The sequence below is a fragment of the Paraburkholderia diazotrophica genome (assembly GCF_038900755.1).
GTDB lineage: Bacteria > Pseudomonadota > Gammaproteobacteria > Burkholderiales > Burkholderiaceae > Paraburkholderia > Paraburkholderia diazotrophica_A.
On the sequence record NZ_JBBPEN010000003.1, the window covers coordinates 518,181 to 744,581 of the forward strand.

A 226,401-nucleotide genomic window follows, 5' to 3' on the forward strand; every position below is an offset into this window, starting at 1 on the left:
CACGGCCGCTTCGATCTGTTCGGCCGACACGCCGCGCCGGCAACCGATGCCCACGATGATTCCCGTCATGACGACGCGTGCTGAATGTATGCATCGACGGGCGCAGCCAGCGACGCGACGCCGCCGATCACGACGATCGAAGGCGAGCCCAGCCCCGCATCCGCGACCCGCATCGTGAGATCGCGCAACGCCGCGCATACGTGACGCTGCTCGGGCCGCGTCGCCGATTCGATCGCGGCGCACGGCGTATCCGGCGACATGCCGGCGCGCAGCAGCGCGTGAACGATGTCGTTCAGGCGGCGCATGCCCATGTAGATCACGAGCGTCATCCGCGTGGCGGCGAGCGCGTGCCAGTCGGCTTCGTGCTCGCCCGCGCCGTGGCCCGTGACGAAGATCACGCCCTGCGCGTAATCGCGATGCGTGACAGGAATGCCGATTGTCGCGGGCGCGGCGATGCCCGCCGTGATTCCACTGACGATCTCGACGTGTATTCCCGCCGCCCGCAACGCCTGCTGCTCTTCGCCGCCGCGTCCGAACACAAACGGATCGCCGCCCTTCAGACGCGCGACGCCGCGTCCCGCGCGCAAGTGATCGAGCATCGTCGCGACGATCGCGGACTGCGGCGTCGATGCATGGCCGCCACGCTTGCCGACGTGGACGATCAGCGCATCGTCGCGCGCGAATTGCAGGACTTCGGGATTCACGAGATCGTCGACGAGCACGACGTCGGCCTGCGCGAGCGCGCGGACGGCCTTGAGCGTCAGCAGTTCGACGTCGCCGGGACCGGCGCCGATCAGCCAGGCGCGGCTCATCGCGAATGGAGCGCCGCTGCGTGGGCGGGCCTTGAAGAAATGTGGGTCATGCGATGCTGCATCTGATGCGCGGCGCCATAGCCTGAAGCCGGCTTATAAAGAGGCGTACAGGCAGCACGTCGCGCGTGGGCGCTGGCGTCCGTTTCCCGCGGCTCCAGCGAATGGCGACTGGTTTCGTCCGATCGGTTTCGTCCGTCCCGTCGCCCCCTTGCATCTGGCCGGTATCCGGGCTGGCGGCTCATCGCGTTCGCCTTCCCACTTGCATGATGCAGGCAGTGGCCTTGAACGCACTGCGCGGAAGTCATATCTTCCGCTCGCCGCGTGACCGTTGCGGGGACAGCACAGGCTGAGCACTTCATTCGCCGCACGACATGTGCCAAACACGTGCGCCACACACACGTGCCGTACAAAAGACGCGCTTCCCTGTTTCCCGTTTAACCGTGCAAGCGAGCGCAGGCACGGCACCAGACGCGCGCATACGATAGCACAGCCTGTCTTGAACGTCGCTGCGGGGTTTCCTCGGGTTTCGTCGATCGGCACGCTACAACGCATGCGAAGAAAGCACTCCGCCTCTATTCTTGACGCTCCTCGCGTGCGAGCCTAAACTCGCACGCACTCTGGTGCTCGCGCGCGCTTTCTGCTCGCGCAGTTAAACGGGAAATAGCCGGCCCCTCGTGTCGCTCATGTTGCCTCGAGTCGTCACAGGGCCAAACTATGCTGCTCCCCGCAACGGTAGGTGAAGGCATCGCGAAGTCGATGCGGAGCCGTCTCGCTGCATGTGCGTCCAACAGTGGCCCATGCAGATCATCCACTGCGCGAAAACGCTCGCGCGGGAAGGAGAGGCGGCGCTTTCATCAGCCCGGATACCGGCCCGAGAAAACGACGCAATGCTGCGGGGATGCGGCGCTGCGTTCACGTTTTCCGCACGCGCCGCGTGCCCGTTTCGCGCTCGCCTCTCCTGGCTGCGAAGCGTTTGCGGCGCCGTTTTCCGTCCCCGTGCATCACGTTGACTCGCATCGCTCGCAGCGTTGCGATTCCAGAGCCGCCCATCCACACATCGGGCTACGGAGCCATCATGCAGACACAGATGCGCAAGATTCCCGTGACGATCGTCACAGGCTTTCTCGGCAGCGGCAAGACCACGTTGATGCGTCACATTCTTCAGCACGCGGGCGGCCTGCGCATCGCGGTCATCGTCAACGAGTTCGGCGAGCTCGGCATCGACGGCGAAATCCTGAAGGGATGCGGTATCGGTTGCGACGAGAACGGCAACGAAACGGAAGGCCAGCTATACGAGCTCGCCAACGGTTGCCTGTGCTGCACCGTGCAGGAAGAGTTCTTTCCCGTGATGGAACAGCTCGTCGAGCGGCGCGGCCAGATCGATCACGTGCTGATCGAAACGTCGGGTCTTGCGTTGCCGAAGCCGCTCGTGCAGGCATTCAACTGGCCGTCGATCAAGAACAGCTTCACCGTCGATGCCGTCGTCACCGTGGTCGACGGTCCCGCCGTCGCGAGCGGTCAGTTCGCCGACGATCCCGCCGCCGTCGACCAGTTGCGCAAGGCCGATCCCAATCTCGATCACGAATCGCCGCTGCACGAACTGTTCGAAGACCAGTTGTCGGCGGCCGATCTCGTGATCCTCAACAAGACCGATCTGCTCGACGAAGCGCAGCAGGCCGCCGTCGAATCGACGCTGCGCGAAGAGATACCGCCTCAGGTGAAAGTGGTGCGTGCACACATGGCGCAACTCGATCTGCACGCGCTGCTCGGGCTCGAATCCGCGTCGGAAGAAACGATTCATCTGCGGCGCGATCATCACGGTTCCGCCGACGATCCCGATCACGCCGATCATCATCACGACGAGTTCGACTCCGTCGTCGTGACGGCGCACGCATCGTCGCGCGACACGATGATCGCGGCGCTCAGGCAAGTGGTCGAAGGACACACGATCTATCGCGTGAAGGGTTTTGCAGCGTTGCCGGGCGCGGCGATGCGTCTCGTCATTCAAGGCGTGGGGCGGCGCTTCGACAGCTACTTCGACCGGCGCTGGCAGGCGGGCGAAATCGACGCATCTTCCGGCTCTGCGCTCAGCCGCTTCGTTCTGATCGGCGCGGATCTCGATCAGCGTGCGTTGCAGCGCGCGCTTGACGAAGCGTTGAACGACGTCGCGAACGCCCAGGCGCAACAGGCCTGAAGGCGGCGCGATGCATCTGCTGCGCACTGTCCCTGGCGGTTTTGTCGACGATACGAAGGGCGTCATCCGTATCGACCAGCAGCCCGCGGATATCGTGATCCTCAGTTCCGCGGACACGACGCTGTCGCTGCTCGCGAGCGTCGTGCCGCGTCTTGGCGATGGCTTTCCGGGCGTGCGGCTCGCGAATGTCACGTATCTGCGGCAGCCGGCTTCCGTCGATTTCTATATCGACGATGTGTTGCAGCATGCGCGCGTCGTCGTCGTCGATCATCTGGGCGGCGAATCGTACTGGCCGTATGGGATCGAGCAGGTCGTCGCGCTCGCGCAGCGCAACAGGCAGACGCTCGCGATGTTTTCCGGCGACTTGCAGGAGGACCCGAATCTGCTCGCGCGCAGCACGGCGGATGCGGACTTGTGTCATCGATTGTGGCGCTATCTGCGCGAGGGCGGCGCGCGCAATGCCGAGTCGTTCATGCGCTGCATCGCGTGGCGCGCGCTCGGCTGGGGCGACGAGCCTGCGCTGCCGAGCCCGTTGCCCGCGGTCGCGCTGTATCATCCCGCGCGCGACGCGGCGACCATCGAAGACTGGCAGGCGCGCTGGACGCAGGGCGCGCCCGTCGTCGCGGTCCTGTTCTACAAGGCGCATTTGCAGGCGGCCAACACGGCCGTGTTCGATGCGCTGATCGACGCGCTCGAAGCGCGCGGCATGAACGCGTTGCCGGTCGCGATCACGTCGCTCAAGGATGCGATCAGCCGCGACGTCGTGCAACGACTCGCCGCGCAGCACGACATCGCGCTCGTGCTGAACACGACGGCGTTCGCGGCCTCCGCAATCGACGATCCCGAGCCGCTCGCGCTGGCGGGCGACGCGCCCGTGATGCAGGTGATCCTGAGCGGCGGCAACCGCGAAGACTGGGTGAAGGACAACCACGGCCTCAATTCCCGCGATATCGCGATGCATGTCGCGCTGCCCGAAGTGGACGGCCGCATCATCTCGCGCGCAATCAGTTTCAAGGGCCTGGCGTATCGCTGTCCGCATACGCAAGTGGACGTCGTTCGCTATCAGCCGGATCACGAGCGCGTGGCGTTCGTCGCCGAATTGAGCGAGCGCTGGTGCAAGCTGCGCTGCACGCCGAACGCCGACAAAAGGCTCGCGCTGATCCTCGCGAACTATCCGATGAGCGAGGGGCGCATCGGCAACGGCGTGGGACTGGATACGCCTGCGTCAGTCGTGAACATCCTGAAGATGCTGCGCGACGAGGGCTATCGCATCGACGACGTGCCTGCGAACGGCGACGCGTTGATGAGCACGCTGACGCAAGGTGTGACCAACGATCCCGTCGTGCGCGATCTGCGGCCCGCATTGCAGAGCCTCGCGTTGAGCGATTACGTCACGCACTTCGCGCGTCTGCCTCAATCGCTGCGCGAGGCGCTGAACGCGAAATGGGGTCCGCCCGAATGTGATCCGACCTTGCGGCGCGGACGCTTCATGATTGCGGGCTGGCGCTGCGGGCATGTGTTCGTCGGCATCCAGCCGCCGCGCTCGCGCGAGCAGAACGACTACGCGAGCTATCACGATGCCGAGCTGGTGCCGCCGCATGCGTATCTCGCGTTCTATTTCTGGCTTCGTCATCAGTTCGGTATCGATGCCGTCGTGCACGTCGGCAAACATGGCAATCTCGAATGGCTGCCGGGCAAGAGCGTCGCGCTGAGCGATGCGTGCTGGCCCGATGCGATTCTCGGGCCGCTGCCGCATCTTTATCCGTTCATCGTCAACGATCCGGGCGAGGGCAGCCAGGCCAAGCGCCGCGCGCAGGCCGTGATCGTCGATCATCTGATGCCGCCTCTCACGCGTGCCGAAAACTACGGGCCGCTGCAAGACCTCGAGCGCCAGGTCGACGAATACTATGACGCGCTGATGGTCGATCCACGGCGCGCGAAGCTGTTGCGCAAGACTATCCTCGATACGATCGTCACGCATCGGTTGCATGAAGAACTGAGCCTCGATGCGCCGGACGATGCGGACGCGGAAGATGCGCTGCTCACGCGCGTCGATGCATGGCTGTGCGAGCTGAAGGAAGCGCAGATACGCGACGGCTTGCATACGTTCGGCGAGTCGCCTCAGGGCGTGCAGCGGCGCGATACGCTGCTCGCGCTCGCGCGCTTTCCCGTTGGCGATGGACAGGGCGCGAAGGCGGGGCTCATCGATGCGCTCGCTCGCGATCTGCACGTCGATCGCGTCTTCGATCCGTTGTTGGCGGACTGGTCGGCTGCGTGGGAAGGGCCGCGTCCTGCATTGCTGGAACAGGTCAGCGATGCGCCGTGGCGTCACAACGGCGACACGCGCGAACGGCTCGAACTGCTCGCATCGTGTTTGCTCGACGATATGTGCGGACTGCCTTGTGGTTCGCGCATGCAACTCGATGCCGATGCACTGCCGCATGCTGCGCGCGTGCTGGAACGCTTGCGCACCGATATCCTGCCGCGTCTCGACGCATGCGGCGCGCACGAACTGATGCATCTGAAGCGCGGGCTCGAAGGGCGTTTCGTGCCGCCCGGCCCGAGCGGCTCGCCGTCGCGCGGACGCCCGGACGTGCTGCCGACGGGGCGCAACTTCTATTCCGTCGACACGCGCGCGATCCCGACGCAAGCCGCGTGGTCGCTGGGACTGAAGTCGGCGCAGACGCTGATCGAGCGTCACTTGCAGGAGCACGGCGACTATCCGCGCGCAATCGGCCTGTCCGTGTGGGGCACGGCGACGATGCGCACGGGCGGCGACGATATCGCGCAAGCGCTCGCGCTGCTCGGCGTGCGGCCCAAGTGGGCGCCGGGCAGCCATCGCGTGACCGACTTCGAGATCATGCCGATCGCGGCGTTCGATCGTCCGCGCATCGACGTGACGTTGCGCGTGTCGGGCTTCTTCCGCGATGCATTCGCGAACCTGATGCATCTGTTCGATGCGGCCGTGCAGGCCGTCGCGGCGCTCGACGAGCCCGAGGACGTCAACCCTGTTCGCGCGCGCGTGATGCGCGAGCGCGATGCGTGGATCGCGCGCGGCGTCGCGCCGGATGAAGCACGCAGGCGCGCGGGCTTTCGCGTGTTCAGCGCGCGGCCCGGCGCGTATGGCGCGGGCTTGCACGAAATCATCGACACACGGCAATGGCAGACGGACGCCGATCTCGCGAATGCATATCTGTCGTGGGGCGGCTACGCGTACACGCAGAAGAGCGCGGGCGAAGAGGCGCGACACGCATTCGGCACGCGGCTTGCAGCGATGGATGTCGTCTTGCAGAATCAGGACAACCGCGAGCACGACGTGCTCGATTCGAACGACTACTACCAGTTCCAGGGCGGCATGACCGCGGCCGTGCGGCATTTTGCGGGCAATCAGCCGCACGTCTATCACGCGGATCACAGCAACCCGGATGCGCCGCGCGTTCGCACGCTGCACGAAGAGATTGCGCGCGTGATCCGTTCGCGCGTGGTGAATCCGAAGTGGCTCGACGGCGTGAAGCGCCACGGCTACAAGGGCGCGGCCGAAATCGCCGCGACGGTCGATTATCTCTACGGCTACGATGCGACGGCACGCGTGGTCGCCGATCACCAATATGCGCTCGTCGCCGATGCGTATCTGAACGACATCGATACGCGCGAGTTCATGCGCCGGCACAATCCGCATGCGCTGCATGCCGTCTGCGAGCGGCTCGTCGAAGCGATGCAGCGCGGACTCTGGCAGCAGCCCGGCGCCTATCGCGCGCAAATCGAACAACATCTGCTGGATAGCGAACAGCACATCGAAGGATCACGATCATGAGCGAGACCCGCGCGACGCCGGCCGTGTTTCCGTTTTCCGCGTTGATCGGCCAGGCGCCGTTGCGACAGGCGTTGTTGCTCGCAGCCGTCGATCCGGGCATCGGCGGCGTGCTGGTCAGCGGACCGCGCGGCACGGCCAAATCGACGGCGGCGCGTGCGCTCGCCGAGCTGCTGCCCGAAGGCCGCTTCGTGACGCTGCCGCTCGGCGCAAGCGAGGACCGGCTGATCGGCACGCTCGATATCGAAGCGGCGCTGCGCGATGCGTCCGTGCGCTTTTCGCCGGGGCTGCTGGCGAGCGCGCATCGCGGCGTGCTGTATGTCGACGAAGTGAACCTGCTGCCGGATGCGCTCGTCGATGCGCTGCTCGATGCCGCGTCGAGCGGCGTGAACACGGTCGAACGCGATGGTGTTTCGCACACGCACGATGCGAGCTTCGTGCTGATCGGCACGATGAATCCGGAAGAGGGCGAGTTGCGTCCGCAATTGACGGACCGCTTCGGCCTGATGGTCGAGCTGGAAAACTGCTACGAGCCGCAGACGCGCCAGGACATCGTCAAGGCACGGCTCGCGTTCGATCTCGATCCCTTCGGTTTTCGCGCGGCTCATGTCGAACAGCAGGAAGCGCTCGTCGCGCGCATACGCGATGCACGCGCGTCTTTGACGCGCCTGTCATTCGACGATGCCGTGCACGCGCATGTCAGCTCATTGTGCATCGCTGCGGGCGTCGATGGATTGCGCGCGGATCTCGTGATGTTGCGCGCGGCGCGCGCGCTCGCCGCGTTCGAAGGCGCGGGTGCAGTGACGCTCGAGCATGTCGATCGCGTCGCTGAATCGGTGTTGCTGCATCGGCGGCGCTTGCATGACGACGAGAACGGGCAGGCTCAGGAGACCGCGTCTTCCGATCGACAGCCGTCTTCATCCGATAGCGCGAATGTCTCCACGGAAAGCGATTACGGTTATCTTCCGCCCGAACGGACGGGCGTCACGCACGTCAAGCAGGTCATTCCGCTTCCGACAAAAAAACACTGAGCCATCGGAAGGGCGCGGCCGCGCGCGCAATGCGTAGCGGTTTTCGATGGCGGCAAGGCGCAGGCGATGCATCGCAAGACGGCTCGGCCGGCACGCGCATCGCGTGGCCTCGCACGCTTGCCGCGAAGCGCAATCAACGCTTGCATGCGGATCATCTGCGCTTCGTTCGTGAAGCGGCACATGGCGGCGCGCTGCATTGCTTCCTGCTCGATTGCTCCGGCTCGATGCTCTCGGGGCAAAGGCTTGCGCTCGCCAAGGGGCTGCTCGTTGCGCTCTTCGATCAGGCGCGCGCCGAGCGATCGGAGGCGGCGCTCGTGTGTTTCGGCGGGCAACGTGCCGACGTGCGCTTTCATCCCGCCGTGCCGCGCTGGTGGAACGAGCGGTGGCTGTTGCCTATCGTCGGTGGTGGCGGCACGCCTTTGACGCTCGGCACCGAAACGGCGGCGCAGGTGCTCGAACGCGCGGCACGCCGCAAGCCCGGCCAGCAGCGCTGGCTGTGGATTCTCACGGACGGCCGCAGCAGCGGTACGCCTGCGCGGCCCGTTGCTGCGGATCATGTCGTCTTCGTCGACTTCGAACGCGACGAGACGGTGCGGCTCGGTCGCTGCGCGCAACTCGCGCAAGCATGGGGCGTCGAGTACGTGCGCCCTGACGGGTTGATCGCCGCAAGGTAATCGCGCTGATCGCGTTCAAAAGCACTGCCGCAATCGCAAGATTGCGCGACACATTCCGGCCCGGCGCTCACATCGGTTCGAGTTATTGCCATCCCTTTTCGAGCCTTTTTCGAAGGCATATGTAGGGATGTTTCGAACTATGAGTGGCAAAAATCTAAATAAGACTGTTCCTATTCAGCGACCTTGTCGTTTCGCATAACTTGCCGACGCTGCTAACCCGTCGATTGGACGTGGATTGTCTTCGACGCGCGAAAGATGTCGACGTGCAGACGTTGCCTTTTCCCGCATTCGAAGCGCCACCAGAAAGCGGAAATCATTCCGATATCTGAGCCGATCGCCGGATTGAAGCTGAACATTTTTAGAAAAGTTAGGATGACAAATGAATAGAGTTTATCGGACAGTGTGGAACGAAAAGACGGGTGCGTGGGCCGCCGCACAGGAGAATGCCGCTGCACGTGGCAAGGGGACGTCGAAGAAGAGTCTGGCGGCCGTCGTTGGCGTCGTCGGCGCAGGCTTGATGATTGCGGCGAGCGGTGCCCATGCAGCCGTCACGCCTGGATACGGCTCGCTCGAGCTGTGCCCGGGACTCGCTTCGGGAGGGACGGGTTCTTCGTACGGGTACGCGACGAACGTGAACAACCTGGACTGCACCGTTACCGGCGGCAACCCGCTTTCGTTCACGCTGAACAATACGGGCGACACCAATGGGTCGTATGGTTTTTCGACATCGACGGCCCGCGTTACCGGTTATCAGACGGGGTTGCTCGAGTTGAAGGGCGCGGCGGGCATCAGCATGCTGAACACCGTGAACATGAACGCGAACAAGATCACGAATCTCGCTGCTGGCGACGTCAACGCGTCCAGCGCCGATGCCGTGAACGGCTCGCAGCTTTACAACCTCGCGAACTCGACGGCTAACGCAATCGGCGGCGGCTCGACCTTCGACTCCACGACGGGCACGATTTCCGCGCCGACCTACGTGCTGAACGACGGCAGCACGACGGTGACCAGCGTGGGCGCCGCGATCACCAATCTCGATGGCCGCGTGACGCAGAACACGACGGACATCAGTAACCTCACGACGCAGATCAACAACGGCTCGATAGGTCTGGTGCAGCAGGCTAATTCGTCGGCGACGGTGACGGTGGCGAAGAACACGGGCGGCACGCTGGTTGATTTCACGGGCACGGCGGGCGCGCGCAGGTTGACAGGGCTGCTCAACGGCGACGTGAGCGCGTCGAGCACGGACGCAGTGAACGGCTCGCAGCTGTACAACGCGGCCAACTCGACGGCAACGGCGCTCGGCGGCGGCTCCGCCTTCGACGCGGCGACGGGCACGATCTCCGCGCCGACCTACGTGCTCGACGGCGGCAACACGACAGTGAGCAACGTCGGCGCCGCGATCACCAATCTCGACGGCCGCGTGACCAACATCGACAACGCGGTGACGAACATCGTCAACGGTGGCGGCATCAAGTACTTCCACGCGAACTCGACTCAGGCCGACTCGTCGGCGACGGGCACGGACGCTGTGGCCATCGGCGGCGCGGCGACAGCGACGGCGGCGAGCGCGGTGGCAGTCGGCAGTCAATCGACGGCGGCTGGATCGAATTCGGTGGCGCTCGGCAACGCGTCGACGGCCACGGCGACGAACTCGGTCGCGCTGGGTTCGGGTTCGATCGCGGATCGCGACAACACGGTGTCGGTCGGCTCGGCGGGCAATGAACGCCAGATCGCCAACGTGGCGGCCGGCACGGCGGGCACGGATGCCGTCAACGTCAACCAGCTGAATGCGGCCATCCAGAACGTGACGAACCTCGCGAACAACGCAGTCGATCCGATGTTCACGGCAGACGGCGACCGCAACACCGAGGCAGCGGCGGCAAGCGGCACGCACGCGACGGCAATGGGCCCGACCGCGAATGCGAGCGGCAGCCAGTCGATTGCGACGGGCTTCAATGCGAAGGCAAGCGGCGACAACTCAATCGCGACGGGCGCGAACGCGGCCGCGAGCGGTCCGACGGCAACGGCGATCGGCGCGAACGCCACGGCCAGCGGCAACAACGCGGTGGCGCTGGGCGCGGGCTCCGTTGCCGATCAGGACAACACCGTGTCCGTCGGCTCGGCTTCGCAGCAGCGCCGCATCACCAACGTTGCCGCGGGCACGGCGCCCGGCGACGCAGTGAACTTCGGCCAGGTCAACGACATGCTCTCGCAGATGGGCAGCCAGGCGGTGCAGGCGGCGAACGCGTACACGGACCAGCAGTTCAGCAAGATGAACAACAAGATGAACTCGCTGGGCGCGGCGGCCATGGCAGCGACATCGCTGATTCCGAATGCGCGTGCGGAAGGCAACTTCCAGATGTCGGCTGCGGCGGGCACCTATGGCGGTGCTGCCGCGCTTGCGATCGGCGCGAACTTCTGGGTCAACGACCGCGTGCTCCTGAACGCGCACGTCACGCGGGCGACGGGTAACAGCGCAAGCACGGGCGCATCCATCGGCGCGACGATCGGGTTCTGAGCGCGAGGCACGCCCGCCGTGCGAACAGCGTGACGGGCGCGGAGAAATCTATGAAAAAACCAATACTACGCAGCGCAGCGCTCGTTGCGCTGGCCGCGACGTTCGCCGCGAGCCTTGCCGCGCCGGCGTTCGCGGCGAGCATCAGCAGCGAGGCCGAGGCATTGATGCCCGCCGCGCAGCGCCTCGCCGATCCGTACCGGCGCGGCGTCGCGGAAGCCTACCTGGAAATCGCCGAACGTCAGGACAGTCATGTGCTCGTGTCTAACGTCTACAACGACGCTGCGAAACGCGCGCTCGTCAACGCACGCTATCTGATCGACGGCAGCGGGCAGCGGCAGCCGTTGTCCAGTGCGAAGAACTGGCCGACGCGCGAGAACTGGGTTCAGGCAATCCGCGCAATCGAAGCGACCAATGCGCGCGCTTCGGCGTCGTCCTGCAAGGGCGAGTCGGCGGGGCGGCTGCTTGCGCTCACCGACGAAGTCTGGAAAGAGCAGGACGAAACGCACGGCACGCGCTGGGTGCACGGCTGGGAATCGATCGAGCGCGCGAAGAAGCTGAGCGAGCAGGTCGACGATGAGCTGAACCACTGCGCGCCGCCGCCCGTCTTCGTTCCGACGGCAGCCGATAAGCCCGCTGCGCTGTCCACCGACGCGCTGTTCGATTTCGACAGCGCGACGCTGACGCACAACGGCAACGCCGCGCTCGACGAACTTGCGTCGAAGTTGAAGCAGGCGCGCTCGATCGATGCCGTCACGCTGACGGGCTACACGGACCGCTTCGGCACCGTCGAGCACAACCGCGATCTGTCGTCGCGTCGCGCGCAATCGGTCGCCGATGCGCTGAAGCAACGTGGCGTGAGCGCCGCGCGCCTCGACGTGCGCGGCGCGGGCTCGACGGCGCCCGTCGCGACGTGTCCGGGACCGAAGACGTTCGCCGTGATCGCGTGTCTCGCGCCGAACCGGCGCGTCGAGGTCCGCGTGAGCGCGCGGATTGCGCAGCCGGCCGCCGCGCAGCGCCTGGAGCCGCAGGTCCAGCCGCAGCAACCGCAACAGCAGTAACGTCCCGCAAAAGTCAAGCGGCCCGGTCATGCGAATGACCGGGCCGCTTTATTTACGCCGTAAAAAACGCGCGCTTACTTCGGTCCGCTCGTCCAGAAGATCACATCGTCGATCCGGTCGAACACGTAGACCTTCAGCGCCATCTGCTCGACCTGATCGAGCTCTTCGAACTCGATGCCGTGCGTCGTCGGATCGCCGGGCCTCGAACCTTGCTGCACGTTGCGGATGACCGCCTTTGCTTCGATCGACGTGTCCATGTCCTTCGAGCACAGCCGGAACGCCACGCGAATGCACTTGCCGACTTCGCCGACTTTCCACGGCGCGACGAACGACATGCCCATTGCGCTCACGCTCTGCACGAGGCCGAGGCTTTCGTAGCCGGTGCCTTCCGCGTCGATGCCGAAGCGCAGCGGCAGGCTTGCGCGTACGCGGATCGACTTGCGTTCGCGCAGCCGGCGGACCACGCCGGGCTTCGACAGCACGAGATAGTGGAAGGGCACCACGCACACGGAGTCGACAGTGCACACGAAGCGGAACACGGCCTGGCTCGCGATTGCAATGATCTCGACGTTCTCGCCGACGGACAGCGTCATCGGCTTGCCGTCGACGAGCGGCGGCGTGACGAACAGCGACTCGTTCGGCGCAAAGCCGATGATGCGCGACGGATGCATCGGCGCGCCCATGCCGACCTGCGAGCGCACGCCGATCAGCGCGCCGATCGCCAGATGCATGTCCTTGAGCGTTTCGACGTCGCCCGATTTGCCAGCGGATTCCGCCGCCGAGTCCGGCGAACGCGCATCGACGTCGCCGCGCTGCGGGCTGAAATGCTGAAAGAGAAAGCGGTGCTCGTCCGCGCCGATCACGATCGCGCCGCGCTCGAACAGCAGCGTGTCGTCGCTGTCGACAATCGGGAAATCGAGCGGCACGCCTACGGGCACGGCCTCGGGCGCAAGGGAACGAGACGTCGCAGGCAGGCTCGCGCGTGCATCGACAGCGTCTTCACTGGTGTGCATGATGGCGAATGAAAGCGTTGGACGAGATAACCAGTGTAACGTCGTCTTTTAGAAAAACTTTAATTTATTTTTTAGCGCTCGACCGATCCGGCTTTCAATTACGTATTCAATCGATTTATCGGATCGGGAAGCGCCAGGTTTAAAACGATTTAAACGTTAAAATCGGCGCTTTTATACCAGCGCGGCGTATAAACCCATTCGCGGGCCGTGTCGGCGGGGCGAAAGGCGCGTGTCATCGACGAACCGATTATCACCATCGTGCGCATGTCGACGTCGGCGGATTTCAGTTCAGCGAGTGTCGTGGTTTTGAGCGCCGCGCCCGGACGGCCAATATCGCGGCCGAGCACGACAATCGTTTGCGGTTCGCGAAAATCGCGCACGATTTCAAGCGCCTTGTCGAGTTGCCACGGACGCGCGCGCGAAATCGGGTTATAGAGCGCCATCACGAGATCGGCTTCGGCGGCATGCCGCAGACGCATTTCGATGACGGACCACGGTTTCAGATTGTCGGACAGCGACAGCATGCAGAAGTCGTGGCCGAGCGGCGCGCCCGCCTGCGCGGCCGTGGCGAGCGCGGCCGATACGCCGGGCACGATCTCCAGCTCGACGGCGGCCCATGCCGGGTCATGCGCCGCGTCGAGCGCTTCGAGCACGGCGGCCGCCATCGCGAACACGCCAGGATCGCCGGACGACACCATCGCAACATGCCGCCCTGCGCTTGCCAGCTCGAACGCGTGACGGGCGCGCTGCATTTCCTCGCGATTGTCGGTGCCGTGCACGCGCTGGTCCGCACGAAACGGGCCGGCCATCTGCACATAGGTTTCGTAGCCGAGGATGTCGGTGGCCTGCGCGAGCGCCGCGCGCGCGGCGGGCACCCTCAGCGATGCATCGCCGGGTCCGAGCCCGATCACACTCAGCTTGCCGCGCGCGCGGCCGATCGTCGCGGGATCGACGGGCGCGTGCGCGATCGCGAATGTGATGGTCGAGCGGTCGCCGTCGTCGAGTGTTTTGTGCGGCACGCGCAAGGTCTTGTGCAGCAGCCGCACCGGATCGGATGACGCATCGCCGTCGGCAAAGCGCAACGGGATCTGCAACGCTTCGGCGGCCTGCTGAAGCGCCGCATCGCCGATGCGGGCTGCCGGCGCGAGCAGCACGGCGAGCGCCTGCGCGGCAAGGCCGCGCTCGCGCGCCGCTTCGAGTATCTGTTCATGCAGCCGTTCGTCGAGTTCATCGCGAGTCTCGCCGACCGCGACCACGACGCTGCGCGGATGAATGACCAGTTCGTCCGTCGCGCCGTTCCATGCGAGAGGCGTCACACGGATCGCGCGTTGCGCATCGTCGGCATGCGGCAGTTGCACGTCGTCGAGCCACGGCGCGTCGCCCTCGACGCGCGTCGCTTCGCCCGCCAGCAGATCGGATACGAAGCGCTTGCCCTGATCGATGCTCGCGAGCGTGTAGCCATCGGGCGGATTCAGCACGCACGCGCCGAAGCGCAGCTCGCCGCTCGTCGTGATCGCAGGCTTTACATCGAGCGCGGCCGCGATTTCGCGCGCCATCGCGTTGACGCCCGATAGACCGCCGAGCAGCGGCACGACGGCGCTGCCATCCTCCGCGACGGCGAGCACGGGTGGCTCGCTGCCCTTGTTCGCGAGCAGCGGCGCGATGCAGCGGATCACGATGCCCGCCGCGCACAACGCGACGATCGGGGTGCCGCTCGCATACAGATCGCGCAGATGCGCGGCGAGTTCGGTGAAGGCGACGTCCGCATCGGCATCGGCGACGCGTCCTTGCAGCCCATGCACGCTCGCGCCCGGACAAACCGACCGTATGCGCCGCGCCGTCGCGAGCGCGCCGACGCCGAGTATCACGATCGCGGGCGGTGTCGTCATCCTTGCCATTTTTCCCCCGGCACGACGAGCAGCGAGAAATACGGCGACGCCATCGGATCGACTTCGGCGAGCGGCACGATGCGCTGATTGGCCATCGTCGCGCGTTCGATGTAGAGCGCGCGCTCAGCGAGGCCGAGCTCGTCGAGCACGCGGCGCACCTTGTCGAAATTGCGGCCGAGCTTCATCACGACGGCGGCGTCGGCATCGGCGAGACGGCGCTTGAGTTCGTCCTCGGGCAGCACGCCCGACAGCACGCAGAGCGTCTGGTTGCGATACACGAGTGGCTGGCCGAGCACGGCCACGCCGCCGAGCATCGAGCACACGCCGGGCACCACTTCGGCATCGAAGCGCGGAGCCAGCCGGTTCGCGAGCCGGTCGTGCAGATACATGTAAGAGCCGTAGAAGAACGGATCGCCTTCGCAGATCACGGCCACGTCGCGGCCCGCGTCGAGATGAGCGGCGACCACTTCCGCCGCCGTGTCGTAGAAGTCCGCGATGATCGCCTCGTACGACAGCGGCGGCTCGAGCGCTTCTGTCGTCACCGGGTAGACGAGCGGCAACTGCTGCTGCCCGCTCGACAGATGCGACTCGATGATCGAGAACGCGTTGCCTTTCTTGCCCTTCGCGACGAAGTACGCGACCACGTGCGCCGACTTCAAGAGACGCAGCGCCTTCACCGTGATCAGCTCGGGGTCGCCGGGACCGACGCCCAGCCCGAAGAGACGTCCGCGCGTGCCGTTCGACTGCTCCGCCATCATTCGTCCTCCGATGCGAGCGCGTTCACGGCCGCCGCCGCCATCGCACTGCCGCCTCGGCGGCCTTGCACGGCGACGAACGGCACGCCGCGGCTATCGGCGGCGAGCATTGCCTTCGATTCGGCCGCGCCGACGAAGCCGACGGGGAAGCCGAGAACCAGCGCGGGGCGGGGCGCGCCCGCGTCGAGCATGTCGAGTAGATAGAAGAGCGACGTCGGCGCATTGCCGATCGCGACGACGCTGCCTTCGAGTTGCGGTCGCCACAGTTCGAGCGCCGCCGCCGAGCGCGTGTTGCCCAGCTCGCGTGCGAGCGTCGGCACGCGGGGATCGGCGAGCGTGCAGATCACTTCGTTGCGCGCGGGCAGGCGCGCGCGAGTGATGCCTTCGGCGACCATGCGTGCGTCGCAGAGGATGGGCGCGCCGTTTGCGAGCGCATGGCGTCCGGCGCGTCCTGCGCCTTCCGAAAAGCGCAGGTCGTCGACGACGTCGACCATGCCGCACGCGTGGACCACGCGCACGGCGAGTTTTTCGAGGTCGGCGGGAATGCGCGACAGGTCGGCTTCCGCGCGTATCGTCGCGAACGACTGGCGATAGATGGCTTGTCCGTCGCGGAGGTAGTCAGGCATCGGATGGCTCGTCAAAGGATGGGATCGATGGAAGAGCGGCATGGTTCAGCATGCCGGCGGCTTCGTCGATCGTCAGACCGCGCGCGAGACAGTGGCCGAAGCCCGTCGGATCGCGCGGGTCGCGGGTGCGGTACAGATCGTAGCGGCCGGGCGCCACGGCGAGCAATGTATAAGGCGCGCGATGCGCGGCCGCGCATGAACGCGGGCAGCCGCTCAGATGGACTTGCGCATCCGCTGGCAGCCACGCGGCGAGCTTCGATGCGTCGGCTTTCGTATCGGCGAGACTCTTCGCGCAGCCCGCCGAGCCCGCGCACGCGATCACGCGGGTCAACGGATTGTGTGCGTCGCACGCGAGGCCGAGCGCGTCGAGCGCCTGCAACGTAGGCGCGACCTTCGTCGTATCGATATCGGTCAGCAATACGCCTTGCCACGGCGTCATGCGCAGTGTCGCGCCGTCGTTGTCCGCTACGAGCCGCGCGAGGCCGCGCAGCGTCGCGCTATCCATGCGTCCCAGCACAGGCTGCCCGCCGACATGCGATCGCCGTTCGTCGTGCTGCCGGTGCGCGCCGAGCCGCAGCGACGGATCGGCGGGCGCGCGGCGCCATCGCTCGATCGACACATCGCGCGCCAGCGCAATCCCCATCTTGCTTTCGACATGCGCAAGCACGCGTTCGACGGAATGCACAGCCAGCAGATCGCGCATGCGAGTATGTTCGGGCGCGGCAAGATCGAGAAACGTGTGCACGAGCGCGTGCGTCAACGCGGCAACATTCGAAGCCGCGACGGCTGCGATTGCGCCAGCGTGCTTTTCGGCGACAGGCGGGCAGCCCGCGAGGCCGAACGCGAACAGCACGTCGTCGCGCTTCGGATCGCGCATCGCTGAAAACCAGATGTCGTGCGGATGGTCGAGCATCGCGAGACGCTCGCCGCCATCCAGAAGCAGCGCGAATTTCGGCGACAGCGCCGCGAAGCGTTTATCGCTTTGCAGGCGAGTCAGAATATCGTCCGCGAGTGGGGACGTGTCGATCAATGCGCCCGCATCGCGGCCCGCTGTCGGGCTGACCATCAGGTTGCGCACATCGTCAGCGAAGGCGTGCGTGGCGTCTTGCGGACCCGAAGGCCCGAGTCCTGCGCGGAGCAGCGCCGCGATCAGCGGTTCTTCATGTCCGCGCTTCACGCCGCGCAATTGCAGATTCGCGCGATTCGTGATGTCAACGATGCCGCACGCGTGTTCGTCGATTGCATCGGCGATCGCCAGCGTCCGCGCCGCGCTCAGTTCGCCGCGCGCGAGCTTCACGCGGCAGATGCCGCCATCGAGCGCGGGCACGATGCGCAGCAGCCCCGGACAGGCCGAAGGGCGCAAGCGGCTGGCATTGGACGAAAGATCAGCGTGGCTCAAGACGTCACCGGGTTAGCGTCGCGCGACGGCCCCGGGCATCTCGAAGGGAGAGCGGCTCGGCATCGGTACACCCCGCCCGATGTTGGCTGGCACGAACACGTTGGCCGGCAGGTTTCCTGTGTCGACCAGAGTTGGCGCTTTAGCGCCTTACTCTGGTCCCATGCAACACCGTTGCACTAGCAGTTCGGCATCCACGCCGGCCTTCCCGGCGATACCAGTGGCGCAAATTGGCGTGGACTCGCTGCATACAGTTGCGGGGGCAGTCACGATGACGTGTTCCCTCTTAGGCCCCGAAAGGCACCGGCGAGCGGGTATTATGCCTTTTTTCGAACAGCACAACGATGCGGTGGCCCTTGAATGGGGCTCGCCGCAGCGTTATCTGCAATCCGATATCCGATGAGGAAAGATGCATGCCGGCCTGGCTGACCGTAGTGGGAATGGGCGATGACGGTTTTGCCGGTCTGGGAAAGGCGGCGCGGCGCGCGCTGATCGACGCGTCGGTGATCTACGGCGGCGAGCGCCATCTGGCGATGCTGCCCGTTTGCCTGTCCGCGCGGCGCGAGCCGTGGCCGCGTCCGTTCGATATCGAAGCCGTGCTCGCGCAGCGTAATGCACACGATGCGCGCGATGCACGCGCTGCGCGCGTATGCGTGCTCGCAAGCGGCGATCCGATGTTCTACGGGGTCGGCGCGACGCTTGCGCGCCATCTTCCCGCCGACGAATTGCGCGTGCTGCCTGCGCCGTCGTCCGTGTCGCTGGCTGCCGCGCGGCTGGGCTGGGCGCTGCAGGACGTCGCGACGGTCTCGCTCGTCGGGCGGCCGCTCGCCGCGTTGCACGTGCATCTGCACGACGGCGCGCGCGTGTTCGTGCTGAGCGCCGACGGCGCGACGCCCGCCGCCGTCGCCGCGCGGCTCACCGAGCGCGGCTTCGGCGCGACGCGCATGGTCGTGCTCGAGCATCTGGGCGGCGCATCCGAACGTCTGATCGACGCGCGGGCCGCGTCTTGGCAAATGAATGAAACGGTGGCGCTGAACATCATCGCGCTCGAATGCCGGCGCGACGCGTCGGCGCCGCGGCTTGCGCTCACGCCCGGACTGCCCGACGACGCCTATCGCCACGACGGCCAGCTGACCAAGCGCGACGTTCGCGCGCTGACGCTCGGCCGGCTCGCGCCTGCGCCCGGCGAACTGCTATGGGACGTCGGCGCGGGCTGCGGATCGATCGGCATCGAATGGATGCGCGCGCATCCGACATGCCGCGCAGTCGCGATCGAAGCGAACGGCGAGCGTCAGCGCTTCATCGAGCACAATCGCGATGCACTCGGCGTGCCGGCGCTTCAGTTGATCGCGGGCAACGCGCCCGATGCGTTGCATGGGCTGCCCGAACCGGACGCGATCTTCATCGGCGGCGGCGTGACGGCCGATGGCGTGCTCGACGCATGCTGGCGCGCGCTGAAAAGCGGCGGCCGGCTGGTCGCGAATGCCGTCACGCTCGAAGGCGAAGCGGCGCTCGCCGCGTGGCGTGCACGGCACGGCGGCACGCTCACGCGTATCGCGCTGGCCGAGGCGCAGCCGCTCGGCGGCTTCGAGACGTGGCGTCCCGCGCTTCCCGTCACGCTACTCGACACCCGCAAACCGTGATGCGCGACGAAACACCCGAACAACCCGCGCCGCTGCGCAGCGGCTACACGACGGGAAGCTGCGCGACGGCGACCTCGCTGGCGGCGGCGCGCCTGCTGCTCACGGGCATCGCCAGCGACGTCGCGGAGATCGTCTTGCCGAAGGGCCAGCACGTGCCGATGACGCTCGTGTTTTGCCGCTTGACGGAAGACGGCGCGGAGGCGGGCACCGTGAAGGACGCGGGCGATGATCCCGACGTCACGCACGGCGCCGTCGTGTTCGCGCGCGTGCGTCTGAGCGACACGCCGGGCGTGCGCTTTCACGCGGCGCCGGGCGTCGGCACGGTGACGCGCGCGGGCCTCACGCTTGCCGTCGGCGAGCCGGCGATCAATCCTGTGCCGCGCCAGATGATGACCGCTCATCTCGCCGATCTCGCCGCCGAGCATGGCTATGCAGGCGGCTTCGAAGTGGCGGTCGGCGTCGAGAACGGCGAGGCGCTCGCGCAAAAGACGATGAACCCGCGTCTCGGCATCGTCGGCGGGCTGTCGATACTCGGCACCACGGGCATCGTGCGGCCGTTCTCGTGCTCGGCGTATATCGCGTCGATCCATCAGGGCATCGATGTCGCTCGCGCGAACGGCTACACGCATATCGCCGCATGCACGGGCAACGCGAGCGAAGACGCGATGCGCGCGTACTACCGGCTACCCGATATCGCGCTGATCGAAATGGGCGACTTCGCGGGCGCGGTGCTCAAGCATCTGAAGCGCGCGCCCGTCGACACGCTCAGCATGTGCGGCGGCTTCGGCAAGCTGAGCAAGCTGGCTGCGGGGCATCTCGATCTGCATAGCCGCAATTCGAGCATCGACTTGCCGCTGCTCGCCGCGTGGTCTGCCGGGCACGACGCCAGCGACGCCGCGTTGCAGGCCGCGATCGTCGGCGCGAATACGAGCCAGGAGGCGCTTGCGATGGCGCTCGAAAAGGGCGTGCCGCTCGGCGACATCGTGTGCGCGCGTGCGCGCGACGTCGCGCGCGAGATCGTACCCGCGACGGTTGCCGTCGAAATGTTCGCGATCGACCGCAAGGGCAACATCGTCGGAGCGGCGCGATGAAGCGCGTGTTATTGCTCGGCGGCACGGGCGACGCGCTGCAGATCGCGCGTCAGCTTGGACCTCGACATGTCTATAGCCTCGCCGGGCTCGGACGCGTGCCCGAAAGCCTCGCATGCGCGGTGCGCGTCGGCGGATATGGCGGAAGCGTTGGTCTCGCGCGCTATATCGTCGATGAAGGCATCGGACTCGTGATCGACGCGACGCATCCGTACGCTGCGCGGATCAGCGCGAATGCGGCTGCTGCATGCCGCGACACGAATGTGCCGCGCTGGGCGTTGCGCCGTGCGGGCTGGACGCCGCAAGCGGGCGACGACTGGCGCATGGTCGACGAATGGAACGGGATCGTCGACGCGATCCGTCCGTTCAAACGTGTGCTGTTCACATCGGGGCGCGAGCCGCTTGCGCATCTCGACGAGATTCCCCCACATCAGTTCTGGCTCGTGCGTTGCCTCGACGCGCATCCGGGCAACGAGCGCGCGCGCATCATCGACGCGCGCGGTCCATTCGATATCGACGGCGAGCGCGCATTGTTCGCGCTGAACGCGATCGACGTGCTGGTGACGAAGAACAGCGGCGGCGACGCGACGCGCGCCAAGCTCGATGTCGCGCGCGAGCGGAAAGTGCCCGTCGTCATGACGCGGCGTCCGTTGCTGCCCGAAGTCGTTGGTGCGTTCGATCGCGAATTCGACAGCCCGCAGCAAGTGCTGCGCGCATTGAACGAAGAAGAGGGAGTGCAGTGAAATGACGGTGTTTTTTATCGGCGCGGGGCCAGGAGACCCCGAACTGATCACGGTGAAAGGGCAGCGCCTCGTGCGCACGTGTCCCGTGATTCTGTACGCGGGCTCGCTCGTGCCGCAAGCCGTGCTGAGCGGCCACATCGCAGAAAAAGTGGTGAACACGGCCGCCCTCGATCTGGATGCGATCGTCGCTTTGCTCGCCGACGCGCACGCGAAAGGCCAGGACGTCGCGCGCGTGCATTCCGGCGATCCTTCGCTGTATGGCGCGATCGGCGAGCAGATCCGGCGCTTGCGCGCGCTCGGCATTCCGTACGAGATCGTGCCGGGCGTCACGGCGACGGCCGCGTGCGCGGCGGCGCTCGGCGTCGAGCTGACGTTGCCCGACGTATCGCAGACGCTGATCCTCACGCGCTACGCGCGCAAGACGTCGATGCCCGAAGGCGAGCAGTTGAGCGATCTCGCGCGGCATCGCGCGTCGATGGCGATTCATCTCGGCGTGCGCCATCTTGCGCGCATCGTCGATGAATTGACGCCGCATTACGGCAGCGATTGCTCCGTCGCGGTGATCTATCGCGCGAGCTGGCCGGATGAGGAGAAGGTGACGGGCACGCTCGCCGATATCGTCGCGAAGGTCGCGGCGACGGATATCGAGCGAACCGCGCTGATACTCGTCGGCCGCGTGCTCGATGCCGAGCACTTCGCGGAATCGACGCTGTATTCGAAGGAAGGTTGAATCGTGCATCGGGCCGGATGCGCGCGTGCAATGGCAACGGCGCGCACCGGACCCGGCGACAACATCAGTGCGCGTGCGACTGTTCCGCTCGCGGCTGCGGCTGCGTCAACGCGCTGACGATCGCGAGCACGACCACGTTCAGCGCCAATGCGACGAAGCCGATGTTGACGTCCTTCAGCGCATCGGGCAAGAACGGCATCATCTGGCCGATGCTCATGTGGAAGAGCGTCGTCACGGCGACCACGGCCACGCCGACCACGATCCCGCAGAAAGCGCCTTGCTTCGTCGCGCGATTGCGCGGCATGATGCTGCAGATCACAGCCGGGAACAGCTGCGTCACGAAGTTGTAGCCCATCAGCAGCAACGCGACGATCGTCTCGCCTCCATGCAGCGTGAAGAGCACGGCGACCAGCGCGACGACGGGCACGAAGATCCGCGCGAGCTTCGTGACCGTTTCGTCGGTGGCGTTGCGCTGGACGAGGCCGCGATAGACGTCGTTGGCAAGCAATGTCGAGGCCGTCGTCAGGATCATCGAGCCGGGCACGAGCGCCGTCAGCACGCCCGCCGCGCCGATCACGCCGACGAACCACGGATCGAACGTCTGCAGCGACAGCTTGAAGAGCGACAGGTCGATGTCGCCGCCCTTGAGCCCCGGCACCTTCAGCGCGGCCGCGAAACCGACGAAGAACACGAACAGCAGGATCAGCTGATAGAGCGGCAGCACCATCGCGTTGCGGCGGAAAATGCGCTCGTCCTTCGCGGTGAACACCGAGCCGAACGTGTGCGGCCACATGAAGAAGCCCAGCGCCGTGAGCAGCACCGTCGACTGGAACCACGTGACGCTCGAGCCTTTCTCGGGGAACGTGAGGAAGCCGGGACGCGCGGCGTCGATCGCATGGAACATCTGGCCGAGCCCGCCGTAGTAGTGCATCGGCAGATAGATGCCGAGGAACAGCACGATCGCGAGAATCAGCAGGTCTTTCGCGACCGAGTTCCACGCGGAGCCGCGCACGCCCGACACGGTCACGTAGATGGTGACGACGGCCGCGCCGATCCAGATCGCCACCGACGACGAGATCGCGCCGTACGAAGCCGTCGACACGATGATGCCAAGCCCCTTGAGTTGCAGCACGAGATAGGGAATGAGCGCGGCGACGTCGACGATCGCGACCAGCACGCCGAGCGCATGGCTGTCGTACTTGCGCGTGAAGAAGTGCGGCTGCGACACGAGCCGGTGCGCCTTCGCGAAGCGCCACACGGGCGGCAGCATCCAGTACGACAGCACATACGCGAGCGTGCCGTACGCGAGGATGTAGTAGACGGGCGCGCCCTTGCCATACGCAAAGCCGCTTCCACCGAGGAAGGTGAACGTCGTGTAGATCTCGCCCGCCATCAGCAGGAACACGAACGCGGTGCCGAAGCTGCGGCCGCCGACCGTCCATTGTTCGAGGCTCATGTCGTGCCCGTGCCGCGCACGGACGCCGAGATAGAGCGCAAAGAGCGTGATCGCGGCGATGATGACGAGTGCGCTGCTCATGAACGCACCTCCTCGCCGGCGGACGTGTGCCGGTTGGTGGGATCGAGCCGGTAGATGATGGCCATGATGATCGAGCTCAGCACGACCCACGCGACGATCCATGCAAGCACGAGCGGCATGCCGAGCACGAGCGGCTCGACGCGATTGACGAACGGAACGCCGAGCAGGATGCCGATAAACGGCAGCACGGCGAGCAGACGAAATGACATGGGACAACTCCTCGGATGAGATGGAGGTGGTCGATGCGAACGTCTTTTCATGAAGCAATGATTGAGGTGCCGCGCACCGACTGTATGCCCTTCACGGTATTCCGGTAAAGGGTGTCAAAAATGTGCAGGTATATTGAAAGGGAGGTGCGCAAACGCAATGCCCGCATGGCTTGCATATCGCCCGGCGGGCATCTGCGCGGTGTTGCATTGCATGAAAATCGCGCATGGGCCGCATGCAAATTTCATTGCATTAAAACAGTCCACGCTGCAAGCTGCACAGTGGCGCGGCGCAAAAAAACACAACCACGATCGAGCGGGTCATACATGATTTCAAGCCTGGTTTCCGAGATTCTGTTTGGCTTCACGGGGTTGATCAGCATCATCAATCCCATCGCGATTGCATTCGTGTTTGTCGACCGTACCGATTCGCTGACAGAAAGCGAACGCGCAGCGCTCGCGAGGCGCGTGGCGATCAATGCATTCGTCGTGCTGCTGGTCGTGTTCTTCGTCGGCACGCCGATCCTGCATTTCTTCGGCATCTCGATGGAGGCGTTGCGTATCGGCGGTGGGCTTGCCGTCGCCGTCAGCGCGTGGAATATGCTCAATGCTCCGGAGAAGCAGCCGAACGAGGCCGCCGTGAAACCCGTCGATCCCGACAACGCGATGTCGAAGGCTTTCTTTCCGTTGACGGTGCCGCTGACCACGGGCCCCGGCACGATGGCGACGGCGATCGCGCTGAACGCGAACCGCAGCCACAAGCTGTCGGAGTTCCTGATGTCGTCGATTGCGTCCGTGACGATTTCGTTTTTCATCATGCTCGCGATCTGGTTCACGTATAACCACGCGGCCACCTTCGCCCGTTATCTCGGCAAGGAAGGGACGAAGGTTGCATTGCGCGTGTCGGCGTTTCTGTTGTTGTGCATCGGCGTGCAGATCATCCTGACGGGGCTGTCCGAATTTCTCGCGCCGCTTGCGCGCATGAACAACTGAGTGCAACCGGGCGCAACTGATTGCCGTGAACGGCGGCCGGCCTGTTGAGAGAGTCGTGAGCGTCGCTTCTGACAGGCGTGCGAAGGCGTTTTTCATCGAGGAGACCGATCATGTGCCGCTGGCTGGCTTATAGAGGAAACCCGATACAGCTCGAAGCCGTGCTGTTCAGGGCGAAGCATTCGCTGATCGATCAGAGTCTGCATTCGCGCTTCGGACAGACGACGACCAATGGCGACGGCTTCGGTGTCGGCTGGTACGGCTCGCCCGCCGAACTGCCGTTTCGCTACCGCTGCGCGCAGCCCGCATGGAGCGATCGCAACCTGCGCGACGCCGCGCGCGCCGTGCATGCGCCGATGTTCGTCGCGCATATCCGCGCGGCCACGGATACCCCATCGCAGGAAACCAACTGCCATCCGTTTCGCTACGGCCGATGGCTCTTCGTGCACAACGGCCTCGTGCGCGACTACCCGAAAGTGCGGCGCGATCTGATGCTCGGCATCGATCCCGATCTGTTCGCATCGATCGAAGGTTCGACCGACTCCGAAGTCATGTTCTTTCTCGCGCTGAGCTTCGGCCTCGAAATCGATCCCGTGCGGGCGCTGGAGCGCATGGCGCATTTCGTCGAAGAGACGGGGCGGCGGCACGGCGTCGAGGCGCCGCTGAACATGACCGTCTGCGTAACCGACGGCGAGCAGATCGTCGCCGCGCGCTATTCGAGCGAGCGGCAGTCGCGCTCGCTCTATCACAGCACGTCGATCCGTCATCTGATGGAGCTGTATCCCGACGACCCGCGCCTTGCGGCCGTCGGCAGCGACGCGTTTCTCGTGCTGTCGGAACCGCTCGTCGATCTCGAAGGCTTGTGGGAGGAAGTGCCCGAATCGGTCGCGATTGTTGCGAAGCTCGGCCGGATCGAAGGGCGTATCTTCAATCCGCATCGGGCGTAGTGTCTGTGACTGTGGTCGTATTGTTGGAATCCGGGTAAGCCCGGATGCGCAGTGAGCATCTGCGTGCCGTTGTCGCGTGAGGGAGTGCAACCATGAGTCGTCAAGTGACCGCAGACATAGCGACTGACAAGCCATCCGAATGCACTCGCTACGAGCCGGATCTCGCGGCCGGAGTGCTCGCGTCGGAGCAGACCGTGTTGCGTCTTCTGACGCGCAGCACGCCGCTGCCCGAACTGCTGGCTGAAGTGTGCCGGCGCGCGGAGACCTTGCTCGGCGTCGGCGCCTCCTGCTCGATTCTCGTGCTCGACACCGACGGCGCGACCGTGCGCGTCGGCGCGGCGCCGTCGCTGCCGGCGCAATTCAGCGCGTCCATCGACGGCGCGGTGATCGGTCCGGCGACGGGCTCGTGCGGCACGGCGATGTTCGAGCGGCGTCTCGTCGTCGTCGACGACATCGAGCACGATCCGCTGTGGACCAACTTCCGCCATCTCGCGTTGCCGTTCGGACTGCGCGCGTGCTGGTCGGTCCCGTTCGAAGACGACGCGGGCCATGTGCTCGGCGCATTCGGCGTCTACTACCGCGACGTGCGGCGTCCCGACGAAAGCGAACAGGAACTGCTGCGCGAGATCGGCAACAGCGTCGGGCTCGCGGTCCATCAGGACGCGATACGCAAGCGGCTCGCGCAGAGCGAAGAACATCACCGGCTGGTCGTCGATCACCTGAACGAAGGCATTGTCGTGCAGTCGCGCGAAGGAATCGTGCTCGCGTGCAACCCGAGCGCGCGCTGCATGCTGCGCGCGACGGACGACGTGATCGGGCAGGGCATTCATACGCTGATGCGCGCCGCGCACTGGGAGGACGGCTCGCGCGTCGAGCCCGGCGACCGGCCGACGGAACGCGTGCTGCGCTCCGGCAAGCCGCTCGTCGGCGTGACGCTGCGGCTCGAGCTGGCATGCGGCGAATCGATCTGGGTCACGGAGAACCTCGTGCCCATCGTAAAGCCAGGCGAGACCGAGCCGGGCGCCGTGCTCATTTCGTTCAACGACATCAGCGCCGTGCGGAACGCGCGGGCGCAATTGCAGCAACTCGCCACGCGCGACCCGCTGACGGGGCTGTATAACCGCGCGTATCTCGCCGACAGGATGAGCGAGCGTCTGGCGCCGCGCGCGCGTGGCGCAGGCCAGCCGGCTGCACCCGACGCTTGCGCGCCCGCGCCTTCCGCGCACGAGCCTGTCGTGCCTCAAACGGCCGTATCGAAGCTGGCCGTACTGTTCGTCGATCTCGACGGCTTCAAGAAGGTCAATGACATCGCCGGCCACGAAGCAGGCGACACGCTGCTGCGCAACGTCGCCGAGCGGCTGTCGGCCTGCGTGCGCAGCGAGGACACGCTTGCGCGCGTCGGCGGCGACGAGTTCGTGATCGTGACAGGCGACTATGCCGACGCGTCGTTCCTGACGGCGCTCGCGCAGCGCGTGCTCGATACGATTGCGCAGCCGTTCGCGGTCGGCGGCAACGAGTACTACCTGGGCGCGTCGATCGGCATCAGCCTTTTTCCCGATGACGGATGCGATGCGCCGACGCTGATGCGCAACGCCGATTCCGCGATGTACGACGCGAAGCAGCGCGGCCGCAACAACTTCCAGTTCTTCACGGCCGAGCTGAGCCAGCGCCTGCAGCGGCGCTTCGCGATCGAGCAGTCGTTGCGGCGCGCGCTGCTCGCGGACGAACTGAGCCTCGCCTATCAGCCGATCGTCGAAGGGGCGACGGGGCGCATCGTCGGCGCCGAGGCGCTGCTGCGCTGGCACAACGGCGAACTGGGCAACGTGTCGCCCGCCGAGTTCATCCCCGTCGCGGAGGACACGGGGCTCATCGTCGACATCGGCCGCTGGGTGCTGGAGAACGCGTGCAGGCAGGCCGTCGAGTGGCGCGGGACGCTGATCCCGCATCTGATGATCGCGGTGAATCTTTCGCCGCGGCAGATCAGCGGCGAGCTGATCGATCACGTCGGCTCGAGCCTGGAGCGCGCGGGGCTCGAGCCGTCGGCACTTGAACTGGAGATCACGGAAGGCGTGCTGATGAGCGACACCGACACGGTGATGCCGCTTCTGTCGGCGCTCGCGCGGATGGGCGTGCGCATCTCCGTCGACGATTTCGGCACCGGCTACTCGTCGCTGTCGTATCTGAAGCGCTTTCCGCTGCACAGCCTGAAGGTGGACCGGTCGTTCGTCGCTGGGCTGCCCGCGCATCGCGATGCGGTGGCGATCACGCATGCCGTCGTCGCGATGGCACACTCGCTCGGCATGAACGTGACGGCGGAAGGCGTCGAGACTCACGAGCAGGCGGCGTTCTTGCGCTCGATCGGATGCGAGCGGCAGCAGGGGTATCTGTTCGGACGGCCCGCCGCGGCGGGTGATTTCGCACGCGAAGCGCGGCGGTTGCGAGCGGGAATCTGACGGGCGCGGCTCGTGTGCCGTTGATGGAGCTACCGGTGCACGCGTCGTGTCGGCTGCGTCGCGTGCTCACGTGCTCATATGCTCAGGCACGCGAGGTCAACAGCTTGAGGCCGGCGAGTCCGAATACGACGGCGAGCCCGCCGTCCAGCCAGCGGCGGATCGACAGATAGACGCGCCGCGCCAGCGGCGTCGAGAACAGCGCCGCGTAGCTGCCGAACACGAGCATGCCGATCGCAAGGCATCCGGCGACCGTCGTCAGCATGTGCGGCGCGCCGCCGTGCGCCGGCGATGCGAGCGCGACGACCGAGATCCATACGAGGATCGCTTTTGGGTTCGTCAGATGCAGCAGCACGCCGCGCGTATAGAGCCGGCGCAGCGACAGATGCGCTTTCGAGGCCTGCGTTCGGGCCGTCGCCGATTGCAGCGCAGAGCGGCCCGATTTGAACGCGAGCCACAGCAGATAGCATCCACCGAAAATCTTAAGCCCCACCATCAAACCCGAAAACGCGAGCAGTGCCGCCGACAGCCCGAGCGCCGCCAGCATCGCCCAGAAGCACGACCCGCACACGACGCCCGCCGCGAAGGCGAATGCGGCCTTGCGTCCGTCCGACGTCGCGATCGACATGATGGCCAGATTGCTCGGCCCGGGGCTCGCCGTGCCGACGAAGTACGCGGAATACGCAATCAACAGGTTCGCGGAGACATTCACGGAAAGATGCGAGATGCTGGTCATGGTCGCGCCGTGGGTGAGGGATCGGGTGATTGTCCGGGGTCCACATCGCGCGAGGAATAGACAGTTCGACGGACGCAAGGCAGGCCAGCAGAACGGGATGCGCCGGACGGTTCTGCACAGTTCGCGCTGGGTGCAGCCTCCTCGTCAGGCGCTCGATCTGCCTCGGCCGCCGCCTGACGCCTTCGCTAGCTCCGGCCAGCAGCGCTGCGCGATCCGTTCGTGGTACGCCATCAGCGCCGGATGCTGCGCGACGAAATCGCGTACCGGGCTGTCGAACGCATGCATGGCCGTCGTGTGAATCCACGCGAAGCACGTTGCGTCGATTGTCGTGGCTTCGTCGCCGAGCAGATACGGCTGGTCGCCGAGCAGGTCAGCGATGGCCTGCCACGCGTCGATGCCCATTCGCACGACTTCGTCGTAGCCATGCCGTGCGATGCCCTGTTCCCACACCTGGCGCAGCACCTTGCGGCGAATGATCGGTATCACAGCAGGCGCCACCGTGCCGATCAGCGCACGCGCGGGCGGCGGCGCGGTCAGCCGCGCGTATTCGATCAGGTAGGGCCGGTAGATGGCCATATTGCTGTCGACGGCCCAGCGCAAATACACGATCACGAAATACAGGTGCGTCTCCAGCAGCGCCTTGATCAACGCCGACCGCGCGCGCTGCACGCGATCGAGCCCCGCGTCGCCCAGCGCATTCGGATGACGTCGTTGCAGATAGTCGATGATCGCCGACGAGTCGCTGACCGTCACGCCGTCGATCACCGCGACGGGCAGCTTTTTCTTCGGCATCGCGTTGAGACCGCCGATCCTTCCTTCGTACGCAATGCCCGAAAATCTCAGCCATGTTTCGAGCTTCACGACGAACGGGCTGAGATCGGGTGGCATCGCGCCTGAACCGTCTCCGAACTTGTACACGATCATGAGCGTCCCCTCGGGCCTTCGTGCTTTCGTGGTTGCGAATGACGACGCTTCGCCGTTGCCGCTTCAGCGACGCGCAATCGCGGCAACGGCGCGCGGCATCGGCTATTGCGGCAACGGCAATCGTACAGGGACGTGATGCGCGGTGGGGACGCTCCAAGCGGGGCATATGCCGCATGTGACGCATGCACGTCGCTTGCGCGCCGACACGTACGGACGGGCGCCGCGCATTGTTGCCTTCAGCCGAACAGAGATTCCCGGCGCATGCGATTGATGTCTTGCGCCCGCTTCATAGAATCAACATCAAGGACGCTGGGTGTTATGGCGCCACGCGATTGAGGATGCAAGCGAATACGGAGGCTCATATGGACATCATCGATGTAGCGCGGCAAGCGGGAATGACCGTCGTGCTCGAAGCGCGGATCGGGCGGCAGGAATACCACAGCGTGCATGGATCGCTCGCTGCGCTGCTGGATTTCGCCGAGCGGGTGAGGGCGATGACGGAAGAAGGCGTGGCCGTCGAGCAGCACTGAAAATGGAAGAGCCGTCGGCGCGCGACGGCTCTCTTTGCTTATTGCATGGTCTCCAGCGCTGATCGGACGATCAGCCGTTGAACAGTTCGACGAGGCAGACGACCATCGTATACAGCCCGATGCAGCCGCCCAACGCGACCGCGCCTTGCATGAAACCGCCCAGATTCCGCATGTAGCGCTCCTTGGTTTTGACAGGTGGCGCCAGTCTAAATCGAAAGAAAAAAGAAAGGTAAAAGAAAGTTGGTGCAGGATGCGTGGCTACATGCGTCATCTACTTGTATGACGACATATCTCCAAAGAGCTCGTGCACATTATCCTTTCGCCTTCTGGCCGATTTCATGGCTTGCCATGATTTCGAGCGCGCGGACCATGCCCGAGTGGTCCCACGCCTTGCCGCCATGCGCGGTGCATGCGTTGAACAACATCTGACACGTCGACGTAGCCGGTAAGGGCACGCCGAGCGCCTGACCCGTCGACAGCGCGAGATTGAGATCCTTCTGATGTAACTCGATCCGGAACCCCGGGTTGAACGTGCGTTTCGTCATTCTCTCGCCGTGTACTTCGAGAATGCGCGACGATGCGAAGCCGCCCATCAGCGCCGTCCGAACCTTTTCCGCATCGACGCCCGCCTTCGACGCGAGCAGCAGCGCTTCGCCGACCGCTTCGATCGTCGCCGCGACGATCACCTGGTTCGCGACCTTGCACACCTGGCCCGCGCCGACTTCGCCGATCAGCGAGATGTTCTTGCCCATCATGTCGAGCAGCGGCTTGACCTTTTCGAAGGTTTCCTGCGAGCCGCCCACCATGATTGTCAGCGACGCGGCCTTCGCGCCGACTTCGCCACCCGACACGGGCGCGTCGAGATAATCCGCGCCTTTCTCGCGCACGCGGGCCGCGAAGCCGCGCGTAGCCATCGGCGAAATCGAGCTCATGTCGACGACGATTTGCCCCGCGCGCAACCGCTGCGCAACGCCGTTCTCGCCGAACAGCACACGTTCGACGTCGGGCGTGTCGGGCACCATGATGAAGATGACGTCGGCTTGCGCGGCGACGTCGGCGGCGCTGCCGCACGCGACGACGCCCGCCTGCTTCAGTTCGTCGGGCACGCCGCTGCGCGTGTAGGCCGCGAGCGTGACGTTGTGCTTGCGCAGGTTTTCCGCCATCGGGCGGCCCATGATGCCGAGTCCGATAAAGCCGGCCTTGAGTGTCTGAGACATGACGTCCTCCGGATTCGTTGTTCGGGCAATGTGCGCATTCAGCTTAGCGAGCGCGGCGCGAAATGCCTATGGAACCGCGTTGTCCTCACGTCTTGCCAGCGATTTTCCCGAGCACCATCCTGCGCTTTCCATGTTCGCGTCAATGCGTAAAAGAACAATCGGATGTTCGAATGAACATCATCGGGAAAGCTAAGACGCGCTTGTCGTTTCACAACACACTCGCACATCAAATGCGCGAAACGGTCATCTGACGGGACTTTCCGGCAATTTATTTGCCGTACTACATCGTTTTCCCTGGTATCCTACAGCACGTTGAGTGATACGATGACCGATGATAAATGCAGATCCAATGTTCGAATTCGCGCATCGGGTCAGCGACCAGGCCGGGCGGTCCAGATCCCGGTTCGAACAGGAGACAGACTTGAAAGCAATCATTGGCCTGCGTTGGTGGATCATCGCGCTCGTGTGCGCGGGGACCATCGTGAACTACCTGTCGCGCAACGCGCTCGGCGTCATGGCCCCCGAGCTGAAGACGTTGCTGCACATGAACACCCAGCAGTATTCGTATGTGGTCGGCGCGTTTCAGATCGGCTACACGATCATGCAGCCCGTCTGCGGGCTCGTGATCGATCTGATCGGGCTCCGTCTGGGCTTCGCGCTGTTCGCATGCCTGTGGTCGGCGACGGGCATGCTGCATGGCCTCGCGAGCGGCTGGCTGTCGCTTGCCGCGCTGCGCGGGCTGATGGGCCTGTCGGAAGCGGTCGCAATTCCGGCGGGCATGAAGGTGGTCGCGGAATGGTTTCCGAACCGCGAGAAGTCGGTGGCCGTCGGCTACTTCAACGCGGGCACGTCGCTCGGTTCGCTGCTCGCGCCGCCGCTCGTCGTGTTCCTGTCGCTGCGCTACGGCTGGCAAAGCGCGTTCGCCGTGACGGGCGCGCTGGGTTTCGTGTGGGCGGCTGTCTGGTATCTGTTCTATCGCGCGCCCAACGATCACGCGCGGATCGGCGACAAGGAGCGCGCGGCGATCATCGAAGGGCAGACGCCCGTTGCCGCCCATGCACAGGACAGGCGGCGCATCCGCGAAGTGCTCGGCACGCGCCGTTTCTGGGCGATCGCGCAAGCGCGCTTCTTCGCCGAGCCCGCGTGGCAAACCTTCAGCTTCTGGATTCCGCTGTATCTCGCCACCGAGCGTCACATGGACCTCAAGCAGATCGCGCTGTTCGCGTGGCTGCCGTTTCTCGCCGCCGACGTGGGCGGGTTGTTCGGCGGTTATCTGTCGCCGTTCCTGATGAAGCGTCTGCGCGTGCCGCTGATCTGGTCGCGCGTCGCGGGTGTCGTGCTCGGCGCGTTCATGATGATCGGCCCGGCGTGCATCGGGCTTGTCGCGTCGCCATACGAGGCCATCGCGCTCTTCTGCGTGGGCGGCTTCGCGCACCAGATGATTTCGGCGCTCGTCAACACACTCGCCGCCGACGTGTTCGAGCCCGGCGAAGTCGGCACGGCCGCAGGCTTTGCGGGCATGGCTGCGTGGATCGGCGGGCTCGGCTTTTCACTGATGGTGGGCGCGCTCGCCGACAGGATCGGCTATACGCCGCTCTTCGGCGCGCTCGGCGCCTTCGACCTGATCGGCGCGACGCTGCTCGTCATTCTGATGCGCGGCGTGTCGCGCGACGCCCGTCTGCATCGCGTCGAAAACGGCGCGAGCAGCGCGGCGTGAACTGACTGACCTGGAAACACATCATGGCTACGTTGAAAAATCGACCACGCTTTTCGGTCTCCACGCCGGCGACTGCTTCGGGGTCCGCAGTGGTGTCCGCTTCGGCGTCTCCTTCGCTGACTGCTTCGGCCTGCGCTCCGGTTCCGCAACACGCCGTCAATCCGATCGTCCTCGACACGGCCGACGGTGCGCGAATCGAACTGTTCGTGCTGGCCGACGACATCATCCGCGTGCTGGTGCTGCCGAAGGGCGCGCTGCAAGGGCCGCGCACCTGGTCGATTGCGCCGGGCATGGAAGACGTGCCGGTCGAAGGACGCGACAGGCATGACATGAGCGGCTTCGCGCCCGTCGCGTTCCGTTTCGATGGCGACGCGGAGCGTGCCGTCGTCGAAACGGCGCGCGTGCGCCTGACGGTCGCGCTGGACGGCGGCTTCTGCTCGTGGGAAATCGCGCGCGACGGCATCTGGCATCACGTGATGAATGACCGCAAGACCCAGGCGTACAACTTCGGCTGGTGGGACGAGCGCGTGTATCACTACGTCGAGAGACAGCGCGGCGAAATGTACGTTGGTCTTGGCGAGCGGGCGGGCGCGCTCGATCGCGCGAATCAGAGCTACGAGATGCGCAACGTCGACGCGATGGGCTACAGCGCGCGCACGACCGATCCGCTCTACAAGCACATCCCGTTCTACGTGACGTGGCAGCCGCAGACGTCGATGGGCTTTGGCCTCTTTTACGACACGCTCGCCGATTGCCGATTCGACATGGGGCGCGAACTCGACAACTATCACGGGCACTACCGGCATTTCGTCGCGGAGCACGGCGATCTCGACTACTACTTCATCGCGTCGGTGGATACGCCGTTGCACGCGGTGCGCCGTTTCACATGGCTGACGGGCCGGCCCGCGTGGATGCCGAAGTGGGGGCTCGGTTATTCCGGCTCGACGATGAGCTACACCGATGCGCCCGACGCGCATCGCCGCATGGGCGAATTCATCGAGCGCTGTCGCGAGCACGATGTGCTGTGCGATTCGTTCCATCTGTCGTCGGGCTATACGTCGATTGGCGCGAAGCGTTACGTGTTCAACTGGAATCGCGAGAAGTTTCCGGATATCGACGGCTTCGTGCAGGGCTATCTGCGCGAGGGCGTGCGGCTGTGCGCGAACATCAAGCCGTGTCTGTTGCAGGACCATCCGGCCTTCGACGAAGCGGCGAAGGCGGGCCTGCTGATCGACGCGCGCGACGGCGAGCCCACGTGGGTGCAGTTCTGGGATGAAGTCGGCGCGTATCTCGACTTCACGAATCCCGCGACGATAGCCTGGTGGAAGGCGCGCGTGAAAGACAGCTTGCTGCGCTATGGCATCGCGTCGACGTGGAACGACAACAACGAGTTCGAGATCTGGACGCCGGATGCGATGGCGCACGGCTTCGGGCAGCCGTTCCCGGCACGCGAAGCCAAGGTGTTGCAAACGCAATTGATGATGCGCGCGTCACGCGACGCCCAACGCGAACATGCGCCGCACAAACGGCCGTTTCTCGTGTCGCGCTCGGGTGGCGTCGGCATGCATCGCTATGTGCAGACCTGGTCCGGCGACAACTACACGTCGTGGGAAACGCTGCGCTACAACCTGAAAATGGGCCTTGGTCTCGCGATGTCTGGCGTGTCGAACAGCGGACACGACATCGGCGGATTCTCCGGTCCCGCGCCCACGCCGGAACTGCTCGTGCGCTGGGTCGCGTTCGGCATTTTCCTGCCGCGTTTCAGCATCCATTCGTGGAACGACGACGGCACGGTCAACGAACCGTGGATGTATCCCGAAGTGACGAGCCAGATCGCCGGTCTCATCAAGCTGCGTTATCGGCTCATTCCGTACCTGTACGAACTGCTGTGGCAATCGCACCGTTCGTACGAACCCGTGCTGCGTCCGATGTTCGCGGAGTTTCCGAACGATCCGCGCTGCCTCGCCGATGGCGACGACATGATGCTCGGCGCGTCGCTGCTCGTTGCGCCTGTCGTCGAACAAGCGCAGCGCGAGCGGGAAGTCTGGCTGCCGGCAGGCGCGCGTTGGGCGTCGTACTGGAGCGGCGAGGTGTTTGATGGCGGACACAGCGTCAGATTGCCCGCGCCGTTCGAGCAACCCGTGATGCTGCTGCGTGAAGGCAGTGTGATTCCGCTGAACATCGCGGAACAGCATTTCGCGCAACCCGCCGACGAGCGCGCGTTCATCGCGCTGCCGTTTGCGGGCGTCGGCACGGCGCAAGGCGGCTGCATAGAAGACGACGGCGAAACGCAAGCGTGGCGCGAGGGCGCGCAAGGGCGCTGGAACGTGACGATTGCGAGCGACGCCAATACGTTGCGCATTTCCGTCGAGCGCGAGGGGCAGATGCCGTTCGCACAGGATGAGGTTCGACTCAGCGTGCCCGCGTCCGATATGCGCACGGCTCATTGTGCGAACGGCGAAGTCATCGGCGATTCGGTCGTGGACGGCTGGCGGCATCTGACGCTGCGGCTCGCTCAATGAGTCGCGAATTAACCGCCCCATGAAGCGCACGCATCGCCCAATGAATAAACGACTGGCCGGACCCACAGGTCCTATTTCCAATCAGGGAGACTGACAAGCAATGAATACTTCGAAGCGCACGCGCACGCGTGCATTGACCCTCGCATGCCTGCCGATTGCCTGTGCCGTGTTCTCGACGGTGGCGTTCGCGCAAAGCAGCGTCACGCTGTACGGCGTCGTCGACAACGCGTTCAGCTACGTCAGCAATCAGCGCGGCCACGCGAACTTCTACATGAGCCAGGGCAACCTGCAGGCGAGCAAGTTCGGCCTGCTAGGAGCGGAAGATATCGGCGGCGGCACGAAGGTCATCTTCCGGCTCGAAAGCGGCTTCAACTCGCTGACGGGCGCGCAAAGCAGCGCGGGCTTCCTTTTCAACCGGCAAGCCTACGTCGGCGTGAGCAACGACACGTACGGCACGGTGACGCTCGGCCGCCAGTACACGCCGTATTTCAACATGGTTGGCGCGCTCGGACCGACGGGCGTGCTGACGGGCGCAACGGGCGCGCATCCGGGCGATCTCGACGCGCTCGACACGACGCTGCGTTTCAACAACTCGATCACTTATATGTCGCCGAACATTGCCGGCCTGACTTTCGGCGCGCAATACGGGCTGGGTGGCGTGCCGGGCAGCGTCACGAGCGGCAGCAATTTCAGCGCGGCACTGCGCTACGACTATCAGGCGTTCTCGGTTGCCGCGGGCTACGTGAAGCTGAAGGACATCGCGACGAGCCAGTCGCTCGGCAGCTTCGCGATCAATTCGCCCGTCAACAACGGCTATGCGACGGCGAGCAGCACACAGATGATCGCCGCTGCCGCCCGCTATAACTTCAACGATCTGATGATCGGCGTGAACTACTCGAACGTGCAGTACGCGCCCGGCTCGCACTCGTTGTTCGCGAGCGAGGCGGTGTTCAACACGTATGGCGCGATCGCGACCTATCGCTTTACGCCGGCCGTGATCGCCGGCATCGGCTATAGCTACACGCGCGCGAGCAAGGCGAATGGCATCGACGATCCGGCGCAGTATCACCAGATTTCGCTCGAACAGACCTATAACCTGTCGAAACGCACCACGCTGTATGCGCTCGAGGCCTATCAGCTGGCGCGCGGCAAATCGCGGATCGCGTCGGGCTCGGGCACGACGATCGCCGATGCCGTGGCCGTGGTCGGCGATTCGCAGAACACGACGCCGTCGTCGGGGCCGTCGCAATTCGTCGGGATGGTAGGCATCCGACACGCGTTCTGACGGCGTCGTTTGTGGCGCGGCAATCGTTTGCGCCATTGGGTTTGCGCCATTTGTCCAGCCGGGCGTCGCGAGATTGCGACGACCCGGCTTTTGTTTGTCCGCGTGTCGAATGAGCGCGGTAGACTGCTGCGCGCAGCAGCGGGCGTAGGGCGTGCCCTTCACGCACTGATGCGCATTGACCTTCCGGCCAATTGCATAAAAACCTGTATGGATATACAGTATTGACGTGCGATTGACGAGGGGCGTGCGTCGTGGACATACGTGTGAACAAACCGGTTGACCATCCGATGCCGGAGATCGCGGCTTTTGTCGCGGCCTTGAAGTCGGCATTCGGCGAGCGGGAAATCGATGACGCGATCCGCCGCGGCAAGGCTGGCGAGCCCACGTTTTATGCATGTGAGAACGGCCGGTCGGTGGGGACGGCGAGTTCGTCGGTGAGCGCGGGCCCGGCGCACGAACATCCCCACGCGGCGGCAAACGATGCCCGGTAAGACGCGCGAGGCAAGGAGATAAAGCAATGAATGCAGGTCGTCGTCTCTTATCCGGAATGACAGCCGGGCTGTTCGCGCTGCTGATGGCTCCGGCGGCGCACGCGGAAAAGTACATCGAGATATGGAACCCGCCGGAGGCGCGCGGTCATTCCGCACCGGCGCCGAAGCATGCCCGCCCGCACACGCAAACGGCGCCACGGCTCGCGCGGAAAATCACCGAGCCGGGCAGCGAGCATCCGGATCGGGGCGCTTCATCGGTGGTGTCGTCGAAGAAGGCGCCGAATCGCAGTATCCCGCGCAAGATCGGTCCCGACGGTAACGTGTTCCGCGTCTGATGCAAAGCGGGAAAGCGGCTTCGCGCGACGTGGTGTTGGATTGCGGTTTTTGGGTTGCTATTTGAAGCCGCTTGTTTTGCTGAAGCCGCTTGCCTTGCGCCCGCATCGTGTGTTGCTGTTCTCAGCCTGTATTCAGCCTGTATTCAGCGCGGTTTCAGCCCGTACATTGCTAAACTCCACGACCGCGCGGCATAGCCCAATGCGCCACATGCCGGCAGTATGAGCGGCGAGAAAAACACACAGGCAGCACATGGCGTATCGTCGAGTCAGGTTTTAACAGAAGCATCCGCTGCCGCAGCCCACATCCATCGCACGCCGCATCACGCAACATGAGCGTCATTACTCGCCGTATCGCGCATCTCGACATGGACGCGTTTTACGCATCCGTCGAACTGCTGCGCTATCCGGAGTTGCGCGGCAAGCCCGTGGTGATCGGCGGAGGGCGAAACGCGACGCCTGAAACGCTGCCCGACGGCACGCGCCGCTTCGCGCGGCTGCGCGACTATGCAGGACGCGGCGTCGTCACGACGTCGACTTACGAGGCGCGCGCGTTCGGCGTCTTTTCGGCGATGGGCATGATGAAGGCCGCGCAACTCGCGCCGGACGCGATTCTGCTGCCCACCGACTTCGATTCGTACCGCCATTACTCGCGTCTCTTCAAGGCGGAAGTGGCGAAGTTCACGACGCGTATCGAAGATCGCGGCATCGACGAAATCTATATCGACCTGACGGACATCCCCGGCGATGCTGCCGACATCGGCACGCGCATCAAGCAGGCCGTGCGCGACGCGACGGGTCTCACGTGCTCGATCTGCGTCGCGCCGAACAAGCTGCTGGCAAAAGTCGGCTCGGAGCTGGACAAGCCCGACGGCCTCACGATCCTGACGCCCGCCGATATCCCTTCGCGCATCTGGCCGCTGGCCGCGCGCAAGATCAACGGCATCGGACCGAAGGCGAGCGAGCGGCTGGCCACGATCGGCATCCATACGGTCGGCGATCTGGCGCATGCCGCGCCCGACCTGTTGCAAGCCAACTTCGGGCTCAGGTACGCGACGTGGCTGATGCACGTCGCGCAGGGTATCGACGAGCGTCCCGTCGTCGTCGAATCCGAGCCGAAGTCGATGAGCCGCGAGACGACGTTCGAACGCGATCTGCATCCGCGCCACGATCGACCGGCGCTGTCGGAGTCTTTCACGCGCCTGTGCGTGCGCGTCGCCGACGATTTGCAGCGCAAGGGCTACGTCGGGCATACGGTCGGCATCAAGCTGCGCTTCGACGATTTTTCGACCATCACGCGCGATCTGACGATTCCCGTCGCCACATCGGATGCAGCGGCGATCCGGCGCGCGGCGACCGAATGTCTGAAACGCGTCGCGCTGACGCGCAAGCTCCGATTGCTGGGCGTGCGAGTGAGCGGGCTGTCGCATGCGAGCGAATACGTCCATCCGCTGCCGGTCCAGGCGGAGTTGCCGTTTACTGCGTGAGGCGATTGCGCGGCGATTGCTGGCATACGCCGCACGCATACGCCGGGCTGTCCACGGCCCTTGACGAACGAATGGTCGACGCGCCGCATCCACTCTGCCATCTCTTGCGACAACACCACGCGAAGCCGCCGGCGTGGCCGAAAAAAGCCGCGTTTATCGATCTGCCGAACCGCTCCGGGAGCCGCCCAGCACCGTCACCGCAATGTCACGAAGCACGGCTAATTTCGAAACGCACCCCATACAAAGCTTTCTGCAACTGTCTTGCATGGGACCGGTAAGGCATGAGACGGCAGTCGGCACTCAACAACGCGCCTACTCTGGATCAACAACAGGAGGTGACCCATGAAACTCGCATTCCTCGCGGTGGCCGGCATGATCGGCGCGCTGTCCAGTTCCTACGCGCAGGCGGCCGACATCACAGGCGCCGGCAGCACGTTCGCGGCGCCCATCTATACGAAATGGGCCGACGCATATCAGAAGACGGGCGGCGCCCGCGTCAACTACCAGGGCATCGGCTCTTCGGGCGGGATCAAGCAGGTGCTCGCGAAAACCGTCGATTTCGCAGGCTCCGACGCGCCGCTCAAGGACGACGAACTGGCCAAGGACGGCCTGTTCCAGTTTCCGACCGTCGTCGGCGGTGTGGTGCCCGTGGTGAATCTGCCCGGCGTGAAGCCGGGTTCGCTGGTTCTCTCGGGCCCGGTGCTCGGCGACATCTACCTCGGCAAGATCAAGAAGTGGAACGACCCGGCCATCGCCGCGCTCAATTCGGGCGCGAAGCTGCCGGACACCGATGTCGCCGTCGTGCGCCGCGCGGACGGTTCGGGCACGAGCTTCATCTGGACGCACTATCTGTCGCAGGTGAACCCGGAGTGGAAGAGCAAGGTCGGCGAAGGCACGACGGTCAACTGGCCAACGGGCACGGGCGGCAAGGGCAACGACGGCGTCGCGGCCTTCGTGCAGCGTTTGCCCGGCGCGATCGGCTACGTCGAATGGGCGTACGCGAAGCAGAACAAGATGACCTACACGTCGCTGAAGAACTCGGCGGGCGCCGTCGTCGAGCCGAAGACGGAAACCTTCAAGGCGGCCGCCGCGGGCGCCGAGTGGTCGAAGTCGTTCTACCAGATCCTCACCAACGAGCCGGGCAAGGAAGCGTGGCCCGTCGTCGGCGCGACGTTCGTGTTGCTGCATTCGTCGCAGGACAAGCCGGACCACGGCAAGGAGACGCTCAAGTTCTTCGACTGGGCATTCAAGAACGGCAACCAGACCGCGCAGGATCTCGACTACATCACGCTGCCGGATGCCGTCGTATCCGAAATCCGCACGCAGTGGAAGGCGAAGGTCAAGGACGCTTCCGGCAAGCCGATCGCCGATTGATCAGAATGCGCGCATAAAAGCGGACCGGCGCGCAAAAACGCCGGCCGTCACCGAACAGTAACGGGGCATCGTGATAATGCGAATCCTGGCCCGATAGTGGGCATGAGGCGCGGCTCCCGTCGTTCGGGACGCAACGCATCGGCCCGCATTACTTTGAAAGAGCCAGAGACGTATCAATGACGATTCCCATGCTGACGACACACCGAGGCTATCGTTTGCAGGCCAGCGCCGCCATCGGCGACGACGGCATGCACGCAGCCGACCTGATCATCGAAAAGCCGGGGCTGCCGCCCCGCACGTTCAACGCGCTCGACTACTTCTACGACGGCGAACAGGCGCTCAAATACGCGACCGCCTGGGGCCGCATCTGGGTCGACATGAAAGGCTGATGGAAGCTTCGATGGCAGGCCTGCCGACAATCGTCGCGGGCGTTCGATCCCCTCATCCGCAGCTATCCCGTTCCCCCATAAGCACGTCAAAAAAAACGTTTAAATTCAGACGAGTAACGGCGTGCAAGCAAATGTTGGGTGTCGCACATAGCGGGGTTTTCCTGCTCGACCGCCGCGTTTCTGCCCTATATGATGGCGCGTGACGGAACGCGTCTATTTGCTGGCTGATTTCGCATTGGGCGGGCGGTCCGCTTCGTACGATGTGCAAGACGCGCTGGACTTTCCAGCATGAAGGGCGTCTTGCCGCTGTCGTGCGAAGCACCGCATCGCGCCTGCATCCTTCGACCACAGACGCCGTATCGGGTGGGCTGCCCGGTGAGCGGAAAGGGACGTGGCATGTTGAGCAAGTTGATCGATATCGCAAGAGATATCCGGCGCAGCGAACGGTTCAAACAATCGATCAGCACACCGGGCCGCATCTCGCTGCATGCGCAGCAGCGCTTGAACCACGGTTACTTCGCGATTGAAATTCGCGCGCATTCGGGCTTTTTCTCCGTGATGCAGATGGTGCTGTTCATCCTGATGTACTGCGACGAGAAGGGCCTGACACCGCTAATTTCCGCACGTGGCGGGATTTACGGGGATCGCGAAAGCCAGGTCGACTGGTTCGCCGAATACTTCGATACCGTCAATCTGTCCCCAAGGCCGGGCGCGAGCGTGCGGCTGCGAACGTCGATCGTGCGCGATCTCAGCGTGCTCGGCTTTCGCCGTCGCTATGAGCCGCGGCTCGAACTGAAGCATTCGAGCGCGCTCTTCACGGCGCATTACCGGCCCGCCGCGCCGATCCGCGCGGAAGTCGACGGAATCTGCCAGCGGCTCGGCATCGGCGCGGCGACGCTCGGCGTGCATTATCGCGGCACCGACAAGAAGGTCGAGGCGCATACGATCGGCTGGGAAGAATTTTGCCGGCTCATCGATACGACGCTCATCGAAGAGCCGCATCTGACAAACATCTTCGTTTCGAGCGACGAGCAGCCGTTCCTCGAGTTCTTCGCCGCTCGTCAGTTTGCGGTGCCCGTCAACATCGCGCCCGCGCGGCTGCTGGCCTCCGGTGGCACGCCCGTGCATTTCAGCGGACATCCGGGGCTCGCCATCGGACGCGAGGCACTGGTCGCAAGCCTGCTGCTCGCGCGCTGCGGTTGTCTGCTGAAGACGCCGTCGTATCTGTCGGCGTGGTCGAAGATCTTCAATCCGTCGCTGCCCGTCAAACTCGCCGTCCCGCCGCGCGCGACGGCGTTCTGGTTCCCGGACAGCCAGATCTGGAACGAGCAGCAAAAGCGTAATGAGGAAACGTCAGAATCGGACGTGCAGTTTCCCCACGAGAAAACGGCATAACGGAAGACTGCATGACGAACGGCGTCGGGCACGGCGGCGCGCGCCGGCTTGCACGATGTAAAAACAGCGCACGGGAAGTGCGGTCCAGGCCACAACGGCGATTCGAAAGCCGGGGTGCGGGTGCGCCCGCGACCGGTAGGCTCGCTTTGGGTCGCGTAGAATCGACATAAAAGACAGCACGGCAATCGGGGAAGGGAAGGGCGTGAAGATTCACAGCCACTATGACAATCTGAAAGTCTCGCGGGACGCGCCTCAGGAAGTGATCCGCGCGGCCTATAGGACCTTGTGTCAGAAATATCACCCGGACCGGCGGATCGACGATCCGGACGCCGAGCGGGTGATGAAGATCATCAACGCGTCTTACGCGGTCCTGAGCGACCCGGCGCAACGCAAGGAACACGATGACTGGCTCGCGCGCAAGGAGCGCGAGGCCTCGGCTGCTGCCGCGACGGCGGCGTCATCGTCGCGTCCGTCCGGTTCGTCGCATTCGTCCACATCTTCCGCCTCGTCTGCCTCATCCGCGTTTTCAGCGTCGGCCTCCCAGCAGGCGCCCCGGTACGCCGCCGCGCAAGCCGAGGCGTCGGCGCGCTCCGCGCCGCGCGGAAGCGGCTGGACGTCCCAGGCACGGGTCGATCCGCGCGCCGCTGCGCACAAGAAGCCACGCGCGTCGTTCGGACATGCGCTGCGCAGAGTCTCGTTGCGCGGCTGGATCGTGATTGCGGCATGCGCGTTCGTCGGCTATGTCGTGATTACGGAATCGATGTCGCCGTGGCCGTTCACGCGCAACATCACGTCCGGTGCGCCGTACGGCGAGCACGGTCATGCCGATGCGGACAGCGCCGCTGCAACCGACAGCAACGGCCGCGCGCTGGCTGCGATGGCGTCGGCGCGGGCAGCGACGTCGCCGTGGACGAACGACGCATCGGGTGCCGCGAGCGACGCAGGGGCGGCCGCCGCCTACGTTCGCCCCAGCGTCGCGCCCAACGGCGCGCCGTGGCCGGCCACGGCGGGTTATCTCGACGGGACGCCTGTCGGCGCATCGGGCGGGCATTCGTCGGTGACGATCGACAACTCGATCAACCGCTTCGACGTGTTCGGCAAGCTGGTCTACAACGCGTCCGTGTTCGATCAGCCCGTGCGCCACTTCTTCGTGCCGGCAGGCCGGACCTTCACGCTGAAGGACGTCGCGCCCGGAAGCTACGACATCCGCTACCAGAATCTCGACGACGGCGGCATCTACAAGTCGCAGCCGTTCGGGCTTACCGAGCAGGCCGTCGGCAACGGTTTCGACGCGACGCATATCAGCGTCATGCTGTACGCGTCGCCGGGCAGCATGCAGGCGACGGCGATTGGCCGCGGCGAGTTCTAGTTTTCGTCGGCCGATCCATCGCGCAGCGGCGCCACCATGCGCCGCATGCGGCTCGCTGTTTGCACGGCGGCACGACACCGGCATCGATCCAAAGCGCTAAACGGCCGTTGCGCTCGCGCGCTTCGACATCTCGCGCGAGCGTTGCGGCGATTCGTTCTCTTGCGGCATTCGCCACGCGGCGCGCAGCACGCGCATGAACATGTCCTCGCCTTCGGAAAGATGACCGTCGGCGCGCGCGCTTTCCTTGCATAGCGCGATGACTTCGCGTCGCAGACGCGCATCCTTGATGTCCTGCGCCAGCAGAAAGATCACGGCGGGGTCGAGCCGGCAGGTGTCGCCCCAGTTCAGATAGGCCGTCGTCGTGAGGTCTTCGCACATCTGCTGGATGACGGCGAGCAGTTGTTCGCGGTTCAGCGCGAGCCGCGCCTCCATGCCGTAACGGTCCAGCGCCTCGAGTTCGTGGATGCCCACGTGCCCGTCCGAGAGCAGGCAGGCCGCGACGATACGCGCTGCGGCTTCGGGGCTGTCGCATCGATAGTGACGCATTTCAGATCTCCATTTGCATTGATCGATTGATACGGGTCTGCGTGGCGTGCCACCGCTCATGCGATCCAGTCGCGCGGCATGACGCTCGAATGCACATGGAACGGATGACTGCCGTCGTCGAGCAGACGCATGCGCCGTTCGAGATCGGCGAGATCGGTCGACGAAGCGAGAAAGGCATTGCGTTCACGCTCGCGTGAGTGCGTGAGCAGGGTGCGAAGACGATGAGCGAGTTGGGTCAACATGATGGGCTCCTTCAGTGATGCAAAGAATCGGGAACGTGCGGGCGAACCAACGGTTCGCGTCGCTGCGTGGATGCGATGCGCTTGAAATCCCGCGTGCCGCTGCTGCTCGGAGTCGGGCCGCTGCATCGACGGATTGCATCGTAGTCAGGCCGAATTAGCCGGAAATGAGTCAGACGTACGGAAATTCCGCAGCGGGACGATCGGATAGGGCACGACGTGACATATCGCGGCCTGTGCCGGCCAGATTGGCGGTGCTCATTCTGTGCTCACTATTGGCGTCCAGAATGCGAATGAACCGATGCATCGAACGCATGGCATCGGAGACTCATTCGATAACCTCTGGAGAAAAACGTCATGAAATCGCTGATTCAAACCGCTGCTGTCGCTGTGTTCCTCGCATTGCCCATTGTGTCGTTCGCGCAGACGAACGTACCCGTCACGAGAGCCGACGCGCAGGCCGAACTCGCGCAACTCGATCGCGCGGGTTACGAGCCCGCTAGCGACTACGCGCACTATCCCGCTAACTTGCAGGCGGCGCAGATACGTATTCAGGCGCAGGACGCAGTCGAATACGGCGGCGTCATTGACGGCACATCGCAAAGCGGCGCGTTCGATCATCCGCAAAACGACGTCGGATTGAAGTCGATCTACGTCGGGCATTGAATGCCTGCCTGCAACGTTTTTCGTTGCAGCGAGTTGCGGACGGGCGGAGCAATCTGTGCGTCCGCATCGCCGCTTCGAGAACGAGAACGGCCTGTAGCGCGGTGTAGAATCGGCTCGCAACGACGAAGCGTTCGTGTGTCTCTCGCGCGCCGCCGTTGCGTTCAAGCTTCAAAAGCTGCACGCACAACGCTCTTCGGACGGCACGATTCATCACCATGTCCATGCCCAAGATCCGGTCGCTAAGAAATCAGCTCGTGCTCGCCTTGTGCGTGCTGGTCAGCATCGTCGGCGTGGTGCAGGGCGTCAGTTCATATCAATTGGCCAAGGCGGGCATGAGCGCGCTGCTCGACCTGCGACTCGAACAGGCGGCGACGCGCCTCTATCGCAGCGGTCTTGCCGAGTCGCTGCCCGCGATACCCGCGCGCGGTTCGCAGCCCGAGCGCGATATCGTCGTCACCGTCTGGAAGGACGACATCGAAACGCCGTACCGTTCGACGGAACCCGCGCTCGCGCTGCCGCGCAATGCCGAAGCGGGCTTTCTGACGACGGAAGTCGGCGGCGAAAGCTGGCGCATCTATACGCTGCGCGAGCCGGGCATGGTCGTGCAGGTCGCGCAGCGCTCGCGCGTGCGGCATGAACTGGCGCAGGCCCGCTCGATCAACACGCTCTGGCCGATGGTCGTGCTCGTGCCGCTCGTGTGGCTCGCCGTGCTGCTGGTCGTGCGGCGCGCGCTGCGGCGCCTGACGCGCCTCGGCGCCCAGGTGCAGGCGATCGACATGACGCATTTCGAGCAGCTATCGACATCGGGCGTGCCGACCGAAATACGCCCCTTCATCGTTTCGATCAACAAGATGTTTGAGCGTCTCGCGCAATCGATCGAAGGCGAAAGAAAGTTCATCTCCGATGCCGCGCACGAATTGCGCACGCCGCTCACCGCATTGCAGTTGCAGGCCGACAATCTTCAGCCGCATATTGCGCCCGGAAATCAGGCGCGTTTTCGCGAGTTGCAAAGCGGGATACGGCGCAGCGGCAGACTGATCGCGCAACTGCTGCGGCTCGCGCGCGCCGATGCGGCGCTGCAGCCCGATACGCTGACGCGCGTCGACGTGACGAAAGTGGTCGTCGATGCCGTGGCCGAAGTGCTGCCGATTGCGATGAAGCGCGGCATCGATATCGGCGCCGACGAAATGGCGAGCGCGCATGTGCGCGCGAACGAAGCCGATATCGGCATTGCGCTGCGCAACCTCGTGAGCAATGCGATCCGCTACGCGCCGGATGGCGGCAAGGTCGATCTGAGCGTGCACGTGCGTGACAGCATGGTGTGGATCGAAGTCGTGGATACGGGGCCGGGCATCGACGAGGCGCTGCTGCCGCGCGTGTTCGACCGCTTCTTTCGCGCGAACGCGCAGATAGAAGGCAGCGGGCTGGGGCTGTCGATCGTGCAGGCAATCGTGAACCGGTATGGCGGGGCGGCGAACTTGCGCAACAGGACGGATGGGCAGTCGGGCATCGTCGCTTCGATCGGATTCGACGCGGTTCCTTAATAGCCATCCGAGCACTTCGGGCCCTGCAGAGTGGAGCGCAATCAGCCGTGGTGATAACCGGCGATCCACGAATGAAGCGGATCGACTTCGGGTCGAAAAGGATGCCCGTTGTTGCGCAGGAGATAGTAGCCGCGATGCAGCGCTCACTTTGCCCTGCAGTTGCTTTCCGCGAGGCGACAACTGCACGCGTCGCCCTTGCCGTTCGAATAGCTCGAAGCCAGGTCCCTCTTCGAGAGTTGGCGTATCTGTTTGCTGACGGCCGCTTGTGAAACGTGTAACGGACGTCTCCTTCGTATTCTCGAACCCGACCGCGCTGCTCCCGGAATCTCGCGTGCCGGGAACACGCGCGGGCGAAATCGCGAAACCAACTCGGCTATCATGCGATGTGGCCGGCGCGCAATGGCGGATTTGACAGCAGGTTCGCACCGGCGGGCTACGGCCTGGAATCACAATTCGCCGCCTGGGCGCGAGTCGCTCCGCCGCGAACGGTCCTCGCGCCGCAGCCAACGACAATGCTTCGTTGCTGTGGACACGACATCATGCGAGTGCTACTGGTTGAAGACGATCTGCAGATCGGCCAGAGTCTGCTGCGCGCGCTTCAGGACGCCGATTACAGCGTCGACTGGGTACGCGACGGCAAGGCGGGCAGCGCCGCCATCGCGGCCGCCGAATACACGGTCGTCCTGCTCGATCTCGGCTTGCCCGGCCTGGGCGGCATCGAATTGCTGAAGTCGGCGCGCGCGGCGGGCAACACGGTGCCCGTGCTGATCCTCACCGCGCGCGACGATCTCGAAGCGCGCGTCCAGGGCCTCGACGTGGGCGCCGACGATTACATGCTCAAACCCTTCGACGTTCCCGAACTGCTCGCGCGCATCCGTGCCGTGCTGCGCCGCAAGGCGGGCTATGCGTCGTCGCGGCTCGGCGACGATGCGTTGAGCCTCGATCTCGACAAGCGCACGCTGTGCTGCAACGGCGTGTCGTCGGTGCTGTCGGCGCGCGAATTTGCGCTGATGCTCGCGTTCCTCGAACGTCCCGGCACGATCCTGTCGCGCGATCAGCTCGAAGACAAGCTGTACGGCTGGGGCAAGGAAGTCGAGAGCAACGCCGTCGACGTGCTCATTCATTCCGTGCGCAAGAAGTTCGGCCAGTCGGTGATTCGCAACGTGCGCGGGCTCGGCTGGACGGTCATGCTCGGCGATACGCCGAGGACCTGAACGCCGCCGGCGCATCGCGACGCTTCGCTTCAGGCGTCACTTCAGGGATCACTTCAGGGATCACTTCAGGCGCGCGCCGTTTCGACGGACGCGCCGCTCGCATGAACCGTATCGTCGATGGGGAAATGCAGCAGGGCCGCGAACAGTCCCGCCAGCGCTGTCGCGGCCCAGATCAACGAATACGAGCCCGTCACGTCGAACACGAATCCGCCGAGCCACGCGCCGAGAAACGAGCCGAGCTGATGGCTCAGGAACACGACGCCGAACAGCGTCCCGAGATGCTGCGTGCCGAACACCTTCGCGATGAGTCCGCTCGTGAGCGGGACGGTACCGAGCCATGTCAGGCCCATCACGGCCGCGAACAGCACGACCGAGAGCGTCGATTTCGGCAGCAGGAAAAACGACGCGATCGCCGCGCCGCGAATCAGATACAGCCAGCCGAGCACGTGCTGCTGACGCAAGCGCCCGCCAAGCCAGCCGCACGCCCAGCTGCCCGCCATGTTGAAGAGCCCGATCAGCGCGAGCGCGGTGGCGCCGAGTCCCATCGGCATATGGCACAACGTCAGGTATCCGGGCAGATGCGTCGCGATGAACGCAAGCTGGAAACCGCACGTAAAGAAGCCGAGCGTCAACAGCCGGTAGCCGCGATGGCGCGTCGCGTGCACGAGCGTCTCGCGCAGCGACGTCTCAGGCAATGAAGCCGGCGACGACACAGCTTGTGGTACCGCCGAACCTCTGCGGCGATCGAGCACGATGCCGAGCGGCGCAGCGATCAGCATCAGAAACGCAAGCGCGAACAGCGACGTCGATACGCCTGACGTTTCGCGCAGCGTCTGCGCGAACGGCACCATCAGCACCTGGCCGAGCGAGCCGCCTGCACTCGCGATGCCCATCGCCATGCTGCGCTGCTCGGCCGACGCGACGCGTCCGACGGACGTCAGCACGACGCCGAACGTCGTGCAGCTCACGCCGATGCCGACCAGCAGTCCGAGCCCCGCAATGAGCGCGAGCCCCGACGGCGCGCCCGCCGCCAGCGCGAGGCCTGCCGCGAACGTCGCCGCGCCGAACGCAACGACGGGTGCTGCGCCGTAGCGGTCGGCGGCCGCGCCTGCGAACGGCTGCGCGAAGCCCCATACGAGATTGTGCAACGCGATCGCGAATGCGATCAGCGTGACGGGCAGGCCGCGGTCATACGAAAACGGCCCGATGAACAGGCCGAATGTCTGCCGGATGCCCATCGCGGCGCTCAGGATCAGCGCGGCCGCGACGATCACATAGAACGTCGGGTTCTTCAGCGTTGCGGCGAAAGTTGTTGCATGAGCGGGTTTGGCCGTCGACATGGTTCGTTTCCTCCTCGCGGCCATCGTCGCAGCAGTGCGGCCACGCGACAAACGAAAAGTTTTCGGCGACGGATGAACACAATTCACTCATGGCGAAAGACTCGCCAGCGGTTGAGTGCGTTGGAAAGGGAAGAGCCCGAAGCGCTACTGCGATGCAGCATCCGCGGACGCTGCCGCCTCGTCAGCGGAATGCCGATCGTCGAATGCCTGTGCTTCGTGAAGGAGCCAGCGCTTGAACGCCTGCCGATCGGGCCGCTCGTCGGCGCCCTCCGCGCTGACGAGCCAGTACGCGGTCTTCGCCTCGACGGTCGGCGCGGTGGCTTCGACGAGCGTGCCTGCATCGAGTTCGCGGTTCACCAGCGGACGGCGGCCGATCGCGACACCCATGCCCGTCGACGCCGCTTCGAGCGCCAGCTGGATCGTGTCGAAGCGCAGCCCCGGCGACGCGTCGATGTCCGCGATGCCCGCCCCGTCCAGCCACGCCTGCCAGTCCTCGCTCGCGGTATCGACGTGGATCAGCGTTGCGCGGCGCAGATCGATATGGCCGTGCGCATCGGCGAGCGTCGCGCGATAAGCCGCGCTGCAAACGGGCACCAGCCGCTCGCCGAACAGCCGGCTCCAGTCGCTGCCCGGAACCGGGCCACGGCTCAGTCGAATGCCGAAGTCGAAGCCATCGATGGGAAAGCCGACCTGACGCCGCGACGTGTCGACGGAAACGTCGATGCCGGGCCAGCGCGCGCGAAAGTCATGCAGGCGCGGCACGAGCCAGCGGACGGCAAGCGTCGGCGCGCAGCTCACGGAGAGGGTCCGGTGCGTGCGGCTATCGGGCAGCCGCTGCGTGCCGAGCGCGATCAGCGAGAACGCCTCGGCGATGTACGGAAAATACAGCTCGCCTGCGGGCGTCAGCGACAGCTTGCGCGGCTCGCGCACGAACAGGGCGACCCCGAGCGTTTCTTCCAGCGCGACGATGCCGTGACTGACGGCGCTCGGCGTCACGTTGAGTTCGGCGGCCGCGAGCTTGAAACTGCCGTGCCGCGCCGCCGCCTCGAAGAATCGCAGCGCGTTCAGCGGTGGCAGGCGAAGCGGCATGACGCGTCCTTGTGGCGTGATGGTTGACGGCCGCGCCTATCGACCGATAGCGCGGACAGCGCATGGTTCGTTCGCGTGCCGCTCATGGGCTCATGGGCAGCACGTGCAGCCGCGGTGCCGCATGCCGTATCCGCCTTCGCCATCGGACGCGGCGCCACTCGACGCCGACGAGCCGCCGAGCAACGCGGGCGCGCCGATCCGCACGCGTTCGGCGGGGCTCCCGCAACGGGGACAGTCGGCCGCTTCGTCGCGTTGCGCGATACGCCGCACTGCTTCAAACGCGCCACAGTCGGCGCACTCATAGTCGTACACAGGCATCACTTGCTCCCACGAATCCCGCCATCGTACCGTGTCCGCCGCGCTTTCGTGAACTCCGCGTTTCGCGCTTGCCGAGTCGCGTAGCGGATCGTGCATGCGGTGTCGCGAGGTTTGCACGAGGCCGCGCCGGCATCGGTTCGACGTCGATGCATGCGACGCGCGCAAGGACCATGCCGCACCGCACGATGCTATGCTGGACTTTCCTTGTCGAAGAGAGGCGGCAGGCATGACGATGGTCGATACGCAAGCGACACCCGGTTCGGGCGCGCAGGCCGAGTACAGGCCGCCCGTCACCGAAGACGAGTTGCTGCTGAAATGGATACGCCGCGCGCGCGAATCGCAGAAGAGCCATTACGACATGGCCGATCTGCTGGCTGCGCGGAACCGCCTGTTCGGCATCGGCGTGACGGCCGTTTCGGCTGTGGTCGGCACAACGGTGTTTCTGTCGCTGGTGGCGTCGGCGGACTCTCGGTGGGCGCGGCTCGTCGTCGGCATGGTGAGCATTGCGGCGGCCGTGTCGGCGGCGTTGCAGACGTTCATGCGCTACGCGGAACGGGCAGAAGAACATCGCTCGGCGGGCGCGCGTTATGGTGCCGTGCGGCGTCAACTGGAAGCGATCTACGCCGGCGATCCCGGCTCGCGCGACGGGCTTTATGTGAGCGCGGTCCGCGAGACGCTCGACAGGCTCGCGGAAGATTCGCCGAGCGTGCCGCCACGTGTGTTCAGACGCACGCAGGAAACGTTGCGCGTCGCAGCGGCGCAGAGCCGTCATGAAGGGCGTTGGGAATGAATGCGGTCGACGCGCGGCTCACAACGCAGGCGCAGCAGACGCACGAACGCCGGGCGTCCGGCGCCAGGCATGGACGCTACGCCCTCAGACGCGCCCCCGATGCGCCGTTGCTGCCAGCGGGACGTTGCATCGGCGTCAACGACGGCGTGAGCGCGCCGTCGCCTTCGGCATCGCTGCCGAACAGGCGGCAAACGTCGCTCGCGCTGCCGCATCCACGCAGACGCTCGCGAAAGTGCTGATCGCAAAAGCGCTGCGCGACATCGGCGAGCAGGTTCAGGTGCGTCGTGTTCGCGCCTTCGGGCACGAACAGCGCGACGACGTCGCTGACGGGCTTCGCGTCGGGCGCGTCGAAATCGAACGGCACGGCGGGCCGCACATACACGACGACCGCGTTGCGCAAGCCCGCGATCTGGCTGTGCGGCACGGCGACGCCTTGTCCGAGACCCGTCGAGCCCAGTGCTTCACGCGCGCTCAGTCCCGCGACCACTTCATCCGCCGATACGCCGTAGCGCGTTTCGCAAAGCTCGCCGAGCCGCGCGAAGAGCGCGCCGCGATCCGCGATGCGTTCATCGAGCAGCACGTTGCCGGGATTCAGCAGACTGTCGAGCGACTCGACGTCGTCGCTGACGGGCGGCTGCCTCGCGGTGCGCAGCGCGTCGGCCGCGTGTGTCCAGGACGTCGCGCGCAGCAGATCGCGCCAGCCGTCCGTCGGCGTTTCGGGAATCTCGAACAGATGGCCGAATTGCGCGGCGGGCGCGATGCGCGTCACCTGCGCGATGGCGCCGTTGACCGCGTCCTTCGGCAGATACAGCGACAGTTGCACGCGATCGCTATGCGGCAATGTCGCGATACGGATCGTCCAGGGCTGGCCCGCGCAGTCGCGCGTGAGCGCGCGCCGCAAGGGCGTGACGTGCTGCGCGTCGAGCGTCACGCGCATCATCACGCTGCGGCCGGCCGCGTGCCGCCGCGCGGCATCCGCGCGGGCGCGGTGGACGCCGAAAATCGCGCGCAGAATGGCACCTGTCTTCGTCATGCCGTCTCTCCAGACCTTGACACGATCACTAGCGTAGCGCGATCCGCGTTAAAGCCGAATAAAAAAGTCATGTGCGGCGCAGTCGCGGAAGGCGGGATGCAGCACTGCGCGCCAACTGGCGCGAAACGATGATCACGCTCGGGCACGGCGCGCCCGTGTTGTCGTTCGATGGCGCGCAATGCAGGCGGCCGATGCAAATACCCGACGCAAATACCCGACGCAAATACCCGATGCCGGGCGCCCGATGGAACTCCGGCGACGCATTCGCTGTCATCAAGTAGGGCCGTCCTGTCCCGACGCAAGGACGGGTCCGTCGTCGCGACAACAATTCGGACTTACAACGGAGAAAACAATGCGCCGCCGCCGATTCCTCGTCATCACCACTGCCGCAGTCGCCACGAGCGGCCTGTCGCTTGCCGGCTGCACGACCACGGGGCCGTCGTCGGACGCGACGCCTGAAGCGAATGCAGGCAAGCGCCAGTCGATCGACGCCGACGTCAACGCAACGCTCACGCGTCTTTTCAACACGATCGGCGGCTCGCGCGAACTCGCCGACAAGGCGCGCGGCATCCTCGTGTTTCCTTCGGTGATCTCGGCGGGCTTCTGGTTCGGCGGACAGTACGGGCAGGGCGCGCTGCGCGTGCGCGGACAGACGTCGGGCTACTACAGCATCACGGCGGCGTCGTTCGGCTTGCAGATCGGCGCGCAGTCGAAGGCGATCATCATGCTGTTCATGACGGACGACGCGCTCAACAGCTTCACGCGCAGCCAGGGCTGGGCGGCGGGCGTCGATGCGACGGTCGCGGTGCTGAAGGTCGGCGCGAACGGCAACGTCGATACGTCGACGGCAACGAGCCCCGTCGAAGCCTTCGTGCTGACGAATGGCGGATTGATGGCGGGCGTGTCGCTCGAAGGCTCGAAGATTTCCCGTCTGATCATCTGATGGCTTGAGCGCAGCGTTGATGCTGCGTTGATTCTGCATCCATGCAGCGGCCGTGCGGGCCGGCGACACGCGTGACCGCGCGTCGCCAAGCCCGTTGCCAGCCCGTCGCGCAATCTTCAGATCGCGCCTGGCGTCAGCCCACCTTGACGTCGATACGCCGCGGCTTCGCCGCTTCGTGACGCGGGATCGTCAGCTTGAGCACGCCGTCCTTCAGCGAGGCGTCGATCTTCGACGTATCGAAGTCTTCGCTGACCGTGAAGCGCCGCGAAAAGTAGGGCGCGCGCAGTTCCGCATGCGACAGCGCGAGGTTCGGCGGCACGGGTACGACAGATTCGGCCTCGATCGTCAGATTGCCGTCGTGAACCTTCACGTCCAGCTTCTCTTTTGACACACCCGGCAGGTCGGCCAGCAGCGTGACGGAATGACTGTCTTCGAAGATGTCGACTGCCGGTGTCAGCGTGACCCGGCGATGTGCTTCGTCCGCTTCCGCGTGCGTCACTGCGTTCTGATCGCGTTGGGCAAGTTGCGTGTTGTCGTTCATGATGTCACCTCGTTACTGAACGGTAATGGCACGGGGTCGCGACGCCTCGCGCTTGCCGACTGAAACCAGCAGGCAGCCATCGACGTAGCGCGCCTGCACCTTGTCGGGATCGGCCTGCTGCGGAAGCTCGATGACCCGCCGGAAAGCGCCGTTGAAGCGCTCCTGCGCATACTGGCGCACGCCTTCCGTCGGCGGCTCTTCGAGGGCCGTTCGTTGGCCGGCTATCGACAGCAGGCCTTTGTCGATGGATATATCGAGCTTCGACGCATCGATGCCCGGCGCAAACGCAACGATCTCGATCGAGTCGTCGGTCGTGCCGATGTTGATCTGAGGGAAGGTGCCGAAACGGCTTGAACGAAGGCTTGACGGGAAACCGCCGAACAGGCTGGACATCTGGCGTTGCAGACGGTCCAGTTCGCTGAAGAGGTCGGTCCCAAAGTAAACGTCACTCATGGTCGCTTTCTCCTCGGGCGGCAAGGAAGCAAACCGGCATACGCGCTTCAGTCCGGTTGTCCCATGCCGCGGACAATCAAGGTTGAAACACGCAGCGCCCGCAAACGCGATGTTCACGAACGACTGCCTGAGCGATGCTAAAGATAGTATGCCCGTCGTCGATTTCAAGGGACGGCGCGAAAAATTTTTGGGCCTTGAAAATCCGCGTCATCGCCCATACAGTCCGCGCACCAATGTTCACTGGGAGACGACCGTGGAATTCGATACGGACTGGAGAACGCTTGGCAAGCACCGCATCAAGCTGCGCTCCACAAAAGGCTTTCCGACGGAACTGATGCATCAGGTCGCGGATGTGACGCGGCTTGCCGTCGACAACAACATGAGCGCCCGCGCGCGCATTGTCGAAATCGTCTTTCGGCACGAGAAGGCCTACGACATCACAATCGGAACGACGCTTCTGGAAGACCGCATCTGCGCGCCGCACCTGGAAAGCGCGATTGCGACGGTCATGGGGCTGTTGCCGGAGCAGGTCAACCTGTTTGTCCACGCCGTCACGCAGGAGGAAGTCGATCTGCATTTCGGCGTGTATGAACGGATGCTTGCCGAGAAGCTAGGCGCTGTTCCGCCGTTGCAGTGAATCATAATTTTCGATTGATGGAACGCATGGCGGCACATGCGCCGACCGTTATTGACGCTCGCAGGCCGTTTTACTAGATTCATTTTCGCCAGCGCAGTCGAGCGAATCCAATGTCGCTGCGATGCGTTATCCACTCATTCATTGTGCGGCGTGCAATTGAATGGCCACAAAGGCACGTTCTCTTCTGCCGCACCATAAGGAGAAGACGATGACTCGAATGGACGCATCCTTGTCGACGTTTCGACGGGTGTTTGACAAAGCGGGTTCGGCAATTCTCTCAGCCGAGAAACATCTGCTTGCGAGGTGGAGAGACAAAAGCGCCGCTTTGCAAAAGAACGCGTCGAATCGCAATGAACGCAATGCCAATGACCATAGCGGCTAACGCGCACTTCACATTCAAAAAGAAATGACCCGCTGAATGCGGGAAACAACCCGGCCGATGCCGGGTGCCCGGCGCGACGGCCGGATGCTGCGTCAAGGACTTTGGGTCAAGGACTTTGGGTCAAGGACTTTGGGTCAAGGACTTTGCGTCAAGGTCTCTCGTTTCCGTTGCCGGCAGTGACGTCAGAGCACTGCCGGCACGGGCGCAGCCTCATGCGTCTTCGACACCTTGCCCGTCGCACACTGCTACATCCTGCCACTCGGGTTTTGCACTCGACCTGTCGTTAAGGGACCGGTTGAAGTGTCATTTCCGTTGGGCGTCCGCAGACCCGTCGATGCATTGCTCGGGGACATCGCATGAGCAAGGAGTCACGGCCATGATCGAAACGCGTTTGCCCGCCCTCTACCGGGATTACATTGCGTGCCTGAACAGGCAGGACTGGCTAGCGTTGGGGCAGTTCGTTCATGACGACGCGATCCACAACGGCCAGCGGCTCGGCTTGCCGGGGTATCGCGCGATGCTGGAGCGAGACTTCGCGCAAATCCCGGATCTTTATTTCAACGTTCAGTTGCTGGTTTGCGATCCGCCCTTTATCGCAAGCCGATTGCAATTCGACTGCACGCCAAGCGGCGTATTTCTTGGTCTCCCGGTGAACGGCAAGCGCGTTTCGTTTGCCGAGAACGTGTTCTATGAATTCCGGGCGGACAAGATCAAGGAAGTCCGGTCGGTCATCGACAAGGCCGCCATCGAAGCCCAGCTTTAGCGGCCAGACGGATAGCCAGAACCACTATCCGCTAAACGGCGTCGCGCGCTTCACCGCCAAATGCGTTTGCTCGCGTGCGCCGCAACAGGAACAACAATTGCTCACATCATTGATTCCGACGCGCCACCGACGCATGCATGCGCCACCGACGCGTGCCGCTACCGCTATTCAACGGACACAAGACGTTGCAACTTCTTCCTGTCTGCCTGGCCGTCTGCATCGTGCTCGGCGGCGCCTGGCTCACGCTCGCGTGGCGCCGGCTCGAGGCCACGCCTCCGCTGAGCGGGGCGAGCCGCGCCGCGGGCATCGGCGGCGTCTATACGGAGGTCGGCCGTTGCCGGATGTTTCATCGCGTGCATCCCGGACCGGCCATGACGCAACAGCGGATGCCCGTCGTGCTGGTCCACGGCCTCGTGATATCGAGCCGTTACATGGAGCCGCTCGCGAGCGCGCTGGGCCGCCATTTCCGCGTGCTCGCGCCGGATTTGCCGGGGTTCGGCGAAAGCCGTCTGATCGACGGCAGCCACATGCGGACGTTGTCGCTTGCGCAACTCGCCGACGCGTTGCGCGACTGGCTGCGCGCGCTCGGCATCGAAAGGGCCGCGTTTGTCGGCAATTCGTTCGGCTGCCAGATCATCACCGATCTCGCGTGCCGTCATCCCGATGTCGTCGACCGGCTCGTCCTGCAAGGGCCGACCACCGATCCCGCGGCTCGCACGCTCATCCAGCAGGTGTATCGTGATCTCGTCAATGGCCGGCGCGAGCAGATGCGCTCGCCCGCCGCGACGGGACGCATCGACTACGCGAAGGCGGGCCTGCCGCGCGCGTTCGCGACGATGCGAATACTGATTCGCGACAGGATCGAAGACCGGCTGCCGCGTGTTGCTGCGCCGACGCTCGTCGTCGCCGGCACGCGCGATTCCGTCGTGCCGCTCGAATGGGCGGCCACCGTCGCGCGGCTCGTGCCGCGCGGAACGCTCGCTGTGATCGAGGGAGGCACGCACACGTTGAACTACGTCTATCCGCACGCTTTTGCGCTGGCGGTCGCGCCATTTCTGACGGCAGGCACGCACACTCTTGAAACCGAGGCCGCACGATCATGAACAAGCCACCGCGCGGCATCGCCCGTTTCGACTCGGCGGCCGGCATGGCGCAGGCGCTGGCCGCGACGCTGCACGGCAAGCCGTTCGTGAGTCCGAGCCAGTCGCGCGTGCAGGACTGGCTGATGTCCTCCGCCAACAGGTTGTCGCCGCGCGCCCGCGAGCGCTGCTACAGCATCGGCGGCATGATGGAAGGGATACGGCGGGGACAGGTCCGCAAGCTGGACATCGAGCGCATCGCCGAATGGGTCGCGGGACTGTATCCTCAACGGCAATACGATGCCGCCATCGTCGGCTCGTCGAATGGCGCGCTGGTTCATCTCGCGGCGGCGCTGCGGATTCCATGGCTGCCGCAGACGTTCCTGTGCCCCGTGCGCGCGCCGTTCCGCGATCCCGACGACGCGCAGCGCGGCTTCAAGGAAGGCCGCCCGATTGTCGATGCGTTGCTCGCCGCCGACGAGCGCATCGCCGTCCACCATATGCAAGACCCGAATCAGGACAGGCTGATGCTGCACGCGATGCACTACTTCCGGCTGAAGCATCTCGCGCTGCCGCTTGCGTATCGCGAGTTTCTGCTGAGCAGCCTGCGGCCCGGCGGCACCTTGTACGTGAACGCATGCACGCGCGCATGGCCCGTCACGCGCACGAGCTCGCGCTCCGTCTATCAGTTCGGCGCGACGGGCGGCGCGACCGAGGACGAGTATCTGCATGGCGGGCCATCCGTGAAAGCGAGCCTCGCGCGCTACGGCAGCAAGCGCGCGCACTGGACGCCGCCCGCGCCCAACGACATCGCGCCCGAAGCCGAGTGGGGCTTCGACGAGCGGTTGATGCGCGACATCGAATGGCTGGCTGCGCAAATGCGATGGCGGATCGTGGAGATTCGCTACGAGGAGCCCGAGAGCCTGAGCTTCGTGACGGCGGCCGTATATCGCGACTGGTATCGCGACGTGGGGATCGTGCCGCGCAGGCTCGTCGTCGATTCGTTCCTGCTGATGGAGCCGCTCACCACGATGCGTCTTCACGCGCTGCCGTTCTGGCTGCTGTTCTGCGTCGAATCGTCGGCGGATGCGTTGCAGCGCTATCTGCAGACGCAGCCCGCATTCGACGAAATCGACATGATGCTGTTCTCGCATGGCGTCGAGAGCATCGGCTATGCGCCGATCGATCGCTGGCGCGCATTGCTCGATACGGCGAAGAGCGAAGGCCGCTTCGCGGGCGTCGATGAGGCGCACTATCCGCGCGACTTCGCGACCTTCGCGCGCTTCGGCCGCGCGCTCGCGCGCCTCGAGCCTCAATTTCCGACACCGCCTGCATTGACCTGCGCGCGTTTCGAAGCGCTGCTTCAGCAGCATGGCGCGGCGCATCGCGTGCAGTGCGCCGAGCGCGCGTTCGTCCAGGGCGCGACGGCATGAGCGAAACGGTGCGGCTGATTCTGCTGTCGCTGCTTGCCGTTGTGCTCGCCGGTTATGCGATCGTCGTCGCGCTGCTGTTCTGGCTTCAGGGGCGACTGGTCTATCCGCTCGAACAGATCCGACGCGTGCCGCCCAACGCGGCTGCCGATCGCATCGAGCCCGTGACGGTGCGCACGGCAGACGGCCTCGAGTTGCCGGGCCGTTATGCGCCCGCAAGCCGACACGATGCGTTCACCGTCGTGCTGTTTCATGGAAACGGAGAAGACCTGTCGCAACGGGCGCAAATCGCGCATGACCTGATCGCGGCGGGGCACGGCGTGTATCTCGCCGAATATCGCGGCTATGGCGGCGCGCCGGGACATCCATCAGAAGCCGGCCTGTATGCGGACGGACGCGCAGCGCTCGACTTCGTCGCTCAGCGCACGAACAGGATCGCCGTGCATGGGTTTTCGCTCGGCACGGGTATCGCGGTGCGCATGGCGTCGGAGTACGAAGCGCTTGTTGCGCTGATTCTCGAAGCGCCGTTCACCTGCATCGCCGACGTGGCGAAAGCGCGCTTTCCGATGTTCGCCTTCCGCTGCATGGTGCGAGACCGGTATGACAACCTCGCCAGCATCGGCCGCGTGCGCGCGCCCGTGCTGATATGCGGCGGCCTCGCCGACGCCGTCATTCCGCCTGTGCAATTCGCGCGGCTCTACGCGGCTGTGCGCGCGCCGCGCCGGCTCGAAATGATCGACGGCGCGGGACATGTCGATGTCTGGGAACAGGGCGCGCGCGAGCGCGTCTTGCGCTTTCTCGACGATCTTCGACGCGTGAGCACCGCCGCAGAAACCGGTCAGCACCGCGGGCGCGCTGCGCCGCACGATGCGTAAGCGCCGCGTATCACAGATGCACCTGGTAGACGCGCCTCATGGACGCGTCTGACGCGAGATGGCGGCGGCGATGCGAGCCGTCCGATCGATGACGTTCACGCGTTCGCATCGCCGCTTCTTGCGCCTTCTGCTCCGTTATCGCCTCACGACGCCCATCAGCAGCGTCACGATGAAGATCACGAGGAAGATAAAGAAAAGGATCTTCGCGATGCTGGCCGCGCCCGCAGCGATCCCGCCGAATCCGAAGACGGCGGCAATGATCGCGATGATGAAGAAAACGAGTGCGTAATAAAGCATGGTATGGATCTCCTTTTTGGGGCCGCGCCGGGTTAGCGCGTGCGCTTCACAGGGACTGAGCAACCGTCGTGCCGTCGCCTCGTGAAGTCGAAAAAGTGGGTGCGCGCGCGTTGGCTTTGCTGAAACCAGACGGCCGCAGCACAGGCGCCGGCCGTGGAACGTCGGATGCACAGCTCCGGCTGTAGCAATTCTTCAAGGGAGATAAGTGATGTCCACATCGAATGCGAAGAATCCGGCCATCCGGAAGTTCATCGACGTGCAAAAGGCGCTTAAAGGTGCGTCTTATCCCGCTGCCAAAAAAGATCTGCTGAATACGGCAAAGCAAAACGGCGCCGATGAAGAAGCGATGGAAGCGCTGGCAGCATTGCCGGATGAACAATATGCAAACCCGGCGGAAGTATCGAAGGCGGTGGGCAACGAAGAGTGAACCGTGCCGAACCGTGCATTCGCGTTGCAAGAGCAGCGAGGGCCAATCGACTACGGAGAACCTATGACACCCGAGCAAACCATTCGCGCGTTGGACGACTGTGCCGCGGCGTGCGCGACGTGCTATTCCGCGTGTATCGCGGAAGGCGCGCTGCCGGAGATGGAAAAGTGCATACGCCTCGACCTGGACTGCGCGGCGTTGTGCCGGTTCACATCGGAAGCGCTCGCGCGGCAGTCGCAATTCGTCGGTGAGTTCTGCCAGTTGTGTGCTCGCATTTGCGATGCGTGCGCGGACGAGTGTGGACGGCATCCGGCGGCGCATTGCGAGGCGTGCAGCGACGCATGCCGCAAATGCGCCGAAGCGTGCAGGGCGATATGAAACGCCGGGCCAGTCCGCGGTGTTGAAGGCCGGGACTATTGCGCCGGTGTCCGCGCTTCTTGCTCGGGCGCCGGATCGCGCCGCTGTTGCCTGCGTTCGTAGCGTTCAAGCGCAGGCGTCGCGCTGGACCCGTGCATGACGACCGACAACCCAACAGTCGCGAGCACGATGGGCACGAGCGGCCTGAAAAGCTGGCCGCCGTGTTCGAGCGCGAACAGCAGATAGTAGAACGCGCCGACGCCCCGGATGCCCATCCATCCGATCAGTATCCGTTGATACCAGTCCGCGCGCACGCCGAGCAGCGCGATCGACGTGCCGACGGGGCGCGCCACGAAAAGCAGCGTTAGCGCCGGCCAGATCGCCTGCCATGTGAGCACTTCGCGCCAGTGGGACGAAAGCGCGCTGCCGATGGCCAGCATCAGCGCGAATTCGACGATGCGCTCGATCTCGACGGTGAAGCCCATCATCGACTCCGCCATGTACGCGTGCGCAAGCTCCGGGTCGGTGGCCGCCGTCTGCTTCTCTCCGCGCTCGACGTCGGCGAGCACTTCGGAAGGGGGCGTGTCGCCCGTCGCTTTCAGTTCTTCATGACGCAGCGCAACGCCCGCGACGAACACGGCGACGAACGCAATCGTGTGCGCGACGAGCGCCGCGCCGTAGCAGACCGCCGTGAGCCCGAGCGCGAGAAAGCCTTCGAGGCCGATCGCTTCGCCGTAGCGCGTGCGCAGCCGGGTCACGAGCTTCACCATGCTCGTTCCGCAGATCCAGCCGATCAGAATTGCGCCGCCCATGCCCCACGCGACGGACAGCGCGAATATGGCGGGCTGCCTGCTGGCGATATCGGACATGCCGCACAGCGCAAAGCCTGCGAGCGCGACGGGATACGCCGCGCCGTCGTTGCACCCGCCTTCGCCCGATAGCGCGAAGCGCAGCGGCTCGTCGTCGCCGGCCTCCCTGACGCGCAGCTCGTTCGCGAGCACGGGGTCCGTCGGCGCAAGGGCGGCGGCGAGAAGCAGCGCTGGCCCAAGCTGAAAATGCAGTCCCCAGACGGCCACGGCCGCGACGATTGCGACGGTGACGAGCATCGCGGGAAAGCCCAGCCGCAACGGCAGCCACCATAGACGATCGCGAAGCGGCACGCGCAAGTGCATGCCGATCGCAAACAGCGAAACCACAAGCCCTGCCTCGGTGACGAGGCGCAGCGGCCGGACATTGCCGTCGAGCGACACGGGCAGCAACCCCGCGCCTTGCGCGCCGATCAGAAAGCCGACGCCGAGATAGACCATCGCGCCGCTCAACGGCAGGCGCGCGATCAGACCACGGCCGAGCGCCATCGCGACCAGCAGCACGCCGACGAGCATGAACCACGCCGCTTCGATCAGCATGTGAGGCTCGGCTCGATCGGGACAGACATCGCGTTGCATCGCTTCGCGGAAACGGCGCCCCATCCCATACCGGCTCCCGTGTGATGGCTCGTGAATGCCATGTGACAGAGCAGACATCGTGCCGCTGTGTTTTGTCGAAGCCGCGCCTTCAGGCCAGGCTACCACGGCCGGGCAGGCGCATTGCTCATCACGTGTATCCGACGTGTACCCGAATATCCAGTCAGGCATGTCGGCAACATTCGCGAGAGGACGTCATGACCGACATCAGGCAACCCGCCCCACCATTTCCGTCACAACAGCAGCAGAGTGTCCCTGGACGCACGGCGCCAATGCAGCCGCAGCCCGATCACGGAGAAGAAAGTTACACAGGCAGTGGAAGGCTTTCCGGCAAGGCGGCGATCATCACGGGCGGCGATAGCGGCATTGGCCGCGCGATTGCGATCGCGTTTGCGCGTGAGGGTGCCGACGTGCTGATCGCGTATCTCGACGAGGACGAAGACGCCGAAGAGACGAAACGCTGGATCGAAAAAGCGGGGCGCCGCGCGGTGCTCGTGCGCGGCGACATTACGGACTCGCGTCATTGCGACGCGATCGTCGATCGCGCCGTGAAGGAGTTCGGCAAGCTGGACGTGCTCGTCAACAATGCCGCGTACCAGATGACATACGACTCGCTGGACGACATCAGCGACGAGGAATGGGACCGCACGTTCGACACCAACATCGGCGCGATGTTCAGGCTCTCGCGCAAGGCGGTCCGGCATATGAAGGAGGGCGGCTCGATCATCAACACCACGTCGATCAACGCGGACAAACCCAACCCGGGACTGCTCGCCTACGCGACGACGAAAGGCGCGATCCAGAACTTCACGGGTGGCCTCGCGCAGATGCTCGCCGAGCAGGGCATTCGCGTGAACTGCGTCGCGCCGGGGCCGATCTGGACGCCGCTCATTCCATCGACAATGCCGAAGGACAAGATCGAGAGCTTCGGCAAGCAGGTGCCGATGAAACGGCCGGGACAGCCGGCCGAACTGGCGCCCGCCTATGTGATGCTTGCCTCCGACGAAGCCAGCTATATCTCGGGCGCGACGATCGCGGTGACGGGCGGCGCGCCTATTCTTTAGTGGGCTTTGACGTACCTTGGTGCGCCTTCGTAAGCCTTCGTGCGCCTTGGTGCGCGCGTCGCATGGAGTTCCAGTGAAGCAGTGCGGCTGCGCGTCTAGTCATGCGTCGCGGGCGCCAGTGCTCCACACAGGCTCGTATAGAGTTCGATGTAATCGTCTGCCATGCGCGCAGCGGTGAAGCGGGACTCGAATGCGCGGCGGCAAGCGCGTCGATCGATCGAGCCGATCTGTCCGGCAGCGGCAACGGCGCCGTCGATATCGTCGACGAGCCGGCCGCTCACGTTGTCGTCGATGATCTCGGTCATCGCGCCACGCCTGAACGCGATGACGGGCGTTCCGCATGCCATCGCTTCGATCGCGACGAGGCCGAAGGGCTCCTCCCATTCGAGCGGAAGCAGCAGCGCGCTCGCTTGAGAAAGCAGGCGGCTGCGCGCCTGTCCGCCCGTTTCGCCAAGATAGTCGACGAAGGCCGCATTCTTGTGCAACAGCGGCTTGATGGTTTTCAGGAAGTACTCGCGCTCGCCAGGATGGACCACTCCTGCGATCTTGAGCGGCATCCGCGCGCGCCGCGCAATTTCGATCGCCAGATCGGGGCGCTTGCCGGGCATGATCCGGCCGAGAAACAGCAGATAGCCGCGCGGCGCGTCTTCGAATGGGAACGCGTCGGCGGGAATGCCGTGATGAATCGTCCTGGTCCAGTTGGCCCCGGGCAGCGGCTTGCGCTGGCTTTCGGAAATGGCGACGAGCGGCGCGTCGGCGAATTCGCGCAATAGAGGACCGTGATCATGTGCGAGCATCAGTCCATGCATCGTGGTGACGTGTTTGCATCCGAGGCTGCGCATCAGCGGGAAGTGGATCGGCTCGCCGTGAAAGTGCAGGATGTCGAACTCGCGTGCATGGCGCGCGACCTGTTCGAGTTGGCGCACGTGATGACACGAGGTGTCCCACGCGCTCGAATCTCGCCACAGGCCGCGTTCGCATCCGGCCACCAGCGCCGCCGACGTAAGCGAATCGCCGCTGGCAAACAGCGTGACGTCGTGCCCGCGTCGAACGAGTTCCTCCGTCAGGTAATGGACGATGCGCTCCGTCGCGCCGTAGGCGAGGGGCGGGACCGGTTCGTAAAGCGGCGCAATCTGGGCTATACGCATTGCCTTTCCTGCTCGTGTGATGTTGGCCGTTGCCGGACAGCAATCGCCGTACCGTACGGCTCGTCGCGGCTCGCGGCGGGAACAATGGATGCTCGCTACATCGCACGTCAATCATCGTGCTGGAAACCAAGCGATGCGTATCGCGCAAGTCTCGACACTCTATGAACGCGTGCCGCCCGTCGCTTACGGCGGCACGGAACGCGTCGTCTCGTGGCTCACGGAAGAACTCGTCGCGCGCGGCCACGACGTCACGCTGTTTGCAAGCGGCGACTCGATCACGGGGGCAGACCTCGTGTCGGTGTATCCGCGTCCGTTGCGCGAAATCGAAAACACGGCCGACCCGCAGGCGTTTCATGTCGCGATGCTGGAGCAGGTCGTGCAACGGTCCGATGAATTCGACATCGTCCATTTTCACACCGACTACACGAGCTTTCCGTTCGCGCGCCGCTTGCGTTGCCCGCAACTGACGACGTTGCACTGGCGCCTCGACGTGCCCGGCCTCGAAACCATGTACCGCGAATTCGACGACATGCCCGTCGTGTCGATTTCGGACGCGCAGCGCGCGCCATTGCCCAACCTTGCGTGGCAGTGCACGATTTACCATGGCCTGCCGACAGGGTTGCTCACGTTTTGCGAAACGCCATCGGACTATCTTGCGTTCGTCGGACGTGTCGCGCCCGCCAAGCGGCCCGACGTCGCCATTGAAATCGCAGCGCGCGCTCAGGCGCGACTGGAGATCGCCGCGAAAATCGATGACGGCGACCGCGCGTACTACGAGCGCGATATCGCGCCGCTGATGCGGCAACCTCACGTCTGCTATCGCGGCGAACTCGACGACGCGGACAAGAACGCTTTTCTCGGGCACGCCCGCGCGCTGCTGTTTCCGATCGACTGGCCCGAGCCGTTCGGGCTCGTGCTGGCGGAAGCGCTGGCGTGCGGCACGCCCGTCATTGCGTTCGGGCGCGGCTCGGTGCCCGAGATCATCGATGACGGCGTGACGGGCTATGTCGTCGAGACAGTCGACGAAGCCGTCGATGCCGTCAGAAAGATCGACGCGATCGACCGCTCGCGCTGCCGCGCCGAATTCGAAAAGCGCTTTACGGCATCGCGCATGGCCGACGAGTATCTGAAGGTCTATGCGACGCTGATCGACCACGCGCAGTGCAGATCCTGCGCGCGCTGATGGAGGTGTCATGCGTTATCTGGCTTTGGCGACGGACTACGACAATACGCTCGCAGAAGACGGCCGCGTGGCCGACGCCACGTGGGCCGCGCTCGAAAGGCTGCGCGAGTCCGGCCGCTATCCCATTCTCGTCACGGGGCGCGAGCTCGACGACCTGATGACGGTCTGTCCGCGCGTCGACATGTTCTCGCGCGTGGTCGCCGAAAACGGTGGCGTGCTGTTCGATCCTGCGACGAAAGACAAACAGCTGCTGGCCGATGCGCCGCCGCAGGCGTTCGTCGACGCGTTGCGCGAGCGAGGACTGGAACACTTCAGCGTCAGCGAAACGCTGGTCGCGACGATGAAGCCGAATGAACAGATCGCGTTCGAAGCGATACGCGATCTCGGCCTCGAACTGAATGTCGTGTTCAACGGCGATGCGGTGATGATTCTTCAGCCCGGTGTCAGCAAGGCGTCGGGTTTGATGGCGGCGCTCGCGGCATTGCGTCTGTCGCCGCTCAATGTCGTCGGCGTCGGAGACGCCGAAAACGATCATGCGCTGATTCGCGCATGCGGCATGTCGGTCGCGGTGGAAAACGCGTTGCCGGCGTTGAAGCAGCACGCGGATCTCGTGACCTCGCAGCCCGACGGCCGGGGCGTGGCCGCGCTGATCGATGCCCTGATCGCCGACGACTTGCGCGGCCATGCATCGTCGCTTGCCAAATGCAGGCTCATCGTCGGCAAGCGTCGCGAGGCGCCCGAGTCGGCCGCCGCGCCCGTCGTGTCGATCGATGCATACGGCAGCGTCGTGCTGCTCGCGGGCGCGTCGGGATCAGGCAAGTCGACGACGACGGAAGCGCTGCTCGAAAGGCTCGCGGATGCGGGGCATCAGCTTTGCATTGTCGACCCGGAAGGCGATTACAGCAGCGACGACCATACGGCCGTGGTCGGCGACGCGCAGCACGCGCCCGCCGAAGACGAGGCGCTGCAACTACTCGAAGGCGCGCGCCAGCCGGCCGTCGCGATCAACATGATGCGCGTGCCGCCCGGCGAACGTCCGCAATATTGCGCCGCGCTGCTGCCGAGGCTTCAGGCGCTGCGCGCGCGAACGGGGCGGCCGCATTGGCTCGTCTTCGATGAGGCGCATCATCTCTTTCCCCGCGCGTGGGCTTCCGCGAGCACGGCCGTTCCTGAAGCGCTCGATTCTGCGCTCGTCGTGACCGTGCATCCCGAGCAGCTTTCGCCGGCGCTGCTCAAGCACGTGAACGTGGCCATCGCGCTCGGCGACGATGCCGCCGATAAGCTCGACGAGTTCGCGGCCTCTGTCGGGATCGACCCGCCCATCGCGCCGACGAAGGGCGTCGAGCGCGGCGAAGCGTTGTTCTGGGAGCCGGCTCAAGGCGAGCCTTGCGTCGTGACGATCGAGAGAGGGCGCGGACAACATCGCCGTCATCTGAGGAAGTACGCGGAAGGCCTGCTGATTCCCGAGCGCAGCTTTTACTTTCGTGGGACGCGTGGCCAGCTCAACCTGCGCGCGCACAACCTCATCCTGTTTGTCGAGCTAGCCGAAGGCGTCGACGAAGAGACGTGGCGTTTTCACCTTCAGCGTGGCGACTACTCGCAATGGTTCGAAAGCGTGATCGGCGATGTCGAGCTGGCAAACGAAACGAGGACGATCGAACGGGACGAATCGCTGCCGCCAGGCGAGAGCCGCTCGCGCGTGCTCTCGGCCATCACCGCGCGCTACACGCAACCGGAGAATCCGAACTTGCCCCGTGTGGACGAACGGTAGCGCGGTGGCCTCGCGCAGCGACGCGCGTGCGGGCATCGGTTGCGTCGATTGCTCGGGCTTTGCGGAACGCAATTTGCTACGGCCATGTGTCCCCCTGTTTCGCCACTGCCATGCAAGAAGACCTGCGTCGAAGCCTCACGATTGCGTTGCAGCGTTCGCACGCGCGTGCCGTGCGCGCGCTGACGATGACTGCGCTCTGCGTGAGCGACGCGATTGCGCAGCCGAACCAGAATGCGTTGCAGCCGGCGGGGGCGCAGGCCGCGCACATCGCGCGGCTGTGGAATCTGACGCTCGTCGTCTGCGGCGTGGTGTTCGCGGGCGTATTGCTCGCGACGCTGGTGGCGCTCGCGCGGCGGCGGCGCGGCGATGCCCGCACGCCACCCGATCCCGCGTCGGCGAATGCGCCCGAACAGCGGACGCGCCGCTTCGTCATCGGCGCAACCGGGCTCTCCGTCGTGCTGCTGGTCGGGCTCGTCGTCGCGGACGTAATGACGGACCGCGCGCTGTCGCGCCTGCCCGTGGACGACGCGGTCCATATCGAGGTGACGGGCGAGCAGTGGTGGTGGCAGGCGGCCTATGCGCCCGACGGCGGCAACGCGGGCTTCGTCACGGCCAATGAACTGCACGTGCCCGTCGGGCGCCCCGTGATCGTTTCGCTAAAGGCAGGCGATGTCATTCACAGCTTCTGGGTGCCGAATCTGCATGGCAAGAAGGACATGCTGCCCGGCGTCGACTCGACGATCGAGTTTCGCGCCGACCATGAGGGCGTCTATCGCGGGCAGTGCGCGGAATATTGCGGCGCCGAGCACGCGTTGATGGCGATGCTCGTCGTCGCGCAGCCGCCGGACCGTTACGCGGCATGGTTGAAGCAACAATCGGCGCCCGCCGTTTCCGCAGACGACGCGCTCGCAGTCCGCGGCCGCCAGGTCTTTTTGCAGTCGAGTTGCGCGGGCTGCCATTCGGTACGCGGCACGTCCGCGCAAGGCATGCTCGCGCCCGACCTCACGCATCTGATGAGCCGGCAGACGATCGCTTCAGGCGTGCTCGCGAATACGCAGGCAAATCTGCTCGCGTGGATTCGCGATCCGCAGGCGCTGAAGCCCGGCACGACGATGCCCTCCGTGCCGCTTGCGGCCGACGATCTGCGCGCTGTCGTCGCGTGGCTGGGGACCTTGCAATGAGCACGGCCGAACCGCGCATCGAACACGTCGACGCAGACGTTTCATTGAAGGACGGACCCGATGCGCCGCAACGGGCGCGCGATGCGCTCGCCGTCACGTGGAGCGATCCGCGCGGCTTTATCGGCATGTTGTCGGCCGTCAATCACAAGACGATCGCGCGGCGCTTCGTGGTGACGACGTTCGCGTTCTTCGTGCTCGCCGGCATGCTCGCGCTCGCGATGCGCACGCAGCTCGCGCGCCCCGACAGCCGGCTGATCGGCCCGGAGCTCTACGATCAGCTCTTCACGATGCACGGCTCGACGATGATGTTCCTGTTCGCCGTGCCCGTCATGCAGGCGGTAGCCGGCTATCTGGTCCCGCTGATGATCGGCGCGCGCAGCGTCGCGTTTCCGCGCATGAACGCGTACGCGTACTGGGTGTTCCTCTTCGGCGGCCTGATGCTCTACACGTACTTCGCGATCGGCTCGGGTCCGCGATCGGGCTGGTTCAGCTATGTGCCGTTGGCCGGTCCCGACTACGCGGCGGGCAAAGGCTCGGACGTCTGGGCGCAGATGATCACGTTCACCGAATTGTCCGCGCTGCTGGAGGCCATCGTGCTGATCACCACGATCCTCAAGATGCGCGCGCCCGGTATGTCGCTGAACCGGATGCCGCTGTTCGTGTGGGCGATACTCGTCACGCAGTTCATGGTGCTGTTCGCGATGCCCGCGATCATGCTCGCCAGCACGGCGCTGATTCTCGACCGGCTCGTCGGCACGCAGTTCTATAACCCGTCGCTCGGCGGGGACGTGCTGCTGTGGCAGCACCTGTTCTGGTTTTTCGGGCACCCGGAGGTGTATCTGATCTTCATTCCGGCGCTCGGCTTCATGTCGTCGATCATCGCGACGTTTTCGCGCCGCCCCGTATTCGGCTATCCGGCGATGGTGCTCGCGCTGATCACGACCGCGTTTCTCGCGTTCGGCCTGTGGGTTCACCATATGTTCGCGACGTCCGTGCCCGCGCTCGGCAAGAGCTTCTTTACGGCGGCGAGCGTGATGATTGCGATTCCGTCGGGCGTGCAGATCTACTGCTGGCTCGCGACGCTGCTCACCGGGCGCCTCAACCTGAAGGTGCCGCTGCTGTTCGTGCTGGCGTTCTTCTTCATTCTCGTGATCGGCGGCCTGACGGGCGTGATGCTCGGCTCGGTGTCGCTCGATCTTCAGGTGCACGACACGTATTTCGTCGTCGCGCATCTGCACTATGTGCTGCTCGGCGGCGCGGTGTTTCCGCTGTTCGGCGCGCTCCACTACTGGTTCCCGAAGATGACGGGAAGAATGCTCGACGCGCGGTTGGGCCAATGGCAATTCTGGCTGTTCTTCGTCGGCTTCAACGTGACGTTCTTTCCGATGCATCTGCTCGGATTGCATGGCATGCCCCGCCGCGTCTGGACGTACCCGCACGGCATGGGCTGGGACACGATGAACTTCGGCGCGACGGTTGGCGCGTACATGATCGCGCTGAGCATGCTGCTCTTCATCGTGAACGTGGTTCGCAGCGCGCGGCGCGGCGAGCGCGCGCCCGCCGATCCGTGGGGCGCCGAGACGCTCGAATGGAGCACGCCGAGCCCGCCGCCCGCGCACAACTTCGACGCGTTGCCTGTCGTGCACGGACGTCATCCGTTGTGGGAGCCCGCTCGCGAGCCGCGCTGGGTATCGGGCCTGACGGCCTGCGCGCGCGAAGTGCTGACGACGAGCGTGCTCGACGCGAGGCCCGATACGCGTCCGCTGTTTCCGTCACCGTCGCTGTGGCCTTTCCTGAGCGCGGTTGCGACGACGGTGTTCTTCATCGGCTCGATCTACACGCCGAGCGCGGTCTGGTGGGGCACGCTGCCCGTTGCCGTCGCGATGATCGCGTGGTTCTGGCCGACGCGGCGCTTCAATGCGATCGCGCGTGCGCTAGAACGATGGCCGGATTCTGCTGACGACGCAACGGCGAAGCCTGTGCATGAAGTCACGTCATCGCAACCGTCGCAATCGGCATCGCCCGATCAACAGCCTTCGACGCTCGACGTGCGCAACCTCGCGAGTTTCGGCTTCGGCTCGCGCAGCCTGATGTGGTGGGCGACGGCAGGGCTGATGCTGATCGAAGGCACGGTGTTCGCAATTGCCGTCGCGATGTACTTCTATCTGCACAGCGTCAATGCGGCCTGGCCGATGCATGCGCCGCCGCCTTCGCTGCTTTGGGGTACGTTGAATACAGTGATCCTGCTGCTCAGCATCGTGCCGAACGAACTGGCGAGACGCGCCGCGCAGAATGGCCATCGCGAAGACGCGCGGTTATGGCTCGCCGTGTGTCTCGCCTTTGCCGTGATCTTTCTGGTGCTGCGGGGTTTCGAGTTCGCGGCGCTGAACGTCATGTGGTACGCGAACGCGTATGGATCGATCGTCTGGCTGCTGCTCGGGCTGCATACGACGCACCTCGTCACCGACACGGTCGACACCGCCGTACTCGCGCTATTGCTGTACACAGGGCCTTTCGAAGGCAAGCGTCTCGTCGATACGAGCGAGAACGCCGTCTACTGGTATTTCGTGGTGTTGAGCTGGCTGCCGATTTATGCCGTGATCTATCTCGCGCCGAGGATGCTCTGATGAACCGGATGCCTGCCGCCGCCTGGCTCGGATTGCTCGCCGCTCCCGTCGTCGTATTGAGTGTGCAGAGCATCGACTACGCGCTCGTGCATGTCGCGTGTTCGCACGGCAGCCGTCTTGCGCTCGACATCGTCAGTTGCATTGGCCTGCTGTTCTCGGGCGCGACGGCGTGGTTCGCGTGGCGCCTGTGGCGGAGCGCTTCACGGCCAGCCGCGCAAAGCGGCACGGCGAACGATGCGCGCGTCGCGTTCTTCGCGTTGATGGCGATGCTCGTCGCAGCGTTATGCACGTTGATCCAGTTGATGATGTGGTTTCCACAATGGGTACTTTCGCCTTGCCGTTGAAACGTCTCGCGAAGTTCGTCGCCGCTTTTGCGCTGCTTGCGTTGTCGATGACGACGGATTCGCTCGCGCATGTGCTCGACGACACTGCGCGCGGGGCGCCGTCGTTCGGCTGGAGCGCCGAGCCGTGGGTGGTCGCATTGATGGCCGCGAGTCTTGCCGCGTATGTCGTCGGCCATGCGCGATTGCTCAGGCGGGGCGCGCGGCGCATCGAGAGCGCGCGGTTGCGCCGCGCGCATCTGCTTGCGTTCGTCGCCGGCTGGACCGCGCTTGCGCTGGCTTTTTTCTCGCCACTCGATGCGCTGGGCAGCGCGCTCTTTTCCGCGCACATGGTGCAGCACGAAACGATGATGCTCGTCGCGGCGCCGTTGTGCGTGATGGGCCGCCCGCTTGGCGTGTGGATCTGGGCGTTGCCGCATCGCGCGCGCCTGCGCGTGGGACAGTGGATCAGGGCGCGCGCGTTCGTGCGCTTCTGGCACATGCTGACGATGCCCGTCACCGCATGGGTGTTGCACGCGGCGGCGTTGTGGGCGTGGCATGCGCCCGCGCTCTTCGAAGCGGCTCTGATGCATCCGTGGGTTCACACGCTGCAGCACGCGAGCTTTCTGCTGACGGCGCTCCTCTTCTGGTGGAGCATTACAGGCGAGGGCGCGCGGCGGCAGACGGACGGCCACGCGATGCTGTCGCTGTTCACGACGATGGTTCACACGGGCGCGCTCGGCGCGCTGATCACGCTTGCGCCGCAGCTCTGGTATCCGCTGTACGTCGAGCCATGCAGTGCGCTCGGTGTCGATCCGCTGCACGACCAGCAGCTCGGCGGACTCATCATGTGGGTGCCCGCAACCGTGGCGTATCTCGCGGGCGCGCTGGCCATCGCGGCGCGCTGGCTGATGCGCAGCGATGCACCGGTGCTGACCGCGCGGCATGCAGTGATCGTGCGTCGGGATGGCGTGCGATGAGACGGCGACTTCAGAGCGCGGCGTTCCGGCTGACCCTCGTTGTGCTCGCGGGCGCATGTGCCGTTCCGCTGTCGTATGTCGGCGGCGCGATGGGAGATGCGGCCACGTCTGCGTCCGCGTCGGCTTCGGCTTTGGCTTCGGCTTTGTCTCAAACGCCATCTCGATCGACGGATCGGGAGATGATTGTGCGCGGCGAGTACGTGGCGAAAGCCGCCGATTGCGCCGGATGCCACACCGCGCCCGAGCACGGCGCGCCCTATGCGGGCGGGCTCGGCATGGGGTCGCCGTTCGGCACCATTACGTCGAGCAATATCACGCCCGATGCGCAGTACGGCATCGGCGGCTACAGCTACGACGAGTTCGCGCGCGCGTTGCGCGAGGGTGTCGCGCGAGGCGGCAAGCGCCTGTATCCGGCGATGCCGTATGCGTCGTTTGCGAAGATCACCGACGACGACATGCGCGCGTTGTATGCATACATGATGCATGGCGTCGCGCCCGTCGCGAAGCCGACGCCGCCTTCGGACGTCGCGTTTCCGTTCAATCAGCGTTGGGCGCTGCGTTTCTGGCAGATGGCGTTCATGCCGCGCGGCGTCTATCGGCCGCGCGCGGATCGCGATGCGCAATGGAATCGCGGCGCGTACCTGGTGCAATCGCTCGGACACTGCGGCGCCTGTCATACGCCGCGTGGGCCCGGCTATCAGGAGCGCGGCTATGACGAATCGTCGCGCACTTATCTGACGGGCGGCATCAACGATCACTGGTTCGCGCCCAATCTGACGGGCGATGCGGGCTCGGGACTCGCGCGCATGAAGCCCGACGAGATTGCCGCGTTCCTGAAGACGGGTCATGCGGCGGGCGTCGTCGCCTATGGCAGCATGGTCGAGCAGATTGAGGACAGCACGCAGTACCTCACCGACGACGATCTTCAGGCGATCGCCCGCTATCTGAAGTCGCTGCCCGCGCAGCAGCCGTCGGGCACCTACACGCCGGGTGCCGATCCCGCCCGCTCGCAGGCCAACGGCAGCCGTGTGCCCGACAGTCTGTCGGTCGGTTTCAATGTCTACCGGTCGTTCTGCGCGCGTTGTCATCGCGACGACGGCGCGGGCATTCCCGGCGCGTTTCCCGCGCTGGCGGGCAATCCGTCCGTGCTCGCGGAAGACACGACATCGCTGATCCGTTTGCTGATCGAAGGCGGCAACAGCCCTTCGACGCTCACGGGTCCGCCGCGCCAGGCGATGCCCGCGTTCGTCGGCACGCTGGCCGATGTGCAGATCGCCCAGGTGCTGACCTATGTGCGCAGCGCATGGGGCAACAATGCGCAGCCGATCACTGCCAACGACGTCAGCGCGTTGCGCGAAATACTGCACAAATGAGCCGGCCCCGGGGAACGGCATGCAGATTGCTGGAGGCCCGGCAACGAAACGTTGTCGGGAGCAAATGCGATGAATGTGCCGAGGCAGGTCGTATCGTTTCTTGGTTCGCGCGGGCTCAGGCTTGCGACGGCCGAGTCGTGCACGGCCGGACTGATTGCGTCGCTGCTCGCGGAGGTGCCCGGCAGCGGCGCGTGCCTCGATGCGGGCTTCGTCACGTACTCGCCCGAGGGCAAGGCCGGCTTTCTGGGCGTGCGCGAGGCGACGATGAAGCGGTACGGCCTGACGAGCGAGCCGGTCGCGCGCGAGATGGCCGAAGGTGCGTTGCAGCATGAAGGGGACGCTGCCGACGTCGCAGTCGCGAACACGGGCGTCGCCGATGGCGCGCCATCCGGCGGGCCGCCCGCAGGCACGCAATGCTTTGCGTGGTCGTATCGATTGCGCGGCGGCGGCATCGCGACATTCACCGAGACGAAGCAGTTCGACGGCAACAGGAACGAGGTCAGGCGGCGCGCCGCGCAGTACGCGCTTTCGCGGGTCGAGCATTACTTCAACACGCTCGGTTCACGACGTTGACGCTTTGCGTCGCGGGTCTCGCGATGGCGTGCGCCGTCACAACATTGGAGAACAAGAGGACAGCATCATGGAAATGACCTATGCGTCATGCACCGTCGGCGTCACGGCCGGCGTCGCGGACGGCAATCTGGTGGCAAGCGTGCGGATCTATTGGCCATCCAATGAAGACGCCGCCATGGAGACCTACGAGTTCGAGGTGCCGGGGAACTTTCTCGACGAAAAAGAGGCGATCGTTTTCGGCACCGAATGGGCGAAGGAATGGATCGACGAGCATTGCGTCTAGCCGCGCGCGCGGTGCGTTTGCGATGCAGGTGCGCGCAACCCGGCGAGGCCGCGCGCATCCGCTCTGATTCTTCCTTACCGAAGCGCTGAAGATTTTTCGCGTATTTCGCGCATTTTTCGCGTCGCGGGCGCGTGCTAACGCGTTGCGCAATGCAACGCGTCGCCTATCGGTGGAAGCTGTCTGCGCGGTCGGGCGCGGCAGGCGCGGATACCGCGCCGAGCGTCGACGAGAGGCCGCCGTCCTGCGCCGTCGCCACGTCGCCGATCGAGACCATCCCGACGAGGTGCTTCTCCCGATCGAGCACGGGCAACCGCCGTATCTGCGAGGACGCGAATTTGTGTTCTGCTTCGTCGATGTCGTCGTCTTCGAAACAGTACTCGACCGGGCCGCTCGCGACATCTTCGACAGGCGTGGCCGGTTCGAGGCCTATCGCCACCGCGCGCACGACGATATCCCTGTCCGTCACGATGCCCACCAGCCGTGAACCGTCGCAGACGGGAAGCGCGCCGACGTTCAGCCGGTCCATCAGGTCCGCTGCGTGACGGATGCTGTCCTTGGGCGCGAGCGTTTCGGCTTCGCGCGTCATGACTTCGCTGATCATGGTCATGCGAGTCTCCTTCGTTTGGGTTGGGGAAGTCACAGCGTGCATCCCGCGTTCCTCGTTCAGCAGCGGTGCGTGGCTGTCTGCGCGGCATGCAGGATGCTCGAATACAGGGCGGTGGAAAAGCGGGGGTAGTGGTCGATGACAGAGTACCTGAGCGCGATATTTCGCTCGTATCGCGATGCATGCGACGCACAGCAGTTGCTCGACGAGTCGGTGCTGCGCGAGTCGGGCGCATTGTTCCTTTTTCCAATCGGTCCTTCGACGCGTTCTGCGCGCGCCGTGTGTCCGGCGCACGAACCGGATCATGCGGAATACGCGGCGCATGGCGAGCAGTTCGCGATCATGGCGGGCAACCGTTTTATCGAGCCGCACGCAGACGACTTCGTCGCCGGGTTGCATGAAGACCGGCGAGCGGGTCATACGCTGCTGGTCGCGGCGCATGCTGAATCGTCGGTGCTCGTGCAGATCTGCGGCACGCTGAAGGACTGTGGAGCATTCGCGATCCGGCTGCCGGGATCGCGCTGGCGTCTGTGCAACTCGCGATAGCGATGCGCTGCGGACGTTGCATGAAAGCACTTGCGCTCATGTATCCCGTCGCGGCGATGATCGCAAGCGGATGCTCGGAGCCGCCATCGAACGCCACATGGAATGCAGGAGGCACGCAGGTCGCCGAGCCGCACGGCGCGAGTGCGGGTGGCATGCAGCGTGGAGGACTCGAGCGCATCGTGGTGGACATGCGGCCCGTGCCGACGCATGAAGACGTGACGGGATCGAAGAGCGGCATCGACGGGCCGGCCGCCGCGCAGCATTTGCGCGAACGCCTCGACACGCTGGTCCGCCCGCATGTCGAGGCGTGGGACACGCAGGACGCGCCGAAGATCGTCATCGATATCGACAGGTACGAACAGGTCTTCAACGAAAAGAAGCGCGGTTATGCGCTCGTGCGCGGAGACGTCAGTCTGCAGGCAACGACAGGCGCGATGCATCAGCGCCTGTTCGTTGCGCGCGTGCCGATCGTCTCGCGCACCAGCGGTTCCGTGCGCGAGGCGATGACGGGCGCACTGGATAGCTTCGCGTCGCAGATCGCCGTATGGGCCGATCTGCAGTTGCAGCCGTGATGTCTGCGCAAAAGGGCTGACTCATCGCGCGAGTCGGCGATGCGATTGCACGGTCACAGGTTTGTCGGATTGCCCGGATCGGTCTTGCCCTTTTCGATGTTCTCGCGTTGATCGCCGAGATCCTTGCGGTTATCGCCTTCCGTGATCTGCGCTTCGCCCTTGGCTTTTTTCGTTTCGTTGCGCGTGATCGTGCCGACGCCCTTGTTGACGTAACCCTTCAGTTCTTCCTTGATGCCTTCCGTTTTGTCGTTTGCCATTTCCGCCTCCGTGAGCGCGAAGAGTGAACGCGCCGACAGCCGTTCACCGGCCTGCCGACACTCGAACACGGATGGCCGCAAGCGCTATGCCGGCTTGTGAGGAAGTGATGTGCGAGCGGGCCGTCTGACGCTCTGCCGGATTTGCTTTTTCGCGGGCGATTGCGCGAGTTGATCGAGCCGCGCTTTCAGGCGCGCGGCATCGAAAGGCGCTTCGACTTTCGTATCGTTGTCGAAGTAGACGAGCACGTCGCGCGAGCGGCGCTGCGTCGCTGGCCTTGGCGCGAACCTCACGGCGTCTTGGGGTTCGCCGCCGCGCGCCCATGCATCGATGCGGGCTGCGAGCCGTTCGAGCGCGGCATCGGAATAGGCGCCGCTGTACAGCGTTTCACTGCCGTGCAGACGCAGATAGACGAAATCGCTCGTCACGTCTTCGCCGTAGGGCCAGCCTGCCGTCGAGTCGGATATCACGAGTGCTGCCTTGTACTTTCTCAGCAGGGCCACGAATTCGGGTGCGCAAAAGCTCGGATGACGGATTTCGATTGCGTGCCGAAGGCGCCGGTTCACGTCGACGTTGAACCAGGGATGATTGACCCGTGCATCGTGTTGCGCGGCGAACTGCGCCGCCGACGCAAAATCCACGGGCAGCAGCGCGAGAAACGCTTCGAACGAATCGGGGACGAAAGCAAAGTTCGGCGGAAATTGCCACAGAAACACACCGAGCTTTTCGCGCAACGCGAGCACGCCGGACGCGAAGAAATTCGCCATCGCCGGGCGCGCCGTTTCATCGCGAAAGCGCAGCATATGCGTGAGGTAGCGCGGACCCTTCACGCTGAATATGAAATTGCGTGGCGTTGCGTCGTACCACGACAGATAGCTCTCGACGGTTTGCAGCGAGTAATGCGAGCCGTTTATCTCGATCGTATCGACGGCGCGCGACGCGAATTCGAGCTCGCGTTTTTGCGCGAGCCCTTCCGGATAGAAGACGCCGCGCCAGCCCGAATAGCGCCAGCCTGAGATACCGATTCTGGTCGTCATCCCGGTTCTCCTCGTGAAAGACCCGTGGCGTTCGGGTGAAAAATTCGCGTCGGGCACATTCATTAGATGGCGCGATTCGCGTGCGTCATCTCGTTCGTTTCGCGCGCGGCTTGCCGGTTATGTCGTCGTGAGGAGTGTTGCCTTCCTGCGGGTCTTCGCTCTCGATATGCCGCTTCACCGATTGCGCGGCGGGCTGACCGTCTTGCGCATCGTTGGCGCCCTCGGCTTCGATCTGCCGGCGCGCCGTGTCCCAGTACTCGTCGGCGTGCTTCTTCGGATCGTCGTCCTGCTCCCAAAGATGGTACGCGCGTTCCCTGATGCGATCGTCCGTGCTCCGTTCACCGCGTTGCGTGGCCATTGCGTTCTCCTCGATCCACAAGCGCATGACACGGAGCATTCGCAATGCCTGATGCGCAGCGCTCATTCAGCGCTAACTCTCGCGCTTCATCATGCCTCCATCGCACACACGCAACGACGGAGCCACACACGATGATCAGGCACATTCTGGTAGCGGTCGGCGCCAGCACGAACGACGCGGTACTGAAGACCGCGATCGACAAAGCGCGCGACACGGGCGCGCGGCTCACCGCCGTGTATGTCGTCGATACGATGCCGTGGTGGACGATGGCGGGCGCCGGGCATGGCTGCGTCGATACGCTGCGAACGGTCCGCGAACTCCAGCGTATCGTCGAGCGCCGTTGCATCGATACGTTCGAATGCGAAGCATGGGACATCCAGACACGCGCGATCACGGTGCCGCTGCAAAGCCGCAGCGTGGGACGCGAGATCGCGAATCTCGCCGTTCAGCTCGACGCCGATCTGATCGTGGTCGGCGTGGGCCGCGCTTCGACGTGGAAGTTTTGGGAAGCGCGGATGAGCGATGTGATCGGACGTTGCACGCGGCGGACGGTGCTCGTCGCGACGGGCGCGCAGCCGCCGGGCCTTGCGCACGACTGCGCGATGGCGCGGGCCGACGCGCGACGCGCAGGCGCGGCCCACGCGAAGGCCCCTTGACTTGCGGCAGGGTCGAGCGTGAATCGGGTTTCCTGTGTGTCAGGCCGAGCGCAAATCAGGCCGAGCGCAAATCAGGCCGAGCGCAGATCAGGCCGAGCGCAGAGCAGGCGCAAGCGCGCATCACGCGCTTCCGATCAGCTTCAGCCCCGCCGGCAGCGATTCGCCGAATACGCGTCCGGTGTCGGCCTCGTCGAGCGCGACCGTCTCGTGAACCATCCGCACCCACGCGGGCGCCGCGCCGAGCGCTTCGAGCCGCCGGATCACCGTCTGGCGCGCTTCGTCGGGCAGGTCGCGCGAGCGGTCGCCCGTCATCCGCGACAACTGCACCGCGGCGAACGCAGCGGGCTCGACCTTCTTCCAGTCGAGCGCAAGCACGGCATCGAGCCACGGCAACGCGACGTCGGGCGGCACCACGCCATGCGCGCTGCCATAGAACGGCAGACGCGCGCCGATGCGCCCGATCGCCCACCACGTCTGGTGATTCTCCGAAGGCTTGCGCAGCCGTTCGAGCAACTGTTGCGCGAGTGCAATCTTGCGGTCGACGGAAAGGCGTTCAAGCGATGCCTGCACGCGAATCATGTCCGCATAGCCGACCTTCGCGGGATCGAATGGCAGCTTCTGCTTTTTGATGCTCGCGGCTTGCAGGAAGTCCATCGCGTCGAGCAGTTGCAATTGCGCGTCTTCGTTCAGCCCGCCCGCCGCGCGTCGCCACAGCGTCCACCATTCGGACCACACCTGGCTTTCGTGGATGTACTGAATGCCGTCGTCGAAGATCGACCAGAGCTGCTCGACGCGCCACTCGTCGAGCGGATAGCCGAAACCCGGACGCACGCAGTAGCCCGTCAGGTTGAGCCACAGCCGCTCGTGAGCGGCCGAGCGCCGTCTGCGTTTAGCGCGCTCCCATAAAGCGCCGAACAGTTCGCGCAGCAGCGCGACGTCCCAGTTGTCGCGCGGCCCGAGCGTCTGCTCCAGTTGCGCGCGCAGCCGCTTCACTTCGTTCGGGCCCACGTCCGACGAACGCGCGCCGAACGAACGCTCGATCAGATCGATCGCGTGATCGAGCGACGGATGGCGCCCGGCTTCCGTTGCCTCGTCCATTGGGGCCGCCGCCTCGTCGCGCCGCAGTTCGAATTGCAGCAGCCAGCGTTGCGAAGGATCGTCGGTGGCGATGCAGGTCACTTCGAGCGTGCCGACTTCCGTCATCGACGTCGTCAGGCGGACGGGGCGCTCGTCGGCGTCCGTCGCGTGCTGGCGCTGCACGACGGTCGCGATGGGCGGCAGGCGCACGAAGTCGCCTTGCGACAGATCGGCGAGTTCGCCCGGCGCAAAGCGCGTGTCGGCGACCGTCGACATCAGGTGAAAGCGCACGGGCTGGCCCAGGCGCAGCGCGAACACGCGGTCGTCGAGATGCACTTCATGTGCTTCTTCCGTGCCGCGCGGCAACAGGCAGATGCCCTGATCGCCTTCGAGCACGAGGAAATAGCTGCGCGCCGAGCCGCCGCCGATGCGCGGCGCGTTGCCCGCGCGCGCAAGGCCATACGCGACTGCGCCGCGCGCGACCGCGACATCGGGATGATCGTTGCGCAGCACATGCAAAGGCTTGCCGCGCCACGCGCCGAGCGTTTGCGCGAGCCGCTCCGTCAGCGGCTGTGCGCGAAACACACCGCCATTGAGCAGCAGCGTGTCGGGCACGGGCAGCGTGTCGGCGTTATCGCTGTGCCCGGCGCTTTCGCTGGAAACGCCCAGCGCGTCGCGCGATTGCGCGGCGAGCCGCTTCAGAAACGCCGCGACGTGACGCGTGACGGCCGCGTCGCTCGCGTAAGGCAAACCGAACTCGACGATCGCCGCGCGAGAGCGGCGCGGCATTTCGTCGGCGGCGACCTGCGGAAAGAATCCATCGACGACGACCTTTTCGATCTCCTCGCGCGTCACGTGTGCAGTGCGCGCGCCGCCGATCACGCGCGAGCCCGCGCCGAGCAGCGTGATCGCGACGGACGCGGGCGCGTTCGCATCGAGCAATTGCTCCTTCGCGACACGGCAGCGCTCGACCAGTTGCGACAGGCTCGCCGCCGACAGCCGCGTCTGGCCGTCCTGCGTGTGCGAAAGCCGCGTCTCGACGAGCCGCGCGAGCGCGAGGTCCATGTTGTCGCCGCCGAGCATCAGATGATTGCCGACGCCGATGCGCGTCAGTTGCGGCTCGCCGTTTTCATCGATCTGCACCTTGATCAGCGTGAGATCGGTGGTGCCGCCGCCGACGTCGCAGATCAGCACGAGCCGCGTGTCGGCAAGCTCGTCGCGAAGGCTCGTTCGATGATGGAACAGCCAGTCGTAGAACGCCGCCTGCGGCTCTTCGAGCAGCCGCAGCGCGGGCAGCTTCGCGAGACGCGCGGCTTCGAGCGTCAACGCGCGCGCGCCTTCGTCGAATGACGCGGGCACCGTGAGAATCACGTTCTGCTGTTCAAGCGGCGCATCGGCGAAGCGCGCGTTCCACGCGGCCCGCACGTGCGCGAGATAGCTCGCGCTCGCGGCAACGGGCGAGACCTTCGCGACATCGTCGGGCGCGCCCCAAGGCAGGATCGGCGCGAGCCGGTCCACCGACGCATGCGACAGCCAGCTTTTCGCGCTCGTCACGAGACGCCCGGGCACCTGCGCGCCGAGCGTGCGCGCAAGCCGCCCGATGATGGGCCCCGGTTCGTTACGCGATTCGTCGCGCGCTTCATCCGTTGCGCGCGACCACGGCAGTTGCAGATCGCCGGGACTCAGCTCGCCTGCCGCCGGGTGATAGCGCACGGACGGCAACAGCGGCTGCGCGCCCACTTCGCCGGGGCCGACCAGCTGCTCGACATCGAACACGCGGATGTCGTCGGAACCCGGCTCGACATACGCGACGACGGTATTGCTCGTGCCGAGATCGATGCCGACCGTGTAGCGCCTGACGGCTTGAGGCTTCGGCTGCTTTCGCTTCGTCGTCACGTGGATGGTCAACCCTGCGATCAGCCCTGCGCGCCGCCGCGCACGTCGAACTCGACTTTCCAGCGCTCGTCGGTGCCGCGCGGGATCGCTTCGAGTTCGAGCGTGCCCGTTTCCGTCACGCGCGCGTGCAGCTTGACGGGCACGACTTCGCCGACCGTGCGGCCTTCCGCGGGCAGCGACGCCTCGATCTCTTCGAGTTCCTGCAATTCGTCGGGCGACCAGTAGTCGAGCATCGTGCCGACCTGATCGAGACGCCGCACCGACGAGCCGAAGAAGCGAAAGCGCACCGGCTCGCCGACGACGAGGCCGAACTCCTGTTCGGGCAGCGGCGCATCGGTGCCTTCTTCCATGCCGAAGGGCGCGACGCACAGCGCCGAGATGGGCGGCTCCATGCCGGGCACGGCGGGCATCGCCGATTCGATCGCGACGTAGTACGAGCGCGCCGTGCCGCCGCGAATGCGCACGCCGCGCCCGCGCTTCACGTAGCCGTAGTAAGCGGCGCCGCGCGCCACGGCGAGATCGAGATCGGCGCCTTCGAGCAGACGCGCCGCTGCGCCGCCATCGGCCGCGAGCCAGCCGTTGAGCGTCGTCATGATGCGCTCGACGAGCAGCGGCGACTTGAACACGCCGCCGTTGAACAGCACGGCCGTCGGATGCAGGAACGTCGCGTTCGGTTCGAGCGGCAGTTGCCCGGACCCCTGCGACTCTTGCAGTTCCGCGAGCGCCGCGACCTGGCGGCCGAGGAACGCGGCGAGATGGCGCGTGATGCCCGCGTCCTGCGCGTACGGCAGACCAAGTTGCGTGAGGCCGGCGCGCGTGCGGGCGATGGGCCGCGCCGATGCGTCGACTTGCGGAAAGAAGCCTTCGAGAATGGTCTGCGTGAGCTCGTCGCGCGTGAGTTCGGTGCGGATCGATCCGCCGATCAGCTTCGAGCCGCGGCTCGGCACGACGAGCGGAACGGCATCCGTCGACGGATCGGACAGCAGCGTTTCCTTCGCGCCCCGGCACGCGTAGGTGAGGGCGCGCAGTTGCCACGGATCGGCCTGCGTGCCTTGCGACGCGAGCTTGCGCGCGACGACGTGCGCGAGCGCGAGGTCCATGTTGTCGCCGCCGAGCAGGATGTGATCGCCGACGGCGACGCGATGCAGTTCGAGATTGCCTTCGCGCTCGATCACGGCGATCAGCGAGAGGTCGGTCGTGCCGCCGCCCACGTCGACGACGAGAATGATGTCGCCGATCCTGACCTGCTTGCGCCACGCGCCGTCGCTCTTCTGGATCCAGCTATAGAGCGCTGCCTGCGGCTCTTCGAGCAGCGTCATCTGGCCGCGGTTTTGACCGTATCCGGCGGCGTTGGCGGCTTCCGCCGTCAGCTCGCGCGCGGCGGGATCGAACGACGCGGGAATCGTCACGGTGATTTCCTGGTCGTCGAACGGCGCGTCGGGGTGCGCGTGGTTCCACGCTTCACGCAGATGCGTCAGATAGCGCACCGAGCTTTCGAGCGGCGACACGCGCGTCACTTCTGGCGGCGCGTCGCTCGGCAGAATCGCCGCGCGCCGGTCGACGCCCGGATGGCACAGCCAGCTTTTCGCGCTCGACACGAGGCGGATCGGCGTGCCCGCGCCACGGCTGCGCGCCATTTCGCCGACGACGAACTCGCGCTCGCCCGTCCACGGCAGCGCGAGATCGCCGGGCGTCAGTTCGCTCGCATGCGGCAGGTAGAGGAACGACGGCAGCAGATCGAGATCTTCGATCGCGCCGGGCGCCGTGAGTTGCGTGACGGGCATCACGCGTTGCTCGGTCTTTTCGCCGTCGCTTGCGGCGAGATCGACGTAGGACAGCGCGCAGTGCGTCGTGCCAAGATCAATGCCGATCGAATAGCGCGGATCGCTCATAGTTCCACCTCGGCGGGAGCGAGCACGGTCGCGTCGTGGCTTTGCGTGAGCTTCGGCAGGCGCACTTCGGCGACGCGCCAGCCGCGATGGCTGATGCTGCCCGTGAACGGCGCCTTGCCGACGACGTTGCCCGTGAGGCGGATCGCCGTCGCGTCGAAGCCGTCGTTGATCGTCACGCGGCTGCCTTCCGCTTCGTCGCGCACCGGACGGATCGTGAAGTGCTCGCGCAGCGTCGCGCGGCAGCCGTCATGCACGAGGCGCGCGGCGGCGCCGATGTCGGCGTCTGAATACTTCGCGATGTCCTCTTCGACGAAATCGATGAAGCGCGCATCGCGTTGCAGGAGACCCAGCAACTGAAGCGCGGCGTCGGGCGTGGCTTCCTTGATCACGGGCGCAGGCTTGGGCGCCGGTGCGGGCGCGGGTGTCGCGACGGGAGCCGCAGCCGGAGTGGGCGCCGCGCCGCTGCGCAGCCGCAGCACGCTTGCGGCGAATTCGCGGTCGCCGAGGATGCTGAAAAATGTGCCGAAGGCAAGCGATAGCCTGCTCATCAGCGAAACGTTCGGTTCGGTCATGAAAGATCGCTCCTGATTCTCTGGATACTGCCGCGCCGCGCGATGCCGCGCGGCCGCATGGGGTTCGGGGCGGATGGCCGTGGCCGCCGTGGCCGCTGGAAATGGGCGGCTATGCGTGCCATATGCGCGCGAAACGCGCGCCAAATCCGCGTCAAAAGCGGTATTTTGCCTTGTTATGAGCCGACGACGGCTCAGAGTCTGATTCCGACACGAGAATGGCGGCCGGATTTTACGTCCTCAAGTAAGAATAAGCCGCATCGTCCTGTCATTTTTTGCGGAGAGGATAGCGGTTCGAGCGGGCATCGAGCGCATCGATTGCCTACAATCTCCACCGGACGCGTTACATGCGTCGATCCCGCGAAATTCCCATGAGGCGGATGTTCGGAGCCGTTTCGTCGAGTGCGGCGCCGTCGCCTTCAACCGATTGCGTTCAACCGATTGTCTGGAGGAAAGCCATGAGCATTTTCAGCACGATCCTCAGCAAGATCTTCCCGTCTAGCCATCCCGCCGTGCAGGCCGCAGCGGCGACGCCCGAAGCCGCGCCCGCCGATGCACCTGCCGCAGCGCCTGCCGCGCCCGCCGCCGCGCCGGCCGAACCCGTCGATGTGGAGGCCATCCTGACCTCGCTCGCCGATCAGAATCCGGAAAAGCTGAACTGGCGCACGTCGATCGTCGATCTGATGAAGCTGCTCGGGCTGGACAGCAGTCTCGCCGCGCGCAAGCAGCTGGCCGAGGAACTCAAGTACAGCGGCGATACCAGCGACTCGGCTTCGATGAACATCTGGCTGCACAAGCAGGTGATGACGAAGCTCGCTGAAAACGGCGGCAAGGTGCCCGACGATCTGAAGAACTGATAGAGCCGATCGAACCGACAGACGCGGTCGAGCCGATCGGCCGCGTTCGGACCGCGCGGCGCGCGTGGGTATGGCACTTGCGGGTGCCCGACGATCATGAAGCTCGCGACGTTCAACATCAACGGCATTCGTTCACGGCTTCCCGCGTTGCTCGACTGGCTGAAGCGGGAAGCGCCCGACATCGTGTGTCTTCAGGAGCTGAAGACGCCCGACGCGAGCTTCCCCAAGAGCGAGATCAACGCGGCCGGCTATGGCGCGATCTGGCATGGGCAGGTGTCGTGGAACGGCGTCGCAATTCTCGCGAAGGACTGCGAGCCCATCGAGACGCGCCGCGGCCTGCCGGGCGATCCCGACGATACGCATAGCCGCTATATCGAAGCGGCCGTCGACGGTCTGCTGGTCGGTTGCCTGTATCTGCCGAACGGCAATCCGCAGCCGGGGCCGAAGTTCGACTACAAGCTCGCGTGGTTCGAGCGCCTGATCACCTATGCGAAAAAGCTCGCCGACAGCGGGCATCCCGTCGTGCTGGCGGGCGACTACAACGTCGTGCCGACCGATTTCGATATCTACAATCCGCGCTCATGGCTCAAGGATGCGCTGCTGCAACCGGAGAGCCGCGAGTGCTATGCGCGCCTGCTCGCGCAAGGCTGGACGGATGCGTTGCGCGCGCGCTTTCCCGACGAACAGGTCTTTACATTCTGGGATTACTTCCGACAGCACTGGGAAAAGAACTCGGGGCTGCGCATCGATCATCTGCTGCTGAGCAAACAGGTCGCCGCGAAAATGCGCGATGCGGGCGTAGACCGTTGGGTGAGAGGCGAGCCGCATGCGAGCGACCATGCGCCAGCGTGGGTCGATCTGGATTTCGGCGGGCAGCGCGGCGGGCAGCGCGGCGCGGTTGGGCGGGCGTCGTTGGGAAACAGCGACGCTGATGAAGGTGCAGAAGGTGGACGCAGTGCGAGCGCGAAGGCGGCTGTGAAGAAAAGTGCGGCGACGAAGAGTGCAGCGAAGCAAAGTGCAGTGAAGCAAAGTGCGGCGAAACAAAGTGCCGTGAAGGAAAGTGCGACGAAGAAGAATGCAACGAAGAACAGTGCAGGGAAGCAAACTGCAGCGAAGAAAAGTGCAGTGAAAAAGTAGCAGCACTTGCCTCGCGCACGGCGACATCACGTGTGGAAATGCGGCAGGACGTCAGCGGCCAATTCCTCGATCACATCGCGCACAGGGCGATCGGAAGTCAAGTTCAGCGTCACGTGATGCGTGCCGTTGTCGCGCATATCCCGTAGTAATTCAAGCAGCGCGTCCCGTCCCGCGCGATAGCCGAGCGGGAGCGGCATAGCGCGTTCATACGGATCGCTGCTCAGATCGAGCCGCATTGCAACGCCGAACGCGCGAAAGCCGGGCGCCGGCAGACGTTCGACGGCCGCGCGCCACATGCTATGTCTCGCGCGCTGGGTTTCCGGCTCGCGGTGATACGTCATCCAGCCGATCGAATGTCTGGCGATCCAGTCCACGCTCTGTCCACCGGAGCCGACGGCAAGCATCGGCACGGGCGAAGGCGGCTGCGGCAAGAGCATGAATTCGGGCGCGTCTTGCGGACGACCATCCGCCACCACGCGCGGCGCTTCGCCTAGCGCCGCCGCAACAGTTTCCCAATGCACGCGATAGAGTTCGCGGCGCTCTTCGACATCTCGCCCGAACGCCGCGTATTCGGGCGGCCGGTCGCCCGAACCCAGCCCGAGGATGACGCGGCCATTCGACAGCGTGTGCACGGAGCCCGCGCCCTTCGCGATATGCAGTGGATGACGCAGCGTCAGCACGATCGCGCCGCTGGCGAGCGCGATCTGTGTCGTGTGCATCGCGAGTGCGCCGAGCAGCACCCACGGATCGAGATGACCGACGGGGTCGGGATAGTCCGCGCTGTTCAACGGCACATCGCGCACCCAGAGCGCGCGGAAACCGAGTGCATCCGCAAGCGCGGCGAGTTCCACCTGCTCGCGGAAGTCCGCGACGATATCGCTCGCGCGCAGCAACGGCAGCGTCAGTCCGATCGACAGGCGGCCTTCCGAAAACACCAGGCGTTCCGTAGTGGATGCAATTGAATTCATGAACGTGCGCCACCGGCTACCGCGACGCTTGTGACGGTGAACGGAAGCCGATCCTAGCATCGGCGCGCGAATCGCACCGGCAACGGGCACGACGACCCTGAGAACCGCATGGGCAATGCATCCGCATCGACGCGTGGCTTTTCCCATTGTTTGAAAAACGGGAACTGTGATTTCAATCTATGAGCATAGAAGTTTGATAGGACTCGCCTAAACTCATCCTCAACCGACGCCGCGCCAGAACATCCGGTTGCGACGCGTTCCTGATTGAACACTTTCCGGAGTCACGTCATGAAAACCCGTCTTATCGCAGCTTTGCTCGTCGCCGTATCCGCTGCCGTTGCCGCACCGGCTTTCGCGTCGGGCTATGGTCCCGCACCGTTCTACCATCCGTCCGTTGGCGCGCCGGCTTCACAACGCGGCGTCAGCGCTCAGACGATTGCGGCAGAACGCAACCAGGCTGTCGATGCGAACAGCGCTGTTGGCGGCGTGGCCGATACATCGTCGGCATCGGGCAGCCGTCAGCCGGCTGAAGCCGCTCGCGAAGCGAACGTGTTCAAGGGCCACTGATTGACGCACGCGGCGCGTGCAGCGCGCCGCTCAAACGGCGATAGCGATGATCGCGACGATCGCGAACACGGCAGGAGGTCATAGCATGAAAGCGTTTTTCGAAGGACTGGTGTTGCTGGCAGCAGTGATCGTGTATTTCCTGCCTGCCATCGTCGCCGATGCACGCGAGCGCGACGACGCGTTCGCACTCACGGTATTCAACGTGCTGTTCGGCTGGACGGTGATCGGCTGGATTGCGGCATTCGTGTGGGCGCGCCATCGCGTGAGCGAGAAGCGGCTCGCGAATGTGGCGACGAAAACGCGCCGCTCGCTGGGTCGAGTGACGATCGCAAAGCTCGTCGCGCGCTCGCACCGTGCGCGTCTGGCGCGGCGTCAGTCGACGGTATCCGTGCTGTAAAGTCTGGTAGAGGTAGATGAAGCCGCCGGTCTCAGAGGCCGGCGGTTTTGTTTTTTGCGGAAGACGGAAGCGCTTCCGCGAACGTCACTAAAGCCGCATTCGTGCACACAGTCAATACGCGTTCGGATCTGAACCGGCTGTCGATCACAACGCAGGCGTCCACCTGTTCAGCCCTACATCGTGCAACGCGTCGCGCAGATTCTGCACGAATGCGTCCGCGCGCTGGTGCCGGCTCTGTTCGCGTGGATCGTAGCGGCGATTCAGCGCGAGCACATCGATGATGCCTCGCGTCGAAACGCTCGTATCGAGATCGGAGATGTCGGTGACTTTGGCCCACGTGCAGCGAGTGATTTCGTTGCTGGGCACAGGCGATTGCCGCTCGTCGATATGTGCGGCGAACACGTGATGACAGGTGCGCGTGCCCGCGAATGCGAACAGGTACTGCATGCCGATGGGATGAAGGCGTGTCTCTTCGATCAATTCGCGCGCAGCGGCCGCTTCGAATGACTCACCGACTTCAGGCTTGCCGCCCGGCAGCGACCAGCGTGAATTCGCCTTGCCGACCAGCAGAATGCGTGTGCCCACCCGGCATACAACAGTCGCACGTTGCTTCACAGTGTCTCTTCCAGTAGGGCCGCGATAGCACGAATTTGAGCACGCCGCGTGCCGCGCGATGCGATGGCGCTCTCAGCCGCCATTCGACCATATTGTCCGATGATGGTGCGTACCGCGCGTGACATCTTTATGACAGCACTCACCGGAATGACGCAACGCTGACACACGCATCGGAGAACCTTGATCGCGACCACGCGCCGCCGCGCGCGATGCCACGTGAAGCGTGGCATCGAACCTTGTTGGCGGCGTGCCTGCAACGACCGGTCGAAGCGGCCGGCGAGCGTCGAGGTGAATCGATGAATCCACTCATGAACCCACTGTCCACGCAGCGCAATTTTCAGAGCCTGTCGTTGAAGGATCTGCTCGAAGCGCGCGATCTGTATCACTGGCATCTGTCGAACAAGGCCAATGTGGTCGGCACGGCCGTCGGGCTGTATCTGATCCGCACCGATGAACCGTGGCCCGACCAGCACGCCGACACAAACGGCCACGATGCGCGCAACGGCAAGGCGAAGGGCATACGGACATTCGACAACTCGGAGGTGCGGCCGTATTCATGGCCCGCCGTGATCGTGCTGGTACGGGACTGGATCGATGCGACGGAATTCGGTCACGGCAAGGTCGATCCCGATCACATGGTGCCGCGCACGCTTTACATGCCCGACGGCCGCGCGGTGCCCGTCTGTGTGGTCGCCGTCGAGCCGACCGCGCCCGCGACGAGCGCCCCGACGGATGTTCGCTGGCCTTCGACATACATCGGCGGCGGCTGCCCGTTGATCGCGGATGCACAGGGCGTCGAGCGCGCGGCGAGCGTCGGTTGTCTCGTCACCGATGGACATACCGTCTACGCGCTCACCAACCGGCACGTGTGCGGCGAACCCGGCTCGTCGGTGAAGGCGCTGTTGCGCGGCGCGGTTTCGGAAGCGGGCATTGCATCGGACCGGCAACTGACGCGCGAGCCGTTCACCGATGTGTTTCCCGGGTTCGCAGGCAACCGCAGTTACATGACGCTCGATATGGGGCTCGTCGAAGTGCATGACGCCAACGACTGGTCGAGCCAGCCATTCGGTATCGAAGGCACGATCGGGAACATCGTCGACCTGAACGAGCTGAGCCTCAACCTGCAATTGATCGATCAGCCGGTGACGGCGTTCGGTAGCGCATCGGGCGCGCTCGACGGCACGATCAAGGCGCTCTTCTATCGTCACAAGTCGCTTGCGGGCTACGACTACGTATCGCAGTTTCTGATCGCGCCTGCCAACGGCCGTCCGCAAACGCAGCCCGGCGATTCGGGCACGTTGTGGTATCTGGTGTCGCCGGAAAGTACGGAAGACGAAAAAGGAACGCGCAACGGATCCGCAGAGACCGCGCGTAACGCGAGTAACGGCAGTAATAGCAGTAACGGCAGTAACGGCAAGAAGCGCAACGCCGTAAAGACCCCACGCCGCCTTTGTCCGCTTGCGGTCGAATGGGGTGGCCAGGCGCTCGCGAGCGATGGCGGCCGGCGGCTGAACTATGCGCTCGCAACGGGATTGAGCACGGCGTGTCAGCTGCTCGACGTCGATCTCGTGCGCGAGCATAACGTCGGCGCGAATCCGTTCTGGGGACAAACGGGCCACTACAGCATCGCGACGGCGGCAATCGAGTCCGTCAAGGAGGGACCGCTGCATGATTTCCTCGATGCTAACGTCGAGCGCATCAGCTTTCGGCCGAACGAACTGACGCCGGAGCAGATCCGCGAGAAGCTCGCGCGCGGCGATTTCGTCGAGCTCGCGGACGTGCCCGATCTCGTCTGGAAAAAGACGTCCGATCGCGTGCCCGGCGGGCGCGACTACGCGCAGAACGCGGGCCCAGAGCATCCGAATCACTACGCCGACATCGATCAGCCCAACGTTGACGGCAAGACGCTGCGCGACATGACGCTCGATGACACCGCCAACATGAGCGTGGCCGTATGGCAGAAGTGGTATGCGGACGAAGGCGAAAAGGACGCGCGCAATGAAGGTCTGCTGCCGTTTCGCGTGTGGCAGATTTTCGACGAGATGATCGCGCAACTGAAGGCGCGCAACGACACGAAGTTCCTGTGCGCAGCGGGCGTGCTCGCGCATTACGTCGGCGATGCGTGTCAGCCCTTGCACGGCTCGTATCATTCGGACGGCTACAAGGATGCCCCCGGCGCAACTGCGAAGAAATGGCCCGGCAAGGGCGTGCATTCGACCTACGAGGACAAGATGGTCGACCGTCATTCAAGTGATCTGCTGCCGCAGATCGGACCACAGGCGAAAGCGTTCAAAGGCAAGATTCCCGCGATCGAGACCGGCCGCGATGCCGCGTTCGCGACCGTGACGTTGATGAGCGAGGCAGCGCGAATCCTTCAGCACGCTGATCGACGAGTACATCCGTTTGGGCGGGGGAAGTTCGGCACGTGTCGTCGATGGTTTATGGACGGCCTTCGGCGCGGATACGGCGAAGCTGATGGGTGCGGGCGCACGCTTTCTCGCTGCGATGTGGGAGGCCGCGTATGCCGTCGCCGATACGTCGCTGCCTGCGGGCGCGCGTGAAATCGGCGAGCAGGCGCTCGCGCACGTGTATCAGGACAAGACGTTCGTGCCGTCGCTGACTATCGACAAGATCGGATCGGTGACCGGTTGAGCCTTTCATCGCGGCGCTACATCGCCGCGAGTTTCCTGCTCTGTTTGAGCAAGCCATCGAATATCGCGGACGCGAGGTCTTGCGGGAAAGCAGCGGGCAGTTGTGCTGCCACGCTTTCGATGACTTGCTGCGTGTCATTCGTCACCGACGCGATCAGCGCATCGACGCCATCGGGCGCGAGGCCAACCTGCTGCCCCTGCGCGATCCAGTGCCGCCGCACGATCTGCGCGATCAGATAGTGATTGCTCGTGCCGCGCACGGCCATCGCCATTTTCGCTTTCTGCATCGGAATGCGGTTCGCGCCGCGCCCGATGATGGGATGCGCGGACAGTACGTCGTATAGCGGCGTCGCGCGATAACGGTTGCCCGGTAGATGCGCGATGCTGAAGTTCTTCGCGTGACCGTCGGTGGCCGCGAGCAGCCAGAAGATCAATTGCGTCTTGAAGAAACGCGTGCTGTCGGTCGCGGCGACGACGGAGCCCGCCAGTATCTCCATCACGGTGTCGATGCCGGGGCCACCGTCGGTCTGGTACTTCACGATGGGCGGCGTCCCTGTCGCCTGGCACATGTCTTCCTGCGGCAGGCGCACAATCCACGTGCCGTCGCTGGAAAGCCGACGATCGAAGCGCTCGACGACGAGCGCCTTCTGATCGCCGAAAAGCGCGATCTCGCACGCGGCGACGGGCAGTCCGTACGCTTCGACGATCTTCGAGCAAAGCCATTCGTTTTCGACCGACGTGCGCATGTCGGCGCGCATGTTGCCGACGAGCCCCAGCGGGAGCTTGAGAATGTGCGTGGTGGGCGTGCTGCCCGAGGGCAACACCCAGCGGCCCTTGTGACGCAGCAGCGCTGTCTTTTCCTGCGCGCCGGCGATGGACAGACGCAAGTCGCCCGCCTGATCGCGCTGGCCAAGCGGCGCGGCCGACGTCGTGTCGCGCAGCAGGCGGCCAATGTCGTCGTCGGTGAGCGTCTCGCCGCCGATGCGGTAGAGGTCGGCGGGAGCTTCGCCAGGCGGCAGCATCTGGATCGCGCCGACGCAGTCGCGCCCGAGCGTCGCGAGCAGATCGAACGGCGCCGTGCTGCCCGGGCGATAGCGCTGCGCCATCCGTCGCCGGATCGGCTCGCTGTCGGGCAACAGGTTGTCGAAGAACGCCGACACGACGGCGCCGCGATAAGGCTGATTGCCGGGCGTGAACGGCAACGAAAGCGACAACGGACGGCCCTGTTCATCGGCGATCCAGTCGTCCAAGTAGACGAGCCGCTCGCCGCCGCCGGCCTTTTCCCAGTAGCCGACGGCGAGGCCGTTCATCCACAGGTCGAGTCGTTGTGTCTGTGAACCGCGCCGCATGCTTACCAGTTCTCGCGCTTTTTCGGTGGCGTTGCCGCTTGCTTCGCCTTGACGGGGGCGGGCGTTTTTCGGCCGGACGTGGTCTTGCTCGCGGCCATGCGGGCGCCCGGCGCTGCCGTGGCCGGCTGCGCCCGCTTGCCCGTCGTGCGTGCGGGGGCCTCGCGTTTCGTCCCGGCTTTGCGGGGCGTTGCCGGGCGAGTCTTCGATACGTTTCCGTTAGCGGCTGCGCGATTCGACGACGCCATCTTTGCGGCGGGCGCCGTGTTTGCCGGCGACGGCGCATCCTGACTGAGCGTAATGCCGGCGTTCAACAGCCGCAAAACCCTGAACAGCCGCTCGACCCCGGCCGCCGCAGGATTCGCCTCGAACTGCGCATAGCTCTGCTGCGTGATGCCGAGCCGCTCGGCGAGCATGGCCTGCGTGAGTCCCGCGGCCTTGCGAAAGCCGCGCAGAACGGGCCGCAACTGGCTGAGCGTCTTGACGGAATAGTCCACGGCGGGCCTCGAAAGGAGACGGTTGAAGGCGGACAGGCGAGGGCGCGCGTGCGTCGCTGCCTGTCGGTCAGGATACAGGTCAAAACCTGTATTGGCAATATACAGTCTTTAGTCTGTAAAGAGGAAATACAGCCTTGAAACTGTATCGATGCGCATGCCTCCACACGGCTTTCCCGCATTCCGCGCGGCATGAAATGCGCATGCCGCATCGGGAAAGGACCAGGGAATCCACTGACACGGATCGCGTGCCCATCCGCGACGTCCGGGAACGCCAAGTGCTGACGACGCTTGTCCGTCCGCTCGATCCGTCGACAGCGACCTCAACGGCACCCCCGACAGCCCTTACAACAACGGAGAACGACATGAGCGATCATCAGTCTTCGAATGCACCCGATCCCACACGCCGCAAGTTACTGGCTGCGCTCGCGGGCACCGTCGCGTTGTCGGCTTGCGGCGGCGGGGGAGGCGAGCCGTCGGGCAGCTCGGGGGCGACGAGCGGCATTCCGCCCGATCGCGCCAATCTGCCGAGGCCCGCGTTGCCGGACCCGGCCACGTCAGGCGTCGATCACATCGTGCTCGTCACGATGGAGAACCGCTCCTTCGATCATATGTTCGGCTGGATTCCGAATGCGGAACATCAGCAGAACCGCCAGTTCCCCGATGCATTCGGACAGACTCAGTCGTCGTTCGCATTGACGTCGAACGCGGCATACGGATTCCAGGCCTGCTCGTTTTCCGATCCGAACCATCAGTACAGCGCCGGCCGCACGCAACTCGCCAATGGCGCGATGAACGGCTTCCTGCTGACGCCCGGCACGAGCCTCGCACGTGGCGATCTGCTGCCCATCGGCTATTTCGGCGCGGCCGATCTCGACTTCTATCGCGGCGCCGTCACGCAGTACACGGTTTGCGATTACTACATGTCGGGGGTTCTGTCCGCCACTTTTCCAAACCGTCTCTATCTGCACAGCGGGGAAACCGACCGTCTCGACGACAGCACCGATACCTGTTCGCTGCCGACCATCTGGGACCGCCTCGATGCGAAGAACATCTCGTCGAGCTACTACTTCCACGACGTGCCGTTCACTGCGTTGTATGGCTCGCGTTATGTCGGCCGCTCAAAGCTCTTCGCGAATTTTCTTACGGATGCGGCATCGGGCAATCTGCCGTCGTTCTGCATGGTCGATCCGAGTTTCGCGGGAGAAGCGCAGGGCACGTCCAATGACGATCACCCGCATGCGGACGTGCGCAACGGCCAGGTCCTGCTCGGCCAGATCTACGACGCGTTGCGCACCGGGCCGAAGTGGAGCACGACGCTGATGATCCTCGTCTACGACGAATGGGGCGGTTTCATGGAGCATGCAGTGCCGCCCGTCAGGCCTGTGTCGACGGCTGAAAAGGGTGTGGGCAACGACGGCCGCCTGGGCTTTCGCGTGCCGTGCATGATGCTCGGACCACGTACGCGCGCGAACATGGTGTCGCGCTATCCGTTCGATCCCAGCTCGATCCATCAACTGCTCGCGTGGCGCTTCGGCATCGATCCTGTGGGCGTGCGCGCAACCGACCCCGCGACTTTCAACATGGCCTACGCGCTGGATTTCAGCGATGCCGCGCGAACCGATGCGCCCTCCATCGCCGTGACGCAAGGAGCCTTCGGTGTTGAATGCTCGGCGGCGGGCATCATACCGGGGCTCGGCGGCGTCGATCGCGGCCAGCAGCTTCCGTCGAGCGCGGCATCTTCGACGGCCGTCAATCCGCCGGGCGGCCGCTTTGCAGATTTGCGCGCGAAAGCGACTGCGCTAGGTTTTCCAGGTGGAATGTAAATTTTGCGCGGCTTAGGTGAGCATTTGGCGGCTCGAGAAAAATACGGCTCTGCAACATGCATATTGCAGAGCCGTGTTTCATCTAGAGCAAATTGAATCGAAAAGTACTCAGGCTGCTTCCTTGCGGTTCTTGCCCGGCAATGATTCGACAGTGCTCTTGTCGGACTGCGGCACCGATCCGACGGGGCGGTGCACGTCGTGCGTCGCGAAACCCTGTTCACGACTCGGCACATCGAACCACTCGCGATGCGAGAACGAATCGCGAATGTCGTCGAGTCCACTTTGCCAGTGCTCGAGCATCGTATCCATGCTGAACTCGTAGTCCTTGTAGTGACCTTCGTATGGCTTGTTCTTGTAGATCAGATGCACGACGTTGATCGCGCTGCCATCCGCCGCTGCTTCTGCAAGCCGGAATAGCGGGTCCGCTTTCAGCACCGACGTAGGCACATGTTCGAGCAGTTCCTTGATAAAGCGCGCGTGCTTTTGCCGTTCCGCAAGCATGTTGGTAATCGCGCGAGTCCGGCTCGAGTACTGGATGTCTTTTGCGCGCTCCGATATGTCGAGAAAATCGCCCGGCGCATTGCCTTTCGCACTCCACAAATCGACCTGAAAGACCAGCGTGTCCTTGTGATCCGAATCGCGCAGAACTTCCGTGAGCGGCGTGTTAGAAACGAGTCCGCCATCCCAGTAGTATTCCCCGTCGATCTCGACAGCAGGAAAGCCCGGCGGCAATGCGCCCGATGCCATGAAGTGCTCCGGCGCGAGCCGCATTTTCGCGTTGTCGAAGTATGTGAGATTACCCGTGCGCACATTCACGGCGCCCACGGACACACGAATCTTGCCGTCGTTGATGCGATCGAAATCGGCGTACTGCTGCAACGTTGCCTTGAGCGCGGCCGTGTCGTAGTAGCTGACACGGCTCGGGTCCAGCTTCGCGAGCCCGGCAACGGGCAACGGAAAGCGCGGCGCGAAAAATCCCGGCTGACCTTCCGTCAGTGCGCGGCCCGCAGCCCACATGCTGGCCCACTTGCGCGACAGGTCATGCAAGCCAAAACCGGGCAGCGTCCACTTACTGACGCTGCCGATCCAGTCGAGCGGATGGCAGATCGCATTCCAGAATCCGCGTAACGCTTCCACGCGTTTTTCCGGCGCATTGCCCGCGATGATCGCCGTATTGAGCGCACCAATCGACACGCCCGCGATCCAGTCCGGCTCGACATTCGCCTCGGCTAGTCCTTCGACCACACCCGCCTGATACGAGCCGAGTGCTCCGCCGCCTTGCAGCACGAGCGCGATCTCGTCGTAGCGCGGCAACACAAAGGCATCCGGCCGCGCGCTGATTTTTTTTGTGTCGCTGCGCATGCAAGCTCCTTACTGCATCGACCAGCCGTGGCTGACAATCACCGACTGTCCAGTCAGTGCCGCCGATTCGAAACCTGCGAGGAACGCAACCGTATTGGCGACGTCGTCGACCGTCGTGAATTCGCCGTCCACGGTTTCCTTCAGCATCACGTTCTTCACGACTTCTTCCTCGGTGATGCCGAGTTCCTTTGCCTGTTCGGGAATCTGCTTCTCGACGAGCGGCGTACGGACGAAGCCCGGGCACACGACATTCGCGCGCACGCCACGCGGACCGCCTTCCTTCGCGACGACGCGAGCGAGACCCAGCAGGCCGTGCTTGGCCGTGACATAGGCCGACTTCAGCTTCGACGCTTCATGCGAGTGGACGGAGCCCATATACACGATCGAGCCACCGCGCTTGCTGTCGTACATGTGCCGGATGGCCGCTTTCGTGGTCAGGAACGCGCCGTCCAGATGAATCGCGAGCATTTTCTTCCAGTCGGCGAACGCGTAGTCCTCGATGGGCGCGACGATCTGGATGCCCGCATTCGACACGAGCACGTCAATACCGCCGAGTTGCTTCACTGCGCTTTCGACGCCTGCATTAACAGCTTCTTCGTTCGTCACGTCCATTGCAACGGCGATTGCCTTGCCGCCCGCAGCGACGATGCTTGCCGCGACTTTCTGCGCGGCATCGAGATTCAGATCGGCAATGACGACGCAAGCGCCGAGGCTCGCCATTTTGCGCGCGCACTGTTCGCCGATACCGCTTGCTGCGCCCGTGACGAGCGCGACCTTGTTTTGCAATGACATATTCTTTTCCCTGTGAATGGTTTAGAGAGCGAGTTCGAGTGCGTCGTCATTCGACTTCTTGGCGGTCTGCGCAGTAGTTTGCGCAGGCGCGAGATAGTCGAACGCCACTTCGCCGATATCGAGCGTGAGATTCGCAATCACGTGACGCGCGCCGATCACGCGCTTGACAGGCAACTCCGCGATAGGTGCAAGCGCATGCGGATGCAATTCGAGCGCGGCAGGGCCGCTCCATGCGCCGAGCACCGTCACGTCGCGCAGATAGAAGCGCACGAGTTCGCAAATGCGCGCGCTGCCGTCGACATGCGGAATCACCTTGAGCAAATAGTTCGGCGTGTCGGCGAGCTTGGCGTGCTCCGCTTCGATGTCGAGCATCCGGTGCTTGTAGCCCATCGTGCCCGTCGCAATGCGTTGCGTGCCGTAGTCGAGCGTGCCGAGCAGCGTGTCGTTGCCGTCGACGCTCAGCTTCGGTCGCGCGAGCTTCTTCGGAAAGCCCCAGATTTCACGGCCGCCGGCAATCGGGCCTTCGTCGTCGAGGTACATCGAGTGCGTGTAATTCCCAAGACGTCCTTCCATGTCGCGCACGGAAATCACCTGACCGCTTTCTGTGTAGTCGCCAAAGCCCGACGAGTCCGGCATGCGGATGAATTCGTAATGGACCAGCGCGTTTTCCGGCTTGAGGGGCTCCGGTACAACGGCGCGCAACACGTCCATGTCCGTTTCATACGAAATGATGAAGTACTCGCGATTGAGAAAACGGAATGGCGGGCGAGGATAGGCGGGATTGTGGACGGGCATCGCAAAAGCAGATTGCCGGATCGACTTGATGTCCATACTTTTCCTTTGAGCGATAGGCGTTGTTGGAGCACGGCGAATCTTAGAGCAAAAGCATTTGCACGATCACATTAATTTTTCCAATAGACCGTTGGTTCAAACGCAACAGTACGCAAGGCTTTCAATTCGATTCGTTAAATGAAAGATCATTGTGAAATCCGGCATGACTTCTTTGCGGGAGCGAAATGAACCCATCGGCGGAATTGAAATATTGCTGTCACGTGACGGTGCTGTTCGATGAGACGCCACGCGCATGAATATATTGAGGTATCCGATTTATCTGGTTGACTCAACTTCTGTCGCGCGCAACTGCTGGTTGTGGGCGCATTCGGTTTCACAAGAAAGCAATTGCACCCGCTAAACGCATATCGCAGATGATGAAGGCAATGTGTAAGGTTGTGTCACCAGTTTGGGGAAGAGTTTGATTGATTTGTTGCACCGCGTCATGCGTACGGATATACTAGGGTTATTACTTAGGGTATTACCCGCAGTTACTCGTTTAAGGAGTCCACCATGCAACAAGCTACGACCGCCGCTGCCTCGTCCACGAACTGGCTCTCGCGTCTGCGCGAACTCGCCATCCGCGCTGTCGAACTGCATCTGCAGCATTGCGCCGTGCTGGCCGAAGCCTATCGCCGCTAAGCATTCGCCGCTGGGCATTCCGCATAAAAAAGGGAGTACGAGCTGTACTCCCCTTTGTTCATCAGCGTTCTACAGGCGTTTGATGCGGCCTTTATATGTTTGCGGTCAGATTCCCGCCGACCTCGCCGCGAAAATCAACCGGAGTCCGAGCGCCGCGATCGCAGTCGCGGCAATCCGGTCGATCCATTTCTTCGCGCGCAAATAGACTTCGCGCGGGCGCCGGCTCGAAAAGCACAGCGCGACGATCGTGTACCAGCCGACCTCCACCGAAAAGACGAGCGGCGGCAGCACGAAATAGCACCACACAGGCGGATGCTGCGGCAGCAGTGCCGCAAAGATACTGCCGTACCAGATCGCCGTTTTCGGATTGCTGAGCTGCGTTGTCAAGCCGATCCAGAACGATTTCCTGGCGCTACGGCCGTGCGCCGCGTCGGGACTATCCATCGCGACAGGCTGAGTCGCGCCGCGCCAGATCTTCGACGCGATATAGACCAGGTACAGCCCGCCCGCAACTTTCAGTGCGATATAAAGCCATTCGACGGCAACCAGTAACGTATAAAGCCCGGCGAGTGCGATACCGCCAAAGAAAATACCGCCGACGCCCATGCCAAGCGCAGTCGAAAGTCCGTCGCTGCGAGACAGGCTGATCGAATTTCGCGCGACAAGAACGAAACTCGGCCCGGGAATCATCGCGCCCAGCAGCAACGCGACAAGAATGGCAAGCACAGCGGCGGATGCGGACATCGATTTGTCTCCTCGATAAGGTGGCCATATTGCTCGAACGATGGCCTCGCGAACCATGTGTCGGCTCGTGTCGCTATTGTCCATGACGCGAAGCGCGGCGTACAAGACGCTTCTTGAGCGAATTGCTAGAGTAGCGCGATGGACGAAAACGAACGCATCAAACGCGCCGTGTCGTGGCTGCGCGAGGCCGATGGCATGCTGGTAACGGCAGGCGCCGGCATGGGCGTCGATTCAGGCTTGCCCGATTATCGCGGCGCAGAGGGATTCTGGCGCGCCTATCCCCATTGAAACAGCACCGCCTCACCTTTCAGGACATGGCGAATCCGCGCGTGATGGCGCTGCATCCGCGGCTTTGCTGGGGCTTTTATGGGCATCGTCTCGACCTGTACCGGCGCACGATTCCACACGAGGGCTTCGACATATTGCGCCGCTGGGCCGACTCGATGCCCTGCGGGCTGTGGGCGTTCACGAGCAACGTCGACGGACAGTTTCAGAAGGCCGGCTTCAACGATGCGACGATAGCCGAGTGCCACGGTTCGATTCACGTTCTGCAATGCTCGGAAGTCTGCAACGACCGGCTATGGTCCGCCGATGACGTGCGTCCCATCGTCGACGAAACCACCTGCGAACTGACGAGCGATCTGCCGCGTTGCCCTGCATGCGGTGCAGTCGCGCGGCCCAATATCCTGATGTTCGGCGACTACGACTGGATCGCGCTGCGCACCGAGCAGCAGGAAGCGCGCTTGCACGCATGGCTGTCGACGGTCGAGCGACTCGTCGTGGTCGAAGTCGGCGCGGGCAAGGCGATACCGACCGTGCGTCTTTTCAGCGAGCAGAATGGGCCGCGCGTCATTCGCATCAATCCGCGCGATTTCGGCATTGCGTCGCATTTGGGCATTGGGCTTGCCAGAGGCGGAGTCGAGGGCTTGATGCTGCTCGATCGTGCGATGAACGCGTAGCGCGCAAGCGTAATGGGCGACACGGGGGCGACACCGCGCTGGCAGCGCCAGCCGACCGTGCGTGCATCGACAGCGTTCCTGCTCAAACGGAATCAGGCTGAGTGGCCCATGCGCGCTCACGCAGACTAAAGCGTCGCGCGGCGACGCGTGTCTGCTGTCTGCGCACGACGGAACGCGCCGCGCGAGCGAGCGCCAGATCGAGCGCGCCGCGCCAGTCTCTCGCAACCGACGTCACGACGACAGGCGTCGCGTCGGGCGTCTGCACCTGCACCTGGCAGCGCTTGTCGAGCCCGCCGCGCGGGCCGTTGATGTCCGAAAGACTGACCGTTGCCTTCGAAATCAGCCAGTCCAGGCGTCGGAACACGAACCGGATACGTTGACGCGCGAAGCTGCGCATACGCACGGCTTCGCGGTCGCGGGACTTGAACAGGACTTGCATGTGACACCTCCGTCGTGGGTACGGCTCAAGAGTACGGTGTCGAAGTGTGCGGAAAAAGCAGAAATAGCGGAACAGCAAGTTCGGAAAAAACGAAGCCTGCGTTACGGCCAGAACAGTTAGCCTGAAGCTGAAGCCAGCACCTTTTGCGTCAACGGATGATGGCGTCCGCGCCGCGATACGATCGCGTGAATCTCCTCTTTCACATCCGGCGACCGGCCTAGCCAGCGCAAGTTGCGATGGATCGGATCGTTGCGTTCGGCGCCGAATGCCGCGAGCGGAAACACACCGAGGCCTCGCGATGCGAATAGCGCCATCAATGCGCTGTCTTCGAACTCGCCCACGATGCGCGGCCGTATGCCTTCCGCCTCGAACCAACGGTCGAGCCGCGAGCGCAGCGAAGAATGCCCCGTCGGCAGCAAGACGGGCAGACTCGCGAGACATTGCGGGAAGTGACCGATCGCGCTCTTGCGTACTGTGGAGGCCGGTCCGTACCAATCGATTGGCGATGCGATCAGGCGCTCGCTCGACAGCCGCAAGTTCGCGTTATGTGGGGCCGCCTGACTGGACAGCACGAGAAACAGATGGTGATGCGCGAGCTCGGCCAGTAGTTGCTCCGATTCTCCTTCATGACACAGCAGCCGCAGCGACGGTGTATCCAGTACGGGAGCGAGGATCGCATGGGCGGCCAGCTTTGAGATGCCGTCCGTCAGCCCGGCCGCGAACCGCGCGACCGCTCCGCTTGCGGCCTCGCGCACTTCGTCGTGCAGCGTGCTGCCGAGCTGGAAGATTTCTTCCGCGCGCGCGAATGCTGCCTGGCCAGCCTCCGTCATCGCGACGCCGCGGCCCGCCGGCTTCAGTAACTGATGACCGAGCGACTTTTCCAGTTCGCGCACCTGCGCGCTGATGGTCTGCACGGCCATGTCGAGACGTTCGGCGGCGCGCGCGAACCCGCCTTCCTTCACGACGACCCAGAAATAGTGCAAGTGCCGGTAGTTGAGCATGTTGGCGCCTCGTCGATTTTGACTTCGAAAAATGCGAACCGAATGTCAGATTATCGCTGGTTTTTCCGATGTGACGAGTGATGGATCATTCGCTTTGCTGGCTGTGAACCCAGTAACCAGCCGCATTCACTCGAACCCGGACAACAACGCGCGCAAATGGATTCCCTGTTGACTCTCGTCGCTGACCCCGCTGCATGGGCGGCACTCGTGACACTCATCGTGATGGAAGTCGTGCTCGGCATCGATAACCTGATCTTCATTTCCATTCTCAGCAACAAGCTGCCGCAAGCGCAGCGCGCACGGACACAGCGCATCGGCATCATGCTCGCGCTCGTGATGCGTCTGGGCCTGCTTGGCACCATCGCTTGGATTGCGCGCCTGACGGAGCCGGTGCTTTCCGTGTTCGACCATGCCTTCTCGTGGCGCGACCTGATTCTGCTCGCGGGCGGTCTGTTTCTCGCGTGGAAGGCGACGCGTGAAATGCATCGTCACGTGAGCCACGATGCGGATGTGTCGAATGCGGCCGCGCGTGTCGGCGGACTTACGGCGACGGCTGCGATCGGCCAGATCCTGCTGCTCGACCTCGTGTTCTCCGTCGACAGCATCATCACGGCCGTCGGCATGACGGATCATCTGCCCATCATGTTCGTCGCCGTGATTGTGGCTGTGACGGCGATGCTGTTCGCGGCGGCTCCGTTGTCGAAGTTCATCGAAGGCAATCCGACCATCGTCACGCTGGCGCTCGCGTTCCTGCTGGTGATCGCGATGACGCTGATCGCGGAAGGGTTCGGTACGCACGTGCCGAAGGGCTACATCTACGCGGCGATGGCGTTTGCCGGCTTCGTCGAAGGCATGAACATGCTGGCGCGGCGCAGGAGGCTAAAGCGTGAGCACGACGCCGCTGCACATGCAGCAAACCCGAATCACCGAAACGCCGAACCGGCGAAATGAGAAGGAGCAACGCAATGAAATGCCCCGTTTGCAAGACCCCCGATCTGCTGATGACCGAGCGGCAGAACATCGAAATCGACTACTGCCCGACGTGCCGCGGCGTATGGCTCGACCGCGGCGAACTCGACAAGCTGATCGGCCAGATGCAGGACACGCCGGAGCCGCAGCGCGCGGACGCACAGCGTGAGCGTGAAGCGCGCCATAGCGACCGCGATGCGCGGCATGAACACGAGTGGGGCCGACGTCATGAAGGGCGCGACGACCATCGCAAGCATTACGATGCGCGCCGCAAGAAGAAGTCGCTGTTCGATATGTTCGATTTCGATTGAGCGTCCGCATCGGGCGGATGCGTTCGTGCGGAGCATTCGTGCGTTGCGCCGCACATTCGCTTCCGACAAAAATCGAATCGGCCTGGCGCTAATACAACCACGTGACATACGATCGACACACACACAGCGCTGCGATATTTTCGCGGCAGTTCTTGTCGACGGAGAGCGCGGATGGCTGGCGATTTCGATGGCGGAGTGACAACGCTGCTCGTGCGAGTGACGGGCACGGTTCAAGGCGTGGGCTACAGGGCGGCGTGCGTGCAGCAGGCGGACGTGATCGGTGTCGCGGGGTGGGTGCGCAACCGGATGGACGGCTCCGTTGAAGCGCTGCTCCAGGGCTCGCAGGAGCAGGTGCGCGAGATGTGCGACTGGATGATCGACGGCATGCCCGCTGCGCTCGTCGACAAAATGGAAGTCGAACAGCTTGCGCCGCCGTTTACGCGGTTCGAGGCGTTCAGGCAGATTCCCGATGCGTAGCGGCTAAGCCGCGTTCCAGCTTACAAGCGGAAATGCACGACACCGTTGACCGCGATCACCCGCTGCGCATTCCCGCGCGCCTTAGACTATGTTTGTTGATGCCCGGCCTTCGGAGAATTCGACAATGTGTCTATTGCGCTGGCTGTTCAATCGCGAGCGAGTCCACGTTTCAGTGGCCGATGCCGCGCGTATCGACGAAGCGGTCGAGCGCATTCTCGCCATTCATCCACGGCTGAAGCTGGCGAGCCACTACCGGCGTCGCCTGAAACGGCCTGTCGCAGCAACGCTCCAGTACATAGACGAGCTGCTCGCCGCGCTGCCCGCGACGCTCGAGGCCAATGCCGCTACGTGGTCCAGCAATCCCTGTCTGCGCGCGTTCTTTGCAACGCCTGACGATATCCCGCGCGCGATCGGCCGCTCCGAGGCGGTGCGCACCTTTTTCGAGCAGAACCCCGATGCCGTGGATGTCCACGGAACGCTCGGGATGGCCCTGAACGAGCGTCATGTGCTCGGCGTCGCGATGGAGGGCGATACGGTGCGCCATGACGTCGTGCAAACCACGTTGTCGTTCAGCGATCATCGCGTGAGGATATGCGGGCGCACGGAAGCGGAGTTGCGTGAGGAGCTGGTGCGGCGGTTGATCGACCAGATGGCGCTGGAAGGGCTTTCCCGGCTCGCGGCCGATCGCGCGGAACGCCTCGCGCGGGGACGCGAACTAATGCAGGAGCGCGTCGCTTTGCTGCATCGGCAGGGCACAGGTATTCGGGCCGTCGTCGGCGGCGATGGCGCAACTTTGGAAGAACTCACGCGCGTGCAGGCGCAGATCGCGGAAAACGCGGAAAGTCTCGCGGCGCTCAGAGTGCCGACGGAGACCATCGAGCTTGACCTGAAGGGCGTCTGTGAAGTGCTGAGCAAACCTTCGGAGCACGTTTACGTCAAGACGCGGCGCATTCGGATCGACATGATGAACGTGGTCCAGAAGGCAAACGTGCAAGGCGCGCGCGAAATCGAATTTCACTTCGCGCGCATTCCCGGTCCCAGGCCGGAAACGCGGGCTTTTGCGCTCGTCCGTTTTAGCCGCTCGGATTTGCCGCCGGGTGGATTGAATATCGACGCGGCGATGCGAGCCTTATAAGATTCAATTCGAAAGCAGGCAGCGGAGAAGACCATGAAAGGATTCGATCTGGCTGTACGCGCAGTCACGGCGAGTGCCGCTGTTTTGTTTGCGGTTTTGTTTGCCGCGACGCCCGTCGCCGTCGCTCAGCCGGCCGCAACGAAGCAGATGCAGGACGCGCAGCGCAAGGCTGAACAAAAGGCGCGCGAGGCGAAGAAGCAAGCCGGGCAACAGCAGGCAGAACCTCAGAAGCAAGAGAAAGACAAGCCGGCTTCCGCGCCTTGAAAGCCTTGAAAATAGCGCGTTGCAATTTTCGACTTTATCGCTGTCGCCATTTCGCATTTCGCAGCATCGATTCATCTGTCTAACCGGACGCAATGCGTTTTCGGGCTGGCATTTGCCGGGCGCGAGCGCACAATAAGATCGTTGAGTGCGTCAGGTCGTGCGGCGCATGATCGAAGTGATGAGCCGACTGTTCAAGAGGAGAAAATCGCTATGGCTGAACTATGGGTAGGCAATGTCGAAGACAGCACGACGGATGAGGAAATCAAAGCCTTTCTTTGCCACTACGGGTTTCCGCCTTTCGATACGATTCAGCGCGTCGAAGGAACGGGCGAGCATCCTGCCGTCGTGCTCGGTTTCAATGAAATAGCGTCGCACGTGCTGCAGAGTCTGCAACCGCGCGTGCACAACATGTTCTGGAAAAGCCGCACGCTGGTGGTGCAAGTCGTGCCTGGGCGCGACGAGTCTTGAATACGTTTCGGCCGCTCGGCATCGCGCAGGGCCGCTTCTGCTTGCAGCATCGCGGCTGCTTTGCGAGTGGCTGTGCAAACGCTCTCGATGGCGAACGCGGCGCCTTCGTCGACAACGAGTCAGTAACCATTTTGCTTGGCGGTCACGGGAGATCAACGATGGCTGAGATGAGGAATGACAAGGCAAGGCATGACAGGAACGGCGCGAATGGCAAGCACGCGGAAAAAGCACTGGAAGCACTGGCAGCGCACGGGCGCCTGAAGAACAAGCAATACGAAAAAGAACTCGCGTCGCTTCACGTCGAACTCGTGAAGCTCCAGGAGTGGGTCGTGCAAACGGGCGCGAAAGTATGCGTGATCTTCGAAGGGCGCGACAGTGCAGGCAAGGGCGGAACGATCAAGGCGATTACCGAGCGCGTCAGTCCGCGCGTTTTCCGGGTTATTGCACTGCCCGCGCCGACCGACCGCGAGAAGACGCAGATGTATATCCAGCGCTATCTTCCGCATTTGCCTGCTGCCGGCGAGATCGTGCTTTTCGATCGAAGCTGGTACAACCGCGCAGGCGTCGAGCGTGTAATGGGCTTTTGCACGGAAGAGCAGGTGGAGCACTTCTTCAAGGCGGTGCCGCTCATCGAGAGCGCCATCATCGGCTCGGGCATCATTTTTCTGAAGTACTGGCTGGAAGTCAGCGAGGAAGAGCAGACGCGCCGGCTCCAGGCGCGTATCACCGACGAGCGGAAGACATGGAAACTCACGCCGATGGATTTGCGCTCGTATAGCCGCTGGTATGACTATTCGCGCGCGCGCGACGACATGTTCGACGCCACTGATACGGAGCAGGCGCCTTGGCATGTCGTGCGATCGGACGACAAGAAGCGCGCGCGCCTGAACCTGATCACGCATCTGCTGAACAGCATTCCGTACAAGACGATGCCGCGCGAGAAAGTGAGACTTCCGAAGCGGCAAAAGCCCGAAGGTTATCGGGAAACGAACCGGCCACTTCGATACGTTCCCGAAAAGTACTGAAACCCAACAGGGACGATGCGAAGGGATAACCCAGCGCTCTATCGTAGCCAGAAGACGCCCGTCACGCCGCGGCGCCGGCGTCTTTTGATTCTTGGCGCGATCGTCGTGCTGACCGCGCTCGGCTGGGTGCTGTTCACGATCATAGAGCCCGCATTTCAGACGCGAATCGTCATCACGACGGGCGCGGACAAAGGCATCTATCGCGGCTTCGCAGACCGGTATGCGCCCGTCCTCAAACGCGACGGCGTCACGCTCGATATCCGCAGTTCTTCAGGTTCCGTCGAAAACTATCAGCGGCTGAAAGATCCAAATAGCGAATACGAGGTGGGCTTCATTCAATCGGGCACCACCACGCGGCAGGAAACGGACGGCTTGCAGACGATCGCGGCAGTTTCGTATGAACCGATCTGGGTGTTCTATCGCGGCGATGCTGTCGTCAACCGACTCGTGCAACTGCGCGGCAAGCGGATCGGCGTCGGCGTGCCCGGCAGCGGGCTGCTGCATGTATCGCGCGTGCTGCTCGAGTATAGCGGGATCGATCGCGACAATACGCAGCTGGTCGAAACCGATGCAGAGAAAGCGTACCGCTGTCTCGAAGACGGCTGTCTCGATGCCGCCTTTTTTATTGGCAGACCCGACGCGCCGATGCAGAAAACACTGCTGAACAGCGACCTGAAACTGATGAGTTTTGCCCAGGCGGACGCACTGGTGCAGAAGTTCCCGTCGCTTTCGAAGGTGACGTTCCCGCGCGGCTCGACCAGCATCGTGAATGATCGTCCACAAAACGACGTCACGTTGCTGGCCGCGACGGCGCTGCTCGTCGCAAAAGACAGGTTGCATCCGGCACTCGTCTATCTGCTGCTGGATGCCGCGAAGACCGTCCACTCTGGCGAAGACTACTTCACGCCGCTCGGCGTGTTTCCAAATCTGAATACCGACGAGTTTCCCGTATCCAGCGAAAGCGAGCGTTATTTCAAATCGGGGCGTCCCTTTCTTCAGCGCTATCTTCCGTTCTGGCTCGCGAGTTTTATCGAAAGACGGCTGCTTATTCTTTTGCCGTTCATGGCCGTGCTCATCGGCGTAGTACAGGCACTGCCGCGCATGGTCGAGAGGCGGATAAAGAACCGTTTTACAGTCTGGTATCGTGAGCTCAAATCGCTGGAAGATGAAATATGGAAAACGGCGCAGCCGTCGAATGATCTCGTATCCCAATGGCGTCGTGAAATCGAGAACATCGACGCGCAAGCAAGCCAGATACGCGTGCCGACGCGCTATCTGCATGACGTGTATGCGCTCAAGCAGGCCATCAGCGTCGTGCGTCAACGCATTGCGATGGCAGCGGCGAAGCTGAACGAGCAGTAGTTCAGCGTGATTCAGCGCGGTGCAGTCGTCTGCGCGGAAGAGGACGCGTCGCGTATACGCATGATCGTTTGGCGCGAGGTGCCGAACTTGCGCGCGACCTCGCTGACGGACAGCCCTTTGTCGAGTGAGCGCATGACGCGCGCCCTGTCGGTGCGCGAGAGCGACGCGGGGCGGCCCGTATGCCGTCCGCTTTCCTGCGCGGATTGCAGGCTCTTTCTGCTTCGCTGGCTTCTTGTCGCAATTTCCATCTGCACGATGGCGCGCAGCGTTCTGACGGCTTGCGGTTCGGGCTGGCCCGTCAGATCCACGCTGCCGAGCTCGACGCATCGTACGGACACCTTCGCGCTGCGGCATCGCGTCAGCGTCGCGAGTACATCTCGCGCACTGCATCCGAGCGCGGAAAGCTTCAGCACCACGAGCAAGTCGTCGCGAGCGATGCGTCTAAGCAAAACGTTCAGTTGTGGCCGGTCTGCTGCGGGAAAGTACTGCGGCACGTCGTCGATTGCGACGCGGTTGAGCGCGACGGTATAGCCGGCCTTGTCGATCTGGATCAGCTCGCGTTCCGGAGTGTGGCTGTCGCTCGCGCCGTTGATGTAGAAGTACGTTTGTCGCAAGTGTTGTCTCCGCGAAAGCGTGGAAGGGCGATGCTGCCGCCGTCAGGTCTCGAACAGGATGGCCCGAACGATCGTATCGATCGAAACCGGCTTGACCAGGACGGTATCGAAGCCAATGTACTCGTTATGCTCCAGCCCTTCCGGAATCATCGCGATGATGCGGATCGACGGGGCCGTTTTGAGTTTGCCGATCGCCAGCAAGCTGGCCCTGTCGAGCTTCCTTTCCACGTCGACGAGAACGGCCGTAGCAGGTCCGTGCGAAGCCGCATCCAGGAGGCGCTCCGTCGACAGCACGGTCGTCTTGAATCCTCGCAGGCGCAACAGCAACGCGATCGACTCGCCGACGTGCGCGTTCGCGTGAACGATCGCAATGCTCTTGCCGGCATACTGCGCCGGGGTCTCGACGATTGCGGCGCTACGCAACACCGCTTCGCAGCTCAGCCACAGCAGCCGCGCTTCCTCATAGGCGTGCAACGCGGTCAGCTTCGTCGATTCGTCCGCGAGCGGATTGGCGGAAAGCGCCCGCACGCGCGCATCCGCTGCCTCCAGTCGCCTGACGGCTTCGTCGAACTGGGCCTTCGCGTGGTTGCCGAGATTGTCGAAACTGTCCATGATTTCCCGTTTCGCTTGCATCGCCCGATGCTTCTCAAAGCTCACGGCATTCGCGTCGATCGTGCCGAGAGAGGCTCTATTTGCGCAGACGCGAGAAAACAGTGAGCAGATCTTCCAGCAGCACCGGCTTCTTCATGTGCGCGTCGAAGCCGGCATTTTCTGCCTCGCTGACATCGTCCTCCTCGCCAAAGCCGCTGAGCGCAATGCAGATCACGGATTTCATCGACGGCTCCTCCCGCAGCTTGCCGACGAATTCGAGTCCGCTCATGCCCGGCATGCCGATATCGGACAGCACGACGTCGGGCACGTGGCCGTCGAGCATCGTCAATGCCTCTTCACCGCTCGTGGCCGTCAGGACGACGGCGCCCTCGCTTTCCAGAAGAAGCTTGAACGTTTCGACCGTTGCCGCGTCGTCGTCGACCATCAGAATCTGCAGGCCTTGCAACGACTGCATCGCGTCGCCGCTGTCCGCGTTCACGTGGGCGAGCGATCCGTGTGTCGGAAGCGTGACCGTGAACGTCGCGCCTTTGCCGACGCCTTCCGATTCCGCTCGCACGGTGCCGCCATGCAGGTTCACGAGATCCCTGACGAGCGCGAGGCCGATGCCGAGTCCGGCGCGGCGCGTGGTGGGGTCGCGACTCTGCTGGAACATGTCGAAGATGTGCGGCAGCAGCGCAGGCTCGATGCCGCTGCCCGTATCGGACACGCGAAGCACCGCCTCCGCATGTTCGTTGACCTCCAGTGACACATTCACCGAACCGCGACTGGTGAACTTCAGCGCATTGCTGATCAGGTTCCAGGCGATCTGTTCGATGCGCGTGAGATCCGCGTGAATGATGACGGGCGTATCGGTCATCGAGACATTGAGCGCGAGACCGCGATGTTTCGCATCGTCCTGCACGGCATTGCTCACGCGCTGCACGATCTCGCGCATGTCGACGGCCGTGCGCACCACGGACAGCTTGCCCGTGCGCACACGCGAAATGTCGAGCAGGTCGTCGATGATCTGCGCCTGGCCGATCACGGTGCGCCGGATCGTATCGGTTGCGCGCGAGATGTTGAGGCTTTGCCGCGTTTCCGGTGCGCGCGCAATCAGTTCCGCGCTCGCTGAAATCAGGTTGAGGGGATGCTTGAGTTCGTGCGAAACGACGGCGAGAAATTCATCGCGCCGCCGTTGCGCGTCTCGCTCGCTGGCTTCGCGAACCGCCTGGACCTGCGCGCCGCGGCCCGCCGTCTTCGTGTCGACGGACTCTCCGTGATCGCGGGCAATCTTCGCAAAGCCGCTCACGCCGGGCTCGTCCAGACGCGACAGCACGCCGCTCGCAAAGAAACGCGTGCCGTCCTTGCGCATATGCCACCGCTCCTCATTGGTGCGTCCGTGCAGACGCGCCGCTTCGAATTCGCGCGGGGCAACGTTGCCGGCGCGGTCCTCCTCGGTCGAAAGCATGTCGGCGGACTGGCCGATCATTTCCGCTTCCGTGTAGCCGAAAATCCGTTCCGCGCCCGCGTTCCAGCTGGTGACGATGCCATCGTCGTCGAACGTGATGATCGCGTAGTCCTTCGTGCCGTCGGCCACGATGCGCATCCGGCGTTCGCCTTCGCGCAGCCGGTCTTCTGCCTGACGGCGGCCCGTGATGTCGATGAACGACAGCACTGCGCCGTCGATGCGGTCCTCCGTCGTGCGATACGGCACGAAGCGCGCGAGATACCAGCGGCCGTCGTTGCTCTTCAGCTCGCGCTCGATGAGACGCAGCGAGTCGAAGGCCTCGGCGGCGTCGTCGGCAAGCTTGTCGTATTCGAGCCGGTGCGTGATGTCGAGCAGCGAGCGGCCGATGTCCGAAGGAATGATGCTGAACACGTCCGTCGCGCGCGGCGTATAGCGCTTGATGCAGATATTGCGGTCGACGAAGATCGTGCCGATGTCGTTCGCCGCGATCAGGTTCTGCAAGTCATCGTTGATCTTGCCGGTTTCCTCGACCTTCGATTTCAGCTCGGCGTTCACAGTCGTCAGCTCTTCGTTGATCGACTGCAATTCTTCCTTGCTGGTTTCGAGTTCTTCCGTTGCCGAACGCAACTCTTCGTTGATCGCCTGCAATTCTTCGTTGGAGGCCTTCAGTTCTTCCGTCGATGTTTCCGATTGCTCGATGGTCGACTGAAGCTGCTCTTTCGTGCGTTGCAACTCGCGTTCGAGCTGGCTGATGATCGGGTCCTTCTGCGCATCGGCCGATGACGTCTCCGCGCCGCCCATGCTGTCCTCGACTTCATCGAACAGCACCAGCACGAAATCCGCATTCGCTTCCGCATCGTGCACGGGACGCGCCGTCATGTTGACGAAATACGAACGCCCGTCGCGCTCGATCCGCACGCGCCGCGCCTCGACGCTTCGATTCGTGTGCAAGGCCTGATAGATCGCGGTGCGCAGTTCGAGCCGCAGTTCGGGACGCACGACGGCGACGATGTTGTGCGACGGCTCGCCGCCCGAGTACTGCAAGAAGCGGCCTGCGCGATCGGACAGATGCACGATCTCCGAATCGCGGCTGACGAGCACGCTAGGCGGCGCGTATTGCTCGACGAGCCGCTGATGCAGGTCGCCGAACGAAAAGCGGCGGCGTCCCGGCGGCTGCACCGTGGCGACGACAGGGCGCGTGCTCATGGTGCCGGAGATCGCAACGGGCACGGGCGTGTCGCCGCGCACGGCCATATTCGCGCGGTAGATGCGGTTGCGTTTGTCGACGACGCTGAACATCGAGCTGACGCTATCGGCGGACTCGGAACTGCCGAGAAAGAGCACGCCGCCAGGACGCAGCGCGAAATGGAACATCCTGAGGATTTCCATCTGCGCCTCGCGATCCAGATAGATCAGCAGATTGCGGCAGCAGATCAGATCGAGCCGGGAGAAGGGCGGATCGCTCAGCACGTTGTGATGCGCGAACAGCATATGCTCACGCAATTCCTTCTTGACACGATAATGCGCAGCGTCTTTCGAAAAGAACTGGCGCACGCGGGCGGGTGTCACGTCGGCGAGAATCGAGTCGGGATAAAGGCCGGCGCGCGCGAAGGAGATTGCGCGCTCATCGATGTCGGTCGCGAACACCTGGAACGAGATGCCCTCCGACGACTTCAACGAGCGCTCCTGCAGCAGCATCGCGAGCGAATAGGCTTCCTCACCCGTCGCGCAGCCGACCGACCACACGCGGATGCGGTCCTGCTCGCCGCGTCCTTCGAAAAGCTGCGGCAGCACTTCACGCTCCAGCACGTCGAACGCTTCCTTGTCGCGGAAGAAGTTTGTCACGCTGATCAGCATGTCCTGCAACAGCGCCTGCGTTTCTTCGGGATGCAGATGCAGATGGTCGCGATACGCCTGCAGATCGACGATGCCGTTGACCTGCAACCGGCGTTCGATCCGGCGCAACACCGTCGCCCGCTTGTAATGGCGGAAATCGTGCGCAGTGCGCGTGCGCAGGATGATCATGATTTCGCGCAATGCGCGCTCGGCCGTCTCGTTCGAGGGATCGTCTACGCGCTCTTCGCTTTCGACGACGGGAAGATGAATTTCCCGCGCGGTCGACCACAGATCCATCAGCCGTTGCGGCATCTCCGCCGACGTCAGCACGAAGTCGACCATCCCCGTGGCAATCGCGCTTCGCGGCATGCTGTCGTACTCGGCTTCCGACGGGTCTTGCGCGAGCGTGATGCCGCCCATTTCCTTGACTCTCGACAGCCCGACGGAGCCATCCGAACCCGCGCCGGACATCACGATGCCGATCGCGCGTTCGCGATGGGCTTCGGCGAGCGTGCGGAAGAACAGATCGATTGCGGCCCTGCGTCCATCCTGCGGCCGGTTGGGCGCGACGCGCAGGAAATCGTCGACCATGGTCAGTTCGAGCGAAGGCGCGATCAGATACACGTGGTCGGGCTGAATGGGTGTCGCGCTCGTCACCTCGGCGACGGGCATGTCGGTCGCCTTCTGGAGCAACGACGCCAGGTTGCTTTCGTGATCGGGCGCCAGATGGACGACCACCACGAACGCCATCGACGTATGCGCCGGCAACGCTTCGAAGAATTCCAGCAGTGCGCCCAATCCACCCGCCGATGCGCCGATACCGACGATCGGATAGTTTGCCTGGCTCGGTATGGTCTGTGCCCGTCTCTTAGGCATGGCTGCGTGTCCTGTTCGAAGAATGATAGTGTCGCCCGAGACCCGGTCCGGGCGGGCAATGCGGACCGCTCCCGCATTGCGTCTACGCAAACTACCATTATCCCCTCTGGAACATGACTGCAAAAGTCCTGCCGCTTCTCCCGCGCCGCGTATTGCACCTCGCTTTCCCGCTTTTGCGCGCGCCGCATTGCCGATGTGTGCCGCAATGCGCCACGAAATACGCCACGAAATATCCGTTACGCCCGCTTCATCGCGATGGCGTCGCTCTGCGGCCGCGCGCGCCGGCGGACGTCGTGTCGCGAACCCGCGCGCGCGGTGCCGTCGCCTCGCGTTCGACGGCGTCGCGTGGCGTCGCCTCGTCCGTCGTGCGCGCGTCGCGCCTGCCGTCGATGAGTTCGATCAGCCGGCGCGGCAGGCCGGCGAGAGGAAGGATGTCGTCGGCGAAGGGCGACGCGTGCAATGGCATGCCTCGCGCGAACGCGTCCGCGGGATCCTGGACAATCGTCGCGCCGCCGCACGTCTGGATCGCTTCGAGCCCGGCCGCGCCGTCGTCCAGCAGGCCCGTCAGGATCACGCCGATCACACGCGGGCCGATCTCGGCGGCAGCGCTGCGAAAGAGCGGGTCGATGGCCGGCCGTGCAAAATTTTCCTTCGCTCCATGTACGAGCCGCAACCGGCTGCCTTCGACGATCAGATGCTGATCGGGCGGCGCCACATAGATTCTGCCGCACGCGTACATTTCGCCGTCCGCGGCATGGACGGCGTGCAGCGGTCCGGCCATGTTCAAAAGGGAGGGGAGGATGCTGCCGTGCGTGCCCACATGCAGCACGATGGCGATGGCCGCCCGCAGGTCGTGCGGAAGCCTGGACACTACTTCGCGAAGAGCATCGACCCCGCCCGATGACGTACCTATCGCAATGAAGTCCCGGCGAGTCAAAGTCGCTCCCGCACGCCCAATTGGTTCTTTGTAGCAATTGCTGTGCCGCGCGTGTGCGCTCATGCTGGAAACGGACGCTATGGGGAGAGGCACATAGGCTGCGCGTATACGTTGGATGCCCGGCTATAATCGCGCTCGAATGTGACCTGAGAACACTTACACGTGAAAAAGATCGCTGCCTTCGCGCTCGTCGCGCTCGCACTCGCTGGTTGCTCTTCCCCGGAAAAGCAGGAGAAGCAGGCCCAGCAGTTCATCCATAACGAAACCAGCCTCGCGGATGCCCAGCGAAATGCGGTCGTCGACTGCGCGCCGTCGCAGTGCGACGCCGCCTGGGCCGTGACGAAGCGCTATATCCAGCAGCATTCCGACACGCCCGTGACCCGCGCTGACGCCGTCGCAATCGAGACCGACGTGCCCTACGATTCAGGCAAGGCCGCGTTCTCCGCGACGCGCGTCGCGAAAGCCGATGGCGCGACGCTCACACTCTTTGCGCAATGCCGTGGCATGTACGGGCCGGATAAGGCAAAGGGCGAAGACTACGACGAGTGCGCCGAGAAGATCCTCAAGACGCAGAACGGCTATGTGGCGTTTCTCAGGACGCATGCGTCGGGCCAGTAAGCCGTCAATGTTTCTCGCACCGGACTGCTGTAGCTGAACGACGCGTGCCAGCGTTGGCGTCGGCGTCGCTTCAGCCGAGTGCATTAAGCGCATTCCACTCCGCAGATGGTCGAGGGCGCTGCTCATGTCACGCGTTCAGAAACTCAAGCGGTCGGCAGAGATCCGGATTGGCAATCCTGAAGCGAAGGCGGCCTGACGGGCCGCGTGCGTTCCGCGCGTCGACGTTCTCATCGATGCGCGTGACGCTCGCCCTGCCATTCGATTTCACACGCGAGCAGCCGCACCCGATCCGCCTTCCAGGGGCGGTATTTTTTTGCCTGATCGTTTGCGAGCGACCCGAATGACGATCGGTTCGCGATATGGATTGCGTCGTCGGCACGCGCGATGCTCGCTTGTGAATGCAAGCACGCGACATCGAAGGACGGCAGATGGAACAGGGATCGACACTTGCACGCCTCGACGGGCGTCTGCTCATCATCGGCTTTGGCGGAATGGGCCATGCGATGTTGCCCGCGATATTCCGGCATCTCGATGTAGCGGCGGAAAACGTCAAGGTGCTTTGCCTGCCCTCCGACGATGTCGAGCCCGCGAAGGCCTATGGCGTCGAGCGGATTTTCGAGCCGCTGACGCACAGCAACTACGAGTCGGTACTCGAGCGCCTCGTCGGCGAAGGCGACTTCATGCTGAACCTGTCGGTAGGCGTCGCGAGCACGGCGCTTGTCCGCTTTTGCTGGAGCCGGGGCATTCGCTACATCGATCTTGCCATCGAACCATGGGACGACATGTCCGTCGATGAAGAAGTGCCGTTGCAACTGCGCACGAACTACGCGCTGCGCGAAGAGTTGCTTGCGCTGCGGCTCGACCGGCGCGGCGGACCGACGGCCGTCGTGACGCAGGGCGCCAATCCCGGCCTCGCGTCGGCGCTCGTGAAGCAGGCGCTCATCAACATGGCGCGCGATAGCGGCTTCGATCCGGGGAAACCCGTGCATCACGAAGAATGGGCTGCGCTTGCGCGACGCCTCGATATCAAGGTCATTCACATCGCCGAACAGGATACGCAGGTCGCGCGGATCGCGAGGAAAGCCGACGAGTTCGTCTGCACATGGTCCGTCGATGCATTCATCGAAGAAGGCCTGCAACCGGCCGAACTCGGCTGGGGCCAGCATGAACGGCATTGGCCGCGCGATGGCGCACGGCACGGCTATGGAACCGACGCGGCGATCTACCTGCGGCGCCCCGGATTCGCGACGACCGTGCGCAGCTGGACACCATCAGGCGGGCCGTACCACGGCTTTCTGATCACGCATGGCGAGTCGATATCGATTGCGGACCATCTGACGGTTCGCGAAGCCGCTCGCGTCGTCTATCGGCCGACGGTCTACTACGCGTACCGTCCGTGTCCCGATTCCCTGCTGTCGATTCATGAGCTCGCGGGCCGCAACTGGCGCGCGCTGTCGCACAAGCGAATCCTGCGCGACGACATCGTCGACGGTTGCGACGAACTCGGCGTGCTGCTGATGGGCGGTCCGAACGGCGCTTACTGGTTCGGCTCGCGCCTGTCGATTTCAACTGCGCGGCAACTGATGCCCTATAACAGCGCGACGACGCTTCAGGTCGTCGCCGGCACGCTCGCGGGCATGGTATGGGCGCTGCGCTGTCCGCAAGAAGGCATCGTGGAGCCCGACGACGTCGATCACGAAACGATTCTCTCCGTGGCCAAACCGTATCTGGGCGAACTCGTCGGAACATACGGGCAATGGACGCCGTTGCGCGATCGGTCCGCTCTCTACGAAGAGAACATCGACGCTTCGGACCCCTGGCAATTCCTGAACTTTCGCGTTGACTGACGAGGCCGCTGTGCTACTGCAAAAAGAATCCGCCGTCATCGAAAAGTCCTGGTACGAAGCGAGCGTGGAGCGCCAGCCCGTGTGCGATGCGCTCGAATGCGAAGTGACAGCCGATGCATGCGTCGTCGGCGGCGGCTATGCGGGTCTGTCCTGCGCGCTGGAGCTTGCGCAGCGCGGCTTCCAGGTCGTGCTGCTGGAGGCGTTTCGTGTGGGGTGGGGCGCATCGGGGCGCAATGGCGGCCAGGCGATTGTCGGGTTCGGCGCGGAAGGCGAATGCGCGATCGAAAAGCAGTTCAGCGCGGAGGACGCGCGCCGCGCGTGGGACATCTCTGTCGAAGGATTGTCGCTGTTGCAGGAGCGCATCGAGCACTTCGGGATGGAATGCGACTACAGCCGTGGCTACCTCACCGTCGCGATCCGCAAACGCAAACGCCGCGAGCTGCTGGAATATGCCGAGCACGTGCAGCGCGAGTACCGCTATCCGCTGCAATGGATCGATCGCGGCGATATCGGCCGGTGGATCAGTAGCGAGCGTTTCGTCGCGGGCGTGTTCGATCCGTTGTCGGGACATCTGCATCCGTTGAAGTATTGCCTCGCGCTCGCCGACGCCGCGCGAACAACAGGTGTGCGCATCTTCGAGCGTTCGCCCGCATTCCGGCTCGAGCGAGGCGACACGGCCATCGTCAAGGCTGGCACAGGACAGGTCGCGTGCCGCTTCGTGGTGCTCGCCGGCAATGTCTATCTCGGCGAATTCGGCGATAGCCTCGCACCCGAGATCACTTCGCGGATCATGCCCGTCGGCACTTACATGGTGGCGACGCAGCCAATGGAGCGCGCGCGCGCGGATTCGCTGATCGGGCAGCGCGCGGCCGTATCCGACAACAACTTCGTGCTCGACTATTTCCGCGTGAGCGCGGATAACCGTCTGCTGTTTGGTGCGGGCGAAACGTACAACGCGAAAACGCCGCATGACCTCGTCGAACGGATGCGGCAGCGCATGCTCGGCGTGTTTCCGCAACTGGAGGACTTGCGGATCGATTACGCGTGGGGCGGGTTCGTCGACGTCACGTTGAACCGCGCGCCGCATCTGGGGCGCCTCGGAAACAACGTGTACTTCATGCAAGGCTTTTCGGGCCACGGACTCGTGTTCTCCGGCATGGCGGGAAAACTCGTCGCCGAAGCGATCGCGGGGCAGGCGGGTCGTTTTGATGTGTTCGCGCGGCTTCGGCATGGGCCTTTTCCGGGCGGCCGTTTCTTTCGCACGCCAGCGGTGCTGCTCGGCACGCTCTACTACCGGTTACGCGACATGCTGTAATTGACGTCGGTGTTTGTCGGCGTATCCAACGTCGTTAACGTCATGTTGTTTTGATCCCCGCGACGTGACGACGTCTGAAGCCTGAGGCCGGATGACGTCGGCTGTGCCGGGATGATCAGCATGTCCGATAGGCATCTGTTACGTACAGGGGCGCCGTATTGGATTTGTGAGCGATCGTGTGTACGCTGATATCAGCAGATCGGCACCCTCGCTGCTCTGTGGCGGCGGACCGGAGAGAGCCCTCCGTCCCCGCCTGTGACGGCGGCCAGCGTTGACCAGGCGTTGGCCGCCGATTTTTTTGGTCGTCGCTCGCGTTTCAGTGTCCCGGCGCTGCAATTCATCACGCTTGGCGTGAGGTCATGTGTGCGCGACCGCAAAGCACGTCACGATCCGAAAACGATATATACCGTTTCTCTGTCGCGATTGCACAGGCGGGCGATACGCATTCATGCGTGGCTCGATCGTCGCTCAGCAATAGGCTCGCACATTTCTTCCGCAAAAAGTACATAGCGATTCCTGCCTATGTGAAGAACTGTCCGTCCACCGCAATTTTCCCTGAGTCGGGCACGCCTGATGCTCAGCGCTACGCGAACGCGTGTTACGCGACTTCGTGAAACGATCGAGACGAGGAGCATTTGCCCATGAGCGGCGGCAACAAGGGACCACTCATCGAGCGGCGCAGGCTGGGCGGCTGGATGCCGGAGAAAGAGCAGATCGCCGCGGCATTCCGGCAAGACCTCGCCGCGAAAGCGCGCGAACGCGCAGCGCGGACGCCGCTGTCGAGCGTCGTGCGCGACCTTGCGCAGCTGGTTCACGGCGATGCGGTACTGCGGATGAACGTTTCGCGCGCAATCGGCGAGGCGCTGGAAGCCGGCTATGAACTCGGCTACCGCTCGATCGACGAACTGTTCCCGATCATCGATTACATCACGACGTATGTGCCGCCCTTCAGCGAGACTGCGCCCGTGATGACGCCGCTCAACGCGGTGCTCGACTGGCTCATGTGCATGCCTTCCGGCTATGCAGTTTTTCGCGATCCCGCGTTCAATGCGCAGCTTCGGCGCGTGCTGACGTACTGGTGCAGTTTCCTGACAGGTCCGCATTCGCGCTCGCATCTGAACGCTGACGAACCGGATGGCTGGTTCTGCGAGAAGGCGCAGCAGAAGATGGGGCTCTCGCAGTTTGTCTGCTTGCCGGGCACGCCATACTGGGGCTTTACATCGTGGAATGACTTTTTTACCCGGCGCTTTCGCGAGGGCGTGCGCCCCGTCGCCGAACCTGACAATCCAAAGGCAATCGTGAGCGCGTGCGAAGCATCGCCTTTCAACGTACGCACCGACATCAAGGAAACAGACGAGTTCTGGATCAAGGAACAGCCTTATTCACTGCTCGACATGCTCACGGAAGGCGAGCGCGAACTGGCGCGGCGCTTCGTCGGCGGCTCGATCTATCAGGGGTACCTCAGCGCATTCAACTATCACCGGTGGCACGCGCCCGTCGCCGGGCGCGTCGTCAAGGCATATAACGTGGACGGCACTTACTATTCGGACGCCGAGTCGGAAGGCGAAGACCCGGGCGGTCTCAACGACTCGCAAGGCTACACGACAGCGGTAGCGGCGCGCGCCATCATCGTGATCGATGCCGACGACGCTTCGATAGGTGAAGTGGCGTGCGTGTTCGTCGGCATGGCGGAAGTTTCTTCGTGCCAGGTCACGGTACGGCCGGGACAGAGCGTCGCCAAGGGCGATGAGCTTGGCTTCTTCCAGTATGGCGGCAGCACCTTTTGCCTGTTGTTTCGCGCGGGCGTCATCGGGACGTTTTGCCCGCAACCGCCATACCACGACGACGTGCCGCCACTGCACGTGAATGCGCATCTGGCGACGGCGCGCTAGCGCGGCTCGTTCGTCGAAGCGCGCGGCCGCGATCATCGCGTGCGCGTATGAAGAACGTTCGATCTTCGTCGCATCATCGACGCGAGCGGCTATCCGTGATCGATCTTCCGGTTGTCAATCGTTATCCCACTGCCCGTGACGTTCGTGGCCTCTGTGCCAGCCATTGCCATGCCACTGGCCATAGCCGTAGACGGGTGGCGCCTGATAGATGACGGGCGGCGGCGCCGACTGATAGGTGCCCGGCGGGCCGTAGGTGCCGGGAGCGCTATAGGAGGGCTGGTAGATGACCGACGGTGGAGGCGTAGCCACGGGCCCCGGCACACCGAGACCATGATAGACACCAACGTTCGCCTGGGCAGAAGCCGACAGCGGTGTACAGACGGCCACTGCGACTGCAACAAGCAGAAAGATCGAGGACTTCATGATCAACTTCCTTTTCAACTTCCTTCTGGCGCGAGTCCGATAGCACAAAACTGTAAGGCAACGGTTTACAGAATAGTCGCCGCCGTTGTGGGTAAGTGAAACCGTTGCCGCTCAACTTGTAACGGTCGGTAACTCAGCGGACCGTCACCTTGCGCAGCGCATGTCGTTCGGCCAGATAGGACGGCGGGTGTGGCGAGCCTGCGCACGGGGCATAAATCGTGCGCCGTGTTTTGTCCATACACGCGCCGGTGAACACAGCATGCCCGGCACGTGAATCATCTGGAAGAGAAACAACAAGGGACAGCACGATGTCGATTCATTCCACAGTCACCCGCTGGCGCAATATCAGCTATTTTTGCGCGAGGCGCGTCGCCGATTACGGTGAACTGTTCTCGATCGAATTGCAGCAGACTCGCAGAAGCCTCGTTCGCGAAGTGATCGCATTCGTGGCGCTTGCCGTCGCCGGACTGTTCACGCTGTCGTTCTTTTCCATCGCCATCATCGCGAGCGCGTGGGGTACGCCGTATTTCCTCGCCGTCGTCTGGGGCGTGGCAGGCGCATGGTTATTGCTGTCGCTCATTTCGCTCGCGGTGCTGCGCATGCAGGACCCCGGCCGCCCGTTTCGGGTGCTCGAAGAAGAAGTGCGCCGCGATCTCGAAACGATCAGGGAGTCGCTGAAATGACGGGACAAACGCATTCCGCACGCTGGACCGACGCGAACACCGCCGAGAAGCAGGTGCTTACGCGAATGGCCACGTCGCGCACTCAACTGCTCGCTGCGCAAGCCGCAGCGCGAAGCGGTGAGCCGGTACGCAGGCCGCTGCTTGTCTCCCGCGTGCGGGAACTGGTTACAACGGCGCCCAATATCACGCTGCTCACTGTGATCGTTGCGAGCGCCGCGATCATCGGACCCCGCAAGGTCACATCGCTCGTCGTGCGCAATGGACTCGCCGGCTGGATCGGCAAGTCGGTGCGGCGTCTTGCGGCGCGTTAGGCGCGTGCGCTTGTCGCTCTCAATCGAAGCGCGACTCGCGTCGATACCACGCGCGTGCTTGCGATCAGGGTCCGAAGAACGTGTCGCAGAAATGGCCCGGCACCTGGCATGCGGCGGCCCGAGACGCTGGCGGAACAGCGTTCGGCGGCATCGATGTCGAGCAGGCGACCATCGCGAATAAAGCCGTCGCGCAGATGCCGGCGCGCACGCAGGCGCAAATCGGTCTGCTGCCGTTGCCTTGGCATCGCGTCGCGCGATATGTCACTGGGCCCGTCGACAACGCCTGCTTGTGCAAAGACATGATGGATGTGAACGGTAGGTGTTGCGCAAGCGCTTGCCGGAAGCGCTCATAGAATTAGTTCGCGCGACGCGTCAAACGTTCCAATGCGGTATCAGCCACGAGCCAACCCGAGAACCTCATTCGCTCACAGCGCATCGGTCAGCTCGCCATCGCGCGCGACGATGCGTCCGTTGGCAACGACGAGCTTGCGCTTCGGCCGGGACACCACCGCGTGCGCGACGGTTTCCGCGTCGACCAGCACGAGGTCCGCGCGCGCGCCGACGCGCAAGCCATAGTCGGCGAAACCGCACCCTCGCGCGGCGGCATCGCTGACGCAGTCGAATGCGAGCGCGAGGCTATCGTCGCGGCGCAAGTCGTAACGCAGGCCGATCAGCATCGCGCGTTCGAGCATATCCGGCACGCCATACGGCGACCACGTGTCGCGTATCCCATCGTTGCCGCCGAACATCGTGATGCCTTTGTCCCTGCATGTGATCAGCGGCGGAACAGGGACGGAAGCGGGCGCGCTCGTGACAATGGCCACGCGCAGATGCGCGATCCGATCGAGCAGCGCGTCGCGTTCGCGCTCCGGCAAGGCGCCAAGGCAAAACGCGTGGCTCACGACGACCTGTCCTTGCATGCCCATTGCCTCGACGCGATCGAGCAGCAGCTTCAGCGTGAATGCGCCGACTTCGCCGGGCTCGTGAAGGTGAATATCGATCGGCTTGCGATGGCGCTCTGCCAGCTTGAACGTTGCGTTCAGCGATGCGACGGGATCGCCGTCGATCAACGCCGGATCGAGCGCGCCGAGCACATCGGCGCCTTCGGCGAGCGCGCTGCCGAGCAGCTCCGTCGTGCCCGCGCGGACCAGCATGCCCGACTGCGGAAACGCGACGATCTGCATGTCCAGCACGTCATGCATCGTCTGCCGCGTGCGGAGCACGCCTTCGAGGTAGCGCAGACCGGCATCGGTATCGATATCGACGTGCGTGCGTAATCGCGTCGTCCCGGCCTGCACGAATGCGCGCGACAACGCGAGCGACTGCGCGGCGGCATCGTGGCCTGATGTCTTGCGCCATTCGCGCTCGTTGTCGATGCGGTCGATGAGCCGAGGCCCGACCGCGTTGCGATACCACGGCTGGCCCCAGTTGCTCTTGTCGACGTGCGTATGTCCTTCGACGAAGCCAGGCAGCAGCAACGCGCCGCCGCCGTGTTCGACGGGCACGCCGGGTTGCGCGGCGGCTTGCGGCCCGAGCGCCTCGATGCGGCCATCGGCAACCGATACGGAAATCCGCTGGCCATCCGCCAGCCGGACGTTGGAGAGATGAAGAGAGCGAGTCATGTTTGTCATGCCCATTCGACCGATGTGGTGACGAAAGGACGCAGCGTGCCGCGCAGACGCCACGCGGCAGCATGCGTTGTATCAGGAGCAGGAATCAGACATTCTATCTGGGAGCTACAGACAGATGGTTGATAATTTGTCTTATGTAAAATCAAAAAAACAACCAGCGCCGATCCCCAAAATCAGCGCCGTCTACGCACACCCTAGTTATCCGCGTGCCCCGCAACAAACCCGACAAACGCGTTATACGGCAGATTAACTGGCGCACCGTCGATCATGAGGCCGTATGTCGTATCGCCGCTATCGAGCACGTAGTACATCACGGACTGGATATTCTTCGTCTTTCTCGCCTCGTAGTAAGTCGCGTAATGCGACGTGATGTAGCTCGCGCGATACGACTGGCTCTTCTCCGGCCCGGTGTTCCACTCGGTCAGCAGGAACGGCACGCCATAACGCGCCTTGCAGTAAGTCGGCAGATCGAAGCCGGGCCCCGAGCCGTCGGAGCCGATATCGAAGATGTCGCCGTACACCTCGTAGTTGTGCCACGTCGTCAGATCCCATCGCACCATCGGATGGCCGCTCGTGCCGTCCGGCTGCTTGCCGTCCCACAACGCATCGGCGGCGCCGATGTCCGCTACGCAGAAGTTGATCCCGCATTTCGCATTGGCTTGCGCCGACTTCACGCCGTCGATCATTCCGCGCATCACGCCGCGCATGATCGGCCAGTTGACGTTGCTGAAGTCGACCGCTTTCGTGCCCGCGTTGGTCGAGTCGAGGATGATCGCGCCGTCGCGCGTCAATTCGTTTCCGCATTCGTACATCACGACGCCATACGGTGCGAGCGCGCGCGCGACTGTTGCGCCGCATGAATATCCGCGGTTGTACGCCGCCGATTCGCTCGCGAACGGCAAGCCGTTCGAATCGCGGATGCCGAGATTGACCAGCACGAACAGCGTCAGCCCCGCGGCCTGGAACGCCTGCGCGAGACTGACGACCGCGCCGAGCGAAGTCGGATCGTCGATGCAGCCGACGCGGTATGTCGAGCAGCCCATGTTCCGCATGATCGTCACGATCTGGGCCGGCGTGTAGCGATAGTCGTAATGCCCGTTGATGCCGTGGAACGTGCCGCTCGTCGCCGCGACGGCGATGCGCGGATCGCTGCACGGCATCCACTGGTCGATATCGCTGCACACGTGGAACAGCCCGTCCGTCGACCGATACCAGAGCTTGCCGCCATACCACAGGAGCATCGACACGTTGGACGTCACGCCGACGGCCGCGTTGTTGCGAAGGACGACGCCGTTTGCCACCGTCCACAGCGCGCCGGCCTTGTCGATGATGTACGGCGACGCGGGAATCGTCGTGCCGTCCACGGACGTGCCGCCCAGGCGCGGATCGATGCACGCGAACCAGGTCGTGCCGTTCCATCCATAGAATTGCCCGCCCGTGCCCTGGTGATAGACGGCGCCGCCGTACCACAGCAGCAACGTCACGTTGTACGTGTTGCCCGCTGCTATGCCGTTGCGGTAGACCGATCCATCGACGAGCGTCCAGACGGCGGCCTGATTGTCGGTGATCGAAGCGGCAGGCGGAATCGCCGTGCCGTTCGGCGATCCCGTCGATGTGTCGCTCGATGATCCCGTGTTCGTTCCGCTGGATGAGGCCGAATCCTTTCCGTTCGACGAACCCGTCGTTGCGCCATTCGTCGAAGCGGGCGTCTTGCTGTTTCCGGCCGCGGCGGTCACGGCTGCGCTGCCTGACGCCGCCGTTGTCGTCGCGGACGCACCTGTTGTCGTCCCGGCGCCCGTCGTGCTGTTGGCGCTAACGCCGGTCGCGCCGTCCTCGCCCCCTCCCGAGCCGCCGCCTCCGCCGCATGCGCTCAGCACGTGAGCGCCGCCCAGTGCGGTCAGTAAACCGAGGAATTGACGTCGTTTGACCATGACAAAAAAATCCACTGCCAGGTCGTGCCCGGCGAAAAGCTTTGATATCTGAGTGCAGCGTGCGCGTTGAAGAAAATCGACGGTCCGTCCGATATATTTCGCCATCCTTATTAATGGCGTTCACTCTATCGCTGACGCGGCCATCGACGGTGCTCCATCGAGTGAGCGCATTTGCGCGCGGGCTGACGGGAGTTCAATACGAAAACGATGCGGTAGTTCTTTCCACTTGTGTCAGTGGTGTTCCACTGGCTGGATATCGGCAGGCGCGCGTTGTATGCGCAGGGCACCTCCGAAATAAAAACGATTCTTTCGAAAGTTTGGGCCGCGTGAAAACGATTCGCTTTTGTCGGCGCACGTCGCGCGTTTGCGCAACGCGGGCATGGAGCTGCGCGGCAATCATCTGAAGCACCCAGCAAGACGCTAGATGAACGATTATCAATGGTCCAGGCGGGCGCCCGGCACTGCGACGAGACCGAAGAATAACTTCCTCGTTAATACCCTGTTTGCATGGGCGGCTGGCAATTTTTTCCACCGCAACCACGCCGGGCAGACGATGCGCGACACAGGCACAAACCGCGTCACATGCCGATGCCAGAATCGCGGCTAGCGTCCCTTCGACGGCCCCGCCCGCGCGCTTCGGCGCCTCTCATCACACGGAGAAAAGATTTTGAAGTATTTCCTTAAAAATTGTGGGTCGATAGGATGCTAACGAATAAAAACCGACATACAATCCCGCCCCATGGCTAATCTCCATCTCTTGCGCCGCTCCGTCAGCAGCACGCTGGTCGTCGCCGCGCGCCGCTGGCGCCGCACGAGCCATAGCGTGCTGTCCGCGTACAACGTGTCGGAAGCCTGCGCGGGTCCGCTGCTGACGGCCAACCGGCTCGGCGAGGCGGTGCGCCAGGTGACGCTCGCGGAGCAAGTCGGCATCGAAGGACCATCGCTCGTGCGTCTGCTCGACCAGCTATGCGCGGCGGGTCTCGTGCGCCGCGACGAAGACCCCGACGACAAGCGCGCGAAAACCATCACGCTGACCGACGAAGGCCGCGCCGTCACCGCGCGCATGGAAGAGCGTCTGATGGACCTGCGCGCGCGCGTGCTCAAAGGCGTGAGCCGCGAGGACCTGGAGACGACGCTGCGCGTGCTGAATGCGTTCAACGCATCGCTGGACGCAACCACGACGCCGCCCATATCCGACAGGGCCACGGCCGGCGACGACTCCACATCGGCGCACGCGCCGGACCGCGCCGGCAGCAAAGGCAAAGCGTAAGCGCCATGGTCTATCCCTCAGCCCGCGACTGGCTGTTCTCCGCCAAGACGTTCGCGGCCGCGATGATCGCGCTGTACATCGGCCTTGCGCTCGAACTGCCGCGCCCGTACTGGGCGATGGCGACCGTCTACATCGTGTCGAATCCGTTCGTCGGCGCGACGCGCTCGAAAGCGCTGTATCGCGCGCTCGGCACGGCGATCGGCGCGGCGGGCGCCGTGCTGATCGTGCCGCCGTTCGTCGAGTCGCCGTTTCTGTTCAGCGTGATCGTCGCGTTGTGGACGGGCACCCTGCTCTATCTGTCGATGAACGACCGCTCCGCGCGCAGCTATGTGTTCCTGCTCGCAGGCTATACGCTGCCGTTGATCGCGTTGCCCGCCGTCACCAATCCGACGACCGTGTTCGATCTCGCGATCACGCGTACCGAAGAGATCTTGCTCGGCATCGTGGTGGCGAGCATCGTGGGCAGCGTCGTGTTTCCGAGCCGCCTCGCGCCGACGCTGATCGAGCGCACCGACGCGTGGTTCCGCGATGCCGCGTTCTACGCGAGCGAGACGCTGTCCGGCCACATCGCGGGCGCGTCGATTTCGGCTTCGCGCCAGCGGCTCGCCGCGACCGTCAACGGGCTCGAATTCCTGTTGAGCCAGTTGACCTACGACCACACGCGTCCCGACATTCTGCGCCGCGCGCGCGCGTTGCAAGGTCGCATGCAGATCTTTCTGCCACTGATTTCGTCGATGGCCGATCCGCTGATCGAACTGATGCGCGAGAGCGGCACGCAACCGCCCGAAGTCGCGGCGCTGCTCGCGGATGTCGCGCAGTGGATCCGCTCGCCCGCACTCGAAGCGAAGCACGCCGACGAACCCGACCGCGAGGCAGAAGCGCTGCGCGAGCGCATCGCCGCGATGAAGCCGCACGCGGCATCGCTTGCAAGCTGGAATGTCGCGCTGCTCTCGAACGCGCTCTGGCGTCTGGGCCAGGTCGTCGATGTGTGGCAGGACATACGCAGTCTGCGCGCAAGCATCGTCCATGAAACGGCGCAGTGGCGGCCGCGCTTTCGTCACTGGCGCCTGGGCGGCACCGAGCGCTTCTTCGATCGCGGGATGATGCTGTTTTCGACGGCGTCCGCAGTCGGCGCGATCATACTCGCCTGCGGACTGTGGATCGCGTCGGGCTGGAACGACGGCGCGGGCGCCGTGACGCTCGCGGCCGTGTCGTGCTGCTTCTTCGCCGCGCTCGACGAGCCGGCGCCCGCCGTCTTCAAGTTCTTTCTTTCGACCTGCGCAAGCGTCGTGTTCGCGGGCCTGTACGTGTTCGCGGTGCTGCCGCACGTGCACGACTTCGCGATGCTGGTCGTGATCTTCGCCGGGCCGTTCCTGATCATCGGCACGCTGATTCCGCGCCCGCAGTTCAATCTCGTGACGATGCTCGTCGCCGTCAACACGGCCACGTTCATCAGCATTCAGAGCGCTTACGAAGCCGACTTCTTCGTGTTTCTCAACAGCAACCTGGCGGGCGTCGGGGGCCTGCTGTTCGCGTTCGTCTGGACGCGCGCGACGCGTCCTTTCGGCGCCGAACTCGCGACTGAGCGGCTCACGCGCTCTGCGTGGTCCGATGTCGTGGTGAGCGCATCGACGGCCGCGATCGAGGACCAGCGCAATCTGTACGCGCGCATGCTCGACCGGCTGATGCAACTGCTGCCGCGTCACGCGGCAACCGATTCGCACCGTCATCCGTCGATCGAGAGCTTCCGCGATTTTCGCGTCGCCCTGAACGCGCTGGACCTTCGGCGCACGCGCCGCAAGCTGACAGGCGACTTGCAGGACACCATCGATGACGTGCTTTCAGGCGTGCGGCAGTATTTCGAGCAATGCATCGCGCGGCGCGCGCGGCAGCCGGTTCCGCCTGCGCTGATCGATGCGATCGATGCCGCCGTCGCGCGCGTGACGGCGCGCAGCATCGAAGAGGCGCAAGGCGGCCCGGCGCCCACGCAAGGCGACGGACAAAGCCGCACTGCCCCGCCTGCCGAACGCTGGCTGCGCGACACGCTGCATGCGCTCGTCGGCATGCGCCTTTCGCTGCACCCGCCGCACACGGCGCCGGGCGGCAACCCGTCCGCGCAAGAGGAGACGCCCGCCTGATGGCCACTCAACCCTTTTCATTCGGTCGACGCACATGATCGGCGAAATCGACGTTCTCGGCGTATTCGTGCCCGCCGTGCTGGTGCTGATGTTCATCGCCTATCTGCTGAATCTGGCGATCCGCACCGTGCTTGCGCGCATCGGCGTCTATCGCTTCATCTGGCACCGTTCCATTTTCGACCTCGGCATTTATGTACTCGTGCTGGGGCTTGTCGTCATCGTTTCGCACCGGCTCATAACGTGAAAAAAACCTGGTTCTCCGTCGGGCAGATCCTGCTCACTCTCATCGTCGTCGCGATTGCCGCCGCCGTGCTGTGGAAGCTCGTCGACTACTACATGTTCGCGCCCTGGACGCGCGACGGCCACGTGCGCGCCGACGTCATCCAGGTTGCGCCCGACGTGTCCGGGCTCATCACGCAAGTGAAGGTCGCGGACAACCAGGAGGTCAAGCGCGGCGAGGTGCTCTTCGTGATCGACCAGGCGCGCTACGAGCTTGCGCTGCGCAATGCGCAGGCCACCGCGCAGCAGCGCCGCGCGACGCTCGATCAGGCGCGCCGCGAAGACGCGCGCAACCGCGCGCTAGGCAATCTCGTCGCGCGCGAATCCGTCGAAGAGACGCACTCGCGTGTCGAGCAGGCGGCCGCCGCGCTCGCCGACGCCGAAGTCGCAATCGATACGGCGCGTTTGAACCTGCAGCGCACGGTGATCGTGAGCCCCGTCGACGGCTATCTGAACGACCGCGCGCCGCGCGTCGGCGAGTTCGTGTCGGCGGGGCGCGCGGTGCTGTCGGTGGTGGACATGCACTCGTTTCGCGTCGACGGCTACTTCGAGGAAACGAAGCTGCACGGCATCGACATCGGCCAGCCCGTCGACATCAAGGTGATGGGCGAGCCGAACGTATTGCGCGGACACGTGCAGAGCATCGTCGCCGCGATCGAGGACCGCGACCGCCAGCAAAGCCCCAACCTGCTGCCGAACGTGAACCCGGCGTTCAGCTGGGTGCGTCTCGCGCAGCGCATTCCCGTGCGCGTCGCGCTCGACGAGATTCCCGCCGACTTCCGCATGATCGCGGGCCGCACGGCGACGGTATCGGTGCGTGGACTCGGGCCGTCGATTGGAAGGCATGCGGCTTCGGATACGGTTGCGGCATCGGCGCCTTCGGCCTCTGCATCCGCTTCGGCCTCTTCTGTCGCGAGCGCGTCGCAATCCAGCGCAACGCAACCTGCTTCGGGCGCATCACGATGAAACGCAATCCGTTCATGACGGCAGCGCGCGCCGGCCGCGCGTGGCTGCCCGCCCTGCTTCCCGTCGCGCTGGCGCTGAGTGGCTGCATGACGGTCGGCCCGAACTACAAGCTGCCCGACAACGCGATGGTCAACGCGCCCTATGCGAACGCGGCCATCGACGGCGCGGACAATGCGCCCGTCACGCAACAGCCCGTGCCGTCGAAGTGGTGGCGTCTGTACGACGACCCCGTGCTCGATCAGCTGGTCACGCAGGCGCTCGCGTCGAATACCGATTTGCGCGTCGCCGCGGCCAATCTCGCGCGCTCGCGTGCGCAAGTCGAGTTCGCGAACGAACAGGGCGGATTTTCCGGCAAGACGTCGGCGGCTTTCCAGCGCGCGCAGGAATCGGCCGAGCAGTATCTGCTGACGGAGAAGCTTCCCGTCGTCACGGAAGGCGCGCTCGATCTGAGCGTGTCGTATGAAATCGATCTGTTCGGCAAGCTGCGGCGCGGCGTCGAGGCCGCGAAGGCCGACGACGAAGCCGTCGAAGCCGCGAGCGATCTCGCGCGCATCACGGTGGTTGCGGATGTCGTGCGCGCGTATGTCGAATCGTGCTCGGCCGCCGACGAACTGAAGATCGCGCAGCAATCGCTGTCGTTGCAGCGGCAGCGAGTCAAGCTCACGCAGCGGTTGCGCGACGCGGGGCGCGGCAACCAGCCGGACGTCACGCGCGGACAAACGCAAGCCGACACGCTCGCCGCCGACATCCCGCGCTTCGTCGCGCGCCGCCGCGCGGCGCAGTACCGGCTCGCGATGCTGCTTGCGCGCGCGCCGTCGGATCTGCCGCCTGCCGCCCTCGCATGTAACAAGGTGCCGCATCTGACGCAGCCGATTCCCGTCGGCGATGGCGCCGCGCTGCTCAAACGCCGCCCCGACGTGCGCCAGGCCGAGCGGCAACTGGCGTCGTCGACGGCGCGCATCGGCGTCGCGACGGCCGCGCTGTATCCGTCCGTGAGCTTCGGCGCGTCGGTGGGCTCGGTCGGCGTCGCCGAAGACCTGTTGGGCGCGACGACGAACCGCTGGGCATTCGGCCCGCTGATCAGCTGGACTTTCCCGATCAACGGGCAACGGGCTCGCGTGCACGAAGCGGAGGCATCGACGGGCGGCGCGCTCGCGCACTTCGACGGCGTCGTGCTGAACGCGCTGCGCGAAACGCAGACGAGCCTGTCCACCTACGCATCCGACACGACGCGTGCCGATGCGCTGCGCACCGCGTACAAATCGGCCGTGCAGTCGGCGGACGAAACGCACCGGCTGTATGCCGCGGGCCGCGAGTCGTTCATCGACGATCTCGACGCGACGCGCACGCTCACGAGCGTCGCCGCGCAAGTGGCGGCCGCCGATGGCCAGGTAGCGATCGATCAGGTGAACCTGTTCCTTGCGCTCGGCGGCGGATGGGAGAAAGACGAAGACATGGCGGCGGGCGCGAAGAACGAGTAGGCGACGAACGAAGCGCGGCGCTCACCCGCTCTCCGCTCGCGTCGAAAACTAGCTCTCCGGCGCGAACACCGTTCCCGCGAAGCGCTCGATCACGCCATTGAACAGCGCCGGCCTTTGCAGCGGCGCGAAATGGCTGACGTTCGGCAGCACGATCAGTTCGGCGTCGGGAATGGTTTGCGCGAGATACGCGGCGTGCTCCTGCCTGATGAATTCGTCGTTCTCGCCGATCGCCACGACGACGCGCACGCCGATTCCGGCGAGATCGTCGGCCGAGTAGCTGGGCTGCGTGCGCTGCATCTCGCTGACGGCGGCGACGAACGCATCGAAATCGTCGGGTGTCGCGGACAGCGTCTTGTAGTCTTCCCGATGCCGCTTGAAGCAGCGTTCGATCACGGGCGTCGGCACGAATTCCTTTGCGCCGTCCGGGTCCACGTTGCACGCGAAAAAGAACACGCCCGCGACCCGCTCGGGCGCGTGGCGGGCCAGGACCAGCGCGGTGCATGCGCCGTCGCTCCAGCCGACGAACGCGGCCTTCTGCACATGCAGCGCATCGAGTACGGCGAGCACGTCGGTGGCCATCAGCTCGTAGCTGTAGGGCTGCGCATCGCGCGTGCTGCGTCCGTGCCCGCGGCTGTCGATCAGGATCGCGCGGTAGCCCGCATCGACGAGCACCGGCACCTGATAGCCCCAGTTGCCGCGATGTCCGAGGCCGCCATGCAGCAGGACGACGGGCCGGGCCATCGCGTCCTGGCCTGCGCCGTATGTCGACCATGCGATGCGCGCGCCTTCGTTGTCCACGACGCCTTCTTCGTCCGCTGCGGGCAGTGGTGCGGCGCCGTGTGCTTTGAAATGCTTAAGGTCGTCGTCTGATTCCATGTCGGTGGCACTCCGTGGTGCATCGAATGAACGCGTCGTTGTGACATCGGCGTTTTCATTCGGTGCTGTTGGGTGAGCGGTCGCGTAGTGGGGGCACGGGCGATACCGCGCGCCTTCGTTCGTTGCGCATGCCTGCAAGCACAGCCGCCGCGCCGAGCACGCCCATGCCTAGCGAGATCGCGACCACGACGGCGCTCATCCGCCCGTTGCCCGAAAAGAGCCCGACGAGAAGACCCGCGAGCGGCTGCGTCAGATTGTTGAGCATGATGACGATGCCAAGCGTCTTGCCATAATCCTTCGCGGGAATGATCGCCTGACGCACGCTGCGAATATAGATGCTGAACATCTTGTCGAAGCCGACGATCAGCAGAAAACCCGCAACATAGCCCCACACGGACGCACTCGAACCCGCGAGCAATCCGCCCGCGAGAATCGCGAGAAACGACACGACGCCCAACGCTTTGCGTGGAATGCGCACTCTCGCGATCAACAGCAGAATGACGATCGTCGCAATGGCTCCCGCCGTCTGCACGAACGCGTAGAACGCATCCGGCCGGCGATGCAGCCCCGTCACCATCGCCGCCGATGTCGCGAGCGTCACGCCGATCACGAGATTTTCGGCGGCGGCGAGCGCAATCAGCCTGCCAAGGCCCGGCAGATGCGCGACATGCGAGAGCGCCGTCTTCACGGGCGCGAGCCATTCGACGGGCGCGCTTTCCGTCATCGTCCATTCGAAGCGGCTCGCGCGCTGCCACAGCAGCGTCGCGCCATCGGCGGCGAAAAACAGCAGCGCCGCCACGCCGACGACGATCTCCCAGCGCCACCAGCCGAGCAGCAGACCCGCGAGCATCGGACCGAGCACGACGCCGACCTGATCGGCGATCTGCGCATACGACAGCACTTTCTCGAAGCGCTCCGAAGTAAAGACCTGCGGCAGCAGCACTTCGCGCGCGACGAGCCCCTGGCTCGTCAATGCACCGCAGACAGCGGAGAGCGCGATCAGCCAGCCGATTCCGCCCGTGAGGCCAAAGCCCGCAATGCCCGCAACACACGCGATCGCGCGAAAACGTTGGCTCACGCGCAACACATTCACAGGCGACATGCGATCGCACAAAGCACCGCACACAGGAAACACGATGTAGCGCGGGAACGCCTCGATAAAGAATGCGATTCCCGACCACGTCGCCTGTTGCGTGGTCTGAAAGACGACGAGCGGCACGAGGAAAAGCAGTATCTGGTCCGCGAGCCGCGAGAAAGACAGCGATGCGAAGAACGCTTGATGTTGTGCGCGCATGCGTCTACGGAGTCAGTGGGTTCACGCGTTCGCGGCTGTGTTGCAGGCCAAAGCAGTCGCCGCAAGAAAAAAAGCCCGCGCACCGAAATGCGCGGGCTTCGTTCACAGCGCTACGCTGCGACGGCTCAGGCCGTCACGGCAGCCAGCGCGGCATTGAGCGTCTTGCTCGGACGCATCACGCCGTCGAGCTTCGCGAAGTCCGGCTTGTAGTAGCCGCCGATGTCCGCTTCCTTGCCCTGCACGTCCGACAGTTCGCCGACGATTGTCTTCTCGTTGTCCGTCAGCACCTTCGCGAGCGGCGCGAACTTCGCAGCGAGTTCCGCGTCCTGCGTCTGCGCGGCCAGTTCCTGCGCCCAGTACATCGCGAGGTAGAACTGGCTGCCGCGATTGTCGAGCTCGCCCGTCTTCGGCGAAGGGCTCTTGTTGTTGTCGAGCAGCTTGCCCGTTGCAGCGTCGAGCGTCTTCGCGAGAACCTTCGCCTTCTCGTTGCCCGACTTGATGCCGAGCTCTTCCAGCGACACGGCCAGCGCGAGGAACTCGCCCAGCGAATCCCAGCGCAGGTGATTCTCTTCTACCAGCTGCTTCACGTGCTTCGGCGCAGAACCGCCCGCGCCCGTTTCGTACATGCCGCCGCCCGCCATCAGCGGAACGATCGACAGCATCTTCGCGGACGTGCCCAGTTCCATGATCGGGAACAGGTCGGTCAGGTAGTCGCGCAGGATGTTGCCCGTCACCGAGATCGTGTCGAGACCGCGAATCACGCGCTCCAGCGAGTAACGCATCGCGCGGACCTGCGACATGATCTGGATGTCGAGACCCGACGTGTCGTGATCCTTCAGGTACGTCTCGACCTTCTTGATCAGCTCGGCTTCGTGCGGACGGTACGGGTCGAGCCAGAATACGGCCGGCATGCCTGAGTTGCGCGCGCGCGTGACGGCGAGCTTGACCCAGTCGCGGATCGGCGCGTCCTTCACCTGGCACATGCGCCAGATGTCGCCCTTCTCGACCTGCTGCGTGAGCGCGCCCAGCACTTCGCCCGTCGCGATGTCGACGATGCGCGCTTCGCCGTCTTCGGGAATCTCGAAGGTCTTGTCGTGCGAGCCGTACTCTTCGGCCTTCTGCGCCATCAGGCCGACGTTCGGCACCGTGCCCATCGTCTTCGGATCGAACGCGCCGTTGGTCTTGCAGAAGTTGATGATTTCCTGGTAGATGCGCGCGAACGTGCTTTCGGGAATCACGCACTTCGTGTCGGCGGGACGGCCGTCGGCGCCCCACATCTTGCCGCCTGCGCGGATCATCGCGGGCATCGATGCGTCGACGATCACATCATTCGGCGCGTGCAGGTTCGAGATTCCCTTGGCCGAATCGACCATCGCGAGCGCGGGGCGATGCTCGTGGCACGCGTGCATGTCGCGGATCACTTCTTCGCGCTTCGATTCCGGCAGCGCTTCGATCTTCGTGTACAGATCGACAAGGCCGTTGTTCACGTTCACGCCCAGTTCGTCGAAGAGCTTCTGGTGCTTCGCGAACGCATCCTTGTAGAACACCTTGACCGCGTGGCCGAAGACGATCGGATGCGAGATCTTCATCATCGTCGCCTTCACGTGCAGCGACAGCATCACGCCCGTCTTGCGCGCGTCTTCCATCTGCTCTTCGTAGAACGCAACCAGCGCCTTCTTGCTCATGAACATGCTGTCGATGATCTCGCCGTCCTGCAGCGCGACCTTGGGCTTCAGCACGATCGTCTCGCCGCTCTTCGTGACGAGTTCCATGCGGACGTCACGCGCCTTGTCGAGCGTGATCGACTTTTCCCCGTGGTAGAAGTCGCCATGCTTCATGTGCGCGACGTGCGTGCGCGACGCCATGCTCCACTCGCCCATGCTATGCGGGTGCTTGCGTGCGTAGTTCTTGACGGCGGCGGGCGCGCGGCGATCCGAGTTGCCTTCGCGCAGGACCGGGTTCACTGCGCTGCCGAGGCACTTCGAGTAGCGCTTCTGGATCGCCTTTTCTTCGTCGGTCTTCGGGTCTTCCGGATAGTCCGGCACCTTGAAGCCCTTCGCTTGCAGTTCCTTGATCGCGTTGACGAGTTGCGGCACCGACGCGCTGATGTTCGGCAGCTTGATGATGTTCGTGTCCGGCAACTGCGTGAGGCGGCCCAGCTCGGCCAGGTTGTCCGGCACGCGCTGCTCTTCCGTCAGGAATTCCGGGAATTCGCCGAGGATGCGGCCGGCCACGGAGATGTCGCTGGTCTCGACATTGACGCCAGCAGGCGCGGTAAACGTACGGATGATCGGCAGAAAGGCACTCGTCGCGAGCAGCGGGGCTTCGTCGGTCAGGGTGTAGATGATCGTAGGTTGCTTGTTACTCATCGCTTTGCTCTCGGTCGAGAAAGGTTGGGAAATGCCGCCGGCAGTGCCAAGGCCGACGCGAATGCCCCGAATTTTGCCTTATTTTCAATTTTGACGGTTTGAATCGGGCCAGTCAGCACGGCCTCTCGGAAAAAAATTGCACGATTTGAGCGCTATTCATGCCCTTTATCGACCGCGAGCGGCATTTCACTTCACATCTGCATTGCGCTGCCGGCACAATTTTTCCGGTGCATGAGCGCCGCAATGCACGTGACGAATGCCAGTGCATCCACCCGGGATTCAACCTTGCTCGCGAGATATGGCGAGCCGATGAAGCGGATTGCAGCCGTTCGCGCCGATGCGGCTGCTGCGGCGGCTGCGGCTTCGGCGAAGAAAGCAGTGTCCATCTACACTGATGCCCGCCCCACTGCCCGGCTCGCGCCGTTCGACCGCTTCGCGCCGATTTAGCCATTGACGATGCCACGCCCGTTTCGCCTGCCTTTGCTGTGCGCCGCGCTCGCCGTGCATCTGGCGACGGCGCCTTGCGTCGCGGGCGCGCAGGAGCCCGAGCCTTCGCCGGAGCGCCTCGCCGCAGCGGGCATCCATCACGCGCCGCGCACGGAGCACGGGTTCGAGAACAACGACGGGCCGCTCGTGCGCGGCTCGTTCTGGAAGTGGCGCTGGAACCGTCTGATCCACGGCTTGCCTCCGCCGCCCGCGAACGGCTACGCGTTTCCCGTCGATCACCCCGACGTCGAATGGATCAAGGCGAACCGCAGCGAAAACACGATGACCTGGATCGGCCACGCGAGCACGCTGCTGCAGATAGGCGGCGCAAACATCCTGACCGACCCCGTGTTTTCCGAGCGCGCGTCGCCGTTCACGTTTCTCGGACCGAAGCGGCGCGTGCCGCCCGGCTTGACGCTCGGCCAGTTGCCGCACATCGACGTCGTGCTGATCTCGCACAGCCACTACGATCATCTGGATACGGAGAGCGTCGAGGCACTGAATGGACAGCCCGGCGGGCCGCCTCTCTTTCTCGTGCCGCTCGGCATCAAGGACTGGCTCGCGAACAAGGGCATCACGAACGCGCGCGAACTCGACTGGGGCGACGAAACGGACGCGGCGGCCCTCCACTTCTGGTTCGTGCCCGCGACGCACTGGTCCGCGCGCACGCTCACCGACCGCAACGAGACGCTATGGGGCGGCTGGGTCGTGAAGACACCCGAAGGCGCCGCGCATCCGTACTCGCTGTATTTCGCGGGAGACACCGGCTATTCCGATGACGCGAAGCGGATCGGCGCGGCATTCGGCTGTTTCGACCTCGCGCTGCTCCCGATTGGCGCGTATGCACCTCGCTGGTTCATGGGGCCGCCGCATCTCGATCCGCAGCAGGCTGTGCAGGTTTTCGGGGACGTGCATGCAAAAAAGGCCATCGGCATTCACTGGGGCACGTTCGAGCTGACCGACGAGCCGCTCGACGAACCGCCCCAAAAACTCGCCGAAGCGACCCGCGAAGCCGGCCTGCCCGACGACGCGTTCACGGTCCTGCATCATGGCCAGATGATCACGCTCGACCGTCCCCGCGATTCCGCCAACCCGCGCGACGCCTGTGCTCGCTGACGGGCGCATCGCGCGCTCGCGCTGCACGGCGTCCATGCAGTTGCCAGTTGCCACGGCGAGCATCGGAAAGCGCCCGCGATTGTCGGCCAGCACACGTTCGGACGCACGCGAGAAGGCGCACATCCGGTTAAACCCTGTCGTGCAAGGCACAACGTCGTGATATTGTCGTACACACGGGTTCGAGCTTTGCTACGCGGAACTCACGTCATATCCGTTACCTTCGCGAGCGTCGCCATGAGTGATGTACGCCATCTTCTGAGCCAACGCGACCGCATCGAGCTGCTTTGCTGGCTCACATGCGGGAGCCTCGGTGCCTGGTATCTGAACGAAGCCTGGCCCTCGCCGGCTTTTCATGTGGAGGCTGCGCACAAGTGGCTCGACAGGCATAACCGCACAGCGGACTGGCTGTGCGTCGCGAAGCTCTCAGCCATCGCACTCGACATCGCGCAGCGGCACGCGTCGTTCGTCGAAGCCGACTGGGCGCGCGACGCCGTCGAAGAAATCCTCGATACCGACGAGCTCGATTCGCAGGCGCGCCTCGTGATCGCCGTGCTCGGCGACTGCGAACGCGCGCTCGCCGACCGGCGCATCGCGGACTGAGCATTCACGCGGGACGAACGCAAATCGCGCCCCAGGTGGCGCGCATGCGCTCGCGCTCGGTCGACTCCAACAACCGCATCGCCCGCCCTTCATCGCGCGCCATTCACCGCGCGTAATCGAGCTTCGGATACCAGTTCGGATCGCGCCCTTCCGGCGTCATGTCGAAGATCGTCCACATCGGCATCAGATCCGGCGCGCCGCGCGGGTCCTGGCCCGGGTCGGCTGTCGGGAAGCCCATCTCGTCCGCATAGAAATGCCGGATCGTGCCGTCGCGACGCGTAAACACCTGAAACGCCGGCTCGTCGCCGCCCTCGCTGCCGATTGCGCCGAAGTCGCGGCTGTACTCGCCGTTGACGTCCGAATACAACTTCAGATCGCGCCAGCCGCGCTCCTTCTTGAACGCGACGAGCCGTTCGATCGGCGAGCGCGCGACGACAGCCAGCGCGATGCGCTGCGCGATGTCGCGCGCCTCGCCGTCCCATGCGCTCAGCAGCGACGTGCACATCGGACATGGACGCTCGCGCTGCGGCCCGAACATATAGCTGTAGATAGCGAGCGTGTCCTTGTCGCCAAACAGTCCCGCGAAATCGACGGGCCCTGCTTCGCCGACGAAGCGGTAATCGCCCGTCACATCGCCACCCGGGGGCAACATGCGACGCTGCGCGGCGACGCGTTCGATATGGCGGCGCAGCTCGATTTCCTCGGCGAGCAGCGCGTCGCGCGCCTGCCGGTACTCGACGCTTTCATTCGGATAATGCCTGCCGTTGCGTTTCACGAGCTCGGCGGCGGGCACGAGAGAAGATACAGAAGACATGGTCGGCCTCCGTTGAAGAACATGGAAACAGGCTGCCTGATGCGCAGCGGCGCAGGACAGCCGCTGAAGATGCATCGAAGTCAGTCGCGATCCGGCGCGCCGAGCGGAAAGAAGTGCCGATAAGGCCGCGCTTCGTCGACGGCGCGCGCAAACGATGGCCGTTTCAGCAGCCGCTGGCGGTACGCGATCACGTGCTCGAACTTCGGGTCGATCCTGTGCGTCCAGTCGGCGTAAAACAGGAACGGCGCGGCGGCGCAATCGGCGAGACTGAAGTGCTCGCCCGCCGCCCACTCGCGATTTCGCATCGTTTTGTCGAGCCACGCATACGCGGTTTCCAATTGCGCACGCGCATCGGCGACGCCGCGCGCGTCGCGCTCGCCTTCGCTGCGCAAGCTGTCGAAGACGATCTTCTGCTGCGGCGTCGCCACATAGTTGTCGAAGAACCGGTCCATGAAACGCACTTCGAGCGCGGCGCGCGGATCGTCGGGTATCAGGTGCACGGGGCCGGGATGAAACAGCCCGAGATGCTCGATGACCACGGTCGCCTCGACGATCGTGCGGCCGTCGTCGACGAGCAGCGGAAAGCGCCTGATCGGCCAGCGCGCGGCGAGTTCATCCATTGCGCCGGGTTCGTCGAGCCGGCGGTACTCGAACGGCGTGCCGTTCTCGTACAGCGCGGTCAGTGCCTTCTGGCAATACGAAGAAAACGGATGGGCGTAGAGCTTCAAGGTCATCGTCGTCGTCCTTGCGGTGTTGTCTGTGTGGTAGCGGCAAAACGGTCCGCTTGATCTGACGACGAACGGCGGCAACGCGAATCGACACGCCCCCGCGAAAAAGTCTTGCTGCACTGCGGCGTTCGAACGTGCATCGGCGGCGTTCATCGCGACCGCTGAACGGGTTCGCCTCCGCGCCGCCGACAGTTCGAGCCGCAGCGCCCTACTCGCGCAATGACTGCGCCAGCGCGCGAATCAGCGATGCGCAGTCGCCCTGCCACGCGCTGCCGTGCATGCACGCGAGCATGCGCGGCTCGAGCGCGGCGAGCCGTTCGAGCATCGCGTCGGCGTGTTTCGTGTGCGAGTAGTAGTCCATGCTGCGCCGGAACGCTTCGCTCGGAGCGAGGATGTCGGAACCCGTGACGGGAGGATGATCGCTGCCCGGTTGCGTGAAGAGATCGCTGCACAGCAGCGTGCGCGTCGTTTCTTCGATCATCATTCCGCATTCCCATGCGTGCGGCAGATGCGGCGTCGCGAGCCAGCGCACCTGATGCTTGCCGAGCTCGACGGCCTCGCCGTCTTCGAGGCCGCGCGCCGGACGGTCGGCGAGATCGTCGATGGACACCAGCTTGGCGAGCGATCCGCACAGCGGCTGCGCGTCGGGCGCGACAGCGAGCCATTCGTTCAGCGACCCGCACTCGTCCGCTTCGACGTGCGAAAAAGCGATGTGACGCAGCCGCGCGGGCGGAATCACGGACGCCACCGCTTCGCACACCAGCGCGAACATCTTGCGCGGGCCCGTATGAAAGAGCAGCGGCTCGTCGTCGACGATCAGATACTGGTTGAACGAGAAGCCGCCCGGACCGTCTTCGAATACGACGGGCGTGTTGATCCGGTAGATGCCATCCGATACTTCATCGACGCTGGTGCCCGACACTGCGTTCGTGATCGTCATGACGAGACCTCCGCGCGCGAGCCGGCATCAAACGACGCGCAACAGCGCGCAATCGTGCGCCGGGCACAGCGCGCTATCCGCCCAGCGCGGCGAGATTCAACAGATGAGAGCGCCCGATCCACGCGGCCGCATCGCGATGATCGCGCAGCGCGTCGCCTGTGTTGGGATGAATGAAGACATCGAGCGCGCCGTGATTGAGCGTGAGCCACTCGAACAACTCCGCGAACAGCTCGCGGCCGAACTTGAGCTGAAACGACCACATCGGATGCGGGCCGACGAGCCGCTCATGAAAGCGCCCCATTTCGAGCCTGCCGCCGAAGCGGGCCTCGATGGTCTCGCGCAAAGGCCACGCGGCATCGCGCGTCGCCTGATCGAAATACACGTGAGCGTGCCAGTCGACGATATCGGTCATGATCGATTGCGGCCGATGCCGCCCTTCGCTGCGAGTCGTGTGACGTTCATCATAGGCTTTCAATCGCATTATGGCCAAACGCGACGGGCCACGAGCGTGGCTCAGCGAACGTCGATACGCGCTTCGATCGCGCCGATCAGCCCTTCGATCCATTGGCGCAGCAGCGCATCCGACAGCGAAACGGGCAGCGAACGCGCGATGATCCCGTACACCTGCTTGCGGCGAATCTTCGATACCTTCGCCGGTTCGAGCCAGTGCGCGTTGTCGACGAGCAGCAGCAGCGTTTCGAGCCCGATCGCGATCGGCCACACGCACGCGAGCCGCAAGCGCAGCGAGAAGCGCGGAATCGCGAGCGTGTAATCGAGCGCCGCGCGGAAATGATCGAGCGACTTGCGCACGAGCTCATGCATCAACGGCTGCGCGCGCGTCGATGCCTGCGCCTCCAGCAGTTGCTGCGGACTCAGCCCGAACCGGTCGAGCATCGCGGACGGCAGATAGCAGCGCCCGATGCGCAGATCCTTGCCGCAATCGCGCAGCACGTTCGTCATCTGCAACGCCTTGCCGAAGCGCACGCCCTGATCGAGCATCGTCGCGGCGTCCGTCTTCAACGTGCCGGGCAAATGCGCGTAGGTCATCTTCGTCCAGAATTCGCCGACACATCCTGCGACGAGGTACGTATAGCGATCCAGTTCGTCCCACGCGCGCAGCGCGACGATCCTGCCCGAACGCTCGTCGGGGAACGTGCGCAGATCGAATTCCATGCCCGTCGTCAGCGTCGTGACGATCTCGCGCACGGCGGCGCGATCGGTCGCGTCGAGTTGCGACAGCACGCCGAGCGCGGGCGCAATCGATTCGAGCAGCACCTTTTCATCCGACTGCGTCTGCTGGTTCGCCACTTCGCTGGCGATGCGGCGCGCGAGCTCGCCGTCGTCGGTCGCGCCGTTGACCTGCTCGCGCAACGCAAGCAGCAGTTCGAGGCGTTGCGCGGGCGGGATCAGCGCGGTATCGGCGATCGTGTCGGCGGCGCGCGCGAGCAGATACGCAAGTCCGATCGGATCGCGCATGCCGGCTGGCAAGATGCGCAACGTCAGATAGAACGAACGGGATACCCCTTTGAGCAACGGACCGAGCAGAAAAGCCCGAGTGGAACTGGACATGAATTGAGGTCGAATCAGGTTGGATCGCGGTTGGGTGAAAGCCTGGACGCTTCAGCGCTGCGGCATTGTATCCGGCACGCCCGCTTCGGGCCCTGAAAACCCGTCGCGGCCCTTCGATGAACTGCGAATGAATAGCGGATGAATTGCTGATGAACGCTTGATGAAACACGCATAAAGCCACCACTTCGCGTCAGGTCAAGGCAATCCGCGATCACTTTGCGCAAGCTTTCCTGCTACAATCGAGCCCTTCAGACGCAGTACTTCATCTACTCATTCACCCAAGGGAGGCGTTCAATGCACGCAATGCACATCGCAGTCTCTCGCGGGTTTCCACGACGCTTCATCGGCTCTTCGAGCTAGGTCGCCGTCAGCGTAGGCACCCAGAGGCCCGCGCTTTTACAGACAACCGGTTTTATTCGTCCCTGCCGCAACTGGCGGGCATCGGTCGTCTGCTCCCGAATCTCCTGACTGGATAGCGATGCGCGCGTCGCGCCGCACGCTGTGACATATGGCTAGCAAAAAACTCGACTTTGGCGCGCAAGCGTTCAGAAGCGTTCTCGGCTTCACATTCAATCACTGGCGCAGGCAGCCGGTGCGCATCGTCGGCATTGCGCTGTTCGCGCTGATGGCCGCGTTCGCCGACGTGCTGACGCCGATGTTCGCGGGGCGTCTCGTCGATGCGCTCACGTCGGGCAGCGCGAGCGGCGCCAGCGGCAAGGCGGCCGCCTCGCACGCGGCGCTGATCGCGTTCGTCACGCTGATCGGCCTCGGCATCGGCGGCACGGTGCTGCGTCAACTGGTTTATCGCAGCATCATCGTGATGACGCTGAAGATGATGAGCGCGATCTGCGCGAACGCGTTTCATCGCGTGCAGCGCTTCTCGACGGACTGGCACGCGAACAGCTTCGCGGGCTCGACCGTGCGCAAGATCACGCGCGGCATCTGGGCGCTCGATCTGCTGAACGACACGCTGCTGATCGCGCTGCTGCCGTCGCTGGTGATGCTCGCGGGATCGACGGTGCTGCTCGGCATCCACTGGCCCGTGATGGGCGTCGTGGTCGGGCTGGGTTCGCTGCTGTATGTGACGGTGACGGTCGCGCTGTCGCTCGGCTATGTCGCGCCTGCCGCGCGCCTCGGCAACCTGTGGGACACGCGTCTGGGCGGCGCGCTCGCCGATGCCGTCAGCTGCAATGCCGTCGTCAAGGCGTTCGGCGCGGAAGAACGCGAAGAGTCGCGGCTCGACCGCGTGATCGGAAAATGGCGTCAGCGCACGCGCCGCACCTGGCAGCGCGGCACGACCAATGGCGGCGTGCAGGGCGCGATGCTCGCGCTGATGCAGGCGGCGATACTCGGCGCGGCGCTGCTGCTGTGGCTGCGCGACGAAGCGACTGTCGGCGATATCACGTATGCGCTGACCACCTTCTTCGTGCTGCAAGGTTATTTGCGCGATGTCGGCATGCACGTGCGCAACCTCCAGCGCTCGGTCAACGACATGGAAGAGCTCGTCGCGCTCGAGCGCGAGCCGCTCGGCATCGAAGACAAGCCGGGCGCGCGCGCCATCGATATCCGCGAGGGCGAGATCCGATTCGAGAACGTGACGTTCCGCTACGGCGCGCATCGCACGCCGCTCTATCGCGACTTCTCGCTGCGCATCGCGCCGGGCGAGCGGATCGGGCTCGTCGGCCATTCGGGCTCGGGCAAGACGACGTTCATCAAGCTGATCCAGCGTCTGTACGACATCGACGACGGCCGCATCACGATTGACGGACAGAACATCGCGGATGTGCAGCAGGCGTCGCTGCGTCGCCGCATTGCGATCGTGCAGCAGGACCCGATCCTGTTTCACAGGACGCTCGCGGAGAACATCGCGTACGCGCGCCCCGGCGCTACGTTCGACGAGATCGTGCAGGCCGCGAAGCTCGCCAGCGCGCACGAGTTCATCAGCGCGCTGCCGCTCGGATACGACACGCTCGTCGGCGAGCGCGGCGTGAAGCTGTCGGGCGGCGAGCGTCAGCGGGTCGCGATTGCGCGCGCGTTTCTCGCGGATGCGCCCGTGCTGATCTTCGACGAAGCGACGTCGAGCCTCGACAGCGAAAGCGAAGTGCTGATCCAGCAGGCGATGGAGCGGCTGATGGTCGGTCGCACGACGCTGGTGGTAGCGCACCGGCTGTCGACGGTGCGCGCGCTGGACCGCTTGCTGGTGCTCGACAAGGGGCGCGTCGTCGAGGAAGGCAGCCACGAACAGCTGATCCGGCTCGATAACGGCGTGTATCGGCGGCTGTTCGAGCGACAGGCGCTGGAGCTGACGAAAGGGCTGCTCGCCGATGGGCCCGTGCGCGGCAACGAGCGGTTTTCCGGCGATCCGAGTCTGATCGCGGGAAAGTGAGTTTCCAGCCCGACACGACATGACGTGATGTGACGTCCGCGGCGGCTTCGCGCCGTCGCGGACATGAAACCCGATCCACCGCCAGTTGCTATCATTGACGACTCCGCGACACACCCTTATCGCGACGCCGCAGGCACCTTCACCATGACACTGCACATCGATACTCCCCTACTCGAATCGCAACCGCTCAGCCGCGCGCTTGGCCGCCGCGTGCTGCTCAAGATGGACGCGCTGCAACCGGCCGGCTCGTTCAAGATCCGCGGCATCGGCTACGCGTGCGAAGAGCATGCGAAGGCCGGCAAGCGGCGGTTCGTGTCGTCGTCGGGCGGCAATGCGGGCATTGCGGTCGCGTATGCGGGCCGCGCGCTGTCGATCCCCGTCACGGTCGTCGTGCCGCAGAGCACAGGCGAGCGCGCGAAGGAGCTGATCCGCCTTCAGGGCGCGGACGTGATCGTGCACGGCGCGACCTGGCAGGAAGCCAACGCGTTCGCGCTCGAAGAGGCCGGTCCCGACGACGCGTTCATCCATCCGTTCGACGATCCGCTCGTCTGGCAAGGCCATGCGTCGATGATCGACGAAGTCGCCCGCACCGGTGCGAAATTCGATGCCGTCGTGCTGTCGGTGGGCGGAGGCGGCCTGATGGCGGGCGTGATCGAAGGCTTGCGGCGCAACGGCCTCGGCAACGTGCCGGTGATCGCCGTCGAAACGGAAGGCGCGTCGTCGCTCGCGCAATCGGTGCGCGCGGGCAAGCGGATCGAACTGCCGGGCATTACGAGCATCGCGACGACGCTGGGCGCGAAGCAGGTCTGCGAGCAGGCCTTTACACTGACGCAGACGCATCCCGTCGAATGCATCGTGGTATCGGATGCGGAAGCCGTCACCGCGTCGCGTCGCTTCGTCGACGATCACCGCGTGCTGGTCGAGCCCGCATGCGGCGCGAGCCTCGCGCTGGCCTATCGGCCGACGCCGGCGCTGCAGCGCTTCGAGAGCGTGCTCGTGATCGTATGCGGCGGCGCGGGCACGACGATCGAGCAGCTGGAACGCTGGCATCGCGAGATGGCGTGAATCTGCTTCACGCCTCACACGACTCGTTCAAAGCAAGATCAACGCAAGATTAAAGCGCGGCCATCAGCGATTCGACGCCGCGCAGATTATTCCGCCTGTGCCAAACCAGCGCATCGAGATTCGTGACGCGCATCTGCGGCAAGCGCATCATCAGCTTGCGCAGCGCGATTTCGAGTTCCATCATCGCGAGGCGCGCGCCCAGGCAATAGTGAATGCCCGCGCCGAAAGTCAGCAGATGGCCTGACGGCTCCCGTTCGATATCGAGCATATCGGGCCGCTCGAAGCGCTCGGGGTCTCGATTCGCCGAGCCGAGCAGCATGAACACGATCGAGCCGCGCGCAAGCGGCGCGCCATCCACTTCGATATCGTCGAACGCCGTGCGCACCACCATCTGCACGGCCGTGTCGTAGCGCGCGCACTCTGCGACGGCCTTCGACATCAGCGACGGCTCGGAAAGCAGACGCGACAGTTGCGCCGGATGCCGGTGCAGCGCGATCAGCGCATTGCCGAGCATGTTCGACGTGGTCTCGTGTCCAGCGACGAAGAGCAGAATCGCGTTCGACACGATCTCATCCTCCGACAGCCGCTCGCCGCCCTCTTCCGTCTGGATCAGCGACGAAACGATATCGCCGCCGGGCGCGGCGCGACGTCGCGCGACCACCGCGCGGAAGTACTGTTCGAGATCGAGCGCCGCCTGATTCGCGCGCGCGAGCGCATCGGCGGAAAGCGGCGCGAGGTCGAATGTGGAGACGAGCAGGCCCGCCGCATCGCCGAGCCGTTGCCCTTCGTCGACGGGCACATCGAGCAGCCGGCAGACGATCTGCAACGGCAGCGGCAACGCGAACTCGCGCACCAGATCGACTTCATGCTTGCCCTGCATCGCGTCGATCAGACTGTCCGTCGTCTCTTCGACGATCCGGCGCAGCGTTTCGATCTGCCGCGCGTTGAAGGCCTTCATCAGCAGCGTGCGCAAACGCGTATGCACGGGCGGATTCATCATCAGCAACGTGCGGTCGAGCGCCTGAAACACCGGCTGCCCGCGCGCGGCCTCGCCGTAACGCGCGACCACGCTCGGCATGTACGTCTTGCCCATGCGGCGGTCCGGCAACAGCGCGTCGACGACAGCGTGCCGGCCCGTCAGCATCACGTTGGGCGCGAGCGGCACGAAAGCACCCGCGCGCCGGATGTCCTCGTAGAACGGATACGGATTGTCGAAGTACGCCGGCGACGAAAGATCGGTGAATTTCATGCTCGATGCCGCGAAGTTGAAAGACGTGCGTTCACGCTGGCGGATACAGTCCGCGCGCGCGTGCGTGCAGACGCGCGAGCCCGAACAGTGCGTTCGCATACGGCGTTTCGACGCCCGTCAGCGCGCCCAGTTCGCACACCGCGCCGACGAGCGCGTCGAGTTCGACGGCCTTGCCCGCTTCGACGTCCTGCAGCATCGACGTGCGCATCGCGCCGAGCTTCAGCGTGACGGCGTGACGATCCTCGGGCGCCTGGTCGATGGGAATGCCGAAGCGCGCGCCGATCTCTTTCGCCTCCAGCATCACGCGCGTGACGAAATCGCGCGCGAACGGGTCGCCGAGAATCTTGTCGGTGGTCGCCCCCGTGATCGCGCTCACCGGGTTCATCGTCATGTTGCCCCACAGCTTGTACCAGACGTCGCGCTGGATTTGATCGGACGCGGTGGCATCGAAGCCCGCGTTGCGCAGCAGCTCGACCAGCGACGTCACGCGCTCGCTCGCGCGCCCCGTCGCCTCGCCGACGATCAATCCGCGCCCCTGATGATGCGCGACGATGCCGGGGGCATCGACGCGGCAACTCGCATGCACGACGCAGCCCAACGTGCGCTCAGCGGGAATCGCGGCCGCGATCGAGCCGTCGGGATCGACGGATGCGAGACGCGCGCCCGCGAACTCCCCTTGCAGGCCGTCGCAGAACCACCACGGCACGCCGTTCATCGCCGTCAGCACCATCGTGTTCGCGCCGAGAAGCGGGCCGATATGCCGCGCGACGTCGGCCATGCCCGGCGCCTTCACGGCGACGATGACCAGGTCCTGCGTGCCGAGCGCTTCAGGCCGCTCGCTTGCCTGCACCTTCACCGCATGCGTGTCGCCGTTTTCGACGAGGCGCAAGCCGTGTTCGCGCAACGCGTCGAGCGTCGCGCCGCGCGCGACCACGCTCACGTGGCAGCCCGCTTGCGCGAGCTTTACGCCCATCCATCCGCCGATCGCGCCCGCGCCGTATATGCATGCCTTCATCGTTCTTTTTCCTCAGTGCCTGTAGCTGGCGTCGATCCTGTCGACCTTGCGCACCAGCGCGTCGAACACATCCTGTCCCGCGCCGTAGCGCACGTCGAATTGCAGCGCATCGCGCGAGCACTGCGCGGCGATCGCTTCGGGCACCACGCGCACCGGGCCCATCGCGAACGTCGCGACCTGGATCTCGCACGCGCGGTTCAGCGTCCACAGATATGCGAACGCTTGCGGCAGCGTCTTGCCCCACGACAGCAGCCCGTGATTGCGCAGGATCACCGCCTGCCGGTCGCCGATATGCGCGACGAGGCGCGGCCCTTCTTCGGCGTGAATCGTGATGCCCTCGAAGTCGTGATACGCAATGCGCTCGTGCAACTGCGCGCTGTAGAAGTTCGTCTGCTGCAAGCCGCCCTCCGAGCACGCGACGGCAATGCCCGCCGTCGTATGCGTATGCATCACGCAATGCGCATCGGGGATGCCCTCGTGCAGCGCTGCATGCACGGTGAAGCCCGCCGGGTTCACCGGGTGTGCGGATCCGTCGAGGATGCGCCCTTGCGCATCGATCTTCACCAGGTTGCGCGCGGTCACTTCGCTGTAGTGCAGTCCGAACGGGTTGATCAGAAATTGCTTCGCGCCGCCAGCCACGCTTTCGGGCAGGCGCACGGTGATGTGGTTGTAGATCAGCTCGGTCCAGCCCAGCATATCGAAGACGCGATAGCAGGCGGCCAATTGAACGCGTGCCTGCCATTCGTCGGGATGCATCGCCGGCACAGCCTCGTTGTCCCGCTCCAGAATCTCCATGTATGTCTCCTCGCTGCGCGCGTTACTGGCGCGCGCCCTGACCCGCGACGGCCGCGATCGCCGACGCCACATAGCCGACGTTGCCGCGATTCAGCCCCGCGACGCACATGCGCCCCGAGCGCAGCAGATAGATGCCGTGCTCGTTGCGCAGCGTTTCGACCTGTGCGGCGCTCAGGCCCGTGTACGTGAACATGCCGACCTGCGCGACATAACGCGCGCGCATCACTTCATCGACGCGTCCCGCGAGGCCGTCGTGAATCGCATGACGCATCTCATGAATACGATCGCGCATCACGCGCAACTCGTCGTCCCACGACGCCCGCAGTTTCGGATCGCCGAGCACGCCGGCGACGAGTCGAGCGCCGTGCATCGGCGGGTTGCTGTAGTTCGCGCGGATCGTGAAGGTCAACTGGCCGAGCACGCGCTGCGCTTCGGCGGCGTCTTTGCAGACGACGCTCAGCGCGCCGCACCGCTCGCCATACAGCGAGAAGTTCTTCGAGAACGAGTTCGCAACGATCAACGGCACGTCCGCCGATGCCAGCATCCGAACACATGCCGCATCTTCTTCGAGGCCGTCGCCGAAGCCCTGATAGGCCATGTCGACGAACGCGATCAGCTTGCGACGCTGTAGCACGGGCACGAGTTCGCGCCATTGCTCCGACGTCAGGTCGACGCCCGTGGGGTTGTGACAGCATGCATGCAGCAACACGATGCTGCGTTCGGGGAGCGCGTCGATCGTGTCGCGCATCGCGTCGAAGCGCAGACCGCCCGTCGCATCGTCATAGTACGGATACGTGTTCACGGTATGCCCTGCCGCTTCGAACACGACGCGGTGATTCTCCCAGCTTGGATCGGAGAGCCACACCTGCGAGCCCGCGAAGTGGCGCTTGAGAAAATCCGCGCCGACTTTCAATGCGCCCGATCCGCCGACCGTCTGGACCGTCGCGATGCAGCCCGCCGCACGCGCTTCGCTATCGGCGCCGAACACGAGCGCCTGCGCGGCGTCGCGATAGGCGGGCAGACCCGCCATAGGCAGATACGAACGCGGCGTGCCCTGCGCGACGATCCCCGCTTCGGCCTCGCGCACAGCCGACATCACGGGCAGCTTGCCGTTTTCGTCGAAGTAGATGCCGATGCTCAGATTGACCTTGTTCGCACGCGGATCGCGCTGGAAGTCTTCGTTGAGGCTCAGGATGGGATCGCCGGGGTAGGCTGGGATGTGTTCGAACATGGCATTGTCTCTATCTGTGTTGATGTTGGCTCGACGGTGCGAGAGGCTGTATGAACCGAGGTCGCACGAACCGGCGCGTCGCAACAGTGTCGCTAAAAGCGCGCCGCATCACAATCAATCGATTTTGGATGATTCGTAAGTTTAGCTTTAGAATCGCCCGATGGCCCTCACACGCGTCACCATACGCCAATTCGAGGCGTTTCTCGCGATTGTCGATCAGAACGGCATTGCCGCGGCGGCGGAACGGCTGGGGCTCACGTCGTCCGCCGTCAGCCAGTTGCTGGCGGAGTTCGAGCGCGAACTGGGCTTTCGTCTGTTCGACCGCACGACGCGGCGCGTGAGCCTGTCGACGGCGGGCCGCGACTTCCTGTCTTCGGCGGAATCGGTGCTGCGCCATCTGCGTGCCGCCGAGCAGACGGCGAGCGATATCCGCAACCGCGCGGCAGGCATCGTGCGCGTCGGCGCGCCGCTCGTGCTCGCGAGCACGGCGCTGCCCTACGCGATCGCGGGCTATGCGGCGCAGAAGCCGAAGGTCGTCGTGCGCGTGGTGGATACGGATGTCGAGCAACTGGTGGAGCGCGTCGCGAGCGGCGACGTCGATCTGGCCATTGGCCCCGATCGCGCGACGGGCGACCGCGTGCAGCGCGAAGCGATTTTCCGCAGCCCGTGGGTGTTGTGGTGCGCGGGCGATCATCCGCTTGCGCATCGGCGGCGCTTACGCTGGCACGACCTGCGCGGCACGCCCATCGTCGCGACGGGCCGCGATCACGAAGCGAGCGTCGCGCAGATGCTGGCCGACCAGCCATCGGATGCGCGGATCGCGCCCGTCGAAGTCGTCGACAACGTGACGACGGCGTTCGGCCTCGCCGCGCAAGGTCTTGCCGTCACGCTCGCGCCGGCTTACGTAAAGCCGCTTGCGCAGACGTTCGGCCTCGCGATGCGGCGCGTCGTCGAACCGGAGACGATCCGGGAAGTGTGCATCTATCGTCCCGTCGATCGTTCGCTGTCGCCGTCCGCCGATGGCTTCGCGGAGTTTCTCGGCGTGTGCCTGAAAACGTGGGACCGCAAGACGCAGGGGGCGGGTGGTGCGAAATGATGGAGCGCGGCGGCCGATGGGCTTCCACGCACATCGAGTGCATGAGCGTCCTCCTGTCTACGTTCGGCTCGAATAGACGTGACGCCGCCGCCAGGGCACGGGCTATCCTTTGCCGTCGCCGGAGAGCAGACCGGACGTATGCCCGGGCCGCATTCGTCGCATCACCTTCTCGACTTTCTTGTCGTATCGGCGGTCATTCGGGTTTCCCTGCTTTTGAGCCTTGCGCGTAACGTTGCACGAAGCATGCAAGTTCGCCGACAAGGCGTGCTTTCTTTGCCGTCGATCCCATAGCCCCTCAGTCGAAGGACTCGGGCGCGATCTTACCGCCCGCTATCACAAGGTGCGCGGCATCGACACCGGGCGCGAAGAATCGCCAGTCTTCACCATCCCCCACAACATCCGGGATAACGGTGAGGCGGAAGCCGCGTGACATAGAAAGCACGACGCCGGCCGCTTCGCTCACTGAAACCGCTTCGACGGTCACGGTGCCATGCTCAACCAGTATCTCCCGGAGACGATGAGCGCTCGCGTGCGCCTTTTCATCCGGCCCGCTAAGATCGTCCTCCGTTGCTACAACTCGACCCGCTTCTTCGAGCCGCCACGTGCATCGCACATGCAGCGCCCATTCACCAACGTGTTTGAGCTTCCCTCTAAAGTTGGTGACTGGCCGCAGAGCACCGAAGCTGAGTGTAAGCATGTCTGCGGCATGATTCACGCCACTTAGAACCAGCCCGCCTAACACCGACAGCCGCTGCTCTATTTCTTTTCGCGTATCGATCATCGAATCATTCCATTCGTTTGCTGTTGCTCTACCACAGATCGAACATATCCTTTGCGCGTTCCATGATTTCGTGGAAGCCAAGACCTTCGCCAGAAATCTCGTCGTGAAGCCGCCGCGATTGACTGGGAGTCAGGCCCAAAATCCGGGCTACGTCATCGGTCTGTTTGTTCTGCGCCTGATTATTTCGGGGCGTGCCTTCGCTGCCCGCCAGCTCGTCGACGTCGTCATCGGATGGTGTGTTCGGCTGGTAGTCGAACGGCTGCGCATCACTGAGCGGTGTTGACGTGTCGTCACCAGCATCGGAGCCGTCCGTCGAGCTTTCGGCAACGTCGAGTGTACCGTCGTCATCATCGTCCGGTTCTGAACCTCCTCCGAGTACGGCCTCGGCCACGCCGATCAAACCACCGCCGTCATCGCCCCCGCTGTCGCTATCCCCGCCGCTCACACTCAACGCGGCGCGCGCAGCCTTCAACTGGGCCTCTACGGTAGAGGGATCGTACGGCCCTCTCAGGACCGGTTCACCATCCCATACCAAAGGCCCCGGCCCCGCATTCCTGAAGGCGGCCCACACTGTGCCGCCACCCCTGCCGAATCCGCCACCGCCTGACGCTGCTGGCCAGCGCAGCGGCGCGGGCGTAGGCCGGAACGTCATCGGAACCGAGCGCCAGTCACGATTGATGACGGGCACAAGCATTCCGTCGCGGACGGCCTGTTTGAGCGCGCGCCCGATACCCGCGTTATCGGTTGGCAGTTTCCAATGAACGACGTTCAGCTGGTCACTCAGGAATGAGCGAATCGCATCGATATCCGCGGCAATGGTTCGCCGGAAATCATAATTGGGATGGAAATACCGGTCGAAGGTGCGCCTGTCCCCTTCGATTTCGTGCTCCCGCTCACGTCGCGTGTTCCAGTCGGCGAAGCGGTCCACGTATCCGCCAGAGAGGCTATAGAAGTCTCTGGCGAGCACGAGCATGTATTGCCAGGTTCCGATATCCAGCGGGACATGAAGGCTGTTGTAGCTCATCGGCAAAGCCCAGCGTCTCGCGTCCATCGAAGCGCGCCAGACAGAAACGCTTTTGCAGCATTGGCGTCGCGCCGCGTGTCGCCGTCCCGCAAGAATGCATCGTGCCCGAGACGCAACGTCAGGCAGCGATCGGCGAGCCAGATTTCTTTACCCACTCTTCTCCCCACGCAACTGGACAAAGCGGGTATATCTAGCACAGCACCACAGCCTGCCTGCAAAACATCGTCAAGATGGCCCGCGCCGCATGCGTTGTCGACGGCTCAAGCCGGCTCACGCGCAGCCGCCATCTCGACCAGCCCCTTCGCCTTCGCGAGCGGCTCGACGAGCGACATGTCCAGCCCATAACCATTGACGAGCGCATCCCTCACGTCATCGATGGCAAGCCAGGTCGCGCGCGCTTCGTCTTCCCACACGAGCGCCTTCAACGGCAGCAGCAGCGCAGCGCAAGGATTCGCCTCCATCACAGGCGTGCCGCCCTTCGGGTTGCCGAACACGATCAGGCGCGTCGGACGCAACGTCATGCCGACCTGCGCGGCGGCGTCCGCCTGGTCGATATCGACGAAGATCGTCATGCCCTTGTCGGCGAGCAGGCCGCGCAATCGCGCGACCGTCACGGAAAATCCATGCGCGCTCCTGAACGCCGCAACCGACGCGGGAGCTTTCCCTGCGTAGCCATTCGTAGCCTTGGTCATCGCACACCCCGGTGATCACATTCACCGCAGTGTAGTCATTGCACCGCGACAACAGAAGCATGCAAGCAAAAGATCAAGCCTGCGCGCGGGCCTGTGCCTGCGCGGCGAGCGCGCGGAAATTCTCGGGCGTCGCGAAGCTGCGATACTGCGCCTGCATTTCAGGCGTCAGCAGTTCGATCAGCGTGCCGTTCTCGATCCACAGCTCGATCACGTCGAAGAAGTTGTCGCCGCGCGTGCAGCGCACCGCGCGCCAGCCTTCGCGCTCTCCGATCGCGATCACTTCGTCGACGCAAAGCGGCGTCGCGACGGCCATATGGAAGCCGCTGTATTGCGCGCGCGTGCCCGTTTTCGAAGCGAGCGGCTCCTGCGAGTCGGCGGGCGTGAGCGTGAGATCGCTCGGATACGTCTCGATGATGGTGCCGCGATCGTCGCCCGCGACCGCGATCCAGGCGCCTTCGAAAGGCGAAAACGGCGCGGCGAAGCCGCCCCACAATTCGGCGAGCGTGCGCGCAACGCGCTCAGGATTGTGCGTGGGAATGGACGCGTGAAAGATCATCGAAGCTCTCCAGTGACTCGTGCAGTGACTCGTATCGAAAGACACCCAGGCGCCAGGACGGTCTCGAGATTCGCGCGACGATTGCACGCGCGCGCCCGATGCCGGCGCGACGTGCGTTTTCGTTTTTGTTTTCACGCGCGCAATGCTGACGATACGGGCGATGTCGAGGGCTGCTGCATGCGCCTTGCCTGCAGCGAACCATTCAGTGATCAGTGAGCAATACGACGAGAACGGGGCCGGCTTGCCGCGTTTGAAAAGACGGCAACGGTATGAGCAATCCTATTCGAGCGAGCCGCCGGCCCATCGATGCCGCGTGTTTCGACGTCGCACAGCAGGAGTCGCGCGCACGCTGCATCGATCGCCATGCTAGAGGCGCATTGCGACGCGACCAATCGGGAGTTTTACCAACGGCTTTCGATTCATCCGACAAACTGCTTTCGCGCTTTCGCGCTTTCGCGCATTCGCGGACCGCCAATAGGCGTTCGATGGCTGACGATAAGCCGCCCGCCGTTGCAGCGGGCGGCATGCGACGTTTGTGCAGACGCTTATGCTGACGTTAGACGGCCATCACCGTCACGGCCTTCGTCACGAGATAGGCTTCCATGGCCTCCGGTCCGCCTTCCGAACCGTAGCCCGAATCCTTCACGCCGCCGAACGGCATTTCCGGCGTCGGCGTGGCGGGCTGATTGATCCACAGCATGCCGACTTCGAGGTTCTGCGACAGCAGATGCACGTTGCGGAACGACTTCGTGTACGCATAGCCTGCAAGGCCATACGGCAGACGGTTCGCTTCGGCGATCGCCTCTTCGAGCGTGTCGAAGCCGCGAATCGCCGCGACGGGACCAAACGGCTCGTTGTTGAACACATCGGCTTCAAGCGACACGTTGGTCAGCACCGTCGGCGCGAAGAAGTTGCCTTCCGCGCCGACGCGCTCGCCGCCCGTCGCGATCGTCGCGCCCGTTTTGCGCGCGTTATCGACGATGTTCGCCATCGCCGTCAGACGGCGCGCGTTCGCGAGCGGCCCGAGTTGCGTGCCTTCGGCGAGACCGTCGCCGATCTTCAGGCCCTCGGCGTGCTTGATGAGCGCGGCCGCGAATTCCTCGCGGATGCTGTTGTGCACGAGAAAGCGCGTCGGCGAAATGCAGACCTGCCCAGCGTTGCGGAACTTCGCGGCACCCGCTGCCTTGACGGCGAGCGCGACGTCGGCATCTTCCGCGACGATCACGGGCGCGTGGCCGCCGAGTTCCATCGTCGCGCGCTTCATGTGCTGGCCGGCCATCGCGGCCAGTTGCTTGCCGACAGGCGTCGAGCCCGTGAACGTGACCTTGCGGATCACGGGATGCGGAATCAGGTAGCTCGAAATCTCAGCCGGATCGCCGAACACGAGGCCGACAGTGCCGGGCGGCACGCCTGCATCGACGAATGCCTGCAGCAGGCCCGCAGGCGATGCCGGCGTCTCTTCAGGCGCCTTCACGAGGAACGAGCAGCCGCTCGCAAGCGCTGCGCTCAGCTTGCGCACGACCTGGTTGACGGGGAAGTTCCACGGCGTGAACGCGGCAACGGGGCCGATCGGCTCCTTGATCACGAGCGACTGCGCGTTCAGGTTGCGCGACGGCACGATACGGCCATAAACGCGGCGGCCTTCGTCGGCGAACCACTCGATGATGTCGGCGGCCGACAGCACTTCGATGCGCGCTTCCGCGAACGGCTTGCCCTGCTCCTGCGTCATCAGGCGCGCGATGCTTTCGGCGCGCTCGCGCACGAACGCGGCCGCCTTGCGCATCGTCGTGGCGCGCTCGTTGGCGGGCACCTTGCGCCACGCTTCGAAGCCCTTTTGCGCGGCGTCCAGCGCGCGGTCCAGATCGGCCTTGCCCGCGTGCGCGACCTTGCCGATCGGCTTGCCCGTCGCGGGATTGATGACGTCGAGGGTCTTGCCGCTGGCGGCGTCGCACCACTCGTTGTTGATCAACAGACGGGTATCGGTGTAGCTGCTGGATGTGACCATGCTGTATTCCTGAAAGTGGAAAGACGCCGGGCCGCGAGTGCTGCGCGCGGTCCGGATCGGGCTGCTGGGAACGTCGATCTTAGCCGATTACGCGAATCCTTACCTGCGGGCCGCACGGCCGTCTGCCGCGTGAAGGCCGAAAAAGTTACCGGTCACAACGCATCGCGCGGCAAGGTTGCATCGTCATCGAAGGCGCGTCACGCGTACTTGAACACGCCTTGCGCGCTCGCGATCAACACCTTGTGGTCGACCCACGCTTCGGCGCGCGCAAAGAACACCGAACGGCCCCGGCGTTCGAGAAAGCCCTTGCCGATCACGTTTTCGCCGAGGCCCTTGTCGAGGTAGCTGATGGTCAACGACAGCGTGAACGCATGAATCGGATCGCCTTCGCTATAGAGGCCCGAGTAGCCCGCCGCCGCATCGAGCAGCGTGGCGATCGCGCCGCCTTGCAGCACGCGCTGACGGTTGAGCGTCGCGGGCCGGATCGGCATCGTCAGTTCGGCGTAACCGCTCTTCCATTCGGTCAGTTCGACCGACAGCGATTCGAGAAAGGGATTGTCGAGATTGGGGGGCTGCATCGCGGGCTCCTGTTGAGTCCTCCATGCTAATGCAGCCGCGCGCGCAGCGCGGAAGCGGTCTGCCCTCTTCCGTGCACGGCCGTCGCCGAAGACCGCATCAGATCACGCGATCACGCCGCCTTCGGCCGCGCTATCGACGCGCGCATCGTCACCGTGACGGGAAACTCCCGGAAGATCTCCGACTTCGTGCCATAGCACTGGTTGATGAGCCAGCGCACTGCGTTCTGCGTGAGCTGCGCGGTCGGAATATGCACCGACGTCAACGCGGGCGCAGCGTAGATGGCCGAGTAGTCGTCGTCGTAGCCGATCACGGAGACATCGCCGGGCACCGAGATGCCCACTTGGTGAAAACGCGCGAGCGCGCTGACGGCCATCATGTCGTTCGCGCAGAAGAGCCCCGTGAACGGCGCCTTCGAATCGAGCAGTTGGCATGTCGCCGCATAGCCGCCTTCGGGCGAGAAGTCGGATTCGATCAGCGGCACCGTATCGCGCGCGATGCCGTGACGCGCGAGTTCGTCGAAGAAACCGTCGAGCCGCTCGACGTTGTCCGATGCCGTAAAAGGCCCCGAAATCACGGCGATTTGCCGATGCCCGTGCTCGAGCAGCGTTGCCGCCGCGAGTTCGCCGCCGCGCCGGTGGTCCGCGCAGAACGACGCATCGGGCAGTTGCTCGAACGAACGGTTGAGAAAGACCATCTTCGGGTGCATACGGTGCAGCTCGTCGAGGTCTTCGTCATGCAGGTCGTGGCTGATCACGACGACGCCATCGCAATCGCGTCCGATCAGAAACCGCACGGCTTCGAGCGCCTGCTCGCGTGGCGACGATTGCCCGCAGCCCGTCGCAACGACCACATGACGATGCACCGCGCGCAGTTCGAGATCGGTCTGCTTGAGGATCGTGCCGTAGTACGAGCCGAAGAACGTCGGCACGAACAGGCCGATGATGCCGAGTTGCTGCGTGGCCATCGCGCGGCCGATCGATGACGGCCGGAAGTTGAGCTCGGCGATCGCGGCCTTCACGCGCGCGGCCGCTTCGGCCGATACAGGTCCTTTGCCGGAAATGGCGCGCGAGGCCGTCGACAGCCCCACGCCCGCCAGCTCCGCGACATCCTTGAGAGTCGCCACGGTATCTCCGTCCGCTTGTGTTGTTGCGCGTGCTGCTCAGAGGCGCGCGCCGCCAGCCTCGTCGAACAGCGATATGTGCGCGTCGTCGATCGCAAACGCGATGGAATCGCCCACGGCAAAGGGCGTTTTCTCCTGATCAATCGACGCGATCTGCATGCCATGATAATCGAGCCAGACAACGCGGTGGTTGCCCATTGGTTCGATAAGCGACACTTGTCCGCGTTGATCCGAATCCGCGCCGATCCGCAAGCGCACGTCCTCCGGCCGCACGCCGAGCACGCATGGCTGGCCATGCGAGGGCTGCGCGGCGAACGCGTAGCGCGACACGTCGACGTCGAGCTTCGCGCCCGTGAAGCGCACGCCGTCATCTTGCACCGCGAGCGCACCGTCGAGCAGGTTCATCGACGGCGAGCCAAGGAAGGTCGCGACGAAGAGATTCGCGGGCCGCGCGTACACTTCGGCGGGTGTGCCGAACTGCTGGATCACGCCGCTCTTCATCACGGCCATGCGCGTGGCGAGCGTCATCGCTTCGACCTGATCGTGCGTCACGTAGATCATCGTCGCGCCCAGGCGCTGATGCAGCTGCTTCAGCTCGCGGCGCAATTCCGTGCGCAGCTTCGCGTCGAGATTCGACAGCGGCTCGTCGAACAGAAACACATCGGCTTCGCGCACGATCGCGCGTCCGATTGCGACGCGCTGCCGTTGCCCGCCCGACAGTTGCGAGGGCTTGCGCTTGAGCAGCGGGCCTAGTTGCAGCATGTCGGACGCGCGCGCGACGCGCCGCTCGATTTCCGCCTTCGGCGTGCCGTTGACGCGCAGCGCGAACGACAGATTGCGCTCGACGCTCATCGTCGGATAGAGCGCATACGACTGGAACACGAGCGCGACGCGCCGGTCTTTCGGATCCGCCCATGTCATGTCCTCGCCGCCGATCTCGATGCTGCCTTCCGTCACGTCGATCAGGCCCGCGATGCTATGCAGCAACGTCGACTTGCCGCAGCCCGACGGCCCGAGCAGCACGACGAATTCGCCCGCGCGCACGTCGAGATCGAGCGCGTCGATCACCGTGTTCGCGCCGAGCTGTATCTTCAGGTCGCGGACCGCGACGTTGGCCATGTTTGCTATATCGGTTGCCATATCTCTTCAGCTTTAGATCAGCCCGGCTTTTTCAGCCCTTTACTGCGCCCGTCGCGATGCCGCGCACGAACCAGCGGCCCGAAACGAAATACACGGCAAGCGGCACGATCGAAGTCAGAATGGTCGCCGCCATGTTGACGTTGTAGATCTTCTCGCCCGTCGTCGTGTTGATGATGTTGTTGAGTTGCACTGTCATCGGCAGATTCTTCGTGCCCGCGAACACGAGGCCGAGCAGGTAGTCGTTCCAGATGTTCGTCACCTGCAGGATCATCGCGACGACGATGATGGGCAGCGACATCGGCAGCATCAGCTGAAAGAAGATGCGCCAGAAACCGCCGCCGTCGATGCGCGCGGCCTTGAACAGTTCCAGCGGAATGCCCGCGTAGTAGTTGCGGAACAGCAGCGTCATCACGGGCATGCCGAAGATCGTATGGATGATCACGATGCCGGGCAGCGAACTGAAAAGATGCACGCTCGCGAGCACGCGCACCATCGGATAGATCATCACCTGATACGGAATGAACGCGCCCAGCAGCAACACGCCGAAGAATAGCCCCGCGCCGCGCGGCCGCCAGAACGACAGCGCATAGCCGTTGATCGCGCCGATCACGATCGAGAACACCGTGCCCGGCACGACGATGCGCACAGAGTTCCAGAAGCCCACGCGAATGCCGTCGCAATCGAGGCCCGTGCACGCCGACTGCCACGCGTCGCCCCACGGCTGCAGCGTGAAGTGCACGGGCAGCGCGAGAAGATTGCCCAGACGTATCTCGCTCATCGGCTTCACCGACGTCACGAGCATCACGTAAAGCGGCAACAGGAAGAAGAGCGCGGCGATGACCAGAAAGCCGTACACGCCCAGACGCGCGGGCGAAAGGCGCTTTCTGCGCGCATGGCGGCGGTGCTGCGAATCGACAGAAGATGAATGCGTCGCGCTCATCACGCCTCCTTGCGCGATGAAGCGCGGCTGCGTGCGTACAGGAACGGCGCAAGAATCGCGAGCACGGTCGCGAGCAGCAGGATCGACGCCGCCGACGCGAGGCCGATGTTCGCGCGCCCGAACAGATAGTCCATGATGAACTTCGCGGGCACTTCGCTCGCGGTGCCGGGACCGCCTTGCGTCATCGCGACGACGGCGTCGAACAGCTTCACCACGGCGACGAACAGCAGCACGAAAGCCGTCGATATCGACGGGCCGAGCATCGGTATCACGATGCTCACGTAGACGCGCCAGCGCGGAATGCCGTCGATGCGCGCGGCCTTCCACAACTCGTCGTCGATGCCGCGCAGACCAGCGAGCATCACGGCCATCACGAGACCCGACGCCTGCCATACGGTCGCGATCACGATCGTATAGATCACCCAGTCCTGATCGACGATCCAGTCGAAGCGCGCATGCGTGAAGCCCAACTTATGCAGCAGCGATTGCGCGCCAAGCTCGGGGTTGAGTATCCATTGCCACACGAGGCCCGTCGCGACGAACGACATTGCATACGGATACAGGAAGACCGTGCGCAGCACGCCTTCCGCCATCACGCGCTGATCGATGAAGATCGCGAGCAGCGTGCCGATCACGAGGCACGCGACGATGAAGCACACGCCATAGATCGCGATGTGTTGCAGCGACACCAGCCACCGGTCGTTGTGAAAGAGCCGCGCATATTGCGTGAAACCCGCGAAGTCGCTCGACGGAAACGTGTGCGAGTTGCTGAGCGACACGCGGGCCGTCCACAGCATCGTGCCGAGATACGCGAAAACCACCGTCAGCATCATCGGGATCAGCGCGATCCACGCGGCAAGCGGCCAGCGCCTGCGCAACGGCCGCGCGCGCGTTCTCGCGACGGGCGCGCCTTTCGTGCCCTGCGTGCCTTCTTTCATGCCCTCGGCGGCGATCTCGGGCAACGCGTGAGACTTGAGCGACTCCATCGCGCGTCAGCCTTTTAGTGCGCTCGCAAAGGCCTTTTGTGCGTCGTCGACCGACTGGTTCTTGTTCCAGAAGTTCGTGATGACGTCCGTCAACGCGCCCTGCAAGTCGGGCGACACGAGCATCTCCGGATTCGGCAACTGACGCGACTTGTCTTTCATGATCGCGATGCCCTCCTTCGCGCAGATGTCGAGCTGGCTTACGTCGACGTCGGGTCGGATGGGTATCGAGCCCTTCTTCGCGCTGAACGCGACCTGCGCCTGCGGCGATGTCATGACGGTGGCGAGCAGGTTCTGCGCCTTGATCGAATTCGCGTTGTCGGTCTTGGGGAACACGAACACGTCGCCTGCCACCAGATACGGCGAGTGCGGACCGAAGCCCGGAAAGCAGCCGAAGTCCTTGCCCGGCAACTGCTTCGCCGCCGAGAACTCGCCCTTCGCCCAGTCGCCCATGATCTGCACGCCCGCCTTGCCGGAAATCACGAGCGCCGTCGCGTCGTTCCAGTTGCGGCCCGGCGAGCCCGCGTCGACATAGTCGTGCAGTTTCTTGAACGACGCGAGCACCTTCCTGAACGCATCGGAGTTGACGGCGTTCGCATCGCGGTCGCGATACACCTTCAGATAGAGATCGGGCCCGCCGACATCGGCGAACACGGCGTCGAACGTGATCTTCTCCTGCCACGGCTGGCCGCCGAGCGCGAGCGGGATCACGCCCGCCTTCTTCAGCCTGTCGAGATCGGAGAGAAATTCGTCGAAGCTCTTTGGGTCGCCGGCAATGCCCGCCTTCGCGAACACCGGCTTCGAATAGAAGAACCACGCGGGCATGTGGATGTCGACGGGCGCCGCGTAGTAGTGGCCGTTGACCTTGATGCTGTCGAGTATCGATTGCGGAAAGATGGCCGCCCAGTTCTCTTTCGCGGCGACGGCATCGACGTTGTTGAGCAGGCCCTGATCGATCAGGTCATGAAACTGCTTCGACGTGTTGAACTGCGCAGCCGTGGGCGGATCGCCGCCGACAATGCGGTTGATCGCCGTCGCGCGCGCCTGGTCCGCGCCCGCCACCGCGTTGTCGACCCATTGGCCGCCCGCCTGGTTGTACGCGTCGGCGAACTGCCGGATGGCCGCCGACTCGCCGCCCGACGTCCACCAGTGGATCACATTGGCCTTCAGCGGCTCCGCGTGCGCGACGACCCCCGCGATGGCCAATGCAAGCGCGACGGCGCTTTTCAACCCCCACTGCTTCGTACTGTTCATTCCGTCTCCTGCGGGCTCGGTGCCCGATTCATCACGCCGACTGCGAACCAGGCAGCTTGACGCGGCCATGTGTCATTCTTTCGGATCGGTTCATTGCGTCAGTTTTTCTTGCTGCGATCCTCGATGAACTTCGCGATCAGCTCGCCGCTGCGCTTGACCGTGCGCTGCTGCGTCGCGTAATCGACATGCACGACGCCGAAGCGCCGCTCGTAGCCGAACGCCCATTCGAAGTTGTCCAGCAGCGACCACACGAAGTAGCCGCGAATATCGACGCCCTGGTTGACGGCCTGATCGACGGCGGCCAGATGCCGCTTGAGGAACGCGATGCGCTGCGTGTCCTCGACACGGCCGTCCCTCACCTTGTCGTCCGAAGCCATGCCGTTCTCGGTGATGTAAATGGGCGGCAGGTTCGGATACGCGCGATCGAATCCTGTCAGCAGATCGCGCAGTCCATCCGGATGCACTTCCCAGCCCATCTGCGTGCGTTCGACATCGGGCAGCGGCACGTCGACGAATCCGCGCGCGCCGTCGCCCTTCACGTTGGTCCGGAAATAATAGTTGATGCCGAGGAAATCGAGCGGCGTCGCGATGGTTTGCAGATCGCCGTCGAGCACGAGCGGTTCGGCGCCGGGCCACAGCGCCCACAGATCCGCCGGATATTCGCCCTTGAGCAGCGGGTCCAGAATCCACGCGTTGTGCTGCACTTCGTACAGATGCGCGGCGCGCTGGTCCGCTTCGCTCGCCGTCGCCGGCGTGCCGCGCCCGACGTTCGCGACGATGCCCTTCATCGACACGGGATCGTTCGCGCGCAGCGCCTGCATCGCATGACCATGCGCGAGCAACAGATGATGCATCGCCTGCGTCGCGTATCGCACGTTCGCGCGGCCCGGTGCGTGATGACCGCTGCCATAGCCGAGAAACGCCGAGCACCACGGCTCGTTGAGCGTCATCCACGCATCGACGTGGCCCGACAGTTCGCGGCTCATCAGGTCCGCGTAATCGGCGAAGCGATAGACGGTCTCGCGGTTGAGCCAGCCGCCGCGATCCTCCAGATGCTGCGGCAAATCCCAGTGATACAGCGTGACGAAGGTCTGCAAGCCCTTGTCCTTGAGCCTGTCGAGTAGACGCTTATAAAAGCCGATGCCCTTCGCGTTGGGGCAGCCCGCCTCGTCCATCACGCGCGGCCACGCGATCGACAGACGGTACGCCTCGAAGTTGAGCCGCGTGAGCAGATCGAAGTCGCTTTCCCACCGATGATAATGATCGCAGGCCACGGCGCCCGTGTCGCCCGCGAGCACCTTGCCGGGCATCGCCGAAAAGGTGTCCCAGATCGACGGCAGACGGCCGTCCTCGTCGACGGCGCCTTCGATCTGATACGAAGCCGTCGCCGCGCCAAGCAGGAAGTCCTTGCGCCACAGCACGGAGTCGGGCGGCGGCGTGAAGGGATCGTCAAGCGAGTCGCTATGGGAGCTTGTGTGCGTGTCCCGATGCGTATCGCGCTGGTCACGGTTTGCGGATGCCACTGCGTCGTATGCCACGGAACCTCCTCTCGCTGACGGTTGGATTCGTCGTCTGGACGGGTCGACTGGGCCGTGCGGAAGCATTGCGTGGAAGCGCTTCCACATATGACCAGCGCACGATAGCAGCGGCGCTTTCAGCGCAGCAATCAGGGTTTGTCTGGAGCGTGCCGAGGCTCTCGCGAAGCGCATGCAAAGGACATTGAAGGCGCATCGCGAATGTTGTCTGCGAAGCTGCTGAAGAAGATACGAGCGCAAACGAAGAAAGACCAAACGACAAACGGCGCCTGTCGCGCCGTTCGTTGTTCGTTGTTCGTTGTTCGTCGTTCGAAGCAATCGTTTGAAGCAAGGGTTCGTCATGCCCAGTGCGCGGGCACCCACACGCGGCCGACCCAGTGCCCAGGAATCCACACGGCGACACGCGGCTTCGGCGCGACGTAGACGACATGCGGTGCGGGCGGCGGCACAGCCACGACGACATGCGGTGCAGGCGGCGGAACCACGACGGGCGCGGGCGCGACCACGACAGCCGGAGGCGGCGCGACGACCACAGGCGCGGGAGCCGGAACGGGAGCCGCGACGACCACCGTCGACGTCGGCGGCGGCACGACAACAGCCGCGCCGACCGTGGTCGTGGTGCCCGCCACCACCGTCGTTCCGCCCGTCGTGACGGCGCCGCCGTGCACGACCGTGCCGCTCGTCGTCACCGTGTTGCCGTGCGTGCCCGTCGCGCTGCCCGATGTGACGACGACGCCGGGTGCGACGCTCGTCGCGCTGCCCGAATGCGTGACCGTTCCGCCGTTGCTGCCCGTCACGGTGCCCGAGCGCGAGCAGGTCCAGCCGGCGCAGTTCGTCGATGCCGAATGGTTGTACGTGTTGCCGTTGCCGCCCGTCACCGTGCCCGACGATGCGTACTGGCCAGGACCCGTGCGCGTCACGTCGCCGGACGTCGACGCCGTTCTGCCGTCCGAGCCCGTCATCGAACCCGTGTGCGAGCAACTGCCGTTCGCGCAACTGGTGTCACCGGAGTGCTGGACCGAGCGTCCGTTGGGGCCATACGCCGTGCCCGTGTTCGAGAACTGGCCAGGTGCCGTGCGCGTGACGCTGCCCGAGTTGCTCGCAATGCCGCCGTATGGATTCATCACGCCGCCCGCATGGTTGCAGGTGCCGCCGCCGCACGACGCCGCATGTGCGCCGCTATACGTGCCGTGCGACGTGTAGGCCGTGCCGTGGCCGTACCAACCTGCCCACGCCGGCACGCTGACCAGCGATGCACTTGCGCCGACCACGGCGGCTGCCGCTGCGAACGCGATGCGCCGCGACACGCCGCGCGCGATCGTCGGGGACGGCGAGCGCTTCAGCAGATCGGAAAACGAGGAGAAGAGTTGCGAGCGGATTTTCACGGCGGTGTCCTTCACGGTTCGGGCCACTTCGCAGATGCAGCGTGGCGACGGATCAAACTGTAGAAGAACCTGACCGCCAAGTCAGTTCAAAAACTATGTCGGGAAATGTCATGACGGCGTGCAAAACTGCCCGCGCGCAGTGGCCGTCGTAACCGCCGTGACATGAACGGAGCCGCGCGTCCGCGCACGAAAAGAGCCCTTAAACAGGCGGTGAAAACTTCGGAGACTATGAAGACCGATCGCGGCCGCGCGCTCGGGTCGCGCCCGTGACGACGCCGATGCCCAGCAGGATAACGGCGACGATCGCCACATAATGCTGCGCGACGTGCATGGTGATGAGAGCCCACGAGACGCCGCCAATGAAAATCAGCCAGCCGATCAGATAAATGACCAAGGTCATCCGGGTTCTCCTTTTCGCTTCGACACGCAAGCGTTTCGCAAGAAGCGTGCCGCCAGGCGGCGTGGAGATCCCTCGATTTGCGTCGCGCGAGGGCCCACAGGCTCAAACGATCACGTCAGCGCCGTCCGCGGCGCGCTCGGCCTTCGCGGGCTCGCTCCGGCCGGCAGGCATGTCGCGGCCGGCTCGCGCGCGCTCCAGCGCGAGCACTTCCTGATACGAGATCCACGCGCCCGAGCCGCCCGATTTCGCCGCATACATCGCGGCGTCCGCGTTGAGCAGCAGCGCTTCGGCCGAATCGCCGTCCGCCGGAAACTGGCTGATGCCGATGCTCGCGCCGACGGCCATCCGCCCGTCGCCGACCAGCACTTCCTCGTCGAGCGTGCGCACGATGCGCGCGGCGATAGCGGGCGCCGCATCGGCCGAGCGCGCGCCCTTCACGAGCACGATGAACTCATCGCCGCCCAGCCGCGCGACCATATCGCCGCTATAAAGCACATGCTGCAAACGCCGCGCGACGATCGCGAGCACGTCGTCGCCGACCGAGTGGCCGTACTGATCGTTGATCTGCTTGAAGCGGTTCAGATCGATGAACAGCACGGCAAGCCGCTCGCCGTCCGCCCTCGCCTCGTCGATTGCTGCCTCCAGCTTCTGCATGAACAGCATGCGGTTCGGCAGACCTGTGAGTCCATCGTGACTCGCGAGATGCGTGAGCTCGTGCTGCTTGTTGTGCAGCTCGTCCATCTGCAAGTGGATTTCGCGCCGCATCCGGTCGAAGCAGCGCGCGAGCACGCCGATTTCGTCGGTACGCTTGAGCGGCAGCGCCACCATTGCGTGCTCGGAGAAGAAGTGAGTCGCCGCGTCCGCGAGCAGATGCAGCGGACGCGTCAGCGCGCGCGCAAAGAGAATCGCGAGCAGGATCGCGAACGCGCTGAAGATCAGCACCATGCGCACGATGCTGTCGCCGAGCATGTTCGCGCCCATCAGCACATCGTGCAGCGGCTTCGCCAGGCCGAGCACGATGAAGCGGTTGCCCTGCGATTCGCCGAACGGACGGCGCACGAATGCGTAGACATGCCCATGCGCGTCTTTCGGCTGCGACAGCCCGTTCATCAGCACCGGCTGGCTCGACGGGCCGAAAAGCGGTTTCGTCGCCGCGAAGCTGTCCTGCATGAAGACGCGCCTGCCCTTGTCGAAGCCGAACGTCTGTGACGGGTCGGGATGCACGAGAAAGTCGCCCCACTCGTTCGCGAGATAGACCTGATAGTCGGCGGGCAGATCGACCTGCGAGAGCCGCAGCAGGCTGGCCAGATCGACGTCGATGACGACCGCGCCGACCACGTCGCCATGCGGGTCGGCGACGGGCGTGCCGACTCGCAACGTCGGCTTGCCTTCAGCCGCATGCGCGCCGTGCTCGTGATTGACGGCAATCGGCGAAATGTAGATGCGCCCAGGCGTCAGCGCGAGCGTATCGAACACATAGGCGAACTGGCCTTTTTCCTGCAACGCGCTTTCCTGCACGCGCACGGTGCCGCCTGCTTCGCGATCGATGCGGATCAGCTCCAGCCCGTAGTGATTGCGCGCGATGAGCCGCACTTGCAGATACTCCGGGTGCTGCGCGATGAAGCTCGTGAACACCTGCGCGAGCCGGTCGCGCATCGGGTTTTCCGGCGACGTGCCGTCGTCGCTGATCGCGACGGCCGCCGCCGATGGCATCGTCGACAGCACGAGCGCATCGGCGGCGATGTCGTTGATGGCCGCCGTGAAGCGCTGCCCGAGCAGTTCCGTCGACGTGAGCAGGCTGCGCTCCGCTTCGCGCACGAGCATCGTGCGGTTCGCCTGATACGCGTAGAAACCCGTCGTGCCGGACGCGAGCACGCCGATCAGCGCGAGCAGCACCGAGAGCTTGAATGTGAGGCCCTGGCGCATGATCAGAAACGCTCCGGGCGGTCGCCCGATACGATGCGGCTCCACAGCGCCTCGCGTTTCTGGATGTCCTCGACGGGCTCGATCCAGATGATATGGCTCTTGCCCGTGCTTTCGGGCGGTTCCGTGAGCGTGTTCGCGAGTCCCTGGCGCTGCGTCAGCAACTCGCTGACGCCCGGTTCGAGCATGTAGTTGATCCACGCGAGCGCGAGCGGCCGGTTCGCGGCCGCGCTCGTCATCGACCAGCAGTCGAGCCATGCGAGCACGCCTTCGTCGGGAATCACATAGCCGACGTCGGCGCCCGCGCGGCGCAGCAGCTCGACCTGCTGTGTGCCGTAGTTGCCGAACATCAGCGCGGCCTTGTGCTGGACGAAATAGGCGGCGGCTTCCTCGGGCAGGTTGTAGTAGGTGAGCAGATTGCGCCGCAGATCGACCAGCTTGCGCGTGATCGTCCGAATCTGCGCGCCGTTCAGCTGGAACGGATTCGAATAGCCGAGCGCGAGCGCCGTGAACGAGAAATTGTGCTGCGCGCTGTTGTAGTCGAGCACTTTGCCGCGATAACGCGGATTCCACAATTCGCTCATCGAATGCGGCGCTACGCTCACCTGCTTGCGGTCGTAGATGAGGCCCATCGTCGAATAGGTGAACGGAATCGCGTAGACGTTGCCTTCATTCGTGAGTCCTGCGATCGAAGACAGCGCGCGAAAGCGCGGCAACTGACGGCTCGTGTTCGGCAGGCGCGCAAGGTCCAGCGGCGCGAGCAGATTCTCGCGCGCGTAGCGCTGGATTTCGGCCGTGTTCGCGGCGAGCACGTCGAATTGCGGCTGCGTGCCCTGATGCATCTTGTCCCAGAGCGCTTCGTCAGAATCGACGAGCGTGACTTCGACTTTCGCGTGATAACGGTCTTCGAATGTCTTGACGACGTCGGCATCGGCATAGCCCGGCCATGCGAGCACGCGCAGCACGTTTTCGGCGGCGCTCGCGTGCGCGATCAGCAGAAAGCTGCAAATGAAAAGGATGACCGAGTCAACGAAACGCCTTCTATGCGCGTCGGCGCGTGCGATGCCGGGAGGCACGCTTCGCCGGGAGACACATGAGTAGCACCACCGCATTTCGTTTTCCTTTTTTGCGATCCGTGTTCGATGTACTCCGAACCACGCTTCAACCGGCTTTCGTCCGACGCAATCCCGTGCGATGCGCCCGTTGCCGATGTTGCACCGGCTGGCGCGGGCGAGGATACACGGTGTCGCGTCGCTTGCGTATGACGCGTGACGAAATCTTCGAGTGAAGGAACAGCAGTCTAGCTGGAATCGCGCGCGCCAAAAACCGGCTTGTTGGCGTGTAAACGCTGATAACGGCGCAGCCGAGCCCATCTTTAACCGTGGTTAACGATTAGAGCGCTCCATCTTTTCAACCACTGTTTCAGAGAATTTTAGCGGCGCGATATTTCGCTCGTGTTTTAAACCCGCGTTTATTTTTGCCGCGCGTTTTCGTGTTTTTTCCGGGGCTGCGCGTCATGCGCGTGAACGCGCGCCATGCTGTTTTGCGCGCCTCGCGCAGCGCTCACTGCGCGGATACGGCCACGCGCGCGCCCTTCTGCGCCGCGCCTGCCGGATGCAGTACGAAGCAGAACGTCGTCCCTGTCCCTTCGCGCTCGACGAGCCGTATCTGGCTGTCGTTCAGTTGCAGCATGCGCTGGACGATCAGCAGACCGAGTCCGCCGCGATGCGCGCCGCCCGACGTGAACGGCCGCTGGAACAGGCCCGCGCGCACGTCGGCGGGAATGCCGGGCCCTGTGTCGCTGACCGTCACCGACACTTTGCCGTCGAGCAGCGCGAGATCCACATCGACGGCGCCCTCATCGGGTGTGTGACGGATCGCGTTGTCGAGCAGATTGGTCAGCACGCGCTCGATCATGCCGAGGTCCGCCGTCACGTTCGGCAGACGCGGCGCGATGCCCGCGCGCAAGCGAATGCGGCGCGCCTCCGCCGACAGCTCGAACTTCTGGAACACGTCCTGCACCAGATCGACGAGCGAGAAGTCCTCCAGCGCGAGCTGCACGTTGCCGTGCTCAAGGCGCGCAAGCTCGAACAACGACTGCGCGAGCTTGCCGACTTTCACGCTCTGCGCGAGCGCGATCGCGAGATAACGTTTGCGCTCGGTATCGCTCAGCGAATCCGCTTTCATCGACAGCGTTTCGAGGTAGCCATGCAGCGAAGTGAGCGGTGTGCGCAGATCGTGCGAAATGTTCGCAACGAGTTCGCGCCGCTCCTGGTCCTGTTTCGTCAGCGCGCGCCATTGCTGGCCGATGCGCGCGGCCATCTGCGCGAATGTCGATTCGAGCGTGGCGATTTCGTCGCGCGAACGGGACGGCGCGGCGCGCGCAGCCGCAGCACCCGACGCGGAAACGGGAGGCTGCGCATCCGGCTCGCCGTTCGCGTCGAACTTGCGCATCGCGTCCGTCAGGCGTCGCAGCGGACGCGTGATGAGCCCGAACGCCACTACGCCCGCGACGAGGCCGAGCAGCGCGACGACGCCCATCGACCACAACGTCGTGCGCAACACCGAGCTCGCCCTGAAGCGCGCCGCAAGCTCGTCGTGCGCTTCGCCTTGCAGCACGACGTAGATGTAGCCGGGCGGCCGGCTGTCCGGATGCGGCAGCAGCGCCGCGCTGAACACCTTGCGGCCGTCGACGCTGCGTGGATCGTCGCCGAGTATCGGTAGAGGGTCGCCCGCGACGAACTTGCGCACGGGCGCGACATCGACCTGCATCCGCTTCAGGTGGCCAGCGGGTGCATCGTCGCCTTCGATATGTCCGTCCTGATCGAGCAGATACACTTCGACGCTCGGATTGACCACCATCAGTTGCCCGAATATCTGCCGCAGCGCGTCCTTGCGCGCCGCGCCGCCGCTGTCGCCCGAGAGCGCCGGATTGCGCGCGATATTCGACGCGAGATCGCGCGACAGGCTCTGTATCACTTCCTTTTCGTGAAGATCGCTGGAGCGGATCTGCAGCCACGCCGATGCGCCGCAGCACGCGAGCAGCAAGACGGAAAACACGAGAGACAGGCGCTGCGTCAACGACAGGTTCACGGCGCTTCTCCTTCGCGCGCGGCGGGATCGGCGACGAACTTGTAGCCGCGCCCCCATACTGTGAGGATGCGCGTCGGCTCGGCGGGATCGGCCTCGATCTTCGCGCGCAGCCGGTTGATGTGCGTGTTGACCGTGTGCTCGTAGCCTTCATGCTGATAGCCCCACACGGCGTTGAGCAGGTCCATCCGCGAGAACACCTTGCCGGGACGGCTCGCGAAAAAATACAGCAGGTCGAACTCGCGCGGCGTCAGTTCGATCCGCTTGCCGTCGATGCTCGCCTCGCGCGTGAGCGGGTCGACGAACAGGCCCGCGAGATCGAGGCTGCCCGAGTCGATGCGCGCGTCCTTCGCCATCGCGTCGGCGCGCCGCAACAGCGCCTTCACGCGCGCGACCAGTTCGAGCACGGAAAACGGCTTCGCGAGGTAGTCGTCGGCGCCGAGTTCGAGGCCGAGTATCCGGTGCACCTCGCTCGAGCGCGCGCTCGTGATGATGATGGGCGTATAGCGCGCCATCGCGCGGGCGCGCCGGCAAATCTCCAGACCGTCGACGCCCGGCAGCATCAGGTCGAGGATCAGCGCGTCCCAGTTGCCCTGCTCCAGCAGCCGCAGGCCTTCGTTGCCGTCGGCGCTATGGACGACTTCATAGCGCTCGTCCCGCAGATGCAGGCTCAGCACATTCGCTATATCGACATCGTCTTCGACGATCAGTACGCGCTTTGGATGGTCCATCGGCTTGCGTGAATTGGGGAAAGACGGGATTAAACGCTGCATGGCGACGTTTACAGGTTTAGCCATTGTGCAGAATTTTAGGCCGCCGGGTTATCACAATTATTTTAAGTTTCCGTGAGGACCCCGATACCACGGCGGACTTACGCTACGGCCACGTTCAATCGAGTTGCACGAAGGAGCACACGATGAAAAGCCGCAGGCAGTTCCTGTTATCGGGTGGCAGCGCGCTCGCCGCGCTGGCCGCGCTCACGCAGTGGCGCGCGTTCGGCGCTGACGCGACACACGCCGGCGACGCGGCAAGTGGCGCGACCGGGCGCTTCGAAGTCGCGCATAGCGACGCGCAGTGGCGCCAGATGCTCACGCCCGCGCAGTATCACGTGCTGCGCGAGGAAGGCACCGAGCGCCCCTACAGCAGCCCGTTGAACGACGAACATCGCAGCGGCGTATTCGCGTGCGCCGGTTGCAAGCTCGATCTCTTTTCGTCGCGCACGAAGTTCGACAGCCATACGGGTTGGCCGAGCTTCTGGGCGCCGCTCGATCATGCCGTCGCGACGCGCGAGGACGGTTCGTTCGGCATGGTGCGCACGGAAGTGCACTGCCGCCGCTGCGGCGGGCATCTGGGGCATGTGTTCGACGACGGTCCCAAGCCCACGGGGTTGCGCTACTGCATGAACGGCCTCGCGATGACCTTCACGCCGCAAGCCGCCTGACGCCCTGTTTCCAGGCGTTATTTCGAGGCTCTTTTCGACGCCCTCACTTCGCACGATCCATCGGCAAATCATCATGCTACTCATCGTTCTTGCTTACCTTGGCGGCGCGCTCACGATTCTGAGTCCGTGCATCCTGCCCGTGCTGCCCTTCGTTTTCGCGCGCGCCGACCAGCCGTTCGCACGCAGCGGCCTGCCGCTGCTCGGCGGCATGGCGCTTACGTTCGCGCTCGTCGCGACGCTCGCGGCCGTCGGCGGCGGCTGGGTCACGCAAGCAAACCAGTACGGACGCTGGGTCGCAATCGTGCTGCTCGGCGTGTTCGGCCTGACGCTGCTGATGCCGCGTCTCGCCGACGGTCTGATGCACCCGCTCGTCAGCGCGGGCAACCGTCTCACCGCGCTGGCCCAGGCCGATGGGGACAAGCCACGCATCGGTTCGTCGTTCTTGCTCGGCATCGCGACGGGCCTGCTGTGGGCGCCGTGCGCCGGTCCCATCCTCGGTCTCGTGCTGACGGGCGCGGCGTTGCGCGGCGCGAGCGTCGGCACGACACTGCTGCTGCTCGCTTATGCAGCGGGCGCGGCGACGTCGCTCGCGATCGCATTGCTGATCGGCGGACGCGTCTTCACGGCGATGAAGCGCTCGCTCGGCGCAGGCGAATGGGTGCGGCGCGGCATCGGCGCGGCGATGCTGGCGGGCGTCGCCGCGATCGCGCTCGGCTTCGATACGGGCGTGCTCGCCCGCGTGTCGACGGTGGCGACGAGCGGGCTCGAACAGCATCTCGTCGACAGGCTGTCGCCGTCGTCCAAAGGCACAGGCGGCACCGGCAACGCGATGAAAGCCGCGAATGCCACCGGCGACACGAACGCAACCAACACGACCAACACGACGACCGCAACGAACGCAATGCAACCCGCCGCCGACGCTTCGAACGCGAAGCCAGGCGAATCCAACGAAGCCGCTACAGGCGCGATGATGCGCGCATCGATGCCAGCGGCGCCGCTTCCCGTCGAAGGCACGCTTCCCCCGCTGACGGGCGCCGTGCAATGGCTGAACTCGCAGCCGCTCACCGATGAGCAGCTGCGCGGCAAGGTCGTGCTGGTCGACTTCTGGACGTATTCGTGCATCAACTGCCTGCGCACGCTGCCGTATGTGAAGGCATGGTCGCAGAAATATCGCGACATGGGGCTCGTCGTGATCGGCGTGCATGCGCCGGAGTTCGCGTTCGAGCGCAATATCGACAATGTGAAGAAGGCGTCGCGCGATCTCGGCGTCGATTACCCGATCGCGATCGACAACAACTACGCGATCTGGCGCGCGTTCGGCAACCAGTACTGGCCGGCGCACTATTTCGTCGATGCGCAGGGACGCATTCGCCATCATCATTTCGGCGAGGGCGAATACGAGCAGTCGGAAAAAGTGATCCAGCAACTGCTCGCGGAAGCAGGCCATCCGCAAGCGCTGAAAATGTCGACGGGTCTTTCGCAGCGCGCAAACGGCGTCGAGGCGGCCGCCGACGGCAACGACATGCAGTCGCCCGAAACGTACATCGGCTACGAACGCGCCGAGAATTTCGTGTCGCCGGGCGGCGCGGCCGCGGATCGCGCGCAGGCATACGCCGCGCCGTCGAAGCTCGGCGTGAACGACTGGGGGCTCGCGGGCACATGGAAAGTGGGCGCCGAGCACGCAACGCTCGCCGCGCCGGACGGACGCATCGTCTACCGCTTCCATGCGCGCGACCTGCATCTGGTGCTCGGCCCGGGTGCGGACGGCAAACCGGTGCGCTTTCGCGTGACGATCGACGGCGCCGCTCCCGGCGACGCGCGCGGCACCGACGTGAAGGCCGACGGCACGGGCGTCGTCACCGAGCAGCGGCTGTATCAGCTCGTACGCCAACCGGGCGACGTGGCCGACCACACGTTCGCGATCGAGTTCGTCGATCCGGGTGTCGAAGCCTACGCGTTCACGTTCGGCTGATCACGCAGCGCATCTATCTATGCACTCATCGTCTGCAACGCGTATTCGAGGATTTTTCACCATGAACACGAAATTCATCACCCGCGCATTGGGCTGGACCCGCACATCGACGGGCCGAGTTATCGCGCTGATCGCGCTCGGCGCGAGCGCCGTCGCCTGGCAGCATGTCGCGTCGGCGGAACAGGCGGTCAGGATTCCGCCGCCGGCGCAGGACGAAAAAGCCGCCGGCGCGCACACGGAGACGGCTGTGTTCGCAGGCGGCTGCTTCTGGGGCGTACAGGGCGTGTACGAGCACGTGAAAGGCGTGAAGCAGGTCGCGTCGGGCTATTCCGGCGGCGCGGCGGGCACCGCGCAGTACGAGACCGTCAGCGGCGGCGATACGGGGCACGCGGAGTCGGTGAGCATTACATATGACCCGACGCAGATCACCTATGACCGGCTGCTGCAGATCTTCTTTTCGGTCGTCCACAATCCGACCGAGCTGAACTACCAGGGCCCCGATCACGGCACGCAATACCGGTCGGCGGTGTTTCCGCAGAACGCGCAGCAGCGCGCGATCGCGCAGGCGTATATCGCGCAATTGAACGGCGCAAAAGTGTTCTCCGCGCCGATCGTCACGCGAGTCGAGGAATTCAAGGGCTTCTATCCCGCCGAGGCGTATCACCAGAATTTTCTCGTGCGGCATCCGGACTATCCGTACATCGCGATCAACGATATGCCGAAGATCGACGAGCTGAAGCAGATGTTCCCTGATGTCTATCGCAGCGATCCCGTGCTGCTGAAGGCGTCCGCGTCCTCGTCTGCGTCGTGACGCCTCGTGAGGCGTCAGGCGCCGACGGCTTCGACGATCCGCCTGCACATCGCCTTGTCCGGGTACGGCCCGACGCCCGCGTGAACGTTGTCGGTCATGTATTCAGGCCGGCCAGTGCCCGGAATCACGACAGTCACGGCCTGCTGCGCGAGCACGAATTTGAGCAGGATCTGCGCCCATGTCGTGCAGCCGATATCGGCGGCCCATGCGGGCACCTGCTGCTTCATCACGCGTGACAGCAGCCCGCCTCCGCCGAATGGCTGATTGATGACGACGCCGATGCCCAGGTCGTGCGCGAGCGGCAGGATGCGCACTTCGGCATCGCGATCGTCGGCAGCGTAGTTGATCTGCACGAAGTCGGGTTTCTCGCAACGCATCACGCTCGCGACTTCGTCGAAAGCACTCGACGTGTAATGCGTGATGCCGATATAACGGATGCGCCCGCGCGCTTTCCATTCGCGCAGCGTCGCGATCTGCGTGCGCCAGTCGACGAGGTTGTGCACCTGCATCAGGTCGATGCGCGGCTGCTGCAAACGGCGCATCGACTCTTCCATTTGCGCGATGCCCGCCTCGCGGCCTTGCGTCCACACCTTGGTCGCGACGAAGGCCTTGCGATGCGCGTCGAGCCGCGTGAGCAGCGTGCCCGCGACGGCTTCCGACGAGCCGTACATCGGCGACGAATCGATGACCGAGCCGCCCGCCGCGAACAGCACGTCCAGCACTTGCGCGAGCCGCGCCTGGCCGTTCGCGTCGTCGCCGACGTCGAACGTGCGCCACGTGCCGCAGCCAACGACGGGCAACGCTTCGCCCGTCGACGGTATCGCGCGACGCCCGATGCGCGGCAGCGGTGCTTGCTGCGCGTGTGCCAATGACGGCATGGACATGGCGAGCGGCAACGTTAGCGCGCGCAGCAGGAAATCGCGTCGCGCGGACGGTTCGACGGAGCGGGACATCGGCTGTCGCGGCTGTAGCGAAGCGCTGCGCGGATTAGCCCGGCATCAACCAGGCATCGCCGGACGGCGCGCGATGAAATCGATTTCGACGAGCGCATCGCGCGCGAGCCCCGTCACGCCGACGCAGGTCCGCGCGGGCAGGCGTCCCGGCGGAAAATGCGCGGCGTAGACGGCGTTCATCGTCGCGTAGTCGCGCTTGAACTCGGTCAGGAAGATACGCGCCGACACGACGTGCTCCAGCCCGAGACCCATGCCCTTGAGCACCAGCACGAGGTTGTCCATCACGCGCTTGGTCTGCGCGGCGACGCCTTCGGGCAAGGGCGCCGCATCGTCGTCGGGCGACGTGGGCATCTGGCCCGTGACGAACACCCAGCCGCCCGATTCCGTCGCGTGTGAAAACGGGCCGACGGGCGTCGGCGCGCCTTCGACCATCCAGAACTGCGTGGTTTCGCTCATCTGATGACGCTCCGTGGATATTGAAGCTCGCGCATCCATCGCCATGGCGCGAGGAGACTGAGGCGATACCTTAGCGCGCTTCGACGGATGCTGCATGAGCCTGCGTGCAATCTGGACGGCAACAGAGCTCAATACTCGCCCCAACAAAAAGAAGAGGCGCCTCTTCTTGCAGAAAAGGCGCCTCATTCTATGGCCGCTATGCGTCGCGGCCGTTATGCGTTGCGGCCAACCGTCATGTATTGCTCTGCCCCGCTGGCCGGCACGCCACGCGGCGGCGCGACGGCTCGCGCAGATCGGCTACTTCGACGACGTCGGCGACTTCCCGCCACCACCGCTCGCCCCGATGCGGCGACTCCAGATCGAGCCGCTCGCCCATGCGCGGCGTCGCGAGCGCAATGCCGCGCGCGGCCGCGAGTCCGACGACACGCTCGAACGGCTCCTGCCAGCGATGCATCGCCAGATCGAACGTGCCGTTGTGAATCGGCACGAGCCAGCGGCCGCGCAGATCGATATGCGCCTGCACGGTATCGTCGGGCTGCATGTGGACGTACGGCCATTGCGCGTCGTACGCGCCCGTTTCGAGCAAGGTCACGTCGAACGGGCCGAGCCGCTCGCCGATCGTCTTGAAGCCGTCGAAGTAGCCCGTGTCGCCGCTGAAAAACACGCGCAGGTCGCCGTCGACGATCACCCACGACGCCCACAGCGTGCTGTTGCCGTCGAACAGGCTGCGCCCCGAGAAATGCTGCGCAGGTGTCGCCGTGAACTGCACGCCGTCGATCTCGACGCCTTGCCACCAGTCGAACTGGCGCACCTTCGACGCATCGATGCCCCACTCGATCAGCCGGTCGCCGACGCCGAGCGGCGTCACGAACACGCCCGTCGTTTCGGCGAGCGCGAGCACCGTCTCGCGATCCAGATGGTCGTAGTGATCGTGCGAAAGAATCACGCCGCGCAACGGCGGCAACGCGTCGCGCGCGATGGGCGGCGCATGAAAGCGCTTCGGTCCCATCCGCTTGAACGGCGACGCGCGCTCTGCGAAGACGGGGTCGGTCAGCCAGAACTGGCCGCGCAGCTTGAGCAGCATCGTCGAATGGCCGAGCCGGAACAGGCTCCGGTCGGGCGCGGCGTCGAGGTCCGCGCGCGTCAGCGGATCGACGGGCAGCGGGCCGGCAGGCGCAGTGCCGTCGGGCTTGTTGAACAGCACGTTCCATATGATGCGCAGCGTCTTGCGCAGCCCTTGCGCGGGCCGCGGCTTCACGTTGCGAAAGCGTTGCCCGTCGTGCTGCGGTGACGTGCTGGACAGCGCGCGCCCGCGCTCTGCCGCCGCGAAGCCCAGAATCTGACTGAGGTTGCCGATGATCGAGTTCATTCGAAGCGTCATGGAGTCAAAGGTAGACTGCACAGTGTAGTTTATTATCTCGAAAAGTAAACCCATCGGTGTAAAATCGAACGATGGACGACAGCGCCACCCCACAACGTCTGACCGATCGCAAGCGCGCGGCCGTGATCGAAGCGGCCATCGACGAATTTCGCGCATCCGGTTTCGAGGCCACCAGCATGGACCGCATTGCGGCGCGCGCGGGCGTGTCGAAGCGCACGGTCTACAACCATTTCCCGAGCAAGGAAGCGCTCTTCGCAGCGATTCTCCAGCAGCTATGGGACGCAAGCACGGCGGGCGAATCGCCGGGCTATCGCGCGGACGCGCCGCTGCGTCCGCAACTGCTCGAATTGCTTGCGCAGAAGATGCGGCTGCTGAGCGACGAGGCGTTCATGTCGCTTGCGCGCGTCGCGATCGCGGCGGGCATTCATTCGCCGGAGCGCGCGCGGGGCATGGTCGCGCGCATCGGCGAGCGCGAAGAAGGACTGACCGTCTGGATACGCGCCGCGGCCGCCGATGGCCGCCTCGCGGTGCATGATCCCGCGTTTGCCGCGCAACAGCTTCAGAGCCTCGTGAAGGGCTTCGCGTTCTGGCCACAGGTGACGATGGGACAACCGCCGTTGACGGCTGCCGAGCGAATGGCGATTGCGGAAACCTCGACAGACATGTTTCTCGCGCGCTATGCAGCGGGCGCAACGACCGGCGCGCGCCGATAACGACTGAGCCAGGCAACGCAACGCGTGCTCACTGCGCGGCAAGCGCTGTCAGCGTATCGCCGAATCCGCCTTTCACTTTCGACGATATGCGCGCGCTCGTCACCACGCGCGGCGCCGCGCTCCATGCGATGCGCGCGCCTGTCGCGACGAGCAGTCCGACGAGCGCCACATCCTCGCTGCACGCAAGCGGAGGAAATCCGCCCGCGCGGCAATAGGCGAGTGCCGACACGCCCAGATTTGCGCCATGAACATGCCGATGCCCATCCGCGTTCACGTACGCGTGATAGAACGCATCGCGCGTCATCGCATCGTGCGCGTCCCAGTCGTCGATCGTGACGGGGCCGCACACCGCTTCCGCGCCCAGCGCCAGTTGCGCGACGAGCCAGTCGCGCTCGACGCGGCTGTCCGCATCGGTGAACGCCAGCCAGCGCACGCCCTGTGCGAGCAGCGCCGTCGCGCCCGCCGCCCTCGCCTTGCCGACGTTGCGCACATCGAGCGTCAACGCGTGCGCGTCGAAGCAGCGCGCAATCGCCGCCGAGCCGTCCGTGCAGCTATCGAGCGCAACGACGATCCGAACCGTCTCGCCGCGCAGCTCCGGATGCGCGGCCGCAACGCGCGCGGCTTGCAGGCAATCGGCGAGCAGCTCTTCTTCGTTGTGCGCAGGGATGACGATGCCGATCATGCCAGGCCCTCGCATTGCGCAACCGAGCGGCGATCCTTCGCCCATACGTCGAGCAGCAGATCGTGCTCTGCATGCTGCACGAGATGTGTCAACGCGGGCAGCGCGCCGAAGGCTGCATGAACGTCGTCGGCCGATTGCAGCCGGTCTTCGAACGGATGACGCCAATGGCACGCGGCGAGCGTGCCGTCGTCCGTCAGCGATGCATACAGGCGTTGCGCGAGCTTCACGGTGTCCGCACGCGACAGGTAGTAGCCGAGTTCGCTGATCACGATCAGATCGAAGCGCTCGTCGGGCCAGTCTTGCGGCATCGCGCGCAATTCGATCGTCACGTTGCGCGTGTCGGCAAGACGTTCGCGCGCGAGACTCACCGCGTGTGCGCTGATGTCGCACACGTGCAGACGTTCGCAGCGCTGCGCGAGCAACAGCGACATCTCGCCGTTCGAACACGCGGGCTCGAAGCCGCGCCCGTAACGCTCGCGCGGCAGCGCGGCGGCCGTCAGCAGACGCTTGCGCCGCTCGTACCAGCTGCTGCGATAGCGCCAGGGATCGTCGTCTTGTCGATACAGCTCGTCGAAATAGGCGGCGGGCAATGACATGCGGAATCCTGTGTTGTCCTTATGCCGTGCTTCGTATCGTGCGCGTCGCGGGGAATGCGCGCTTTGCGTGTGCTTCATTCGTGCGTCATTCGCGCTTCGTTCGCGCACGATTCACACGTCATTCAGGCTTCATTCGTGAGTGAGCTTCCAGCGCCCGGTCGCGTTTTCATCGTCGAGCAGCGTCTTCCCCAATGCGCATTCATCGCGTTCCGCGTGGCTCTGCCGCAGGAACACGGGCAGATCGGCGATTGCGTGCGCGAACCATCCGTCCGTGCAGAACGGCACCGCGCCGAGCGCGCGCGACACGTGCTCCATCACCTGTCCGGCCGCCTGTTCGACGGCGACGCGCACGCGCAGCGCGCATTGCTGCGCGTCGTCGCGCGGATGTTCGTCGATCCAAGCAGCCGACTCGCGCAACAGCGCGGCCACGGCCGACAGTTCGGCATCGGCGGCGCCGAGATGCGCGCACGCATGCGGATCGGCGTGGCGCCTGACGCTGTCGCGCAGCACCGATGCAAGCGCCGCCGCGCATCCATACCAGCACGCGGCGATGCCCGCGCCGCCATGCCAGAAACCGGGACGCGCGAGATACGCGCCCACTTCTCCGACCTTGACGGCGCGCGCGCCGTCGAAGCGCACCGCGCCCGTGCCTGTCGCGCGCATGCCGACGGCTTGCCAGTCGCCGACATCGACGGCAATGGCGGGCTGCGACAGTTCGACGGCGGCCAACACCGGCTCGCCGCTGCGCCATGCCGTCACCAGCGCATGCGTGACGTGCTGCGCGCCCGAGCACCACGGCTTGATCCCTTCGAGCGTCAACGCGTCGCCGCCTGCGTCGCGTGCGATCAGCTTGCGGCCGGGCGGCTCGGCGGCCCATACGGCCCAACTGCCGTCATCGGCGAGATCGGCGCGTTGCTGTTCCGCGAGTATCGCGAGCGCATCGGTGTGTCCTTCGTAGAGCTTCACGAGCGACAGATCGCACGCCGCGACGGCCGCGAGGCCGCGCCAGCGCGTCGCCGTTTCGCCGCGTCCCGGAAGCGGCAGCCAGTCCATGCCGCGAGCGCGCAACGCATCGAGCGTCGCGGCGCGGCTCGCGGATTCTTCATCGGCATAGCGCACGGCCGCGAGATAGCGCTCCAGCGCGGGCACGAGCGCATAGCGCATCGGTGGCCCGGACTCGGCGTCCGCTTCGCCGTCGTTCAGGCGCAGTTCGCTGTTGATGTACCACGCAGCGGGCGCGGCGCGCCGCAACGGATCGTGGCCGATGTCGTTCATCTGTTCCTCCTGGCAAAACTGGCGACGGCAGCGCGGTCGTGTTGGCGCTCACCTGACACAAGCCGGCGCGTGCGAACGTTCATGCAAGCGATGTGCCCATGTGACGCGCGCGTGACGCTCGCGCCGACATCCTCGCGATGGATTAACGTCGTGCTGCACTCGCATACGCCTGCCCGCTGTGCATTCGAATCTTGTACGGCATGGCGCTTGCGTTAAGCAAGTGGATCGACGCACCGCACCGCTGCGCCGCGGATTCGAACGAGGAAAACGATGACTCAGCCCAGCGATATGCAGAAGGTGGCCCGGCTCTCCGATTTAGCTAGCGGCATGAAGCGCGTCGACGTGAACGGCACGCCCATTGTGCTGATCCGTTCGGGCAAAGCCGTCCACGCATATGGCGCGGAATGTCCGCATGCGGGCGCGCCGCTCGAACAGGGCGCGCTGTGCGATGACCGGCTGGTGTGTCCGTGGCACAAGGCGACGTTCGACATCGCGAGCGGCGCGATCATCGAGCCACCTGCGCTGCTGCCGCTGACGCGCTATCCCGTGCAACTCGCACAGGACGACGTGCTCGTGAGCAGCACGCCGGAGCCCCAGCCGAACGAACGCGCGGCCACTGCCTCCGTATCCACATCTGCCGACAAACGCACGTTCGCCATCATCGGCGCGGGCGCGGCGGGCGCCGCTGCGTGTTCTGCGCTGCGTGAATTCGGCTTCGCGGGACGCATCGTGCTGATCGACCGCGAGCCGCGCACGCCGTATGACCGTACGGTGCTGAGCAAATTCGTGCCGTCCGGCGAGATGCCGCCCGACGACATTCCGCTGCTTTTGCCGGGCGATTTCTTCGCGACGCATTCGATCGACGTCATTCAGGCCGATGTCACGGCGCTCGATGCAGACGCGCGGCGCATCGATATCGGCAGCGCGCCGTCGATTCGCTACGATGCGGCACTCGTCGCAACGGGCGGCGTGCCGAAGCGTCCGTCGTTGCAAGGCATCGACGACGATGGCGTTGCGCAGCGCATTCGTCTGCTGCGCAATCGCGACGATGCACGAAGGCTCGTCGAAACCGCTGCGCAAAGTGAGCATGCCGTCGTATTGGGCGCGAGTTTCATCGGGCTCGAAGTGGCGTCGGCGCTGCGCGAACGCAAGGTGCGCGTGACGATCGTTTCACCGGGGGACGTGCCCTTCGAGAAGCAATTCGGTCCCGATCTGGGCAGGCTGTTCATGCGGCTGCACGACGCGCATGGCGTGCGCTTCCGTATGGGGCGCCGCGCGCAGGCCGTCGAGCGCAACGACACTGGCGACGGCGTCTTGCGCGTGACGCTCGATAACCGCGATACCTTGTCCTGCGATTTCATCGTCGTCGGCATGGGCGTCACCCCCGCGACCGGTTTCATCGAAGGCGTGACGCGCAACGACGACGGAAGCCTCGATGCCGATGCGTCGATGCGCGTGGCGGACGGTCTCTACGCAGCGGGCGACGTCGCGCGCTTCGAATTGCAGGCGCTCGGCGGCGAGCGCGTGCGGATCGAACACTGGCGCGTCGCGCAACAACATGCGCGCCTTGCCGCGCGCGCGATGCTGGGTCTGCCCGCAGGCGAACCGCTCGTGCCCTTCTTCTGGACTTATCACTTCGGCAAGAACTTCAACTATCTCGGACACGCGCGGCACTGGGACGACACGATTTTCACGGGAACGCCCGATACGTTCGAATTCATCGCATTGCTCGCCGAAAAAGGAAGACTGGTTGCCGCAGTGGGCTGCAATCGCGACCGGCAGATCGGCGCGTTGGGCGAAGCGATGCGCAAGCCGTTGGACATCGTGGATGCGATCAGGCTTGCGCAGTCGGAATAAGCGCGTACGCATTGCGCCCCGCATCATCGTGCGAAGCGCAACGCGATGGACAAAAGTAAAGCTACTCGTCGCGCCTGTTCGTCGCCTCGCCGCGATGCGAAGGACGTCCGCCGCCGCCCGGCGGTTCCGGATGATCGCCCGTGCCGAGCGGCACCTCGGCCGTCTGCTTCGGATGAGGGTTCGAACGCTGCGGCGTCGTGGACTTCATCGTTTCCGTCGGCTCGCCGGGCTCGGTCGTCGTGCCCGGTTTCGTCTCTTGAGACCTTTGAGTCTTGTGCTCCATGTGGGTACTCCTTCTGCTGCTTGCGCTGCTTCTGGAAGATCTACATTCCCGGCTGAAAGCTTTGCATGCGGCGCCATGCTGTTCGCAGCGCCGCAGTTCGCACAGCGATCGCTTCAAGGTTGGCGCTGTCCGCCCTGATGTGGAGGTGGCTTCTGATTCTGCTGTTGCTGACCGCCATCGCGATTCGGTTGATGAGGATTAGCAGGCTGGTTCTGTGTCGACTTCTGATTCACTTGCGACCTCCTTTCGTTGGTTGCTGCCATGTGCCTCCTGTAGTGCGGCAAGCCGTGTTCCTGTGACGTGTACGGTTGCGCAGCAGCATGACGGAGGAATGGGACTTGCTCGATCCGATGACGTTTCATGACCCGCAATACATAGCGAGGGTTTTAACAAAACGCACAGCGCACCGATGAATCAAGCCCTCAACGTCACACCACGATTGCCCTCTCGACATGGCTCACACTCGCTGCTCCGACCCACGCGCAATTGCCAGCAACGAGAAAAAGCCGGCCACTTTCGCATCCTGATCGACGCCGCCGAATACTTCTCGACGCTTCGAGCGGCGATGATGCGCGCGACTCATTCGATCTACATCGTCGGCTGGGACATCGACAGCCGCCTGAAGCTCGTTCCCGGCGAACCGCAAGACGACTTGCCCGCGGGGCTCGCGGACTTCCTCTGCGCGATCGCTGAAAAGAACCGGCACTTGCGCATCCACATCCTCGCGTGGGACTTCGCGATGCTCTACGCGTTCGAACGCGAATGGCTCCCGGTGTACAAGATGGGCTGGCGCACGCATCGGCGCATTCGCTTTCGCCAGGACGGACGCCATCCGCTTGGCGCGTCACATCATCAGAAGATCGTCGTCATCGATGACGCGCTCGCGTTCGCGGGCGGCATCGACCTCACGCGTTCGCGCTGGGACACGCCCGCGCACGACCCCGACGCGCCGCTGCGCCGCAACGCCGACGATGCGCGCTATCAGCCGATGCACGACGTGCAGGCGATGTTCGACGGCGATGCCGCGCGCGCCATCGGCGTGCTCGTGCGCGAGCGCTGGCAGCGCGCGACGGGCAAGCCGCTCGATCTCTCGCACACACCGACGCACGAAGGACATGAAGCACATGAAGCACACGATCGCGCGCATATCTGGCCCACCGATGTGATCCCCGATATCGAAGACGTCGAGCTCGGCATCTCGCTGACGGAGCCCGCGTATGAAGGACGGCCCGTCGTCGCGCAGATCCAGCAGTTGTATCTCGATGCGATCGCAGCCGCGAAGCACAGCATCTACATCGAGAACCAGTACTTCACAGCGAGCCGTGTCGGCGCGAGTCTCGCCGCGCGTCTTGCCGACAGCGACGGCCCCGATATCGCCGTGGTCGGTCCCGAGCGGCAAAGCGGCTGGCTTCAGGACGCGACGATGGGCGTGCTGCGCGCGAAGCTGCACGAATCGCTGAGGCGCGCCGACGGCCACGGGCGTTACGCGATGTATGCGCCGACCATCGGCAGCATCGGCGGACAGATCATCAACGTGCACAGCAAGCTGATGATCGTCGACGACGAACTGCTGATCATAGGCAGCGCGAACCTCAACAACCGCTCGATGGTCCTCGACACCGAATGCAACATTGCGCTCGACGCGCGTGGCGAGCCGCGTGTGCAGGCAGCCATCGCGTCGGTGCGCGACCGCCTGCTTGCAGAACATCTCGACGTCTCGCCCGACGACGTGCAACGCGCGCTCGGCACGCAACGACTCAACGAGGCCATCGCCACGCTGCGCCACGGCAAGCGCACGCTGATGCCGCTCGATCCCGTCGTGTCCGGCGACCTCGAAGATCTGGCGGCACGCGTGTCGGTGCTCGATGCGGAAGCGCCCATCGCGCCGCATGAGCTCGTACAGCACTTTCTGCCCGAAGAGCGCAGCCGTCCGCTGACGGGCAAGCTGCTCGCGTTCGGCGCGCTCGCGTTGATCGTCGTCGTGCTCGCTGCGCTGTGGCGCTTCACGCCGCTGCGCGACGCGATCAGTTTTTCCGCGCTCGTGCACGGCGCGCAGCAGTTGCATGCGTCGCGTCTAGGGCCGCTCGCGATCGTCGCGGTGTATGCGATCGCCGCGAGCGTGTCGGTGCCCGTCACGCTGCTGATCGCCGTCAGCGGCTTCGTGTTCGGCGCGCTCGCGGGCAGCGCCTACGCGTTCACGGGCACGATGATCTCGGCGTTCATCACGTACTACGCGGGCGCATCGCTCGGCCACGACGCCGTGCGACGGCTCGCAGGCAGCCGCCTCAACCGCATCAGCGAAAAGCTCGGCAAACGGGGGCTCATCGCGGTGATCGTGCTGCGCGTCGTCCCGATCGCGCCGTTCACCGTGATCAATCTCGCCGCGGGCGCGTCGCATATCGGACTGCGCGATTTCCTCGCGGGCACGGCGCTCGGCATGGCGCCCGGCATCGTGCTCGCGACGACCTTCGCGCATCAACTGGTCGCCGCCGTCCGGCATCCGACCGCGGCCGGGCTCGGGCTCGTCGCGTTGATAGGCGCGGCGCTGATCGGGCTGTCGATTGCGCTGCAACGTCTCTTCGCGCGCCGTACATGAACCGCACATGAACCGCATATGAACGAGGCGCAACTGAACCAGCACGCCGAAGCGCCCGCCGCAGCGACCCACGTCGACGCGCAGGCGCTGCGCATTGCCACGTACAACATCCACGGCGCGATCGGCACGGACGGCGGGCGTTCGGCCGAGCGGATCGCCGCGGTGATCGCCGAACTCGACGCGGACGTCGTTGCATTGCAGGAAGTCCCGCTAGGCGGCAGCTTCGCGCCGAATGCGCTGCCCATCTTGCGCGAAACGACGGGTATGGAGGCCATCGCGGGTCCGACGCTCGATACGCCCGCGCGCCGCTATGGCAACGCGATCCTGAGCCGCCTGCCGATCCGCGCGACACGCGCGCTCGATCTGTCGTTCGGCAGGCGCGAAGCGCGCGGCGCGCTCGATGTCGATGTCGATGTCGAAACAGGACGCGCGAGCGGCGCGGCGGGCGCGCTGCGCGTCGTCGCGACGCACCTGGGGCTGTCGGCGCGCGAACGCCGCGCGCAGATTCGCGCGCTGATCGCCGCGTTCGACACGCCGCGCATGCCGGTGATCCTGATGGGCGACATCAACGAATGGTTTGTCTGGGGTCACGCGCTGCGCATGCTCGTCACGCATTTTCGCGCCGCGCCCGCGCCGCGCACGTTTCCGTCGCGCTTCCCCGTATTCGCGCTCGACCGCATCTGGATGCACCCGGCGAGCCGCCTGCTCGACGTGCATGTGCATCGCAGCATGCTCGCGCGCGTTGCATCGGATCACTTACCGCTGGTCGCGCGGATCGCACGAGAGCATCATGTATAGCCAGCCAGCCGAAGGATGCAGGCGCGCTGCCTGCTCCCTCTGCCGGTCCGTTCACCTTTCTTCATGGAGCTGCCAATGGTCAGAAAGAATTACGCCCCGGACGAAAACGCCCCGCGCCAACCCTACGCGGACAAGGATGTGGGCGTCGGTATGGGCCGCATACTGCTCGAAGACGAAGACGAAATCGAGGACGACCTGGATGATGAAGAAGACGAGGACGAAGGCCGCTGATCGCGCAAGCGGACGAGGCGAAGCGTCACGCGGCATTGCATCGCTAAACGCGTAAACGATCCGGCTGATTGACTCCTGATTGACTCGTACTGCATCGCGCTTGCCCTGAACAAGGGCAACGAATGCGGCGAAAGCCCAATGAAAGAACGCAGCGCGCGGCATCGACGCCGCGCGCTGCGTTCGTTTTGTCTGTTCGTTTTGTCTATAGCGCCGTATTTGACCTTTCGACAGACGGTCTGTCGTCTGTCATGCATGCCGTTCGCGCGGCCTGTCCCCGACGGATTGTTCGGCTCGCATCGGCTGCGGCGCGCGTGTCGGATCGAAATCCGCCCAGCGTCCCTGTTGCCAGCGCCCCGTCGCGCGTTCGATCGACGCGCCCCCCGCGTCGCTCAGCACTTGCGCAGCCTGCTGCTGCGAGTCCGGCGTCACATGGACGGCGAGCAGCACGCCCGAGTCGCGCTGCTCGTAATGAACATGCTCGGGCCGCACGTTCTTGCCGTTGTCGCGCGTCTTGTACATCGCGCCGATCAGCGAGCCGATATATGCGCCGACCCCGGCCGCGATCGCGGACACCAGCACAGGCGCTGAAAACGCCGTGAAAATGCCGACGCCGACAATCGCGCCAATAACGGCGCCTATCGTCACGCCCATGCCCGCGCCCTTCGGCGCATCGACGGAAGCGGCGTCCTTGTTCTGGTCTCCGCCGATCGGATAGCGCGCGTGTTGCCCCCGCGGATTGACGAAGAACAGCGACACGTCTTCTTCGACGAAACCGGCCCCAAAGAGCCGTTCGGCAGCGGCTTCGGCTGCCGGAAAAGTGGTGAATCGTGCGGCAACGATGAGCGACATGATGCCTCCCTTCTTGCTGACTTCGTTCGGTCAAGGACGGCGGTGCTCTGCCGTCCCGCTATGCATTCCGTGACGCATTGAATTGAGCAAGGCATGCGCCCGCATGCACTGCCGTGCGTTCATGCAACGCATCGTCATGCATCAGGTCTTTCGCTCGTCTCGTTCGTCCTGTTCGTCATCGGTTTGTACGTCTTCGATGGAGCCTTCCGTCAAATCGCCGTCGACGCCTTCTTCCGGCTCTTCTTCTCCCGTCGCGCCGATCACCCGGTCCACATCGATGTCTTCGTTCTGTTCGAGCGTCGAATCGCCATCGGCGGATGCGCGTTCACCCGTGCCTGCGCGATCCGAATCGCTCGAGAGTTCGGCTTCGCCTGTTTCGAGCGCGTGATTGTCGAGCTCGTTTTCCTTGTCGAAGTCGTGACGCTTCGCGCCCGTCACGTCGCTGCCGCTATCGGAAGAATCGCTCGGGCCAAGCGATGCGTTGTCGTGCCCCGCCTGCTGCACCTCGGGACGTCCTTCATCGTCGGGATTCAGTGTGCTCATATGGCCTCCAGAGTGGGTCATCATTCGGTACTGCCTCGCTCTGTCGTACCGCAAAAAGCATTCCGCTGCGTTGACGGGCGCCTTGATTGGCGCCATATCGCAATGTGAATCGAAACGGGACGACACGTGGTCCGCAAAGGAACGTCTATTGCTCGCATCGACGATACATGCAGCGCGCACATCTTCGAACGACGTCATGAGCCCTCGCAAAACCACTCCGCCATCCGATGAACCAGCTTCGTCGAAACGCGCTGCGCGCAACGATGCGGACGTCGAGCCCGATCAGCAACCGGAGCGCCTCCACGATTGCCGGCGTTGCGCGTTGTGGTCGAAGGCGACGCAAGCCGTCGGCGGCATCGGGCCGAAGCGCGCGCCGATCATGCTCGTCGGCGAGCAGCCGGGCGACAAGGAAGACCAGCAGGGCAAGCCGTTCGTCGGCCCTGCTGGCCAGTTGCTCGACGATGCGCTCGAAGAAGCGGGCGTGGCCCGCCACGATGTGTACGTGACCAATGCCGTCAAGCATTTCAAATGGGAACCGCGCGGCAAGCGCAGGATGCACAAGACACCCGCGCAGCGCGAGATCGATGCATGTCACTACTGGCTGGAGCGCGAGCTGAGTTCGGTCGGGCCGCGTGTGATCGTCGCGCTCGGCGCGACCGCGTTGAAGGCGATCCTCGATGACCGCGATGCGCGGCTTCAGGCGGTAGTCGGCAAGGTGCTCGAGCACGGCGGCCGCCACGTCGTGCCGACCTATCACCCGTCGTTTGCGTTGCGCGCGCCGGATGAAGCGACGCGTCATCGCGCGTACGCGGCGATCGTCGAGGCGTTGCGCGAGGCGGGAACCGTTGCACATCGGGAAGCCGCGCGAAAGAGCGGCAAGAACGAAGGCGACGACGGCAAGACGTCGAAGCCGTCGGATGGCAGGCGTTGAATCTCGCGCACTACTCGCGCGAATCGTGCGAATCGAGCGCTTGCTTCAGTTGATCGAATGAATAGGGCTTGCGCAACGAAGTCCATGCGAATGTCAGCGATGCGTCGCGCAACGGCGCTTCGGCGCCCGAAGCGAATACAACTCTGTCCGCCGACTTCATGCCGATCGCTTTGCGCGCGAGATCGAGGCCTGACATGCCGGGCAACGTGAGATCGGTGAACAGCACATCGAACGGCTGACGTTGCAGCCAGGCCAGCGCCTCTTCCGCGTCGCTCGCTGCCTCGTATCGATGACCCAGCATGCCGAGCAGCTCGCATAGCGCCTCGCGCGCATCCGGCTCGTCTTCCACGACGAGTATGCTCAGCACGCGAGTCGGCGCGGCCTCGTCGGCGCGCGTCGCGAGCGGCGTGCCGTCGAGCATGTCGCGCAGCTTGCGCGCCAGTTGCAAACGGCTGTACGGCTTTTGCAGCAGATCGGCGCCGTCGCGGATCTGCGCGTCGAGCCCCGTCGTGTCGCGCGTATGGCCCGACGTGAAGAGCACCTTCAACGCGGGCCGCATCAGCAGCGCCTGGCGTGCCATCTCCGGGCTCAGCAGCGGCCCGGGCATCACGATGTCGCTGAACAGCAAGTCGACCTTTACGCCGCTGCGCAACACGGTCAGTGCTTCCGATGCGTCGTTGGCTGTCAGCACGCTATAGCCGAGTTGCGACAGCATGTCGACCACGGTCAGTTGCACGCGCCGGTCGTCTTCGACGATGAGCACCGTTTCGTTTCCGCGCAGGTTCGTCTCCAGCTCCGTCACGGCTGGCTCGACGGGCCGCGTGACAGCCGCTTCGCGCGAGCGCGGCAGATAGATCGTCACCGTCGTACCCACGTCCGGCGTGCTCGACAGTTCGATATGCCCGCCGCTTTGCAGCACGAAGCCGTATGCCATGCTCAGGCCCAGGCCCGTGCCCTGTCCTTCGGGCTTCGTCGTGTAGAACGGATCGAACGCGCGCTCGACGACTTCGGCGCTCATGCCCGTGCCCGTATCGGTGACGGTCAGCTTCACATAGTCGCCGGGCTCGGTCTGCGATGCCGCCGTGGCCCGCCTGTCGAGCACGGCATTCGACAGTTCGAGCGTCAGTACGCCGCCTGCCGGCATCGCATCGCGCGAGTTGATCGCGAGATTGAGCACGACGTTTTCGAGCTGATGCGTATCGACGAGCACGTTCCACAGCTCGCCATCCGCAGGCGTGTCGTGGATCTTCACGCGCACGCGTTCGCCGAGCGCGCGGCGCAACAGATCTTCCATGCCGCGCAGCACGTCGCGCAGATTCGCGACGACGGGCAACAGCGCCTGGCGGCGCCCGAACGCAAGCAGTTGCGACGCGAGCTTCGACCCGCGTTCGACGGCCTCGATCGCGCGGCCGATGCGCGCCCTGCTCCACGCATCGTCCTGTCGCGCGCCGAGCAGTTCGAGGTTGCCGCGCAACACTTGCAGCACGTTGTTGAAGTCGTGCGCGACGCCGCCCGTCAACTGGCCGAGCGCTTCCATCTTCTGCGACTGGAACAGCGCGTGGCGCGTCTGGTCGAGCAGTTCCGCTGCCTGGCGACGCTCGGTGACGTCGCGCGTAATCTTCGCAAAGCCGATCAGCGCGCCGTGATCGTCGCGTATTGCATCGATCACGACGTGCGCCCAGAAGCGGCTGCCGTCGCGCCGCACGCGCCAGCCTTCCGCTTCGAAGCGCCCTTCGCGCGCGGCCGTCGCGAGCCCGCGTTGCGGCACGCCTGCAGCGGCATCTTCCGGCGTGTAGAAGCACGAGAAATGCGAACCGATGATCTGCTCGTCCGTGTAGCCCTTGATGCGCCGCGCGCCCGGGTTCCAGTTCGTCACGTAACCTTCCGGCGACAGCATGAAGATCGCGTAGTCGTTCACGCCCTGCACGAGCAGACGAAAGCGCCGGTCGCTTTCCATCGCGGCATCGTACGCATTCTTCTTGTCGCTCATGTCGCGCACGACGCGGCCATAGCCGAGCAGTTCGCCAGCGGGCGAATACAGCGCCGTCATGATGACGTTCGCCCAAAAAAGGCTGCCGTCCTTGCGCACGCGCCAGCCTTCGCTTTCATAGCGGCCCTCGTCACGCGCGCGGTTGAGCCCCGTCTCGGGCAGGCCTGCGCTACGGTCTTCTTCGGTGTAGAGCACGCGCACGTGCTGGCCGAGAATCTCGTCTGTCGCGTAGCCGTGAATAGCCTCGCCGCCGCGGTTCCAGCTGATGATCGTGCCATCCGGCGAGAGCGCAAAGATCGCGTAGTCGGTGGTGGACTCGGCCCACAGGTGCAGCCATTCGGTGCTGAGGTCCGTGGCGCGCGCATGCATGCTGCTCGCCTTGGCGCGCTGCGTCGCGTGCGGAGCGTGTCGTTCCGCGTCGGTTCCGGCCGCATTGCCGGCGAGTTTAGTATCGTCGCTCATCGCCCGATGTCCGATCGTCCTTTCCGGCAAGACCCGGCCAGCCCCGGCCAGGCCTTGCGTTATCTGGCCGGGTCCGAGTGGCTATTGTATAAGGGCGCGCCGTTGCGGGCATGCCGTTCAAACCCTGACGCCACGGCGCGTTGTGCGTATCAAAGCGGAAATCGGGTCGTGGAGAGGATCTCCTTGAGCACCATGAAGCTGCGGATTTGCCGCACGCCGGGCAGGTACAGCAATTGCTCCGCGTGCAGACGGTTGAAGCTCTCGCTATCGCGTGTTCGCACGAGCATGAAATAGTCGAACTCGCCCGTGACGACATGGCACTCCATGCAGCCCGACACCTTTTGCGCGGCCTTTTCGAACGCAGCGAACGTCTCGGGCGTCGAGCGGTCGAGCACGACGCCGATCACCACCAGCATCCCCGCGCCGACCGCTTTCGGATCGAGCAGCGCGACCGTCGCGCGGATCAGCCCCATCTCCTTGAGCCGTTCGACGCGCCGCAAGCAGGCGGGCGCGCTCAGCTTCACCTTCGCCGCGAGCGCGACGTTCGAAATCGATGCGTCCTGCTGGAGCTGCTTGAGAATCGCGCGGTCGATGCGATCGCGTTGCGAAAGCGGCGCTGGTTCGGTTCGACTCGTGCTTGTACCGGGTCTGCCTAATTTCGTTGCGCACATAGGGCATAGTAGAAAACAAAAGAATGTCGATGATGGATACAACCTTTTAAAAGTATCTCCGGCCTTTTTATTTCGCAAGCTCATTTCGCGAGGTCTTTTTTATCATGTCTGTCAGCGCGGCTTCGTTTGCGCCTTCGTTTGCGTGCAAGCATCGGACGCCGACACGCGCCCTTCCCAGACCACCGGACCCTCGACCATGAACCTGCAACGCTTCCCCCGCTATCCACTGACCTTCGGGCCGACGCCGATCCAGCCGCTCAAGCGGCTCTCGCAGCATCTCGGCGGCAAGGTCGAGCTTTACGCGAAACGCGAGGACTGCAACAGCGGCCTTGCGTTCGGCGGCAACAAGACGCGCAAGCTCGAATACCTGATCCCCGACGCGCTCGCGCAAGGCTGCGATACGCTCGTGTCGATCGGCGGCATCCAGTCGAACCAGACGCGCCAGGTGGCCGCCGTCGCCGCGCATCTCGGCATGAAGTGCGTGCTCGTGCAGGAGAATTGGGTCAACTATTACGACGCCGTGTATGACCGCGTCGGCAATATCCAGATGTCGCGCATCATGGGCGCCGATGTGCGGCTCGTGCCCGACGGCTTCGATATCGGCATTCGCAAGAGCTGGGAAGAAGCGCTCGACAGCGTGCGCGCCGCGGGCGGCAAGCCGTATGCGATTCCCGCCGGCTGCTCGGAACATCCCCTCGGCGGTCTGGGCTTCGTCGGTTTCGCGGAGGAAGTGCGCCAGCAGGAAGCTGAGCTTGGTCTCAGGTTCGACTTCATCGTCGTATGCTCGGTGACGGGCAGCACACAGGCGGGCATGATCGTCGGCTTCGCAGCGGATGGACGCGCGGATCGCGTGATCGGCATCGACGCGTCCGCGAAGCCCGAGCAGACGCGCGAGCAGATCACGCGCATCGCGAAGCACACCGCGGAACAGGTCGATCTGGGCCGCGACATCACCGCGCGGGATGTCGTGCTCGACACGCGCTATGGCGGCCCCGAATACGGCCTGCCGAACGACGGAACGCTGGAGGCGATTCGTCTGTGCGCGCGGCTCGAAGGCGTGATGACCGACCCTGTGTACGAAGGCAAGTCGATGCACGGTATGATCGACAAGGTGCGGCGCGGCGAATTTCCCGAGGGCTCGAAGGTACTGTATGCGCATCTGGGCGGCGTGCCCGCATTGAGCGCTTATAGCTTCCTGTTCCGCGAAGGCTGATTGCGGCCACGCGCAGGCGTCATTGCATTCCGACGAAAAAATGGCGATGTCCGGATGGCATCGCCATTTGTATTTGCAACCTGTCGTGCTTGCTTCGCGAAATTTACTTCACGCGCTTGCTTCACACGACTTGATGCGCGCGATTTACTTCACGAGATCGCTCGACATCCATCCTTCCGCGACACCGATCTGCGCGACCTGCTTCGCCACCGAATCAGCGAGCTTCTTCGCATCGCTCGTGACGGTATCGCCCTTGTGCTCCGAGCCGACATGCAACGCACCGCCCGCCGCCGCCGACGTCGCGACGTGTCCCACCGCGGCGCCGACACCCGCCGTTTCCGCGACGCCCGGCATATGGCCGCTGTTCGCATCGGCGTCGAAGGTCTGCACGAGTTGCGGCATGCCGCCCGCCGGCTTGTACAGCACCTGCACATGCGCCTTCACTTCGCTCTTGCCCGCGCCGAGTCCGATCAGGATGCGGCGGCGATGATCGCCCGCGTCGATCGACGCGACATCGCCCTGCACGATCAGCACGTTCTCGTTGGCGGGCGGCGGCGCGTCGGTGCGGATCGCGTGCACGCCCATCGATTGCAGCTTCGCGACCACTTCGTCCGTCAACGCCTCGCCGGCCGCGACGGCTTCTTTCGTCTGCTGCGACGCTTGCGACGTCCCTGAGAAGCTCGCGCTCAGCTTGTGGACGATGCCGCTGTTGTCGAGCTTCACCGCATCCGGATTGCTCGCGAACGTGTACACGTAGACGTTCTGCGGATTCGCTTGCGTGAGCGTCGAGTATTGGGCCGTGTTCGTGACGCTGGCTGCCGCGCAGCCGCTCAACAGCATCGCGCTGAATGCGAGTGCAGCCGAAGCGCTGCGCAGGGTCTTGCCACGAACGGAGTGAAAAGAAGCAAACATGTGAAGTCCTGTCATCGGTCAGAAGATTGCGGGGATCGTCCGATGGCGGGTTGCTACGTTGGTGGCGGCATCGGCGATTTCACGGTTGCGTGAATCGCCGGTTTCGTTGTGTTTTGCAGCTCAGCACGCGGAACGCAGTATGGGTGTGCGGCCGCGCGAAGGCCATCGATCAATTATGTCGGCTCATGTCATAGACGGCCGGGCCTTGCGGGACGGGCTTTGCGGGCTCTTGCGCGCTATTTCTGCGCAGGCTTTTTCTTCGAACCGATTGCTGCGCGGATGTGTTGTAATACAACTTGGCGCACATCGAGAAGTGCCCCGCTAACTCTTTGCCACAAGGTTTGGACCATGACGAAAAAGATTGCGTTGAGCGGCGCAGGCGGCCAGTTGGGCCGCTTCCTGCGCGTCGCGTTGAATGGGCGCGGCGTGAATCTGCGTTCGGCGGCGGGCTCCCGCGCGTTCGAGCCGCTGTTCGACGGCGAAGACGTGATGCACGGCGATCTGCGCGATCCCGCCGTGGTCGACCGGCTGATGCAGGGCGTCGACGTGCTGATCCATCTGGCGGGCACGAGCGTCGAGCGTCCGCTTGCGGAGATCATCGAGAACAATCTGCGCGCGCTCGTCGAAGTGTACGAAGGCGCGCGCCGCCACGGCGTGCGGCGCATCGTGTTCGCGAGCTCGAATCACGCGATCGGCATGTACCCTGTCGAAGACAGGCTGCCGCTCGACTGCGCGTTCCGGCCCGACGGCTTTTATGGGCTCAGCAAGGCATGGGGCGAATCGCTTGCACGCATGTACTGGGACAAGCATGGCATCGAAAGCGTGTGCATTCGCATCGGCAGTTGCATCGAGAAACCGACCGAATTCAGGCACTTGAGCACATGGCTCGGCCATGACGATTTCCTGCATCTGATCGACCGCTGCATCGACGTGCCGGATATCGGCTTCGAGGTGGTCTGGGGCGTGTCGAACAATACGCGCAGCTACTGGGACAATGCCGGCGCCGCGCGTCTCAGCTACCAGCCGCGCCAGAATTCGGAGGACTACGCCGCCGAAATTCTCGCAAAACCGAATCCGCTCGATCCCGTCGCGCAACGTTTTCAGGGCGGCTCATTCGTCACGATCGACTACACGCCGCCGGAGAAACGCAACGTCGCGCGCTAAGCGCCTGTGTCTGCGCCGACTGCGGTCAATAAAAAGCGCCGCAAATGCGGCGCTTTTTGCTGCTTCCGATGCATGAACAACAATCGGCGTCAGAACCGGTGCACGATACCCACGCCCACGCCGACCATGCTGCGCGAAGACGACGGCGATGAATTGAAGCCGTCGCCGAGCGTCGCCGTTGCGTTGATGATATTGCCGGCACCGTTGTTGCCGAGCGTCTGGCCATTCGCGCGCTGATAGGCCTGCAACGCATACAGTCCCGTGCGCTTCGACAGCGAGTAGTACTCGGACAGGTTGAACTGCTGGTACTGCGCGCTGCTCGCGATGCCGTTGGCTTTCGTCGCGCGCGTGTAGCTGTAGCCCGTCGCGAAGTCCCATGAAGCCGTCGGCTTCCAGTGCAGCACGATGCCGCCCGTGTTCCAGATCGCCTCGCTGTGGAACGCCGAGCCGGCGCCCGGAATGTACTGCACGTTCGTATACGTTGCCGTGATGTCGAACTGGTTGCTGAACGTGTAGCCGAGACCGACTGCGAAGCGCTGCTGCGCCTGCGCCGTGCGATAGCCGTTGGTCACAGCCGAAACACCCGTCTGCGCGCCCGCATTCGACGTCGTCGAATCGGCGCCGAATGCGCCGCCGCCGACCGTCGAGTTGTTGATCCGCGAGAAGCCCACGGCAATACCGACCGGCCCCTGCGCGTACTGGATTGCCGTGCTCCACGTCGAGCCCTGGTTCACGCTGCCCGGCACGCCCGCAAACGAATATGAGCCGCTGAACTTGAAGCCGTAGAGCGACGGCGACATATACAGCAGCGTGTTGTTCGCCCGATAGATCGTGTCGAGGCCATCCACGTCGCCGGGGTGCGCGCCGTAGAAGCCGGTGAGCCACGTGGTCGGGCTATACGGCGACAGCAGCTGGTAGTACGACGCATACTGACGGCCCGCCGTCAGCGTGCCATACGTGGCATTCGTCACGCCGACGAAGGCCTGGCGGCTGAACATCAGGTTGGACGTCGACATCGCGCCGTTATTGCCGCTGAAGCCTTCTTCCAATGTGAAGATCGCCTTCGTGCCGCCGCCCAGGTCTTCCGCGCCCTTCAGGCCGAAGCGGCTGCCCGCCCATACGCCCGTGATCATCTTGAACGCCGAGTGGCCGCCCGACGTCGAGCCGAGCGTCGTCGAACTCGACTGATAGCCGATGCCGTTATCGACGATGCCGTACAGCGTCACGCTGCTCTGCGCGAACGCGGGCGCCGCCGTGGCGAGCGACGCGCCGATCACCAGTACCGCTTTCACGCCCGGAAATTGCTTCCTTTCCATCCTTATCTCCTCCTTCACTTCGTGTCGATGTTGTTGCGTGGTGTGATTGCGATGCACGGCATGGCGCCGCGACCGCGAGGTTGCTTCGTTGCTCGCTTCCCTTCCTCAAAGATCAACAGACGGCTGCCAGGTGTGTCGCATCGTCGCGCGAGACGTACGCGCTCAGTGAATCTCCGGCTCGCCGGACGTCGTGCCCGTGCCGCCGCGTTGCAGGAAATCGAAATCGCAGCCCTTGTCGGCCTGGAGCACGTGGACCTGATGCATCGCGCCGTAGCCGCGCGAGAAGCGCGGCTCGGGCGTGACCCATTCGGCCCTGCGTCGCGCGAGTTCATCGTCGGGCACGAGCGCGTTCAGCTTGCGCTGCGGCACATCCAGCTCGATCAGGTCGCCATCGCGCACCAGCGCAAACGGCCCGCCGATAAACGATTCGGGCGCCACGTGCAGCACGCACGCGCCATAGCTCGTGCCGCTCATGCGCGCATCCGAAATGCGCAGCATGTCGCGCACGCCCTTTTGCAGCAGCTTCTTCGGAATCGGCAACTGGCCCCACTCGGGCATGCCCGGCGCGCCCACAGGGCCCGCGTGTTGCAGCACGATCACGCAGTTTTCGTCGATGTCGAGTTCTTCGCTATCGATGCGCGCGGCCATGTCGTTGTAGTCCTTGAACACCACCGCGCGGCCCGTGTGCACGAGCAGATGCGGCTCCGCTGCGCCCGGCTTGATCACCGCGCCATCGGGCGCGATGTTGCCGCGCAGGACAGCGAGGCCGTTGTCCGGCATCAGCGGATTGCCGCGCCGGCGGATCACGTCGTCGTTGAAGATCTGCGCGCCTTCCAGGTTCTCGCCGAGCGTGCGCCCGTTGACTGTCCGCTGCGAGCGGTCGATCAGGTCGCCCAGTTCCGCGAGCATCGCCTGCAAGCCACCCGCGTAATAAAAGTCTTCCATCAGATACGCGCCCGTCGGCCGGATGTTCGCGAGCACGGGCGTGCGGCGCGAAAGGCTGTCGTAGCGGTCGAGCGTCAGCTCGATGCCCGCGCGGCGAGCGAGCGCGATCATGTGCACGATCGCGTTCGTCGAGCCCGACAGCGCGAGGCAGGTCGTGACCGCGTTATCGATCGATTGAGCAGTGAGGATGTCGGACGGCTTCAGATCTTCCCACACCATGTCGACGATGCGCATGCCCGTCTTCGCCGCCATCTGCGCGTGACGCGAGTCGGGCGCCGGAATCGACGCGAAGCCCGGCAGCGTGAAGCCGAGCGCTTCGGCGGCGCTCGTCATCGTCGATGCCGTGCCCATCGTCATGCAGTGGCCCGGCGAGCGCGCAATGCCGCCTTCGACGCCCTGCCAGTCTTCTTCCGTGATCTTGCCCGCGCGCAGATCGGCCCAGTATTTCCAGGTATCCGAGCCGGAGCCGAGCGTCGCGCCGTTCCAGTTGCCGCGCAGCATCGGGCCGGCGGGCAGGAAGATGGTCGGCAGGTCCATCGAGATCGCGCCCATCAGCAACGCGGGTGTGGTCTTGTCGCAGCCGCCCATCAGCACGACGCCATCGGCGGGATACGAACGCAGCGTCTCTTCCGCTTCCATCGCGAGGAAGTTGCGGTAGAGCATCGTGGTCGGCTTCTGGAACGGCTCGGAAAGCGTCTGCACCGGCAGTTCGATCGGAAAGCCGCCCGCCTGCCAGATGCCGCGCTTCACTTCTTCCACACGCTGCTTGAAGTGCGTGTGGCACGGGTTCATCTCGCTCCATGTGTTGAGGATCGCGATGACGGGCTTGCCCGCATATTCCTCGCGGCTGTAGCCCATCTGCGCGGTGCGCGAGCGATGCCCGAACGAGCGCAGATCGTTCACGCCATACCAGCGATGGCTGCGCAGTTCTTCCGGCGTCTTCCTCGCCTTCTTCCGTTCGTTGCCGTCGGTGCTCACGTTCGTCTCACTCCAGATCAAGCTTCTGTATCACTGCGATGGTTCCACTGCAATGCGGCTGCACGTCATGCGGATCGCGCCGCGCGATCGTCAAGTGGCGCGATCCGTTGTCATTCGGTTCGTTCAAGCGATTCGTTCAAGCGATCCGTTCATTGCGCGCGCGCACTGCCGGCAAACGCTCGCTCGAACGCGAGCAGTTCGCGCGCAGCCTGTGCAATGGCAGCGTGCTGCTCGATGGGCGTTCCGCTCAGAAGCGGCAGAATCGAGCCCATGTCCGCGATGCCCGTCAACGTCACGGCATCGTGCAGCACGCGAATCAGCGAGATCTCGTCGCGCAGCGTTTCGAGCGGCATGAACGCGTCGTAGAGGCGCTGTGCTTCGGCGTCGCGGCCGGCCTTGACGGCGGCCAGCAGCGCCATCACCGCATGCGACGCGATGCAGCCCGAGCCCGTCGTCCACGAAGCGAGGCCGAAGTCGCGCACATGCACGAGCGCCGGGCGCTCGCCCATGCCCGAGATCACGCGCGAAGCGCTCACGCTTTCGAGCAGGCGCCGCAGGTATGGATCGTCGGCCGGATTCGCGCGGACGATCGCGTACTTCACCGCGATCAGCGTGCCGCGATCGACGAGGCGCGCGAGCGTATCGACGTCCACGTAGTCTTCGCTCTTGATGTAGAGCGTGAGCGGGATGCCCGCCGTATCGACGATGCGCGTGAGCCCCGCCTCGACGCCCGCGGGCGTCGTGAAGCCGGCGAGCGGCAACACCATCGCGGTGCGATACGACGTCTGCGACAGGATGCGCGCCTGATCGAGCATCTTGCCGAAGTCCGGGCCGACGGCTGGAATCACGCGCGTCGTGGGCGCGGCGCTCGCCGCCAGCACGTCGAGCAACTCGCGATATTCGCTGACGGCCACGTGATAGAAATTCGCGTTGCCGCCGTACAGCAGCGTGCGCACGCCGCCCGCTTCGATATGGCGGATCAGCTTCTGGTTGGCATCGACGTCGAGCGACAGGTCGGCGCGGCGCGCGAGCGGCGGGACTGCCATCACGGTCGACGCGAATTCGCGCTCGACGATCTGGGACTCGTTCATGAGATCGGGGATTCGATGGTGGCTGACAAGCCAGAAAGCTACATGGCCGCCGCGATGTTGTCAAACAACTATTTGGGCGCTCGGTGTTTTCCATGAAATCGTTTGACAACACTTTTCCGGCCGTGTGCGCATCGTCGCCGACACCAAAGATGACGATTGCGCGTTCACGATCACGGGCGACAATGGTTAACTCGAAGCGCTCACTGGCACACCCGCCGTCCCGACAGGAGAGTCACATGACCATCAAGTACGCGTTGTTCGCACGTTTCGAAGCGAAGCCCGGCAAAGAAGCGGAAGTCGAAGCGTTCCTGCAGAAAGGGCTCGAACTGGCGAACCAGGAAACCACGACGCCGATCTGGTTCGCGCTGAAGATTGCCGAGCACACTTACGGCGTGTTCGATGCGTTCCCCGACGAGGCCGGCCGCCAGGCGCATCTCGACGGCCCGATCGCGAAGGCGCTGATGGGCGTCGCCAACGATCTGTTCACGGGGCCGCCGCAGATCGGCCGCATCGACGTGCTCGGGATGAAGAACACGCTCGGCTGACGGCACGCCCGGCTGTTTGCACGCCCGGCTGACAGCATGCACCGGCGCAGACGCGCAAGCCGTCCGCGCCAGTGGCAGCGCTCGGGCCAGCCGGCATGAATTCAACACGAAGCCGAATACGAACCGCTGCGAGCCAACCTAAAACCACGATCCACACAGGAGACCTCTTCCCATGTCCATTCGTATCGTTCAGCTCGGTTCGGACCGCGCGCCCGATGAAGGCGTGCGCATCGGCACCGTGCGGCGGCCGCCGCGCGGCGTGCCGAAAGCCGAGTTCGGCAGCCGCAACTATTACGACGTCTGGCTGCCGATCCTGTCGCCGACACCGGAACTCGTCACTCAGGCGCTGGCCGCCAGGACCGATGCCGAGTGGCACGCGTTCGTGCGCAAGTTCCGCGCGGAAATGAACAACGGCGATGCATCGAAGGTGCTCGACACGCTCGCTGCGTTGTCGGCGACATCGAACTTTTCGGTCGGCTGCTACTGCGAGGACGAGAACCGCTGCCACCGCAGCGTGCTGCGCCAACTGCTCGCCGACCGGGGCGCAAAGCTCGCATAGCGCCCGCGTCCACGCGACGCGACTTCATGCGTGTCGCGCCCGATGCCACGCGACCCGCTGCCGCGCGCGCTCACGCAATCGCACCGCCTCGTCGACGAGCACCGTCGAGCCCGTCGCGTAAGGCGTCGTCGCAAGATAGACGATCGCGTTCGCGACGTCTTCCGGCTGGCCGACGCGCTTCGCCGGCAAACGGTTCGCGGCGCCTTCGAACATCGCGTCGCGTGCCTCGTCGGCGAGCGAACGGGGGTCGATGAAATCGGGTCGATGAAATCGGGTCGATGAAACGGGATTGATCAGATGCACGCCGCATCGCGACAACGCCGGGCTGCCGCCCGAACGTCCCTATGCTAGTCTTCGCGCCACGGAAGAAATACCGCTTCCGGATCGACGAATCCTTTCTTTTTTGAGAAGAATGAACCCTACCCGGATCGACAGCCTGCCCGCGCTGATTGCGTTTTCCCGTGTGGTCTCGGCGGGCAGTCTGTCGGCGGCCGCGAGGGAAATGGATCTGCCGCTCTCCGTCGTCAGCAAGCGGCTCGCGCAACTGGAGAAAAGCGTCGGCATGCGGCTGATCCAGCGCACCACGCGCCGTCAGACGCTCACTGAAGAAGGCGCGCTGTTTCATGCGCGCGTCGTGCGCATCCTCGACGAAATCGAGCAGGCGGAAGAGCTGCTGTCGCAGCGCCGCCATTAAGTCAGCGGACTGCTGCGCGTGACGGCGCCAGGCCAGCTCGGGCGCCAGAAAATCGCGCCGCTGGTCGCCGCTTTTCAGCGGCTGCATCCGCAACTCGACGTGCAACTGGAATTGACGGACGCCGTCGTCGATCTCGTCGAAAGCGGCTTCGATCTTGCGATCCGCTTCGGCAGCCTCGCGGATTCATCGCTGATCGCCCGGACACTCGCGCCGAATTTTCGCGTGCTGTGCGCGTCGCCGGCTTATCTGGAGCAGCATGGCGTGCCGAAGCATCCGCACGATCTCGCCTCGCACCGCTGCATCCTGATAGGCGACCAGCGGCGCGCGGAATGGCGCTTCGAAGGCGACGAAAGCATTGCGGTGCGCATCGACGGCGCGATCGTCACGAACGACGGTGAGGCCGCGCATCTGCTCGCGCTCGCCGATGCGGGCATCGCCGTGAAGTCGATCTGGGATGTCGGCCGCGCCATTGCACGCGATCTATCCGCATAGCCAGCATCTCGCGCCGCGCGTGCGCGTGTTCGTCGATTATCTGCGCGAACGTCTGGTGCAGGCGTGGCGTTGGGATTCGTTGTAGCGGTTGTAGCGCGCGATCCGGCGGCATGCGATCGAATGCCTTGCGCATGGGAACCCAGCGCATGTGCTGCAAAGTGCCGGGTTCGACGCTGATTTCCAGCGCCTTTTGCGATAATGAACTGCCATATGATCGCGTAGTTTCCCGAAAGCGTCGGCATGACCGTCGGGACATCCGACCACCCGCGCGCCGCCTCACAATTTCACCGGAAAAGTCATCCCCAATGGCCACAGCGACGTCCCGTACAAGCGACACTGACCAGCCCGATCCGAAGCGCGGCGCCCGCCTGTCGCTCGGCAACCGGATCGTGCTGAGCTTCGGCGTGCTGTTCGTGCTGATGCTCGCGACGGCCGCCATCTCGTACACGTGGTTGCGCGTGATGGACGACGAGGCGCTCAGCATGGGCCGCGACTCCGTGCCCGGCCTCTATCTCGCGACCACGCTGCGCGCGACGGCAAACAGCGGCTATGCGACGCTCGAACGCGCGCTCTTCGTCGACAGCGATGACGGCGCAACGAAGCGCGATCTCGACCGTCTGCCGCAGATCATGCGTCAGTTCGATCAGGTATCGGCCGAATATCAGGCGACGCTCTTTCGCGACCAGGACCGCGCGCACTTTCGCGACTTCAAGGCCGCGTGGGACCAGTACCTTCCGCAACAGCACGAAGCGACGCGTCTTGCCGCGACGTCGAGGCCCGAAGCGCGGGCTGCGTTCGTCAAGCTCGCGCCCGCGTGGGACAACGTGCTGCGCACGGCGAACGAGCTCGTCACCGAGAATCGCGGACAGGCCGACGATTCCGCGAAAGCGATACGCGATTCGGTGACGAGCATGGAGATCACACTCGCGACCGCGCTCGGCGTAACGCTGCTCGTTGCGCTCGTGACGGGCTATTCGCTGTATCGGGCGATCACGGTGCCGATGTCGGGTGTCGTCGAAGTGCACAACGTGATACGCACGGGCAATCTCACGCAGCGGCTAAGGCTCGGACGCCGCGACGAATTCGACGCGCTCGAAGAGGGCTTCAACCGGATGGCCGACGAGCTGAACTGCCTCGTCGCGCAGGCGCAGAAGTCGTCGCTGCAGGTGACGACTTCCGTCGCCGAGATCGCGGCGACGTCGAAGGAGCAGCACGCGACAGCTATCGAAACAGCCGCGACGACGGCCCGCATCGGCGCGGCCTCGCATGAAATCGCCGCGGCTTCGCTCGATCTGTCGAATGCGATGAACGAGTTGTCGGTTGCCGCCGGGCAGTCGGCGGCGCGCGCGGGCGCGAGCCAGAGCGACCTCGCGCACATCGAAGCGACGGTGCGCAGCGCGACGCAAGCGGCGGCCTCACTGAACGCGAAGCTCGCGGCCCTCAACGAGAAGACGGTCGACATCAGCCAGGTGGTCGCGACGATCGCGAAGGTCGCGGATCAGGCCAACCTGTTGGCGCTGAACTCGGCGGCCGAAGCGGAAAAAGCGGGCGAACATGGCGATGGCTTTGCCGTCGTCGCCGCGGAAACACGGCGTCTCGCGGATCAGACGGCTATCGCCAGGCACGACATCGAGCAGGCCGTGCAGGCGATCCAGTCGGCCGTAGCGGCGTGCGCGACGGGCATCGACGCGTTCTCCGACGAAGCGCGGCGCGGCATGCGCGATGTGCAGCAGATCAGTGGACAACTATCGCAGATCATTCACGACGTGCAAGCGCTCGCGCCGCGCTTCCAGCTCGTCGGCCAGCGCATGCGGAGCCAGGCCGCAAGCACCGGCCAGATGACGCACGCGTTGTCGCAATTGTCGGAGACCGCGCAGCAGACGGCGGAGTCGCTGCGCCAGTCGTCGCAGGCAATCGACGATCTGACGCTTGTCGCCAATCAACTGCGCACGGGCGTTTCGCGCTTCAAGATCGAAGGGTAACTGCGCCGCGTTATCGACGGGATTGAAAGCGCCCTAGCCCGGTTTGCCGTCCGCGCGCGGACGCGTCAGCGGCAACGCATACGCAAGCGCGTAGATCGCGAACGCGGCGATCCAGCACAGGCCCGCGCTGCCGATCCAAACCTGATAGAGGCCCGGCGCGACCAACGGACCGACGATGCGCAACGCCGACCCGAGCGTGACGAGCACATAGCTCGCCACGTCGCGCTTGTCGGCGACGAGCGGCCTGCCCGTGTGGCCGCGCGCCGTCCGCGTGATCATCGCGATGATCGCCCCGCCGGTCACGCCCGCCGTGAACGCATGCAACGCGACGGAATGCGGCACGAACCCGAGCGCGCTCGCGCCGAGCAGCGCAAAGCCGACGGGCATCCACGCATAGGCGACGTGCAGGATCAGCAGAATCGCGGGACCGCGCACCTTGTACGAGCGCCAGCCGATCAGGCGCGCGCAGTGAACCGCGCAGGCCGCGAACGCCAGCGCTGCAATAGCGGCGGGATGCACGGCGGCTGCGTCGGCGAACAGCGCGGCGAGCGTCAGCGGCGCGGCGATCGTTTCGACCGGCTTCCAGCGGCGCGTGACGAAACCAGGAATCGCGTTCGACGTGAACATCGGAATCACGCGCGCGCCAATCACGCTGACCAGCAGCACCACGACGCCCGCCGCCGCGTACAGGCAACGCAGCGCGAGATCGGGCCGGCCCGTCTGCACGAGGACATGAAACGCGACGTTGAGCGCGCCGAAAAGCAGCAGCACGGGCACGAGAAAATAGTTGCGACGATTGCCCGCTTTCGCCAGCACGCGCAGCAGCACGAACGCGACAGCGGGCAGAAACGCGCTGTCGACGATAGCGGCGGGCACGGCGGGCCCGCTCCAGGCCAGCACGCGCGCGCACAGCCACAACAGCACAAGCGCGGCGAGCACGCGATGGCTCGTCGTCTGCACGCCCGTCCACGCACGGACCGCCGTCAACAGAAAGCCCGCGACGATCGCCGCGGCGAATCCATACACCATTTCGTGCGCGTGCCAGCCGATCGGATCGATCCTCAGCAGGTAGTTGCCGTTGACGGGCACGCCTGCGAGCATCAGCAGCCATACGGTCAGCGCAAGCGCCGCAAAGACGGCGCCCGCCAGATAGAACGGCCGAAAGCCCAGGTTGAACAGCGCGAAGCGCCGCCCGGGCCGGTAGCGCTCGGGGAACGGGACGAAGGTTGAACGCGGTTCGACGATTTTCATGATTCGCTCGTTTCAGGCATCGGAAGAACGGCAAGCGGCGCGGCCGCCCCGTGGCGCGTGACGGCTTATTCGCAGTGCGCCTCGAATGCGGGATACAGACGCACTTCTTCGCGCGTCATCCGTTGGCGCAGATGCGCGATCACGCGGCCGATTTCACGCGCGAACTCGAGGCCCGAGCGGCCGGTCTCGAGTCGATCGAAAAAGCCGAGAATCTCCGACGAAATCGCGCGCATCTCCTGCGCGTACATCTCGCCGAGCGCGCGCGTCTCGTCGTGCCTGCGCATCGCGGGATACAGCCTGTCGTCTTCGCGCTTCAAATGCGCCGCGACGACGCCGCGCACCTGCTTGAGCTTGCGGCGCCCCTCGTCGGTGACGACGCCGAGCGCGCGGCATTCATCGAGCAAACGGAAAATTTCTTCGTGATCGAGCTTGAGCGTGGTGATCAGCGACATGTTTGTTGGCCTGCGTGTTTCGTGTTGACAGAGTCGCGGCTTCGCATGGCCGCGTAAACCCTCATACACGTTTTGTGCCAACTCTAAATCCCTTAAGAAACAGATACCTGAATCCGATGTCAGTCCTTTTGACAGCAGTCGTTTTGACTCGAAAGCGGGTTTAAATGACCGGGGAGCCGGTCATCGCATATCGCGTTCAATGCGCGTCGTTGAGGATCGCGTACGCGTCAGGTTGAATCTTTGCAAACATTCCCCTGGACGCGATTGCGTCCGCATGACGCGCAACGAACTCGCACACCTGCTTTTTAGACATCCTTCCGTTGGCCGCCGCATCAGACGCCTCCTGGTCGATGACTGCGCGCAGTTGCGGCTTCATCAACTCGATGGCGTGTTCTACGGTCGTCGGAAAATCGGCGGACAGCTTTTTCGCCTTCTGCAGCAAATCGACGTGCCTGCTTTCGAACGCCCTGACGAAGGGGGCAATATCCACGCCTAGCTCGCGACAGTACCCTGCGCGCACGACGGTATTCGCTTCATAGAACCCGTAAAACGCGGCCGCTGCACGCAACTGCCGCCGTTTCTCATCCGACTCGTTGCGCAGTTCGGTGCTCATCCGGGCAGATGCATCCTTCGCCATCGCCAACGACAGCGGCTGATCAGGATGTCTTGCGGCCGCTTCCCGTCTGATTTGTTCGGCTTCCTGCTGCGCGTGTGCAACTGCGCGCTTTTCCAGATAAAACCTGGAACCAACAACCGCAATTGCGAAGAAACAGACCACGCCAGCCACGCCGGCAAAAACCCGTCTATCGATCGTATTCATTTTTTGCTTTCCTGCTGGGCTCGCTCCGATGAGCAAGCCACACGACGACAGGCGTTCGCGATAACCCGAAAGGCCCGCGACGCCCGCGGGTTATGCCTGCGCCATCTGCACGGACAGTTTGTATTGGCGGATCGTGCGGAAATAGCCGATCAGGATCAGCACGAAGAGAACACGCGCTACGAGAAAGCCGGGATTGAAATGCGTGCCGTCGCCGAGCTGCGATGCAAGGCTCACGATAGCGTCGCCGATCAGAAGAGCAATCGAGACGCCCAATGCGATCAGCGACAGTTTGCGGTGGACGAAAATGCCTAGCACGGCCAGCACCGTTGCGACGGCGAACAATGGCAATGCGTTGCCGCCGGCGAACAGCCCGTCACTGTTCGAGTAGATTGCAACCAGCCCTGCGACGAAGTTCAGGACTGCCAGAAAGTACAGAAATTGGCCGCCGCTCTTCGCCGTCAGTACGGCATGTTCCGGCGTGCCGATGGAGCCCGGCAGCGGCTTGCCGTCGAGAAGTACTTCGAAACCGCTTGCCTGGGCGTAAAGAGCATTACCAACAAGCTTGATAGCCAGATGCGAGCCGTCGGGCAACGAGACGGACACGCCTTGTTTCATCTGCTCCGAAGTCATGCCCTCCAGCACGGATTGTCCGTCGAGCGTGATTTTGGCTTTGTTGAATTTGAAGTTACCTGTCTTGATGACAAGACGGTCGGAACCGCCATGTTCCATCGGAAAACGATGTATCGGCATGATCGAGGCCTGTGATTGTTGCCTTTCGGGGAAGTTGGCGGATCGCTTCGGGCAGGTGCCGGAGAGACGCCCGCAAGACCGCGCTGAGATAAGGCACTCGTCACGCTCGACGCGAATCGCCGGTCGGCATGCTAATGGGGAGACGCACCGTGAGATGCAAGAAAAGTCCTAAAAGCTGGCGCGTACGCGTTAGAACGCACGACAATGGTCAAGGATCGTCGCAAATATCTGAATCGGAGATGACTGGCTTGAGTTGCGCCGGCATGACTTCTATCCGCCGCTGATCGTCAGGACAACAGAAAGCGTCAGCAACCCGCGAGACCGGAGAAGCGATCGCTTCAGGTCGGCGTCTACGCCGATTCGCGCTCCACCACGCTGAACCCCACATCGACGAATGCGGGCTCGTGCACCCCATTCAATCGATCGAGCAGAAAGCGCGCGGCGCTCACGCCGATGCGCGTGCCGTCGACGCGCACTGTTGTCAGTTGCGGCGACGTTTCCGACGCGAAGTCGAGATCGCCGAAGCCGCAGATCGCAAGCCGCGACGGCACGTCGAGGCCGAGGCGCTTCGCCGCGCCCAGTGCGCCGATCGCGAGCAGATCCGAGCCGCAGAACACGGCATCGACTTGCGGCGCGCGTTCGAGCAGTTGCGGCAGCGCGGCCTTTCCCGTCGCGAGCGAGCTTGGCGGCTCGACGATCACTTCGGCAATGTCCGTCATCCCTGCTTGCGCGAGCCGGTCGCGGAACCCCGCGCGGCGCGCGAGCGCGCGCGCATCGCTCGCCGACATCAGCGCGGGCCGCTTCACGCCGCGCGACAGAAAGCGCTCCGCCACCGCTACGCCTATCTGATAGTGCGAAAAGCCCACCAGCATGTCGATCGGCGTATCCGTCATGTCCCACGTCTCGACGACGGGAATGCCGACATTGCGCAAGCGCTCGCGCAATGAATCGGTGTGCGCGACGCCCGTCAGCAGCACGCCTTCGGGACGACGGCTCAGCACGGTATCGAGCAGGCTTTCTTCGTTCGCGTCGCTGTAGCCGCTCAGCGCGAGCAACACTTCATAGCCGGCGCGCGACATCGTTTCGCTGAATACCTGGATGGTCTCGGAGAACAGCGAGTGCGCGATGGTCGGCACGATGGCCGCGATCAGCCGCGAGCGCGCCGACGACAGCCCGCCCGCGAGCCGGTTCGGCACATAGCCGAGCTTCTGCACGACCTGGCGCACGCGTTCGAGCGTTTCGGGGGCCACGGAAGCGGGATTGTTGAACACGCGCGACACGGTAATGGGCGACACGCCCGCCTGCGCCGCGACATCGGTGATGCGCACGCCCTTCGGACCGCCGCGCGTGCGGCGCGCGGGCGCGGCGGTGCTGCCCTTGAGCTCGATCGATGCGTCGGTTGGCTTGGCGGTCGGCATGAATGTGTGCACCCGAAATTGTTGCGCGGCGATTGTAGCCAATGCCTCGAAGCGGCCTCGAAGCGGGCTCACTCCGTCACAGGCGCGGTGCTCACGTTTTGCGCCGCGTTGCCGCTGCGGCGCAGAACGAAGCTGGTCACGATTGCGAAGATCAGCATGCAGGTGGCGGGAATCAGCATCGGCGCCTGCGTGCTGCCCGTCGTCTGCTTGACGAACGGAACGAGATTCTGCGCGATGAAGCCGCCGATATTGCCGAGCGAATTGATCGCCGCGATACCCGCTGCGGCGCGCGCGCCGAACAGGAACTTCGGCGGCAACGTCCAGAAGCACGGGATCAGCAGATACATGCACGGCGCGCCGAAGCACAGCGCGATGAAGCGCAGCGTGTTGGTCGGCATGAACACCGACGACAGAAAGAACACCATGCCGAGCAGCGCCGACGCGAGCATCGCGATGATCGCGCGATTGCCCGCGCGCAGTTTCGACGGCAGCCATGCAAGCACGATCGTCGCCATCAGCCACGGGATGATGTTGAGGAAACCGTTCGTCGTGTTGCTGACGCCGAAGCCCTTCACGAGCGTCGGCAGCCAGTAGCTGACGCCGTACACGGAGATCGACAGCATCATGTAGTAGAGCGCCATGCCGATCACGCGCGGCTCGGCGAGCACGCTCAGCAGCGATGCGTGGCCCGATGCGTTCTTGCGGGCCTGCGCGCTTTCCGTTTCGATGGTGCGCGTGAGCCATGCCTTCTCGTCGTCCGAGAGGAACGTTGCTTCACGCGGCGACGCGGGCAGCAGGAACAGCACAACGAACGTCAGCAGCACGGACGGAATGCCCGTGACGACGAACACCAGCTGCCAGCCTTGCAGCCCGAGGAGGCCACCTTTATCGAGCAGCCATCCGCAGATCGGCGCGCCGATCATGTTGCCCAGGCTGCTGCCGACCGTGAAATAACCGAGCATGCGCACACGATGCCGTTGCGGAAACCACAGCGTCAGGAAATAGATCACGCCCGGATAGAGCCCCGCCTCGGACGCGCCCAGCAGAAAGCGCAGCACATAGAACATCGTCGCGTTCTTTGTGAACGCAAGCAGGACTGTCACGACGCCCCACGTGAACATGATCCGCGCCATCCACTTCGGCGCGCCGTACTTGTGCAGCATGACGTTGCTCGGCACCTCGAAGATCAGGTAGCCGATGAAGAACAGCGATGCGCCGAGTCCATACGCCACCTCGGAAAGCCCGAGACTGCCGAGCATCTGCAGCTTCGCGAAGCTGATGTTCGAGCGGTCGATATACGCGACCAGATACAGGAGGCCGAGCAACGGCATGAGCCGCAGCCCGAGCCGGTTGATGAGCCGCGATTCGTCGATCGCTGAAGTGACGGTGTTCACGATGTCTCCTGGGTCCGCTGTCTGTGCGCGGACCTCGTTGTTCAAGTTGTGTTCGTGACGGATGGCGCTCTGCTTCGGCCGCTCTGCTTCGGCCGCTCTGCTTCGGCCGCTCTGCTTCCGGTGCGCTACTTCGTTGCTTCGCGCCACGCGTCGTACGCGGCGAGCGTTTCGTCATTCGGCGGATAGTTGCCGCGCAGCGGATTGCCTTGCGCGATACGCTCGGTGATGAAGGCTTCGAGCCGCTCCTGCCCGGTCGCATCGCGCGCGACTTCTTCGGCCATTTCGCGCGGCACGATCACGACGCCGTCGACATCCGCGACGACGATATCGCCCGGATACACGGCCACGCCGCCGCATGCGATCGGCACGTTCATGTCGACGGCGTGATGCTTCGCGAGATTCAGCGGCGCGCTCGCGCCCGCGCACCAGATGGGAAGGCCGAGTTCGGAAATCGAGCCGCTGTCGCGCACGGGACCGTCGGACACCATGCCCGCGACGCCGCGCTTCGCGAGCCGCAACGCGAGAATCGAGCCGACGGATGCGACCGAGCGCTCGCCGCGGCAGTCCTGCACGAGCACGCTGCCGGGCGGCGCCGTCTCGACGGCCTTGCGCTGCGGATGATCCGGGTTCTGGAATACGCCGACATGATCGAGGTCTTCGCGCGCCGGAATATTGCGCAGCGTGAACGCGGGGCCGACGAGATTCGGCGCGCCGGGCGCGGGCTTCGCGAGCGGCGCGACGCCTTGCAGGAACACGTTGCGCAGGCCGCGCTTGAAGAGTTGCGTGGTGAGCGTCGCCGTGCTGACGTGGCGGAGTTGTTCGAGCGCTTCGGCGCTCACGGTCTGCTGTTCGGATGCGGTCATTTTCGGTGGCTTGTGACGTAGTGTGCGTTAATGGATTTCCGGCTCGTCGCGATTCGCTTCCGGCGACGCCGCGAGTTTTTCTTCGAGAAAGTCGAAGTCGCAACCCTTGTTCGCCTGCGTGACGTGCAACTGATGCATCACGCCGAAGCCGCGCTCGAACGGACGCTTCGGCGGCGTCCACGCCTGTCTGCGCTTTGCCAGTTCCGCGTCGCTGATGTCCACGTGCAGGCGCCGCGCGGCCACATCGAGTTCGATGATGTCGCCGTCCTTCACGAGCGCGAGCGGGCCGCCGACGAACGATTCGGGCGCGACGTGCAGCACGCACGCGCCATAGCTGGTGCCGCTCATCCGCGCATCGGAGATGCGCACCATGTCGCGCACGCCCTCTTTCAACAGCTTCTGCGGAATCGGCAGCTGGCCCCATTCGGGCATGCCCGGCGCGCCGACGGGGCCCGCATGCTGAAGCACGATCACCGAGTCGGCCGTCACGTCCAGTTCTTCGCTGTCGATGCGCGCGGCCATGTCGTTGTAGTCCTTGAACACGACGGCAGGGCCACGATGCTTCAGCAGATGCTGCTCCATCGCGGCGGGCTTGATCACGGCGCCGTCGGGCGCGAGATTGCCCGTCAGCACGGCGAGGCCGTCGCGCTCGACGAGGGGATTGCCGCGCTTGCGGATCACGTCGTCGTTGAAGATCTCCGCGCCCGCGATGTTCTCGCCGAGCGTCTTTCCGTTGACGGTCATCTGCGTGCCGTCGATCAGTTCGCCCAGCTCGACCAGCAGCGCGCGCAGGCCGCCCGCGTAGTAAAAGTCCTCCATCAGATACTGGCCGGCGGGACGGATGTTGCCGAGCACGGGCGTCACGCGCGCGAGCTCGTCGAAGCGCGCGGTCGTCAGATCGATGCCCGCGCGCCGCGCGACGGCCACGAGATGCACGATCGCATTCGTCGACCCCGACATCGCGAGCACCGTCGTGACGGCGTTATCGAAGGACTTCGCTGTGAGAATGTCCGACGGCTTCTGATCAGTCCACACCATCTCGACGATGCGCTTGCCCGTCAGCGACGCGTACTGCGCGTGACGCGAATCCGCTGCGGGAATCGACGAAAAGCCCGGCAGCGTAAGACCGAGCGCTTCCGTCGCGCTCGTCATCGTCGATGCCGTGCCCATCGTCATGCAGTGGCCCGGCGAGCGCGCGATGCCGCTCTCGATGCCCTTCCATTCGTCCTCGGTGATCTTGCCCGCGCGCAGTTCGGCCCAGTACTTCCACGTGTCCGACCCGCTGCCGAGCGTGCGGCCATTCCAGTCGCCGCGCAGCATCGGACCGGCGGGCAGAAAGATCGCGGGCAGGTCCATGCTGATCGCGCCCATCAGCAGACCGGGCGTGGTCTTGTCGCAGCCGCCCATCAGCACGCAGCCGTCGAACGGATACGACTTGAGCAGTTCTTCCGTCTCCATCGCGAGGAAGTTGCGGTAGAGCATCGTGGTCGGCTTCTGGAACGGCTCGGCGAGCGTCATCGCGGGCATCTCGACGGGAAAGCCGCCCGCCTGCCAGATGCCGCGCTTCACTTCTTCCACACGCTGTTTGAAGTGCGTGTGGCACGAGTTGATCTCGCTCCACGTGTTGACGACGGCGATCACCGGCTTGCCCATGTACTCGGACGAGTGATAGCCCATCTGCGCGGTGCGCGAGCGGTGGCCGAACGAACGGAGATCGTTGACGCCGTACCAGCGGTAGCTGCGCAACTCTTCCGGCTTCTTGCGATTCGAGGACAAATGAGTCTCCTTGGTAACGCTATCATTTCCGCCCGAAGCAAAGCAGGCGGACGCGACGGGCGTTCTTCCTGCACGGATCGACGACGATGGGATGAACGGATGGTAGCGTTATCATCCGAGGCGGTCCGCCAGGGATTACACGTAGACGCAGCCTTGAAAATGCGCGTGCGCTATGCAAGCGCCGCGAGCCACGCGGACGCGCGATAGACGACGCGAACGCGCGTTGCGGCGCGTTGCGTTGCGCGTCAGACTTCCTTCGTATCGAAGACGAGCAGCTCGACACCTGCCTGCGCGAAGTTCTGCAGGTCGGCGGTGGTCGCCGCGGCTTCGGGCGTGGTCATCGCCTGTTGAAGCGCATCGAAGCTGTCGAAGCTGAGGATTGCGGCGAGCACGTACGGCGATTCGCCTTTCGCGCTAGCGACGGGCCCCACGCTCACTTCATAGCGGCGCAGGCCCGGAATGGATTTGGCGAGGGGTATGTGTTTCTCGAAGTAGTAGGCGTCGAATGCGTTGCGGTCTGCGGGTACGTTGTACAGCGCGACGAGCTTTGCCATGTCATGCCTCCTGAAACGGACGTCCGGCGTGCAGTGTCGTTCCTCTCGAACGGCCCATGATTTTACGCCCGGCCTGTGCGATCTCTTAACGAAAGGAATGCGTTTTCGAGTGCGGCGTGGGCCACGCTGCGCGCATTCAGCGCATGCAGCACATTCATCGCGGCACGCGGCGCCGGAATCCCCACCAGCCCGCGAGCAACGTGAAGCTGACGACGAGCAGCACCATCATCCAGAAACCGTGCTTGTTCTCCGCGAGCGGAATGCCGCCGACGTTCATCCCGAACAGCCCCGCGATGATATTGATGGGCAGCGCGAGCACCGTGACGATGGTCAGCGTGAACAGCGTGCGGTTGGTCTGCTCGTTCAGGCGCGCGGCGATTTCTTCCTGCAGCAGCTTGATGCGCTCTGCGAGACCGGAGAGATCGCCGAGCACCAGCGAGAACTCTTCCGTCGAATCGCGCAGGCTCTGGACGTCGGCGGGCAACAGCCACGCGGGCGGGCGCACCAGCAGACGAAAGATCGAGCCGGGCTCCGGCGCGAGCAGCCTTTGCAGACGCACGAGCACGCGTCGCATCGCGCCGAGATCGCGGCGGCTCTCGTACGCGCGCAGCGACAGGAAGTGATCTTCGATGCGGTCAACCTCGACGCTCGTTCTGCGCACGATCTCGACCAGCAGATCGGCCTGGTCGCGCAGCAGATGGATCAGCAGTTCGGCGGCCGTATCGAAGCTCTCGCCGTTGCGCACCGACGCGCGCAACCGGTCGACGGAGCGCAGCTGCTTCAGCCGCGCCGTGACCATGATGCGCTTGTGCGTGTAGACCCAGAGCGTCGAGATGTCGGAAGGCGTCTGCTCGAAGTCGTACATCACGTCGTTGACGACGGCGAGCAGCGCGCCGTACTGATGCTCGATGCGCGTCGAGTGCGAGCCTTCGCGAAACGCTTCGAAGAAGCTTTCGGGCAGATCGAGATGCGTACGCATCCAGCGCTCGCTCGATACATGCGCGAGATTGAAATGAAGCCACAGGAACTCGCCCGGATTCGCGTTCGGTGCCTTCGCGACGTCGTCGAGCCATTCGGCGGCGGAGTCGGCATCGAGAGCAATGCCGGGCTTGTCGGGAGCAAAACGAAAGCCGCAGACGAGGCCGGAGCGGTCGGCCCCATACGTGGCGGGCGCCAGGTTCAGATTCATGTGCGTTTCGAGGGTGGGGTCCACGAAAGCGCCATTCTGACATGAGCTTGCGGCACTCGCGTTACGTGACAGCCGATTGACGGTTGTTTGACGGCCTTTTGACGGCTGCTTGCTTACTGCTTGATTGCTGCTTGACGGCTTTTCTACCGGAGAAGAACGAGCGAATTGCGGATGGCGCGCGCTGCGCGAGCGCGCCGGTGCAACGCCATACATCATGAAACGAGCCGCCCGCGTCGCACGCGGACGGCCCTGCTCAGCCGATCAGGCGTTGAAGCCGCCGTCGATCGTGAGGCTCGCGCCCGTCACGAAGCCCGCTTCCGGGCTCGCGACATAGGCGACCATGCCCGCGACTTCCTCGGGACGCGCATGACGGCCGATCGCCATCAGGCCATGCAGCGAAGCGGCGAACTCGCTGCCTTCCGGATTCATGTCGGTATCGGTCGGACCGGGCTGCACGTTGTTGACGGTGATGCCCTTCGGCCCCAGATCGCGCGCAAGACCTTGCACGAGCCCTTGCAGCGCCGACTTGCTCATCGCGTACGTGGCGCCGCCCGCGAACGGCATGCGCTCGGCGTTGCAGCTGCCGATGTTGATGATCCGTCCGCCCTGCCCCATGTGCGGCAGCACCGCCTTCGACGCGACGAACACGGCGCGCACGTTCACCTGCAAGGTCGCGTCGAAATCTTCCAGCGTGAATGTGTCGAGCGTGCCCAGGCGCAGCACGCCCGCGTTATTGACAAGGATGTCGATCTTGCCGAGCTGGCGCGCCGTCTCGTTGATCGCATTGGTCAGCGAAGCGGGGTCCGCGACATCGGCCTTGACGGCAATCGCGCGGCCGCCCGCGTTCTCGACGCTCGCGACCAGATCGTTCGCGCTCGCGGCCGAGCTGTGATACGTGAAAGCCACCGTCGCGCCCTCGCTGGCGAGCCGGCGTACCACCGCCGCGCCGATCCCGCGCGCGCCGCCTGTGACGAAAGCAACCTTGCCTTGCAGATTCGTGCTCATGCTGTGTGTGCTCCATGTGATATTGAGGTGAGATCAGTATGGCAAGTGGATTCGCGTATCGGTAGGATCGAATGCGGACTAACAGTTTCAACCACAGGTATAAGCCGGCATCGCAATGGAAGCGCTCAATCTCATCGAATCGTTCGTCCAGACGGCCGAAACGGGCAGCTTTTCGGCGGCGGCGCGGCGGCTCGGCCTGACGCCCGCCGCCGTCAGCAAGAACATTGCGCGGCTCGAAGCGCATCTGGGCGTGCGGCTTTTTCATCGCAGCACCCGCAAGCTCACGATGACGCCGGCCGGCGAGCAGCTATGGGCCGACGCGAGCGGGCCGTTCACGAGCCTGCAGGACGCGTTCGAACGGGCCGCGCAGCACGACGGCAAGCCGTCGGGCGTGCTGAAGGTCAGCATGGCCGTCGCGTTCGGGCGCGAGTATCTGGTGCCGCTGCTCGGCGAATTCCTGCAGCGCTATCCCGACATCGTGCCCGACTGGCACTTCGACAATCGCGCCGTCGACCTGATCGCGGGCGGCTTCGATGCGGCGATCGGCGGTGGAATCGAACTGACGCAAGGCGTGATCGCACGCGAACTGGCGCGGCCGTGCGTGATCATCGCGGCGTCGCCGGCGTATATGGCGGGCAGGCCGATGCCCGCGCATCCGTCCGGGCTGGCCGAGCTCGACGGCATCGCACGCCGCTCGAGCACGACGGGCCGCGTGCGCGCATGGACGATGCGCAATCAGATCGGCGAAGAGGCGCTCGCCGAATGCCGCATCCGCATGATCTTCGACGACCCGGAAGCGATGGCGCATGCCGCGGCGCAGGGGCTCGGCATCGCGTTCCTGCCGACGCCGCATGCCGCGCCGTGGCTCGAGAGCGGCAAGCTCGTGCGGCTGCTGCCGGGCTGGCACGCGGAACTGAGCCCGCTCACGCTCTACTACCCGAACCGCAAGCTGCTGCCCGCGAAGACACGCGTGTTCATCGACTTCGTCGTCGGCGCGTTTCGGGAAAGGCGGCTCGCCGCGCGCTTCGACGCCCGCTGAGCCCTCTGAGCCCGTTGAGCCCGCTGAGCCCGCTGAGCCCGTTGAGCCCGCTGAGCCCGCAGACAAAGACAAAGCGCGCGTCCCTATCCGGCATCCCTGCCCGATAGCAGGGTTTCCCACTACAAAAGTGACGGCGACATCGGTCGATATATCAGGCGGAGACATGCGCGTGTCACGTTCCTCAGCGCGCCCATTTTAAGAATCGCCCACTCTGAGAGGCGTCCCGATGCTGAAGCTGAGTTTTACCCAGAAACTGTGGTTGCCGCTCGTCATCAGTCTGATCGCGTTGTTGCTGGTGTCGTTGTCGGCTGCGTGGCTGTCGCGCGAGACGCGCATCGAGGAACGCAAGAACGACCTGGTCAACGTCGCGCATGTCGGCCTGTCGCTGGTCAAGGAGTACGCGGCGCTCGCGCAGAGCGGCAAGCTGAGCGAGGCCGACGCCCGCAAGCAGGCGCTCGACCGTCTGCGGGACGTCCGTTACGGCGAGGATGGCTACTTCCTCGTGATCGATTCGACGCCGCGCATGGTCATGCATCCGATCAAGCCCGCGACCAATGGCAAGGATCTCGCGGGCACCGCCGACGCCGACGGCCGTCACCACTACGTGAGCTTCGCGAAGGTCGCGCAGTCGCCCGAGGGCGGCTTTGTCGACTACGTGTTTCCGCATTCGAAGTCCGCGTCTTCGTCGGGACCGGCCGAAGCGGTCGGCAAGATCGGCTATGTCGTGCGCTTCGCGCCGTGGGACTGGATCATCGCGACGGGCGCCTATGTCGACGATATCGACGCCGCGTTCATGCGCTCGCTGTATTGGATCGGCGCGGTGTTCATCGGCATTGCGCTGCTGCTCGCCGCGCTCGTCGCGCTCACGAACCGCAGCATTCAACGCACGATCGGCGGCGATCCCGGCTATGCGGCCGATGTCGCGAACGCGATTGCCGTCGGCGATCTGACCGTTTCGATCGACACACGCCGCAACGACGAACAGAGCCTGTTGCGCGAAATTCGCCGCATGCGCGATACGCTGACGGACACGATCCGTGCGATCAAGCATGCCGCCGATCATGTCGCGACGGGCGCGCATGAAATCGCGAGCGGCAATGCGGACCTGTCGTCGCGCACCGAGAACCAGGCCGCGTCGTTGCAGGAGACGGCGGCGAGCATGGAGCAGATGACGTCGATGGTCCGTCAGACGGCCGAGAACGCGCGGACCGCGAGCGAACTCGCCGAGCGTGCCGCGCGCATCGCGAACGAAGGCAGCGGGATGGTCGGCGAGGCCGTGTCGACGATGCGCGACATCTCCACCGAATCGCAGAAGATGGTCGAGGTGATCGCGGTAATCGAGAGCATCGCGTTCCAGACGAACATCCTCGCGCTGAACGCAGCCGTCGAAGCCGCGCGCGCGGGCGAACAGGGACGCGGCTTCGCGGTCGTCGCGGGCGAGGTCCGCACGCTCGCGCATGGCAGCGCGGGCGCCGCGAAGGAAGTGCGTCAACTGATCAGCCGCGCCGTCGACAAGGTCGGCAATGGCGCGGGCCTCGTCGAGCGCACGGGCGTGACGTTCGAGCAGGCGCGCGACGCGATCGCAAGCGTGACGAGCGTGATGCAGGAGATCGCCGCGGCGGCGGCCGAGCAGAGCGCGGGCATCGATCAGGTCAATCACGCCGTCACGCAGATGGACAGCCTCACGCAGGAAAACGCTGCGCTCGTCGAACAGGCGGCGGCCGCCGCGCATTCGCTGACCGAGCAGGCCGGGCGACTGAAGACTTCCGTCGACGCGTTCCAGGTTGCCGAAGCCGCCTGACACGCAAAGGCACGCCCGACGCGTGACGGATGCAGCGCCGCGCGAATCTGGTTGGACCAGTTTTCGATGCCGGCTTCGACTCAATCCTCCCGATCGCGGATGCTGCGCACGTAGTCGATATGCGTGTGCATCGCCGTGCGCGCTTCTTCCGGGCGCCGCGTGCAGATCGCGTCGCAGACCGCGCGATGCTGGACCAGCAGTTGCCCGGATGCCTCCCGGCCGCGCAAGCGCACGTCGTTGCCGCTGATCGTGATGTGCTCGCGCAGCATCCCCAGCACGCTCGTATGCAGATGCAGGAACATCGTGTTGTGCGACGCGAGCGCGATCGCGTCGTGCAGTTGCGCATCGGCGGCGGCTTCGCGCTCCTGGTCGTCGCACGCATGCGAGCGCTCCAGTTCGCGCATCAGCGAACGGATGCGCTTGATGTCGGCGGAACTCGCGCGCATCGCCGCAAAATAGGCGGTCGCGCCTTCCAGCACGCGGCGGAATTCCAGAATGTCGTCGCGCAGCACGGGATGATCGGCGACCAGCTGACCCCACGGCGACGCAATGCCCGTGCGCAACTGATCCGTTGCGAACACGCCCGCGCCGCGCCGGCTTTGCAGCAAACCGCGCGCCGCGAGCCGCTGGATCGCCTCGCGCACCGTGTTGCGCGACACGTCGTAGCGCTCGGCGAGCGCTCGCTCGGCGGGCAGGCGCGAACCCGGCGGCCATGTGCCGTCGAGCAGCGCCGTTTCCATCTTGCGCATCACGCCCTCCACTCTGCCCCTGTTCCTCGTCCCCGTCGCCATGCGGCTTCTCCTGCGTGAATCGCGTCCAGTGGTCCAACCAATTTGAATTGTCGCGCAGATTTCGGAATCATGCGCCAACGATGCAAGCGATCCGCGAAGCCGCATGCAAATGCAGGCAACGCAAAAAGCGGACGCATTCTGGAGCGAGATATGAAGGAAAGGCAATATCCGGCGGCCCCGCGCGACGTCTATCTGTTCGCGACCTGCCTCGTCGATCTGTTCGTGCCCGAAGCCGGACTCGACGCCGTCAGGCTGCTCGAACGCGAAGGGCTCGTGGTGCACTTTCCTCAGGAGCAAAGCTGCTGCGGCCAGCCCGCGTATAGCAGCGGCAATCCCGAACAGGCACGCGATGTCGCGCGCGCCCAGCTCGATCTTTTCTCGAAGCCGTGGCCTGTCATCGTGCCGTCCGGTTCGTGCGCAGGCATGATGCGCCATCACTGGCCGAAGCTTTTCGCCGACGAACCTGCGCTGGCGGAGAAAGCCCGCGAGCTTGGCGAGCGCGTGTACGAGCTGAGCGAATTCCTTCTGCGCGTGATGCAAATCGAACTCCCCTCCACCACCGATGCGCCCGCTGAACGCGTCGTGCTGCACACGTCGTGCGCGGCGCGACGTGAAATGGGCACGCGCGTGCATGGCGTCGAACTCGTCGATGCGTTGCCGGGCGTCACGCGCATCGAGCACGAACGCGAATCGGAATGCTGCGGTTTTGGCGGCACGTTCTCATTGAAGCATCCCGACATCTCAGGCGCGATGGTGCGCGACAAGGTGGCCTCCGCATGCGCAACGGGCTGCGAGCGAATCGTTTCCGCCGACTGCGGTTGCCTGCTGAACATCGGACACGCGGCACGCCATCAAGGCGCGCCCATCGAAGTCGAACATCTCGCGAGCTTTCTGTGGCGGCGCACGCAAGGCCGCACGGCTCGCAACGAGGGCAACGGAGACAACGCATGAATGCGCGCGAACGCATGCTCGGACGGTTACGCGCGGCCGCGCCCACCGACGTTTCCAGCGACGAACTGAAGCGTCTCGACGCGCGCATCGATCTGCATTACGACAGCCGACGCGCCGCGCGTCGGGCCGACGAGCTATCGACGCATGCGCTCGTCGAATCGATGCAGACCGCGCTCGCCGCCTCGCATGCCGAGGTGTTTCGCGCGACGGCGCGCACGTGGCCCGCGTTGATCGCGCAACGGCTCGCCGATGCGAACGTGAAGCGCGTGCTGCTCGATACGTCGCGTGCGGAAGGCGCGGCGTTGCAACGCGCGCTGCCGCTTTCCGTCGCGACACACACGTACGACCGGCCAATCGAAAGCTGGAAAGCCGAACTCTTCGAAACGATCGACGCCGGCTTCACGGTCGCGCGCTCGGGCATCGCATCGACGGGCACGCTGATCGTCGCGCCCGACGCGGGCTCGCCGCGCACGATGTCGCTCGTGCCGCCGCTGCATATCGCACTCGTCTACGCCGATTCGCTGCATGCGGACCTGCACTCGGCGATGCGAGCCGAGCAATGGCAAGCCGGCATGCCGACGAATCTCGTACTGATCTCCGGGCCGTCGAAGACGTCCGATATCCAGCAGACGCTCGCTTACGGCGCGCATGGCCCGCGCGAACTGTGGGTCGTGATCGTCGAACGCGACGCCGATCACGTCAATAACACGCACAGAGACGCCGCATGAACGCCACCCCGATGCACTTCGTGCCGACGCAGGACTTCAAGGCGCGCGCGCGTGCCGCGCTCGACGATTCGAAACTGCGCAGCAGCTTTCGCGGCGCAATGGACTTTCTGCAGACGAAGCGCCGCTCGCAGTTTCCCGACGACGACGAGTTGCAGCATCTGCGCGATCTCGGCGAATCGGTGCGACGTCATGCGCTGTCGCGCCTGCCCGATCTGCTCGCGCAACTCGAAGAAAAGCTGACGGCGCGCGGCGTGCACGTGCACTGGGCTGAAACGGCCGCCGACGCCACGTCGATCATTCACGGCATCGCGCAAGCCCATGACGCGAAGCGCGTGATCAAGGGCAAGTCGATGGCGAGCGAGGAAATCGAGCTCAACCATTACCTCGAAGCACGCGGTATCGACTGCATCGAATCGGATATGGGCGAGTACATCGTGCAGCTCGCGCACGAAAAGCCGTCGCATATCGTGATGCCCGCGATTCACAAAACAAAGGCCGACATTGCGGAGCTATTCGAAGCGCACATTCCCGACACGCGCTATACGGAAGATGTCGACGAGCTGATCCAGACGGGCCGCCGCGCATTGCGGCGAGCGTTCGTCGATGCGGATATCGGCCTGTCGGGCGTCAACTTCGCCGCCGCCGATACGGGCACGCTGTGGCTCGTCGAAAACGAGGGCAACGGACGCCTGTCCACGACCGTGCCCGACGTGCACATCGCAATCATGGGCATGGAAAAAGTGGTCGAGAAGCTGTCGCACATCGTGCCGCTGTCGAGCCTCTTGACGCGTTCCGCAACGGGCCAGGCGATCACCACATACTTCAATCTGATCACGGGCCCGCGACGCGAAGGCGAACGCGACGGTCCGCGCGAAATGCACGTCGTGCTGCTCGACAACGGCCGCACGCAGGCCTACGCGGACGAGCAGTTGCGCGCGACGCTGCAATGCATCCGCTGCGGCGCGTGCATGAATCATTGCCCCGTCTATACGCGTATCGGCGGGCATGCGTATGGCACGACGTATCCGGGCCCGATCGGCAAGATCATTTCGCCGCATTTGCTCGGCCTCGACGAAACAGCCGATCTGCCGACGGCATCGAGCCTGTGCGGCGCATGCGGCGAAGTGTGCCCCGTGCGCATTCCGATTCCCGAACTGCTCGTGCGTCTGCGCACGGAAGCGAACCGCAATCCGAACGAAGTGGTCGCGCATCCATTGCGTGGACAGGGCGCGAAGTTCAGCCGCGAGGAACAGTTCGTGTGGCGCTTCTGGAGCGGCGCATTCGCGCATCCGCGCGCTTACCGGGTGCTGCGCTGGGCCGCGACGCGCCTGCGCGCGTTCGCGCCGAAGAACCAGATGGGCTGGACCCAGCACCGCGAGCCGCTGAAGCCCGCGGCGCGCAGCCTGCACGACCTGATGCGCGAACGCCGGCAGCCCGAATAGCCCGCGCACATCGCAGATTCGCCAACCCACACCGACGCGCACGCATCGCCCATGAGTGGCGATGCGTCCGCACGCGGCTGCACGCCGCCGACAACGATTCATTGACGCATATTCGGAGGAGACCGACATGCACCCGTGGTATCAGACCTATCTGCCGCTCGGCAGTCTATGGCTCTCCGCGCTCGCGGCCAGCATCCCGATCATCTTTTTCTTCGTCGCGCTCGCGGGACTGCGCCTGAAGGGGCACGTCGCGGCGGCGGGCACGCTGCTGCTTTCGCTGGCGGTGGCCGTGTTCGCGTATGGCATGCCCGTGCAACAGGCGCTCGCCGCGGCGGGCTTCGGCTTCGCATACGGCTTGTGGCCGATCGCGTGGATCATCGTGACGGCCGTGTTCCTCTACAAGCTCGTCGTGAAGACGGGGCAATTCGACATCATCCGCGCGTCGGTGCTCGCGCTGACGGATGACCAGCGCCTGCAACTGCTGCTGATCGGCTTTTCGTTCGGCGCGTTCCTCGAAGGCGCGGCCGGCTTCGGCGCGCCCGTCGCGATCACGGCGGCGCTGCTCGTCGGTCTCGGCTTCGATCCGCTGAAGGCGGCGGGCCTCTGCCTGATCGCGAACACGGCGCCCGTCGCGTTCGGCGCAATGGGGATCCCCATCATCGTCGCGGGCCAGGTGACGGGCATCGATCCGTTCCTGATCGGCGCGATGGCGGGCCGCCAGTTGCCGCTGCTCTCGCTTGCCGTGCCCTTCTGGCTCGTGTTCATGATGGACGGCAAGCGCGGCATCAAGGAGACGTGGCCGGCCGCGCTCGTCGCGGGCGGCAGCTTCGCGATCACGCAGTACTTCACGTCGAATCACATCGGGCCGGAACTGCCGGACATCACGTCGGCGCTCGTGAGCCTCGTCGCGCTCGCGTCGTTCCTGAAGGTGTGGCAGCCGCGCCGCGCGCACGATACGGCACGCGGCGGAGTCAGCAGCACGGTCGGCGGCGGCGCAGCGGCGCTGTCCGGCTTCGGCGGTGGATTCGGTGGATCGAATGGCGCAACGGGCGTGAGCCGCCAGGCGTCGCCCTATACGCTTGCGCAGACCGTCCGCGCCTGGGCGCCGTTCGGCATTCTGACGGCCGTCGTGACGGTGTGGAGCCTGCAACCGTTCAAGGCGCTGTTCGCCGCGAAGGGCGCGCTCGCCGGCACGATCCTCAAGTTCAGGATCCCCGGTCTCGACCAGCTCGTGATGAAGACGGCGCCTATCGTCGCGACGCCGAAGGCCTATGAGGCCGTGCTGAAGATCGATCTGCTCTCGGCTGTCGGGACGGCGATTCTCGTCACGGCGCTGATTTCGATGGTGCTGTTGCGCGTGAAGCCGCGCGATGCGCTCGCGACGTTCGGCGAGACGGTGAAGGAATTGCGCCGACCCATTCTGTCGATCGGTCTCGTGCTGTCGTTCGCGTTCGTCGCCAACTACTCGGGCATGTCGTCGACGCTCGCGCTGCTGCTGGCCGGCACGGGCGCCGCGTTTCCGTTCTTCTCGCCTGTGCTCGGCTGGCTCGGTGTGTTTCTGACGGGCTCGGACACGTCGTCGAATGCGCTCTTCTGCTCGCTTCAGCACACGACCGCGCATCAGATCGGCGTGTCGGACACGTTGCTCGTGGCCGCGAACACGTCGGGTGGCGTGACGGGCAAGATGATCTCGCCGCAGTCGATTGCCGTTGCGTGCGCGGCGACGGGCCTCGTCGGACGCGAGTCGGAGCTCTTCCGCTTCACCGTGAAGCACAGTCTGCTGTTCGCACTCGTCGTCGGCCTGATTACGCTGTTGCAGGCTTATGTGCTGACGGGCATGGTGCCGGGCTGATTCTTTACAGCTCGTTGTTGACATGAACGCCCGCTGTCATGCGGGCGTTTTTACGTCTCGCTCCACATACGCAGCAGGTTGTGATAACAGCCCACTAACGTGCGACGCGCGGCCTCGTCGCCATTCGATGCGTTGAGCCGCTGGATCGCGCCGTCGAGGTCGAACAGCATCGCGCGTTGCGCGTCGTCGCGCACGAGGCTCTGCACCCAGAAGAAACTCGACACGCGCGCGCCGCGAGCCACGGGGCGCACCTGATGCAGGCTCGTGCCCGGATAGACGATTGCATGTCCGGCCGGTAGCTTCACTTCGTGCACGCCGAACGTATCTTCGATCAGCAGTTCGCCGCCATCGTATTCGTCGGGCGGCGTGAGAAACAGCGTGATCGAGATGTCAGTGCGCATGCGCGCGCCGCTGCCCGGCACGAGGCGTATCGCGCCGTCGACGTGATTGCCGAAATGCATCCCGCCTTCATAACGGTTGAAGAGCGGCGGATACACCTTGTTCGGCAGCGCGGCGCTGATAAAGAGCGGATGACGCTCCAGCGATGCGATGATCCGGTCGCCCAATTCCAGTGCGATCGGCGAGCCTTCGGCAATCTGCTGGTTGCGCTTGACGGGCGCGCCCTGATAGCCGGCTGTCGCGCGGCCGTCGACCCATGCGTCGCTGGCTTCGAGTTGCGCGCGCATGCCGGCGACTTCGGCGGGACTCAGTACGTCCGGTATCGAGACAATCATCGTTCAACTTTCCTGCACAACCGTGCGTCAGCGCGCTTTCTGCGTGAAGGGCTTCGTGCAGGAAAGCGCGCGGTTTTTCGTGGACCCGGTAAGCCTTTCGCTTCAGGCGATCAGAAGAAGCGATAGTTTAACGTCGCGAGGAACGTGCGGCCGAGACCCGGCACTGCGCGTCCGCCGTCCGACGGAATCAGCGCATCGTAGTAGTTCTTGTCCGTGAAATTCAGCACGTTGAACTGGATGTCGTAACGCTTCGCGTGATACGCGGCCATTGCATCCCAGCGCGTGTAGCCGCCAACCTGCACGAGGTTGTTGTTCGCCGCGTAGCGCGACGACACGTAGGTCGGGCCGCCGCCGACTTCCCAGTGCGGCGTGAACGCGTACGTGGTCCACAGCGTCAGCATGTTGCGCGGCGTATTCGCGGGCACCTTGCCTTGCGTGCCGTCGAACGCCTTCAGGATCTCGCCGTTCATGTACGTGTAGCCGCCGAACACCTGCCACTTGTTCGTGATGTGGCCGGCCAGCCCCAATTGATAGCCGCGCACGCGGATATCGCCGTCGAGCGTATACGTGCCGTCCGCGTTCAGCGTGCGCGCATTCGTCTTCTCGATGTTGAAGAGCGATTGCGTCACCGACAGGCCGCCGCCGAGCAGATCCCACTTCGAGCCGACTTCATACGATTTGTTGTGCTCGGGCGGCAGGTTCTGCTGACCGTTGGTCAGCGTCAGCGCTTCGAGCGACGGATCGAACGACGTGCCATACGACACGTAGTACGACTGCCAGTCGCTCGGCTGCCAGATGATGCCGCCGCGCACGCTCGTGAAGTAGTTGGTCTGCGTCGCATAGCCCGGCACATTGATCGAATTGTGGATCGACGCCTCGTAGCGGTCCCAGCGCACGCCGCCCACCACCTTCCAGTGCTGGCCGATCGACACCGTGTCGTTCGCATAGATGCCCACGCCGTTCGCGCTCGATTCAGCGAGATTGGTGGCCACTTCCTTCACGTTCGACGGACGCGTCGTGTACGGCGGATCGATGAGCGGCACGACGCCGATCGTGTTCGACGGCAGTCCCGGCGATGTCGCGGTGAAGCTCTGATTGCTGTACGTTTCGTGGCTCAGATCGACGCCCGTGACCACCTCGTGCTTGAGCGGACCCGTGTCGAACTTCGCCTGCAAGTCAGTCGAGTTGTAGATCGAATGATCGTTGATGTTGCGGTCCTTGCCCTGCAACTTGACGAACAGCCGCGATGGATCGAGCGTCGTGAAGTTGCCGTTGGTGAGCGCCGTCGACGTGGCGAGCGGGCCCGGCAGCACCGATGCTGCATTGGTCGCGCGCGCTTCCGTACTGTAGTGGCTGAACTGCGTCTGGTTGCGCAGGACGAGGCCGTCGTCGAAGCGGTGCTGGATGCGCGCGCTGAACGTCTGCACGTCCTGAATCGTGCGGTCGTCGGTATAGCCGTAGAACGTACCGCGATTCACGGGCGCGGGATGGCCGTTCAGCGGCGGAATGCCGTAGTCGGGCTGATCGCGGTTGTGCTGGATCAGCGCGGACAGCGTGATCTCCGTCGGCGTGCCGATGCCGAACTTCACCTCGGGCGCGACGCCGTAGTCCTTGTTCTTCATCACGTCACGCGACGAGCCGAGGCTCTGGCCGAATGCGTTGATGCGGAACGCGGAGGTGTCGGTGATCGGCGTGTCGAGGTCGACCGTCGTGCGATAGCGGTCGTGCGTGCCCGCCTGCACGGAGACGTCGGCGCGCTTTTTCAGTTCCGGCTCCTTGCTCACCTGGTTGATCACGCCGCCCGTCGAGCCGCGCCCGAAGTACAGCGACGACGGACCATATAGCACGTCAATCGATTCGAGATTGAAGGTATCGCGATAGTACTGGCCCCGATCGCGGAAGCCATCCAGATAGATGTCGGTACGCGCCGAGAAGCCGCGCAGGTTGATGTTGTTGCCGATCTGCCCGCCTTCCGCCGCGCCGATCGTGATGCCGGGCACGTTGCGCAGCGCGTCGCTGAACGAGCTCACCGCCTGCGATTGCAGCACGGCCTTCGGCACCACGGTCACCGCCTGCGGAATGTCGCGCAGCGCGGTCGGCACTTTGGCGCCCACACTCGATGTTTCCGGCTGGAAGTCGCGGGAGTTGTCGGCC

General features: G+C 64.4%; 205 protein-coding genes, 6 pseudogenes and 3 riboswitches (2 of these 214 running past the window's edge). Of the genes and pseudogenes, 104 read left to right on the forward strand and 107 right to left on the reverse strand.

Annotated features, from left to right (window positions below; translation table 11 throughout):
- Both AABE10_RS12320 and cobA read right to left on the reverse strand, forming a co-directional pair.
- A protein-coding gene (locus AABE10_RS12320) for a cobalamin biosynthesis protein (protein WP_342933519.1) crosses the window boundary here: on the reverse strand, positions 1 to 69 show its start. Its footprint begins 366 nt before the window's first position; only the first 69 of its 435 coding nucleotides appear in the window; the start codon lies at positions 67 to 69; its stop codon lies beyond the left edge, outside the window.
- A complete protein-coding gene (gene cobA / locus AABE10_RS12325; protein WP_342933520.1) occupies positions 66 to 812 on the reverse strand; it encodes a uroporphyrinogen-III C-methyltransferase in 747 nt (248 codons plus the stop codon). The genes AABE10_RS12320 and cobA overlap by 4 nt, the downstream gene beginning before the upstream one ends.
- 199 nt (positions 813 to 1,011) lie before the next feature.
- Positions 1,012 to 1,296: riboswitch (cobalamin riboswitch) on the reverse strand.
- 117 nt (positions 1,297 to 1,413) lie between these two features.
- Positions 1,414 to 1,701, forward strand: a riboswitch (cobalamin riboswitch).
- A gap of 186 nt (positions 1,702 to 1,887) precedes the next feature.
- On the opposite strand from cobA, the gene cobW reads away from it, so the two are divergent.
- The 6 genes and pseudogenes from cobW to AABE10_RS12355 all read left to right on the forward strand — a co-directional run bounded on the left by cobW (position 1,888) and on the right by AABE10_RS12355 (position 12,101).
- Positions 1,888 to 3,006, forward strand: coding sequence for a cobalamin biosynthesis protein CobW (gene cobW / locus AABE10_RS12330; RefSeq protein ID WP_342933521.1), 1,119 nt, complete (start codon positions 1,888 to 1,890; stop codon positions 3,004 to 3,006).
- A gap of 10 nt (positions 3,007 to 3,016) precedes the next feature.
- Positions 3,017 to 6,820, forward strand: coding sequence for a cobaltochelatase subunit CobN (gene cobN / locus AABE10_RS12335; protein ID WP_342933522.1), 3,804 nt, complete (start codon positions 3,017 to 3,019; stop codon positions 6,818 to 6,820).
- Positions 6,817 to 7,848 (forward strand): ATP-binding protein, encoded by a 1,032-nt coding sequence (locus AABE10_RS12340; RefSeq protein WP_342933523.1) that lies wholly within the window; start codon positions 6,817 to 6,819, stop codon positions 7,846 to 7,848. Before cobN ends, AABE10_RS12340 begins: the two co-directional genes overlap by 4 nt.
- Before the next feature lie 29 nt (positions 7,849 to 7,877).
- Positions 7,878 to 8,522 (forward strand): vWA domain-containing protein, encoded by a 645-nt coding sequence (locus AABE10_RS12345; protein WP_342933524.1) that lies wholly within the window; start codon positions 7,878 to 7,880, stop codon positions 8,520 to 8,522.
- Between the two features lie 391 nt (positions 8,523 to 8,913).
- A pseudogene (locus tag AABE10_RS12350) lies at positions 8,914 to 11,043 on the forward strand (YadA family autotransporter adhesin); the annotation flags it as partial.
- Between the two features lie 50 nt (positions 11,044 to 11,093).
- Complete coding sequence (locus AABE10_RS12355) at positions 11,094 to 12,101, forward strand: OmpA family protein (protein ID WP_342933526.1); 1,008 nt, start codon at positions 11,094 to 11,096, stop codon at positions 12,099 to 12,101.
- A gap of 74 nt (positions 12,102 to 12,175) precedes the next feature.
- On the opposite strand, the gene AABE10_RS12360 is transcribed toward AABE10_RS12355, so the two are convergent.
- The 5 genes from AABE10_RS12360 to cobG form a co-directional block, all read right to left on the reverse strand.
- Positions 12,176 to 13,114: a flagellar brake protein gene (locus AABE10_RS12360; RefSeq protein ID WP_342933527.1), complete on the reverse strand. Its 939-nt coding sequence runs from the start codon at positions 13,112 to 13,114 to the stop codon at positions 12,176 to 12,178.
- Between the two features lie 149 nt (positions 13,115 to 13,263).
- Entirely contained in the window at positions 13,264 to 15,003 is a 1,740-nt protein-coding gene (cobJ, locus tag AABE10_RS12365; RefSeq protein WP_428983303.1) for a precorrin-3B C(17)-methyltransferase, read from the reverse strand.
- On the reverse strand, positions 15,000 to 15,758 hold the full coding sequence (locus AABE10_RS12370; protein ID WP_342933855.1) for a precorrin-2 C(20)-methyltransferase: 759 nt from the start codon (positions 15,756 to 15,758) through the stop codon (positions 15,000 to 15,002). Before AABE10_RS12370 ends, cobJ begins: the two co-directional genes overlap by 4 nt.
- Positions 15,758 to 16,384: a precorrin-8X methylmutase gene (locus tag AABE10_RS12375; RefSeq protein WP_342933529.1), complete on the reverse strand. Its 627-nt coding sequence runs from the start codon at positions 16,382 to 16,384 to the stop codon at positions 15,758 to 15,760. The genes AABE10_RS12370 and AABE10_RS12375 overlap by 1 nt, the downstream gene beginning before the upstream one ends.
- Complete coding sequence (gene cobG / locus AABE10_RS12380) at positions 16,377 to 17,783, reverse strand: precorrin-3B synthase (RefSeq protein WP_342933530.1); 1,407 nt, start codon at positions 17,781 to 17,783, stop codon at positions 16,377 to 16,379. Before cobG ends, AABE10_RS12375 begins: the two co-directional genes overlap by 8 nt.
- Before the next feature lie 89 nt (positions 17,784 to 17,872).
- Positions 17,873 to 18,103: riboswitch (cobalamin riboswitch) on the reverse strand.
- A gap of 90 nt (positions 18,104 to 18,193) precedes the next feature.
- Between cobG and cbiE the strand changes: the two genes are divergently transcribed.
- Genes cbiE through cobM form a run of 4 tightly spaced genes read left to right on the forward strand, consistent with a single transcriptional unit; the run spans position 18,194 to position 21,984 of the window.
- Positions 18,194 to 19,423 (forward strand): precorrin-6y C5,15-methyltransferase (decarboxylating) subunit CbiE, encoded by a 1,230-nt coding sequence (cbiE, locus tag AABE10_RS12385; protein WP_342933531.1) that lies wholly within the window; start codon positions 18,194 to 18,196, stop codon positions 19,421 to 19,423.
- Complete coding sequence (locus AABE10_RS12390; protein ID WP_342933532.1) at positions 19,423 to 20,514, forward strand: cobalt-precorrin-5B (C(1))-methyltransferase; 1,092 nt, start codon at positions 19,423 to 19,425, stop codon at positions 20,512 to 20,514. Before cbiE ends, AABE10_RS12390 begins: the two co-directional genes overlap by 1 nt.
- Complete coding sequence (locus tag AABE10_RS12395) at positions 20,511 to 21,254, forward strand: cobalt-precorrin-6A reductase (RefSeq protein ID WP_342933533.1); 744 nt, start codon at positions 20,511 to 20,513, stop codon at positions 21,252 to 21,254. The genes AABE10_RS12390 and AABE10_RS12395 overlap by 4 nt, the downstream gene beginning before the upstream one ends.
- A gap of 1 nt (position 21,255) precedes the next feature.
- Positions 21,256 to 21,984 (forward strand): precorrin-4 C(11)-methyltransferase, encoded by a 729-nt coding sequence (gene cobM, locus AABE10_RS12400; RefSeq protein ID WP_342933534.1) that lies wholly within the window; start codon positions 21,256 to 21,258, stop codon positions 21,982 to 21,984.
- A 64-nt stretch (positions 21,985 to 22,048) separates the two neighbouring features.
- Here cobM and AABE10_RS12405 read toward each other — a convergent pair whose 3' ends face one another.
- Complete coding sequence (locus AABE10_RS12405) at positions 22,049 to 23,521, reverse strand: sodium:solute symporter (RefSeq protein WP_342933535.1); 1,473 nt, start codon at positions 23,519 to 23,521, stop codon at positions 22,049 to 22,051.
- Positions 23,518 to 23,730, reverse strand: a complete 213-nt coding sequence (locus tag AABE10_RS12410) for a DUF3311 domain-containing protein (protein ID WP_342933536.1) — start codon at positions 23,728 to 23,730, stop codon at positions 23,518 to 23,520. Before AABE10_RS12410 ends, AABE10_RS12405 begins: the two co-directional genes overlap by 4 nt.
- A 324-nt stretch (positions 23,731 to 24,054) precedes the next feature.
- On the opposite strand from AABE10_RS12410, the gene AABE10_RS12415 reads away from it, so the two are divergent.
- The 3 genes from AABE10_RS12415 (at position 24,055) to AABE10_RS12425 (ending at position 28,117) form a co-directional block, all read left to right on the forward strand.
- Positions 24,055 to 24,720 carry a MarC family protein gene (locus tag AABE10_RS12415; RefSeq protein ID WP_342933537.1) on the forward strand — a complete coding sequence of 222 codons (666 nt, stop codon included), beginning with the start codon at positions 24,055 to 24,057 and terminating at the stop codon, positions 24,718 to 24,720.
- Positions 24,721 to 24,830: 110 nt separating this feature from the next.
- Complete coding sequence (locus AABE10_RS12420) at positions 24,831 to 25,664, forward strand: class II glutamine amidotransferase (protein WP_342933538.1); 834 nt, start codon at positions 24,831 to 24,833, stop codon at positions 25,662 to 25,664.
- A gap of 92 nt (positions 25,665 to 25,756) precedes the next feature.
- Positions 25,757 to 28,117, forward strand: a complete 2,361-nt coding sequence (locus AABE10_RS12425) for a putative bifunctional diguanylate cyclase/phosphodiesterase (RefSeq protein ID WP_342933539.1) — start codon at positions 25,757 to 25,759, stop codon at positions 28,115 to 28,117.
- Between the two features lie 82 nt (positions 28,118 to 28,199).
- On the opposite strand, the gene AABE10_RS12430 is transcribed toward AABE10_RS12425, so the two are convergent.
- Together AABE10_RS12430 and AABE10_RS12435 are read right to left on the reverse strand one after the other, a co-directional pair.
- Positions 28,200 to 28,850: a LysE family translocator gene (locus AABE10_RS12430; protein WP_342933540.1), complete on the reverse strand. Its 651-nt coding sequence runs from the start codon at positions 28,848 to 28,850 to the stop codon at positions 28,200 to 28,202.
- A 144-nt stretch (positions 28,851 to 28,994) separates the two neighbouring features.
- Entirely contained in the window at positions 28,995 to 29,774 is a 780-nt protein-coding gene (locus AABE10_RS12435) for a glutathione S-transferase family protein (RefSeq protein ID WP_342933541.1), read from the reverse strand.
- 362 nt (positions 29,775 to 30,136) lie between these two features.
- On the opposite strand from AABE10_RS12435, the gene AABE10_RS12440 reads away from it, so the two are divergent.
- Complete coding sequence (locus AABE10_RS12440; RefSeq protein WP_342933542.1) at positions 30,137 to 30,304, forward strand: hypothetical protein; 168 nt, start codon at positions 30,137 to 30,139, stop codon at positions 30,302 to 30,304.
- A gap of 311 nt (positions 30,305 to 30,615) precedes the next feature.
- On the opposite strand, the gene AABE10_RS12445 is transcribed toward AABE10_RS12440, so the two are convergent.
- Complete coding sequence (locus tag AABE10_RS12445) at positions 30,616 to 31,521, reverse strand: 2-hydroxy-3-oxopropionate reductase (RefSeq protein WP_342933543.1); 906 nt, start codon at positions 31,519 to 31,521, stop codon at positions 30,616 to 30,618.
- A gap of 421 nt (positions 31,522 to 31,942) precedes the next feature.
- Between AABE10_RS12445 and AABE10_RS12450 the strand changes: the two genes are divergently transcribed.
- The 10 genes from AABE10_RS12450 (at position 31,943) to AABE10_RS12495 (ending at position 43,882) form a co-directional block, all read left to right on the forward strand.
- Positions 31,943 to 33,238, forward strand: coding sequence for an MFS transporter (locus AABE10_RS12450; RefSeq protein WP_342933544.1), 1,296 nt, complete (start codon positions 31,943 to 31,945; stop codon positions 33,236 to 33,238).
- 23 nt (positions 33,239 to 33,261) lie between these two features.
- Complete coding sequence (locus AABE10_RS12455) at positions 33,262 to 35,760, forward strand: glycoside hydrolase family 31 protein (RefSeq protein WP_342933545.1); 2,499 nt, start codon at positions 33,262 to 33,264, stop codon at positions 35,758 to 35,760.
- Between the two features lie 100 nt (positions 35,761 to 35,860).
- On the forward strand, positions 35,861 to 37,045 hold the full coding sequence (locus AABE10_RS12460; RefSeq protein ID WP_342933546.1) for a porin: 1,185 nt from the start codon (positions 35,861 to 35,863) through the stop codon (positions 37,043 to 37,045).
- 251 nt (positions 37,046 to 37,296) lie between these two features.
- On the forward strand, positions 37,297 to 37,536 hold the full coding sequence (locus AABE10_RS12465) for a hypothetical protein (protein WP_342933547.1): 240 nt from the start codon (positions 37,297 to 37,299) through the stop codon (positions 37,534 to 37,536).
- A gap of 26 nt (positions 37,537 to 37,562) precedes the next feature.
- On the forward strand, positions 37,563 to 37,871 hold the full coding sequence (locus AABE10_RS12470) for a hypothetical protein (RefSeq protein WP_342933548.1): 309 nt from the start codon (positions 37,563 to 37,565) through the stop codon (positions 37,869 to 37,871).
- Between the two features lie 329 nt (positions 37,872 to 38,200).
- Complete coding sequence (dinB, locus tag AABE10_RS12475) at positions 38,201 to 39,355, forward strand: DNA polymerase IV (protein WP_342933549.1); 1,155 nt, start codon at positions 38,201 to 38,203, stop codon at positions 39,353 to 39,355.
- Between the two features lie 342 nt (positions 39,356 to 39,697).
- Positions 39,698 to 40,729: a phosphate ABC transporter substrate-binding protein PstS gene (pstS, locus tag AABE10_RS12480; RefSeq protein WP_342933550.1), complete on the forward strand. Its 1,032-nt coding sequence runs from the start codon at positions 39,698 to 39,700 to the stop codon at positions 40,727 to 40,729.
- Positions 40,730 to 40,917: 188 nt separating this feature from the next.
- Entirely contained in the window at positions 40,918 to 41,118 is a 201-nt protein-coding gene (locus tag AABE10_RS12485; protein WP_342933551.1) for a hypothetical protein, read from the forward strand.
- Between the two features lie 396 nt (positions 41,119 to 41,514).
- Entirely contained in the window at positions 41,515 to 42,513 is a 999-nt protein-coding gene (locus AABE10_RS12490; protein ID WP_342933552.1) for a hypothetical protein, read from the forward strand.
- A 202-nt stretch (positions 42,514 to 42,715) separates the two neighbouring features.
- The gene (locus tag AABE10_RS12495) at positions 42,716 to 43,882 is read left to right on the forward strand and encodes a J domain-containing protein (RefSeq protein ID WP_342933553.1); all 1,167 of its coding nucleotides are present in this window, start codon (positions 42,716 to 42,718) and stop codon (positions 43,880 to 43,882) included.
- Positions 43,883 to 43,978: 96 nt separating this feature from the next.
- Here AABE10_RS12495 and AABE10_RS12500 read toward each other — a convergent pair whose 3' ends face one another.
- Both AABE10_RS12500 and AABE10_RS12505 read right to left on the reverse strand, forming a co-directional pair.
- Positions 43,979 to 44,428 (reverse strand): TerB family tellurite resistance protein, encoded by a 450-nt coding sequence (locus AABE10_RS12500; RefSeq protein WP_342933554.1) that lies wholly within the window; start codon positions 44,426 to 44,428, stop codon positions 43,979 to 43,981.
- 56 nt (positions 44,429 to 44,484) lie between these two features.
- Positions 44,485 to 44,670 (reverse strand): DUF3563 family protein, encoded by a 186-nt coding sequence (locus tag AABE10_RS12505; RefSeq protein WP_342933555.1) that lies wholly within the window; start codon positions 44,668 to 44,670, stop codon positions 44,485 to 44,487.
- A 354-nt stretch (positions 44,671 to 45,024) separates the two neighbouring features.
- Here AABE10_RS12505 and AABE10_RS12510 point away from each other — a divergent pair, with 354 nt between their 5' ends.
- The 3 genes from AABE10_RS12510 to AABE10_RS12520 all read left to right on the forward strand — a co-directional run bounded on the left by AABE10_RS12510 (position 45,025) and on the right by AABE10_RS12520 (position 48,091).
- Positions 45,025 to 45,333, forward strand: a complete 309-nt coding sequence (locus tag AABE10_RS12510; protein WP_342933556.1) for a DUF4148 domain-containing protein — start codon at positions 45,025 to 45,027, stop codon at positions 45,331 to 45,333.
- Between the two features lie 215 nt (positions 45,334 to 45,548).
- Positions 45,549 to 46,877 (forward strand): sensor histidine kinase, encoded by a 1,329-nt coding sequence (locus tag AABE10_RS12515; RefSeq protein ID WP_342933557.1) that lies wholly within the window; start codon positions 45,549 to 45,551, stop codon positions 46,875 to 46,877.
- 539 nt (positions 46,878 to 47,416) lie between these two features.
- Positions 47,417 to 48,091 (forward strand): response regulator transcription factor, encoded by a 675-nt coding sequence (locus tag AABE10_RS12520; RefSeq protein ID WP_342933558.1) that lies wholly within the window; start codon positions 47,417 to 47,419, stop codon positions 48,089 to 48,091.
- 65 nt (positions 48,092 to 48,156) lie between these two features.
- Here the strand turns inward: AABE10_RS12520 and AABE10_RS12525 are convergent, their stop codons facing one another.
- The 3 genes from AABE10_RS12525 to AABE10_RS12535 all read right to left on the reverse strand — a co-directional run bounded on the left by AABE10_RS12525 (position 48,157) and on the right by AABE10_RS12535 (position 50,838).
- The gene (locus AABE10_RS12525) at positions 48,157 to 49,431 is read right to left on the reverse strand and encodes an MFS transporter (RefSeq protein ID WP_342933559.1); all 1,275 of its coding nucleotides are present in this window, start codon (positions 49,429 to 49,431) and stop codon (positions 48,157 to 48,159) included.
- Positions 49,432 to 49,575: 144 nt separating this feature from the next.
- Complete coding sequence (gene gcvA / locus AABE10_RS12530; protein WP_342933560.1) at positions 49,576 to 50,520, reverse strand: transcriptional regulator GcvA; 945 nt, start codon at positions 50,518 to 50,520, stop codon at positions 49,576 to 49,578.
- A gap of 90 nt (positions 50,521 to 50,610) precedes the next feature.
- The gene (locus AABE10_RS12535; RefSeq protein WP_342933561.1) at positions 50,611 to 50,838 is read right to left on the reverse strand and encodes a zinc ribbon domain-containing protein; all 228 of its coding nucleotides are present in this window, start codon (positions 50,836 to 50,838) and stop codon (positions 50,611 to 50,613) included.
- A gap of 226 nt (positions 50,839 to 51,064) precedes the next feature.
- Here AABE10_RS12535 and AABE10_RS12540 point away from each other — a divergent pair, with 226 nt between their 5' ends.
- A complete protein-coding gene (locus AABE10_RS12540) occupies positions 51,065 to 51,628 on the forward strand; it encodes an SLATT domain-containing protein (RefSeq protein ID WP_342933562.1) in 564 nt (187 codons plus the stop codon).
- A gap of 76 nt (positions 51,629 to 51,704) precedes the next feature.
- Here AABE10_RS12540 and AABE10_RS12545 read toward each other — a convergent pair whose 3' ends face one another.
- The gene (locus tag AABE10_RS12545; protein WP_342933563.1) at positions 51,705 to 52,661 is read right to left on the reverse strand and encodes a PTS sugar transporter subunit IIA; all 957 of its coding nucleotides are present in this window, start codon (positions 52,659 to 52,661) and stop codon (positions 51,705 to 51,707) included.
- Between the two features lie 352 nt (positions 52,662 to 53,013).
- Between AABE10_RS12545 and AABE10_RS12550 the strand changes: the two genes are divergently transcribed.
- Positions 53,014 to 53,604, forward strand: a complete 591-nt coding sequence (locus AABE10_RS12550; RefSeq protein ID WP_342933564.1) for a BPSL1445 family SYLF domain-containing lipoprotein — start codon at positions 53,014 to 53,016, stop codon at positions 53,602 to 53,604.
- 133 nt (positions 53,605 to 53,737) lie between these two features.
- Here AABE10_RS12550 and AABE10_RS12555 read toward each other — a convergent pair whose 3' ends face one another.
- Positions 53,738 to 54,145: an Hsp20/alpha crystallin family protein gene (locus AABE10_RS12555; RefSeq protein ID WP_342933565.1), complete on the reverse strand. Its 408-nt coding sequence runs from the start codon at positions 54,143 to 54,145 to the stop codon at positions 53,738 to 53,740.
- Positions 54,146 to 54,157: 12 nt separating this feature from the next.
- Positions 54,158 to 54,598, reverse strand: a complete 441-nt coding sequence (locus AABE10_RS12560; RefSeq protein ID WP_342933856.1) for an Hsp20/alpha crystallin family protein — start codon at positions 54,596 to 54,598, stop codon at positions 54,158 to 54,160.
- Between the two features lie 253 nt (positions 54,599 to 54,851).
- Between AABE10_RS12560 and AABE10_RS12565 the strand changes: the two genes are divergently transcribed.
- The 5 genes from AABE10_RS12565 to AABE10_RS12585 all read left to right on the forward strand — a co-directional run bounded on the left by AABE10_RS12565 (position 54,852) and on the right by AABE10_RS12585 (position 59,764).
- Positions 54,852 to 55,235, forward strand: coding sequence for a hypothetical protein (locus AABE10_RS12565; protein WP_342933566.1), 384 nt, complete (start codon positions 54,852 to 54,854; stop codon positions 55,233 to 55,235).
- Between the two features lie 758 nt (positions 55,236 to 55,993).
- Positions 55,994 to 56,380 carry an ester cyclase gene (locus AABE10_RS12570; RefSeq protein WP_342933567.1) on the forward strand — a complete coding sequence of 129 codons (387 nt, stop codon included), beginning with the start codon at positions 55,994 to 55,996 and terminating at the stop codon, positions 56,378 to 56,380.
- Between the two features lie 137 nt (positions 56,381 to 56,517).
- Positions 56,518 to 57,483: an alpha/beta hydrolase gene (locus tag AABE10_RS12575; protein WP_342933568.1), complete on the forward strand. Its 966-nt coding sequence runs from the start codon at positions 56,518 to 56,520 to the stop codon at positions 57,481 to 57,483.
- The gene (locus AABE10_RS12580; protein WP_342933569.1) at positions 57,480 to 58,892 is read left to right on the forward strand and encodes a hypothetical protein; all 1,413 of its coding nucleotides are present in this window, start codon (positions 57,480 to 57,482) and stop codon (positions 58,890 to 58,892) included. The genes AABE10_RS12575 and AABE10_RS12580 overlap by 4 nt, the downstream gene beginning before the upstream one ends.
- A complete protein-coding gene (locus tag AABE10_RS12585; protein WP_342933570.1) occupies positions 58,889 to 59,764 on the forward strand; it encodes an alpha/beta hydrolase in 876 nt (291 codons plus the stop codon). Before AABE10_RS12580 ends, AABE10_RS12585 begins: the two co-directional genes overlap by 4 nt.
- A 135-nt stretch (positions 59,765 to 59,899) precedes the next feature.
- On the opposite strand, the gene AABE10_RS12590 is transcribed toward AABE10_RS12585, so the two are convergent.
- Positions 59,900 to 60,061: a DUF1328 domain-containing protein gene (locus AABE10_RS12590; protein WP_087739237.1), complete on the reverse strand. Its 162-nt coding sequence runs from the start codon at positions 60,059 to 60,061 to the stop codon at positions 59,900 to 59,902.
- A 208-nt stretch (positions 60,062 to 60,269) separates the two neighbouring features.
- Here AABE10_RS12590 and AABE10_RS12595 point away from each other — a divergent pair, with 208 nt between their 5' ends.
- Positions 60,270 to 60,488, forward strand: a complete 219-nt coding sequence (locus AABE10_RS12595; protein ID WP_342933571.1) for a DUF2795 domain-containing protein — start codon at positions 60,270 to 60,272, stop codon at positions 60,486 to 60,488.
- Between the two features lie 159 nt (positions 60,489 to 60,647).
- Entirely contained in the window at positions 60,648 to 60,866 is a 219-nt protein-coding gene (locus AABE10_RS12600; protein ID WP_428983315.1) for a four-helix bundle copper-binding protein, read from the forward strand.
- Between the two features lie 35 nt (positions 60,867 to 60,901).
- Here AABE10_RS12600 and AABE10_RS12605 read toward each other — a convergent pair whose 3' ends face one another.
- Positions 60,902 to 62,251 (reverse strand): cation:proton antiporter, encoded by a 1,350-nt coding sequence (locus AABE10_RS12605; RefSeq protein WP_342933573.1) that lies wholly within the window; start codon positions 62,249 to 62,251, stop codon positions 60,902 to 60,904.
- 254 nt (positions 62,252 to 62,505) lie between these two features.
- Here AABE10_RS12605 and AABE10_RS12610 point away from each other — a divergent pair, with 254 nt between their 5' ends.
- A complete protein-coding gene (locus tag AABE10_RS12610) occupies positions 62,506 to 63,372 on the forward strand; it encodes an SDR family oxidoreductase (protein ID WP_342933574.1) in 867 nt (288 codons plus the stop codon).
- Positions 63,373 to 63,467: 95 nt separating this feature from the next.
- Here the strand turns inward: AABE10_RS12610 and AABE10_RS12615 are convergent, their stop codons facing one another.
- Positions 63,468 to 64,520: a glycosyltransferase family 4 protein gene (locus tag AABE10_RS12615; protein ID WP_342933575.1), complete on the reverse strand. Its 1,053-nt coding sequence runs from the start codon at positions 64,518 to 64,520 to the stop codon at positions 63,468 to 63,470.
- A 133-nt stretch (positions 64,521 to 64,653) separates the two neighbouring features.
- Between AABE10_RS12615 and AABE10_RS12620 the strand changes: the two genes are divergently transcribed.
- The 9 genes from AABE10_RS12620 (at position 64,654) to AABE10_RS12660 (ending at position 74,811) form a co-directional block, all read left to right on the forward strand.
- On the forward strand, positions 64,654 to 65,703 hold the full coding sequence (locus AABE10_RS12620; RefSeq protein ID WP_342933576.1) for a glycosyltransferase family 4 protein: 1,050 nt from the start codon (positions 64,654 to 64,656) through the stop codon (positions 65,701 to 65,703).
- Between the two features lie 10 nt (positions 65,704 to 65,713).
- Positions 65,714 to 67,474: an HAD family hydrolase gene (locus AABE10_RS12625; protein ID WP_342933577.1), complete on the forward strand. Its 1,761-nt coding sequence runs from the start codon at positions 65,714 to 65,716 to the stop codon at positions 67,472 to 67,474.
- Between the two features lie 185 nt (positions 67,475 to 67,659).
- Positions 67,660 to 68,655, forward strand: coding sequence for a cytochrome c oxidase subunit II (gene coxB, locus AABE10_RS12630; protein ID WP_342933857.1), 996 nt, complete (start codon positions 67,660 to 67,662; stop codon positions 68,653 to 68,655).
- The gene (gene ctaD / locus AABE10_RS12635; protein WP_342933578.1) at positions 68,652 to 71,282 is read left to right on the forward strand and encodes a cytochrome c oxidase subunit I; all 2,631 of its coding nucleotides are present in this window, start codon (positions 68,652 to 68,654) and stop codon (positions 71,280 to 71,282) included. The genes coxB and ctaD overlap by 4 nt, the downstream gene beginning before the upstream one ends.
- Positions 71,282 to 71,626, forward strand: a complete 345-nt coding sequence (locus tag AABE10_RS12640) for a hypothetical protein (protein WP_342933579.1) — start codon at positions 71,282 to 71,284, stop codon at positions 71,624 to 71,626. Before ctaD ends, AABE10_RS12640 begins: the two co-directional genes overlap by 1 nt.
- The gene (locus AABE10_RS12645; protein WP_428983304.1) at positions 71,602 to 72,582 is read left to right on the forward strand and encodes a cytochrome c oxidase assembly protein; all 981 of its coding nucleotides are present in this window, start codon (positions 71,602 to 71,604) and stop codon (positions 72,580 to 72,582) included. Before AABE10_RS12640 ends, AABE10_RS12645 begins: the two co-directional genes overlap by 25 nt.
- 179 nt (positions 72,583 to 72,761) lie before the next feature.
- Positions 72,762 to 73,955, forward strand: coding sequence for a c-type cytochrome (locus AABE10_RS12650; RefSeq protein ID WP_428983305.1), 1,194 nt, complete (start codon positions 72,762 to 72,764; stop codon positions 73,953 to 73,955).
- A 69-nt stretch (positions 73,956 to 74,024) separates the two neighbouring features.
- Positions 74,025 to 74,528, forward strand: a complete 504-nt coding sequence (locus AABE10_RS12655) for a CinA family protein (protein WP_342933580.1) — start codon at positions 74,025 to 74,027, stop codon at positions 74,526 to 74,528.
- 28 nt (positions 74,529 to 74,556) lie between these two features.
- Complete coding sequence (locus AABE10_RS12660; protein ID WP_342933581.1) at positions 74,557 to 74,811, forward strand: hypothetical protein; 255 nt, start codon at positions 74,557 to 74,559, stop codon at positions 74,809 to 74,811.
- A 163-nt stretch (positions 74,812 to 74,974) separates the two neighbouring features.
- Here AABE10_RS12660 and AABE10_RS12665 read toward each other — a convergent pair whose 3' ends face one another.
- Positions 74,975 to 75,418 (reverse strand): CBS domain-containing protein, encoded by a 444-nt coding sequence (locus tag AABE10_RS12665; protein ID WP_342933582.1) that lies wholly within the window; start codon positions 75,416 to 75,418, stop codon positions 74,975 to 74,977.
- Between the two features lie 135 nt (positions 75,419 to 75,553).
- Between AABE10_RS12665 and AABE10_RS12670 the strand changes: the two genes are divergently transcribed.
- Both AABE10_RS12670 and AABE10_RS12675 read left to right on the forward strand, forming a co-directional pair.
- Positions 75,554 to 75,961: a hypothetical protein gene (locus AABE10_RS12670; RefSeq protein WP_342933583.1), complete on the forward strand. Its 408-nt coding sequence runs from the start codon at positions 75,554 to 75,556 to the stop codon at positions 75,959 to 75,961.
- Positions 75,962 to 75,981: 20 nt separating this feature from the next.
- Positions 75,982 to 76,533 carry a hypothetical protein gene (locus AABE10_RS12675; protein WP_342933584.1) on the forward strand — a complete coding sequence of 184 codons (552 nt, stop codon included), beginning with the start codon at positions 75,982 to 75,984 and terminating at the stop codon, positions 76,531 to 76,533.
- 53 nt (positions 76,534 to 76,586) lie between these two features.
- Here AABE10_RS12675 and AABE10_RS12680 read toward each other — a convergent pair whose 3' ends face one another.
- The 3 genes from AABE10_RS12680 to AABE10_RS12690 all read right to left on the reverse strand — a co-directional run bounded on the left by AABE10_RS12680 (position 76,587) and on the right by AABE10_RS12690 (position 78,183).
- A complete protein-coding gene (locus tag AABE10_RS12680; RefSeq protein ID WP_342933585.1) occupies positions 76,587 to 76,790 on the reverse strand; it encodes a CsbD family protein in 204 nt (67 codons plus the stop codon).
- 84 nt (positions 76,791 to 76,874) lie between these two features.
- On the reverse strand, positions 76,875 to 77,825 hold the full coding sequence (locus AABE10_RS12685; protein ID WP_342933586.1) for a DUF72 domain-containing protein: 951 nt from the start codon (positions 77,823 to 77,825) through the stop codon (positions 76,875 to 76,877).
- Positions 77,826 to 77,910: 85 nt separating this feature from the next.
- Entirely contained in the window at positions 77,911 to 78,183 is a 273-nt protein-coding gene (locus AABE10_RS12690; RefSeq protein WP_342933587.1) for a DUF2934 domain-containing protein, read from the reverse strand.
- 131 nt (positions 78,184 to 78,314) lie between these two features.
- Between AABE10_RS12690 and AABE10_RS12695 the strand changes: the two genes are divergently transcribed.
- Positions 78,315 to 78,839, forward strand: coding sequence for a universal stress protein (locus AABE10_RS12695; RefSeq protein ID WP_342933588.1), 525 nt, complete (start codon positions 78,315 to 78,317; stop codon positions 78,837 to 78,839).
- Positions 78,840 to 78,959: 120 nt separating this feature from the next.
- On the opposite strand, the gene AABE10_RS12700 is transcribed toward AABE10_RS12695, so the two are convergent.
- From AABE10_RS12700 to AABE10_RS12710, 3 genes are read right to left on the reverse strand one after another with little or no spacing between them, the layout of a single operon-like run.
- Complete coding sequence (locus tag AABE10_RS12700; protein ID WP_342933589.1) at positions 78,960 to 81,812, reverse strand: Hsp70 family protein; 2,853 nt, start codon at positions 81,810 to 81,812, stop codon at positions 78,960 to 78,962.
- Positions 81,813 to 81,832: 20 nt separating this feature from the next.
- Positions 81,833 to 83,704: an Hsp70 family protein gene (locus tag AABE10_RS12705; protein WP_342933590.1), complete on the reverse strand. Its 1,872-nt coding sequence runs from the start codon at positions 83,702 to 83,704 to the stop codon at positions 81,833 to 81,835.
- Entirely contained in the window at positions 83,701 to 84,276 is a 576-nt protein-coding gene (locus AABE10_RS12710) for a DUF2760 domain-containing protein (RefSeq protein ID WP_342933591.1), read from the reverse strand. Before AABE10_RS12710 ends, AABE10_RS12705 begins: the two co-directional genes overlap by 4 nt.
- A gap of 455 nt (positions 84,277 to 84,731) precedes the next feature.
- Here AABE10_RS12710 and AABE10_RS12715 point away from each other — a divergent pair, with 455 nt between their 5' ends.
- Both AABE10_RS12715 and xth read left to right on the forward strand, forming a co-directional pair.
- Complete coding sequence (locus tag AABE10_RS12715) at positions 84,732 to 85,130, forward strand: DUF3597 domain-containing protein (protein ID WP_342933592.1); 399 nt, start codon at positions 84,732 to 84,734, stop codon at positions 85,128 to 85,130.
- Positions 85,131 to 85,226: 96 nt separating this feature from the next.
- Positions 85,227 to 86,009: pseudogene (xth, locus tag AABE10_RS12720) on the forward strand (exodeoxyribonuclease III); the annotation flags it as partial.
- A 284-nt stretch (positions 86,010 to 86,293) separates the two neighbouring features.
- Here xth and AABE10_RS12725 read toward each other — a convergent pair.
- Entirely contained in the window at positions 86,294 to 87,235 is a 942-nt protein-coding gene (locus tag AABE10_RS12725; protein WP_342933593.1) for an LLM class oxidoreductase, read from the reverse strand.
- Positions 87,236 to 87,523: 288 nt separating this feature from the next.
- Here AABE10_RS12725 and AABE10_RS12730 point away from each other — a divergent pair, with 288 nt between their 5' ends.
- Together AABE10_RS12730 and AABE10_RS12735 are read left to right on the forward strand one after the other, a co-directional pair.
- On the forward strand, positions 87,524 to 87,802 hold the full coding sequence (locus AABE10_RS12730; protein ID WP_342933594.1) for a hypothetical protein: 279 nt from the start codon (positions 87,524 to 87,526) through the stop codon (positions 87,800 to 87,802).
- A gap of 85 nt (positions 87,803 to 87,887) precedes the next feature.
- Positions 87,888 to 88,199 (forward strand): superinfection immunity protein, encoded by a 312-nt coding sequence (locus tag AABE10_RS12735; RefSeq protein ID WP_342933595.1) that lies wholly within the window; start codon positions 87,888 to 87,890, stop codon positions 88,197 to 88,199.
- A 144-nt stretch (positions 88,200 to 88,343) separates the two neighbouring features.
- On the opposite strand, the gene AABE10_RS12740 is transcribed toward AABE10_RS12735, so the two are convergent.
- Positions 88,344 to 88,814, reverse strand: a complete 471-nt coding sequence (locus tag AABE10_RS12740; protein WP_342933596.1) for an NUDIX hydrolase — start codon at positions 88,812 to 88,814, stop codon at positions 88,344 to 88,346.
- Positions 88,815 to 89,122: 308 nt separating this feature from the next.
- On the opposite strand from AABE10_RS12740, the gene AABE10_RS12745 reads away from it, so the two are divergent.
- Both AABE10_RS12745 and AABE10_RS12750 read left to right on the forward strand, forming a co-directional pair.
- Entirely contained in the window at positions 89,123 to 91,375 is a 2,253-nt protein-coding gene (locus AABE10_RS12745) for a S1/P1 Nuclease (RefSeq protein ID WP_342933597.1), read from the forward strand.
- Complete coding sequence (locus AABE10_RS12750; RefSeq protein ID WP_342933598.1) at positions 91,320 to 91,466, forward strand: hypothetical protein; 147 nt, start codon at positions 91,320 to 91,322, stop codon at positions 91,464 to 91,466. Before AABE10_RS12745 ends, AABE10_RS12750 begins: the two co-directional genes overlap by 56 nt.
- Positions 91,467 to 91,482: 16 nt before the next feature.
- Here the strand turns inward: AABE10_RS12750 and AABE10_RS12755 are convergent, their stop codons facing one another.
- Both AABE10_RS12755 and AABE10_RS12760 read right to left on the reverse strand, forming a co-directional pair.
- A complete protein-coding gene (locus AABE10_RS12755) occupies positions 91,483 to 92,814 on the reverse strand; it encodes a type II toxin-antitoxin system HipA family toxin (RefSeq protein ID WP_342933599.1) in 1,332 nt (443 codons plus the stop codon).
- Between the two features lie 2 nt (positions 92,815 to 92,816).
- Entirely contained in the window at positions 92,817 to 93,308 is a 492-nt protein-coding gene (locus AABE10_RS12760) for a helix-turn-helix domain-containing protein (protein WP_342933600.1), read from the reverse strand.
- Positions 93,309 to 93,670: 362 nt separating this feature from the next.
- Here AABE10_RS12760 and AABE10_RS12765 point away from each other — a divergent pair, with 362 nt between their 5' ends.
- Entirely contained in the window at positions 93,671 to 95,131 is a 1,461-nt protein-coding gene (locus AABE10_RS12765) for an alkaline phosphatase family protein (RefSeq protein WP_342933601.1), read from the forward strand.
- A 108-nt stretch (positions 95,132 to 95,239) separates the two neighbouring features.
- Here AABE10_RS12765 and AABE10_RS12770 read toward each other — a convergent pair whose 3' ends face one another.
- Genes AABE10_RS12770 through AABE10_RS12780 form a run of 3 tightly spaced genes read right to left on the reverse strand, consistent with a single transcriptional unit; the run spans position 95,240 to position 98,116 of the window.
- Entirely contained in the window at positions 95,240 to 96,493 is a 1,254-nt protein-coding gene (locus tag AABE10_RS12770) for a patatin-like phospholipase family protein (RefSeq protein WP_342933602.1), read from the reverse strand.
- 9 nt (positions 96,494 to 96,502) lie between these two features.
- Positions 96,503 to 97,285: a 3-hydroxybutyrate dehydrogenase gene (locus AABE10_RS12775; RefSeq protein WP_342933603.1), complete on the reverse strand. Its 783-nt coding sequence runs from the start codon at positions 97,283 to 97,285 to the stop codon at positions 96,503 to 96,505.
- A gap of 21 nt (positions 97,286 to 97,306) precedes the next feature.
- Positions 97,307 to 98,116 (reverse strand): acetoacetate decarboxylase, encoded by an 810-nt coding sequence (locus AABE10_RS12780; RefSeq protein WP_342933604.1) that lies wholly within the window; start codon positions 98,114 to 98,116, stop codon positions 97,307 to 97,309.
- A gap of 513 nt (positions 98,117 to 98,629) precedes the next feature.
- On the opposite strand from AABE10_RS12780, the gene AABE10_RS12785 reads away from it, so the two are divergent.
- Complete coding sequence (locus AABE10_RS12785; RefSeq protein ID WP_281248513.1) at positions 98,630 to 98,758, forward strand: hypothetical protein; 129 nt, start codon at positions 98,630 to 98,632, stop codon at positions 98,756 to 98,758.
- 105 nt (positions 98,759 to 98,863) lie between these two features.
- Here the strand turns inward: AABE10_RS12785 and AABE10_RS12790 are convergent, their stop codons facing one another.
- A complete protein-coding gene (locus AABE10_RS12790; RefSeq protein ID WP_342933605.1) occupies positions 98,864 to 99,502 on the reverse strand; it encodes a LysE family translocator in 639 nt (212 codons plus the stop codon).
- Positions 99,503 to 99,640: 138 nt separating this feature from the next.
- On the opposite strand from AABE10_RS12790, the pseudogene AABE10_RS12795 reads away from it, so the two are divergent.
- Positions 99,641 to 100,461: pseudogene (locus AABE10_RS12795) on the forward strand (SIR2 family NAD-dependent protein deacylase).
- An 82-nt stretch (positions 100,462 to 100,543) separates the two neighbouring features.
- On the opposite strand, the gene AABE10_RS12800 reads toward AABE10_RS12795, so the two are convergent.
- Both AABE10_RS12800 and AABE10_RS12805 read right to left on the reverse strand, forming a co-directional pair.
- The gene (locus AABE10_RS12800) at positions 100,544 to 100,900 is read right to left on the reverse strand and encodes an HPF/RaiA family ribosome-associated protein (protein WP_342933606.1); all 357 of its coding nucleotides are present in this window, start codon (positions 100,898 to 100,900) and stop codon (positions 100,544 to 100,546) included.
- A 116-nt stretch (positions 100,901 to 101,016) separates the two neighbouring features.
- On the reverse strand, positions 101,017 to 101,901 hold the full coding sequence (locus AABE10_RS12805; protein WP_342933607.1) for a LysR family transcriptional regulator: 885 nt from the start codon (positions 101,899 to 101,901) through the stop codon (positions 101,017 to 101,019).
- Between the two features lie 156 nt (positions 101,902 to 102,057).
- Between AABE10_RS12805 and AABE10_RS12810 the strand changes: the two genes are divergently transcribed.
- From AABE10_RS12810 to AABE10_RS12845, 8 genes are all read left to right on the forward strand, one after another.
- Positions 102,058 to 102,852 carry a TerC family protein gene (locus tag AABE10_RS12810; protein ID WP_342933608.1) on the forward strand — a complete coding sequence of 265 codons (795 nt, stop codon included), beginning with the start codon at positions 102,058 to 102,060 and terminating at the stop codon, positions 102,850 to 102,852.
- Positions 102,853 to 102,866: 14 nt separating this feature from the next.
- Positions 102,867 to 103,181, forward strand: a complete 315-nt coding sequence (locus AABE10_RS12815; protein ID WP_342933609.1) for a zf-TFIIB domain-containing protein — start codon at positions 102,867 to 102,869, stop codon at positions 103,179 to 103,181.
- Between the two features lie 171 nt (positions 103,182 to 103,352).
- Complete coding sequence (locus AABE10_RS12820) at positions 103,353 to 103,658, forward strand: acylphosphatase (RefSeq protein ID WP_342933610.1); 306 nt, start codon at positions 103,353 to 103,355, stop codon at positions 103,656 to 103,658.
- Between the two features lie 124 nt (positions 103,659 to 103,782).
- A complete protein-coding gene (locus AABE10_RS12825; protein ID WP_342933611.1) occupies positions 103,783 to 104,793 on the forward strand; it encodes a hypothetical protein in 1,011 nt (336 codons plus the stop codon).
- A 33-nt stretch (positions 104,794 to 104,826) separates the two neighbouring features.
- The gene (locus tag AABE10_RS12830) at positions 104,827 to 105,057 is read left to right on the forward strand and encodes a hypothetical protein (RefSeq protein WP_342933612.1); all 231 of its coding nucleotides are present in this window, start codon (positions 104,827 to 104,829) and stop codon (positions 105,055 to 105,057) included.
- A gap of 210 nt (positions 105,058 to 105,267) precedes the next feature.
- Positions 105,268 to 105,525 carry an RNA-binding protein gene (locus AABE10_RS12835; protein ID WP_342933613.1) on the forward strand — a complete coding sequence of 86 codons (258 nt, stop codon included), beginning with the start codon at positions 105,268 to 105,270 and terminating at the stop codon, positions 105,523 to 105,525.
- 167 nt (positions 105,526 to 105,692) lie between these two features.
- Positions 105,693 to 106,550: a polyphosphate kinase 2 gene (gene ppk2 / locus AABE10_RS12840; RefSeq protein WP_428983316.1), complete on the forward strand. Its 858-nt coding sequence runs from the start codon at positions 105,693 to 105,695 to the stop codon at positions 106,548 to 106,550.
- A gap of 15 nt (positions 106,551 to 106,565) precedes the next feature.
- Positions 106,566 to 107,912: a TAXI family TRAP transporter solute-binding subunit gene (locus AABE10_RS12845; RefSeq protein ID WP_342933615.1), complete on the forward strand. Its 1,347-nt coding sequence runs from the start codon at positions 106,566 to 106,568 to the stop codon at positions 107,910 to 107,912.
- Positions 107,913 to 107,923: 11 nt separating this feature from the next.
- Here AABE10_RS12845 and AABE10_RS12850 read toward each other — a convergent pair whose 3' ends face one another.
- The 4 genes from AABE10_RS12850 to AABE10_RS12865 form a co-directional block, all read right to left on the reverse strand.
- On the reverse strand, positions 107,924 to 108,526 hold the full coding sequence (locus AABE10_RS12850; RefSeq protein ID WP_342933616.1) for a recombinase family protein: 603 nt from the start codon (positions 108,524 to 108,526) through the stop codon (positions 107,924 to 107,926).
- Positions 108,527 to 108,568: 42 nt separating this feature from the next.
- Entirely contained in the window at positions 108,569 to 109,138 is a 570-nt protein-coding gene (locus tag AABE10_RS12855) for a hypothetical protein (protein WP_342933617.1), read from the reverse strand.
- A gap of 76 nt (positions 109,139 to 109,214) precedes the next feature.
- The gene (locus tag AABE10_RS12860; protein ID WP_342933618.1) at positions 109,215 to 113,297 is read right to left on the reverse strand and encodes a CheR family methyltransferase; all 4,083 of its coding nucleotides are present in this window, start codon (positions 113,295 to 113,297) and stop codon (positions 109,215 to 109,217) included.
- A 247-nt stretch (positions 113,298 to 113,544) separates the two neighbouring features.
- Complete coding sequence (locus tag AABE10_RS12865) at positions 113,545 to 114,168, reverse strand: chemotaxis protein CheB (protein ID WP_428983306.1); 624 nt, start codon at positions 114,166 to 114,168, stop codon at positions 113,545 to 113,547.
- 228 nt (positions 114,169 to 114,396) lie between these two features.
- Here AABE10_RS12865 and AABE10_RS12870 point away from each other — a divergent pair, with 228 nt between their 5' ends.
- The 4 genes from AABE10_RS12870 to AABE10_RS12885 all read left to right on the forward strand — a co-directional run bounded on the left by AABE10_RS12870 (position 114,397) and on the right by AABE10_RS12885 (position 119,906).
- Positions 114,397 to 114,852 carry a hypothetical protein gene (locus AABE10_RS12870; protein WP_342933620.1) on the forward strand — a complete coding sequence of 152 codons (456 nt, stop codon included), beginning with the start codon at positions 114,397 to 114,399 and terminating at the stop codon, positions 114,850 to 114,852.
- 428 nt (positions 114,853 to 115,280) lie between these two features.
- Positions 115,281 to 116,699 (forward strand): saccharopine dehydrogenase C-terminal domain-containing protein, encoded by a 1,419-nt coding sequence (locus AABE10_RS12875; protein ID WP_342933621.1) that lies wholly within the window; start codon positions 115,281 to 115,283, stop codon positions 116,697 to 116,699.
- Between the two features lie 10 nt (positions 116,700 to 116,709).
- Positions 116,710 to 118,014: an FAD-binding oxidoreductase gene (locus AABE10_RS12880; protein WP_342933622.1), complete on the forward strand. Its 1,305-nt coding sequence runs from the start codon at positions 116,710 to 116,712 to the stop codon at positions 118,012 to 118,014.
- 641 nt (positions 118,015 to 118,655) lie between these two features.
- Entirely contained in the window at positions 118,656 to 119,906 is a 1,251-nt protein-coding gene (locus AABE10_RS12885) for a phosphatidylserine decarboxylase family protein (protein ID WP_342933623.1), read from the forward strand.
- Positions 119,907 to 120,020: 114 nt separating this feature from the next.
- Here the strand turns inward: AABE10_RS12885 and AABE10_RS12890 are convergent, their stop codons facing one another.
- On the reverse strand, positions 120,021 to 120,347 hold the full coding sequence (locus tag AABE10_RS12890; RefSeq protein WP_342933624.1) for a hypothetical protein: 327 nt from the start codon (positions 120,345 to 120,347) through the stop codon (positions 120,021 to 120,023).
- A 290-nt stretch (positions 120,348 to 120,637) separates the two neighbouring features.
- On the opposite strand from AABE10_RS12890, the gene AABE10_RS12895 reads away from it, so the two are divergent.
- Both AABE10_RS12895 and AABE10_RS12900 read left to right on the forward strand, forming a co-directional pair.
- Positions 120,638 to 121,012 (forward strand): phage holin family protein, encoded by a 375-nt coding sequence (locus AABE10_RS12895; protein ID WP_342933625.1) that lies wholly within the window; start codon positions 120,638 to 120,640, stop codon positions 121,010 to 121,012.
- Positions 121,009 to 121,323, forward strand: a complete 315-nt coding sequence (locus AABE10_RS12900; protein WP_342933626.1) for a hypothetical protein — start codon at positions 121,009 to 121,011, stop codon at positions 121,321 to 121,323. Before AABE10_RS12895 ends, AABE10_RS12900 begins: the two co-directional genes overlap by 4 nt.
- Before the next feature lie 425 nt (positions 121,324 to 121,748).
- Here AABE10_RS12900 and AABE10_RS12905 read toward each other — a convergent pair whose 3' ends face one another.
- Positions 121,749 to 122,945 (reverse strand): amidohydrolase family protein, encoded by a 1,197-nt coding sequence (locus AABE10_RS12905; protein ID WP_342933627.1) that lies wholly within the window; start codon positions 122,943 to 122,945, stop codon positions 121,749 to 121,751.
- Positions 122,946 to 123,148: 203 nt separating this feature from the next.
- Positions 123,149 to 124,885 carry a hypothetical protein gene (locus AABE10_RS12910; RefSeq protein WP_342933628.1) on the reverse strand — a complete coding sequence of 579 codons (1,737 nt, stop codon included), beginning with the start codon at positions 124,883 to 124,885 and terminating at the stop codon, positions 123,149 to 123,151.
- Between the two features lie 739 nt (positions 124,886 to 125,624).
- Between AABE10_RS12910 and AABE10_RS12915 the strand changes: the two genes are divergently transcribed.
- Genes AABE10_RS12915 through AABE10_RS12935 form a run of 5 tightly spaced genes read left to right on the forward strand, consistent with a single transcriptional unit; the run spans position 125,625 to position 131,019 of the window.
- Positions 125,625 to 126,155: a MarR family winged helix-turn-helix transcriptional regulator gene (locus AABE10_RS12915; protein ID WP_342933629.1), complete on the forward strand. Its 531-nt coding sequence runs from the start codon at positions 125,625 to 125,627 to the stop codon at positions 126,153 to 126,155.
- 5 nt (positions 126,156 to 126,160) lie between these two features.
- A complete protein-coding gene (locus AABE10_RS12920) occupies positions 126,161 to 128,293 on the forward strand; it encodes an FUSC family protein (RefSeq protein ID WP_342933630.1) in 2,133 nt (710 codons plus the stop codon).
- A gap of 34 nt (positions 128,294 to 128,327) precedes the next feature.
- Entirely contained in the window at positions 128,328 to 128,537 is a 210-nt protein-coding gene (locus tag AABE10_RS12925; protein WP_087737541.1) for a DUF1656 domain-containing protein, read from the forward strand.
- Positions 128,534 to 129,538: an HlyD family secretion protein gene (locus AABE10_RS12930; RefSeq protein WP_342933631.1), complete on the forward strand. Its 1,005-nt coding sequence runs from the start codon at positions 128,534 to 128,536 to the stop codon at positions 129,536 to 129,538. Before AABE10_RS12925 ends, AABE10_RS12930 begins: the two co-directional genes overlap by 4 nt.
- Complete coding sequence (locus AABE10_RS12935) at positions 129,535 to 131,019, forward strand: efflux transporter outer membrane subunit (RefSeq protein WP_342933632.1); 1,485 nt, start codon at positions 129,535 to 129,537, stop codon at positions 131,017 to 131,019. Before AABE10_RS12930 ends, AABE10_RS12935 begins: the two co-directional genes overlap by 4 nt.
- Before the next feature lie 48 nt (positions 131,020 to 131,067).
- On the opposite strand, the gene AABE10_RS12940 is transcribed toward AABE10_RS12935, so the two are convergent.
- From AABE10_RS12940 to AABE10_RS12950, 3 genes are all read right to left on the reverse strand, one after another.
- Positions 131,068 to 131,895 (reverse strand): alpha/beta hydrolase, encoded by an 828-nt coding sequence (locus AABE10_RS12940; RefSeq protein WP_342933633.1) that lies wholly within the window; start codon positions 131,893 to 131,895, stop codon positions 131,068 to 131,070.
- A 55-nt stretch (positions 131,896 to 131,950) separates the two neighbouring features.
- Positions 131,951 to 133,189, reverse strand: coding sequence for an MFS transporter (locus AABE10_RS12945; protein WP_342933634.1), 1,239 nt, complete (start codon positions 133,187 to 133,189; stop codon positions 131,951 to 131,953).
- A 125-nt stretch (positions 133,190 to 133,314) separates the two neighbouring features.
- Positions 133,315 to 135,558 carry an NADP-dependent isocitrate dehydrogenase gene (locus AABE10_RS12950; RefSeq protein WP_342933635.1) on the reverse strand — a complete coding sequence of 748 codons (2,244 nt, stop codon included), beginning with the start codon at positions 135,556 to 135,558 and terminating at the stop codon, positions 133,315 to 133,317.
- A 243-nt stretch (positions 135,559 to 135,801) separates the two neighbouring features.
- Here AABE10_RS12950 and AABE10_RS12955 point away from each other — a divergent pair, with 243 nt between their 5' ends.
- From AABE10_RS12955 to AABE10_RS12965, 3 genes are all read left to right on the forward strand, one after another.
- Positions 135,802 to 136,005, forward strand: a complete 204-nt coding sequence (locus AABE10_RS12955) for a hypothetical protein (protein WP_342933636.1) — start codon at positions 135,802 to 135,804, stop codon at positions 136,003 to 136,005.
- Between the two features lie 9 nt (positions 136,006 to 136,014).
- Positions 136,015 to 137,160, forward strand: coding sequence for an MBL fold metallo-hydrolase (locus AABE10_RS12960; protein WP_342933860.1), 1,146 nt, complete (start codon positions 136,015 to 136,017; stop codon positions 137,158 to 137,160).
- Positions 137,161 to 137,394: 234 nt separating this feature from the next.
- The gene (locus tag AABE10_RS12965; protein ID WP_342933637.1) at positions 137,395 to 137,760 is read left to right on the forward strand and encodes a hypothetical protein; all 366 of its coding nucleotides are present in this window, start codon (positions 137,395 to 137,397) and stop codon (positions 137,758 to 137,760) included.
- A 103-nt stretch (positions 137,761 to 137,863) separates the two neighbouring features.
- Here AABE10_RS12965 and AABE10_RS12970 read toward each other — a convergent pair whose 3' ends face one another.
- From AABE10_RS12970 to AABE10_RS12990, 5 genes are all read right to left on the reverse strand, one after another.
- Positions 137,864 to 138,574: a DUF899 family protein gene (locus AABE10_RS12970; RefSeq protein ID WP_342933638.1), complete on the reverse strand. Its 711-nt coding sequence runs from the start codon at positions 138,572 to 138,574 to the stop codon at positions 137,864 to 137,866.
- Between the two features lie 80 nt (positions 138,575 to 138,654).
- Positions 138,655 to 139,308, reverse strand: coding sequence for a glutathione S-transferase family protein (locus AABE10_RS12975; RefSeq protein WP_342933639.1), 654 nt, complete (start codon positions 139,306 to 139,308; stop codon positions 138,655 to 138,657).
- Between the two features lie 202 nt (positions 139,309 to 139,510).
- Positions 139,511 to 140,242 (reverse strand): FprA family A-type flavoprotein, encoded by a 732-nt coding sequence (locus AABE10_RS12980; protein ID WP_342933640.1) that lies wholly within the window; start codon positions 140,240 to 140,242, stop codon positions 139,511 to 139,513.
- 73 nt (positions 140,243 to 140,315) lie between these two features.
- A complete protein-coding gene (locus AABE10_RS12985) occupies positions 140,316 to 140,654 on the reverse strand; it encodes a DOPA 4,5-dioxygenase family protein (protein WP_342933641.1) in 339 nt (112 codons plus the stop codon).
- 101 nt (positions 140,655 to 140,755) lie between these two features.
- Positions 140,756 to 141,811 (reverse strand): phytoene/squalene synthase family protein, encoded by a 1,056-nt coding sequence (locus tag AABE10_RS12990; protein ID WP_342933642.1) that lies wholly within the window; start codon positions 141,809 to 141,811, stop codon positions 140,756 to 140,758.
- 508 nt (positions 141,812 to 142,319) lie between these two features.
- Between AABE10_RS12990 and AABE10_RS12995 the strand changes: the two genes are divergently transcribed.
- Both AABE10_RS12995 and AABE10_RS13000 read left to right on the forward strand, forming a co-directional pair.
- A complete protein-coding gene (locus AABE10_RS12995; RefSeq protein ID WP_342933643.1) occupies positions 142,320 to 144,197 on the forward strand; it encodes an ABC transporter ATP-binding protein in 1,878 nt (625 codons plus the stop codon).
- A gap of 144 nt (positions 144,198 to 144,341) precedes the next feature.
- On the forward strand, positions 144,342 to 145,262 hold the full coding sequence (locus tag AABE10_RS13000; protein ID WP_342933644.1) for a serine/threonine dehydratase family protein: 921 nt from the start codon (positions 144,342 to 144,344) through the stop codon (positions 145,260 to 145,262).
- Between the two features lie 49 nt (positions 145,263 to 145,311).
- Here the strand turns inward: AABE10_RS13000 and AABE10_RS13005 are convergent, their stop codons facing one another.
- Genes AABE10_RS13005 through AABE10_RS13020 form a run of 4 tightly spaced genes read right to left on the reverse strand, consistent with a single transcriptional unit; the run spans position 145,312 to position 149,552 of the window.
- Complete coding sequence (locus AABE10_RS13005; RefSeq protein WP_342933645.1) at positions 145,312 to 146,511, reverse strand: cytochrome P450; 1,200 nt, start codon at positions 146,509 to 146,511, stop codon at positions 145,312 to 145,314.
- Between the two features lie 31 nt (positions 146,512 to 146,542).
- Positions 146,543 to 147,526, reverse strand: a complete 984-nt coding sequence (locus AABE10_RS13010; RefSeq protein ID WP_342933646.1) for a 2-dehydropantoate 2-reductase — start codon at positions 147,524 to 147,526, stop codon at positions 146,543 to 146,545.
- A 12-nt stretch (positions 147,527 to 147,538) separates the two neighbouring features.
- The gene (locus AABE10_RS13015; RefSeq protein ID WP_342933647.1) at positions 147,539 to 148,321 is read right to left on the reverse strand and encodes a class II aldolase/adducin family protein; all 783 of its coding nucleotides are present in this window, start codon (positions 148,319 to 148,321) and stop codon (positions 147,539 to 147,541) included.
- 22 nt (positions 148,322 to 148,343) lie between these two features.
- Entirely contained in the window at positions 148,344 to 149,552 is a 1,209-nt protein-coding gene (locus AABE10_RS13020; RefSeq protein ID WP_342933648.1) for an amino acid aminotransferase, read from the reverse strand.
- Positions 149,553 to 149,712: 160 nt separating this feature from the next.
- On the opposite strand from AABE10_RS13020, the gene AABE10_RS13025 reads away from it, so the two are divergent.
- The gene (locus AABE10_RS13025; RefSeq protein WP_342933649.1) at positions 149,713 to 150,648 is read left to right on the forward strand and encodes a LysR family transcriptional regulator; all 936 of its coding nucleotides are present in this window, start codon (positions 149,713 to 149,715) and stop codon (positions 150,646 to 150,648) included.
- 295 nt (positions 150,649 to 150,943) lie between these two features.
- Here the strand turns inward: AABE10_RS13025 and AABE10_RS13030 are convergent, their stop codons facing one another.
- From AABE10_RS13030 to AABE10_RS13115, 18 genes are all read right to left on the reverse strand, one after another.
- Positions 150,944 to 151,429, reverse strand: a complete 486-nt coding sequence (locus tag AABE10_RS13030; protein ID WP_342933650.1) for a hypothetical protein — start codon at positions 151,427 to 151,429, stop codon at positions 150,944 to 150,946.
- 28 nt (positions 151,430 to 151,457) lie between these two features.
- The gene (locus AABE10_RS13035) at positions 151,458 to 152,453 is read right to left on the reverse strand and encodes a hypothetical protein (RefSeq protein WP_342933651.1); all 996 of its coding nucleotides are present in this window, start codon (positions 152,451 to 152,453) and stop codon (positions 151,458 to 151,460) included.
- Between the two features lie 260 nt (positions 152,454 to 152,713).
- Positions 152,714 to 153,145, reverse strand: a complete 432-nt coding sequence (locus AABE10_RS13040; RefSeq protein ID WP_342933652.1) for a DUF302 domain-containing protein — start codon at positions 153,143 to 153,145, stop codon at positions 152,714 to 152,716.
- Between the two features lie 73 nt (positions 153,146 to 153,218).
- The gene (locus tag AABE10_RS13045) at positions 153,219 to 153,701 is read right to left on the reverse strand and encodes a hypothetical protein (RefSeq protein ID WP_342933653.1); all 483 of its coding nucleotides are present in this window, start codon (positions 153,699 to 153,701) and stop codon (positions 153,219 to 153,221) included.
- 556 nt (positions 153,702 to 154,257) lie between these two features.
- Positions 154,258 to 155,706, reverse strand: a complete 1,449-nt coding sequence (locus AABE10_RS13050; protein ID WP_342933654.1) for an NAD-dependent succinate-semialdehyde dehydrogenase — start codon at positions 155,704 to 155,706, stop codon at positions 154,258 to 154,260.
- 197 nt (positions 155,707 to 155,903) lie between these two features.
- Positions 155,904 to 156,284 (reverse strand): PaaI family thioesterase, encoded by a 381-nt coding sequence (locus tag AABE10_RS13055; RefSeq protein WP_342933655.1) that lies wholly within the window; start codon positions 156,282 to 156,284, stop codon positions 155,904 to 155,906.
- A gap of 110 nt (positions 156,285 to 156,394) precedes the next feature.
- Complete coding sequence (locus AABE10_RS13060) at positions 156,395 to 157,408, reverse strand: LacI family DNA-binding transcriptional regulator (RefSeq protein ID WP_342933656.1); 1,014 nt, start codon at positions 157,406 to 157,408, stop codon at positions 156,395 to 156,397.
- A 36-nt stretch (positions 157,409 to 157,444) separates the two neighbouring features.
- Entirely contained in the window at positions 157,445 to 158,545 is a 1,101-nt protein-coding gene (locus AABE10_RS13065; protein ID WP_342933657.1) for an ABC transporter ATP-binding protein, read from the reverse strand.
- Between the two features lie 31 nt (positions 158,546 to 158,576).
- Positions 158,577 to 159,485, reverse strand: coding sequence for a carbohydrate ABC transporter permease (locus tag AABE10_RS13070; protein ID WP_342933658.1), 909 nt, complete (start codon positions 159,483 to 159,485; stop codon positions 158,577 to 158,579).
- The gene (locus tag AABE10_RS13075; protein ID WP_428983307.1) at positions 159,485 to 160,471 is read right to left on the reverse strand and encodes a carbohydrate ABC transporter permease; all 987 of its coding nucleotides are present in this window, start codon (positions 160,469 to 160,471) and stop codon (positions 159,485 to 159,487) included. The genes AABE10_RS13070 and AABE10_RS13075 overlap by 1 nt, the downstream gene beginning before the upstream one ends.
- Positions 160,472 to 160,477: 6 nt before the next feature.
- The gene (locus AABE10_RS13080) at positions 160,478 to 161,722 is read right to left on the reverse strand and encodes an ABC transporter substrate-binding protein (protein ID WP_342933659.1); all 1,245 of its coding nucleotides are present in this window, start codon (positions 161,720 to 161,722) and stop codon (positions 160,478 to 160,480) included.
- Positions 161,723 to 161,820: 98 nt separating this feature from the next.
- Positions 161,821 to 163,260, reverse strand: a complete 1,440-nt coding sequence (locus AABE10_RS13085) for a GH1 family beta-glucosidase (protein WP_342933660.1) — start codon at positions 163,258 to 163,260, stop codon at positions 161,821 to 161,823.
- Between the two features lie 335 nt (positions 163,261 to 163,595).
- Positions 163,596 to 164,636 (reverse strand): hypothetical protein, encoded by a 1,041-nt coding sequence (locus AABE10_RS13090; RefSeq protein ID WP_342933862.1) that lies wholly within the window; start codon positions 164,634 to 164,636, stop codon positions 163,596 to 163,598.
- Between the two features lie 232 nt (positions 164,637 to 164,868).
- Positions 164,869 to 165,042 (reverse strand): hypothetical protein, encoded by a 174-nt coding sequence (locus AABE10_RS13095; protein WP_342933661.1) that lies wholly within the window; start codon positions 165,040 to 165,042, stop codon positions 164,869 to 164,871.
- 102 nt (positions 165,043 to 165,144) lie between these two features.
- Positions 165,145 to 166,971 (reverse strand): bifunctional diguanylate cyclase/phosphodiesterase, encoded by a 1,827-nt coding sequence (locus AABE10_RS13100; RefSeq protein ID WP_342933863.1) that lies wholly within the window; start codon positions 166,969 to 166,971, stop codon positions 165,145 to 165,147.
- Complete coding sequence (locus AABE10_RS13105; RefSeq protein WP_342933662.1) at positions 166,971 to 168,077, reverse strand: ABC transporter substrate-binding protein; 1,107 nt, start codon at positions 168,075 to 168,077, stop codon at positions 166,971 to 166,973. The genes AABE10_RS13100 and AABE10_RS13105 overlap by 1 nt, the downstream gene beginning before the upstream one ends.
- Before the next feature lie 451 nt (positions 168,078 to 168,528).
- The gene (locus tag AABE10_RS13110; protein ID WP_342933663.1) at positions 168,529 to 170,058 is read right to left on the reverse strand and encodes a HAMP domain-containing sensor histidine kinase; all 1,530 of its coding nucleotides are present in this window, start codon (positions 170,056 to 170,058) and stop codon (positions 168,529 to 168,531) included.
- On the reverse strand, positions 170,055 to 170,786 hold the full coding sequence (locus AABE10_RS13115) for a response regulator transcription factor (protein ID WP_342933664.1): 732 nt from the start codon (positions 170,784 to 170,786) through the stop codon (positions 170,055 to 170,057). The genes AABE10_RS13110 and AABE10_RS13115 overlap by 4 nt, the downstream gene beginning before the upstream one ends.
- Positions 170,787 to 170,971: 185 nt before the next feature.
- On the opposite strand from AABE10_RS13115, the gene msrB reads away from it, so the two are divergent.
- From msrB to msrA, 3 genes are all read left to right on the forward strand, one after another.
- Positions 170,972 to 171,496, forward strand: coding sequence for a peptide-methionine (R)-S-oxide reductase MsrB (msrB, locus tag AABE10_RS13120; protein WP_342933665.1), 525 nt, complete (start codon positions 170,972 to 170,974; stop codon positions 171,494 to 171,496).
- A gap of 73 nt (positions 171,497 to 171,569) precedes the next feature.
- Positions 171,570 to 173,468: a cytochrome c biogenesis protein DipZ gene (locus tag AABE10_RS13125; RefSeq protein WP_342933666.1), complete on the forward strand. Its 1,899-nt coding sequence runs from the start codon at positions 171,570 to 171,572 to the stop codon at positions 173,466 to 173,468.
- A gap of 61 nt (positions 173,469 to 173,529) precedes the next feature.
- Positions 173,530 to 174,279 carry a peptide-methionine (S)-S-oxide reductase MsrA gene (gene msrA, locus AABE10_RS13130; protein WP_342933667.1) on the forward strand — a complete coding sequence of 250 codons (750 nt, stop codon included), beginning with the start codon at positions 173,530 to 173,532 and terminating at the stop codon, positions 174,277 to 174,279.
- Positions 174,280 to 174,293: 14 nt separating this feature from the next.
- Here the strand turns inward: msrA and AABE10_RS13135 are convergent, their stop codons facing one another.
- The 3 genes from AABE10_RS13135 to AABE10_RS13145 form a co-directional block, all read right to left on the reverse strand.
- Positions 174,294 to 175,232, reverse strand: a complete 939-nt coding sequence (locus AABE10_RS13135) for an aldo/keto reductase (protein ID WP_342933668.1) — start codon at positions 175,230 to 175,232, stop codon at positions 174,294 to 174,296.
- 45 nt (positions 175,233 to 175,277) lie between these two features.
- Complete coding sequence (locus AABE10_RS13140; protein ID WP_342933669.1) at positions 175,278 to 175,688, reverse strand: RidA family protein; 411 nt, start codon at positions 175,686 to 175,688, stop codon at positions 175,278 to 175,280.
- A gap of 232 nt (positions 175,689 to 175,920) precedes the next feature.
- Positions 175,921 to 177,057, reverse strand: a complete 1,137-nt coding sequence (locus AABE10_RS13145) for an MBL fold metallo-hydrolase (RefSeq protein ID WP_342933670.1) — start codon at positions 177,055 to 177,057, stop codon at positions 175,921 to 175,923.
- An 83-nt stretch (positions 177,058 to 177,140) separates the two neighbouring features.
- Here AABE10_RS13145 and AABE10_RS13150 point away from each other — a divergent pair, with 83 nt between their 5' ends.
- Complete coding sequence (locus AABE10_RS13150) at positions 177,141 to 177,782, forward strand: TetR/AcrR family transcriptional regulator (protein WP_342933671.1); 642 nt, start codon at positions 177,141 to 177,143, stop codon at positions 177,780 to 177,782.
- Positions 177,783 to 177,810: 28 nt separating this feature from the next.
- Here AABE10_RS13150 and AABE10_RS13155 read toward each other — a convergent pair whose 3' ends face one another.
- From AABE10_RS13155 to AABE10_RS13165, 3 genes are all read right to left on the reverse strand, one after another.
- Complete coding sequence (locus tag AABE10_RS13155) at positions 177,811 to 178,464, reverse strand: glycosyltransferase (RefSeq protein WP_342933672.1); 654 nt, start codon at positions 178,462 to 178,464, stop codon at positions 177,811 to 177,813.
- Entirely contained in the window at positions 178,461 to 179,060 is a 600-nt protein-coding gene (locus AABE10_RS13160) for a class I SAM-dependent methyltransferase (protein WP_342933673.1), read from the reverse strand. The genes AABE10_RS13155 and AABE10_RS13160 overlap by 4 nt, the downstream gene beginning before the upstream one ends.
- Positions 179,061 to 179,189: 129 nt before the next feature.
- Positions 179,190 to 180,335: an acyl-CoA dehydrogenase gene (locus tag AABE10_RS13165; RefSeq protein WP_342933674.1), complete on the reverse strand. Its 1,146-nt coding sequence runs from the start codon at positions 180,333 to 180,335 to the stop codon at positions 179,190 to 179,192.
- 270 nt (positions 180,336 to 180,605) lie between these two features.
- Here AABE10_RS13165 and AABE10_RS13170 point away from each other — a divergent pair, with 270 nt between their 5' ends.
- A complete protein-coding gene (locus AABE10_RS13170; protein ID WP_342933675.1) occupies positions 180,606 to 182,192 on the forward strand; it encodes an FAD-dependent oxidoreductase in 1,587 nt (528 codons plus the stop codon).
- Between the two features lie 61 nt (positions 182,193 to 182,253).
- Here AABE10_RS13170 and AABE10_RS13175 read toward each other — a convergent pair whose 3' ends face one another.
- On the reverse strand, positions 182,254 to 182,475 hold the full coding sequence (locus AABE10_RS13175) for a hypothetical protein (RefSeq protein ID WP_342933676.1): 222 nt from the start codon (positions 182,473 to 182,475) through the stop codon (positions 182,254 to 182,256).
- A 409-nt stretch (positions 182,476 to 182,884) separates the two neighbouring features.
- On the opposite strand from AABE10_RS13175, the gene AABE10_RS13180 reads away from it, so the two are divergent.
- The 3 genes from AABE10_RS13180 (at position 182,885) to AABE10_RS13190 (ending at position 186,100) form a co-directional block, all read left to right on the forward strand.
- Positions 182,885 to 185,071 carry a VTT domain-containing protein gene (locus tag AABE10_RS13180; protein ID WP_342933677.1) on the forward strand — a complete coding sequence of 729 codons (2,187 nt, stop codon included), beginning with the start codon at positions 182,885 to 182,887 and terminating at the stop codon, positions 185,069 to 185,071.
- An 18-nt stretch (positions 185,072 to 185,089) separates the two neighbouring features.
- A complete protein-coding gene (locus AABE10_RS13185) occupies positions 185,090 to 185,869 on the forward strand; it encodes an endonuclease/exonuclease/phosphatase family protein (protein ID WP_342933678.1) in 780 nt (259 codons plus the stop codon).
- A gap of 75 nt (positions 185,870 to 185,944) precedes the next feature.
- A complete protein-coding gene (locus AABE10_RS13190) occupies positions 185,945 to 186,100 on the forward strand; it encodes a hypothetical protein (protein WP_342933679.1) in 156 nt (51 codons plus the stop codon).
- 246 nt (positions 186,101 to 186,346) lie between these two features.
- Here the strand turns inward: AABE10_RS13190 and AABE10_RS13195 are convergent, their stop codons facing one another.
- Both AABE10_RS13195 and AABE10_RS13200 read right to left on the reverse strand, forming a co-directional pair.
- A complete protein-coding gene (locus AABE10_RS13195; protein ID WP_342933680.1) occupies positions 186,347 to 186,949 on the reverse strand; it encodes a glycine zipper domain-containing protein in 603 nt (200 codons plus the stop codon).
- A 264-nt stretch (positions 186,950 to 187,213) separates the two neighbouring features.
- Positions 187,214 to 187,492, reverse strand: a pseudogene (locus AABE10_RS13200) (chemotaxis protein); the annotation flags it as partial.
- A gap of 163 nt (positions 187,493 to 187,655) precedes the next feature.
- Here AABE10_RS13200 and AABE10_RS13205 point away from each other — a divergent pair.
- Positions 187,656 to 188,423 (forward strand): UdgX family uracil-DNA binding protein, encoded by a 768-nt coding sequence (locus AABE10_RS13205; protein WP_428983317.1) that lies wholly within the window; start codon positions 187,656 to 187,658, stop codon positions 188,421 to 188,423.
- A 10-nt stretch (positions 188,424 to 188,433) separates the two neighbouring features.
- Here AABE10_RS13205 and AABE10_RS13210 read toward each other — a convergent pair whose 3' ends face one another.
- Positions 188,434 to 190,875 carry a PAS domain S-box protein gene (locus AABE10_RS13210; RefSeq protein WP_342933683.1) on the reverse strand — a complete coding sequence of 814 codons (2,442 nt, stop codon included), beginning with the start codon at positions 190,873 to 190,875 and terminating at the stop codon, positions 188,434 to 188,436.
- A 149-nt stretch (positions 190,876 to 191,024) separates the two neighbouring features.
- Positions 191,025 to 191,546, reverse strand: a complete 522-nt coding sequence (locus tag AABE10_RS13215; protein ID WP_342933684.1) for an Lrp/AsnC family transcriptional regulator — start codon at positions 191,544 to 191,546, stop codon at positions 191,025 to 191,027.
- A gap of 196 nt (positions 191,547 to 191,742) precedes the next feature.
- On the opposite strand from AABE10_RS13215, the gene AABE10_RS13220 reads away from it, so the two are divergent.
- A complete protein-coding gene (locus AABE10_RS13220) occupies positions 191,743 to 192,759 on the forward strand; it encodes a 1-aminocyclopropane-1-carboxylate deaminase (protein ID WP_342933685.1) in 1,017 nt (338 codons plus the stop codon).
- Between the two features lie 144 nt (positions 192,760 to 192,903).
- Here AABE10_RS13220 and AABE10_RS13225 read toward each other — a convergent pair whose 3' ends face one another.
- On the reverse strand, positions 192,904 to 193,671 hold the full coding sequence (locus AABE10_RS13225; protein WP_342933686.1) for a DUF4410 domain-containing protein: 768 nt from the start codon (positions 193,669 to 193,671) through the stop codon (positions 192,904 to 192,906).
- A 348-nt stretch (positions 193,672 to 194,019) separates the two neighbouring features.
- Between AABE10_RS13225 and AABE10_RS13230 the strand changes: the two genes are divergently transcribed.
- Positions 194,020 to 194,835: an NAD(P)-dependent oxidoreductase gene (locus AABE10_RS13230; protein ID WP_342933687.1), complete on the forward strand. Its 816-nt coding sequence runs from the start codon at positions 194,020 to 194,022 to the stop codon at positions 194,833 to 194,835.
- Positions 194,836 to 194,924: 89 nt separating this feature from the next.
- On the opposite strand, the gene AABE10_RS13235 is transcribed toward AABE10_RS13230, so the two are convergent.
- From AABE10_RS13235 to AABE10_RS13245, 3 genes are all read right to left on the reverse strand, one after another.
- Positions 194,925 to 196,151 carry a porin gene (locus AABE10_RS13235; protein ID WP_342933688.1) on the reverse strand — a complete coding sequence of 409 codons (1,227 nt, stop codon included), beginning with the start codon at positions 196,149 to 196,151 and terminating at the stop codon, positions 194,925 to 194,927.
- Positions 196,152 to 196,313: 162 nt separating this feature from the next.
- Complete coding sequence (gene araD, locus AABE10_RS13240) at positions 196,314 to 198,074, reverse strand: L-arabinonate dehydratase (RefSeq protein WP_342933689.1); 1,761 nt, start codon at positions 198,072 to 198,074, stop codon at positions 196,314 to 196,316.
- Positions 198,075 to 198,223: 149 nt separating this feature from the next.
- Entirely contained in the window at positions 198,224 to 199,165 is a 942-nt protein-coding gene (locus AABE10_RS13245) for a dihydrodipicolinate synthase family protein (RefSeq protein WP_342933690.1), read from the reverse strand.
- 236 nt (positions 199,166 to 199,401) lie between these two features.
- Here AABE10_RS13245 and AABE10_RS13250 point away from each other — a divergent pair, with 236 nt between their 5' ends.
- Positions 199,402 to 199,710: a putative quinol monooxygenase gene (locus tag AABE10_RS13250; protein WP_090865212.1), complete on the forward strand. Its 309-nt coding sequence runs from the start codon at positions 199,402 to 199,404 to the stop codon at positions 199,708 to 199,710.
- A gap of 172 nt (positions 199,711 to 199,882) precedes the next feature.
- Complete coding sequence (locus AABE10_RS13255; protein ID WP_342933691.1) at positions 199,883 to 200,269, forward strand: DUF488 domain-containing protein; 387 nt, start codon at positions 199,883 to 199,885, stop codon at positions 200,267 to 200,269.
- Between the two features lie 70 nt (positions 200,270 to 200,339).
- Here AABE10_RS13255 and AABE10_RS13260 read toward each other — a convergent pair.
- A pseudogene (locus AABE10_RS13260) lies at positions 200,340 to 200,506 on the reverse strand (SDR family oxidoreductase); the annotation flags it as partial.
- 175 nt (positions 200,507 to 200,681) lie between these two features.
- Between AABE10_RS13260 and AABE10_RS13265 the strand changes: the two are divergent.
- Together AABE10_RS13265 and AABE10_RS13270 are read left to right on the forward strand one after the other, a co-directional pair.
- Positions 200,682 to 201,540, forward strand: a pseudogene (locus AABE10_RS13265) (LysR family transcriptional regulator).
- A 220-nt stretch (positions 201,541 to 201,760) separates the two neighbouring features.
- Positions 201,761 to 203,437 carry a methyl-accepting chemotaxis protein gene (locus AABE10_RS13270; protein WP_342933692.1) on the forward strand — a complete coding sequence of 559 codons (1,677 nt, stop codon included), beginning with the start codon at positions 201,761 to 201,763 and terminating at the stop codon, positions 203,435 to 203,437.
- Between the two features lie 33 nt (positions 203,438 to 203,470).
- Here the strand turns inward: AABE10_RS13270 and AABE10_RS13275 are convergent, their stop codons facing one another.
- From AABE10_RS13275 to AABE10_RS13325, 11 genes are all read right to left on the reverse strand, one after another.
- Positions 203,471 to 204,688 (reverse strand): NnrS family protein, encoded by a 1,218-nt coding sequence (locus AABE10_RS13275; protein WP_342933693.1) that lies wholly within the window; start codon positions 204,686 to 204,688, stop codon positions 203,471 to 203,473.
- 65 nt (positions 204,689 to 204,753) lie between these two features.
- A complete protein-coding gene (locus AABE10_RS13280; RefSeq protein WP_342933694.1) occupies positions 204,754 to 205,140 on the reverse strand; it encodes a hemerythrin domain-containing protein in 387 nt (128 codons plus the stop codon).
- 196 nt (positions 205,141 to 205,336) lie between these two features.
- Entirely contained in the window at positions 205,337 to 205,960 is a 624-nt protein-coding gene (locus AABE10_RS13285) for a hypothetical protein (RefSeq protein ID WP_342933695.1), read from the reverse strand.
- Positions 205,961 to 206,050: 90 nt separating this feature from the next.
- Positions 206,051 to 206,689: a hypothetical protein gene (locus AABE10_RS13290; protein ID WP_342933696.1), complete on the reverse strand. Its 639-nt coding sequence runs from the start codon at positions 206,687 to 206,689 to the stop codon at positions 206,051 to 206,053.
- 371 nt (positions 206,690 to 207,060) lie between these two features.
- Positions 207,061 to 208,128: a LacI family DNA-binding transcriptional regulator gene (locus tag AABE10_RS13295; protein WP_342933697.1), complete on the reverse strand. Its 1,068-nt coding sequence runs from the start codon at positions 208,126 to 208,128 to the stop codon at positions 207,061 to 207,063.
- 68 nt (positions 208,129 to 208,196) lie between these two features.
- The gene (locus tag AABE10_RS13300) at positions 208,197 to 209,522 is read right to left on the reverse strand and encodes an MFS transporter (RefSeq protein ID WP_342933698.1); all 1,326 of its coding nucleotides are present in this window, start codon (positions 209,520 to 209,522) and stop codon (positions 208,197 to 208,199) included.
- Positions 209,523 to 209,647: 125 nt separating this feature from the next.
- Positions 209,648 to 210,385: a ribonuclease activity regulator RraA gene (locus tag AABE10_RS13305; RefSeq protein ID WP_342933699.1), complete on the reverse strand. Its 738-nt coding sequence runs from the start codon at positions 210,383 to 210,385 to the stop codon at positions 209,648 to 209,650.
- A gap of 27 nt (positions 210,386 to 210,412) precedes the next feature.
- The gene (gene araD, locus AABE10_RS13310; RefSeq protein WP_342933700.1) at positions 210,413 to 212,161 is read right to left on the reverse strand and encodes an L-arabinonate dehydratase; all 1,749 of its coding nucleotides are present in this window, start codon (positions 212,159 to 212,161) and stop codon (positions 210,413 to 210,415) included.
- A gap of 245 nt (positions 212,162 to 212,406) precedes the next feature.
- Positions 212,407 to 212,715, reverse strand: a complete 309-nt coding sequence (locus tag AABE10_RS13315) for an EthD family reductase (RefSeq protein WP_342933701.1) — start codon at positions 212,713 to 212,715, stop codon at positions 212,407 to 212,409.
- A 154-nt stretch (positions 212,716 to 212,869) separates the two neighbouring features.
- Positions 212,870 to 213,904, reverse strand: coding sequence for a transporter (locus AABE10_RS13320; RefSeq protein WP_342933702.1), 1,035 nt, complete (start codon positions 213,902 to 213,904; stop codon positions 212,870 to 212,872).
- Positions 213,905 to 214,165: 261 nt separating this feature from the next.
- Entirely contained in the window at positions 214,166 to 214,909 is a 744-nt protein-coding gene (locus AABE10_RS13325; protein ID WP_342933703.1) for an SDR family oxidoreductase, read from the reverse strand.
- 115 nt (positions 214,910 to 215,024) lie between these two features.
- Between AABE10_RS13325 and AABE10_RS13330 the strand changes: the two genes are divergently transcribed.
- Together AABE10_RS13330 and AABE10_RS13335 are read left to right on the forward strand one after the other, a co-directional pair.
- Positions 215,025 to 215,948, forward strand: a complete 924-nt coding sequence (locus AABE10_RS13330) for a LysR family transcriptional regulator (RefSeq protein ID WP_342933704.1) — start codon at positions 215,025 to 215,027, stop codon at positions 215,946 to 215,948.
- A 226-nt stretch (positions 215,949 to 216,174) separates the two neighbouring features.
- Positions 216,175 to 217,749 carry a methyl-accepting chemotaxis protein gene (locus AABE10_RS13335; protein ID WP_342933705.1) on the forward strand — a complete coding sequence of 525 codons (1,575 nt, stop codon included), beginning with the start codon at positions 216,175 to 216,177 and terminating at the stop codon, positions 217,747 to 217,749.
- An 80-nt stretch (positions 217,750 to 217,829) separates the two neighbouring features.
- On the opposite strand, the gene AABE10_RS13340 is transcribed toward AABE10_RS13335, so the two are convergent.
- Positions 217,830 to 218,540, reverse strand: coding sequence for a FadR/GntR family transcriptional regulator (locus AABE10_RS13340; RefSeq protein WP_342933706.1), 711 nt, complete (start codon positions 218,538 to 218,540; stop codon positions 217,830 to 217,832).
- 150 nt (positions 218,541 to 218,690) lie between these two features.
- On the opposite strand from AABE10_RS13340, the gene AABE10_RS13345 reads away from it, so the two are divergent.
- The 4 genes from AABE10_RS13345 to AABE10_RS13360 all read left to right on the forward strand — a co-directional run bounded on the left by AABE10_RS13345 (position 218,691) and on the right by AABE10_RS13360 (position 223,513).
- Complete coding sequence (locus tag AABE10_RS13345; protein WP_342933707.1) at positions 218,691 to 219,491, forward strand: (Fe-S)-binding protein; 801 nt, start codon at positions 218,691 to 218,693, stop codon at positions 219,489 to 219,491.
- Entirely contained in the window at positions 219,488 to 220,219 is a 732-nt protein-coding gene (locus AABE10_RS13350) for a lactate utilization protein C (protein WP_342933708.1), read from the forward strand. The genes AABE10_RS13345 and AABE10_RS13350 overlap by 4 nt, the downstream gene beginning before the upstream one ends.
- Entirely contained in the window at positions 220,216 to 221,661 is a 1,446-nt protein-coding gene (locus AABE10_RS13355; protein ID WP_342933709.1) for a LutB/LldF family L-lactate oxidation iron-sulfur protein, read from the forward strand. Before AABE10_RS13350 ends, AABE10_RS13355 begins: the two co-directional genes overlap by 4 nt.
- A gap of 127 nt (positions 221,662 to 221,788) precedes the next feature.
- Positions 221,789 to 223,513, forward strand: a complete 1,725-nt coding sequence (locus tag AABE10_RS13360; protein WP_342933710.1) for a lactate permease LctP family transporter — start codon at positions 221,789 to 221,791, stop codon at positions 223,511 to 223,513.
- A 50-nt stretch (positions 223,514 to 223,563) separates the two neighbouring features.
- On the opposite strand, the gene AABE10_RS13365 is transcribed toward AABE10_RS13360, so the two are convergent.
- Entirely contained in the window at positions 223,564 to 224,247 is a 684-nt protein-coding gene (locus tag AABE10_RS13365) for a Fe2+-dependent dioxygenase (RefSeq protein ID WP_342933711.1), read from the reverse strand.
- Between the two features lie 110 nt (positions 224,248 to 224,357).
- Positions 224,358 to 226,401, reverse strand: partial view of a TonB-dependent siderophore receptor gene (locus AABE10_RS13370; protein ID WP_342933712.1) — the 3' portion only. Its footprint extends 197 nt past the window's final position; only the last 2,044 of its 2,241 coding nucleotides appear in the window; the start codon falls outside the window, past its right edge; the stop codon is at positions 224,358 to 224,360.

What these genes read in the sequence shown, in the direction of transcription:
- AABE10_RS12550 (WP_342933564.1), top strand. Translation starts at nt 53,014, where the DNA reads ATGCGCCGCCGCCGATTCCTCGTCATCACCACTGCCGCAGTCGCCACG.
- AABE10_RS12605 (WP_342933573.1), bottom strand. Translation starts at nt 62,251, where the DNA reads ATGCTGATCGAAGCGGCGTGGTTCATGCTCGTCGGCGTGCTGCTGGTC.
- AABE10_RS13215 (WP_342933684.1), bottom strand. Translation starts at nt 191,546, where the DNA reads ATGTGCGCAACGAAATTAGGCAGACCCGGTACAAGCACGAGTCGAACC.
- AABE10_RS13315 (WP_342933701.1), bottom strand. Translation starts at nt 212,715, where the DNA reads ATGGCAAAGCTCGTCGCGCTGTACAACGTACCCGCAGACCGCAACGCA.
- AABE10_RS12460 (WP_342933546.1), top strand. Translation starts at nt 35,861, where the DNA reads ATGAATACTTCGAAGCGCACGCGCACGCGTGCATTGACCCTCGCATGC.
- AABE10_RS13010 (WP_342933646.1), bottom strand. Translation starts at nt 147,526, where the DNA reads ATGAAGGCATGCATATACGGCGCGGGCGCGATCGGCGGATGGATGGGC.
- AABE10_RS12610 (WP_342933574.1), top strand. Translation starts at nt 62,506, where the DNA reads ATGACCGACATCAGGCAACCCGCCCCACCATTTCCGTCACAACAGCAG.
- msrA (WP_342933667.1), top strand. Translation starts at nt 173,530, where the DNA reads ATGAACACGAAATTCATCACCCGCGCATTGGGCTGGACCCGCACATCG.
- AABE10_RS12535 (WP_342933561.1), bottom strand. Translation starts at nt 50,838, where the DNA reads ATGCCTGTGTACGACTATGAGTGCGCCGACTGTGGCGCGTTTGAAGCA.
- AABE10_RS12780 (WP_342933604.1), bottom strand. Translation starts at nt 98,116, where the DNA reads ATGGACATCAAGTCGATCCGGCAATCTGCTTTTGCGATGCCCGTCCAC.
- AABE10_RS12845 (WP_342933615.1), top strand. Translation starts at nt 106,566, where the DNA reads ATGCGAAGGGATAACCCAGCGCTCTATCGTAGCCAGAAGACGCCCGTC.
- AABE10_RS13140 (WP_342933669.1), bottom strand. Translation starts at nt 175,688, where the DNA reads ATGAGCGAAACCACGCAGTTCTGGATGGTCGAAGGCGCGCCGACGCCC.
- AABE10_RS13270 (WP_342933692.1), top strand. Translation starts at nt 201,761, where the DNA reads ATGGCCACAGCGACGTCCCGTACAAGCGACACTGACCAGCCCGATCCG.
- AABE10_RS12410 (WP_342933536.1), bottom strand. Translation starts at nt 23,730, where the DNA reads ATGTCATTTCGTCTGCTCGCCGTGCTGCCGTTTATCGGCATCCTGCTC.
- AABE10_RS12545 (WP_342933563.1), bottom strand. Translation starts at nt 52,661, where the DNA reads ATGACGAAGACAGGTGCCATTCTGCGCGCGATTTTCGGCGTCCACCGC.
- AABE10_RS12440 (WP_342933542.1), top strand. Translation starts at nt 30,137, where the DNA reads ATGGACATCATCGATGTAGCGCGGCAAGCGGGAATGACCGTCGTGCTC.
- AABE10_RS12775 (WP_342933603.1), bottom strand. Translation starts at nt 97,285, where the DNA reads ATGTCATTGCAAAACAAGGTCGCGCTCGTCACGGGCGCAGCAAGCGGT.
- AABE10_RS12655 (WP_342933580.1), top strand. Translation starts at nt 74,025, where the DNA reads ATGAATGTGCCGAGGCAGGTCGTATCGTTTCTTGGTTCGCGCGGGCTC.
- AABE10_RS13195 (WP_342933680.1), bottom strand. Translation starts at nt 186,949, where the DNA reads ATGTCGCTCATCGTTGCCGCACGATTCACCACTTTTCCGGCAGCCGAA.
- AABE10_RS12435 (WP_342933541.1), bottom strand. Translation starts at nt 29,774, where the DNA reads ATGATCGTGTACAAGTTCGGAGACGGTTCAGGCGCGATGCCACCCGAT.
- AABE10_RS12820 (WP_342933610.1), top strand. Translation starts at nt 103,353, where the DNA reads ATGGCTGGCGATTTCGATGGCGGAGTGACAACGCTGCTCGTGCGAGTG.
- AABE10_RS12570 (WP_342933567.1), top strand. Translation starts at nt 55,994, where the DNA reads ATGATCGAAACGCGTTTGCCCGCCCTCTACCGGGATTACATTGCGTGC.
- AABE10_RS12755 (WP_342933599.1), bottom strand. Translation starts at nt 92,814, where the DNA reads ATGCGGCGCGGTTCACAGACACAACGACTCGACCTGTGGATGAACGGC.
- AABE10_RS13245 (WP_342933690.1), bottom strand. Translation starts at nt 199,165, where the DNA reads ATGAACGAGTCCCAGATCGTCGAGCGCGAATTCGCGTCGACCGTGATG.
- AABE10_RS12345 (WP_342933524.1), top strand. Translation starts at nt 7,878, where the DNA reads ATGCGTAGCGGTTTTCGATGGCGGCAAGGCGCAGGCGATGCATCGCAA.
- AABE10_RS12415 (WP_342933537.1), top strand. Translation starts at nt 24,055, where the DNA reads ATGATTTCAAGCCTGGTTTCCGAGATTCTGTTTGGCTTCACGGGGTTG.
- AABE10_RS12455 (WP_342933545.1), top strand. Translation starts at nt 33,262, where the DNA reads ATGGCTACGTTGAAAAATCGACCACGCTTTTCGGTCTCCACGCCGGCG.
- AABE10_RS12995 (WP_342933643.1), top strand. Translation starts at nt 142,320, where the DNA reads ATGGCTAGCAAAAAACTCGACTTTGGCGCGCAAGCGTTCAGAAGCGTT.
- AABE10_RS12580 (WP_342933569.1), top strand. Translation starts at nt 57,480, where the DNA reads ATGAACAAGCCACCGCGCGGCATCGCCCGTTTCGACTCGGCGGCCGGC.
- AABE10_RS12810 (WP_342933608.1), top strand. Translation starts at nt 102,058, where the DNA reads ATGGATTCCCTGTTGACTCTCGTCGCTGACCCCGCTGCATGGGCGGCA.
- AABE10_RS13020 (WP_342933648.1), bottom strand. Translation starts at nt 149,552, where the DNA reads ATGTTCGAACACATCCCAGCCTACCCCGGCGATCCCATCCTGAGCCTC.
- AABE10_RS13350 (WP_342933708.1), top strand. Translation starts at nt 219,488, where the DNA reads ATGAATGCGCGCGAACGCATGCTCGGACGGTTACGCGCGGCCGCGCCC.
- AABE10_RS12500 (WP_342933554.1), bottom strand. Translation starts at nt 44,428, where the DNA reads ATGCGTCACTATCGATGCGACAGCCCCGAAGCCGCAGCGCGTATCGTC.
- AABE10_RS12970 (WP_342933638.1), bottom strand. Translation starts at nt 138,574, where the DNA reads ATGTCTTCTGTATCTTCTCTCGTGCCCGCCGCCGAGCTCGTGAAACGC.
- AABE10_RS12405 (WP_342933535.1), bottom strand. Translation starts at nt 23,521, where the DNA reads ATGAGCAGCGCACTCGTCATCATCGCCGCGATCACGCTCTTTGCGCTC.
- AABE10_RS12910 (WP_342933628.1), bottom strand. Translation starts at nt 124,885, where the DNA reads ATGGTCAAACGACGTCAATTCCTCGGTTTACTGACCGCACTGGGCGGC.
- AABE10_RS13170 (WP_342933675.1), top strand. Translation starts at nt 180,606, where the DNA reads ATGACTCAGCCCAGCGATATGCAGAAGGTGGCCCGGCTCTCCGATTTA.
- AABE10_RS12925 (WP_087737541.1), top strand. Translation starts at nt 128,328, where the DNA reads ATGATCGGCGAAATCGACGTTCTCGGCGTATTCGTGCCCGCCGTGCTG.
- AABE10_RS12900 (WP_342933626.1), top strand. Translation starts at nt 121,009, where the DNA reads ATGACGGGACAAACGCATTCCGCACGCTGGACCGACGCGAACACCGCC.
- AABE10_RS12980 (WP_342933640.1), bottom strand. Translation starts at nt 140,242, where the DNA reads ATGACGATCACGAACGCAGTGTCGGGCACCAGCGTCGATGAAGTATCG.
- AABE10_RS12445 (WP_342933543.1), bottom strand. Translation starts at nt 31,521, where the DNA reads ATGTCTCAGACACTCAAGGCCGGCTTTATCGGACTCGGCATCATGGGC.
- AABE10_RS13035 (WP_342933651.1), bottom strand. Translation starts at nt 152,453, where the DNA reads ATGAGCTACAACAGCCTTCATGTCCCGCTGGATATCGGAACCTGGCAA.
- AABE10_RS12620 (WP_342933576.1), top strand. Translation starts at nt 64,654, where the DNA reads ATGCGTATCGCGCAAGTCTCGACACTCTATGAACGCGTGCCGCCCGTC.
- AABE10_RS12375 (WP_342933529.1), bottom strand. Translation starts at nt 16,384, where the DNA reads ATGCCTGACTACCTCCGCGACGGACAAGCCATCTATCGCCAGTCGTTC.
- AABE10_RS12430 (WP_342933540.1), bottom strand. Translation starts at nt 28,850, where the DNA reads ATGACCAGCATCTCGCATCTTTCCGTGAATGTCTCCGCGAACCTGTTG.
- cbiE (WP_342933531.1), top strand. Translation starts at nt 18,194, where the DNA reads ATGCCGGCCTGGCTGACCGTAGTGGGAATGGGCGATGACGGTTTTGCC.
- AABE10_RS13055 (WP_342933655.1), bottom strand. Translation starts at nt 156,284, where the DNA reads ATGCAGCCCCCCAATCTCGACAATCCCTTTCTCGAATCGCTGTCGGTC.
- AABE10_RS12855 (WP_342933617.1), bottom strand. Translation starts at nt 109,138, where the DNA reads ATGGACAGTTTCGACAATCTCGGCAACCACGCGAAGGCCCAGTTCGAC.
- AABE10_RS12715 (WP_342933592.1), top strand. Translation starts at nt 84,732, where the DNA reads ATGAGCATTTTCAGCACGATCCTCAGCAAGATCTTCCCGTCTAGCCAT.
- AABE10_RS13160 (WP_342933673.1), bottom strand. Translation starts at nt 179,060, where the DNA reads ATGTCATTGCCCGCCGCCTATTTCGACGAGCTGTATCGACAAGACGAC.
- AABE10_RS12695 (WP_342933588.1), top strand. Translation starts at nt 78,315, where the DNA reads ATGATCAGGCACATTCTGGTAGCGGTCGGCGCCAGCACGAACGACGCG.
- AABE10_RS13230 (WP_342933687.1), top strand. Translation starts at nt 194,020, where the DNA reads ATGACGAAAAAGATTGCGTTGAGCGGCGCAGGCGGCCAGTTGGGCCGC.
- AABE10_RS12990 (WP_342933642.1), bottom strand. Translation starts at nt 141,811, where the DNA reads ATGTCCAGTTCCACTCGGGCTTTTCTGCTCGGTCCGTTGCTCAAAGGG.
- AABE10_RS13365 (WP_342933711.1), bottom strand. Translation starts at nt 224,247, where the DNA reads ATGATTGTCTCGATACCGGACGTACTGAGTCCCGCCGAAGTCGCCGGC.
- AABE10_RS13345 (WP_342933707.1), top strand. Translation starts at nt 218,691, where the DNA reads ATGAAGGAAAGGCAATATCCGGCGGCCCCGCGCGACGTCTATCTGTTC.
- AABE10_RS13165 (WP_342933674.1), bottom strand. Translation starts at nt 180,335, where the DNA reads ATGAACGACATCGGCCACGATCCGTTGCGGCGCGCCGCGCCCGCTGCG.
- AABE10_RS13185 (WP_342933678.1), top strand. Translation starts at nt 185,090, where the DNA reads ATGAACGAGGCGCAACTGAACCAGCACGCCGAAGCGCCCGCCGCAGCG.
- AABE10_RS13250 (WP_090865212.1), top strand. Translation starts at nt 199,402, where the DNA reads ATGACCATCAAGTACGCGTTGTTCGCACGTTTCGAAGCGAAGCCCGGC.
- AABE10_RS12615 (WP_342933575.1), bottom strand. Translation starts at nt 64,520, where the DNA reads ATGCGTATAGCCCAGATTGCGCCGCTTTACGAACCGGTCCCGCCCCTC.
- AABE10_RS12965 (WP_342933637.1), top strand. Translation starts at nt 137,395, where the DNA reads ATGAGTGATGTACGCCATCTTCTGAGCCAACGCGACCGCATCGAGCTG.
- AABE10_RS13115 (WP_342933664.1), bottom strand. Translation starts at nt 170,786, where the DNA reads ATGGACCATCCAAAGCGCGTACTGATCGTCGAAGACGATGTCGATATA.
- AABE10_RS12805 (WP_342933607.1), bottom strand. Translation starts at nt 101,901, where the DNA reads ATGCTCAACTACCGGCACTTGCACTATTTCTGGGTCGTCGTGAAGGAA.
- AABE10_RS13030 (WP_342933650.1), bottom strand. Translation starts at nt 151,429, where the DNA reads ATGATCGATACGCGAAAAGAAATAGAGCAGCGGCTGTCGGTGTTAGGC.
- AABE10_RS12675 (WP_342933584.1), top strand. Translation starts at nt 75,982, where the DNA reads ATGAAAGCACTTGCGCTCATGTATCCCGTCGCGGCGATGATCGCAAGC.
- AABE10_RS12515 (WP_342933557.1), top strand. Translation starts at nt 45,549, where the DNA reads ATGTCCATGCCCAAGATCCGGTCGCTAAGAAATCAGCTCGTGCTCGCC.
- AABE10_RS13065 (WP_342933657.1), bottom strand. Translation starts at nt 158,545, where the DNA reads ATGGCAACCGATATAGCAAACATGGCCAACGTCGCGGTCCGCGACCTG.
- AABE10_RS12710 (WP_342933591.1), bottom strand. Translation starts at nt 84,276, where the DNA reads ATGACCGAACCGAACGTTTCGCTGATGAGCAGGCTATCGCTTGCCTTC.
- AABE10_RS12560 (WP_342933856.1), bottom strand. Translation starts at nt 54,598, where the DNA reads ATGAGTGACGTTTACTTTGGGACCGACCTCTTCAGCGAACTGGACCGT.
- cobM (WP_342933534.1), top strand. Translation starts at nt 21,256, where the DNA reads ATGACGGTGTTTTTTATCGGCGCGGGGCCAGGAGACCCCGAACTGATC.
- AABE10_RS12640 (WP_342933579.1), top strand. Translation starts at nt 71,282, where the DNA reads ATGAACCGGATGCCTGCCGCCGCCTGGCTCGGATTGCTCGCCGCTCCC.
- AABE10_RS13280 (WP_342933694.1), bottom strand. Translation starts at nt 205,140, where the DNA reads ATGTCGCTGATCACCACGCTCAAGCTCGATCACGAAGAAATTTTCCGT.
- AABE10_RS13070 (WP_342933658.1), bottom strand. Translation starts at nt 159,485, where the DNA reads ATGAGCGCGACGCATTCATCTTCTGTCGATTCGCAGCACCGCCGCCAT.
- AABE10_RS12830 (WP_342933612.1), top strand. Translation starts at nt 104,827, where the DNA reads ATGAAAGGATTCGATCTGGCTGTACGCGCAGTCACGGCGAGTGCCGCT.
- AABE10_RS12895 (WP_342933625.1), top strand. Translation starts at nt 120,638, where the DNA reads ATGTCGATTCATTCCACAGTCACCCGCTGGCGCAATATCAGCTATTTT.
- ctaD (WP_342933578.1), top strand. Translation starts at nt 68,652, where the DNA reads ATGAGCACGGCCGAACCGCGCATCGAACACGTCGACGCAGACGTTTCA.
- AABE10_RS13340 (WP_342933706.1), bottom strand. Translation starts at nt 218,540, where the DNA reads ATGGCGACGGGGACGAGGAACAGGGGCAGAGTGGAGGGCGTGATGCGC.
- AABE10_RS13295 (WP_342933697.1), bottom strand. Translation starts at nt 208,128, where the DNA reads ATGCCGACCGCCAAGCCAACCGACGCATCGATCGAGCTCAAGGGCAGC.
- AABE10_RS13355 (WP_342933709.1), top strand. Translation starts at nt 220,216, where the DNA reads ATGAACGCCACCCCGATGCACTTCGTGCCGACGCAGGACTTCAAGGCG.
- AABE10_RS12800 (WP_342933606.1), bottom strand. Translation starts at nt 100,900, where the DNA reads ATGCAAGTCCTGTTCAAGTCCCGCGACCGCGAAGCCGTGCGTATGCGC.
- AABE10_RS13045 (WP_342933653.1), bottom strand. Translation starts at nt 153,701, where the DNA reads ATGATCTTTCACGCGTCCATTCCCACGCACAATCCTGAGCGCGTTGCG.
- AABE10_RS12690 (WP_342933587.1), bottom strand. Translation starts at nt 78,183, where the DNA reads ATGGCCACGCAACGCGGTGAACGGAGCACGGACGATCGCATCAGGGAA.
- AABE10_RS12680 (WP_342933585.1), bottom strand. Translation starts at nt 76,790, where the DNA reads ATGGCAAACGACAAAACGGAAGGCATCAAGGAAGAACTGAAGGGTTAC.
- dinB (WP_342933549.1), top strand. Translation starts at nt 38,201, where the DNA reads ATGAGCGTCATTACTCGCCGTATCGCGCATCTCGACATGGACGCGTTT.
- AABE10_RS13255 (WP_342933691.1), top strand. Translation starts at nt 199,883, where the DNA reads ATGTCCATTCGTATCGTTCAGCTCGGTTCGGACCGCGCGCCCGATGAA.
- AABE10_RS12735 (WP_342933595.1), top strand. Translation starts at nt 87,888, where the DNA reads ATGAAAGCGTTTTTCGAAGGACTGGTGTTGCTGGCAGCAGTGATCGTG.
- AABE10_RS12955 (WP_342933636.1), top strand. Translation starts at nt 135,802, where the DNA reads ATGCACGTGACGAATGCCAGTGCATCCACCCGGGATTCAACCTTGCTC.
- AABE10_RS12425 (WP_342933539.1), top strand. Translation starts at nt 25,757, where the DNA reads ATGAGTCGTCAAGTGACCGCAGACATAGCGACTGACAAGCCATCCGAA.
- AABE10_RS12575 (WP_342933568.1), top strand. Translation starts at nt 56,518, where the DNA reads ATGCGCCACCGACGCGTGCCGCTACCGCTATTCAACGGACACAAGACG.
- AABE10_RS13225 (WP_342933686.1), bottom strand. Translation starts at nt 193,671, where the DNA reads ATGTTTGCTTCTTTTCACTCCGTTCGTGGCAAGACCCTGCGCAGCGCT.
- AABE10_RS12785 (WP_281248513.1), top strand. Translation starts at nt 98,630, where the DNA reads ATGCAACAAGCTACGACCGCCGCTGCCTCGTCCACGAACTGGCTCTCG.
- AABE10_RS12915 (WP_342933629.1), top strand. Translation starts at nt 125,625, where the DNA reads ATGGCTAATCTCCATCTCTTGCGCCGCTCCGTCAGCAGCACGCTGGTC.
- AABE10_RS13180 (WP_342933677.1), top strand. Translation starts at nt 182,885, where the DNA reads ATGAATCAAGCCCTCAACGTCACACCACGATTGCCCTCTCGACATGGC.
- AABE10_RS12585 (WP_342933570.1), top strand. Translation starts at nt 58,889, where the DNA reads ATGAGCGAAACGGTGCGGCTGATTCTGCTGTCGCTGCTTGCCGTTGTG.
- AABE10_RS12960 (WP_342933860.1), top strand. Translation starts at nt 136,015, where the DNA reads ATGCCACGCCCGTTTCGCCTGCCTTTGCTGTGCGCCGCGCTCGCCGTG.
- AABE10_RS12490 (WP_342933552.1), top strand. Translation starts at nt 41,515, where the DNA reads ATGTTGAGCAAGTTGATCGATATCGCAAGAGATATCCGGCGCAGCGAA.
- AABE10_RS12745 (WP_342933597.1), top strand. Translation starts at nt 89,123, where the DNA reads ATGAACCCACTGTCCACGCAGCGCAATTTTCAGAGCCTGTCGTTGAAG.
- AABE10_RS12650 (WP_428983305.1), top strand. Translation starts at nt 72,762, where the DNA reads ATGATTGTGCGCGGCGAGTACGTGGCGAAAGCCGCCGATTGCGCCGGA.
- AABE10_RS12395 (WP_342933533.1), top strand. Translation starts at nt 20,511, where the DNA reads ATGAAGCGCGTGTTATTGCTCGGCGGCACGGGCGACGCGCTGCAGATC.
- AABE10_RS12360 (WP_342933527.1), bottom strand. Translation starts at nt 13,114, where the DNA reads ATGCACACCAGTGAAGACGCTGTCGATGCACGCGCGAGCCTGCCTGCG.
- gcvA (WP_342933560.1), bottom strand. Translation starts at nt 50,520, where the DNA reads ATGCCGCTTCGCCTGCCACCGCTGAACGCGCTGCGATTCTTCGAGGCG.
- AABE10_RS13210 (WP_342933683.1), bottom strand. Translation starts at nt 190,875, where the DNA reads ATGAGCGACGATACTAAACTCGCCGGCAATGCGGCCGGAACCGACGCG.
- AABE10_RS12750 (WP_342933598.1), top strand. Translation starts at nt 91,320, where the DNA reads ATGTGGGAGGCCGCGTATGCCGTCGCCGATACGTCGCTGCCTGCGGGC.
- cobA (WP_342933520.1), bottom strand. Translation starts at nt 812, where the DNA reads ATGAGCCGCGCCTGGCTGATCGGCGCCGGTCCCGGCGACGTCGAACTG.
- AABE10_RS13360 (WP_342933710.1), top strand. Translation starts at nt 221,789, where the DNA reads ATGCACCCGTGGTATCAGACCTATCTGCCGCTCGGCAGTCTATGGCTC.
- AABE10_RS12765 (WP_342933601.1), top strand. Translation starts at nt 93,671, where the DNA reads ATGAGCGATCATCAGTCTTCGAATGCACCCGATCCCACACGCCGCAAG.
- AABE10_RS13305 (WP_342933699.1), bottom strand. Translation starts at nt 210,385, where the DNA reads ATGACCGCATCCGAACAGCAGACCGTGAGCGCCGAAGCGCTCGAACAA.
- AABE10_RS12885 (WP_342933623.1), top strand. Translation starts at nt 118,656, where the DNA reads ATGAGCGGCGGCAACAAGGGACCACTCATCGAGCGGCGCAGGCTGGGC.
- AABE10_RS12595 (WP_342933571.1), top strand. Translation starts at nt 60,270, where the DNA reads ATGTCCACATCGAATGCGAAGAATCCGGCCATCCGGAAGTTCATCGAC.
- AABE10_RS13275 (WP_342933693.1), bottom strand. Translation starts at nt 204,688, where the DNA reads ATGAAAATCGTCGAACCGCGTTCAACCTTCGTCCCGTTCCCCGAGCGC.
- AABE10_RS12590 (WP_087739237.1), bottom strand. Translation starts at nt 60,061, where the DNA reads ATGCTTTATTACGCACTCGTTTTCTTCATCATCGCGATCATTGCCGCC.
- AABE10_RS13330 (WP_342933704.1), top strand. Translation starts at nt 215,025, where the DNA reads ATGGAAGCGCTCAATCTCATCGAATCGTTCGTCCAGACGGCCGAAACG.
- AABE10_RS13135 (WP_342933668.1), bottom strand. Translation starts at nt 175,232, where the DNA reads ATGTCCCGCTCCGTCGAACCGTCCGCGCGACGCGATTTCCTGCTGCGC.
- AABE10_RS12600 (WP_428983315.1), top strand. Translation starts at nt 60,648, where the DNA reads ATGGAAAAGTGCATACGCCTCGACCTGGACTGCGCGGCGTTGTGCCGG.
- AABE10_RS13335 (WP_342933705.1), top strand. Translation starts at nt 216,175, where the DNA reads ATGCTGAAGCTGAGTTTTACCCAGAAACTGTGGTTGCCGCTCGTCATC.
- AABE10_RS13005 (WP_342933645.1), bottom strand. Translation starts at nt 146,511, where the DNA reads ATGAAATTCACCGATCTTTCGTCGCCGGCGTACTTCGACAATCCGTAT.
- AABE10_RS12670 (WP_342933583.1), top strand. Translation starts at nt 75,554, where the DNA reads ATGACAGAGTACCTGAGCGCGATATTTCGCTCGTATCGCGATGCATGC.
- coxB (WP_342933857.1), top strand. Translation starts at nt 67,660, where the DNA reads ATGACTGCGCTCTGCGTGAGCGACGCGATTGCGCAGCCGAACCAGAAT.
- pstS (WP_342933550.1), top strand. Translation starts at nt 39,698, where the DNA reads ATGAAACTCGCATTCCTCGCGGTGGCCGGCATGATCGGCGCGCTGTCC.
- AABE10_RS13175 (WP_342933676.1), bottom strand. Translation starts at nt 182,475, where the DNA reads ATGGAGCACAAGACTCAAAGGTCTCAAGAGACGAAACCGGGCACGACG.
- cobW (WP_342933521.1), top strand. Translation starts at nt 1,888, where the DNA reads ATGCAGACACAGATGCGCAAGATTCCCGTGACGATCGTCACAGGCTTT.
- AABE10_RS13290 (WP_342933696.1), bottom strand. Translation starts at nt 206,689, where the DNA reads ATGGAACATGGCGGTTCCGACCGTCTTGTCATCAAGACAGGTAACTTC.
- AABE10_RS12730 (WP_342933594.1), top strand. Translation starts at nt 87,524, where the DNA reads ATGAAAACCCGTCTTATCGCAGCTTTGCTCGTCGCCGTATCCGCTGCC.
- AABE10_RS12505 (WP_342933555.1), bottom strand. Translation starts at nt 44,670, where the DNA reads ATGTTGACCCAACTCGCTCATCGTCTTCGCACCCTGCTCACGCACTCA.
- AABE10_RS12835 (WP_342933613.1), top strand. Translation starts at nt 105,268, where the DNA reads ATGGCTGAACTATGGGTAGGCAATGTCGAAGACAGCACGACGGATGAG.
- AABE10_RS12355 (WP_342933526.1), top strand. Translation starts at nt 11,094, where the DNA reads ATGAAAAAACCAATACTACGCAGCGCAGCGCTCGTTGCGCTGGCCGCG.
- AABE10_RS13285 (WP_342933695.1), bottom strand. Translation starts at nt 205,960, where the DNA reads ATGAATACGATCGATAGACGGGTTTTTGCCGGCGTGGCTGGCGTGGTC.
- AABE10_RS12875 (WP_342933621.1), top strand. Translation starts at nt 115,281, where the DNA reads ATGGAACAGGGATCGACACTTGCACGCCTCGACGGGCGTCTGCTCATC.
- AABE10_RS12625 (WP_342933577.1), top strand. Translation starts at nt 65,714, where the DNA reads ATGCGTTATCTGGCTTTGGCGACGGACTACGACAATACGCTCGCAGAA.
- AABE10_RS12860 (WP_342933618.1), bottom strand. Translation starts at nt 113,297, where the DNA reads ATGCCTAAGAGACGGGCACAGACCATACCGAGCCAGGCAAACTATCCG.
- AABE10_RS12525 (WP_342933559.1), bottom strand. Translation starts at nt 49,431, where the DNA reads ATGTCGACGGCCAAACCCGCTCATGCAACAACTTTCGCCGCAACGCTG.
- AABE10_RS12725 (WP_342933593.1), bottom strand. Translation starts at nt 87,235, where the DNA reads ATGAATTCAATTGCATCCACTACGGAACGCCTGGTGTTTTCGGAAGGC.
- AABE10_RS12975 (WP_342933639.1), bottom strand. Translation starts at nt 139,308, where the DNA reads ATGACCTTGAAGCTCTACGCCCATCCGTTTTCTTCGTATTGCCAGAAG.
- AABE10_RS13320 (WP_342933702.1), bottom strand. Translation starts at nt 213,904, where the DNA reads ATGAATCTGAACCTGGCGCCCGCCACGTATGGGGCCGACCGCTCCGGC.
- AABE10_RS12905 (WP_342933627.1), bottom strand. Translation starts at nt 122,945, where the DNA reads ATGACTCGCTCTCTTCATCTCTCCAACGTCCGGCTGGCGGATGGCCAG.
- AABE10_RS12815 (WP_342933609.1), top strand. Translation starts at nt 102,867, where the DNA reads ATGAAATGCCCCGTTTGCAAGACCCCCGATCTGCTGATGACCGAGCGG.
- AABE10_RS12920 (WP_342933630.1), top strand. Translation starts at nt 126,161, where the DNA reads ATGGTCTATCCCTCAGCCCGCGACTGGCTGTTCTCCGCCAAGACGTTC.
- AABE10_RS12705 (WP_342933590.1), bottom strand. Translation starts at nt 83,704, where the DNA reads ATGAGCGATCCGCGCTATTCGATCGGCATTGATCTTGGCACGACGCAC.
- AABE10_RS13150 (WP_342933671.1), top strand. Translation starts at nt 177,141, where the DNA reads ATGGACGACAGCGCCACCCCACAACGTCTGACCGATCGCAAGCGCGCG.
- AABE10_RS13190 (WP_342933679.1), top strand. Translation starts at nt 185,945, where the DNA reads ATGGTCAGAAAGAATTACGCCCCGGACGAAAACGCCCCGCGCCAACCC.
- AABE10_RS12555 (WP_342933565.1), bottom strand. Translation starts at nt 54,145, where the DNA reads ATGAACGACAACACGCAACTTGCCCAACGCGATCAGAACGCAGTGACG.
- AABE10_RS12985 (WP_342933641.1), bottom strand. Translation starts at nt 140,654, where the DNA reads ATGACCGATATCGTCGACTGGCACGCTCACGTGTATTTCGATCAGGCG.
- AABE10_RS12945 (WP_342933634.1), bottom strand. Translation starts at nt 133,189, where the DNA reads ATGCGCGCACAACATCAAGCGTTCTTCGCATCGCTGTCTTTCTCGCGG.
- AABE10_RS12645 (WP_428983304.1), top strand. Translation starts at nt 71,602, where the DNA reads ATGGGTACTTTCGCCTTGCCGTTGAAACGTCTCGCGAAGTTCGTCGCC.
- AABE10_RS13235 (WP_342933688.1), bottom strand. Translation starts at nt 196,151, where the DNA reads ATGGAAAGGAAGCAATTTCCGGGCGTGAAAGCGGTACTGGTGATCGGC.
- AABE10_RS12540 (WP_342933562.1), top strand. Translation starts at nt 51,065, where the DNA reads ATGACGATGGTCGATACGCAAGCGACACCCGGTTCGGGCGCGCAGGCC.
- AABE10_RS13050 (WP_342933654.1), bottom strand. Translation starts at nt 155,706, where the DNA reads ATGGTCACATCCAGCAGCTACACCGATACCCGTCTGTTGATCAACAAC.
- AABE10_RS13075 (WP_428983307.1), bottom strand. Translation starts at nt 160,471, where the DNA reads ATGGAGTCGCTCAAGTCTCACGCGTTGCCCGAGATCGCCGCCGAGGGC.
- AABE10_RS12825 (WP_342933611.1), top strand. Translation starts at nt 103,783, where the DNA reads ATGTGTCTATTGCGCTGGCTGTTCAATCGCGAGCGAGTCCACGTTTCA.
- AABE10_RS12510 (WP_342933556.1), top strand. Translation starts at nt 45,025, where the DNA reads ATGAAATCGCTGATTCAAACCGCTGCTGTCGCTGTGTTCCTCGCATTG.
- AABE10_RS13220 (WP_342933685.1), top strand. Translation starts at nt 191,743, where the DNA reads ATGAACCTGCAACGCTTCCCCCGCTATCCACTGACCTTCGGGCCGACG.
- AABE10_RS12665 (WP_342933582.1), bottom strand. Translation starts at nt 75,418, where the DNA reads ATGACCATGATCAGCGAAGTCATGACGCGCGAAGCCGAAACGCTCGCG.
- AABE10_RS12340 (WP_342933523.1), top strand. Translation starts at nt 6,817, where the DNA reads ATGAGCGAGACCCGCGCGACGCCGGCCGTGTTTCCGTTTTCCGCGTTG.
- AABE10_RS13095 (WP_342933661.1), bottom strand. Translation starts at nt 165,042, where the DNA reads ATGACCTTGGTCATTTATCTGATCGGCTGGCTGATTTTCATTGGCGGC.
- AABE10_RS13155 (WP_342933672.1), bottom strand. Translation starts at nt 178,464, where the DNA reads ATGATCGGCATCGTCATCCCTGCGCACAACGAAGAAGAGCTGCTCGCC.
- AABE10_RS12470 (WP_342933548.1), top strand. Translation starts at nt 37,563, where the DNA reads ATGAATGCAGGTCGTCGTCTCTTATCCGGAATGACAGCCGGGCTGTTC.
- cobJ (WP_428983303.1), bottom strand. Translation starts at nt 15,003, where the DNA reads ATGACGACACCGCCCGCGATCGTGATACTCGGCGTCGGCGCGCTCGCG.
- AABE10_RS13015 (WP_342933647.1), bottom strand. Translation starts at nt 148,321, where the DNA reads ATGGAGATTCTGGAGCGGGACAACGAGGCTGTGCCGGCGATGCATCCC.
- AABE10_RS13025 (WP_342933649.1), top strand. Translation starts at nt 149,713, where the DNA reads ATGGCCCTCACACGCGTCACCATACGCCAATTCGAGGCGTTTCTCGCG.
- AABE10_RS13325 (WP_342933703.1), bottom strand. Translation starts at nt 214,909, where the DNA reads ATGAGCACGAATCTGCAAGGCAAGGTTGCTTTCGTCACAGGCGGCGCG.
- AABE10_RS12940 (WP_342933633.1), bottom strand. Translation starts at nt 131,895, where the DNA reads ATGGAATCAGACGACGACCTTAAGCATTTCAAAGCACACGGCGCCGCA.
- AABE10_RS13105 (WP_342933662.1), bottom strand. Translation starts at nt 168,077, where the DNA reads ATGCGGTGGTGCTACTCATGTGTCTCCCGGCGAAGCGTGCCTCCCGGC.
- AABE10_RS12770 (WP_342933602.1), bottom strand. Translation starts at nt 96,493, where the DNA reads ATGCGCAGCGACACAAAAAAAATCAGCGCGCGGCCGGATGCCTTTGTG.
- AABE10_RS12935 (WP_342933632.1), top strand. Translation starts at nt 129,535, where the DNA reads ATGAAACGCAATCCGTTCATGACGGCAGCGCGCGCCGGCCGCGCGTGG.
- cobN (WP_342933522.1), top strand. Translation starts at nt 3,017, where the DNA reads ATGCATCTGCTGCGCACTGTCCCTGGCGGTTTTGTCGACGATACGAAG.
- AABE10_RS12685 (WP_342933586.1), bottom strand. Translation starts at nt 77,825, where the DNA reads ATGACGACCAGAATCGGTATCTCAGGCTGGCGCTATTCGGGCTGGCGC.
- msrB (WP_342933665.1), top strand. Translation starts at nt 170,972, where the DNA reads ATGAAAAGCCGCAGGCAGTTCCTGTTATCGGGTGGCAGCGCGCTCGCC.
- ppk2 (WP_428983316.1), top strand. Translation starts at nt 105,693, where the DNA reads ATGAGGAATGACAAGGCAAGGCATGACAGGAACGGCGCGAATGGCAAG.
- AABE10_RS12520 (WP_342933558.1), top strand. Translation starts at nt 47,417, where the DNA reads ATGCGAGTGCTACTGGTTGAAGACGATCTGCAGATCGGCCAGAGTCTG.
- AABE10_RS13080 (WP_342933659.1), bottom strand. Translation starts at nt 161,722, where the DNA reads ATGAACAGTACGAAGCAGTGGGGGTTGAAAAGCGCCGTCGCGCTTGCA.
- AABE10_RS13000 (WP_342933644.1), top strand. Translation starts at nt 144,342, where the DNA reads ATGACACTGCACATCGATACTCCCCTACTCGAATCGCAACCGCTCAGC.
- AABE10_RS13040 (WP_342933652.1), bottom strand. Translation starts at nt 153,145, where the DNA reads ATGACCAAGGCTACGAATGGCTACGCAGGGAAAGCTCCCGCGTCGGTT.
- AABE10_RS12370 (WP_342933855.1), bottom strand. Translation starts at nt 15,758, where the DNA reads ATGGCGGAGCAGTCGAACGGCACGCGCGGACGTCTCTTCGGGCTGGGC.
- AABE10_RS12950 (WP_342933635.1), bottom strand. Translation starts at nt 135,558, where the DNA reads ATGAGTAACAAGCAACCTACGATCATCTACACCCTGACCGACGAAGCC.
- AABE10_RS12390 (WP_342933532.1), top strand. Translation starts at nt 19,423, where the DNA reads ATGCGCGACGAAACACCCGAACAACCCGCGCCGCTGCGCAGCGGCTAC.
- AABE10_RS12485 (WP_342933551.1), top strand. Translation starts at nt 40,918, where the DNA reads ATGCTGACGACACACCGAGGCTATCGTTTGCAGGCCAGCGCCGCCATC.
- AABE10_RS12790 (WP_342933605.1), bottom strand. Translation starts at nt 99,502, where the DNA reads ATGTCCGCATCCGCCGCTGTGCTTGCCATTCTTGTCGCGTTGCTGCTG.
- AABE10_RS13145 (WP_342933670.1), bottom strand. Translation starts at nt 177,057, where the DNA reads ATGAACTCGATCATCGGCAACCTCAGTCAGATTCTGGGCTTCGCGGCG.
- AABE10_RS13125 (WP_342933666.1), top strand. Translation starts at nt 171,570, where the DNA reads ATGCTACTCATCGTTCTTGCTTACCTTGGCGGCGCGCTCACGATTCTG.
- AABE10_RS12420 (WP_342933538.1), top strand. Translation starts at nt 24,831, where the DNA reads ATGTGCCGCTGGCTGGCTTATAGAGGAAACCCGATACAGCTCGAAGCC.